The sequence below is a fragment of the Streptomyces ortus genome (assembly GCF_026341275.1).
Taxonomy (GTDB): domain Bacteria; phylum Actinomycetota; class Actinomycetes; order Streptomycetales; family Streptomycetaceae; genus Streptomyces; species Streptomyces ortus.
In genome coordinates this window covers 2,939,875-3,165,605 of record NZ_JAIFZO010000002.1, presented here as the reverse complement: position 1 = coordinate 3,165,605, position 225,731 = coordinate 2,939,875, and the positions used below count along the sequence as shown (strand labels likewise).

The 225,731-nt window shown below is 70.6% G+C and carries 204 protein-coding genes, 3 tRNA genes and 1 riboswitch (1 of these 208 running past the window's edge); of the genes, 85 read left to right on the top strand and 122 right to left on the bottom strand.

All coding sequences use genetic code 11. From position 1 onward, the window contains the following. The 4 genes from K3769_RS17260 to K3769_RS17245 form a co-directional block, all read left to right on the top strand. Positions 1–467, top strand: partial view of an AIM24 family protein gene (locus tag K3769_RS17260; protein WP_267031415.1) — the 3' portion only. 166 nt of this gene lie to the left of the window's left edge; 467 of the gene's 633 nt are visible here — the last part of the coding sequence; its start codon lies beyond the left edge, outside the window; the stop codon is at positions 465–467. 1 nt (position 468) lies between these two features. Continuing rightward, positions 469–1,119 carry an AIM24 family protein gene (locus tag K3769_RS17255; RefSeq protein WP_267027311.1) on the top strand — a complete coding sequence of 217 codons (651 nt, stop codon included), beginning with the start codon at positions 469–471 and terminating at the stop codon, positions 1,117–1,119. Further along, positions 1,116–1,913: an AIM24 family protein gene (locus K3769_RS17250; RefSeq protein WP_267027310.1), complete on the top strand. Its 798-nt coding sequence runs from the start codon at positions 1,116–1,118 to the stop codon at positions 1,911–1,913. The genes K3769_RS17255 and K3769_RS17250 overlap by 4 nt, the downstream gene beginning before the upstream one ends. 92 nt (positions 1,914–2,005) lie before the next feature. Beyond that, a complete protein-coding gene (locus K3769_RS17245) occupies positions 2,006–2,482 on the top strand; it encodes a MarR family winged helix-turn-helix transcriptional regulator (RefSeq protein ID WP_267027309.1) in 477 nt (158 codons plus the stop codon). Positions 2,483–2,581: 99 nt separating this feature from the next. Here K3769_RS17245 and K3769_RS17240 read toward each other — a convergent pair whose 3' ends face one another. Together K3769_RS17240 and K3769_RS17235 are read right to left on the bottom strand one after the other, a co-directional pair. Beyond that, positions 2,582–4,006 carry a sensor histidine kinase gene (locus K3769_RS17240; RefSeq protein ID WP_267027308.1) on the bottom strand — a complete coding sequence of 475 codons (1,425 nt, stop codon included), beginning with the start codon at positions 4,004–4,006 and terminating at the stop codon, positions 2,582–2,584. After that, positions 4,003–4,671 (bottom strand): response regulator transcription factor, encoded by a 669-nt coding sequence (locus K3769_RS17235; RefSeq protein ID WP_267027307.1) that lies wholly within the window; start codon positions 4,669–4,671, stop codon positions 4,003–4,005. The genes K3769_RS17240 and K3769_RS17235 overlap by 4 nt, the downstream gene beginning before the upstream one ends. A gap of 174 nt (positions 4,672–4,845) precedes the next feature. On the opposite strand from K3769_RS17235, the gene K3769_RS17230 reads away from it, so the two are divergent. After that, positions 4,846–5,574, top strand: coding sequence for a PepSY domain-containing protein (locus K3769_RS17230; RefSeq protein ID WP_267027306.1), 729 nt, complete (start codon positions 4,846–4,848; stop codon positions 5,572–5,574). 115 nt (positions 5,575–5,689) lie between these two features. On the opposite strand, the gene meaB is transcribed toward K3769_RS17230, so the two are convergent. Continuing rightward, entirely contained in the window at positions 5,690–6,646 is a 957-nt protein-coding gene (gene meaB, locus K3769_RS17225; protein WP_267027305.1) for a methylmalonyl Co-A mutase-associated GTPase MeaB, read from the bottom strand. A gap of 44 nt (positions 6,647–6,690) precedes the next feature. Further along, on the bottom strand, positions 6,691–7,893 hold the full coding sequence (locus K3769_RS17220; protein ID WP_267027304.1) for an acetyl-CoA C-acetyltransferase: 1,203 nt from the start codon (positions 7,891–7,893) through the stop codon (positions 6,691–6,693). A gap of 148 nt (positions 7,894–8,041) precedes the next feature. On the opposite strand from K3769_RS17220, the gene mce reads away from it, so the two are divergent. From mce to K3769_RS17185, 7 genes are all read left to right on the top strand, one after another. Beyond that, complete coding sequence (gene mce / locus K3769_RS17215) at positions 8,042–8,482, top strand: methylmalonyl-CoA epimerase (protein WP_267027303.1); 441 nt, start codon at positions 8,042–8,044, stop codon at positions 8,480–8,482. A gap of 231 nt (positions 8,483–8,713) precedes the next feature. Next, complete coding sequence (gene scy, locus K3769_RS17210) at positions 8,714–12,562, top strand: polarized growth protein Scy (RefSeq protein ID WP_267027302.1); 3,849 nt, start codon at positions 8,714–8,716, stop codon at positions 12,560–12,562. 183 nt (positions 12,563–12,745) lie between these two features. Further along, on the top strand, positions 12,746–13,681 hold the full coding sequence (locus K3769_RS17205) for a coiled-coil domain-containing protein (RefSeq protein ID WP_107021278.1): 936 nt from the start codon (positions 12,746–12,748) through the stop codon (positions 13,679–13,681). 232 nt (positions 13,682–13,913) lie between these two features. After that, positions 13,914–14,915: an ABC transporter ATP-binding protein gene (locus K3769_RS17200; RefSeq protein WP_267027301.1), complete on the top strand. Its 1,002-nt coding sequence runs from the start codon at positions 13,914–13,916 to the stop codon at positions 14,913–14,915. 4 nt (positions 14,916–14,919) lie between these two features. Continuing rightward, the gene (locus K3769_RS17195) at positions 14,920–15,690 is read left to right on the top strand and encodes an ABC transporter permease (protein WP_267027300.1); all 771 of its coding nucleotides are present in this window, start codon (positions 14,920–14,922) and stop codon (positions 15,688–15,690) included. 110 nt (positions 15,691–15,800) lie between these two features. Further along, positions 15,801–16,997, top strand: coding sequence for an ABC transporter ATP-binding protein (locus K3769_RS17190; RefSeq protein WP_267027299.1), 1,197 nt, complete (start codon positions 15,801–15,803; stop codon positions 16,995–16,997). Then, positions 16,994–17,842 (top strand): ABC transporter permease, encoded by an 849-nt coding sequence (locus tag K3769_RS17185; protein ID WP_267027298.1) that lies wholly within the window; start codon positions 16,994–16,996, stop codon positions 17,840–17,842. The genes K3769_RS17190 and K3769_RS17185 overlap by 4 nt, the downstream gene beginning before the upstream one ends. 15 nt (positions 17,843–17,857) lie before the next feature. On the opposite strand, the gene K3769_RS17180 is transcribed toward K3769_RS17185, so the two are convergent. Beyond that, the gene (locus tag K3769_RS17180) at positions 17,858–18,187 is read right to left on the bottom strand and encodes an Rv1322 family protein (protein WP_267027297.1); all 330 of its coding nucleotides are present in this window, start codon (positions 18,185–18,187) and stop codon (positions 17,858–17,860) included. Between the two features lie 218 nt (positions 18,188–18,405). Here K3769_RS17180 and K3769_RS17175 point away from each other — a divergent pair, with 218 nt between their 5' ends. Next, the gene (locus K3769_RS17175) at positions 18,406–19,440 is read left to right on the top strand and encodes an LLM class flavin-dependent oxidoreductase (protein ID WP_267027296.1); all 1,035 of its coding nucleotides are present in this window, start codon (positions 18,406–18,408) and stop codon (positions 19,438–19,440) included. 151 nt (positions 19,441–19,591) lie between these two features. Here the strand turns inward: K3769_RS17175 and K3769_RS17170 are convergent, their stop codons facing one another. Next, positions 19,592–19,984 (bottom strand): SCO5389 family protein, encoded by a 393-nt coding sequence (locus tag K3769_RS17170; protein WP_149511509.1) that lies wholly within the window; start codon positions 19,982–19,984, stop codon positions 19,592–19,594. A 298-nt stretch (positions 19,985–20,282) separates the two neighbouring features. On the opposite strand from K3769_RS17170, the gene nucS reads away from it, so the two are divergent. Continuing rightward, positions 20,283–20,954, top strand: a complete 672-nt coding sequence (gene nucS, locus K3769_RS17165) for an endonuclease NucS (RefSeq protein ID WP_267027295.1) — start codon at positions 20,283–20,285, stop codon at positions 20,952–20,954. Between the two features lie 105 nt (positions 20,955–21,059). On the opposite strand, the gene K3769_RS17160 is transcribed toward nucS, so the two are convergent. The 4 genes from K3769_RS17160 to K3769_RS17145 all read right to left on the bottom strand — a co-directional run bounded on the left by K3769_RS17160 (position 21,060) and on the right by K3769_RS17145 (position 26,140). After that, on the bottom strand, positions 21,060–23,678 hold the full coding sequence (locus K3769_RS17160) for an ATP-binding protein (RefSeq protein ID WP_267027294.1): 2,619 nt from the start codon (positions 23,676–23,678) through the stop codon (positions 21,060–21,062). A 295-nt stretch (positions 23,679–23,973) separates the two neighbouring features. After that, on the bottom strand, positions 23,974–24,297 hold the full coding sequence (locus tag K3769_RS17155) for an STAS domain-containing protein (RefSeq protein WP_267027293.1): 324 nt from the start codon (positions 24,295–24,297) through the stop codon (positions 23,974–23,976). 187 nt (positions 24,298–24,484) lie between these two features. Beyond that, entirely contained in the window at positions 24,485–25,333 is an 849-nt protein-coding gene (locus K3769_RS17150; RefSeq protein ID WP_267027292.1) for a 3-hydroxyacyl-CoA dehydrogenase family protein, read from the bottom strand. A 165-nt stretch (positions 25,334–25,498) separates the two neighbouring features. Further along, complete coding sequence (locus K3769_RS17145) at positions 25,499–26,140, bottom strand: TetR/AcrR family transcriptional regulator (RefSeq protein ID WP_267027291.1); 642 nt, start codon at positions 26,138–26,140, stop codon at positions 25,499–25,501. Between the two features lie 90 nt (positions 26,141–26,230). Between K3769_RS17145 and K3769_RS17140 the strand changes: the two genes are divergently transcribed. From K3769_RS17140 to K3769_RS17125, 4 genes are all read left to right on the top strand, one after another. Next, positions 26,231–27,037 (top strand): ABC transporter ATP-binding protein, encoded by an 807-nt coding sequence (locus K3769_RS17140; RefSeq protein ID WP_267027290.1) that lies wholly within the window; start codon positions 26,231–26,233, stop codon positions 27,035–27,037. Positions 27,038–27,042: 5 nt separating this feature from the next. Next, positions 27,043–27,792: an ABC transporter permease gene (locus K3769_RS17135; protein ID WP_267031414.1), complete on the top strand. Its 750-nt coding sequence runs from the start codon at positions 27,043–27,045 to the stop codon at positions 27,790–27,792. A gap of 13 nt (positions 27,793–27,805) precedes the next feature. Beyond that, entirely contained in the window at positions 27,806–28,381 is a 576-nt protein-coding gene (locus K3769_RS17130; protein WP_267027289.1) for a cob(I)yrinic acid a,c-diamide adenosyltransferase, read from the top strand. Positions 28,382–28,596: 215 nt separating this feature from the next. After that, entirely contained in the window at positions 28,597–30,432 is a 1,836-nt protein-coding gene (locus K3769_RS17125; protein WP_267027288.1) for a glycoside hydrolase family 18 chitinase, read from the top strand. Between the two features lie 47 nt (positions 30,433–30,479). Here K3769_RS17125 and K3769_RS17120 read toward each other — a convergent pair whose 3' ends face one another. The 25 genes from K3769_RS17120 to K3769_RS17000 all read right to left on the bottom strand — a co-directional run bounded on the left by K3769_RS17120 (position 30,480) and on the right by K3769_RS17000 (position 57,265). Then, the gene (locus tag K3769_RS17120) at positions 30,480–30,926 is read right to left on the bottom strand and encodes a DUF2550 domain-containing protein (protein ID WP_267027287.1); all 447 of its coding nucleotides are present in this window, start codon (positions 30,924–30,926) and stop codon (positions 30,480–30,482) included. 128 nt (positions 30,927–31,054) lie between these two features. Then, positions 31,055–31,429 (bottom strand): F0F1 ATP synthase subunit epsilon, encoded by a 375-nt coding sequence (locus K3769_RS17115; RefSeq protein ID WP_107021294.1) that lies wholly within the window; start codon positions 31,427–31,429, stop codon positions 31,055–31,057. A gap of 130 nt (positions 31,430–31,559) precedes the next feature. Then, on the bottom strand, positions 31,560–32,996 hold the full coding sequence (gene atpD / locus K3769_RS17110) for a F0F1 ATP synthase subunit beta (protein WP_267027286.1): 1,437 nt from the start codon (positions 32,994–32,996) through the stop codon (positions 31,560–31,562). Continuing rightward, complete coding sequence (locus K3769_RS17105) at positions 32,996–33,913, bottom strand: F0F1 ATP synthase subunit gamma (RefSeq protein ID WP_267027285.1); 918 nt, start codon at positions 33,911–33,913, stop codon at positions 32,996–32,998. The genes atpD and K3769_RS17105 overlap by 1 nt, the downstream gene beginning before the upstream one ends. Before the next feature lie 20 nt (positions 33,914–33,933). Next, positions 33,934–35,526 (bottom strand): F0F1 ATP synthase subunit alpha, encoded by a 1,593-nt coding sequence (gene atpA, locus K3769_RS17100; RefSeq protein WP_267027284.1) that lies wholly within the window; start codon positions 35,524–35,526, stop codon positions 33,934–33,936. Positions 35,527–35,716: 190 nt separating this feature from the next. Next, complete coding sequence (locus K3769_RS17095) at positions 35,717–36,532, bottom strand: F0F1 ATP synthase subunit delta (protein WP_267027283.1); 816 nt, start codon at positions 36,530–36,532, stop codon at positions 35,717–35,719. After that, entirely contained in the window at positions 36,529–37,083 is a 555-nt protein-coding gene (locus K3769_RS17090) for a F0F1 ATP synthase subunit B (protein ID WP_267027282.1), read from the bottom strand. Before K3769_RS17090 ends, K3769_RS17095 begins: the two co-directional genes overlap by 4 nt. A gap of 44 nt (positions 37,084–37,127) precedes the next feature. Further along, positions 37,128–37,364, bottom strand: a complete 237-nt coding sequence (locus K3769_RS17085; protein ID WP_067273352.1) for an ATP synthase subunit c family protein — start codon at positions 37,362–37,364, stop codon at positions 37,128–37,130. A 73-nt stretch (positions 37,365–37,437) separates the two neighbouring features. Continuing rightward, a complete protein-coding gene (gene atpB / locus K3769_RS17080) occupies positions 37,438–38,259 on the bottom strand; it encodes a F0F1 ATP synthase subunit A (protein ID WP_267027281.1) in 822 nt (273 codons plus the stop codon). A 225-nt stretch (positions 38,260–38,484) separates the two neighbouring features. Next, positions 38,485–38,922: a Cg1360 family ATP-synthase-associated protein gene (locus K3769_RS17075; RefSeq protein ID WP_267027280.1), complete on the bottom strand. Its 438-nt coding sequence runs from the start codon at positions 38,920–38,922 to the stop codon at positions 38,485–38,487. Positions 38,923–39,220: 298 nt separating this feature from the next. Beyond that, complete coding sequence (locus tag K3769_RS17070; RefSeq protein WP_267027279.1) at positions 39,221–40,618, bottom strand: MraY family glycosyltransferase; 1,398 nt, start codon at positions 40,616–40,618, stop codon at positions 39,221–39,223. Between the two features lie 130 nt (positions 40,619–40,748). Then, a complete protein-coding gene (gene glyA, locus K3769_RS17065; protein ID WP_267027278.1) occupies positions 40,749–41,999 on the bottom strand; it encodes a serine hydroxymethyltransferase in 1,251 nt (416 codons plus the stop codon). Positions 42,000–42,113: 114 nt separating this feature from the next. Next, the gene (locus K3769_RS17060) at positions 42,114–42,794 is read right to left on the bottom strand and encodes an arsenate reductase/protein-tyrosine-phosphatase family protein (protein WP_282566196.1); all 681 of its coding nucleotides are present in this window, start codon (positions 42,792–42,794) and stop codon (positions 42,114–42,116) included. Next, the gene (locus K3769_RS17055; RefSeq protein ID WP_189773476.1) at positions 42,791–43,438 is read right to left on the bottom strand and encodes an L-threonylcarbamoyladenylate synthase; all 648 of its coding nucleotides are present in this window, start codon (positions 43,436–43,438) and stop codon (positions 42,791–42,793) included. Before K3769_RS17055 ends, K3769_RS17060 begins: the two co-directional genes overlap by 4 nt. Before the next feature lie 91 nt (positions 43,439–43,529). Further along, the gene (prmC, locus tag K3769_RS17050) at positions 43,530–44,375 is read right to left on the bottom strand and encodes a peptide chain release factor N(5)-glutamine methyltransferase (protein WP_267027277.1); all 846 of its coding nucleotides are present in this window, start codon (positions 44,373–44,375) and stop codon (positions 43,530–43,532) included. 65 nt (positions 44,376–44,440) lie between these two features. Next, on the bottom strand, positions 44,441–45,517 hold the full coding sequence (gene prfA, locus K3769_RS17045) for a peptide chain release factor 1 (RefSeq protein WP_267027276.1): 1,077 nt from the start codon (positions 45,515–45,517) through the stop codon (positions 44,441–44,443). A 189-nt stretch (positions 45,518–45,706) separates the two neighbouring features. Further along, positions 45,707–45,934: a 50S ribosomal protein L31 gene (gene rpmE, locus K3769_RS17040; protein WP_189837654.1), complete on the bottom strand. Its 228-nt coding sequence runs from the start codon at positions 45,932–45,934 to the stop codon at positions 45,707–45,709. A 266-nt stretch (positions 45,935–46,200) separates the two neighbouring features. Beyond that, the gene (locus tag K3769_RS17035; RefSeq protein ID WP_267027275.1) at positions 46,201–47,289 is read right to left on the bottom strand and encodes an LCP family protein; all 1,089 of its coding nucleotides are present in this window, start codon (positions 47,287–47,289) and stop codon (positions 46,201–46,203) included. A 408-nt stretch (positions 47,290–47,697) separates the two neighbouring features. Next, entirely contained in the window at positions 47,698–49,854 is a 2,157-nt protein-coding gene (rho, locus tag K3769_RS17030; protein WP_267027274.1) for a transcription termination factor Rho, read from the bottom strand. Positions 49,855–50,239: 385 nt separating this feature from the next. After that, positions 50,240–51,157 carry a homoserine kinase gene (gene thrB, locus K3769_RS17025; protein ID WP_267027273.1) on the bottom strand — a complete coding sequence of 306 codons (918 nt, stop codon included), beginning with the start codon at positions 51,155–51,157 and terminating at the stop codon, positions 50,240–50,242. Positions 51,158–51,517: 360 nt separating this feature from the next. Further along, entirely contained in the window at positions 51,518–52,576 is a 1,059-nt protein-coding gene (thrC, locus tag K3769_RS17020; protein WP_267027272.1) for a threonine synthase, read from the bottom strand. Positions 52,577–52,582: 6 nt separating this feature from the next. After that, entirely contained in the window at positions 52,583–53,881 is a 1,299-nt protein-coding gene (locus K3769_RS17015) for a homoserine dehydrogenase (RefSeq protein WP_267031412.1), read from the bottom strand. A 162-nt stretch (positions 53,882–54,043) separates the two neighbouring features. Further along, positions 54,044–55,435: a diaminopimelate decarboxylase gene (gene lysA / locus K3769_RS17010; protein WP_267027271.1), complete on the bottom strand. Its 1,392-nt coding sequence runs from the start codon at positions 55,433–55,435 to the stop codon at positions 54,044–54,046. Positions 55,436–55,535: 100 nt separating this feature from the next. Further along, a complete protein-coding gene (nrtL, locus tag K3769_RS17005) occupies positions 55,536–56,591 on the bottom strand; it encodes an ArgS-related anticodon-binding protein NrtL (RefSeq protein ID WP_267027270.1) in 1,056 nt (351 codons plus the stop codon). A 122-nt stretch (positions 56,592–56,713) separates the two neighbouring features. Then, positions 56,714–57,265, bottom strand: a complete 552-nt coding sequence (locus K3769_RS17000) for a response regulator (RefSeq protein ID WP_267027269.1) — start codon at positions 57,263–57,265, stop codon at positions 56,714–56,716. 259 nt (positions 57,266–57,524) lie between these two features. Between K3769_RS17000 and K3769_RS16995 the strand changes: the two genes are divergently transcribed. Beyond that, positions 57,525–57,596: transfer RNA gene (locus tag K3769_RS16995), tRNA-Arg, on the top strand. A 311-nt stretch (positions 57,597–57,907) separates the two neighbouring features. Beyond that, positions 57,908–58,768, top strand: a complete 861-nt coding sequence (locus K3769_RS16990; protein ID WP_267027268.1) for a hypothetical protein — start codon at positions 57,908–57,910, stop codon at positions 58,766–58,768. A 363-nt stretch (positions 58,769–59,131) separates the two neighbouring features. Here the strand turns inward: K3769_RS16990 and K3769_RS16980 are convergent, their stop codons facing one another. Then, a complete protein-coding gene (locus tag K3769_RS16980) occupies positions 59,132–60,226 on the bottom strand; it encodes a barstar family protein (RefSeq protein ID WP_267027267.1) in 1,095 nt (364 codons plus the stop codon). A gap of 259 nt (positions 60,227–60,485) precedes the next feature. On the opposite strand from K3769_RS16980, the gene K3769_RS16975 reads away from it, so the two are divergent. Continuing rightward, the gene (locus K3769_RS16975) at positions 60,486–61,133 is read left to right on the top strand and encodes an ISL3 family transposase (protein WP_267027266.1); all 648 of its coding nucleotides are present in this window, start codon (positions 60,486–60,488) and stop codon (positions 61,131–61,133) included. 276 nt (positions 61,134–61,409) lie between these two features. On the opposite strand, the gene K3769_RS16970 is transcribed toward K3769_RS16975, so the two are convergent. The 3 genes from K3769_RS16970 to K3769_RS16960 form a co-directional block, all read right to left on the bottom strand. Continuing rightward, entirely contained in the window at positions 61,410–61,712 is a 303-nt protein-coding gene (locus K3769_RS16970; RefSeq protein ID WP_267027265.1) for a hypothetical protein, read from the bottom strand. Continuing rightward, positions 61,709–62,002 (bottom strand): DUF6247 family protein, encoded by a 294-nt coding sequence (locus K3769_RS16965; RefSeq protein WP_267027264.1) that lies wholly within the window; start codon positions 62,000–62,002, stop codon positions 61,709–61,711. The genes K3769_RS16970 and K3769_RS16965 overlap by 4 nt, the downstream gene beginning before the upstream one ends. A 78-nt stretch (positions 62,003–62,080) precedes the next feature. Next, positions 62,081–62,671 (bottom strand): ATP-binding protein, encoded by a 591-nt coding sequence (locus K3769_RS16960; RefSeq protein WP_267027263.1) that lies wholly within the window; start codon positions 62,669–62,671, stop codon positions 62,081–62,083. A 244-nt stretch (positions 62,672–62,915) separates the two neighbouring features. On the opposite strand from K3769_RS16960, the gene K3769_RS16955 reads away from it, so the two are divergent. The 3 genes from K3769_RS16955 (at position 62,916) to K3769_RS16945 (ending at position 64,852) form a co-directional block, all read left to right on the top strand. Further along, on the top strand, positions 62,916–63,788 hold the full coding sequence (locus K3769_RS16955; protein WP_267027262.1) for a helix-turn-helix domain-containing protein: 873 nt from the start codon (positions 62,916–62,918) through the stop codon (positions 63,786–63,788). Next, complete coding sequence (locus K3769_RS16950) at positions 63,785–63,988, top strand: DUF397 domain-containing protein (RefSeq protein WP_267027261.1); 204 nt, start codon at positions 63,785–63,787, stop codon at positions 63,986–63,988. The genes K3769_RS16955 and K3769_RS16950 overlap by 4 nt, the downstream gene beginning before the upstream one ends. A gap of 111 nt (positions 63,989–64,099) precedes the next feature. Then, positions 64,100–64,852: a DUF4142 domain-containing protein gene (locus K3769_RS16945; RefSeq protein ID WP_267027260.1), complete on the top strand. Its 753-nt coding sequence runs from the start codon at positions 64,100–64,102 to the stop codon at positions 64,850–64,852. An 11-nt stretch (positions 64,853–64,863) separates the two neighbouring features. Here K3769_RS16945 and K3769_RS16940 read toward each other — a convergent pair whose 3' ends face one another. The 6 genes from K3769_RS16940 to ku form a co-directional block, all read right to left on the bottom strand. Continuing rightward, on the bottom strand, positions 64,864–65,397 hold the full coding sequence (locus tag K3769_RS16940; protein ID WP_267031411.1) for a MarR family winged helix-turn-helix transcriptional regulator: 534 nt from the start codon (positions 65,395–65,397) through the stop codon (positions 64,864–64,866). Between the two features lie 231 nt (positions 65,398–65,628). Further along, positions 65,629–66,702: a LacI family DNA-binding transcriptional regulator gene (locus K3769_RS16935; protein ID WP_267027259.1), complete on the bottom strand. Its 1,074-nt coding sequence runs from the start codon at positions 66,700–66,702 to the stop codon at positions 65,629–65,631. 106 nt (positions 66,703–66,808) lie between these two features. Then, entirely contained in the window at positions 66,809–69,340 is a 2,532-nt protein-coding gene (locus tag K3769_RS16930) for a beta-galactosidase (protein ID WP_372515152.1), read from the bottom strand. Between the two features lie 20 nt (positions 69,341–69,360). After that, on the bottom strand, positions 69,361–71,127 hold the full coding sequence (locus K3769_RS16925; protein ID WP_267027257.1) for a glycoside hydrolase family 35 protein: 1,767 nt from the start codon (positions 71,125–71,127) through the stop codon (positions 69,361–69,363). A gap of 168 nt (positions 71,128–71,295) precedes the next feature. After that, positions 71,296–71,673: a hypothetical protein gene (locus K3769_RS16920; RefSeq protein ID WP_267027256.1), complete on the bottom strand. Its 378-nt coding sequence runs from the start codon at positions 71,671–71,673 to the stop codon at positions 71,296–71,298. Between the two features lie 477 nt (positions 71,674–72,150). Next, entirely contained in the window at positions 72,151–73,152 is a 1,002-nt protein-coding gene (gene ku, locus K3769_RS16915; RefSeq protein ID WP_372514961.1) for a non-homologous end joining protein Ku, read from the bottom strand. A gap of 77 nt (positions 73,153–73,229) precedes the next feature. Here ku and ligD point away from each other — a divergent pair, with 77 nt between their 5' ends. Next, the gene (gene ligD / locus K3769_RS16910) at positions 73,230–74,111 is read left to right on the top strand and encodes a non-homologous end-joining DNA ligase (RefSeq protein ID WP_267027254.1); all 882 of its coding nucleotides are present in this window, start codon (positions 73,230–73,232) and stop codon (positions 74,109–74,111) included. 78 nt (positions 74,112–74,189) lie between these two features. Here ligD and K3769_RS16905 read toward each other — a convergent pair whose 3' ends face one another. Next, positions 74,190–74,993 (bottom strand): nuclease-related domain-containing protein, encoded by an 804-nt coding sequence (locus K3769_RS16905; protein ID WP_267027253.1) that lies wholly within the window; start codon positions 74,991–74,993, stop codon positions 74,190–74,192. Between the two features lie 90 nt (positions 74,994–75,083). Here K3769_RS16905 and K3769_RS16900 point away from each other — a divergent pair, with 90 nt between their 5' ends. From K3769_RS16900 to K3769_RS16880, 5 genes are all read left to right on the top strand, one after another. Next, a complete protein-coding gene (locus tag K3769_RS16900; protein WP_267031410.1) occupies positions 75,084–75,590 on the top strand; it encodes a protein-tyrosine phosphatase family protein in 507 nt (168 codons plus the stop codon). 268 nt (positions 75,591–75,858) lie between these two features. Next, the gene (locus tag K3769_RS16895; protein WP_267027252.1) at positions 75,859–76,233 is read left to right on the top strand and encodes an SH3 domain-containing protein; all 375 of its coding nucleotides are present in this window, start codon (positions 75,859–75,861) and stop codon (positions 76,231–76,233) included. Positions 76,234–76,325: 92 nt separating this feature from the next. Next, entirely contained in the window at positions 76,326–77,720 is a 1,395-nt protein-coding gene (locus K3769_RS16890; RefSeq protein ID WP_267027251.1) for an FtsW/RodA/SpoVE family cell cycle protein, read from the top strand. 17 nt (positions 77,721–77,737) lie between these two features. Then, positions 77,738–79,195: a penicillin-binding transpeptidase domain-containing protein gene (locus K3769_RS16885; RefSeq protein WP_267027250.1), complete on the top strand. Its 1,458-nt coding sequence runs from the start codon at positions 77,738–77,740 to the stop codon at positions 79,193–79,195. Positions 79,196–79,239: 44 nt separating this feature from the next. Then, on the top strand, positions 79,240–79,740 hold the full coding sequence (locus K3769_RS16880; protein ID WP_267027249.1) for a DUF3291 domain-containing protein: 501 nt from the start codon (positions 79,240–79,242) through the stop codon (positions 79,738–79,740). A 3-nt stretch (positions 79,741–79,743) separates the two neighbouring features. Here K3769_RS16880 and K3769_RS16875 read toward each other — a convergent pair whose 3' ends face one another. Continuing rightward, positions 79,744–80,853: a ferritin-like domain-containing protein gene (locus tag K3769_RS16875; RefSeq protein WP_267027248.1), complete on the bottom strand. Its 1,110-nt coding sequence runs from the start codon at positions 80,851–80,853 to the stop codon at positions 79,744–79,746. A 149-nt stretch (positions 80,854–81,002) separates the two neighbouring features. Here K3769_RS16875 and K3769_RS16870 point away from each other — a divergent pair, with 149 nt between their 5' ends. From K3769_RS16870 to K3769_RS16855, 4 genes are all read left to right on the top strand, one after another. Next, a complete protein-coding gene (locus K3769_RS16870) occupies positions 81,003–81,965 on the top strand; it encodes an AurF N-oxygenase family protein (RefSeq protein WP_267027247.1) in 963 nt (320 codons plus the stop codon). Between the two features lie 69 nt (positions 81,966–82,034). Further along, the gene (locus tag K3769_RS16865; RefSeq protein WP_267027246.1) at positions 82,035–82,760 is read left to right on the top strand and encodes a TetR/AcrR family transcriptional regulator; all 726 of its coding nucleotides are present in this window, start codon (positions 82,035–82,037) and stop codon (positions 82,758–82,760) included. 10 nt (positions 82,761–82,770) lie between these two features. Continuing rightward, positions 82,771–83,082, top strand: a complete 312-nt coding sequence (locus K3769_RS16860; RefSeq protein ID WP_267027245.1) for a DUF8847 domain-containing protein — start codon at positions 82,771–82,773, stop codon at positions 83,080–83,082. 106 nt (positions 83,083–83,188) lie between these two features. Continuing rightward, positions 83,189–84,406 (top strand): C40 family peptidase, encoded by a 1,218-nt coding sequence (locus tag K3769_RS16855; protein WP_267027244.1) that lies wholly within the window; start codon positions 83,189–83,191, stop codon positions 84,404–84,406. Here the strand turns inward: K3769_RS16855 and K3769_RS16850 are convergent. The 5 genes from K3769_RS16850 to K3769_RS16830 all read right to left on the bottom strand — a co-directional run bounded on the left by K3769_RS16850 (position 84,379) and on the right by K3769_RS16830 (position 90,354). Continuing rightward, the gene (locus K3769_RS16850) at positions 84,379–85,632 is read right to left on the bottom strand and encodes a styrene monooxygenase/indole monooxygenase family protein (protein WP_267027243.1); all 1,254 of its coding nucleotides are present in this window, start codon (positions 85,630–85,632) and stop codon (positions 84,379–84,381) included. The two genes, K3769_RS16855 and K3769_RS16850, sit on opposite strands and share 28 nt — an antisense overlap. Positions 85,633–85,735: 103 nt before the next feature. Beyond that, a complete protein-coding gene (locus tag K3769_RS16845) occupies positions 85,736–86,398 on the bottom strand; it encodes a GTP-binding protein (protein ID WP_372514960.1) in 663 nt (220 codons plus the stop codon). Further along, entirely contained in the window at positions 86,379–86,789 is a 411-nt protein-coding gene (locus tag K3769_RS16840; RefSeq protein ID WP_267027242.1) for a DUF742 domain-containing protein, read from the bottom strand. Before K3769_RS16840 ends, K3769_RS16845 begins: the two co-directional genes overlap by 20 nt. Then, on the bottom strand, positions 86,786–87,286 hold the full coding sequence (locus K3769_RS16835) for a roadblock/LC7 domain-containing protein (RefSeq protein WP_267027241.1): 501 nt from the start codon (positions 87,284–87,286) through the stop codon (positions 86,786–86,788). Before K3769_RS16835 ends, K3769_RS16840 begins: the two co-directional genes overlap by 4 nt. Then, complete coding sequence (locus tag K3769_RS16830) at positions 87,283–90,354, bottom strand: sensor histidine kinase (protein WP_267027240.1); 3,072 nt, start codon at positions 90,352–90,354, stop codon at positions 87,283–87,285. Before K3769_RS16830 ends, K3769_RS16835 begins: the two co-directional genes overlap by 4 nt. A 357-nt stretch (positions 90,355–90,711) precedes the next feature. On the opposite strand from K3769_RS16830, the gene K3769_RS16825 reads away from it, so the two are divergent. Further along, entirely contained in the window at positions 90,712–91,497 is a 786-nt protein-coding gene (locus K3769_RS16825) for a hypothetical protein (RefSeq protein WP_267027239.1), read from the top strand. Positions 91,498–91,758: 261 nt separating this feature from the next. Here K3769_RS16825 and K3769_RS16820 read toward each other — a convergent pair whose 3' ends face one another. Beyond that, positions 91,759–92,283 (bottom strand): MarR family winged helix-turn-helix transcriptional regulator, encoded by a 525-nt coding sequence (locus tag K3769_RS16820; RefSeq protein ID WP_267031408.1) that lies wholly within the window; start codon positions 92,281–92,283, stop codon positions 91,759–91,761. Positions 92,284–92,511: 228 nt separating this feature from the next. On the opposite strand from K3769_RS16820, the gene K3769_RS16815 reads away from it, so the two are divergent. Then, a complete protein-coding gene (locus K3769_RS16815; RefSeq protein ID WP_267027238.1) occupies positions 92,512–93,390 on the top strand; it encodes a lysozyme in 879 nt (292 codons plus the stop codon). Positions 93,391–93,503: 113 nt separating this feature from the next. Here the strand turns inward: K3769_RS16815 and lon are convergent, their stop codons facing one another. Next, positions 93,504–95,918, bottom strand: a complete 2,415-nt coding sequence (lon, locus tag K3769_RS16810; protein WP_267027237.1) for an endopeptidase La — start codon at positions 95,916–95,918, stop codon at positions 93,504–93,506. 525 nt (positions 95,919–96,443) lie between these two features. On the opposite strand from lon, the gene K3769_RS16805 reads away from it, so the two are divergent. From K3769_RS16805 to K3769_RS16790, 4 genes are all read left to right on the top strand, one after another. Continuing rightward, positions 96,444–97,130, top strand: coding sequence for a spermidine synthase family protein (locus K3769_RS16805; RefSeq protein WP_267027236.1), 687 nt, complete (start codon positions 96,444–96,446; stop codon positions 97,128–97,130). 112 nt (positions 97,131–97,242) lie between these two features. Beyond that, positions 97,243–97,980, top strand: a complete 738-nt coding sequence (locus K3769_RS16800; protein ID WP_107021341.1) for a response regulator transcription factor — start codon at positions 97,243–97,245, stop codon at positions 97,978–97,980. Between the two features lie 332 nt (positions 97,981–98,312). Then, positions 98,313–99,500, top strand: a complete 1,188-nt coding sequence (locus tag K3769_RS16795; RefSeq protein ID WP_267027235.1) for a HAMP domain-containing sensor histidine kinase — start codon at positions 98,313–98,315, stop codon at positions 99,498–99,500. 285 nt (positions 99,501–99,785) lie between these two features. Next, positions 99,786–103,658, top strand: a complete 3,873-nt coding sequence (locus K3769_RS16790) for a multifunctional oxoglutarate decarboxylase/oxoglutarate dehydrogenase thiamine pyrophosphate-binding subunit/dihydrolipoyllysine-residue succinyltransferase subunit (protein ID WP_267027234.1) — start codon at positions 99,786–99,788, stop codon at positions 103,656–103,658. 205 nt (positions 103,659–103,863) lie between these two features. On the opposite strand, the gene K3769_RS16785 is transcribed toward K3769_RS16790, so the two are convergent. Genes K3769_RS16785 through K3769_RS16775 form a run of 3 tightly spaced genes read right to left on the bottom strand, consistent with a single transcriptional unit; the run spans position 103,864 to position 106,021 of the window. Then, a complete protein-coding gene (locus tag K3769_RS16785) occupies positions 103,864–104,760 on the bottom strand; it encodes a transporter substrate-binding domain-containing protein (protein ID WP_267027233.1) in 897 nt (298 codons plus the stop codon). Positions 104,761–104,780: 20 nt separating this feature from the next. Then, positions 104,781–105,569 (bottom strand): hypothetical protein, encoded by a 789-nt coding sequence (locus K3769_RS16780; RefSeq protein ID WP_267027232.1) that lies wholly within the window; start codon positions 105,567–105,569, stop codon positions 104,781–104,783. Continuing rightward, on the bottom strand, positions 105,566–106,021 hold the full coding sequence (locus K3769_RS16775) for a hypothetical protein (protein ID WP_267027231.1): 456 nt from the start codon (positions 106,019–106,021) through the stop codon (positions 105,566–105,568). The genes K3769_RS16780 and K3769_RS16775 overlap by 4 nt, the downstream gene beginning before the upstream one ends. 203 nt (positions 106,022–106,224) lie before the next feature. On the opposite strand from K3769_RS16775, the gene K3769_RS16770 reads away from it, so the two are divergent. From K3769_RS16770 to K3769_RS16760, 3 genes are all read left to right on the top strand, one after another. Continuing rightward, positions 106,225–106,410: a DUF6104 family protein gene (locus K3769_RS16770; RefSeq protein ID WP_267027230.1), complete on the top strand. Its 186-nt coding sequence runs from the start codon at positions 106,225–106,227 to the stop codon at positions 106,408–106,410. A 378-nt stretch (positions 106,411–106,788) separates the two neighbouring features. After that, positions 106,789–107,796, top strand: a complete 1,008-nt coding sequence (locus K3769_RS16765) for a DUF4097 family beta strand repeat-containing protein (RefSeq protein ID WP_267027229.1) — start codon at positions 106,789–106,791, stop codon at positions 107,794–107,796. Between the two features lies 1 nt (position 107,797). After that, on the top strand, positions 107,798–108,889 hold the full coding sequence (locus K3769_RS16760) for a PadR family transcriptional regulator (protein WP_267027228.1): 1,092 nt from the start codon (positions 107,798–107,800) through the stop codon (positions 108,887–108,889). Between the two features lie 94 nt (positions 108,890–108,983). On the opposite strand, the gene K3769_RS16755 is transcribed toward K3769_RS16760, so the two are convergent. From K3769_RS16755 to K3769_RS16740, 4 genes are all read right to left on the bottom strand, one after another. Next, positions 108,984–109,565 (bottom strand): Clp protease N-terminal domain-containing protein, encoded by a 582-nt coding sequence (locus K3769_RS16755; RefSeq protein WP_267027227.1) that lies wholly within the window; start codon positions 109,563–109,565, stop codon positions 108,984–108,986. Then, positions 109,565–109,774: a helix-turn-helix domain-containing protein gene (locus tag K3769_RS16750; RefSeq protein ID WP_267027226.1), complete on the bottom strand. Its 210-nt coding sequence runs from the start codon at positions 109,772–109,774 to the stop codon at positions 109,565–109,567. The genes K3769_RS16755 and K3769_RS16750 overlap by 1 nt, the downstream gene beginning before the upstream one ends. Before the next feature lie 111 nt (positions 109,775–109,885). Next, the gene (locus K3769_RS16745; RefSeq protein ID WP_267027225.1) at positions 109,886–110,851 is read right to left on the bottom strand and encodes a zinc-binding dehydrogenase; all 966 of its coding nucleotides are present in this window, start codon (positions 110,849–110,851) and stop codon (positions 109,886–109,888) included. 490 nt (positions 110,852–111,341) lie between these two features. Then, positions 111,342–112,565, bottom strand: coding sequence for an NAD(P)-dependent malic enzyme (locus tag K3769_RS16740; RefSeq protein ID WP_267027224.1), 1,224 nt, complete (start codon positions 112,563–112,565; stop codon positions 111,342–111,344). Between the two features lie 659 nt (positions 112,566–113,224). Between K3769_RS16740 and K3769_RS16735 the strand changes: the two genes are divergently transcribed. Genes K3769_RS16735 through K3769_RS16725 form a run of 3 tightly spaced genes read left to right on the top strand, consistent with a single transcriptional unit; the run spans position 113,225 to position 115,971 of the window. After that, complete coding sequence (locus K3769_RS16735; RefSeq protein WP_267027223.1) at positions 113,225–114,187, top strand: ABC transporter substrate-binding protein; 963 nt, start codon at positions 113,225–113,227, stop codon at positions 114,185–114,187. A 33-nt stretch (positions 114,188–114,220) separates the two neighbouring features. Beyond that, entirely contained in the window at positions 114,221–115,165 is a 945-nt protein-coding gene (locus tag K3769_RS16730; protein WP_267027222.1) for an amino acid ABC transporter permease, read from the top strand. Then, on the top strand, positions 115,162–115,971 hold the full coding sequence (locus K3769_RS16725; protein ID WP_372514958.1) for an amino acid ABC transporter ATP-binding protein: 810 nt from the start codon (positions 115,162–115,164) through the stop codon (positions 115,969–115,971). The genes K3769_RS16730 and K3769_RS16725 overlap by 4 nt, the downstream gene beginning before the upstream one ends. A gap of 120 nt (positions 115,972–116,091) precedes the next feature. On the opposite strand, the gene K3769_RS16720 is transcribed toward K3769_RS16725, so the two are convergent. Further along, on the bottom strand, positions 116,092–116,850 hold the full coding sequence (locus tag K3769_RS16720) for a class I SAM-dependent methyltransferase (RefSeq protein WP_267027221.1): 759 nt from the start codon (positions 116,848–116,850) through the stop codon (positions 116,092–116,094). A 98-nt stretch (positions 116,851–116,948) separates the two neighbouring features. On the opposite strand from K3769_RS16720, the gene K3769_RS16715 reads away from it, so the two are divergent. Continuing rightward, positions 116,949–117,578: a CGNR zinc finger domain-containing protein gene (locus tag K3769_RS16715; protein ID WP_267027220.1), complete on the top strand. Its 630-nt coding sequence runs from the start codon at positions 116,949–116,951 to the stop codon at positions 117,576–117,578. Here the strand turns inward: K3769_RS16715 and sodX are convergent. Next, positions 117,482–117,916 carry a nickel-type superoxide dismutase maturation protease gene (sodX, locus tag K3769_RS16710; protein ID WP_267027219.1) on the bottom strand — a complete coding sequence of 145 codons (435 nt, stop codon included), beginning with the start codon at positions 117,914–117,916 and terminating at the stop codon, positions 117,482–117,484. The genes K3769_RS16715 and sodX overlap by 97 nt on opposite strands. 143 nt (positions 117,917–118,059) lie before the next feature. Between sodX and sodN the strand changes: the two genes are divergently transcribed. Continuing rightward, the gene (sodN, locus tag K3769_RS16705) at positions 118,060–118,455 is read left to right on the top strand and encodes a superoxide dismutase, Ni (RefSeq protein ID WP_030790542.1); all 396 of its coding nucleotides are present in this window, start codon (positions 118,060–118,062) and stop codon (positions 118,453–118,455) included. A 178-nt stretch (positions 118,456–118,633) separates the two neighbouring features. Here the strand turns inward: sodN and K3769_RS16700 are convergent, their stop codons facing one another. The 4 genes from K3769_RS16700 to K3769_RS16685 all read right to left on the bottom strand — a co-directional run bounded on the left by K3769_RS16700 (position 118,634) and on the right by K3769_RS16685 (position 121,485). After that, positions 118,634–119,101, bottom strand: a complete 468-nt coding sequence (locus K3769_RS16700; RefSeq protein ID WP_267027218.1) for a hypothetical protein — start codon at positions 119,099–119,101, stop codon at positions 118,634–118,636. 171 nt (positions 119,102–119,272) lie between these two features. Further along, a complete protein-coding gene (locus tag K3769_RS16695; RefSeq protein ID WP_267027217.1) occupies positions 119,273–119,659 on the bottom strand; it encodes an STAS domain-containing protein in 387 nt (128 codons plus the stop codon). Between the two features lie 252 nt (positions 119,660–119,911). Next, positions 119,912–120,640: a GAF domain-containing protein gene (locus tag K3769_RS16690; protein WP_267027216.1), complete on the bottom strand. Its 729-nt coding sequence runs from the start codon at positions 120,638–120,640 to the stop codon at positions 119,912–119,914. Then, a complete protein-coding gene (locus K3769_RS16685; protein WP_267027215.1) occupies positions 120,637–121,485 on the bottom strand; it encodes a GAF and ANTAR domain-containing protein in 849 nt (282 codons plus the stop codon). Before K3769_RS16685 ends, K3769_RS16690 begins: the two co-directional genes overlap by 4 nt. A 746-nt stretch (positions 121,486–122,231) precedes the next feature. Between K3769_RS16685 and K3769_RS16680 the strand changes: the two genes are divergently transcribed. The 3 genes from K3769_RS16680 (at position 122,232) to K3769_RS16670 (ending at position 124,010) form a co-directional block, all read left to right on the top strand. Beyond that, positions 122,232–122,990 carry a GAF and ANTAR domain-containing protein gene (locus K3769_RS16680; RefSeq protein WP_267027214.1) on the top strand — a complete coding sequence of 253 codons (759 nt, stop codon included), beginning with the start codon at positions 122,232–122,234 and terminating at the stop codon, positions 122,988–122,990. A gap of 191 nt (positions 122,991–123,181) precedes the next feature. Further along, positions 123,182–123,595, top strand: a complete 414-nt coding sequence (locus K3769_RS16675; RefSeq protein WP_267027213.1) for a helix-turn-helix transcriptional regulator — start codon at positions 123,182–123,184, stop codon at positions 123,593–123,595. A gap of 4 nt (positions 123,596–123,599) precedes the next feature. Then, positions 123,600–124,010: a VOC family protein gene (locus tag K3769_RS16670; RefSeq protein WP_267027212.1), complete on the top strand. Its 411-nt coding sequence runs from the start codon at positions 123,600–123,602 to the stop codon at positions 124,008–124,010. 52 nt (positions 124,011–124,062) lie between these two features. Here the strand turns inward: K3769_RS16670 and K3769_RS16665 are convergent, their stop codons facing one another. The 4 genes from K3769_RS16665 to K3769_RS16650 all read right to left on the bottom strand — a co-directional run bounded on the left by K3769_RS16665 (position 124,063) and on the right by K3769_RS16650 (position 127,752). Further along, the gene (locus K3769_RS16665) at positions 124,063–124,281 is read right to left on the bottom strand and encodes a hypothetical protein (RefSeq protein WP_267027211.1); all 219 of its coding nucleotides are present in this window, start codon (positions 124,279–124,281) and stop codon (positions 124,063–124,065) included. A gap of 92 nt (positions 124,282–124,373) precedes the next feature. Then, on the bottom strand, positions 124,374–124,985 hold the full coding sequence (locus tag K3769_RS16660) for a GNAT family N-acetyltransferase (RefSeq protein ID WP_267027210.1): 612 nt from the start codon (positions 124,983–124,985) through the stop codon (positions 124,374–124,376). A 204-nt stretch (positions 124,986–125,189) separates the two neighbouring features. Next, positions 125,190–126,308 carry a family 2 encapsulin nanocompartment cargo protein polyprenyl transferase gene (locus K3769_RS16655; protein ID WP_267027209.1) on the bottom strand — a complete coding sequence of 373 codons (1,119 nt, stop codon included), beginning with the start codon at positions 126,306–126,308 and terminating at the stop codon, positions 125,190–125,192. 37 nt (positions 126,309–126,345) lie between these two features. Beyond that, the gene (locus tag K3769_RS16650) at positions 126,346–127,752 is read right to left on the bottom strand and encodes a family 2B encapsulin nanocompartment shell protein (RefSeq protein ID WP_267027208.1); all 1,407 of its coding nucleotides are present in this window, start codon (positions 127,750–127,752) and stop codon (positions 126,346–126,348) included. Between the two features lie 201 nt (positions 127,753–127,953). Between K3769_RS16650 and K3769_RS16645 the strand changes: the two genes are divergently transcribed. The 3 genes from K3769_RS16645 to K3769_RS16635 all read left to right on the top strand — a co-directional run bounded on the left by K3769_RS16645 (position 127,954) and on the right by K3769_RS16635 (position 129,866). Beyond that, entirely contained in the window at positions 127,954–128,187 is a 234-nt protein-coding gene (locus K3769_RS16645; protein WP_149511585.1) for a hypothetical protein, read from the top strand. Between the two features lie 133 nt (positions 128,188–128,320). Further along, positions 128,321–128,911 (top strand): N-acetylmuramoyl-L-alanine amidase, encoded by a 591-nt coding sequence (locus K3769_RS16640; RefSeq protein WP_267027207.1) that lies wholly within the window; start codon positions 128,321–128,323, stop codon positions 128,909–128,911. 31 nt (positions 128,912–128,942) lie between these two features. Further along, positions 128,943–129,866, top strand: coding sequence for a 1-aminocyclopropane-1-carboxylate deaminase/D-cysteine desulfhydrase (locus K3769_RS16635; protein WP_267027206.1), 924 nt, complete (start codon positions 128,943–128,945; stop codon positions 129,864–129,866). Here K3769_RS16635 and K3769_RS16630 read toward each other — a convergent pair. Further along, positions 129,863–131,458, bottom strand: a complete 1,596-nt coding sequence (locus K3769_RS16630) for a Na+/H+ antiporter (protein WP_267027205.1) — start codon at positions 131,456–131,458, stop codon at positions 129,863–129,865. The two genes, K3769_RS16635 and K3769_RS16630, sit on opposite strands and share 4 nt — an antisense overlap. 61 nt (positions 131,459–131,519) lie before the next feature. Between K3769_RS16630 and K3769_RS16625 the strand changes: the two genes are divergently transcribed. The 3 genes from K3769_RS16625 (at position 131,520) to K3769_RS16615 (ending at position 133,587) form a co-directional block, all read left to right on the top strand. Continuing rightward, on the top strand, positions 131,520–131,780 hold the full coding sequence (locus tag K3769_RS16625; RefSeq protein ID WP_267027204.1) for a UBP-type zinc finger domain-containing protein: 261 nt from the start codon (positions 131,520–131,522) through the stop codon (positions 131,778–131,780). 251 nt (positions 131,781–132,031) lie between these two features. After that, the gene (locus K3769_RS16620) at positions 132,032–132,445 is read left to right on the top strand and encodes an ATP-binding protein (protein ID WP_055512819.1); all 414 of its coding nucleotides are present in this window, start codon (positions 132,032–132,034) and stop codon (positions 132,443–132,445) included. Next, the gene (locus K3769_RS16615) at positions 132,442–133,587 is read left to right on the top strand and encodes an RNA polymerase sigma factor SigF (RefSeq protein WP_267027203.1); all 1,146 of its coding nucleotides are present in this window, start codon (positions 132,442–132,444) and stop codon (positions 133,585–133,587) included. The genes K3769_RS16620 and K3769_RS16615 overlap by 4 nt, the downstream gene beginning before the upstream one ends. 54 nt (positions 133,588–133,641) lie before the next feature. On the opposite strand, the gene K3769_RS16610 is transcribed toward K3769_RS16615, so the two are convergent. Then, complete coding sequence (locus K3769_RS16610) at positions 133,642–134,085, bottom strand: hypothetical protein (RefSeq protein ID WP_267027202.1); 444 nt, start codon at positions 134,083–134,085, stop codon at positions 133,642–133,644. Positions 134,086–134,186: 101 nt separating this feature from the next. Between K3769_RS16610 and K3769_RS16605 the strand changes: the two genes are divergently transcribed. Together K3769_RS16605 and K3769_RS16600 are read left to right on the top strand one after the other, a co-directional pair. Then, complete coding sequence (locus tag K3769_RS16605) at positions 134,187–135,155, top strand: diacylglycerol/lipid kinase family protein (RefSeq protein WP_267027201.1); 969 nt, start codon at positions 134,187–134,189, stop codon at positions 135,153–135,155. Positions 135,156–135,473: 318 nt separating this feature from the next. Beyond that, the gene (locus K3769_RS16600) at positions 135,474–135,731 is read left to right on the top strand and encodes a WhiB family transcriptional regulator (protein ID WP_016639615.1); all 258 of its coding nucleotides are present in this window, start codon (positions 135,474–135,476) and stop codon (positions 135,729–135,731) included. 257 nt (positions 135,732–135,988) lie between these two features. On the opposite strand, the gene K3769_RS16595 is transcribed toward K3769_RS16600, so the two are convergent. After that, positions 135,989–137,455 (bottom strand): sensor histidine kinase, encoded by a 1,467-nt coding sequence (locus K3769_RS16595; protein ID WP_267031406.1) that lies wholly within the window; start codon positions 137,453–137,455, stop codon positions 135,989–135,991. Between the two features lie 552 nt (positions 137,456–138,007). Between K3769_RS16595 and nagB the strand changes: the two genes are divergently transcribed. Beyond that, positions 138,008–138,793 carry a glucosamine-6-phosphate deaminase gene (gene nagB, locus K3769_RS16590; RefSeq protein WP_267027200.1) on the top strand — a complete coding sequence of 262 codons (786 nt, stop codon included), beginning with the start codon at positions 138,008–138,010 and terminating at the stop codon, positions 138,791–138,793. A gap of 180 nt (positions 138,794–138,973) precedes the next feature. Here the strand turns inward: nagB and K3769_RS16585 are convergent, their stop codons facing one another. The 4 genes from K3769_RS16585 to K3769_RS16570 all read right to left on the bottom strand — a co-directional run bounded on the left by K3769_RS16585 (position 138,974) and on the right by K3769_RS16570 (position 143,730). Continuing rightward, positions 138,974–140,467, bottom strand: coding sequence for a glycoside hydrolase family 3 protein (locus tag K3769_RS16585; protein WP_267027199.1), 1,494 nt, complete (start codon positions 140,465–140,467; stop codon positions 138,974–138,976). Positions 140,468–140,476: 9 nt separating this feature from the next. Beyond that, positions 140,477–141,307, bottom strand: a complete 831-nt coding sequence (locus K3769_RS16580; RefSeq protein WP_267027198.1) for a carbohydrate ABC transporter permease — start codon at positions 141,305–141,307, stop codon at positions 140,477–140,479. Further along, a complete protein-coding gene (locus K3769_RS16575) occupies positions 141,304–142,350 on the bottom strand; it encodes a carbohydrate ABC transporter permease (RefSeq protein ID WP_267031405.1) in 1,047 nt (348 codons plus the stop codon). The genes K3769_RS16580 and K3769_RS16575 overlap by 4 nt, the downstream gene beginning before the upstream one ends. Before the next feature lie 105 nt (positions 142,351–142,455). Then, on the bottom strand, positions 142,456–143,730 hold the full coding sequence (locus K3769_RS16570; RefSeq protein ID WP_267027197.1) for an extracellular solute-binding protein: 1,275 nt from the start codon (positions 143,728–143,730) through the stop codon (positions 142,456–142,458). Between the two features lie 430 nt (positions 143,731–144,160). On the opposite strand from K3769_RS16570, the gene K3769_RS16565 reads away from it, so the two are divergent. From K3769_RS16565 to K3769_RS16535, 7 genes are all read left to right on the top strand, one after another. After that, on the top strand, positions 144,161–144,925 hold the full coding sequence (locus tag K3769_RS16565) for a GntR family transcriptional regulator (protein ID WP_107021392.1): 765 nt from the start codon (positions 144,161–144,163) through the stop codon (positions 144,923–144,925). Positions 144,926–145,258: 333 nt separating this feature from the next. After that, complete coding sequence (locus K3769_RS16560) at positions 145,259–147,412, top strand: carbon starvation CstA family protein (RefSeq protein ID WP_267027196.1); 2,154 nt, start codon at positions 145,259–145,261, stop codon at positions 147,410–147,412. Beyond that, the gene (locus K3769_RS16555; RefSeq protein ID WP_267027195.1) at positions 147,384–147,593 is read left to right on the top strand and encodes a YbdD/YjiX family protein; all 210 of its coding nucleotides are present in this window, start codon (positions 147,384–147,386) and stop codon (positions 147,591–147,593) included. Before K3769_RS16560 ends, K3769_RS16555 begins: the two co-directional genes overlap by 29 nt. 136 nt (positions 147,594–147,729) lie before the next feature. Continuing rightward, complete coding sequence (locus K3769_RS16550; protein WP_267027194.1) at positions 147,730–148,023, top strand: DUF3311 domain-containing protein; 294 nt, start codon at positions 147,730–147,732, stop codon at positions 148,021–148,023. Continuing rightward, positions 148,020–149,648 (top strand): monocarboxylate uptake permease MctP, encoded by a 1,629-nt coding sequence (gene mctP / locus K3769_RS16545; RefSeq protein WP_267027193.1) that lies wholly within the window; start codon positions 148,020–148,022, stop codon positions 149,646–149,648. The genes K3769_RS16550 and mctP overlap by 4 nt, the downstream gene beginning before the upstream one ends. Positions 149,649–149,860: 212 nt before the next feature. Continuing rightward, positions 149,861–149,997, top strand: a riboswitch (cobalamin riboswitch). A gap of 143 nt (positions 149,998–150,140) precedes the next feature. Further along, positions 150,141–152,561, top strand: coding sequence for a ribonucleoside-diphosphate reductase subunit alpha (locus K3769_RS16540; RefSeq protein WP_267027192.1), 2,421 nt, complete (start codon positions 150,141–150,143; stop codon positions 152,559–152,561). Continuing rightward, positions 152,561–153,631, top strand: a complete 1,071-nt coding sequence (locus K3769_RS16535; RefSeq protein ID WP_372514956.1) for a ribonucleotide-diphosphate reductase subunit beta — start codon at positions 152,561–152,563, stop codon at positions 153,629–153,631. Before K3769_RS16540 ends, K3769_RS16535 begins: the two co-directional genes overlap by 1 nt. On the opposite strand, the gene K3769_RS16530 is transcribed toward K3769_RS16535, so the two are convergent. Then, a complete protein-coding gene (locus tag K3769_RS16530; RefSeq protein WP_267027191.1) occupies positions 153,544–153,792 on the bottom strand; it encodes a hypothetical protein in 249 nt (82 codons plus the stop codon). The genes K3769_RS16535 and K3769_RS16530 overlap by 88 nt on opposite strands. A 93-nt stretch (positions 153,793–153,885) precedes the next feature. On the opposite strand from K3769_RS16530, the gene K3769_RS16525 reads away from it, so the two are divergent. Next, a complete protein-coding gene (locus tag K3769_RS16525; protein ID WP_267027190.1) occupies positions 153,886–154,851 on the top strand; it encodes a helix-turn-helix domain-containing protein in 966 nt (321 codons plus the stop codon). A 15-nt stretch (positions 154,852–154,866) separates the two neighbouring features. On the opposite strand, the gene K3769_RS16520 is transcribed toward K3769_RS16525, so the two are convergent. The 10 genes from K3769_RS16520 to K3769_RS16475 form a co-directional block, all read right to left on the bottom strand. Beyond that, positions 154,867–156,237 carry a bifunctional albaflavenone monooxygenase/terpene synthase gene (locus K3769_RS16520; RefSeq protein WP_267027189.1) on the bottom strand — a complete coding sequence of 457 codons (1,371 nt, stop codon included), beginning with the start codon at positions 156,235–156,237 and terminating at the stop codon, positions 154,867–154,869. Further along, a complete protein-coding gene (gene cyc1 / locus K3769_RS16515) occupies positions 156,234–157,319 on the bottom strand; it encodes an epi-isozizaene synthase (RefSeq protein WP_267027188.1) in 1,086 nt (361 codons plus the stop codon). Before cyc1 ends, K3769_RS16520 begins: the two co-directional genes overlap by 4 nt. A 321-nt stretch (positions 157,320–157,640) precedes the next feature. Further along, positions 157,641–158,291, bottom strand: a complete 651-nt coding sequence (gene def, locus K3769_RS16510) for a peptide deformylase (protein ID WP_267027187.1) — start codon at positions 158,289–158,291, stop codon at positions 157,641–157,643. A gap of 168 nt (positions 158,292–158,459) precedes the next feature. Then, a complete protein-coding gene (locus K3769_RS16505) occupies positions 158,460–159,467 on the bottom strand; it encodes a tetratricopeptide repeat protein (protein ID WP_267027186.1) in 1,008 nt (335 codons plus the stop codon). A 117-nt stretch (positions 159,468–159,584) separates the two neighbouring features. After that, positions 159,585–160,955 (bottom strand): HD-GYP domain-containing protein, encoded by a 1,371-nt coding sequence (locus K3769_RS16500; protein ID WP_267027185.1) that lies wholly within the window; start codon positions 160,953–160,955, stop codon positions 159,585–159,587. Further along, positions 160,952–162,355, bottom strand: a complete 1,404-nt coding sequence (locus tag K3769_RS16495) for an HD-GYP domain-containing protein (protein ID WP_267027184.1) — start codon at positions 162,353–162,355, stop codon at positions 160,952–160,954. The genes K3769_RS16500 and K3769_RS16495 overlap by 4 nt, the downstream gene beginning before the upstream one ends. A gap of 236 nt (positions 162,356–162,591) precedes the next feature. Further along, positions 162,592–162,981: a roadblock/LC7 domain-containing protein gene (locus K3769_RS16490; RefSeq protein ID WP_267027183.1), complete on the bottom strand. Its 390-nt coding sequence runs from the start codon at positions 162,979–162,981 to the stop codon at positions 162,592–162,594. 49 nt (positions 162,982–163,030) lie between these two features. Then, positions 163,031–163,246, bottom strand: a complete 216-nt coding sequence (locus K3769_RS16485; RefSeq protein ID WP_267027182.1) for a hypothetical protein — start codon at positions 163,244–163,246, stop codon at positions 163,031–163,033. A gap of 308 nt (positions 163,247–163,554) precedes the next feature. Further along, a complete protein-coding gene (locus tag K3769_RS16480) occupies positions 163,555–164,634 on the bottom strand; it encodes a DUF4388 domain-containing protein (protein WP_267027181.1) in 1,080 nt (359 codons plus the stop codon). Beyond that, complete coding sequence (locus tag K3769_RS16475) at positions 164,631–164,996, bottom strand: hypothetical protein (protein ID WP_267027180.1); 366 nt, start codon at positions 164,994–164,996, stop codon at positions 164,631–164,633. Before K3769_RS16475 ends, K3769_RS16480 begins: the two co-directional genes overlap by 4 nt. Before the next feature lie 163 nt (positions 164,997–165,159). Here K3769_RS16475 and K3769_RS16470 point away from each other — a divergent pair, with 163 nt between their 5' ends. Beyond that, positions 165,160–165,525, top strand: coding sequence for a hypothetical protein (locus tag K3769_RS16470; RefSeq protein WP_267027179.1), 366 nt, complete (start codon positions 165,160–165,162; stop codon positions 165,523–165,525). Positions 165,526–165,660: 135 nt separating this feature from the next. Here K3769_RS16470 and rsrA read toward each other — a convergent pair whose 3' ends face one another. From rsrA to K3769_RS16450, 4 genes are all read right to left on the bottom strand, one after another. Beyond that, positions 165,661–165,978, bottom strand: coding sequence for a mycothiol system anti-sigma-R factor (gene rsrA, locus K3769_RS16465; RefSeq protein WP_267027178.1), 318 nt, complete (start codon positions 165,976–165,978; stop codon positions 165,661–165,663). Next, positions 165,975–166,655, bottom strand: a complete 681-nt coding sequence (gene sigR, locus K3769_RS16460) for an RNA polymerase sigma factor SigR (protein ID WP_267031403.1) — start codon at positions 166,653–166,655, stop codon at positions 165,975–165,977. The genes rsrA and sigR overlap by 4 nt, the downstream gene beginning before the upstream one ends. Positions 166,656–166,933: 278 nt before the next feature. Continuing rightward, positions 166,934–167,635: an alpha/beta hydrolase family protein gene (locus K3769_RS16455; protein WP_267027177.1), complete on the bottom strand. Its 702-nt coding sequence runs from the start codon at positions 167,633–167,635 to the stop codon at positions 166,934–166,936. Positions 167,636–167,735: 100 nt separating this feature from the next. Then, complete coding sequence (locus K3769_RS16450) at positions 167,736–168,551, bottom strand: SOS response-associated peptidase (protein ID WP_267027176.1); 816 nt, start codon at positions 168,549–168,551, stop codon at positions 167,736–167,738. 330 nt (positions 168,552–168,881) lie between these two features. On the opposite strand from K3769_RS16450, the gene K3769_RS16445 reads away from it, so the two are divergent. From K3769_RS16445 to K3769_RS16430, 4 genes are all read left to right on the top strand, one after another. Next, positions 168,882–169,604, top strand: coding sequence for a M50 family metallopeptidase (locus tag K3769_RS16445; RefSeq protein WP_267027175.1), 723 nt, complete (start codon positions 168,882–168,884; stop codon positions 169,602–169,604). A 150-nt stretch (positions 169,605–169,754) separates the two neighbouring features. Further along, positions 169,755–171,071 (top strand): 3-phosphoshikimate 1-carboxyvinyltransferase, encoded by a 1,317-nt coding sequence (aroA, locus tag K3769_RS16440; protein WP_267027174.1) that lies wholly within the window; start codon positions 169,755–169,757, stop codon positions 171,069–171,071. A gap of 16 nt (positions 171,072–171,087) precedes the next feature. Next, entirely contained in the window at positions 171,088–172,098 is a 1,011-nt protein-coding gene (gene rsgA, locus K3769_RS16435) for a ribosome small subunit-dependent GTPase A (RefSeq protein WP_267027173.1), read from the top strand. Between the two features lie 120 nt (positions 172,099–172,218). After that, positions 172,219–172,542, top strand: a complete 324-nt coding sequence (locus tag K3769_RS16430; RefSeq protein ID WP_267027172.1) for a DMT family transporter — start codon at positions 172,219–172,221, stop codon at positions 172,540–172,542. A 27-nt stretch (positions 172,543–172,569) separates the two neighbouring features. Here K3769_RS16430 and K3769_RS16425 read toward each other — a convergent pair whose 3' ends face one another. Continuing rightward, the gene (locus K3769_RS16425) at positions 172,570–173,184 is read right to left on the bottom strand and encodes a TetR/AcrR family transcriptional regulator (RefSeq protein WP_267027171.1); all 615 of its coding nucleotides are present in this window, start codon (positions 173,182–173,184) and stop codon (positions 172,570–172,572) included. 313 nt (positions 173,185–173,497) lie between these two features. Here K3769_RS16425 and hisN point away from each other — a divergent pair, with 313 nt between their 5' ends. Both hisN and K3769_RS16415 read left to right on the top strand, forming a co-directional pair. After that, positions 173,498–174,298 (top strand): histidinol-phosphatase, encoded by an 801-nt coding sequence (hisN, locus tag K3769_RS16420; protein WP_267027170.1) that lies wholly within the window; start codon positions 173,498–173,500, stop codon positions 174,296–174,298. Between the two features lie 265 nt (positions 174,299–174,563). Continuing rightward, the gene (locus K3769_RS16415) at positions 174,564–174,956 is read left to right on the top strand and encodes a CBS domain-containing protein (RefSeq protein ID WP_267027169.1); all 393 of its coding nucleotides are present in this window, start codon (positions 174,564–174,566) and stop codon (positions 174,954–174,956) included. Positions 174,957–175,063: 107 nt separating this feature from the next. Here the strand turns inward: K3769_RS16415 and K3769_RS16410 are convergent, their stop codons facing one another. After that, positions 175,064–176,533, bottom strand: a complete 1,470-nt coding sequence (locus tag K3769_RS16410) for a catalase (RefSeq protein WP_267027168.1) — start codon at positions 176,531–176,533, stop codon at positions 175,064–175,066. A 144-nt stretch (positions 176,534–176,677) separates the two neighbouring features. Here K3769_RS16410 and K3769_RS16405 point away from each other — a divergent pair, with 144 nt between their 5' ends. Further along, entirely contained in the window at positions 176,678–177,094 is a 417-nt protein-coding gene (locus tag K3769_RS16405) for a Fur family transcriptional regulator (RefSeq protein WP_267027167.1), read from the top strand. An 85-nt stretch (positions 177,095–177,179) separates the two neighbouring features. Here the strand turns inward: K3769_RS16405 and K3769_RS16400 are convergent. The 4 genes from K3769_RS16400 to K3769_RS16385 form a co-directional block, all read right to left on the bottom strand. Continuing rightward, positions 177,180–177,253, bottom strand: a tRNA-Met gene (locus K3769_RS16400). A gap of 297 nt (positions 177,254–177,550) precedes the next feature. Continuing rightward, positions 177,551–179,350, bottom strand: a complete 1,800-nt coding sequence (locus tag K3769_RS16395) for a tetratricopeptide repeat protein (RefSeq protein ID WP_267027166.1) — start codon at positions 179,348–179,350, stop codon at positions 177,551–177,553. Between the two features lie 240 nt (positions 179,351–179,590). Further along, positions 179,591–179,664 (bottom strand) — tRNA-Met (locus tag K3769_RS16390). A gap of 54 nt (positions 179,665–179,718) precedes the next feature. Next, positions 179,719–182,715 carry a UPF0182 family membrane protein gene (locus tag K3769_RS16385; RefSeq protein ID WP_267031402.1) on the bottom strand — a complete coding sequence of 999 codons (2,997 nt, stop codon included), beginning with the start codon at positions 182,713–182,715 and terminating at the stop codon, positions 179,719–179,721. A gap of 137 nt (positions 182,716–182,852) precedes the next feature. Here K3769_RS16385 and K3769_RS16380 point away from each other — a divergent pair, with 137 nt between their 5' ends. Beyond that, a complete protein-coding gene (locus K3769_RS16380) occupies positions 182,853–183,410 on the top strand; it encodes a PPA1309 family protein (protein WP_199854920.1) in 558 nt (185 codons plus the stop codon). Positions 183,411–183,452: 42 nt separating this feature from the next. Here K3769_RS16380 and K3769_RS16375 read toward each other — a convergent pair whose 3' ends face one another. The 4 genes from K3769_RS16375 to K3769_RS16360 all read right to left on the bottom strand — a co-directional run bounded on the left by K3769_RS16375 (position 183,453) and on the right by K3769_RS16360 (position 186,654). Continuing rightward, positions 183,453–184,541, bottom strand: a complete 1,089-nt coding sequence (locus tag K3769_RS16375; RefSeq protein ID WP_267027165.1) for a YlbL family protein — start codon at positions 184,539–184,541, stop codon at positions 183,453–183,455. A 69-nt stretch (positions 184,542–184,610) separates the two neighbouring features. Further along, the gene (locus tag K3769_RS16370) at positions 184,611–184,775 is read right to left on the bottom strand and encodes a hypothetical protein (protein ID WP_189773698.1); all 165 of its coding nucleotides are present in this window, start codon (positions 184,773–184,775) and stop codon (positions 184,611–184,613) included. 104 nt (positions 184,776–184,879) lie between these two features. Continuing rightward, a complete protein-coding gene (locus K3769_RS16365) occupies positions 184,880–185,341 on the bottom strand; it encodes a molybdenum cofactor biosynthesis protein MoaE (protein ID WP_267027164.1) in 462 nt (153 codons plus the stop codon). A gap of 149 nt (positions 185,342–185,490) precedes the next feature. After that, complete coding sequence (locus K3769_RS16360; protein WP_267027163.1) at positions 185,491–186,654, bottom strand: SDR family oxidoreductase; 1,164 nt, start codon at positions 186,652–186,654, stop codon at positions 185,491–185,493. A 190-nt stretch (positions 186,655–186,844) separates the two neighbouring features. Between K3769_RS16360 and K3769_RS16355 the strand changes: the two genes are divergently transcribed. Then, positions 186,845–188,308 (top strand): zinc-dependent metalloprotease, encoded by a 1,464-nt coding sequence (locus K3769_RS16355; protein WP_267027162.1) that lies wholly within the window; start codon positions 186,845–186,847, stop codon positions 188,306–188,308. Next, complete coding sequence (locus K3769_RS16350; RefSeq protein WP_267027161.1) at positions 188,305–188,826, top strand: NUDIX hydrolase; 522 nt, start codon at positions 188,305–188,307, stop codon at positions 188,824–188,826. Before K3769_RS16355 ends, K3769_RS16350 begins: the two co-directional genes overlap by 4 nt. 435 nt (positions 188,827–189,261) lie before the next feature. Here K3769_RS16350 and K3769_RS16345 read toward each other — a convergent pair whose 3' ends face one another. From K3769_RS16345 to K3769_RS16330, 4 genes are all read right to left on the bottom strand, one after another. Further along, positions 189,262–190,017, bottom strand: a complete 756-nt coding sequence (locus tag K3769_RS16345) for an AIM24 family protein (RefSeq protein WP_267027160.1) — start codon at positions 190,015–190,017, stop codon at positions 189,262–189,264. A gap of 17 nt (positions 190,018–190,034) precedes the next feature. After that, positions 190,035–190,715, bottom strand: a complete 681-nt coding sequence (locus K3769_RS16340) for an AIM24 family protein (protein WP_107020137.1) — start codon at positions 190,713–190,715, stop codon at positions 190,035–190,037. Positions 190,716–190,728: 13 nt separating this feature from the next. Next, the gene (locus K3769_RS16335; RefSeq protein ID WP_267027159.1) at positions 190,729–192,441 is read right to left on the bottom strand and encodes a TerD family protein; all 1,713 of its coding nucleotides are present in this window, start codon (positions 192,439–192,441) and stop codon (positions 190,729–190,731) included. A gap of 164 nt (positions 192,442–192,605) precedes the next feature. Next, positions 192,606–193,202: a M48 metallopeptidase family protein gene (locus tag K3769_RS16330; RefSeq protein WP_267027158.1), complete on the bottom strand. Its 597-nt coding sequence runs from the start codon at positions 193,200–193,202 to the stop codon at positions 192,606–192,608. Positions 193,203–193,424: 222 nt separating this feature from the next. Here K3769_RS16330 and K3769_RS16325 point away from each other — a divergent pair, with 222 nt between their 5' ends. Further along, positions 193,425–194,618, top strand: a complete 1,194-nt coding sequence (locus K3769_RS16325; protein ID WP_267027157.1) for a TOMM precursor leader peptide-binding protein — start codon at positions 193,425–193,427, stop codon at positions 194,616–194,618. Next, positions 194,611–196,008, top strand: a complete 1,398-nt coding sequence (locus K3769_RS16320) for an ABC1 kinase family protein (protein WP_267027156.1) — start codon at positions 194,611–194,613, stop codon at positions 196,006–196,008. Before K3769_RS16325 ends, K3769_RS16320 begins: the two co-directional genes overlap by 8 nt. A 192-nt stretch (positions 196,009–196,200) precedes the next feature. Here the strand turns inward: K3769_RS16320 and K3769_RS16315 are convergent, their stop codons facing one another. From K3769_RS16315 to K3769_RS16300, 4 genes are all read right to left on the bottom strand, one after another. Beyond that, the gene (locus K3769_RS16315; protein WP_189769140.1) at positions 196,201–196,524 is read right to left on the bottom strand and encodes a putative WhiB-interacting protein; all 324 of its coding nucleotides are present in this window, start codon (positions 196,522–196,524) and stop codon (positions 196,201–196,203) included. After that, positions 196,521–196,889 (bottom strand): WhiB family transcriptional regulator, encoded by a 369-nt coding sequence (locus K3769_RS16310; protein ID WP_107020143.1) that lies wholly within the window; start codon positions 196,887–196,889, stop codon positions 196,521–196,523. The genes K3769_RS16315 and K3769_RS16310 overlap by 4 nt, the downstream gene beginning before the upstream one ends. Positions 196,890–197,065: 176 nt before the next feature. Further along, positions 197,066–197,341 carry a hypothetical protein gene (locus tag K3769_RS16305; RefSeq protein ID WP_282566748.1) on the bottom strand — a complete coding sequence of 92 codons (276 nt, stop codon included), beginning with the start codon at positions 197,339–197,341 and terminating at the stop codon, positions 197,066–197,068. A gap of 192 nt (positions 197,342–197,533) precedes the next feature. Further along, positions 197,534–199,765 carry an ATP-dependent DNA helicase UvrD2 gene (locus K3769_RS16300; RefSeq protein WP_372514955.1) on the bottom strand — a complete coding sequence of 744 codons (2,232 nt, stop codon included), beginning with the start codon at positions 199,763–199,765 and terminating at the stop codon, positions 197,534–197,536. Positions 199,766–199,959: 194 nt separating this feature from the next. On the opposite strand from K3769_RS16300, the gene K3769_RS16295 reads away from it, so the two are divergent. Next, positions 199,960–200,202: a mycoredoxin gene (locus K3769_RS16295; protein ID WP_107020145.1), complete on the top strand. Its 243-nt coding sequence runs from the start codon at positions 199,960–199,962 to the stop codon at positions 200,200–200,202. A gap of 19 nt (positions 200,203–200,221) precedes the next feature. Here the strand turns inward: K3769_RS16295 and nudC are convergent, their stop codons facing one another. The 5 genes from nudC to K3769_RS16270 form a co-directional block, all read right to left on the bottom strand. Beyond that, positions 200,222–201,169 carry an NAD(+) diphosphatase gene (gene nudC / locus K3769_RS16290; protein ID WP_267027154.1) on the bottom strand — a complete coding sequence of 316 codons (948 nt, stop codon included), beginning with the start codon at positions 201,167–201,169 and terminating at the stop codon, positions 200,222–200,224. A 94-nt stretch (positions 201,170–201,263) separates the two neighbouring features. After that, on the bottom strand, positions 201,264–202,667 hold the full coding sequence (locus tag K3769_RS16285) for a dipeptidase (RefSeq protein ID WP_267027153.1): 1,404 nt from the start codon (positions 202,665–202,667) through the stop codon (positions 201,264–201,266). Between the two features lie 10 nt (positions 202,668–202,677). Next, positions 202,678–206,262, bottom strand: a complete 3,585-nt coding sequence (locus K3769_RS16280) for an ATP-dependent helicase (protein ID WP_267027152.1) — start codon at positions 206,260–206,262, stop codon at positions 202,678–202,680. A 188-nt stretch (positions 206,263–206,450) separates the two neighbouring features. Next, positions 206,451–209,957, bottom strand: a complete 3,507-nt coding sequence (locus tag K3769_RS16275) for a UvrD-helicase domain-containing protein (protein WP_267027151.1) — start codon at positions 209,955–209,957, stop codon at positions 206,451–206,453. Between the two features lie 266 nt (positions 209,958–210,223). Next, complete coding sequence (locus K3769_RS16270) at positions 210,224–210,628, bottom strand: MGMT family protein (protein WP_282566190.1); 405 nt, start codon at positions 210,626–210,628, stop codon at positions 210,224–210,226. 185 nt (positions 210,629–210,813) lie between these two features. Between K3769_RS16270 and K3769_RS16265 the strand changes: the two genes are divergently transcribed. The 3 genes from K3769_RS16265 to K3769_RS16255 all read left to right on the top strand — a co-directional run bounded on the left by K3769_RS16265 (position 210,814) and on the right by K3769_RS16255 (position 217,022). After that, positions 210,814–213,651, top strand: a complete 2,838-nt coding sequence (locus K3769_RS16265) for a lysylphosphatidylglycerol synthase transmembrane domain-containing protein (protein ID WP_267027149.1) — start codon at positions 210,814–210,816, stop codon at positions 213,649–213,651. 137 nt (positions 213,652–213,788) lie between these two features. Beyond that, positions 213,789–215,339, top strand: a complete 1,551-nt coding sequence (locus K3769_RS16260; RefSeq protein WP_267027148.1) for an alpha/beta hydrolase — start codon at positions 213,789–213,791, stop codon at positions 215,337–215,339. A gap of 126 nt (positions 215,340–215,465) precedes the next feature. Continuing rightward, on the top strand, positions 215,466–217,022 hold the full coding sequence (locus K3769_RS16255) for an alpha/beta hydrolase (protein ID WP_267027147.1): 1,557 nt from the start codon (positions 215,466–215,468) through the stop codon (positions 217,020–217,022). Positions 217,023–217,117: 95 nt separating this feature from the next. Here K3769_RS16255 and moeZ read toward each other — a convergent pair whose 3' ends face one another. The 6 genes from moeZ to K3769_RS16225 form a co-directional block, all read right to left on the bottom strand. Continuing rightward, positions 217,118–218,296, bottom strand: coding sequence for an adenylyltransferase/sulfurtransferase MoeZ (moeZ, locus tag K3769_RS16250; RefSeq protein WP_267027146.1), 1,179 nt, complete (start codon positions 218,294–218,296; stop codon positions 217,118–217,120). A gap of 63 nt (positions 218,297–218,359) precedes the next feature. Beyond that, the gene (locus K3769_RS16245) at positions 218,360–219,109 is read right to left on the bottom strand and encodes a spherulation-specific family 4 protein (protein ID WP_267027145.1); all 750 of its coding nucleotides are present in this window, start codon (positions 219,107–219,109) and stop codon (positions 218,360–218,362) included. Next, complete coding sequence (locus K3769_RS16240; protein WP_267027144.1) at positions 219,097–220,056, bottom strand: NAD-dependent epimerase/dehydratase family protein; 960 nt, start codon at positions 220,054–220,056, stop codon at positions 219,097–219,099. Before K3769_RS16240 ends, K3769_RS16245 begins: the two co-directional genes overlap by 13 nt. Positions 220,057–220,227: 171 nt before the next feature. Next, complete coding sequence (locus K3769_RS16235; protein ID WP_372514953.1) at positions 220,228–222,021, bottom strand: hypothetical protein; 1,794 nt, start codon at positions 222,019–222,021, stop codon at positions 220,228–220,230. Next, positions 222,018–223,910: a DUF3492 domain-containing protein gene (locus K3769_RS16230; RefSeq protein ID WP_267027143.1), complete on the bottom strand. Its 1,893-nt coding sequence runs from the start codon at positions 223,908–223,910 to the stop codon at positions 222,018–222,020. Before K3769_RS16230 ends, K3769_RS16235 begins: the two co-directional genes overlap by 4 nt. A 190-nt stretch (positions 223,911–224,100) precedes the next feature. After that, the gene (locus K3769_RS16225) at positions 224,101–225,711 is read right to left on the bottom strand and encodes a dipeptide ABC transporter ATP-binding protein (RefSeq protein WP_267031399.1); all 1,611 of its coding nucleotides are present in this window, start codon (positions 225,709–225,711) and stop codon (positions 224,101–224,103) included. Positions 225,712–225,731 lie beyond the last annotated feature (20 nt).

Here is a 225,731-nt window from a genome sequence, read left to right as displayed (position 1 = left end):
AGCAGATGACCCTCATGGAGGTGAAGGGCCAGGGCACGTGCTGGTTCGCCGACCGGGCGAGCGAGATCAACCTCGTGAGCCTCCAGGGCGACAAACTCTTCGTCGAGTCGAGCAACCTCCTCGCGACCGACGCGGGCCTGCGCACGGGCACGTCCTTCACGGGACTCAGAGGCGCCTCGCAGGGCAACGGGCTCTTCACGACGACGATCGAGGGCCACGGCCAGGCGGCGATCATGTCCGACGGCCCGGCGGTCGTGCTGCGGGTCAGCTCGCAGTACCCGCTCACCGTCGACCCTGGCGCGTACATCGCCCATCAGGGCAATCTGCGGCAGTCCTTCCAGTCCGGCGTGACGTTCCGCACGTTCATGGGCGAGGGCGGCGGCGAGGCCTTCCAGATCCGTTTCGAGGGCGACGGAGTCGTCTACGTGCAGCCCAGTGAGCGCAACTCGATCGCGGGAGACGTGTGACATGCCCTTCCGTGAGATCAACTCGAAGATGATCGAGGCCACCGTGGCCCCGGGCCAGACGCTGTTCAGCCAGCGCGGCGCGATGCTCGCCTACAAGGGCGAGGTCTCCTTCACCCCCAACCTGCAGAGCGGCCAGGGCGGCGTCATGTCGATGATCGGCCGCCGGGCGGCCGGCGAGGCGGCGCCCCTGATGACCGTGGAGGGCGCCGGCACGGTCCTGTTCGGACACGGCGGCCACCACATCCAGGTGATCACCCTCGCAGGGGACACCCTGTACGTGGAGGCGGACCGGCTGCTGGCCTTCGACGGCACCCTGACCCAGGGCACGATGTTCATGGGCTCGCAGGGCGGGGTCATGGGCATGGTGCGCGGTCAGGTGACGGGGCAGGGTCTGTTCACCACGACCCTCAAGGGTCACGGCTCCGTCGCCGTCATGGCGCACGGCGGGGTCATCGAGGTCCCCATCAGCCCGCAGCGCCCGGTCCACGTGGACCCGCAGGCGTACGTCGCCCATCACGGGGACGTCCGCAACAAGCTGTCCAGCGCGCTCGGTCTGCGCGATCTGGTCGGCCGCGGTTCGGGCGAGGCCTTCCAGCTGGAGCTGAGCGGCAGCGGCGCGGTGTACGTGCAGGCGTCGGAGGAGAAGCTGTGACCACCTACCCGGGCACGGGCCCCGTGATCCACGACCCGGCGACCCTGCCGGTCGACGACAACGTGAACGCGTACACCTTCTGCGTGGAGCTCAAGGGGAGCGAGTGGTTCCTGCAGAAGGGCAAGATGATCGCCTACTACGGCTCGATGGAGTTCAACGGCATCGGGCACGGCCGCCTCGACCGCCTCGTGCGAACGTCCTTCCATTCGCCGTTGCACGCGAGCGACTGGGTGGTGGCGTCCGGCTCGGGCAAGATGCTGCTCGCCGACCGGGCGTTCGATGTGAATTCCTTCGACCTGGAGGAGGGCAACCTGACCATTCGCTCGGGCAACCTCCTCGCTTTTCAGCCAAGTCTCGCGCTCAAGCAGTCGATCGTGCCGGGCTTCCTGACGCTCATCGGAACGGGCAAGTTCGTCGCCGCGTCGAACGGCCCCGTGGTGTTCATGGAACCCCCCATCCGGGTCGACCCGCAGGCCTTGGTCGGCTGGGCCGACTGCCCCTCGCCCTGCCATCACTACGACCACGGGTACATGACAGGCCTGATGGGCGGTCTACGTGCGATGACGGGCATCGGCGGAGCCTCCGGCGAGGAGCACCAGTTCGAGTTCGTGGGGGCCGGCACGGTGCTGCTGCAGTCCAGCGAGGCACTGATGGCGGAGCAGGCGGCGGGGGTGCTGCCGAACGAGCCGGGAGTGCCGGGGGGCGGCGGGGGGCCAGGTCACCAGGGTCAGCCGGGCGGCGCACCGCGTCTTCCCGGACAGCTCGGGGACCTCCAGCGTCGCTTCGGGCTGTGAGCGGTAGTCTGCGGAGTGTGACGTCGAACGTGTGCACGTCGTCACACCACCCTCACTAGTTCGCATTTCAACCTTTTAGGTAGACTTGATTCATGGAGACCGAGACGGCCACCCGCTGGCTGACCGATGCGGAGCAGTGCGCATGGCGCACCCACCTGGAGGTCAACAGGCTGTTGACGTATCAGCTCGAAAGAGACCTCCAGCCGTTCGGCCTGACGATGAACGACTACGAGATCCTGGTGAACCTCTCCGAGTCGGAGGGCGTACGGATGCGGATGAGCGACCTCGCGTCCGCCACCCTCCAGTCCAAGAGCCGCCTTTCGCACCAGATCACCCGCATGGAGAACGCGGACCTGGTCCGGCGGGAGAACTGCGAGTCCGACCGCCGCGGGCTGTTCGCGGTGCTCACGGACCACGGCCTGGAGACGATGCGGAAGGTCGCCCCCCACCACGTGGGGTCCGTGCGGCGACACTTCATCGACCTCCTCTCACCGGAGGCACTGCAGGAACTCCACAAATCCCTGACCCCCATCGCAGAACACCTACGGGGACAGCGGGGCCGCCCCTGAGGGGACGCCCTCCAGGGGCGCGGGGAACGGCGCAGTCTTTGAGGGGCGCGGGGAACGGCGCAATCCTTTGGGGGCGCGCGGAACGGCGCAGCGGGCCGCTCAGGCCACAGGCAGCCGGAGCTCGAACAGAGCTCCGCCTGCCGGCGCGTCCCGCACGGTGAGCGACCCACCATGGCGGACAGCCACATCCCGCGCGATGGCAAGCCCAAGACCCGCCCCGCCGTCATCCCGCGCCCGAGCCTCATCGAGCCGCACGAACCGCTCGAAGACCCGCTCCCGCTCATCGGCTGGCACCCCCGCCCCGTCGTCGGCGACTTCGAGAAGCGCCCACTCCCCCACCCGCCGCACGCTCACGGCGACCGACGACCGCGTGTGCCGCTGTGCGTTGTCCAGCAGATTGCCGAGCACCCGCGACAGCTGACCGCGGGATCCGTTCACTTCCACCGCCTCCACGTCCAGGGACACGTCGACCCGGTCCACGGCCCGCTTCCCGGTCTCCGTACGGACGAGTGCGGCCAGGTCGAGGCGGGCGTCCGCCGACCGCTCCCCCGCGTCCAGCCGGGCGAGCAGCAGCAGATCGGCGGCGAGCCGCTGCAGCCGTACGGTGTCCTCGACGGCGCCTTCGACATCGAGCAGCTCCGGGTGCGCGGCGCCCACTTCGAGCTGGGTGCGCAGCGAGGCGATGGGGCTGCGCAGCTCGTGCGAGGCGTCGGCGACGAACGCGCGCTGCCGCTCCACCGAGGCCTCCAGGGCGGCGAGCGTCTCGTTCGTCGTACGGGCGAGGCGGGCGACCTCGTCATGGGTACCGGGCTCGGGGACGCGCCGCGAGAGATCCTCGGAGGCCGTGATGGCGGCCATCTCCGCACGGATCCCCTCCACGGGGCGCAGCGCCCGCCTGGTGACGACGTACGTCACCCCGCTGACCGTCACCAGCAGCACGGGCAGGCCGATCAGCATGGCTGTCGACGCCGTGCCGACGGCGCCCTGTTCGGCGGAGAGCGGAGCGCCCGCGTAGACGGTGAGCGGGACGCCCCCCTTCGTGACCACGTCGACCGCGGCGAACCGGTAGTCGCCCGTCTCCCCTTCGACGGTCGCGGTGCCCTCGCCGTACCAGGTCTCGTCGGCGATGTCGCCGTCGTCGAGGGCGTCCTCCTCGTCCGCCACCCCCTCGTCGGTGTCGCCGGCGTCGTCGTTGGCGACGGAGTTCAGCCGCTCCGAGGCTTTGGCGACCACGCTCATGCCCTCGACGTCCTCGCCGCGGGCGACCGCCTTGCCCTTTCCGTCGAGGACCTCGACGGGGTTCTCGTCGCCGTCCGGCAGGTCGAGATCCTTGTACGCGAACCCGTTCGACAGCGCCGAGGCGGCGTTGCGGGCCACCGAGTCGGCCTCGGTGTCCGCCTGGCTGATGAGGCTGGCCCGCAGCGCGAGCAGCACGGCGGCGCCGGCCGCGACCAGGGCCACGGCGACGACGAGGGTCGCGGCGAGCGTGGCGCGGGCCCGTACCGACCTCATGCGCCGCCTCATGCCCGTACCTCCAGTCTGTACCCGGCCCCGCGTACGGTCCTGATGAGCTCCGGGCCGAGCTTGCGGCGCAGGGTGCTGATGTAGACCTCGACGATGTTCGGGTCTCCCTCGTACGCGAAGTCCCAGACGTGCTCCAGGATGTCGGCCTTCGACACGACCTCCCCGGCCCGCACGGCGAGCTGCTCCAGCACGGAGAACTCCTTGGTGGTCAAGGTGATCTCGCCGTCCGCGAGGAACACCCGCCGGGAGGCGGTGTCGACCTTCAGGTTCCCGACCTCGTACACGGGTGAGGCTCCGCCCGACGGGCCGCGCCGCCGCAGCAGCGCCTTCACCCGGGCGACCAGGACGACGTACGAGAAGGGCTTGGTCAGATAGTCGTCGGCGCCCGTGTCGAGGCCCTCCGCCTCGTCGTACTCGCCGTCCTTGGCGGTGAGCATCAGGATCGGCACGTCATGGCCCGCGGCGCGCAGGGCGCCGCACACGCGGTAGCCGTTCATCCCGGGCAGCATGATGTCGAGGATCACGAGGTCGTACGAGCCCTCGCCTGCCATGTGCAGCCCCTCCAGGCCGTCGTGGACGACGTCCACGGCGTACCCCTCGGCCGTCAGGCCCCTGGCGAGCGACAGGGCGAGCCGCTTCTCATCCTCCACGATCAACAGGCGCATGCGTAAAGAGTCGCAAACCCAACCTGAAGAAGCCTTCAGGCGGCTTCAGGCCCGCTTCAGCGTCGGTCGGCCACCTTGGGTCCTGTCGAACAGCAGACGAGGCACACAAGCCGCCTGCAACCGGCGACACCATCCGTTACTGGTTGCAGCCAGTCGCATTCTGGAGGAATCCCCATGAAGCGCAACATCGTCATCGCCACCGTCACGGCCGCTGTCCTGATCGGCGGCGGCACCGCGACCGCCATCGCGGTCGCGGGTGACGACGAGGCGCCGACGAAGAAGTCCGACGTGCGGGTGTCGAACGACGACACCGGCCGTGACGACGACGCCGATGCGAACGACACGGACGACAACGACGCGGACGACAAGGCGGAGGACAAGGCCGACGCGGCCGAGGACCGGGCCGCGAAGGACACCGGCGAGGACGCCGAGGACAAGGCCGAGAACGCCACCGACGCCAAGGCCGCGAAGGTCGATGCCGCCGACGCGATCAAGGCGGCGCTGAAGAACACGGCCGGCACGGCGGTCTCGGCCGACCTGGACGACGAGGGCACGAAGCACGTGTGGGACGTGGACATCCTCACGAACGGCGGCGCCTGGCACAGCGTCCAGGTCGACCCGGCCACCGGCAAGGTCCTCGGCTCCCACGTCGACCGGGACGACGACGGTGACGACGCCGCCGAGACCGCGCAGATCCGTGACGCGCTGAAGGGCAGCTCCGTGACCGCCGCCGAGGCCGCGGAGGCCGGTGCCGCCAAGGGCACGGTGACCTCCGTCGACCTCGACGAGGAGAGCGCGGACAAGGCCTGGGAGGTCGACACCACCGCGGCGAACGGCACCGGCAGCGACTGGAGGGTCGACGCCGGCTCCGGCAAGATCACCGCGGACCGCTCGAACGACTGACGTTCCCACGCTCCCTTTGTCCTCGAACGCCGGACGGGCTGGAAATCCAGCCCGTCCGGCGTTCGAGGACGAGCGCGCAAGCGCGACAGGGGGTCTGGGGCGCAGCCCCAGGGGATCAGCTCTCCGCCAGGGCTTCCACCAGGGAGTCCGCCGCCCGGTACGGGTCCAGGTCGCCCGAGACGATCCGCTCGGCGAGTGCGCCGAGGCGTCGGTCACCGTGCAGGTCCGCGATCCGCTCCCGCAGCGCCGTGACCGCGATCGTCTCGACCTCACGGGACGCGCGCGCGAGCCGCCGCGCGGCCAGCTCCCCCCGCTCCTCCATCCACGCCCGGTGCTTCTCCAGCGCCTCGACGACCTCGTCGATGCCCTCCCCGCGCGCGGCCACCGTCTTCACGATGGGGGGCCGCCAGTCCCCGGGCCCACGGGACTCGCCGAGCCCGAGCATGTGGTTCAGCTCGCGGGCCGTCGCGTCGGCCCCGTCCCGGTCGGCCTTGTTGACCACGTACACGTCGCCGATCTCCAGGATTCCGGCCTTGGCCGCCTGGATGCCGTCGCCCATGCCGGGGGCCAGCAGGACCACGCTCGTGTCCGCCTGGGAGGCGATCTCCACTTCGGACTGGCCGACGCCCACGGTTTCGACGAGGACGACGTCGCAGCCGGCCGCGTCCAGGACCCGGACGGCCTGCGGCGCGGCCCACGCGAGCCCGCCGAGGTGTCCGCGGGTGGCCATCGAGCGGATGTAGACGCCGGGGTCGGAGGCATGGTCCGACATCCGGACGCGGTCGCCGAGCAGCGCGCCGCCGGAGAACGGCGACGACGGGTCGACGGCGAGGACGCCGACCCGCTTGCCCTGCCGCCGGTAGGCGGACACCAGGGCCGAGGTGGAGGTCGACTTGCCGACGCCGGGTGATCCGGTGAGGCCGACGACGTACGCGTTGCCCGCGAGCGGGGCGAGCGCGGCCATGACCTCGCGCAGTTGCGGGGACGCCCCCTCCACCAGGGAGATCAGCCGGGCCACGGCCCGCGGCCGGCCTTCCCTGGCCGCGGCCACCAGCGAGGGGACGTCCTGCATCACAGCTCCGTTCAAAGGGTCGGGCGGCCGGTCTCGTACGTGCGTCAGCCCTTGGGTACCCGCACGATCAGCGCGTCGCCCTGGCCGCCGCCCCCGCACAGCGCCGCCGCGCCCACGCCGCCGCCGCGCCGCTTCAGTTCGAGGGCGAGGTGCAGGACGAGCCGGGCGCCGGACATGCCGATCGGGTGGCCCAGCGCGATGGCGCCGCCGTTGACGTTCACCTTTTCCGTGGACACGCCGAGGTCCTTCATCGACTGGACCGCGACGGCGGCGAAGGCCTCGTTGATCTCGATCAGGTCAAGATCCTCGACGCCGATGCCCTCCTTCTTCAGGGCGTGCTGGATGGCGTTCGACGGCTGCGACTGCAAAGAGTTGTCGGGTCCCGCGACGTTTCCGTGCGCGCCGATCTCGGCGATCCAGTCCAGGCCCAGCTCCTCGGCCCTGGCCTTGCTCATGACGACCACCGCGGCGGCGCCGTCGGAGATCTGCGAGGCAGAGCCCGCCGTGATCGTGCCGTCCTTGGTGAAGGCGGGGCGCAGCCGGCCGAGCGACTCGGAGGTCGTCTCGCCGCGGATGCCCTCGTCCTGGCTGAGGACGACGGGCTCGCCCTTGCGCTGCGGGATCTCCACGGGGGTGATCTCCGCCTCGAAGGTGCCGTTCTTCTGCGCGGCGGCGGCCCGCTGGTGGGAGAGGGCGGCGATCTCGTCCTGCTCGGGCCGCAGGATGCCCAGGCGGGTGTTGTGCTTCTCCGTGGACTCGCCCATGGCGATGTTCTCGAAGGCGTCGGTCAGCCCGTCGTGCGCCATCGCGTCGAGCATCTCGATCGCGCCGTACTTGTAGCCCTCGCGGGACTTCGGCAGCAGGTGGGGGGCGTTGGTCATCGACTCCTGGCCGCCCGCGACCACGATGTCGAACTCACCGGCGCGGATCAGCTGGTCGGCGAGCGCGATGGCGTCGAGGCCGGACAGGCACACCTTGTTGACGGTGAGCGCCGGAACGCTCATCGGGATGCCCGCCTTGACGGCGGCCTGGCGTGCCGGGATCTGCCCTGCCCCGGCCTGGAGCACCTGGCCCATGATCACGTACTGCACCTGGCCGCCGTCGATGCCCGCACGGTCGAGGGCGGCCTTGATCGCGAATCCACCGAGGTCGGCTCCCGAGAAGGACTTCAGGGAGCCGAGCAGCCGCCCCATCGGGGTGCGTGCACCCGCAACGATGACGGAGGTGGTGTTGTTCGTTCCAGACATGAGGAGCGATCCCCTTCCAGCTTGCACAGCCGAGGAGTGAACGAGGGTTTACTGAAGAAGGTACTGAGCGGTAGGCCAGCCGTCATCCGGCCCGGCGTGTGATCGCGCGCACGTTGCGTAACCGCCGTCGGAGCGCTGCACTGACAGCATGCTGACGCGAATCGACCACATCGGGATCGCCTGTTTCGACCTCGACGCGACCGTCGAGTTCTACCGGGCCACGTACGGCTTCGAGGTGCACCACACCGAGGTCAACGAGGAGCAGGGCGTGCGCGAGGCCATGCTCAAGATCAATGGGACGTCCGACGGCGGCGCCTCCTACCTGCAGCTCCTGGAACCCACCCGCGAGGACTCCGCGGTCGGAAAGTGGCTGGCCAAGAACGGTGAGGGCGTGCATCACATCGCCTTCGGCACCGCCGACGTCGACGGGGACGCGGCCTCCGTCCGGGACAAGGGCGTACGCGTGCTGTACGACGAGCCGCGCACGGGTTCGATGGGCTCCCGGATCACCTTTCTGCACCCGAAGGATTGCCATGGCGTCCTGACAGAACTGGTCACTTCGGCGCCAGTTGAGTCACCTGAGCACTGACCTCCGTATATCTGGGCCGGTAGGGTTGGGCACGGCCGTCGCCTCTTCGGGGCGGTCCGGGTCCTCATCGTCAGGATCCGAGGGCCGGGGTCCAGGTTTCGGGGGACGAGCGTCGGGGGAGCAGCGCGTGCTCCGCCGTTGATCTGACACCATTCCCCGGGGGCCCTGTCCGGCGGATGGACGGTGCTCGTTTGGAGAGACTTGCGACCAGGGGACGGATGGGACCGCGCAGTGCGGGGCTACGAACGCCAGGAGCGAGAGCCGGCGGCTGACGTCGACCACCTCTCTCGGTTCGAGGCCGAGATGGAACGGCTGAAGACCGAGCGGGAGAAGGCCGTCCAGCACGCCGAGGACCTCGGCTATCAGGTCGAGGTGCTGCGCGCCAAGCTGCACGAGGCGCGCCGCAGTCTGGCGACCCGGCCTGCCTACGACAGCGCCGACATCGGCTATCAGGCCGAGCAGATGCTCCGTAATGCGCAGGTTCAGGCCGATCAGCTGCGCCAGGACGCCGAGCGGGAGCTGAGCCAGGCCCGCGCGCAGACGCAGCGGATCCTGCAGGAGCACGCGGAGCAGGCCGCCCGTCTCCAGGCGGAGCTGCATCAGGAGGCGGTCACCCGCCGCCAGCAGCTCGACCAGGAGCTGGCCGAGCGCCGGCAGAGCGTCGAGTCGCACGTCAACGAGAACGTGGCGTGGGCCGAGCAGCTGCGGGCCCGCAGCGAGCAGCAGGCCCGCCGGCTGGCCGACGAGTCGCGCGGCGAGGCCGAGCAGGCCCTGGCCGCCGCCCGCGCGGAGGCCGAGCGGATCACGGGAGAGGCCCGCCAGCGGCTGCAGAGCGACGCCGAGCGGGCCCGCGCGGAGGCCGAGGCGCTGCTGCGCCGGGCCCGCACCGACGCCGAGCGGCTGCTGACCGCGGCGTCGACGCAGGCCCAGGAGGCCACCGAGCACGCCGAGCAACTGCGCAGCTCGACCGCGTCCGACTCGGACAACGCCCGCCGTCAGGCCGGCGAGCTGAGCCGCGCCGCCGAGCAGCGCATCAACGAGGCCGAGGCGGCGCTGCGCGAGGCCCGTGCCGAGGCGGAGAAGGTGCTCGCCGAGGCCAAGGAGGCCGCGGCCAAGGCGCTCTCCAGCGCCGAGTCGGCGAACGAACAGCGCACGCGTACGGCCAAGGAGCAGGTCGCCCGGCTGGTCGGCGAGGCCGTCAAGGAGGCCGAGACCACCAAGGCCGAGGCCGAGCAGGTCGTCGCGGACGCCCGCGCCAAGGCCGAGAAGATCGTCGCGGACGCCGAGAAGGACGCCCGCAGTCTCACCGCCGAGGAGACCGCGTCCCAGCTCGCCAAGGCGGCCCGTACCGCCGAGGAGGTCCTGACCAAGGCGTCCGAGGACGCCAAGGCGACCACCAGGGCCGCCTCCGAGGAGGCCGAGCGCATCCGCGCCGAGGCCGAGGCCGAGGCGGACCGGCTGCGCGCGGAGGCGCACGACATCGCCGAGCAGCTCAAGGGCACGGCGAAGGACGACACCAAGGAGTACCGCGCCAAGACGGTCGAGCTGCAGGAGGAGGCGCGCAGGCTGCGCGGCGACGCCGAGCAGCTGCGGGCGGACGCCAACGAAGAGGGCGAGCGGATCCGCTCCGAGGCCCGGCGCGAGGCCGTCCAGCAGATCGAGGAGGCGGCCAGGACCGCCGAGGAGCTGCTGTCCAAGGCGAAGGCCGACGCGGACGAGCTGCGCTCGAACGCCACGACGGAGAGCCAGCGGGTCCGCACCGAGGCCATCGAGCGCGCCACGACGCTGCGCCGGCAGGCCGAGGAGACCCTGGAGCGCACCCGCGCGGAGGCCGAACGGCACCGCACGGAGGCCGTCGAGCAGTCCGAGGAGATCAAGGCGGAGGCCGAGCGGGCCGCCGCCGAGCTGCACGAGGACACCGAGCGGGCCATAGCGGCCCGGCAGGCCGAGGCGGCCGAGGGGCTGGCCCGGCTGCACACGGAGGCCGAGGAGCGTCTCGCCTCCGCCGAGCAGGCGCTGACCGAAGCGCGCGCGGAGTCCGAGCGGATCCGCCGCGAGGCCGCCGAGGAGATCGACCGGCTGCGCGGCGAGGCCGCCGAGCGGATCCGTACGCTCCAGGCGCAGGCCGAGACGGAGGCCGAGCGGCTGCGCACCGAGGCCGCCTCGGACGCGTCCGCGTCCCGTGCCGAGGGCGAGGCCATCGCCGTCCGGCTGCGTTCGGACGCCGCGGTGGAGGCCGAGCGGCTCAAGACGGAGGCACAGGACACCGCCGACCGCGTACGCGCCGAGGCACAGGCCGCCGCCGAGCGGCTGGCCACGGAGGCCGCCGAGGCGCTGTCCGCGGCCCAGGAGGAGGCGGCCAGGCGCCGCCGCGAGGCCGAGGAGCTGCTGGGCGCCGCGCGCCAGGAGGCCGACCAGGAGCGCGAGCGGGCCCGCGAGCAGAGCGAGGAACTGCTGGCCTCGGCGCGCAACCGTGTGGAGGAGGCCCAGACCGAGGCCGTACGGCTGGTCGAGGAGGCGGACCGCCGGGCGACCGAGATGGTGTCGGCCGCCGAGCAGACCGCCCAGCAGGTGCGCGACGCCGTGGCCGGGCTGCACGAGCAGGCCCAGGAGGAGATCTCGGGTCTGCGCAGCGCCGCCGAGCACGTGGCGGAGCGGCTGCGCACGGAGGCGCAGGAGGAGGCCGACCGGGTCCGCGCCGACGCGTACGCCGAGCGGGAGCGGGCGACCGAGGACGGCAACCGGGTCCGGCGCGAGGCGCGGGACGAGGCGGAGGCCGCCAAGTCCCTCGCGGAGCGCACGGTCGCGGAGGCGATCGCGGAGTCCGAGCGGCTGCGTTCGGACGCCTCGGAGCATCTGCAGCGGGCGCGTACGGAGGCCTCCGACGCCATCGCGTCGGCCGAGCAGGACGCCTCGCGTTCCCGGGCCGAGGCCCGGGAGGACGCCAACCGCATCCGGTCGGACGCCGCGACGCAGGCGGACACCCTCATCACCGAGACGACGGCCGAGGTCGAGCGGCTCACCGCGGAGACGAACCAGGAGGCGGAGCGGGTCCGCGCCGAGTCCGTGGCGAAGGCCGAGAAGCTGATCTCGGACGCGACGGGAGACGCGGAGCGGCTGCGTGCCGAGGCGGCCGAGACGGTCGGCTCCGCGCAGCAGCACGCCGAGCGGATCAGGTCGGAGGCCCAGCGCTTCAAGGCCGAGGCCGCCCAGGAGGCCGACCGCCTGATGTCGAACGCCCGCGACGAGGCCGACGACACGCTGGACAAGGCGCGCAAGGAGGCCAACAAGCGGCGTTCCGAGGCGGCCGAGCAGGTCGACAAGCTGATCACGGAGACGACCGCCGAGGCCGACAAGCTGCTCTCGGAGTCGCAGCAGACCGCGCACAAGACCACCGCGGACGCGGAGGCGCAGGCCGACTCGATGGTGGGCGCCGCGCGCAACGAGGCGGAGCGGCTGCTGGCCGAGGCGACGATCGAGGGCAACACCCGGGTGGAGCGGGCCCGGGCGGACGCCGACGAGCTGCTGGTCGGCGCGCGCCGGGACGCGACGGCCATAAGGGAACGAGCCGAGGAGCTGCGCGACCGGATCACGAGCGAGATCGAGGAGCTGCACGACCGGGCCCGCCGGGAGTCCGCCGAGACGATGAAGGCGGCGGGCGACCGCTGCGACGCGCTGATCAGGGCCGCCGAGGACCAGCTGAAGGAGGCCGAGGCGAAGGCCAAGGACCTCGTGTCGGAGGCCGGTTCGGAGGCGAGCAAGGTCCGGATCGCCGCGGTGAAGAAGGCGGAGGGGCTCCTCAAGGAGGCCGAGCAGAAGAAGGCCGCGCTCATCGCGGAGGCCGAGGCGATCAGGTCCGAGGCGGTGCGCGAGGCGCGGGCCGCGGTCGAGGAGGGCAAGCGGGAGCTGGAGGTGCTGGTCCGCCGTCGGCAGGACATCAATGCCGAGATCTCCCGTGTCCAGGACGTCCTGGAGGCGTTGGAATCCTTTGAGGCGCCGTCGGGTGGCAAGGACGGTGGCGTCAAAGCGGGCGCGGCGGCCGGTGCGACCCGTTCGGGTGGCAAGCCGTCCGAGGGCTAGCCAGATGGGCAACTTCCGTGCATGCCGGGGGGCTTCGGTGAAGCTCCCTGGCAAGCGTTCCGGCCGTTAGCCACCAAAAAGGGTGTCATTCTCCATATCAATCGGGCTACTGCTCGATGACACACCGTTTTGGCCCCTAGGATTCCACCTATCACCTCACCGGTCTCATTCGACAGGAACCCCATGAGCGACACTTCCCCCTACGGCTTCGAGCTTGTGCGGCGTGGGTACGACCGCGCTCAGGTGGACGAACGCATTTCGAAGCTCGTCTCCGACCGTGACAGCGCTCTGGCCCGCATCACTGCTCTCGAAAAGCGCATCGAGGAACTCCATCTCGAAACGCAGAACGCCCAGGCGCAGGTGAGCGACGCCGAGCCGTCGTACGCCGGCCTCGGTGCCCGCGTCGAGAAGATCCTCCGCCTCGCCGAGGAGGAGGCCAAGGACCTGCGCGAGGAGGCCCGTCGCGCGGCGGAGCAGCACCGTGAGCTCGCCGAGTCGGCGGCTCAGCAGGTGCGCAACGACGCAGAATCGTTCGCTGCGGACCGCAAGTCCAAGGCGGAGGACGAAGGCGTCCGGATCGTCGAGAAGGCCAAGACGGACGCCTCGCAGCTCCGTCAGGAGGCGACGAAGGACGCCCAGTCGAAGCGCGAGGAGGCGGACGCCCTCTTCGAGGAGACCCGCGCGAAGGCCGCGCAGGCCGCCGCCGACTTCGAGACGAACCTCGCCAAGCGCCGTGAGCAGTCCGAGCGTGACCTGGCTTCGCGTCAGGCCAAGGCCGAGAAGCGCCTCGCGGAGATCGAGCACCGTGCGGAGCAGCTTCGGCTCGAGGCCGAGAAGCTGCGCACGGACGCCGAGCGGCGGGCCCGTCAGACCGTCGAGACGGCTCAGCGGCAGGCCGAGGACATCGTGGCCGACGCGAACGCGAAGGCCGACCGGATCCGGTCGGAGTCCGAGCGCGAGCTCGCGGCGCTGACGAACCGGCGTGACTCGATCAACGCGCAGCTCACGAATGTGCGCGAGATGCTGGCGACGCTCACGGGTGCGGCGGTCGCTGCGGCCGGGTCGCCCGCCGAGGACGAGCCGATCACTCGTGGGGTGCCGGCACAGCAGTCCCGCTAGGCGCTGACCCTTACGGGTCGGGTCTGTCGGGTTGAGGCTGGGGGGATCTGCGGGCCTGCCGTGGCTGGCCGCGCAGTTCCCCGCGCCCCTATCGGGGCTGTGGCTGGCCGCGCCCACGCGGCGGAGCCGCACATCGAAACAGCCTCGCGCCCCTGTCGGGGCCACCTGAACCGAATCGAAGCCCTCTGCCACTCCGGTGGCAGGGGGCTTTGTCGCGTTTTAGCTTGGGGGCATGATCGAGGTTGAGGGGCTGACCAAGCGGTACGGCGAGAAGATGGCCGTGAATCAGCTGACGTTCGCCGTGCGGCCCGGGATCGTCACCGGGTTCCTCGGGCCGAACGGCGCCGGCAAGTCCACGACCATGCGGATGATGCTCGGGCTCGACCGGCCGACCGCGGGTGACGTCCGGATCGACGGGGAGCACTACGACCGGCTCAAGGACCCGCTGACGTACATCGGCGCCCTGCTCGACGCCAAGGCCATGCACGGCGGTCGCAGCGCCTTCAACCACCTCCTGTGCCTCGCGCAGAGCAACGGCATCCCGCGCGGCCGGGTGCACGAGGTCCTGGACACCGTCGGCCTCACCGCGGTGGCGAAGAAGAAGGCCAAGGGCTTCTCGCTCGGCATGGGCCAGCGGCTCGGCATCGCGGGCGCGCTGCTCGGCGACCCCCGGATCCTGATGTTCGACGAGCCGGTCAACGGGCTCGACCCCGAGGGCATCCACTGGATCCGGAATCTGATGAAGTCCCTCGCCGCCCAGGGACGTACCGTCTTCGTCTCCTCGCATCTGATGAGCGAGATGGCGCTGACCGCCGACCATCTCGTCGTGATCGGCCAGGGCCGGCTGCTCGCCGACACCTCCATGGCCGACTTCATCCGGGAGAACTCCCGCTCGTACGTACGCATCCGGTCACCCCAGCGTGAGCTGCTGCTCGACGTGCTGCACCGGGACGGGATCGTCGTCGTGGAAACCGGCGTCGGGACACTGGAGGTGGACGGGTACCGGCCCGAGGACATCGGTGAGCTGGCCGCGCGGAACGGGATCACGCTGCACGAGCTGAGCCCTCAGCAGGCCTCCCTGGAGGAGGCGTTCATGCAGCTCACGGCGGAGTCGGTGGAGTACCACGCGCACACCGGCGCCCCGCTCGGCGCCCCGCCGCCGCCCCTCCCCGGCGAGCAGCCCGGACCGCCGGCGCCCGGGCCCCGGTGGGGCAACGACTGGAAGAAGGGCTGACTCCATGGCCGCGACCCAGGTCCTGAGGTCCGAGTGGACCAAGATCCGCTCGGTGGCGTCCACACTGTGGACGCTGAGCCTCGCCGCCGTGGTGACCGTCGCGCTCGGTGTGCTGATCTCGCTGCTGTCGAAGAACGAGTTCGACAAGATGGACGCGAAGGACCGGCTCTCCTTCGATCCCACCTACACCAGCTTCGCCGGGATGAGCCTCGGCCAGCTGGCGATGATCGTGTTCGGCGTGCTGGTGGTGTCCAACGAGTACAGCACCGGCATGATCCGCACCTCGCTCGCCGCCGTCCCGCGGCGCGGCACGTTCCTGTTCGGCAAGATCGCGGTGGCGACCGGGCTGGCCTTCCTCGTCGGCCTCGTGACCAGTTTCGTCGCGTTCTTCCTCGGCCAGGCGATGCTCGGCCCCCACAAGGCGTCGATCGGCGACCCGGGCGTCCTGCGGGCGGTCATCGGCGGCGGCCTCTACATGACCCTCATCGCCGTCTTCTCGATGGCCGTCGCCACGATGCTCCGCAGCCCGATGCTGTCCCTGGGCATCCTGATGCCGTTCTTCTTCCTGATCTCCGCCGTCCTCGGCAACGTCTCCGCCACCAAGAAGATCGGCAGATTCCTGCCCGACCAGGCCGGCAGCAAGATCATGCAGGTGGTCACCCCGCTCGACGACGACGTGCCGTACGGCCCCTGGGGAGGGCTGGGCATCATGGTGCTGTGGGTCGTCGCCGCCCTCGTCGGCGGGTACGTACTGCTGAAGAGACGGGACGCGTAGCGCGAGGTTTTTTACCCGCTCTTGAAGGGAACCGTCAGCGCCCCGATATCCTCCTAACCCTTACGGGGGCGTGTGCCCCGACGTCCTGAACCTTTCGATGGGTGCGGAGAATGATCGAGGCAGTCGGCCTGACGAAGCGCTACGGCGACAAGACGGCCGTGTACAACCTTTCCTTCCAGGTCAGGCCGGGCTCGGTCACCGGCTTCCTCGGCCCCAACGGGTCGGGCAAGTCCACGACCATGCGGATGATTCTCGGGCTGGACAACCCCAGCGCCGGGCAGGTGACGATCGGCGGCTACCCGTACCGCAGGCTGCCCAACGCCCCGCGCCAGGTCGGCGCACTGCTCGACGCCAAGGCCGTGCACGGCGGCCGGCACGCCCGCAACCACCTGCTGTGCCTGGCGCAGCTGTCGGGCATCCCGGCCCGCCGGGTGGACGAGGTGCTCGGGGTCGTCGGTCTGCAGGACGTGGCGAAGAAGCGCTCCAAGGGCTTCTCGCTCGGCATGGGCCAGCGGCTCGGCATCGCCGCCGCGCTGCTCGGCGACCCGCAGGTGCTGCTCTTCGACGAACCGGTCAACGGACTCGACCCCGAGGGCATCCTCTGGGTGCGCAACCTGATGAAGTCGCTGGCCGCGGAGGGCCGGACCGTCTTCGTCTCCTCGCATCTGATGAGCGAGATGGCCGTCACGGCCGACCACCTCATCGTGATCGGCCGCGGTCAGCTGCTCTCCGACATGAGCGTGCGCGACTTCATCTCGGCCAACTCGGCCGACTTCGCGCGGGTGCGCACCCCCGGGACCGACCCCGCCCAGCGCGAGAAGCTGACGGCCGCGCTCACCGAGGCGGGCGGTCAGGTGATGCCGGAGCAGGACGGCGGGCTGCGCGTCACCGGGCTGCCGCTCCCCCGCATCAGCGACCTCGCCCACGACGCGGACGTACGGCTGTGGGAGCTGTCCCCGCACCAGGCCTCGCTGGAGGAGGCGTACATGCGGATGACGCAGGGCGCCGTCGACTACCGCTCCACCACCGACCAGCGCGCGGGCCTGCAGCAGCAGCTGCCGCCGGGGGCGATGCCGCCGCCGCAGATGCCGGTGCCGGGACAGGGCCAGCCGGGCTGGTACGCGCCGCCGTCGCCCCAGCACGGCGGGCAGCCGTTCGCGATGCCCCAGGGACAGCCGCCCGCGGGCCCCTACGGCGCTCCGGGCGTCCCCGGCGCCGGGGAGCCCAACCCGTACGCCCAGCCCGCCCAGCCGGCCCCTGCGCAGCCCGCCGCCCCCGACCTGACCAAGCCCGAGGACGCCCGATGAGTACGCCCCAGCCGCCCCAGACGCACCAGCAGGCCGCCCCTGCCCCGAACTGGCAGCAGACGCCCGGGACTTCGTACACCTCGCCGATTCCGATCACGCGCACCCATCTCGGGCACGCGCTCACCTCGGAGTGGACGAAGATCAAGTCGGTGCGCTCCACGATGTGGACGCTCGGCGTCTTCCTGCTCCTGGTCGTGGGGATCGGCCTGCTCGTGGCCGGCCAGACGAAGGACAACGACTACGCCGACGTCCCGTACACGATCCCCGCGTTCTTCGGGCTGATCCTCGGACAGATCTGCCTGATCACCCTGGGCGTGCTGGTGGTCTCGTCCGAGTACGGCACGGGCATGATCCGTACGACGTTCACGGCCTCGCCCCAGCGCCACCGGGTGCTCACCGCCAAGCTGCTGATCTTCTTCGTCGTCGCGTTCGCCGTGTCGGCGCTCGCGATCGGGTTCGTCGGCCTGATCACCTCGGGCATGCACGGCGGGGACCCGGACAACGCGTGGGGCGGCACCGTCCTGAAGGGCGCGCTGTACGTGTCGCTGCTCGGCGTGCTCGCGCTGGCCGTGGGCTCGATGCTGCGGCACTCCGCGGGCGCGATCACCGCGATGCTCGGCCTGGTGCTGGTCCCGGCGATCCTGCCTGCGTTCCTGATGATGTCCGAGAGCCTGCGCACGGTCGGCGAGAAGATGCTGGACTACAACGCTCCGAACGCGCTCGCCAAGATCTTCGAGCTCGACTCCGACAACGGCACCGGCGGTTCGCAGCTCCTCCTGCTCGTCGGTGTGACGGCGGCGGCGATCGCGGGCGCCTACGTGCTCCTTGAGCGACGGGACGTCTGAGCGGCTGCCGGGTTTCTAGAACCTCGGCGCGTTCCGGGACCGCTGCACTCTCGTGGTGCGGCGGTCCTTCGCGTTCCAGCACGACTTGTGCCAGTGGCGGCGCTCGTCCACCCCGGAGTGCTCGGGCCAGGCGACCACGTGCGGGACGCCGGAGGGGATCTGCTGGTCGCAGCCCGGGCAGCGGTAGGTCTTGCCCTGCGCGCTCGCTCCCGCCACGTGCCGCACGCTCCAGGACTCGCCCCGCCAGCTCTCGGCCGACTGCCAGCCGCCGTACCGGTCGGACGGATCCGCGTCCGCGCTCCGGCCGGAGCCACCGACGTGGGGACGGTTGCGACGCGGGGACACAGGACACCTCACGGAGCTATACAGGGAGCAGGGGTCGCGTCCAGCCTACGCGGACCTCCCAGGGGTACGCGTACGTCACCGATCCCCCCAGACCTCCCGCACGGCCGGCGCATTCTGCAGACAATCGGCCTATCTCGCCGCCAAGCCGTGTCTTTGGCACGTGTCAGACGGTTATGCGGGATGGGGGAGCCTCGTCGGCACAAGGAGGCAGGAGCGCGATGCGCGTAGGAAGTTTTGTTCTGGCGGCCCAGTTTCCCGGTCAGGGGCAGGGCGAGGCGCTGCACCGCGCGGTGCGGTCGGCGGAGGTCGCCGAGGAGGCCGGGCTCGATACGGTGTGGCTGGCCGAGCACCACTTCGTGCCGTACGGCACGTGTCCGTCGGCCGTGACGCTGGCGGCGCTGCTGCTCGGCCGCACCCGGCGCATCCGCGTCGGCACGGCGGTCAGCGTGCTGCCCACCGTGCACCCGGTGGCACTCGGCGAACAGGCCGCGCTGCTGCACGTGACCTCGGGCGGACGCTTCTCGCTCGGGGTGGGGCGCGGCGGCCCGTGGGTCGACCTGGAGGTCTTCGGAACGGGCCTCGAAGCGTACGAACACGGGTTCCCGGAATCACTCGATCTGCTGATGAGCTGGTTGCGGCGGCCGTCCGTCGCGGGTGGTTCCGAGCGTTTCGGCTTCCGTGAAGTCCCGGTCGTGCCGCGGCCGTCGGAGGCCCTGTCGGGCGGGGAGAGCCCCGAGGTCGTCGTCGCGTGCACCTCGCCGTCGAGCGTCAGGACGGCCGCCGGGCGCGGGCTGCCGATGCTTCTCGGCATGCACGTGGGGGACGAGGAGAAGGCCGAGATGGTCGCGCTGTGGCGTACGTACGCGCTCGCCGCGGGCCACTCCCCCGACGACATCGCGGTCGCCGCCGCGTCCCATGTGTCGGCCGGGGTGGCGCAGATCGCGGACCGGCGGACGGAGGCCGTGGAGACGCTGCAGAAAGCCATGCCGGGCTGGCTGCGGCAGGGACTGGAAGCCCATGTCACGGTGGACGACCGCAAGCGCTCGATGCGCGATCCCGCGGCCTACACCGAACTCCTCTGCGGGCTGCACCCGGTGGGCACGCCCCGGCTGTGCGCGGACCGCCTCGCGGCGACCTCCGAGCGCACGGGCATCACCCGTTTCGCGCTCCTCGTGGAGGGTTCCGGCGATCTGGCCGCCACGGAGGAGAACGTACGGCGGCTTGGGGGCGAGGTCCTGTCACGGCTCCGGTGAGCGGCTCGGCCGCGCACCGCCCCGGGACCACGACACCCCGCCGCCACGGACCCGGGGCCCGGACCGAACAGGCCCGGGCCCCGGGAAACCCGCCGTTCCCGTACAGAACACCTCCCGCGTACGGAGCGGCGAGCCGGGCGGCGTCACCGCGTCAGCAGTCCCGGAACTCCGGCGACTGGTTCAGCAGTTGACTGCGCACCGACGTGAAACGGGCCAGGGTGTCGTCCACCGAGCCGTCCAGCGGGAACACCGCCACCCGGTGGCAGTTCTGGAAGGCCAGGCGCACCCCGAAGTGCCGTTGCAACGCACCTCGTATCGCGTCACTCGCGAGGGCACGCAGCAGCTGGCCCCGCGCCTGCTCGTCCGGCGGAGGCGTCTGGTTGTCGGCGAAGTTGCCGCCGTCCACCTTCAGCTGGGCCACCAGGGAGCTGATCATCTCCCATGCGTAGGGCAGGGAGGTCCGGACGCAGTCGACGAATTCCGCTTCGTCGACCTCGCCTCGCTCGGCCTTTTCGAGTAGGGCCGGTGAGACGTCCAGCGACATGGGTTCTCCTCTCGCACCCCCTCGGCAGAGGGGGTTGACGGACAGGGAAGGAGACCGCGAGCCGAACACGCTGAGTACATGCATCGCGACCTCCCGTTCATACGGTAGGCAACTGTTCGTGGCCGCACCAGGACATCGGGCACACGGTGAAGACCCGACGTGCACACAACCGGCCACTTTCGAACAGGGCTTATCCGGGGAAACAGGGGCGACAGGGAGGGCGGCGGGACGGGCTCCGGTCAGCGGGCCCCCTGGCCGGATCGCGCCGACCCGTGCCGGTCGAGTAGCGTTGCCGACCATGCGTCTCGTCATTGCCCGCTGCTCCGTCGACTACGCGGGCCGGCTCACCGCCCATCTCCCGTCGGCCCCCCGGCTCATCCTCGTGAAGGCGGACGGCAGCGTCTCGATCCATGCCGACGACCGGGCCTACAAGCCCCTCAACTGGATGTCACCGCCCTGCACCCTGAAGGAGGGTTCAGGGGACGACGAAGGTGTGTGGACCGTCGTCAACAAGGCGGGCGAGAAGCTCATCATCACCATGGAGGAGGTCCTCCACGACTCCTCGCACGAGCTGGGCGTCGACCCCGGCCTGATCAAGGACGGCGTGGAGGCGCACCTCCAGGAGCTGCTCGCCGACCGGATCGAGATCCTCGGTGAGGGCTACTCGCTGATCCGCCGCGAGTACATGACGGCCATCGGCCCGGTCGACATCCTGTGCCGCGACGCGGACGGCGGGACCGTCGCCGTGGAGATCAAACGGCGCGGCGAGATCGACGGCGTGGAGCAACTGACGCGCTATCTGGACCTGTTGAACCGCGACCCGCATCTCGCGCCGGTCCGCGGCATCTTCGCCGCGCAGGAGATCAAGCCGCAGGCCCGGGTGCTCGCCACGGACCGGGGCATCGGCTGCACGGTCCTCGACTACAACGCGATGCGGGGCATCGAGGACGACAAGCTGCGGCTGTTCTGAGGCGGGCCGGAATTCTACGTACGGCATGACGGTGGGCCGGGACCTGTGATCAGGTCCCGGCCCACCGTCATGCGTGGCACGCCACCCCGCGCCTCGCAGCCCGTGTCAGATCACCGTCGGCGATGCGGGCGCGCCGCTGCCCGCGGAGCCGCTGCTCGTGGCGGGGCTGGACGCGGGGCCGCCGGCCGAGTCGGAGGTCGACGGTTCGGTCGGCCCGCTGGGTTCCCCGGAGGGCTCGGTCGGCGTCGGAGTGGGCGTCGGGGTCGGGGTCGGGCTCGGCGGCTTCGTGGTGGTCGACGGCCTCGGCGAGGTCGGCGGCTTCGTCGTGGACGACGGCGGCTTCGTCGTGGACCTGGTCGGGCTCGGGTCCTTCGAACCGCTCGGGTCGTCCGACGGTTCGCCGGTGGACGTCGGCGTCGGGTCGTCCGCGGTCCCGAGGACGCCGTCCTTGCCCGGGTCGGTCGGCCGGGCGGTCGGCTCCACGTCGCTGCTGCCCTTCTTCGGGCGGTCCGCGCCGAGCCCTTCGCCCTCGTCGTCCGCGCTGGCCGACGGGGTGACGCCGACCTTCTCCGACGGGGTGTTGTCGTCGGGGTTCGAGGTCGCGCCGAGGGTCACCACCGTGCCGAGCACGGCGGCGAGCAGGGCGCCCGCCCCGGCGGCCACCAGATTACGCCGGGTGCCGTTGACCAGGCCCTTCAACCCGCCCGCCGGCGCCCCCTCGGCCGTCGCCGACGAACCGGGTCCGGTGCGGTGCGTGACCAGCGTGGCGGGCTCACCGGCTCCCTGCGGGGATGCGACCGGCGCGAACGCGGCCGGTACGCCGCCGGGCGGGGACGCCGACTCCTCATACCGCGCGTCGGGCACCTCCTCGCCGGACATCGAGCCGGCCCCCGCGGGCAGCGCCGGCGGTCCGCCCTGTCCGAACGAGGCCGGCAGGCTCGCGAAGCCCGAACGGTCCGCGACCAGGGCCAGGGCGCGCCGGCCCGCGACGGTGCCGCGCTTGTCGGCGAGGGCGCCGCGCAGGCCGACGGAGGCCTCCAGTTCGGCGCGGGCCCGGTCGAGCTGTCCGCCGCAGAGCGCGAGGATGCCCAACTCGTGGTGGAAATAGGCTTGATCCGAGACCTCGCCGGCGAGCCGGGCGGCCTCGCTGCCGGAGCGCAGCGCGCGCTCCCAGGCGCTCCAGTGCAGTCCCGCGGCGAAGGCGGGGGCGGCCGTCCGGGCCAGCTCCACCGCCGTGGCGTTCTCCTCGTCCTCGGCCGGCACCCCGGTCAGCGGCACCAGGGCGGCCAGGGCGGCGAGCACGGCGTCCGCCTCGGCGCAGACCCGCTCCGGGGTGACGGAGGGGTGTCCGGCCCACCAGGCGTAGTGCCGGGCGGCGGCGCGGGCGGTCTCCTCGGCGTCCGCGGCGTATCCGGCGCTCTCCAGTTGGGTCCGCACCCCGGCCGCGAGCCGGTAGTGGGAGCCGACGGGGGTGACGAGTGCGCAGCCGACGAGTTCCGCGAGCGCGGCGTCCGCGTGCGTGTGCCCCACGATGGCGGGCAGATGCGCCTGGTGCGGCACCTCGCCGCCCAGGGCGACGGCGAAGCGCAGGGTGGCGCGGGCCGACTCGCTGAGCCGGGAGGCGAGCAGCGCGGCGGGCGCGGCACCCTCGGCGAGCGAGGGCAGCGGTACCTCGGGGCGGTCCTCGGTGCCGGACGCGTCGGTGGGCACGTCGGTGGAGGCGTCCGCGGGTGCGTCCGGGTGCGCGTCCGCGGGCGCGTCGTCGTACTCGCCGGAGTAGCGGCCGAAGTCCTCGAAGGACTCCGGGTTGGTGCTCAGCTGGTCGCGCTGGCGCAGCAGGGCGCCGGCCTGGACGAAGCGCAGCGGGAGCCCCTCGGACTCGAACCAGAGGTCGCCCGCCCAGTTGGCCTCCTCCTCGGTCAGGACGCGGCCGACGGCGCGCTCCAGCAGTTCGAGTCCGCCGGCGCGGCCGAGACCGCTGAGGAAGACCTCTTCGAGGAGCGAGTCGGCGGCCGGCGCGGCGATCTCGGGCGTCGCGGAGACCAGGAAGGCGCACTCGGGTGCGGCGTCGAGCAGGTCTTCGAGCGCGGTGCCGCCGAACTCCACGTCGTCCAGGACGACGACCGCGCCGATCTCGTGGACGAGTGCGAGCAGTTCGTCCTGTTCCGGCCGGTACAGCGGAGCGTCGTAGACGGTGGCGAAGAGTTCGTGCAGCAGATCGTCGCCCGTGCGGCGGTGGCCGCTGAGGCGGATCACGCCGTCGGGCGCGAGGTCGGCGCAGTCCTCGGCCACGGCGTCCAGCAGCACGGTGCGGCCCGAGCCCGAGGGCCCGGTGAGCCGTACGGAGCGTCCGCGCGCGAGCAGCCGTACGAGCCGCTCACGCTCCTCGTGGCGCTCCAGGAGCGGCAGTCCGGGCCCCGGCGCCCCGGGCGGGACGGGCGGCCGTGCGGAGCGCGTGTGCTCGGTCCGCTCGGCGGCGCTGAACTTCGCGGGCCGCGGCGGTCGCTGGCCCGGCGGGCAGAGCTCGATCTCGCTGCCGTCGACGGGATTGACGGTGAGCAGATGGTCGCCCGTGACCAGCTGGACGGTGCGGGCCGGTGCGGGTGTGTGCTGGACGCCGGCCTGCCCCAGCGCGTGCGTCAAAGGCTCGCGCGGTGGACGCTGCCGTGGCGCCGGGTCGTCGTCGTGACCGTGGTCTTCGGGTCCCTGGTTGATCGGGTCCATAGGTCCAAGCCCCCCAAAAGCGTCGTGTGCGAGCCCCCTCCGGCCTGCCGCACACTGCGCTGTCGCTTCTGGTCCGGTGCCCACTGACGGGTTCATCAACACGCGGGCACGCGAACCCTAAACCTTCGCACAGTATCTACGAACACACGGGGTACCGCGCCGTCCGAGACGTCACAGCTTCGTGAGGATTGTTCGCGAGGTACGGGTTTCGTACGCTGCTTCCGATCCGATCTTCGCCGTTTGCGGCTGTGACGCGGAGCCGCGCACGGAGGAGGCCGAAGTGCTGCCCGGGGGATCAGACCCTGGGCAGTGATTCGACTCCGATACCGCCCTCGATAGCCAGGATGCGGTGGAGGCGGGTGGCCACCAGCAGGCGCTGCATCTGCGGCTTGACGCCGCGCAGCACAAGCCTCCGGCCGCACCGCCCCGCCCGCCGGTGGGCTCCCATGATGACGCCGAGTCCGGTGGCGTCCCAGGAGTCCAGCTCTGACAGGTCGAGCACCAGGTCGCCGACGCCGTCGTCGATGGCCGAGTGCAGGACCGTACGGGCGTCCGCCGCGCTGCGGACGTCGAGGCGGCCCCCGACGACCAGCTCGGCGTGGTCGCCCCTGATGTGCATATGCGCTCCCCGAGAGTGCGTTTTTGTACTCGGCGTCTTCGTCGTGTCCTGTGGTGCGAGGTGTTGCCAGGACTGACTGCCGTACCGGGGCAGAAGTTGCCGTCCGTGAGCGAACCGATACCCCAAATCACCCTGACGAGTGACGGTGTGACGGGCCGTGGATCCGCGCGGAGTTCGGTACGAGGTGTCAGTACGTGTAGAAGCCCTGCCCGCTCTTGCGTCCGATGTCACCGGCGTCAACCATCCGGCGCATCAGCTCGGGCGGGGCGAACTTCTCGTCCTGGGACTCGGTGTAGATGTTGCTCGCCGCGTGCAGCAGGATGTCGACACCCGTGAGGTCGGCGGTGGCGAGCGGTCCCATGGCGTGTCCGAAGCCCAGCTTGCAGGCCAGGTCGATGTCCTCTGCGGTCGCCACGCCCGACTCGTACAGCTTGGCCGCCTCGACGACGAGCGCCGAGATGAGCCGGGTGGTGACGAAGCCGGCCACGTCGCGGTTGACGACGATGCAGGTCTTGCCGACCGACTCGGCGAACTGCCGGGCGGTGGCGAGCGCTTCGTCGCTGGTCTTGTGACCTCGGACGAGTTCGCAGAGCTGCATCATCGGCACCGGCGAGAAGAAGTGGACGCCGACGACCCGCTCCGGGCGCCCGGTGGCCGCCGCGATCTTGGTGATCGGGATGGCGGAGGTGTTGGAGGCGAGTACGGTCTCGTCCTTCACCAGCGTGTCGAGCGTACGGAAGATCTCGTGCTTGACGTCCAGCTGCTCGAACACGGCCTCGACGACGATGTCGACGTCGGCGACCGCGTCCAGGTCGGTGGTCGTGGTGATGCGGCCCAGTGCCTCTTCGGCCGCGCCCGCGTCCAGCTTCCCCTTGCTCACGAACTTGTCGTACGAGGCCTTGATGCCGTCCGTGCCCCGGGTCAGCGCCGCGTCGGTGACATCCCGCAGGACGACGTCCCAGCCGGCCTGTGCGGCGACCTGGGCGATACCGGACCCCATGAGTCCGGCCCCGATGACGGCGAGCTTCCCTGCCACTGTCCGACTCCCTGCTGCTCCACGACCGGCGCTGACATCGCGAGACAGCTCCGAACGACGTGCCTGGGAGTTGCCTCTCCGGCGGACCCTAGCGCTCGTGAGGTGCCGTGTGACCGCTAAGTAATGCGCGTCACGTCTCATAGGACGGACATCACACCGGGCGGCTCATTCCGCCGCCCGTACGGCGTAGTTGAGGACCTTCTCGCTCAAAAGGTCCTCCATGCCGTCCAGCAGCGCCAGCACCTCGCGGGAGACCTCGGCCGGATCACGGCCGGCGACCATCTCCCGCCCGACGGTACCCATGACGGTCTGGTGGAGCCAGCCGATCTGGCCCGCCATCAGCTGGGGCATCGGATCGTCCGGGGCCGCGCCCGTCTCCTCGCGCAGGGTGTCCGCCAGGTGGTCGTGCACCTCCTGCTGCAGGCTCCACAGCCGGGAGCGCAGGGCCGGCGCGTCGTGGATGACGCGCATGAACCGGTCGTACCCCTCCATCAGGCCGACCCGCGGCGAGACCGCCTCGACCTCCTCGCGCAGCTCGCGCAGGACGGCGGCGGCGGCCGACTCACCGGGGTCCCGGCCGCGCACCCAGCGCGAGAGCCGGTCGACGACGCCCTTGCTGCGGTCGAAGAAGAGGTCTTCCTTGGCCGGGAAGTAGTTGTACACGGTGTTCACGGACACGTCGGCGGCGTCGGCGACGTCGACCATCGTCACGGTGACGAAGCCGTGCTCCAGGAACAGTCCCGTGGCGATGTCCGAGATGCGCTGCCTGGTCTCGCGCTTCTTCCGCTCCCTGAGCCCCTCTGCCATGGCCTCATCGTAGGCCGGATCCGGATTTATTGGGCTCACTGAAAACTTGGAGACATTGCAAAATTGGGGTGCCTCTGTTTTTCTTGGCGCATGCCCATCATCAGCACGGCCGGCCTGGCCCGGACCTTCCAGACCAAGAGCGGCCCCGTCGAGGCGGTCCGCGGCATCGATCTCACCGTCGCGCCGGGCGAGATCCTCGGCCTCCTCGGCCCGAACGGCGCGGGCAAGACGACCACCCTCCGGATGCTCACCACCCTGCTGGCCCCCACCGGCGGCGCCGCCACCGTCGCGGGCCACGACCTGGCCGGCGACCCGGCGGGCGTCCGCCGCGTCTGCGGGTACGTGGCGCAGTCCGGCGGGGTCGACCCGCAGGTCTCCGTCCGGGAGGAACTGGTCACGCAGGGCCGCCTCTACCGCCTGACGAAGCCACAGGCGGTAGAGCGCGCCGGCGAACTGGCCCTCGACCTCGGCCTGAGCGGCCTTCTCGACCGGAAGACGTCGGCGCTCTCCGGCGGTCAGCGCCGCCGCCTCGACCTCGCGCTCGGCCTCGTCCACCGCCCGGAGGTGCTGTTCCTCGACGAGCCGACCACCGGCCTGGACCCGGCGAGCCGCGCCGACCTCTGGGACCTCGTCCGCCGTCTCCGCGACGAGCACGGCACCACCGTCCTCCTCACCACCCACTACCTTGACGAGGCGGACGCGCTCGCCGACCGGCTGGTGATCGTCGACGGGGGTGTCGTGGTCGCGGAGGGCACACCGAGCGCGCTCAAGCTCCGGTACGGGGGGTCGATCGACGCGAGCCTCCAGGACACCTTCCTGGCGATCACCGGCCGCACCCCGGAGCCGGCGGCCCCCGCCCCCGCAACCGTCCAGCCGTCCGAACTCATGAGGTCGTGACCGACATGCTCTTCCAGGACACCGCGCTGATCTTCGGGCGCTATCTCCGCCAGACCCTGCGCTCCAGATTCGCGATGCTCTTCGGCGTACTGATGCCGCTGCTGTACCTGCTCTTCTTCGGCCCCCTGCTCACCGATCTGCCACTGGGCGGCAGCGGGAGCTCCTGGCAGGTCCTGGTACCGGGACTGCTGCTCCAACTCGGCCTGTTCGGGGCCTCGTTCGCCGGGTTCATGATCATCATCGAGAAGAACCTCGGGGTCGTGGAGCGGATGCGCGTCACCCCGGTCAGCCGGCTCGCGCTCCTGCTCGGCCGGGTGCTGCGCGACACGGCCGTCTTCGTGCTCCAGGCGGTCCTGCTGGTCCTGGCCGCCGTGGCGATGGGCCTGCGCGCACCCGTGGCGGGCATCCTGATCGGCTTCGCCTTCGTCGCACTCCTGACGCTCTCGCTCGCCTCGCTCTCCTACGCGCTGGCCATGCGCGTCAGCTCGCCCCACACGTTCGGCCCGACGGTCAACGCCCTGGCCATGCCCTCCATGCTCCTGTCCGGCCTGATGCTGCCGATGTCGCTGGCCCCGGGCTGGCTGGACGCCCTCTCGCACGTCATGCCGCTGCGCTATCTGGTGGACGCGATGCGGGACGCGTACGTCGGCTCGTACGCCACCGCCTCCATGGCGTACGGGGTCCTCGTGGCCGCCGGCTTCGCGGGACTCGCCGTGACAGTGGGCACACGCGTGTTCCGGACGGCCGGGGCGTAACTACGCTGGCCGCATGGTCAATCTGACGCGCATCTACACCAGGACCGGCGACCAGGGCACCACCGCCCTCGGCGACATGAGCCGCACCGCCAAGACGGATCCGCGGATCTCGGCGTACGCGGACGCCAACGAGGCGAACGCGGCGCTCGGCACGGCGATCGCGCTCGGCAACCTCGACGAGGAGATCGTGAAGGTCCTCTCCCGCGTCCAGAACGACCTGTTCGACGTGGGGGCGGACCTGTCGACGCCGGTCGTGGAGAACCCCGAGTTCCCGCCGCTGCGCGTCGAGCAGTTCTACATCGACAAGCTGGAGGCGGACTGCGACCGCTTCAACGACCGGCTGGAGAAGCTGCGCTCCTTCATCCTGCCCGGCGGCACGCCCGGCGCGGCCCTCCTGCACCAGGCGTGCACGGTGGTCCGCCGGGCGGAGCGCTCGACCTGGACGGCCATGGAGTCCCACGCGGGGTCCATGAACCCCCTCACGGCCACCTACCTCAACCGCCTCTCGGACCTGCTCTTCATCCTGGCCAGAACGGCGAACAAGAAGGTGGGCGACGTCCTCTGGGTCCCGGGCGGCGACCGGGCCTAGGCCAACGGCCGGAGGCGGTGGTGAAGACGCACGTCAGCCGCCTGCCGGGGAAGCCGGGCGTGCGCGGTCCGGCGCAGGCGGCCGTACCGGCGCGGGAGTTGGGCATGTAACAACTGGTGGCACCGCACCCCCACAGTGGTCTGGACCTATTGACCTATGGTCCAGACCTTTCTATTGTCCTGCGCACCTCATAAAACTCCCCCAAGGAGACGCGGATGCGCCTCAGACGCAGACTCGGACACAGAGCCATAGCGGGGTTCACCACCCTGCTGCTGCCGTTCGCCGCCCTGGTCGGGCTCGCCAGCCCCGCCTCCGCCGCCACGTCGGCGACCGCCACCTACGCCAAGACCCAGGACTGGGGCAGCGGCTTCGAGGGCAAGTGGACCGTCAAGAACACCGGCACCACGGCCATCAGCTCCTGGACCGTCGAGTGGGACTTCCCCTCGGGCACCTCGGTCACCTCCGCCTGGGACGCCGACGTCACCAGCTCCGGCACCCACTGGACCGCCAAGAACAAGTCCTGGAACGGCACCCTCGCCGCGGGCGCCTCCGTCTCCTTCGGCTTCAACGGCTCGGGCACCGGCTCCCCCAGCAACTGCAAGCTCAACGGCGGCAGTTGTGACGGCGGCCCCTCGGTCCCCGGCGACAACGCGCCCTCCGCCCCGGGCAAGCCGACCGCCTCCGACATCACCAACACCTCGGTGAAGCTCGCCTGGAGCGCGGCCACCGACGACAAGGGCATCAAGAACTACGACGTCCTGCGCGACGGCGCCAAGGTCGCCACGGTGACCGGGACCTCGTACACGAACACCGGTCTGACCGCCGGCACCGACTACTCGTACACCGTGCAGGCGCGTGACACCGCCGACCAGACCGGACCGGTCAGCGGCGCGACCGCCGTGCGCACCACCGGCGGCACCACCGAGCCGCCCACCGGCGACAAGGTCAAGCTCGGCTACTTCACCGAGTGGGGCGTCTACGGGCGCAACTACCACGTGAAGAACCTGGTCAGCTCCGGCTCCGCGTCGAAGATCACGCACATCAACTACGCGTTCGGCAACGTCAAGGGCGGCAAGTGCACCCTCGACGACTCCTACGCGGCCACCGACAAGGCGTACACCGCCGACCAGTCCGTCAGCGGCACCGCCGACACCTGGGACCAGCCCCTGCGCGGCAACTTCAACCAGCTGCGCCAGCTGAAGGCCAAGTACCCGCACATCAAGGTGCTGTGGTCGTTCGGCGGCTGGACCTACTCGGGCGGCTTCGGTGAGGCCGCCGCCAACCCGGCCGCCTTCGCCGCCTCCTGCAAGGCCCTCGTGGAGGACCCGCGCTGGGCAGACGTCTTCGACGGCATCGACATCGACTGGGAGTACCCGAACGCCTGCGGCCTGAGCTGCGACACGTCCGGCTTCAGCTCCTTCAAGACCCTCAGCCAGGCGCTGCGCACCGAGTTCGGCTCCAACTACCTGGTCACCGCCGCCATCACGGCGGACGGCTCCTCCGGCGGCAAGATCGACGCGGCCGACTACGGCGGCGCCAGCGCGAGCCTCGACTGGTACAACGTGATGACGTACGACTACTTCGGCGCCTTCAACGCGCAGGGCCCGACCGCCCCGCACTCGCCGCTGACCTCGTACAGCGGCATCCCGACGGCCGGCTTCAACTCGGCCGACGCGATCGCCAAGCTCAAGAGCAAGGGCGTACCCGCCAAGAAGCTGCTGCTCGGCATCGGCTTCTACGGGCGCGGCTGGACCGGCGTCACCCAGGCCGCTCCCGGCGGCACGGCGACCGGCGCGGCACCCGGCACGTACGAGGCGGGCATCGAGGACTACAAGATCCTCAAGAACTCCTGCCCCGCCACCGGCACGATCGCCGGTACGGCCTACGCCTACTGCGGCAACAACTGGTGGAGCTACGACACCCCGGCCACCATCGGCTCCAAGATGACCTGGGCCAAGAACCAGGGCCTGGGCGGCGCGTTCTTCTGGGAGTTCAGCGGCGACACGACCAACGGCGAACTGGTGACGGCCATCAACAACGGCCTGAACTAGCAACCCCGCGGCCCTGAACGACAACCGCCCGGGCAGTGAGTGAATGGTTACGCCACATTCACTCGCTGCCCGGGCGGCGCCGCTTCCAGCCACGCGAGGAACCCGGTCAACGCGTCCTCGCTCATGGCGAGCTCCAGACGCGTACCGCGATGGACACAGGTGAGGATGATCGCGTCGGAGAGCAGCGCCAGCTCCTCCTCGCCCTCCGGCGCCCGCCGGCCGGCCACCTCGATCGCCGAACGTTCGAGAACGCGGCGCGGCCTCAGCGCGTACGAGAAGACACGGAACCACTCGATGCGGTCGCCGCTGTAGCGGGCGATGCCGTAGCCCCAGCCCTTGCCGCTGGTGTCGGTCTTCTCCGGGACGTCCCAACGCAGGCTGCAGTCGAAGGTGCCGCCCGAGCGCTGGATCACTCTGCGACGCAGGCCGAAGACGAAGAGTCCGAGGGCCACCAGTAGCACTGCCGACCCGACCACAGTCAGAGCGAGGACCATCGACACCGACCTCCTCGTCTCCTAGGTAACGGAAAGGAAAAAAGCACCCGCATCGCCTCAGCCGCGACCCGGTCCGGAAAAGCTCCGGTCCTGGCCGCGGCTGAGTCACTTCCCTCTGCGCGCTGGTCTCAGTGCGCAGACACCGCCCGCAGTCGGACGTCCGCGCGGCGCTCTGCGGACGCGTCGGCGTCCGACTTCGCGCGCTCGAACGCCCGCTCCGCACGCTGGACGTCGATCTCGTCCGACAACTCGGCGATCTCGGCCAGCAGCGACAGCTTGTTGTCCGCGAAAGAGATGAAACCGCCGTGCACCGCGGCGACGACCGTTCCACCATCACTCGTACGGATGGTCACCGGGCCCGACTCCAGCACACCGAGCAGCGGCTGGTGACCGGGCATGACGCCGATGTCGCCGGACGTGGTACGCGCGACGACCAGGGTGGCCTCGCCGGACCAGACACTGCGGTCCGCGGCGACGAGCTCGACATGCAGCTCAGCAGCCAAGGTGGGCTCCTCGGGTCACCACCCGGCGTTCGCTGCCGGGTGTTGGGTCAAAGTCTAATGGGCGTAGTGAGAGGGGCGGGACCCGCCCCGCGAGGCACGGCCCCGCCCCTCTCACTCAGAACACTTCGGTTCAGGAGACGCCGAGTTCCTTGGCGTTGGCCTTCAGGTCCTCGATGCCACCGCACATGAAGAACGCCTGCTCCGGGAAGTGGTCGTACTCCCCGTCGATGATCGAGTTGAACGCCGCGATGGACTCCTCCAGCGGAACGTCCGACCCGTCCACACCGGTGAACTGCTTGGCGGCGTGGGTGTTCTGGGACAGGAAGCGCTCCACACGACGGGCACGGTGGACGACGAGCTTGTCCTCCTCGCCCAGTTCGTCGATACCGAGGATCGCGATGATGTCCTGGAGGTCCTTGTACTTCTGCAGGACCGTCTTGACGCGCATGGCGGCGTCGTAGTGCTCCTGCGCGATGTAGCGCGGGTCCAGGATGCGGGACGTGGAGTCCAGCGGGTCCACGGCCGGGTAGATGCCCTTCTCGGAGATCGGACGGGAGAGCACCGTCGTCGCGTCGAGGTGGGCGAACGTGGTGGCCGGGGCCGGGTCGGTCAGGTCGTCCGCGGGAACGTAGATCGCCTGCATCGACGTGATCGAGTGACCACGCGTCGAGGTGATGCGCTCCTGCAGCTGGCCCATCTCGTCGGCCAGGTTCGGCTGGTAACCGACCGCGGACGGCATACGGCCGAGCAGGGTGGAGACCTCGGAACCGGCCTGCGTGAAGCGGAAGATGTTGTCGATGAAGAACAGCACGTCCTGCTTCTGCACATCGCGGAAGTACTCCGCCATGGTCAGACCGGCCAGGGCCACGCGCAGACGGGTGCCCGGGGGCTCGTCCATCTGGCCGAAGACGAGAGCGGTCTTGTCGAGAACACCGCTCTCTTCCATCTCCGCGATGAGGTCGTTGCCCTCACGGGTGCGCTCACCGACGCCCGCGAAGACGGAGACGCCCTCGTGGAGGTTGGCGACACGCATGATCATTTCCTGGATCAGCACGGTCTTGCCGACACCGGCACCACCGAACAGACCGATCTTGCCGCCCTTGACGTACGGGGTCAGCAGGTCGACGACCTTCAGGCCCGTCTCGAACATCTCGGTCTTCGACTCGAGCTGGTCGAACGCGGGGGCCTTGCGGTGGATGGTCCACCGGTCGCCCTCGTAGGCCTCGTCGGAGTTCAGAACCTCGCCGAGGGTGTTGAACACCTTGCCCTTGGTGAAGTCACCGACCGGGACGGAGATGCCCGTGCCCGTGTCGGTCACCACGGCCTGGCGGACCAGACCGTCGGTGGGCTGCATGGAGATGGTGCGGACCAGACCGTCACCCAGGTGCTGGGCGACCTCAAGGGTCAGCGTCTTCTTCTCGCCGGCGTTGGCCGGGTCGGCCACCTCGACGTGAAGGGCGTTGTAGATCTCCGGCATGGCGTCGACGGGGAATTCCACGTCGACGACCGGGCCGATGACCCGGGCGACGCGGCCCGTGGCAACGGCCGTCTCAACTGTCGTCGTCATTACCTGTCACTCCCCGCGGTCGCGTCGGCCAGCGCTGCGGTGCCACCGACGATCTCGCTGATTTCCTGGGTGATTTCGGCCTGGCGGGCCGCGTTGGCAAGTCGGGAGAGTGAAGTGATCAGGTCTCCCGCGTTGTCGGTCGCCGACTTCATCGCGCGGCGGGTGGCGGCGTGCTTGGAGGCAGCCGACTGGAGCAGCGCGTTGTAGATACGGCTCTCGACGTACCGCGGCAGAAGGGCGTCCAGGACGTCCTCCGCCGACGGCTCGAAGTCGTAGAGCGGAAGGATCTCGTCCTTGCTGGACGACTCCTCCACGACCTCGTCGAGGCTGAGCGGCAGCAGGCGGCTGTCGACCGCCGTCTGCGTCATCATCGAGACGAACTCGGTGTAGACGATGTGGATCTCGTCCACGCCGCCCTCCGCCGTCTCCTTCTCGATGGCCTCGATCAGCGGAACGGCGACGTTCTTCGCGTCCGCGTACGAGGGCTCGTCGGTGAAGCCCGCCCACGATTCCGAGACCTTGCGCTCACGGAAGTTGTAGTGGGCGAGACCGCGGCGGCCGACGATGTACGTGTCGACCTCCTTGCCCTCGGCCACCAGACGGGCGGTCAGCTGCTCCGCCGCCTTGATGGCGTTGGAGTTGAAGGCGCCGGCCAGTCCGCGGTCGCTCGTGAGGAGCAGCACCGCGGAACGGGTCGCCGTCTCAGCCTCCGTGGTCAGCGGGTGCTGGGTGTTCGAACCGGTCCCGACGGCCGTGACCGCGCGGGTGAGCTCGGTCGCGTACGGCGTGGAGGCCCGTACCTTGCGCTGCGCCTTGACGACACGCGAGGCGGCGATCATCTCCATCGCCTTGGTGATCTTCTTGGTCGCGGTGACGGATTTGATGCGACGCTTGTAGACCCGGAGCTGGGCTCCCATGAGTCAGGTCCCTTCCGTCGTCACTTGCCCGCAGCGGCAGGGGTGTCCTCGCCGAGCAGCTTGCCGTCCGACGTCTCGAACTGCTTCTTGAAGTCCGCGATCGCGTCGGCGATGGCCTGCAGGGTGTCGTCCGACATCTTGCCGCCCTCCTTGATGGAGGTCATGAGGCCCTGCTCCTTGCGGTGCAGGTACTCGAGCAGCTCCTTCTCGAAGCGGCGGATGTCGTTGACCGGAACCTCGTCCATCTTGCCGGTGGTGCCTGCCCACACGGAGACGACCTGGTCCTCGGTGGCCATCGGCTGGTACTGAGCCTGCTTGAGCAGCTCGACCATCCGCTGACCGCGGTCCAGCTGCGACTTCGACGCGGCGTCCAGGTCGGAACCGAAGGCGGCGAACGCCTCCAGCTCACGGAACTGGGCGAGGTCCACGCGCAGTCGGCCGGAGACCTGCTTCATCGCCTTGTGCTGGGCGGAACCACCGACTCGGGAGACGGAGATACCGACGTTCAGCGCGGGGCGCTGACCGGCGTTGAAGAGGTCCGACTCCAGGAAGCACTGGCCGTCGGTGATGGAGATGACGTTGGTCGGGATGAACGCCGACACGTCGTTGGCCTTCGTCTCGACGATCGGCAGACCGGTCATCGAGCCCGCGCCCAGCTCGTCCGAGAGCTTCGCGCAACGCTCGAGGAGACGGGAGTGCAGGTAGAAGACGTCACCGGGGTAGGCCTCGCGCCCCGGCGGACGGCGGAGCAGCAGGGACACGGCGCGGTAGGCGTCGGCCTGCTTCGAGAGGTCGTCGAAGATGATGAGGACGTGCTTGCCCTCGTACATCCACTGCTGGCCGATGGCCGAGCCGGTGTACGGCGCCAGGTACTTGAAGCCGGCCGGGTCGGACGCCGGGGCGGCGACGATGGTCGTGTACTCCAGCGCGCCGGCCTCTTCGAGGGCGCCACGCACGGAGGCGATGGTCGAGCCCTTCTGGCCGATGGCGACGTAGACGCAGCGGACCTGCTTCTTCGGGTCGCCGGTGCGCCAGTTGTCACGCTGGTTGATGATCGTGTCGACGGCCAGCGCGGTCTTGCCGGTCTGACGGTCGCCGATGATCAGCTGACGCTGGCCACGGCCGATCGGGGTCATCGCGTCGACGGCCTTGTAGCCGGTCTCCATCGGCTCGTGGACCGACTTACGGGCCATGACGCCCGGTGCCTGCAGTTCGAGCGCGCGGCGTCCGGACGTCTCGATCTCGCCGAGACCGTCGATCGGGGCGCCGAGCGGGTCGACAACGCGGCCGAGGTAGCCCTCGCCGACGGCCACGGACAGGACCTCGCCGGTACGCGTGACCGGCTGTCCTTCCTCGATGCCGCTGAACTCACCGAGGACGACCGCACCGATCTCGCGCTCTTCCAGGTTCAGCGCGAGACCGAGGGTGCCGTTCTCGAACTTCAGCAGTTCGTTGGCCATGGCCGAGGGCAGGCCCTCGACCTTCGCGATGCCGTCGCCGGCAAGGGTGACCGTACCGACCTCCTCGCGCGAGGCCGCGTCCGGCTTGTACGACTGGACAAAGTTCTCCAGCGCATCCCGGATCTCCTCCGGCCGGATCGTGAGCTCCGCCATCTGGGTTCCCTGCTCTCCTTGTTGGGCCCGAAGTTTTCTTGGGGGGTCTGGGGCTTTTTCCCTCAGCGGCTGCGCCGCGGGCCCCCAGGAATCCTCTGCACGGCCCAACGAGGGCCGTAAGTACTGCGGTGTACGGACTGCGGTGTACTGAACTTCCGGGTTCTTCTGATGTACGCGTACTGAATTGCCGCTAGCTCGCCATGTGGCGGGCGACTGCTTCCAGCCGGTCCGCGACGGAGCCGTTGATGATCTCATCGCCGACCTGCACCCGGATCCCGCCGAGGACATCGGGGTCCACGTCGAGGTTGAGGTGCATCGGGTGGCCGTAGAGCTTCGTGAGGGCGGCGCCGAGGCGCTGCTTCTGCACGTCGCTCAGCGGAACCGCCGAGGTGACGACGGCGACCATGCGGTTTCGGCGGTCGGCCGCGAGCTTGGACAGGGATTCGAGTCCAGACTCCAGGCTACGTCCCCGGGGCGCGGTCACAAGGCGCGTGACCAGCCGCTCGGTGACGGCGTCGGCCCGGCCGCCGAGCAGGCTGCGCAGCAGCTCGCTCTTGGCCGCCGCCGTGGCGCCGCGGTCGGTCAGCGCCGCGCGCAGCCCGGTGTTCGAGGCGACGATCCGGCCGAACCGGAACAGCTCGTCCTCGACGTCGTCGAGCCTGCCCAGCCGCTGCGCCGCCGTGAGGTCGGCGGTGTCGGCCAGCTCCTCGACGGAGTCGACCAGGTCGCGCGAGCGCGACCAGCGGGAGCGCACCAGACCGGCCACCAGGTCGGCGGTGGTGCCGCTGACCTGACCGCTGAGGAGACGCTTGGCCAGTTCGGCCTTCGCCTCGCCGTCCTGCGCCGGGTCGGTGAGGACCCGTCGCAGGGACACCTCGCGGTCGAGGAGCGCGGTGACGGAGGCCAGCTCACCGGCGAGCTGCGCCGCGTCGACGGACGTGGAGTCCGTCAGCGCGTCGAGACGCTCGCGTGCGGCGGCCAGCGCCTCGCGGCTCGCTCCGTTCATCGCGTGGCCTCGGCCTTCGAAGCGGTCTCGTCGAGACCGTCGAGGAACCGGTCGATCGTGCGGCTCTGCCGGGCGTGGTCCTCAAGGGACTCACCGACGATCTTGCCGGCCAGTTCGGTGGCCAGTTGGCCCACGTCCTGGCGCAGCGCGGACGCGGCGGCCTTGCGGTCGGCGGCGAGCTGCGAGTGACCGGCGGCGATGATCTCCTCACGCTGCCGCTGGCCTTCCGCGCGCATCTCGGCGATGAGCGTGGCGCCCTGCTCCTGCGCCTCCTGGCGCAGACGCGCGGCCTCGTGCCGGGCCTCGGCGAGCTGGGCCTTGTACTGCTCCAGCACGCTCTGGGCTTCGGTCTGAGCGGCCTCGGCCTTCTCGATACCGCCCTCGATGGCCTCGCGGCGCTGCTCCAGAACCTTGTTGATGTTCGGGAGCAGCTTCTTGGCGAGGAAGCCGAAGACGATGACGAAGGCGATCAGGCCGATGACCAGCTCGGGAATCGGCGGGATGAGGGGATTTTCCATCTCCTCGGCCGCGACAGTGAGCAGCTGGCTCATATCAGTGCCTTTCGTCTAGTGGGCGGTCTGTCGTGAATCCGACGTCAGACGCCGTAGACGAACGGCATGACCAGGCCGATGAGGGCGAGCGCCTCACAGAAGGCGAAGCCGAGAATCTGGTTGGCACGGATCAGGCCGGCAGCCTCGGGCTGACGGGCAAGGGCCTGGGTGCCGTTACCGAAGATGATGCCGACGCCGACGCCGGGGCCGATCGCGGCAAGGCCGTAGCCGATGGAGCCGAGGGAGCCGGAGACAGCGGCGAGGGTCTCAGTGGCAGCCATGCTGATTCTTCCTTCTCTGTACGGACCGGCGGGGGTTGACCACCGGACGTTTAGGGGGTTTTAGCGGGGTGGCTCAGTGGTGCTCGGCGAGCGCGCCCTGGATGAAGGTGCAGGTCAGAAGCACGAAGACGTATGCCTGCAGGGCCTGGATGAACAGCTCGAACGCCGTCATGACGATCACCATGATGAACGAGACGCCCGCGTAGGCGATCCCGATGCCGTTGAGCAGGTACCAGCTGGCGATCGTGAACAGCAGCAGCAGGGTGTGGCCCGCGAACATGTTCGCGAACAGTCGCACCGCGTGCGTGAACGGCCGGACGATCAGGTTCGAGAGGAGCTCGATGCCCATGGCCAGCGGAAGAACCGGGCCCAGCGACTTGTCGTAGCCGGAGAAGTTCTTGAACGCGCCGACGAATCCGTGCCGCTTGAAGGTCAGGGAGACCCACAGGACGTACACGATCAGGGCGAGGACCGCGGGGTACGAGATGATCGACGTGACCGGGAACTGGGCGACCGGGACGATCGACCAGATGTTCATCATCCAGATGAAGAAGAACAGCGAGACGACCAGCGGTACGTACTTCTCGCCCTCCTTCTTGCCGATCGTCTCGTAGACGACGCCGCGCCGGACGAAGTCGTATCCGGCCTCGGCGACCATCTGCAGCTTGCCCGGGACGACCTTCGGCTTACGGAAGGCGGCCCAGAAGAAGCCGATGACGATGACGGAGCCGAGCAGCGCCAGGAGCATCGTTTTGTTGAAGTAGACGCTGCTGTCCGCATCGCCCACGAGGGGCTCGAACAGGAACGAGTGCAGGCCGGGAGCCGGGAATCCACAGCCGTCGAAGATGTGGCAGTCGGTCTCGAAGGCGAGCACCTGCGTCGGGTCAGCACTCACCGCGGGCTCCTTCAGCGTGGCGCATAGGTACGGCAACCTCGTTGTGTCGGCGCGGCACGCAGCCGCGGTTCGGCACTGGACTGGTGTAACGGATGTGAGGGCGGCTGGGGGGCATCAAGCCTCGCGATTGAGCAGGCGTCAGCTCAGATGCCCGCGCCCGCGATGCCGCAGTTGGCACCGGACGATAGCAGGGTCTTCCACGAGCATTTATCCCGGCCCTACCCTTCACGACGAGTGCCCTGTCTTCTCGGGCCTGTCGCCCTTCGAGGACTCGGGTTCGACGTAGAGGATCTTGGCTTTCATCTGGGCACGCGCCTGTGCGCCGATCCACGCGAGCGTGGTGGCGACGATCGAGATCGCGAAGGCCTTCGGGTTGAACAGCGTCGTGTTCTTGAACGCGGCGACAAAGATGAACAGCAGAAGAATCTGTGCCGTGTAGAGCATCAGACCCATCGCCTGGAACAGGTGCGGAAGCGTTTTGGCGGTGCGCTGCAGAACGTACAGCCCGACACCCATGAAAAGGATCACGACCAGCGTCGCCACGAGCGCCCCGACCGCCCCCTTGCCCCCTGCGACCGCACCGCTGACCGCGGCGGCGACAGCGCCGACGGCAGCTGTGGGCACAGCGGCCTGGAGGAGGATCCGGACGTCATTGGAGGGCATGGCGGCAACTCCGCTTTGCTCAAGGGGGGCAGGTGTCGTCATGGACGAGCGTAGTCCCGGACAGCGAGAGAACCTCACCGCCGGTGAACCGTCGCACTGCGGTCCTTCGGCTCTGTCCTGGGTTCTCGTGAACCGTATCACAAACTATTTGATGAGGTCTTTACCTGGTTGGTGTGCCCGGTGTCACACATGAGGGTGAACATGCACGTCTGCGCGTGCGGACGACCACCTTGTCTGGTAATGGGGCGGTTTGGCAGAGCCGCCCGTCGGACGGCTCTTGCACAACTCTTACCCGGCGTCAGCGCGACGTTCCGGCCCCTCGCTCGTCCAGCACACGCGAACGGGCGCCGACAGCGCTCGCCCCGTTGACGCCCGAGACACCGACGGTGACCGGAGTACGGCGTTCCCCGTCCTGTTCCGCGTCCTGTTCACCGCCGCGCTCCCCGCCGTGCGCGAGGTCCTTGCCGGTCTCGTCCGCCTCGTCGTCCGCGACCGCCGGACCGCCCTCCTCCGGTACGTCCACGGCCTTGCGGCGGCGGTAGCGCGGCGGCACGAAGTGCTCGGCCCAGCGCGGGGCGCGCGGTGTGAAGCGCGGCAGCAGAAGCAGGAGCAGGCCCACCGCGCTGAGCGCCATGATGCCGAGCACGATCCACATGGCGCCCGAGTTCACCGAGTAGGCGAGGGCTCCGAAGGCGATCAGCGCCGACCAGAAGTACATGATGAGCACGGCCCGGCTGTGCGAGTGCCCGATCTCCAGGAGCCGGTGGTGCAGGTGTCCGCGGTCGGCGGCGAACGGGGACTGGCCCCGCCAGGTGCGCCGCACGATGGCGAGCACCAGGTCCGCCGCCGGGACGGCGATGATCGTCAGCGGCAGCAGCAGCGGGATGTAGACGGGCACCGTCTGGTGCACGGCCTCCTTCTCGGACCCCGCGAACAGGTTCATCGCGTCCGGGTCGACCTGCCCGGTGATGGAGATGGCGCCGGCCGCCAGCACCAGCCCGATGAGCATCGAGCCCGAGTCGCCCATGAAGATCCGCGCGGGATGCATGTTGTGCGGCAGGAAGCCCAGGCACATGCCCATCAGCAGCGCGGCGAAGAGCGTGGCCGGGGCGGCGGACTCCAGCCCGTACCCGTACCAGATGCGGTAGCCGTACATGAAGAACGCGGCGGCGGCGATGCACACCATGCCCGCGGCGAGGCCGTCGAGGCCGTCGGCGAAGTTCACGGCGTTGATGGTGATCACGACCAGCGCCACCGTCAGCAGGGTGCCCTGCCACTGGGTCAGCGAGACCGAGCCGACGCCCGGGATGGGCAGCCACAGGATCGTCAGACCCTGCATCACCATGACACCCGCGGCGATCATCTGGGCGCCCAGCTTGATGAGCGCGTCGATCTCGAACTTGTCGTCCAGGACGCCGATCAGCCAGATCAGGGCGGCGCCGGACAGCAGCGCCCGCGGCTCGTTGGAGTTCTCGAAGACCACGCTGAGGTTCGTCAGATGGTCGGCCACCAGCAGGCCCGCGCACAGTCCGAAGAACATCGCGATGCCGCCGAGGCGCGGGGTGGGTTCTCGGTGCACGTCACGTGCCCGGATCTCCGGCATCGCTCCGGCCACGATCGCGAACTTCCGCACCGGCCCGGTCAGCAGGTACGTCACCGCGGCCGTGATGCAGAGCGTCAGGAGGTATTCACGCACGGGCATTCCCCACAGGTTTCGCCGGCCATCTCAGCCCCACACCATAGCTTCGTGCGCATACGGTTGAGGACTTCCGGGTAGAGCCGATGGTTGCACGAGTGGCTGTCACTCCACGCCCGCCCACCCCACGCTAGCCGGGATAGGGCGGAAATCTCCCGGTCAGGTCCCGCACTTCTTCACGTACGCGCCGGCCTGCGGACTCGTCCCGCAGGGCCACGCCGAACAGCACGGCGATCCGGGCCATCTCGGCCTCGCCCATGCCCTGGGTGGTGACGGCGGCCGTGCCCAGGCGCAGGCCCCGTACGTCGGGCCGGGGCAGCGCGCAGGTGTCGAGGACCACTCCGGCGGCGGCGAGCCGGCCGCGGGCGGTACGGCCGTCGACGCCGAGCGGCTCCGGGTCGACGGTCAGCAGATGGGTGTCGGTACCGCCGGTGACCACCTCGAACCCCTCGGCGGCCAAGCCCCGCGCCAGCACCCGCGCGTTCGCGACCACCTGATGGGCGTACGCCGTGAACGCCGGTGTTGCCGCCTCGCCGAACGCGACGGCCTTCGCGGCGACGGTGTGCATCTGCGCGCCGCCCTGCGTGAAGGGGAAGACGGCCCGGTCGACCCGGTCGGCCAGCTCGCTCCCGCACAGCAGCATGCCGCCGCGCGGCCCGCGCAGCACCTTGTGCGTGGTCGCGCACACGATGTCGGCGTACGGGACCGGGCTGGGCGCCGCTCCCCCGGCGACGAGTCCGATGGGGTGGGCGGCGTCGGCGATGAGGTACGCGCCGACCTCGTCCGCCACCTCGCGGAAGGCCGCGTGGTCGATGTGCCGGGGGTAGGAGATGGATCCGCACACGATGGCCTTCGGCCGGTGGGTGCGGGCCAGCGCCCTGACCTGCTCGTGGTCGATGAGGCCGCTCTCCGGGTCGACGCCGTAGCCGACGAAGTCGAACCAGCGGCCCGAGAAGTTCGCGGGCGACCCGTGGGTGAGGTGACCGCCGTGCGGCAGGCCCATCGCGAGGACGGTGTCACCGGGGCGCAGGAGGGCGGCGTACGCGGCCAGCACGGCCGAACTCCCGGAGTGGGACTGGACGTTGGCGTGTTCGGCGCCGAAGAGGGCCGTGGCGCGCTGTACGGCGGTCCGCTCGGCGACGTCGACCAGCTCGCAGCCGCCGTGGTGGCGGGCGCCGGGGTAGCCCTCGGCGTACTTGTTGGCGAGCGGTGAGCCCAGGGCGGCCAGCACGGCGGGCGAGGTGAAGTTCTCGGCGGCGATCAGCTGGAGCGTCGTGGTCTGCCGCGTCAGCTCCGCGAGGAGGATCTCGGCCAGCTCGGGATCCTGCCGGCCGAGCACGTCGACGGACGGCGGACCTGTGAGCGGGTGTGCGACCGGCATGGCGGACTCCGGACCTCGGCGGGGGATCGCTGATTCCAATGTAGAACCGACCCCCGGCCCGCGCCCGCCGTTACGCCCGAGCACCCCGCACGACCGTCCGAACAGCCCCTCCCACTAGGCCCGCGCAGGCGCCCCCGTCAGGGCCGTGACCACCGGGTCCAGGGCCTGGTTGATCTCGTCGCCGACCGAGCGGAAGAACGGGAGGGGGGCGCCGTACGGGTCGTAGACCTCGTCCGCTTCCGCCGTGGGGGCCAGGAGCCACCCGCGTAGCGCCGCCGCGGCGCGGACCAGGGCCCGGGCGCGTTCGACCATGCCGTCGTCCAGTGGGGGCAGGGTGGCCGGGTCTATGGCGCGGACCAGGCGGGTGAACTCCTTCAGCGTGAACGTGCGCAGGCCCGCCGAGTGGCCCATCGAGATGACCTGGGCGCGGTGGTCACGGGTCGCGGTGAGGACCAGGTCCGCCCGGATGACGTGCTCGTCCAGCAGCTCGCGGCCCACGAAGCCGGAGGCGTCCGCGCCGAAGTCCGCGAGGACCGCCTCCGCGTTGGCCTCCATGGGCGCGCCCTCGTGCCCCCAGGTACCGGCGCTCTCGACGATCAGGCCGCCCCACAGGGGGTCGCCGAGCCGGTCCGCCAGGGCATGGCGGGTCAGCCGCTCGGTGATCGGCGAGCGGCACACGTTGCCGGTGCTGACGTGGAGGATGCGAAACGAGGAGTCGCCCGAGGCCCCGTCGCCGTAAGCCCCCGCGTACCCCGTCCCCGTACCTATGCCACGCCCCGCGTCAGGGGCTGTCAATTCGCCACCTCGAGGTCGGGTACGACCTTTCGCAGCTCCTCGGCCGACAGCGCGCCGGCCCGCAGCAGCACCGGCACCTTGCCCGTCACGTCGACGATCGACGAGGGGACGATGCCGGGGGTGGGCCCGCCGTCCAGGTACACGGAGACCGAGTCGCCGAGCATCTCCTGGGCGGCGTCGCAGTCCTCGGGCGACGCGTGCCCGGTGAGGTTGGCGGACGACACGGCCATCGGCCCGGTCTCGGTCAGCAGCTCGATGGCGACCGGGTGCAGCGGCATGCGCACGGCGACGGTGCCACGGGTGTCCCCGAGGTCCCACTGCAGGGACGGCTGGTGCTTGGCGACCAGGGTGAGCGCACCCGGCCAGAACGCGTCGACGAGCTCCCAGGCCATCTCGGAGAAGTCCGTGACCAGGCCGTGCAGCGTGTTCGGGGAGCCGATGAGGACGGGCGTGGGCATGTTCCGGCCGCGGCCCTTGGCCTCCAGCAGATCGGCCACGGCCTCCGAGCTGAACGCGTCGGCGCCGACCCCGTACACGGTGTCGGTCGGCAGCACGACGAGCTCGCCCCGGCGCACGGCTGACGCGGCCTCGCGCAGACCCGTCGAGCGGTCGGTCGCGTCGTTGGTGTCGTATCGCCGTGCCATCAGCAAGCCTCCTCGCGCACGCGGACCCCGGTGGCCGCGCGTCTAACGGTTTCCACGTCGTCCACACGGGACATCGCCGGCATCGCCGTGGTCATGGCGTCGCCCTGCGGGCGGTCGCGAACCGCGGCCGGTTGTTGAGGTCGGGGTGGTCGGCGGCGTCGGCCCAGCCCCGCTCCTCGGTGAAGATCCACGGCACCTGACCGCCCTGGGTGTCGGCGTGCTCGACGACGACGACCCCGCCGGGCCGCAGCAGCCGGTGCGCGGTGCGCTCCAGACCGCGGATCAGGTCGAGGCCGTCCTCCCCCGAGAACAGGGAGAGTTCGGGATCGTAGTCCCGGGCCTCCGGAGCGACGTACTCCCATTCCGTGAGCGGGATGTACGGCGGGTTGGTGATGACGAGGTCGACCTGGCCGTCGAGGTCGGGGAAGGCGTCCAGGGCGTTGCCCTGGCGCAGGTCCACCCTGGACCCCTCGACGTTCTTGCGGGTCCACCGCAGGGCGTCCTCGGACAGCTCCACGGCGTGCACGCGCGAGCGCGGCACCTCCTGGGCGAGGGCGAGCGCGATGGCGCCCGAACCGGTGCACAGGTCGACGATCAGCGGTTCCACGACGTCCATCGCGCGGACGGCGTCTATGGCCCAGCCGACCACGGACTCGGTCTCGGGCCGGGGCACGAACACACCCGGCCCGACCTGGAGTTCCAGATAGCGGAAGTAGGCCAGCCCGGTGATGTGCTGGAGCGGTTCGCGGGCCTCGCGGCGCGCGATCACCTCCCAGTACCGGGCGTCGAAGTCCGTGTCCTTGACGGTGTGCAGCTCGCCCCGCTTCACACCGTGCACGAACGCGGCGAGCTCCTCGGCGTCGTTGCGCGGCGAGGGCACGCCGGCGTCGGCCAGCCGCTGGGTGGCCTGGGCCACTTCCGCGAGCAGCAGGTTCACGCGTCCTCCGGGCTGAGCTGTCGTCCGTCGTGCGGATGGGTGGTGCGGCTGTGCTGGTGCGTGCCTCAGGCCGCGGCGAGCTTGGCCGCCGAGTCGGCGTCCACGCAGGCCTGGATCATCGCGTCGAGGTCACCGTCGAGGACCTGGTCCAAGTTGTACGCCTTGAAGCCGACGCGGTGGTCCGAGATCCGGTTCTCCGGGAAGTTGTACGTCCGGATCTTCTCGGAGCGGTCCACGGTGCGCACCTGGCTGCGGCGGGCGTCCGCGGCGTTGCGCTCCGCCTCCTCCTGGGCCGCGGCGAGGAGCCTGGAGCGCAGGATACGCATCGCCTGCTCCTTGTTCTGCAGCTGGCTCTTCTCGTTCTGGCAGGAGGCGACGACCCCGGTGGGGATGTGCGTGATGCGCACCGCGGAGTCGGTGGTGTTGACGGACTGGCCGCCGGGTCCGGAGGAGCGGTAGACGTCGATGCGCAGGTCGTTCGCGTGGATCTCGACGTCGACCTCCTCTGCCTCGGGCGTGACGAGCACACCGGCGGCGGAGGTGTGGATACGGCCCTGCGACTCGGTCGAGGGCACCCGCTGCACGCGGTGCACCCCGCCCTCGTACTTCATCCGCGCCCAGACGCCCTGGCCGGGCTCGGTGGCGCCGTTGCCGCCCTTGGTCTTCACGGCGACCTGGACGTCCTTGTAGCCGCCCAGCTCGGACTCGGTGGAGTCGATGATCTCGGTCTTCCAGCCGACGCGCTCCGCGTACCGCAGGTACATGCGCAGCAGGTCGCCGGCGAACAGGGCCGACTCGTCGCCGCCCGCGCCCGCCTTGATCTCCAGGATGACGTCCTTGTCGTCGCTGGGGTCGCGCGGGACGAGCAGCAGCCGGAGCTTCTCGGTGAGCTCCTCGCGCTGCTTCTCCAGGTCCTTGACCTCGGCGGCGAAGTCGGGGTCGTCGGCGGCGAACTCCTTCGCCGTCTCGATGTCGTCCCCCACTCGCTTCCAGGAGCGGTACGTCGCGATGATCGGGGTCAGCTCGGCGTAGCGCTTGTTGAGCTTGCGCGCGTTGGCCTGATCGGCGTGGACCGACGGGTCAGCGAGCTTCTTCTCAAGATCGGCGTGCTCGCCGATGAGTTCCTCGACCGCCTCGAACATCTCCGGCTCCAATGGACTGCCCCCGGCACCGTCACAGGTTCGGGGACGTAGGTACGGCATGGGGGTTCGTATGGGGGTCCCTGCTCGATCGAACTGCCCGATCGGCGTTCGAGAGCCGGGGGGTGCACCGCAAAGCGCCGGTCCCGGCGCCTCCGGAGGGAGGCGCCGAAGACCGGCGCTGTGAGCTCGCTACTTGCTGTCGGCCGCGGCCTTGGCCTTGCCGAAGCGGGCCTCGAAGCGGGCCACACGGCCACCGGTGTCGAGGATCTTCTGCTTGCCCGTGTAGAACGGGTGGCACTCGGAGCAGACCTCGGCACGGACGGTGCCGCTGGAGATCGTGCTGCGGGTGGTGAACGACGCGCCACAGGTGCAGCTGACCTGCGTCTCGACGTACTCGGGGTGGATGTCGCGCTTCAAGGTGTCTCCTAGTTTCGGGAGGGCTCCGGGTCGCTGCCCGCGGATTGCGGGGGCGTGAACCGGGGCCGACTGTCCAGTCTGCCAGGACTGGTGCCATCTCCCCAAACCGGGTGAGGGCCGGGACTATTCCCCGCCCCCCGGGAGGACCCCGAGGATGGCCCCGAAGGGGCCTCCAGAGGGGCGCGGGGAACTGCGCGACCAGCCACGACTCACCCGCACCAGCCCATCGGGCGCCCGCCGGCCCACCCCACGAGGGGCGTACGTGGTCAAGAAGTGACGACGCCCTTGGCGTCCCCACTCGCCGTACCCTTCGTCGCCGACTTCGGAATCGCCCGGTCGTTCTTCAACGCGTCCCAGACCACCGCGGCCTTGTCCTTCTGGACGAGAACACGGTTTCCGTCCGCCGGGTCGTACCGCACCGGCAGCGTGACCATGTTCATCTTCGACGAGCCGATGCCCTTGAGCCCGTTGGCGAAGGACGCCAGATCCTTCACCGAGGCGAGGTCGGAGTCGGTGGTGACGGTCTTCGTCGCGGTGTCGGCGAGGTCGTACAGCTTCTTCGGGCTGGTCAGTACGCCGACGCTGTCGACCTGCTCGACCAGCGCCTTGATGAACGCCTGCTGGAGCTGGATCCGGCCGAGGTCGGACCCGTCGCCGACCCCGTGCCGCGTACGCACCAGGCCGAGCGACTGCTTGCCGGTCAGCCGGTGCGTGCCGGCCTTGAGGTCGAGGTGGCTCTCCTTGTCGGTGATGTCCTTGGTCGTGGTGACCTCGACACCGCCGAGTTCGTCGATCAGCTTCTGGAAGCCGCTGAAGTCGACCTCGACGTAGTGGTCCATGCGGATACCGGTCATCGACTCGACGGTCTTGACCGCGCAGGCGGCGCCGCCCGTCGAGTACGCCGAGTTGAACATCGCCAGGGACGCGGCGGCGTGCTCCACGCCCTCGCTGTCGGTGCACTCGGGCCGGGGGACGAGCGTGTCGCGCGGTATGGAGACCACGCTGGCCTTCTTGTGGCCCTCGTAGACGTGCACGACCATCGCGGTGTCCGAGCGGGCGCTGCCGTCGTCGGTGCCGCCGCCCAGTTCCTTGTTGCTGCCCGAGCGGGTGTCGGAGCCCAGCACGAGGATGTCCTGCGAGCCGTTGTCGACGTCCAGGGGCCGGTCGGCGCCGAGCGCCTGGTCGATGTCGACGCTCTTGATGTTGTCGTTGAGGTTGAAGTACACGTAGCCGAGGCCCGTGCCGCCCAGAACGAAGACCCCCGCCGCGGACCAGGCCGCGATGACGAGCGCGTTGCGGCGTCCGCTCCGCGGTTTACGGTGATGGCCGGATTCAGGTGTGCGCTCGGCAGGCATGTGCTCCTCGGTTCTCGCTGGTCGGCTCGGCTACCCCCTGCGGTCAGGGTCAGGCGTGGTCATGTGCCGTGACGTCTCTGTCAGGACCCGTCTTTTCAGACGGGGAAACCGGAAAAAGGGTTGCACAGCGAACTGTGACCGTTCTGTGCGAACCCGGACACAACGGGTGATCGGCGTCGGCGGCGGAAAGCCGCTCACCTGCGCTTACGAGGGTGGACGCGTCGCTTCCACGCCATTGTGCCGACGTCCGCACCTGTGGCGAAGATCTCCGGAAGTGCCCCACGGGGAACAACGACGACACCCGCGACAACGGCGACAACGGGGAAAACGCGAAAACGCGGAGGGCCGCCCCCGAGGTGACGGGGACGGCCCTCCGCGATACCGGCCGGCTGCTCCGGCCGCGAGACGTCAGTCGTTGCCGTTGCCCGGCATCGGCGTCGTCTTCTGGATCTGCAGCAGGAACTCGGCGTTCGACTTCGTCTGCTTCATCTTGTCGAGCAGCAGCTCGATCGCCTGCTGCTGGTCGAGCGCGTGCAGCACACGGCGCAGCTTCCAGGTGATGGCGAGCTCGTCGCTGCCGAGCAGGATCTCTTCCTTACGCGTACCGGACGCGTCGACGTCCACCGCGGGGAAGATGCGCTTGTCGGCGAGCTTGCGGTCGAGCTTGAGCTCCGCGTTGCCCGTGCCCTTGAACTCCTCGAAGATGACCTCGTCCATGCGCGAGCCGGTGTCGACCAGCGCGGTGGCCAGGATCGTCAGCGAGCCGCCGTCCTCGATGTTGCGCGCGGCACCGAAGAAGCGCTTCGGCGGGTACAGCGCGGTCGAGTCGACACCACCGGACAGGATGCGGCCGGAGGCCGGGGCGGCGAGGTTGTACGCACGGCCCAGACGCGTGATCGAGTCGAGCAGCACGACGACGTCGTGGCCCAGCTCCACCAGCCGCTTGGCACGCTCGATGGCGAGCTCGGCGACCGTGGTGTGGTCCTCAGCGGGACGGTCGAAGGTCGAGGAGATGACCTCGCCCTTCACCGACCGCTGCATGTCGGTGACCTCTTCCGGACGCTCGTCGACCAGGACGACCATCAGGTGGCACTCGGGGTTGTTGACGGTGATCGCGTTGGCGATCGCCTGCAGGATCATGGTCTTGCCGGTCTTCGGCGGGGCCACGATCAGACCGCGCTGGCCCTTGCCGATGGGCGCGACGAGGTCGATGATGCGGGTCGTCAGCACACCCGGGTCGGTCTCCAGACGGAGCCGGTCCTGCGGGTAGAGCGGCGTCAGCTTGTTGAACTCCGGCCGTCCGCGCCCCGATTCGGGCGCCATGCCGTTCTGCGAGTCCAGGCGGACGAGCGCGTTGAACTTCTCGCGGCGCTCGCCGTCCTTGGGCTGGCGGACGGCGCCGGTGACGTGGTCACCCTTGCGCAGACCGTTCTTGCGGACCTGGGCGAGGGAGACGTACACGTCGTTCGGGCCGGGAAGGTAGCCCGACGTACGGATGAACGCGTAGTTGTCGAGGATGTCCAGGATGCCCGCGACGGGGATCAGGACGTCGTCGTCGGCGACCTGCGGCTCGTTCGGGCCGAACTCGTCGCGGCCACGACGGCCACGGCGGTCGCGGTAACGACCGCGGCGGCCACGGCGGCCACCCTCGAAGTCGTCGTCGTCCTGCGGGCCGTTGTCACGCTGACGGTCCTGGCGGTCCTGACGGCCGCCGCCCTGCTGGCGGTCCTGCCGGTCCTGGCGCTGCTGGTTGCCGCCGCCCTGACCCTGGCCGCCCTGATTGCTCTGGCCGCCCTGCTGCTCGTCGCCCTTGCCGCCACGGCGGTCGCGGTCGCGGCCCCCGCGGTCACGGTCGCCGCGCTCACCACGGTCACCGCGGTCGCCGCGGTCACGACGCTCGCGGCGGCCCTGACGGCCCTCGGTCCCGTTGTCCGAGCCGTCGCCCCGGCCGTCGCCCTGGGACTGTCCGGGCTCCTCGGTCCTGACCTCGGTCTTCGCCTCGGCGGTGATCGTGTCGGGGCTGCCCGCCTCGGCGGTGGCGCGACGCCTGCGGCGCTCGGCCGGAGCGTCGTCCCCACCGCGCTCGCCGCCCTCGCCCGCCCGGGCGGGGCCGCCGGCCGGCTGGCCGGGGATCTCGATCTGCTGCTGAGCCACGGCCTTCTCGGCCTTGGCCTCCGCCTTCTTGTCGGCGGGAGAGACTGCCTCGTCCCCCGTACGGGCCTTCGAGGTGGCCCGGCGCTTGGGCTTCGTCTCGGTGGCGTCCCCGGCGGAGGTCGCGGCCTTGGCCGCGGCTCCCCCTCCCCCGGAACCCGCGGCGCCCTGGGAGGTACCCCCGCCCTGCGCCTCCTTGATGACCTCGATCAGCTGGCTCTTGCGCATCCGCGCGGTGCCCCTGATGCCGAGGCCGGATGCGACCTGCTGCAGCTCGGCCAGCACCATGCCCTCGAGGCCGGTACCGCGGCGCCGACGGGAGCCGGCACCGGTGGCAGGCGCGGAGGCGTCCGTGGCGGGCGCGGCAGCGGTCTCCTCGACACGTGCGCCCATCAGATCGGTGGTGTCGCTCACGAAGGGTCCTTCCCTGGAGCGGACGTCGGCCTGTCTGGCTCGGCGACCGGTTGTGCTGTCCGACAGTGGTCCGTCATGTGTGGACCGTGCCGGGGCGGTGGTCCGCCAAAAGGCGGAGGGAATTTCTGGGATGACGTTTCCCGGGGCCATGGACCTGAGGTGCTGTGTCCATCGGCTCGTTCACGCCGGTTCCGGAGCGTGCTCAGCACCGCTCAGCGCGTAGCACCCAATGCATGACGCAAAGCAGTTTGGGGGGCTCCCGGAAGAATGGTTGTCCCGGACGGGGACGTGAAGCACCTCGCCATGGTGGGGTCGGGTGCAGACTTGAGGTTAACACTACCGGATCCAACAAACATTCCCCCTCTCGAAATCCGGCAACCGAGTGTCACGGAGCAAGCGGCAGCACGCTCGCTCCGGTGGCGTCGAGGCCCAGCCGGTTGGCCGCCCAGCCCTCTCCCGCCAGTTGTGCGACCTTGTCGGCCGCGGCCTCGTCGGCGAGCGCGAGCACGGTGGGCCCGGCGCCGGAGATGACCGCGGGGATCCCGTCCGCCCGCAGCCGCTCCACCAGCGCCGCGCTCTCCGGCATGGCCGGGGCGCGGTACTCCTGGTGCAGTCGGTCCTCGGTGGCGGGCAGCAGCAGCTCGGGGCGCCTGGTGAGGGCCTCGACGAGCAGTGCGGCGCGGCCCGCGTTGGTGGCGGCGTCGACGTGCGGGACGGTACGGGGCAGGAGTCCGCGGGCGGTCTCCGTCAGCACCGCCTTGCCGGGTACGAAGACCACCGGAACGATGGACTCGGCGGGTTCCATCCTGATGGCGCGCGCCGCCCCGTTCTCCAGCCAGGACAAGGTGAATCCGCCGAGCAGACAGGCCGCGACGTTGTCGGGGTGGCCCTCGATCTCGGTGGCGAGCTCCAGGAGCGCGGTGTCGTCGAGCTTGCTGTCGCCGCCTATGGTCACGGCGCGTGCGGCGACGATGCCGGCGCAGATCGCGGCGGACGAGGAGCCGAGGCCGCGGCCGTGCGGGATGCGGTTGGCGCACACGATCTCGAGGCCGCGGGGCTGTCCGCCCAGCAGGTCGAAGGCGGTGCGCAGGGACCGTACGAGGAGGTGGCGCTCGTCGCGGGGCAGCGTCTCGCTTCCCTCACCCGCGATGTCGATGTGCAGGCCGGAATCGGCCACGCGGACGACCACGTCGTCGTACAGCCCCAGTGACAGGCCGAGGGCGTCGAAGCCCGGGCCGAGGTTGGCACTGGTGGCGGGGACGCGCACCCGGACGGCGGCGGCGCGGAACGCTGGACCGGCCATCGCTCGATGACTCTCCTTGAGCTTGAGCTGCGAGATTCTCGAAATCCTGCGAGACGTACGGAGAATGCGGAAGACCCGGAGGCCGCAGGGACGGCGCGGCACCGCGGCATATGCGGCGGGCGGGTTCGGTACAGCTTATCGAAGGAAGGTTCAGTGGCGACATAGGGCGCACAGGAGGCGCACGATGCGTGTCGTAAGCCCCACATGCACCCCCTTTTTTTGAACTCGGTTCGCCTCCGGGGCGCTGACCTATCGGAGGGTGACGGTGTCGACCTCGCTCGTGGGCCTCGCGCGATCCCTCCCGACACAGGCGCGCCCCGTCGGCTCACTCGCTGCGCCAGTGGGGGGCCAGGTACCTCGTTACGCGAGACCCAGGCGCTCGGCGGCCGTGGCCGCGTCGACCGGGACCGTGACGGGCTGCGGGGCGCCCGCGACGGCCCAGTCGGGATCCTTCAGGCCGTTTCCGGTCACCGTGCAGACGATGCGCTGCCCCGGGTCGACCTTGCCCTGCTCGGCGGCCTTGAGCAGACCGGCGACGGACGCCGCCGAGGCCGGCTCGACGAAGACACCCTCCTGCGCGGCCAACAGCCGGTAGGCGCGCAGGATCTCACGGTCCGTCACCTCGTCGATGAAGCCGCCCGACTCGTCCCGCGCGGCGAGCGCGAACTGCCACGAGGCCGGGTTGCCGATGCGGATCGCGGTGGCGATCGTCGAGGGGTCCTTGACGACCTCGCCGCGCACGATGGGCGCGGACCCGGAGGCCTGGAAGCCCCACATGCGCGGCGTCCGCGCGGCGATCTTGTCGGCGGCGTACTCGGTGTACCCCTTCCAGTACGCGGTGATGTTGCCCGCGTTGCCCACCGGAAGGACATGGATGTCGGGGGCGTCGCCGAGCATGTCCACGATCTCGAACGCCGCGGTCTTCTGCCCCTCGATACGCACCGGGTTCACCGAATTGACCAGCGCCACCGGGTAGTTGTCGGAGAGGCTGCGCGCCAGGGTGAGGCAGTCGTCGAAGTTGCCGTCGACCTGGAGGATCTTCGCGCCGTGCACGAGGGCCTGGCCCATCTTGCCGAGCGCGATCTTGCCCTGCGGCACGAGGACGGCGCAGACCATCCCGGCCCGTACGGCATAGGCCGCCGCCGAGGCAGACGTGTTGCCCGTGGAGGCACAGATGACTGCCTTCGCGCCTTCCTCCTTGGCCCGGGTGATGGCCATGGTCATCCCGCGGTCCTTGAAGGACCCGGTGGGGTTGGCACCCTCGACCTTGAGGTGGACCTCGCAGCCCGTGCGCTCGGAGAGCACCTGCGCGGGCACGAGCGGCGTACCGCCCTCACGCAGCGAGACGACCTGCGTGGTGTCGGACACCGGCAGCCGGTCCCGGTACTCCTCGATGATTCCGCGCCACTGGTGGGTCATTGCTCGTTACTCTCCTTCAACCCGCATGATGCTGGCGACACCACGCACGGTGTCGAGGTTGCGCAGCGCCTCCACGGTCCCGGTGAGGGACGCGTCCGACGCGCGATGGGTGACGACCACGAGGGAGGCATCGCCGCCTCCGTCCTGCCGTCCCTGCTGGCGAACCGTATCGATCGACACCCCGTGTTCGGCGAAGACGGTCGCCACCTGGGCGAGAACGCCCGGTTTGTCGGCCACATCGAGACTGATGTGGTAGCGGGTCACGACCTCGCCCATGGGCGACACCGGCAGCTGGGTGTACGCCGAGTCGCCGGGCCCGGTCGCGCCGCTGAGCTTGTTGCGGCAGACGGCGACGAGGTCCCCGAGGACGGCGGACGCGGTCGGCGCACCACCGGCGCCCGGCCCGTAGAACATGAGCTGCCCGGCGGCGTCGGACTCGACGAACACGGCGTTGTAGGCGCCACGCACGGAGGCCAGCGGGTGACTCAGCGGGATCATGGCGGGATGCACCCGCGCGGTGACCGATCCCCCGTCGGCGGCCCGCTCGCAGATGGCCAGCAGTTTGATGGTGCAGCCCATGGCCTTCGCGGAGGCAAAGTCGGCGGAGGTGACCTCGATCATGCCCTCGCGGTACACGTCGTCGAGGCGTACGCGCGTGTGGAAGGCGATCCCGGCGAGGATGGCGGCCTTGGCGGCGGCGTCGAAGCCCTCGACGTCGGCGGTGGGGTCGGCTTCCGCGTACCCGAGGGCGGTGGCCTCGTCGAGGGCTTCCTGGTAGCCGGCGCCGGTCGAGTCCATCTTGTCGAGGATGAAGTTGGTGGTGCCGTTGACGATGCCCAGCACGCGGTTGACCTTGTCGCCGGCGAGGGACTCGCGCAGCGGCCGGATCAGCGGGATGGCACCGGCGACGGCGGCCTCGTAATAGAGGTCCGCGTCGTGGTCGTCGGCCGCCGCGTGCAGCGCGGCGCCGTCCTGGGCGAGGAGCGCCTTGTTGGCGGAGACCACGGACGCGCCGTGCTCGAAGGCGGTGGTGATGAGGGAGCGGGCGGGCTCGATGCCACCGATGACCTCGACGACGACGTCGATGTCCCCGCGTTTCACCAGCGCGGTCGCGTCGGTGGTCACCAGGGCGGGGTCGATGCCCTCCCGCACCTTGCTGGGTCGCCGTACGGCCACACCGGCCAGTTCGACGGGGGCCCCGATACGCGCGGCGAGGTCGTCGGCGTGCGTCGTCATGATGCGCGCCACCTCTGAGCCGACGACCCCACAGCCCAGCAGCGCCACCTTCAGCGGACGCGTACGCATCATCCGACCTCGTTTCCTCGTACCGTCACGGTGGGACCAGTCTCACTCACCGGACGGGGGTTTCTACCCCTCGTCCGGATCGTGAGATGTCGATTTCATTTACGCGGGCCCGGATGACAGGAGATCTTGCGCCCCGGGCCGCGCGTAGTTCATTGGTTCACGTCAGCCGACATCGAGGCGAAGCAGATCCTCCTCGGTCTCGCGGCGGACGATGACGCGGGCCTCGCCGTCGCGGACCGCGACGACGGGCGGACGCAGGGCGTGGTTGTAGTTGCTCGCCATGGAGCGGCAGTACGCGCCGGTGGCCGGCACCGCGATGAGGTCGCCGGGCGCGAGGTCGGACGGCAGGAAGGCGTCCTTCACCACGATGTCCCCGCTCTCGCAGTGCTTGCCGACCACGCGGACGAGCATGGGCTCGGCCTCGCTCGTACGGGAGACGAGGGCGACGCTGTACTCGGCGTCGTACAACGCGGTACGGATGTTGTCGGACATGCCGCCGTCGACGGAGACGTACGTACGCAGTCCTTCGAGGGGCTTGACGGTGCCGACCTCGTAGAGGGTGAAGGCGGTGGGCCCGACGATGGCGCGCCCGGGCTCGACGGAGATACGGGGGGTCCGCAGCCGGGCGGCCTCACATTCCCTCGTCACGATCTCGCCGAGGGCCTTGGCGATCTCGTGGGGCTCGCGGGGGTCGTCGTCGCTGGTGTAGGCGATACCGAGGCCGCCACCGAGGTCGATCTCGGGCAGCTCGACGCCGTGCTCGTCACGGATCTGAGCGAGCAGCGACACGACACGACGGGCGGCCACCTCGAACCCGGCCATGTCGAAGATCTGCGACCCGATGTGGGAGTGGATGCCGATCAGTTCGAGCCCGTCGAGGGTGAGCGCGCGCCGGACGGCCTCGGCGGCCTGTCCGTCCGCCAGGGCGATCCCGAACTTCTGGTCCTCGTGCGCGGTGGCGATGAACTCGTGCGTGTGGGCCTCGACGCCGACGGTCACGCGGATCTGCACGCGCTGCCGCTTGCCGAGGCTCTGCGCGATGTGCGCGACCCGCACGATCTCCTGGAAGGAGTCGAGGACGATACGCCCGACGCCGACCTCGACGGCCTGGGTGATCTCCGCCACGGACTTGTTGTTGCCGTGGAAGGCGATGCGCTCGGCGGGCATCCCGGCGGAGAGGGCGGTGGCGAGCTCACCCCCGGAACACACATCAAGATTCAGCCCTTCCTCGTCCAGCCAGCGCACGACGGCACGCGAGAGGAACGCCTTCCCGGCGTAGAACACGTCGGCGTCGTGCCCGAAGGCGGTGCGCCAGGCGCGGGCCCGGGCCCGGAAGTCGGTCTCGTCGACGAAGTAGGCGGGCGTGCCGAACTCCTCGGCGAGCGTCGCCACATCGATCCCGCCGACACTGACCGAACCGCTCTCGGTACGCGTCACGGTCTGCGCCCAGACCTTCGGGTCGAGGACGTTGAGGTCGGCCGCCGGGGCGGTGTAGTGCCCCTCGGGCAGGACATCGGCGTGACGGGGCCCGGCGGGGTGTGCGGAACGGCTCATGTCTGTATGGGCTTTCTAGAAGATCTCAGTTCGAATCAAATCAGACCTGATCACACTAAATCTGATCCAGCCTTCTCTGATCTGGCCTTCTCTGATCCGGTCAGAGATATGTCGGTGCATTGATACCGAGCAGGGACAGGCCGCCGGCCAGCACCGTCCCGGCGGCTTCGGCGAGCGCGAGCCGGGAGCGGTGGGCGGCCGAGGGTTTCTCGTCCCCCAGCGGAAGCACGGTGTGCTGGAAGGCGAGCAGCGCGTCGGCGACGGTGACGAGATGCCGCGCGACCCGGTCGGGCGCGCGGTGGCGCGCCGCGGCGGCGAGGGCATGGGGGTAGGTGTCGAGGGCGTCGAGGAGGGGGCCGGAGCTGCCGGAGCTGCTTGCGCAGTCCGCGGGAACGGCGGCGAATCCGAGCGCGACGGCGTTACGGCTGAGGGCCTGGCTGCGGGCGTACGCGTACCGGACGCGGAAGAGGGGGTTGCCCTCCGTCTGGACGAGATGGTCCTCGGTGATCCGCAGCCCGTCGTGGGGCGCGGGATGGAGGAGTGCCCAGCGGCCGGCGTCACGGCCGAGAGGGGTGGGGTCCTGGCGGGCGGGCACGGGGCGGAGGTTGATGTCGGGGGGTGCGGGCACTTCAAGCGGACCGTGGGCGTCGACGGTGACGCCGAGGGGCCCGGCCCAGGCGGGGTCAAGCGGGGCCTCGCATGAGGTACGGACGAGGTCGCCCTGGGACCGCAGAATCCGGGCGAGGACCTGCCCGGTGACGGCGGCGCGCACTTCGCACGGGTAATGCAGTTGGACGACCTGCCCGGTCGGCCCGTCGGCGTACCCGTACCGCTCGCCGCGCCGCAGGATCTCCGTGACGAGGGCGGTCCCGCGGCCGACGAGGGTGACGTTGAGGAACCCGGGCCCGGTGATGTCGACCCGCGCGACGCCTGCCACTCCACTGAGATGGGGCCGCAGGATCTCGGCGACTTCGCGCGGCGGCCGTCCGGCGGGCCGGGCCAGTCGCAGGGCGACGTTGGTGGCGTAATCCCCGCGCCCGCCGGGCCCGGGCGGTACGACCTGCGCCTTTTCGGGCACGGCCACGACCAGCTCACCCTCGTCCACCGCACGGCGCACGGCGCGCAGAACGGTGCGGGAGAGCTCGACGGGGGTCACGGGACAAGCGTAGGGGAGGAGGGGGGTGGGTAGGCGAATGGGTTTGGACGAGGTCCCGGTATATGGACGCCCCGCGTCCCTCTCTCTTGCTCTCTGGCCTTTCCCCTGTCCGCTTGTCCGCTTCAGTTACCGGCACGACCGGCGCGCTCGGGCCCGCCGGGCCCGTAAAGACTCTCGGCACTGTCGAACGCCGAACCGGGCCCGCTGCCGGAGCCGCTGCCGCCGACACCGGTGTCGGCGGTCTCCCGCCGCTCCCGCAACTGGCGTACGAGCCGGACGAGGTCCGCGGGCTCGAAGGGCTTGGAGAGGAAGGCGTCGACACCGACGTCGAGCCCGCTCTCGACCTCGTACTGCGTACAGGCGCTGATGATGGCGAGGGGGAGGTTACGGGTGCGGGGGTCCGCCCGGAGCCGGGCGGCGGTACGCAACCCGTCGAGCCGGGGCATGACCACGTCGAGGGTGACGACATCGGGGCGCACCTGGTGGATGACGTCCAGGCACTCGACACCGTCAGCCGCGGTCACGACCTCGAAACCCTCCAGCTCGAGGTTGACCCTGATCAGCTGCCGGATGACCTTGTTGTCGTCCACAACAAGCACCCGACCCGACGCGCCTGGCACAACTCGAGAGTAGGTCGGCGCGCGGGTTCGCGTCCGGCTTTTCCCTACTTCCAACCCGCGCGGGGGACACCGGGCTCGCGCGCGGGACGAGACCGACCTCTTGTCCGGGACGAGACCGGGCTCCCGTCCCGGACAAGACCGGGCTCCTGTCCCGGACAGGACCGGGCTCCCGTCCGGGACCAGATCCGACCGAGACCCGCTCAAGATCCAACGCACCTCGGACACCCCCTCCCCGCCCCCCGAAATCCGTTCATGAACACCCGGAGAGAGCTGGTAGTGTTCAACCCGTCGCCGCAACCACAGCGCCCGACACGCCCCCGTAGCTCAGGGGATAGAGCAACGGCCTCCGGAGCCGTGTGCGCAGGTTCGAATCCTGCCGGGGGCACTCGCCAGTCAGTCAGCAAGAATCATGCTCTGACCAGTGCGAATGCCGACATGAGAGAGCGGGAGTCAGTCTCACTGACTCCCGCTCTTTCTTGCTGTCTCTCACTGTTCGCGCACCATCTGCGATACACGCGACATGCCTTGGAAGTACTCCCGCTTGCAGGTAGGCGGCGGCGTTAGCCAGGCACTACCGCACGCCTGGCCGAAGCCTGGAAGCCCGAACAAGATCGTCGGGACCATGAACGCCGATCGCACACGATGAGTGCATTTATGGTCGCGTCCTTCGCCGCCTCACCCGTACCCTCTTGCGCCATGACCACCACTGGACGCCAACGCTTCTCCGTTCGCACAGGGCTTGTTGAGGACGACCCCGACGAGGGCTCCTACGACGGCGTCCCACAACATCTGGTCACCCCTCTGCAGACATGGGTCCACAGTGCGCTCCGCGTCAATACCAGCTACGAAGAGGACACGCTGGCAGACGCCGTAGCGCTTCGGCTGCGCCTGACCGTTCCAAATCGTCAGAGAACTGCACAGTATCTCTGCTCGGTCAATAACGAGATCCTGCTGGATAGCATTGACGAAATTCTGGCAATCTGGTCAGCGATCAGACCAGACGCCTCACGGCCTATCGAGGACCTTGAATTCATCCTGGACCAAGGGGGCTCCGCCTACCGCGTCAATGAACAACAAAGTGGACTTGAGAACCGAGTATTGCCAGCAGTCCGTGACGCTATGAATGAAACCATTTCGCAGGCCGTCGCTAACCAATCCGTTGGATCCGCCGCTGAGCATCTGAACTCGGCATGGAAGGCCGCATATGGACGACACCCCGAGTCAGTGCGCGCCTACAGTGAAGCCATTAAGGCAGTTGAATCAGCCGCCCACTCAACGATCCAACCCAACCATGCCAAGGCCACGCTAGGCACCATGCTGGGAGAGATCGGGAACGCTCGGTCAAAGTTTTCCATAGCGATCACAACCCCTGCCGGTAAAGATCCAATTGCTCCAATTGAAGCCATGATGCGCACCCTTTGGTACGGGCAAACCTCTCGCCATGGAAACAAGGCTGCGACACTGCCGGAAACTCTCGATTCAGCACGGGCAGCAGTACATGTGGCCTCTACGCTAGTACAGTTGTTTAGCTCCGGAGCCGTGGTTCGGAATCCGTGAAATAAATGCCGTTAATTGGTCACACCGAACGGGCGGGGTGGGCCTTACAGGAAGGACCACCCGTCGACTTCACGCGTCGCCATCCCCTCTGAGAGCCTCTGCAACCTTCGCGTTGGCCACTTCCTCGTGTCCGTCAATACAGCCGTGATAGCGGCGGTGAATCACCTCCGGCGAGTTGTCTACTCGCCGTGCCACCTCCGCGATAGACACCCCAGCGTTCAGCCACCGCGTGATGCAGGCGTGCCGTAGGTCGTACGGGCGCCCGGCCAACGGCGAGTCAGCACGGTCCGGCGGGGGCTCTGGCGACGATCACGTGATGTTCTCTGGCCGACGCGTTGCGGCGCCCTTGTGGCGGAGTACAGCTCACGCCAGGGTGACGTGCATGTCGCCCTCGGCCAGGACGCTGAGAACCCCGGCGAACAGGTCGTAAGGCTCGCCGTCCGGTGTCAAGGTCTTGGACAGGTGATCGCGTGCGGTGACGGCGTCTCGCCAGAGCAGGGTTGCGGGAGCGGTGTAGCCGAAAGTGCCGCCCAGGCAGTCGTCGAGGGCCTCCAGGCAGCCGCCGAAGTAGCCGCCCGGACCGTTCACCGCCTCACCGAGCGCCAGGTAGAGGCCCGGTTCGTCGGTGATGTACCGACCGTCGAGTTCGTAGGCGTGACGAGCCGGCCGGTCACGGTGTGCGCGCTGGCAGGCCCGCTCTCGGACGAGATCGAGCCAGGCCCCGCGGCGCCGGGTGTCGAGGCAGGCCCAGGCGCCCAGGGTGTTCGGTGGCCCGGCGAGCCACCGCTCCCAGATGGGCCGGGCGTATTCGGGGACGGGCGTGAAGAGCTTTCCTTCGAGCTCCAGGTCGATCAGGTCCGTCCCGTTGGAGGACGGTTGCCAGGCGGTGACTCTGGTCCACAGCAGTCGTTCCGTGAGGGGTTCGCCCTGGTCGTCCCGTATCTCGAGGGCGGCCTCCTCCAGATCCAGCGCCCGCCGGGTGCCCTTCAGCAGTGCCGCCCTGAGCTGTTCACTCGGGGCGAGTCCCCTCAGGACGAGCGGGGGTGCCACCTGCTCGGGTGGCAGGACGCGGGCGAATTCCCGGCACGAGCCCAGCCACCGATGGCCGTCGTGCAGTCGGACGGGGCCCCTGTGACCCTCGGGCGGGCCTTCGTGGTCGTCCAGACCGGTGAGCAGCAGACTGTCTGTTCCGGGAAACTGCCCTGAGCTCTCCGCGTCCTCCAGCAGCCAAGGTTCGAGTCCCTTGTCATCCGGCACCAGCCACACCCGGCTGCCTACCCAGTCCCGGACCTCGCCGACCGGGACCCAGTCGAGCAGTTCGTACGTCCCACGCCGGGGTTCCCCGAACAGCCCCTCCGCCTCGACGCAGACTCCCCAGGCATGGCCACGCTCGGTCTCCGTCAGCGTGTACCGCGTGGGCCCGCGATGGTTCTCGTCCTCGTGCACGGAGGGAATCATGCCTGGACCAGGCTCTCGCGGCGAATCTCTTTCCCTGTGGCGGGTCACGATCTCTCAAGGCTGAACACCTGAGTTGGCCACAAGCGATCAAGTTCCCTCGGTTCTGTTGGGTCACGTGACGTTCTCTGCCCTTGCACGCGTCTCGACCCACAGGACTATGTGTGATCGGGGAGCATGATCGACGTGCTTATCGCAGAGCATTGAGGACCTGTTTCCGCACCTGAGCGCAGTCGCCGTCGATCGAGTGGAGTCCGATGGTGTGTCCGCGACGTTGTCCGTACGGTCTTCCGCGCCGGCCGCAGCGTGTTCCGGCTGCGGCGCCCGGTCCGAGCGGGTTCACGGCCGCTACCGCCGTTCGTTGGCGGACTCGCCGGTCGCCGGGCGCGGGGTGAAGGTCATGGTGACGGTGCGCCGTTTTGAATGCGTCAACGATGCGTGCTGCCAGACGACGTTCAGCGAACAGGTCCCAGGCCTCACCTCGCCGTTCGCCAGGCGGACGCCGACGCTGACGAAGGCGCTGGTGTCGATCGCGCTGGCGCTGGCCGGCCGGGCCGGATCCCGGCTCGCCACCCGGTTGGTTATGCCGTGCGGCCGTGACCTGCTCATCAAACTGATCCGCGCGCAGCCCACGCCCGAGGTCCCGAAGGTGACCGTGCTCGGCGTCGACGACTTCGCGATCCGGCGCCGTCACTCCTACAACACCATCCTGATCGACATGGAAACGCACCGGCCAATCGACGTGCTGCCGGACCGCGAAGCCCAGACGCTGGCCGATTGGCTGGCAGCGCATCCGGGCGTCGAGATCGTGTGCCGGGACCGGGGCGGCGCCTACGCTGAGGGCGTCCGGGCTGGCGCAGGACGCTACGTAAGTCGCAGATCGCTTCCACTTGTGGAAGAACCTGTGTGAGGCGGCGCAGAAGACGGTCGTGGCACACCACGGCTGCCTGCGTCAGGCAGCCCGTGCCGAGGCCGAAGTCCAGCCCGAGGAACACGCGCCCGCGCCGGAATTCCCGGGCCCGCCGAGCCGGACTACCCGCTGGCCAAGTCGCGTCGCCCGCCCCCGGCGTCCAAGACCACGCCCTGATCCTTGATGGCAGGTCAAGGTTGTCGTGGATGACCACGCCATCATTAGCTGGCTCTCCCTCGCCCCAAGTGAGACGCGACGCTCCCACCCGGACCCCTGTCAGGGCTGGAGGCCCTTCCTTTCGTCGTCCTGCGTGACCGTGATGATCGCCACCGCTGGGGGGTGTGGTTGGGGTGCGTATACGTACACCACTGTCAGGGCCGGCACGTCCTCGCGGGGTTCCAGTCGGGTTCGGTAGACGAATGTCTCGCCGTTGCCCTGTACCGGGCCCCGTCGGATGCCGAGCTTGGGGTTGTCCTCCAGTTCCTGGCGCAGTTCTTCGACTGCTTGCCGGGTTGCCGGGCCCAGCATCTGGAGGCGTTTGGTCGCCGAGACCGTGATCACGGCGATGGCTCGGCTCACTCCTGGTGGCCGCTCTTGATCTCGGCGATGAGGTCGAGCCCCTCTTGCAGCGCGTCGTCGAACTCGGGGTCGCTGTAGGCGCGGATGCTGCCGGCGTATGTCTTAATGACGTCGGCGACCTGGTGGAGGTCAGTGGCCGTGGCAGTGTCCAGGGCACGAGCCAGGTCGGCCTCGAAACTCTCGGCGTCGCCCGGAAAGCCCCGTCCGTCCCGCAGCGCCGCGCGTATGTCCGCCACAGTCCTGAGGTGCGGAAGTGATCCGTGCGGTGGCTCGGCGTGCTGCGCGCTCATGAGTCCTCCTCGGGCCAGGTATGCGCTTATGACCATAGTCGCGCTCATACGGCGGTCACGAACTTGATGGCCGCACACTCATACATCCGCTGCGTCCTCCTCGCGGTGCCGGACCGTGAGTGGTTCCGTTGCTTGGACTCGTAGGGGCGGGCCCTCGTCCAGGTTCAGGATCAGGATGGGGTCGTGCCCGTCTTGCCCGTCGTGCTGTTCGTTGCGGGTGCTGACGACCGTGCGCCACTCGCCCCATACCCTCACCAGGTGGTTCGGGCGGACCATGGCCGCCGCGATCTCCCGTTCGGCGGGCTCGGCGACGAGGTCCGGGGCCTTCAGCTCGGCCCATACCGTTTTTCCGGTACCGGCCTCGTGTTCCTCTACGCCCCAGCGGTGGGCCAGTGCCTCCACCAGGAGTAGCCCGCGCCCGCTGGTCTCGTCGTCACCGGGCGTGCGTACTTCGGGGCGGCCCGGGCTCTCGTCGCTGACCTGCAGTCTCAGCAAGCCCTCCGCCGTCGAGCGTGCGATCCGGACGCCGACCTGTCGGCCGCTCGGGGCGTGCGCTCGCAGCGCGTTGGTCACCAGCTCGGAGAGCAGTAGCTCCGCGGTGTGCAGTACGTCCTGGTCGACGGCCCACTCGCCGAGCACGGCGTGTGCCAGTGCTCGTGCTCTCGGCACGCTGCGACGGCAGTGGGACAGCCGGAAGGTGACTTCGTTCGAGCTCGGGCTCCCTGCCATGGCGCTCCCTGATGGTCGATAGCCGGAGATCGCATCCCCGCGCTGCGGCGGCAGTTGCGTGCACGCCGAAGCGGGCTTCCGCAGCATATGTACTGGCGCAACGTTGCGCCGGTCTCCATAGCTTCGCTTCACCTTTTCGAGTGCCTGAGCAGTCTCAACAGCCGACCTCTGGTAGGAGTCACACATGCCTACTGTCAAACCATCCACCGTGCTCGGACGCCAACTCGGCGATGAGTTGCGCAAGTTCCGTGAGGCCTCGGGTGTTTCCATGGCAGACGCCGCCGAGGTGCTCGACTGCACCAAGGGCAAGATCAGCCGGATGGAGAACGGGCACGTTCCCGTCCGCGCCCCGGATCTGAATGCGCTCATGCAGGCGTACCAAGTCCAGGACCTTGAGGATCGCGCGCGTCTCAGCGCCCTGGCGCAGCGCGCCAACCGACGTCGCCGCGAGGGATGGTGGCATCCGTACGAGGCAGTACTGGGGGACTCATACCGGGATCAGATCGAGCTGGAGGCCATCTGCGACAGCGTCCGAACATACGAGGCGCAGTTGGTCCCCGGCCTGCTTCAGACCGCTGAGTACGGGCGTGCGGTGACAGTCGCCTCGCGGGCTTGGCAGACGCCTGAGGAGATCGACCAGTTCGTCGAGGTCCGGCTCGCCCGGCAGCGACGGCTCACCGACGAGGAGCCCATGTCACTCTGGGCGGTGCTGGCAGAGGGAGTCCTGCGCCAGCATGTGGGCGGCCCCACCGTGATGCACGCACAGTTGGAGCACCTCGTCGCCATGGCGGAGCGCCCCAACATCACCGTCCAGGTCATGCCGTTCTCGCGTGGTGCGCATTCAGGTATGTTCGGCCCCTACCTGCTGCTGAGCTTCCCGCAGGTGACATCGCTCGACCTCGTGCTGACGGAGACGCCGACCGGCAACCTGTGGGTGGAGCGCGAATCGGCGGTCGCTTACTACCGCACTCTCTTCGACGACGCCCGCACTACAGCGCTGCCGCCGACGGAGTCACGCACACTGATCCGCCGCATCGCCAAGGAGTATCGAACATGAGCCAGGACCACCACATACCGCCCGTCCTCGCGAAGGCCGTATGGCGTGCCAGCAGCTACAGCGGGGGCCAAGGCAACTGCGTCGAGGTCGCCGTCAACCTCTCCCCCCTCATACCCGTCCGCGACAGCAAGCGCCCCGCCGGGCCCGCTCTCGTCTTCTCCCGCGGTGCGTGGAGCACCTTCGTCGGGCAGCTGCGCTGAAGCCACGTGGTTCCAAATCCGCGCGAGTGCAAAATTTACCCAGCGCAATGATTGCCTTGTGCTTCTCGTACGTACCTCCTGTGGACCGGGTCGTTCAGTTCAGGAGGCAGCATGCGTGTCACGCAGCGCACGGCAGGGACCGTATTCGTGATCGGGGGGCTGGTCGTGACGCTTGCCGCGCTCGCCTATCCGGCTCTTCTCGGGGTGGAGAAGACCACCACCAGCCAGGACCGCATCATCGCCAACACCCGGTACGGGCCCCTGACCGAGGCCGATCGGGATTTCGTCGTCAAGGTGCGGGCCGCGGGGCTCTGGGAGCACCCCCTCGGGCTCATGGCCATGGAGCGTGGGACCACCCCCGCCATGAAGGAGGCCGGCAAGCATCTCGTCGCCGGGCACGCCGGGCTCGACGAGATGTGCCGGAAGATCGCCCCCGAGCTGGGCGTCACCCTGCCCAACCAGGCCAGCCCGCAACAGCAGCAGTTCGTGGCCACCGTGGACGGGAGCACCGGGAAGCAGTTCGACACGACCGCCGTCAACATCATGCGCGTCACGCACGGGCAGATCTTCCCCGTCATCGCCAAGATCCGCGCCAACACCAAGAACACCATGGTCCGTCAGCTCGCCGACCTGGCCAACGACACCGTCCTCGACCACATCACGGTGCTGGAGAAGACCGACCTCGTCAACTACGACCAGGTCAACTTCCAGCAGACCAGCCCGCCCAAGCTCCCCAAGGCCGAGCTGACCCCGCCCGCACCCCAGCCCGGCTCGCCCGTCCTCGTCCTCAACAGGCCGGAAGGGTTGGATGTCAATACGACCTCGCCGACACCGACCCCCACCCCCACCCCCGCCGTGGGATGAGCGACAGCCGACTATCCGTCGTGGGGCGTCGGCGGGTTCACCCAGCCCAGGGGGTGCGGCATCCCGTCCTGCCCGTCGGTGACGTCCGGGACCGGCGGCTCCCCGCCGGCATCGCTGAACGCGGTCAGGGCCTCTACGATCGCCGTCCGCTGGCCGGGCGTGAGGCGTTCCACGATCGTGGCGATCTCGGCGCGCCGGCGGGCCGTCACGTCCTCGACCGTGCGCCTGCCCTCCTCCGTCAGCCGGAGCAGGGTCTCGCGGCGGTTACCGGGGTTCGTCTGCCGGTCGGCGAGACCGGCGGTGATGAACCGGTCGACCATACGCATGGCCGTGGACGGCGCGACCTGGAGCAGGTCGGCGAGCGTGACCAGCTTGGTGGCGCCGCGCGTGGACAGCACGACCAGCATCCGGACCTGCGGCAGCGTCACCCGTTCCTCGACCTGGGCGAGCGAACGGGCCGAGAACGCGACCAGCACGCGCGACGCGGTCAGCACCGTCCGGGTCACCGCGTCGACGTCGTCGACAGCCGCGGTGGCGACAGCCACGGCGCCGGCTCCCGCGGCGGCAGCGGTCTTGTCCACCACCGCCACTTCGGGTACGTCCTTCATGACGTCCAGGTCCTCCGCGACATCGACGTCATCTGCGGCTCCGACAGGGGTCTCGTGCTCCGGCATGGGTCCTTTCCATCCCGCCGAAGTGCCTGTCCACTCACCTGATCCACACAGATTTTCCCTGCCCGTGACCCGTGTAAGTACGCAATCGGTCGACGGAACCGCTCAACGGGTCGGCGCCGGGCCCGTACTCCTGCGCACGATCAGTTCGACCGGCACCACCCGGCCCAGTTCCGTCTCCGGCGGGCCGCCCAGCTGGGAGAGGAGCAGCCGCAGGGCACGCGTACCGATCTCCAGGAAGTCGGTGCGGACCGTGGTCAGCGGGGGAAGCAGGTGCGCGGCCTCGGGGATGTCGTCGTAACCGACCACGCTGACGTCGTCCGGGACACGGCGGCCCGACTCGTGCAGGGCGCGGAGCACACCGAGCGCCATCTGGTCGTTGGAGGCGAAGATCGCGGTGACGTCGGGGTCGTCGGACAGTCCGCGGCCCAGTTCGTAGCCCGAGTCGGCGCTCCAGTCGCCGACCAGGGGCTCGTGGACCGCAGCCCCCGCCGCCTTCAGCGTGGCCCGCCAGGCCTCCACCCTGCGGTCCGCCGACAGCCAGCCCGTGGGGCCCGCGACGTGCCGGACCGTCGCGTGGCCGAGGTCCAGCAGGTGCTCGGTCGCCCAGCGTGCGCCCGCCCAGTTGTCCGCCGTCACGAACGACGCGTCCTTGCCCAGGTCGTTCTCCAGGACCATCAGCGGGGTGTCCAGCCGCGCCTCCGCCAGCGCCTTGCCCACCCAGCGCTGCGGGGCGATGGCGATCACTCCGTCCGCGCCCTCGGCCGACAGGGTGTCCACGGCCCGTACGACCGTGGCTCGGTCCGCCGTGTCGAGCGCGATGGAGCTGACCAGGTAACCCGCGTCCTGGGCCGCGCTGTTGATCGCGGTCAGGATGGAGGCCGGGCCGTAACGGGCCGCGTCGAAGGAGATCACCCCCAGCATGCGGGTCCGGCCGCTGGCCAGGGAGCGGGCGCTGCGGCTCGGGCGGTAGCCGAGGGTCCGCATCGCGGTCAGGACCACCTCGCGGGTCTCCGGGCGGACGGCCGGGTTGTCGTTCAGCACCCGGGACACCGTCTGTTTGGAGACACCGGCCAGCCGGGCCACGTCGTCCATCACCGGCCGCGCGCCCGCGAAGTTGCGCCGGCTGCGGCCCTTGGGGGGACCGGGCGGCACACCGTCACCGGCACTTCGGGTCATGGCGCGTGGTGTCCTTCAGGCAGATTCACGGTTCGTCCCGGCGAACGTACTACCGCCCGGCCGACCCTCAGAATAGGCCGCCGGGCAGGAGGGGGGTGCGACAGGTTCACCCCTCCCCGAGCGCCCACGTACGGGTCGTCACCCACTCGACCCGTCCCACCGCCGCCACAGCCCCGTCGGCCGCGGACGCGTCCGCCACGTACACCCGCGCGTCCGGCGCCCTCGGCAGCACCCTCAGCCGCAGGCCCTCGCCCCGGAGGGCGAACGCCGGGAGCCGGTCCAGGGCGATGTCCCAGGCCCGACCCGAGTGGAACTGGTCCGCCACCAGCCGGTCGCCCACGTACGCGCGGGCCACGTCGCCGGTCCAGTGGACGCGCAGGAGGGTTCCGGTCAGTGGGAGGCCGTTCGGGACCGCGACGGCGTACTCGGCGGCGGTCGTGTCGTAGTGCTCGTCGACGGGGGCGCTCGCCCGGCCCTGCACGCCGGTCACGGGTTCGGGCGCCGGTCCGGCCGCCCGGGTCACCACCGCCTCCCCCCGTCCTCCTCCCCCTCCCCCTCCCGCTTCCCCGAAGCGCGGATCCCGGGTCCAGCCGTCCCCCGTCAGGTGGTACCGAGTGAACAACCCGTCGCGCGACGCCCGCACACTCCCGCCCGCCACCACCGGAGGCCGTCGCGGCGCCGGCAGTACGGCCAGCGACGTTTCACCGGCCGGGCTGTGCACCCGTACCTCACCCTGCCCGTCCCGCGCGTGCTCATCGAAGACGACACCGACACCGGCACCGGCACCGGCACCGGCACCGGAGTCGGAGGCGGAGTCGGAGGCGGAGTCGGAGGCGGAGTCGGAGGCGGAGTCGGAGTCGGCGAGCACCAGCCGTTCCGCCCCCCAGGCGACCCCCTTGTAGGCCGTACGGGCCGTCCTCGCGTCCAGGATCAGGAGGCCGACCCGTTCGCCGGCGGCGGTGTCCACCTCCACCAGGGCGTCGGTGCCGGGGCGCAGCCCCGTGATCAGGACGCGGTCGTCGGACCCGTCGAGCGGGGCGCACTGCCCGGAGGGCACCCGAACCGACCGCAACGTACGTGCGTCAAGCGCGAGTTCCACCGGGATGCCGTCCGTCGCGGCCAGTACCAGGACCGTACGGCCGTCCTCGTCGGCGACCGTGCACACCGGCTGCGCCGTCGCCCAGTCCAGGCGCAGGCCCGCCACGTCCAGGCGCAGCGGCCAGCAGAAGTACGCGCCCGTCGGGACCGTGACCGGTGTGCTGGGGAAGGTGAGCGCGGGCCCGGCCGGGAACTCGACCGTGAACGAGGTGTCCAGGTGGTCCGGCAACTCCTCGTGCGGCTGGTGGTTGTTGACGAAGAGGAAGCCGGAGTCCTCCGCGGCCCGGACCGCCCAGCGCAGGGTGTCCCGGTCGTCCTGCCCGGCCGGCCGCCGGACGGGAAGGAAGGACTCCATCGGCGCCAACAGCTCGCCGAAGTCCGCCAACAGCAGGTGCTGCAGGCGCAGTTCGTCGTACGAGGGCCGGTACTGGCCGTACTCGCCCAGCGGGGCCTGGAAGTCGTACGTGCGGACGGGGAGGTCGTTGGGGTAGCCCGTCGCGTGGGACTCCTGGAGGGTGGTCAGCCCGCCCGCGGGATTCGTACCGCCGTGGAACATGTAGTAGCCCTGCCACACGGAACCGCAGCCGATCTTCGTGAGGCCGAGCGCGCCGACGTCGGCCGCGTCCACCCGCGGGCGGCGGTGGTACGCGACCGCCATGCCGCCGCCCAACTCGCAGGTGGCCCAGGGGAATCGGGCCGCCGAGGCCGTCGGGTCGGCGCCGCGCACCGTCGTGGGGCGCAGGTCGGCGCCGATGCCCTCGTCGTCGCGCTGGTGGGTGAAGAAGTAGTGGGTGCGGCAGGTGTCGGGCCAGCCGCCGTCGGCCTCGGTCCAGAAGGTCTCGGGGTAGCCGCCGTACAGCGGAAGCAGTTCGTCGGGCGGGAGCCGGACGCCTCCCCACGCCGTCGAGGTCCACAGCGGGGCGCTCAGGCCGGCCGCCTGGGCCATGCGTTTGAGCGTGAGCAGGTGGCCGGGCCGGTCGTACAGCTCGTTCTCGATCTGGATCGCGACGATCGGGCCGCCGTGTACGCGGTCGAGCCCGGTGAGTTGCGCCGCGATGGCCTCGTACCAGGTGCGTACGGGTGCCAGGTACGCCGGATCGTCGGTGCGCGGGGAGAGGGCGCGGGCCAGGAGCCAGTCGGGTAAGCCGCCGTTGCGGACCTCCGCGTGGGACCAGGGGCCGATGCGCGGGACGAGGTCCAGGCCGTGACGGGCGCAGAGTTCGGCGAAGCGCCGCAGGTCACGGTCGCCGTCGAAGCGGATCCGGCCTTCGGCCTCCTCGTGGTGGATCCAGATGACGTAACTCGCGACGGCCGTCACCCCGCCCGCCTTCATCTTCAGCAGTTCCTCCTCCCACTCCCTTGCCGGGTAGCGGGTGTAGTGGAACTCGCCGGAGACCGGGAACCAGGGCCGGCCGCCGCGGGTGAGGTAACGGCTGGTGACCTCGATGGGGTCGGGGACGCCGGGGGCGTCGGAGAAGGGGAGGTGGCCGGTGAGGGGCGGCTCGGCCGACGCGGACACCTTCAGACGAAGCGGGGGCATCAGCGCTTCGGGCGGCGGCATCAGGGCTTCACCGGGCCGAGGTCGGGCGTGTCGGTGAGGTGGACGCGCGGCTCGGTCGTGGCCCGCAGTTCCAGCACGACGAGTTCGTTGGTGCCGGGGCGCAGGACGGGCGCGGGTACGTACAGCGTGCGCTGCGGGCCCCGGTTCCAGTAGCGGCCGAGGTGGAAGCCGTTGATCCAGGCCTGGCCCTTGGTCCAGCCGGGCAGGGCGAGGAAGGTGTCGGCGGGCGTCGCGACCTCGAAGGTGCCGCGGTGGAAGGCGGGGCCCGCGTCGGACGGCGAGTCGGCGGCCGGGGCGAAGGGAACCGCGCCCATGGTGTCCAGGGCCAAGGGGTGGCAGTCCCAGCCGTGCAGGGCGGTGCCGTCGAAGGTGACGGGGCCGAGCAGGCCCTTGGGGGCGCCGATGCGCGGGCCGTAGTTGACCCCGCCCATGTTCTCGACGAGCACGTCCAGGGTGGCACCGGCCCGCGGGACGCGCACGGGCAGGGCCTCTTCGTGGTCCGCGCGTGCGAGTACGCCGACGGGGGCGCCGTCCACGAAGACCTGGGCGCGGTCGCCGACCCCGCCCGTGAAGTGCAGGACACCGTCGCCCGGCACGGGAACCGTGGTGCGGTAGAGCGCGTACCCGGCCCGCAGGCCCAGCTCCTCCATCGTCACCGGGCCGGCGTCGACGCGTACCGGCTCGGCGAGGACGCTCGCGTGCGGGAGCAGCGGCGCGCGCTCGCCCAACTCGACCACTGTGGGCGGCAGTTTGGGGCTCGGCGCCGGGGCGGGCTCCTCGGGAACCGGGGCGTGGCGGGCGATGACCTCACGGAAGGCGTGGTACTTCGGACCCGGGTCGCCGGACTCGGTGAGGGCGGCGTCGTAGTCGTACGAGGTCACGATGGGCTCGTACGCGTGGTCGTGGTTGGCGCCGTTGGTGAAGCCGAAGTTGGTGCCGCCGTGGAACATGTAGATGTTGACCGAGGCGCCGGCTGAGAGCAGCCGGTCGAGGTCGGCGGCGGCGTCGGCCGCGTCGCGCACGTGGTGCGGTTCGCCCCAGTGGTCGAACCAGCCGATCCAGAACTCCGCGCACATCAGCGGCCCTTCGGGCTGATGTGCGCGCAACTGCTCCAGGGACTCGGTGATCCTGCTGCCGAAGGTGCCGGTCGCGAGGACTCCGGGGAGGCTGCCGGCCGCCAGGTGCGCCGGGTTGGCCTGGTCGCAGGTGAAGAGCAGTTCCTCGACGCCCCGGGCGCGGAAGGACGCGGCGAGGTGTTCGAGATACGCGCGGTCGTCGCCGTACGCCCCGTACTCGTTCTCCACCTGTACGGCGATCACCGGACCGCCGTTCGCGGCGAGTTGGGGCAGGAGCGGGGGCAGCAGCAGGTCGAAGTAGCGGTCGAGGGCGTCGGTGAAGCGGGGGTCGCTGGTGCGCAGCCGGATGTCGGTGTCCGTGGTGAGCCAGGAGGGCAGGCCGCCGCCGTCCCACTCGGCGCAGATGTACGGTCCGGGGCGCAGCAGGACGTGCAGGCCCTCTGCCTGGGCCAGCCGCAGGTAGCGGGGCAGGTCGAGGATGCCGTCGAGGACGAGGGTGCCGGGTTCGGGCTGGTGGAGGTTCCACGGGACGTACGTCTCCACCGTGTTCAGGCCCATCAGGCGGGCCTTGCGGAGCCGGTCGGCCCACTGGTCGGGGTGGATGCGGAAGTAGTGCATCGCACCGGAGATGATCCGGAACGGCTCTCCGTGGAGCCGGAACCCGTCGGAGGACGTACTCAGCACAGTCATCGGGATGCTGCTTCCCTTCGGCTCGGACAGGGGATCGCGGCGGGGTGTGATGGAGAACCATGATGTTACCGGTAACTCACGACGTCAAGATCTCCCGCGGCAGGAGGTGAGGGGGCGCGATCGATCGCCGGGCGCGGCTCGGCTCGGGTCAGGTCGGGTCGGGTCGGGTCAGGGCAGGGCGCGGCGCAGGGCGGTGTGGAGGTGGGCCGGGTCCGTCCAGTGGCGGGTTCTGGTCGGTGGGATTCGCCAGTGCAGGCCGGGGGCGTGCGTACGGTGCCGGGGCGGGACGGCCAGGTGGGAGCCGGGGCCGAGGATGCGGGCCGGGGGCAGGTTCCAGTCGGCGGCGTCGCCCGGGGGGACGAGCCAGTACAGGACTCCGCCGTAGCCGTCCTCTATCACCGCGCCCGTGTGTGGGCCCAGGTGTTCGAGGATGCGGGTGCCCGTGGGCAGCGGGACTCTGACCGCGTCCCACCACTGGCCGGCCGGGAGCATTCGCACCTCCTGGCCCAGAGGTCGCAGCCACTTCGGCGCGTCACTGTTCGGCATGGTTCGGGTGCCTCCACCTCTCGCCCGGGATCTTGAACCATAGAACGGGCGGGTGGGGTCTACTTGCCAGTGGGGGTGGGGGAGTTGGTGGGGTACCCCTCGGCCGTGGAGAGCGCGGGGGCGCCCCGCGGGGGCATGGGGATGGCGGCCGGCTCGCGCCCCGTGCGGGGACTGCGCCGTTCCCCGCGCCCCTCAAAGCGCGGAACCGCACGCGGCGGCATGAGGATGGCGGCCGACTCACCCCCGGCTCGGGGACTGCGCCGTTCCCCGCGCCCCTAAACACGCGGGGGCACCCCACCGGGCATGGGGATAGCGGCCGGCTCGCGCCCCGTGCGGGGACTGCGCCGTTCCCCGCGCCCCTCAAAGCGCGGAACCGCACGCGGCGGCATGAGGATGGCGGCCGACTCACCCCCGGCTCGGGGACTGCGCCGTTGCCCGCGCCCCTGAATGCGTGGGGTCGCACGCGGCGGGTGCGGGTCAGGCTGAGGCTCTTTTTCGGGGGGTTGTCTTTTTGGCGGGCGGGGTGTCCGTCGTCTTCTTTGCCGCTGTCTTCTTGGAGCCTGCCGCCGACTTCGTCGTCGTCTTCTTCGCTGGTGTCTTCTTTTTGCCGGAGGCCGGCTTCGTGGCACTCGTGGTCGTCTTGCGGGCCGTCTGTTTGCGCAGGGGTTTCACCTCGGCCCCGCCGGAGTCGGCGTCCTCGCCGCGCGCCACCCGCGCCTGCCGCACGCTGTTCTCCAGCGCGGACATCAGGTCGATCACCTTGCCGCCGGACTTCTCGGCGGAGGGAGCGGCGGGGGCCGCCTCCCCCGACGCCTTCGCCGCGATCAGTTCCTCCACCGCCTCGCGGTAGTCGTCGTGCAGCTCCGCGAGATCGACCTCCCCGAGCGTGTCCATCAGCGCGTCGGCCAGGTCCAGCTCCTTGTCCCGGACGGTGACGGCCGCGTCCGGGGCGACGCTCTCGGGCGAGCGGATCTCGTCCGGCCACAGCAGCCCGTGCATCGCGATGACGTCGTCGACGACCCGCAGCATGCCCAGCCGCTCACGCCCGCGCAGCGCGAACTTCGCGATGGCGACCTTCTGGCTGCGCTTCAGCGCCTCCCGCAGCAGCGTGTACGGCTTGGCCGCCGGCACCCCGTTCGCGGACAGGTAGTACGCCGTGTCCATCTGGAGCGGGTCGATCCGGTCGGCCGGCACGAAGGCCACGATCTCGATCGTCCGGGCGGTCGGAATCGGCAGGGAGGCCAGATCCTCGTCCGTGATGGGGATCATCGTGCCGTCGGCGTCCTCGTACGCCTTGCCGATCTCCGACGACGTCACCTCGCGTTCCTCCACCTCGCACACCTTGCGGTAGCGGATGCGACCGCCGTCCTCGGTGTGGATCTGGCGGAAGGAGATCGCGTGGTTCTCCGTGGCGTTCACCAGCTTGATCGGGATGCTGACCAGCCCGAAGGAGATGGCACCGTTCCATATGGATCTCACGTTCGACACCCTTCAGGTCGCTCTCACCCGTTCCCCCGCCTACCCGTTTTCGTACAAATACGTGGGATTGTCATCTTATGACGCCAATCACTGAGGTGGCCGGGCGGAAGGTGACCCTGAGCAACCTGGACAAGGTGCTCCACCCGGCGACCGGCTTCACCAAGGGGGAGCTGCTGCACTACTACGCGACCGTGGCGGAGGCGTTCCTCCCCCACCTCCACGACCGGCCGGTCTCCCTGCTGCGCTATCCGGACGGCCCCGACGGCCAGGTCTTCTTCACCAAGAACGTCCCGCCCGGTGCACCCGACTGGGTCGCCACCACGGAGGTCCCCCGTTCGGAGGGTCCGGCCCGGATGGTCCTGGTCCAGGACCTGCCCTCCCTGATGTGGGCGGCGAACCTCGTCACCGAGTTCCACACCCCGCAGTGGTCGGCGCGGACCCCGGACGTCGCCGACCGGCTGGTCCTCGACCTGGATCCCGGCGCACCCGCCACGGTCGTCGAGTGCTGCCGGGTCGCCGTGTGGCTGCGCGACCGGCTGGCGGCGGACGGCCTGACGGCGTACGCGAAGACGTCCGGCTCCAAGGGCCTGCATCTGCTGGCCGCCCTGGAGCCCACCCCGTCCGCCGAGGTCTCCGCCTACGCGAAGGCACTCGCGGTGGAGGCGCAGGCCGACCTGCCCGACCTGGTCATCCACCGTATGACCCGCAGCCTGCGGCCCTCCAAGGTCTTCGTCGACTTCAGCCAGAACGCGGCCCGCAAGACCACCGCCGCCCCGTACACGCTCAGGGCCCGCGAGACCCCCACGGTCTCCGCCCCGGTCACCTGGGACGAGGTCGAGGCCTGCGCCACCCCGGCCGGACTGAGCTTCACGGCCACGGACATCGCACCCCGGCTGGAGCGCCACGGCGACCTGCTGGAGCCGCTGCTGGACCCCGGACTGGCGGGTTCACTGCCATGACGCTCCATCGGGCGCTCCGCCGGGCCCTCCGCCGGGCCGCGCGGTTCCCCGCGCCCCTGAGAGCCGGGGCGCGGGATCTCAGACCCGTACCCACGTCCCCCGGTCGCGGGCCATGGCGTGCAGCGCCTCGACGTCCGCCGGCTTGAGGACGCCGCCCGCGCGGGCCAGCGGCGCCACGTCCGTGTCCAGCAGGACGCGCAGCTCGCGCAGAGGTGCCGTCACCGAGACCTCCCGGGGCGCGAAGAGAGCCAGTACGGGGCGCACCTCGGCGGTCAGGGCGTACGAGGCGCGGTCCGCGTCGGCGCGGATCGCGCGCAGCAGTGGCCCGGCCTCCCGGCGCCCCACCGTGACCATCGGGTCGGCGACGAGGACGCGCTGTTTGCGGGCGTGCACCGAGTGCACGGCGAACAGGCCTCCCGGGCCGATCACCAGGTGATGGACGCGGTCCCCGCCGGGCAGCGGCACCGAGTGCAGGGTGCGCCACCCGGCCCCGTCCAGCCGGTCCAGCGCCTCGCCCACCGCGAGTTCCGCCGCGAGGGCGTGCCGCCGGGGATCCGGCCGCATCCGCCGCTGCGGGCCCGGTTCGTGGTCGAGCACGGTCTGCAGGGCCTCGCCGGGCCGGTTCGGCGCGAGGTCGTCGTCCGGGTGCAGGGAGAGCCGGGCGAGTTCGGCGGGCGTCGGTACCGGTGGCGGTCCGACCGTCACCGTTCCGGTCAGGAACGGTCCGAGCACGTCGAGCACGTCCTCGCGCCGCTCCTCGCTGAGCAGATTGACCCGGGCGGCCTCCCTGTCGTACCAGGCGATGTTCCTGCCGTCCGTGCGGCAGACGTAGAGCCGTTCCTGACCGTGCCGCCAAGTCGGTATGACGCGCAGTGCGTTCATGCATCATCACCCCTCGACCATGGGAACAGGCGGGGTGCTCCAGGGGCAAGAAGGCGGCTACCTTTGGAGCAGTTGGAGGGGGAGGCGCCGTTGCGGGCTCGCAGGAGGCAACCCGATGTGCCGGTCCCGGACAGCCCGTGGAGCGAGATCGTGCCGGGGCTGTGGATGGGCGGGCACCAGTACCTGGGCCGGTCGGGGGAACCGGAGTTCGCCGTCGTGCACGACGAGTTCGATCTGGTGCTGACCTTGTTGCGGCTGCCCGGCCACGGTCCCGATCCGGGCGTGGAGCACCATGTGTGGGCGATTCCGGACGGGCCGCTGGACGGCACGCAGCTGGCCGGCGTGATGCGGCTCTCCCGGACGGCGGCCGAGGCGCTGGACGAGGGGCGGCGGGTGCTGGTGCGTTGCTTCCACGGGTACAACCGGTCGGGGCTGGTCGTCGCCGACGCGCTGGTCCTCGCGGGGCACGCGGCCGACGACGCGATACGGCTGATCCGGGCTCGGCGGTCGCCGTGGGCGCTGCACAACGAGCTCTTCGTGGAGTATCTGCGGGCGGGGCTCGCGACGGCGCGGCTGCTGGAGGAGCTTGCGGAGTAGGTCCTCGGCCGTTGCGCGGGCGCGCGATGGCGCCGCGTAGCGGCGGATTGCGCCGTTCCCCGCGCCCCTTGGGGGCTGCGCCCCCTAAAAGCCAAAAGATTGCGCCGTTCCCCGCGCCCCTAAAGCGAAAAGCCAAAAGATTGCGCCGTTCCCCGCGCCCCTGGATGGGTGCGGGTGCCCCGATGGCTCAGTGTGGCGGGCGGGGGTGGGAGGGGGATTTTAGTGTGGCGGTTAGTCAGCCTTGGTACCCATTTCGGAGGAGCCCGCCATGTCTCTGCGTACCGCTTTCATCCGTCTCGGCATAACCGTCGCCGGCGGCGCTCTCGTCGCCGGAGCCGCGGCGAGCCCCGCCCTCGCCGGTGACGACCGGGACGACCACCACGGCAGCCACGACAGCAGCCACTCCCGGTACTACAAGGGCCGCATCAGCGCGCCCGGCGGGCTGAACCTGCGGGACAAGCCGACCCGCGGCAGCGCCGTCATCGGCTTCGCGGAGTACGGCGAGGTCGTCTCCATCTTCTGCAAGACGCCCGGCGAGAGCATCCAGGGCAACCCCCTCTGGTACCTCCTCGCGGACGGCACCTGGGCCTGGGGAGCCGCCCGCTACATCGACAACATCGGCGCCTCGCCCCGCTGGTGCTGAGCGCGTCCCCAGTACCACCTGAGGTACGCCGGAACGGCCCCACTGTCGCGACATAACAGGACATCGGGCGAACCGCTTGCTAACTTCCGGACATGCTCTCGCCCGGAACGACAGCGCAGGCGGACCCGCCGGCTCCCGTTGTACGCCTCCCCCGGCGCCGTGGCATCGAGTTCACCCTCCTCGTCGTGGCCGTCCTGCTCTCGGTGTACGGCTACTGCGGCGTCGGGCTCGCCCGGACCGGAGCCGTCCCGCCCGGCGCCGCCGGATACGGCGCCGGGCTGGGCGTGCTCGCGCTCCTCGCGCATCTCGCGGTGCGCCTGCGCGCCCCCTGCGCCGATCCGCTGCTGCTGCCGATCGCCGTCCTGCTCAACGGCCTGGGCCTGGTCCTGATCTACCGGCTCGACCTGGAGACCCCGGCCGACCGGGCGGCGCCCACGCAACTCGTCTGGTCGACGCTGGGCGTCGGTCTGTTCATCGCGGTGGTGGTGCTGCTGCGCGACCACCGGGTACTGCAGCGCTACACGTACGTGTCCGTCGTCACCGCGCTGGCCCTCCTCGTCCTGCCGATCTTCTTCCCCTCGGTGAACGGCGCCCGGATCTGGATCAGGATCGCCGGGTTCTCCATCCAGCCCGGCGAGTTCGCGAAGGTCATGCTCGCGCTGTTCTTCGCCGGGTACCTCGCCGCCAACCGCAACGCCCTCGCGTACACCGGCCGTCGTGTCTGGCTGCTCCAGCTGCCCACCGGACGCGTACTCGGCCCGATCCTCGCGGTCTGGCTGCTGAGCGTCGGCGTCCTGGTCCTCGAACGCGACCTCGGCACCTCGCTGCTCTTCTTCGGCCTCTTCGTGATCCTGCTGTACGTCGCCACGGGCCGCACCGGCTGGATCGCGGTGGGGCTGCTGCTCGCGGCGTGCGGAGCCTTCGCGGTGGGCTGGCTCGAACCGCATGTGCACAGCAGGGTCGAGGACTGGCTGCACCCGTTCGCGTCGATCGAGGCGGGCCGGGGCCCCAACCAACTCGCCCAGTCCCTCTTCGCGTTCGCCGCCGGCGGGATCCTCGGCACCGGCCTGGGCGCCGGCCACTCGATCCTCATCGGCTTCGCCGTCAAGTCGGACTTCATCCTGGCCACGGCGGGCGAGGAACTGGGCCTGGCGGGCCTGTCCGCGATCTTCATCCTGTACGGGCTGCTGGTCGAGCGCGGCATCCGGGCGGGCCTCGTCCTGCGCGACCCCTTCGGCCGGCTGCTCGCGGTCGGGCTCGCCTCGATCGTCGCGCTGCAGGTCTTCGTGATCGCGGGCGGGGTGACGGGGCTGATCCCGCTGACCGGCATGGCGATGCCGTTCCTCGCGCAGGGCGGTTCGTCGGTCGTCACCAACTGGATCATCGTGGCTCTGCTGATGCGCCTGAGCGACTCGGCACGCGGCCGGTCCGAGGAGGAACAGCAGGCGTCCGGGGCCAAGCAGCGGGGCGCGGAGGTCGCACCGTGACGGGCAACGGCCGGCCCATGACCCGGTACATCCGGCACGCCGCCGCGTTCTGCGCGCTCCTCCTGCTCGCCCTCCTGGTCAACGCCACCCGGATCCAGCTCGTCCAGGCCCGCGCGTACGACGAGAACCCGGCCAACCGCCGCCACACGATCGCCCGCTACGGGCAGCCGCGCGGCGACATCCTCGTCGGCGGGCGGGCGGTCACCGGCTCCCGGGACTCCGGCGAGCAGTTCCGCTACGAACGGACCTACCGCGACGGCCCGCTGTACGCCCCGGTCACCGGCTTCGCCTCCCAGGTCTACGGCACGTCCCTGCTGGAGGGCGCGGCGGACGGCGTGCTGGCGGGGACCGACCCGGCGCTCTCACTGCTCCCGCTGTGGAACGACCTCGCACGGGCCCGTAACCCCGGTGGGCAGGTGGTCACGACCCTCGACGCGGCGGCGCAGCGGGCGGCGTACGCCGGGCTCGGTGCGCGGCGGGGTGCGGTGGCCGCGCTCGAACCGTCCACCGGCCGCATCCTGGCCCTGGTCTCCACGCCCTCCTACGACCCCGGGGAGCTCTCCGGGACGGACTCCGCCGTGGCCAGGGCGTGGGCGCGACTGAACGGCGCGGCGGACAAGCCGATGCTCAACCGGGCGATCCGGCAGACGTATCCGCCGGGTTCGACCTTCAAGGTGGTCACCGCGGCGGCGGCCCTGGACGCGGGCGTGGTGCGCGATCCGGACGCGCCCACGGAGTCCCCGGACCCGTACCGGCTGCCGGGCAGTTCGACGCGGCTGACGAACGAGGTCGAGGGCTGCGCTGACGCGTCGCTGCGGTACGCCTTCCAGTGGTCGTGCAACACGGTCTTCGCCGGGCTGGGGGTGGCGGTGGGCCGGGACGCGATGCGGACGACGGCGGCCGGCTTCGGCTTCAACGACCGGGGGCTCGGCATTCCCTTCCGGGTGTCCCCCAGCACCTTCGACGCCCGGGTGGACAGGGCGCAGCTCGCGCTCTCCTCCATCGGCCAGTACAACACCCGTGCCACGCCGCTGCAGATGGCGATGGTGGCCGCGGCCGTCGCCGACCAGGGTTCGGTGCGTACGCCGCATCTGGTGGAGCGGACGACCACGGCCGACGGCGACCTGGTGTCCGCCACCGGGCAGCACACTCTGCACCGGGCCATGAACCCCGCCACGGCCGTACGGCTGCGCGAGCTGATGACGGACGTGGTGGAGAAGGGCACCGGCACGAACGCGGCGATCCCCGGCGCCACGGTCGGCGGCAAGTCCGGCACGGCCCAGCACGGCATCCACAACTCCGGTACGCCGTACGCCTGGTTCATCTCGTGGGCGCAGGCCGACGACTCCATGACACCGGCGGTGGCCGTCGCGGTCGTCGTCGAGGACGCGGCGGCCGACCGGGGCGACATCAGCGGCGGCGGGGACGCGGCGCCGATCGCCCGGGCGGTGATGGAGGCGGTGCTCGATCGGTGAGACGGGGGTGGTGTCACGTCCGCGGCCCGACCTAACGTTCGGTCATGACTCAGTCCGCAGCCGCTTACGAACTCGCCCAGGTGAACATCTCCCGGCTCCAAGCCCCGCTGGACTCCCCGCAGTTGAAGGACTTCGTCGACGCCCTCGACCCGGTGAACGCGGTCGCCGACGCCGCCGACGGATTCGTCTGGCGGCTGCAGAGCGACGAGGGCAACGCGACGGACGTGTCCGTCTTCGGTGACGACTGGCTGATCATCAATCTGACCGTGTGGCGGGACCCCGACGCCCTCACCGCCTTCATGTACCAGGGGCGGCACCGGGAGCTTCTCGCCCGGCGGAACGAATGGTTCGAGCGGATCCGGGAGGCGATGACGGCCCTGTGGTGGGTGCCGGCCGGGCATCGTCCGACGGTGGCCGAGGCGGAGGAGCGCCTGCTGCATCTGCGGGCGCACGGGGCCACGGCGTACGCGTTCACCCTGCGGACGTCGTTCCCGCCCGGAGAGACCCGGCCGCTCCTTGAGCCCCAGGGAACTTCGGCCCCCTGAGCGCTAGGGGGCTTCCTCCCCCGCCCGGATCGCTTCGTCCACCTCCGTCACCCGCGCCTGTTCCTCCGCGGCGAAGCGGTCCGCGTCGAGCTTCTCCGCCAGTTCCTCGTCCTGGGACATCAGGAGGTCGAGGTTGGAGTTGCCCATGTCGAAGACGCCCATGTCGACGTAGGCCTGCTGGAGGCGCTTGCCCCACAGGCCGATGTCGCGGACGCAGGGCACGATGCGGGAGAACAGCAGTTGGCGGAAGAGGGCCAGGAACTCCGAGCGCTCGGTGTACTCCTCGGCCTCCGCTCGCGGCACACCGAAGTTCTCCAGGACCTCCGTGCCGCGCAGGCGGTCCCGCATCAGATAGCAGCCCTCGATGACGAACTCCTCGCGTTCGCGCAGTTCGGCGTCGGAGAGCTGCTTGTAGTAGTCGCGCAGCGCCATCCGGCCGAAGGCCACGTGCCGGGCCTCGTCCTGCATGACGTACGCGAGGATCTGCTTGGGCAGCGGCTTGTCGGTGGTGTCCCTGATCAGCCCGAACGCGGCGAGGGCGAGCCCCTCGATGAGGACCTGCATGCCGAGGTAGGGCATGTCCCAGCGGGAGTCGCGCAGGGTGTCGCCGAGCAGCGACCGGAGGTTGTCGTCGATCGGGTAGAGCATCCCGACCTTCTCGTGGAGGAAGCGGGCGTAGATCTCCGCGTGCCGTGCCTCGTCCATCGTCTGGGTCGCCGAGTAGAACTTGGCGTCCAGGTCGGGCACGGACTCGACGATGCGGGCCGCGCAGACCATGGCGCCCTGCTCGCCGTGCAGGAACTGGCTGAACTGCCAGGAGGCGACGTGCTTGCGCAGTTCACCCCTGTCGCGGTCGTTCATCTTCTCCCAGTACGGCGTGCCGTAGATGGAGATCGACTCGTCGGGGGTGCCGATGGGGTCGTGCGGGTCGACCTCCAGGTCCCAGTCGATCCGCTTCTGCCCGTCCCACTGCTTGTCCTTGCCCTTCTGGTAGAGGGCCAGCAGGCGGTCGCGCCCTTCGTCGTACTCCCAGCTGAACCGTGCCGCGCCGGTCGCGGGCACCTGCCAGAGGGAAGCTCCGGGGTCCTTGGCGTACAGGTCGTAGGTCGGCATGTCTCGCAGGCTCACACGGGGTGGATGGCGGGTCAACAAGTTGCGCAGGGGGGATTGACGGGCTTGCTGACAAGCAGTCTCATAAGACGTGACCGGCGGTAACCAACCTGACTCCGGGCACGACGACGTACGGCGAGGTGGGCACAGCCATGACGACCGCGACGACCGGGAACACGACCGGGACGGCGGAGGACACCGAGGTCGCGGGCCTGCGCGACGCGCTCGGCCTGCTCAAGGACCGGGAACAGGTGGCCGAGCGGCTGCTCGCGTCCTCCGCGAAGCACTCCTTCGACCCGGACGAGGAGCTGGACTGGGACGCGCCGTTCGAGGACGGCAAGTGGTTCTGGCCGCCGGAGTTGGTCTCGCTCTACGGCACCCCGATGTGGAAGCGGATGAGCGAGGAGCAGCGGATCCTGCTCTCCCGGCACGAGGCCGCGGCGCTGGCCTCACTCGGGATCTGGTTCGAGATCATCCTCATGCAGCTGCTGGTACGGCACATCTACGACAAGCCGGCGACGAGCGCGCACGTCCGCTACGCGCTGACCGAGATCGAGGACGAGTGCCGGCACTCGAAGATGTTCGCGCGGCTGATCAGCCGGGGCGGGACACCGCACTACCCGGTGAGCCGCGCGCACCAGAACCTCGGCCGTCTCTTCAAGACGATCTCCACGACGCCCGGTTCGTTCACGGCCACGCTGCTGGGCGAGGAGGTGCTCGACTGGATGCAGCGGCTGACGTTCCCGGACGAGCGGGTGCAGCCGCTGGTCCGCGGGGTGACGCGGATCCACGTGGTGGAGGAGGCCCGGCACGTCCGGTACGCCCGCGAGGAACTGCGCCGCCAGATGATGACCGCGCCGCGCTGGTCGCAGGAGTTCACCCGGGTCACCTCGGGTGAGTTCGCGCGCGTCTTCTCGGTCGCCTTCGTCAACCCGGAGGTCTACACGAACGTCGGCCTCGACCGGCGGGAGGCGCAGGCCCAGGTGAAGGCGAGCGCCCACCGCCGCGACATCATGCAGACGGGCTCCAAACGCCTCACGGACTTCCTCGACGACATCGGAGTCCTGCGAGGCGCGGGCCGCCGGCTGTGGAAGGCCTCGGGCCTGCTGGCCTGAACCGCCGGGGCTCCCCCGCCCGCCTGCCGCCCTCCTCCGCTCCGCCGGGAACGGGCTACGCTGCGGAACATGACCCCGCAGGCCCCCACCCGCGCATACCGGCGCCTCGGCGTCGAGGAACGACGCAGTCAGCTCCTCGACGCCGCGCTGTCCCTGTTCGCGGTACGGGCCCCGGAGGACATCTCCCTGGACGACGTGGCGGAGGCGGCGGGCGTCTCACGACCGCTGGTCTACCGCTACTTCCCCGGCGGCAAGCAGCAGTTGTACGAGGCCGCCCTGCGCTCCGCCGCACAGGAGCTGGAGCACTGCTTCGCCGAGCCGCCGGACGGCCCCCTCACCCGCCGCCTCGCCAACGCCCTGGACCGCTACCTCGCCTTCGTGGACCAGCACGACGCCGGTTTCAGCGCCCTGCTGCAGGGCGGCAGCGTGGTCGAGACCTCCAGGACGACGGCCATCGTGGACGGCGTACGACGGGCCGCCGCCGAGCACATCCTCAGCCACCTGGCCGTCGAGGAGCCGGGGCACCGGCTGCGGATGACCGTCCGGATGTGGATCACGGCCGTCGAGGCGGCCTCACTGATCTGGCTGGACGAGGAGAAGGAACCCGCGCTGGACGAACTGCGCGACTGGCTCGTCGAGCAGTTCGTGGCGTGCCTGGTCGCGACGGCCGCCCGCGACGAGCAGACCGCCGCGGTCGTCCGGGCCGCGCTGGCCCTGGAGTCCGCGGACGGCCCGATGGGCTCGCTGGCCCGCCGGGTGCTGCCCGTGGTGGGCGACGCGGCGCGCCTGCTGTGACACTGGCCCGGTGAAGAGCGAAGACACCCCCTTCGAGGGCGGCCCCCTGGACGGCCGTGTGCTGCCGGTCCTGCTCGGCCCGACCGGCCACCCGCCGAAGGTGTACCGCGTCCCGGTGCCGTCGAACGACGGCGGCCCGCCCACCCTGCTGGTCTACCGCCGCGTCCAGGCGTCCACGAGCAGCCGCCTCGGCCTGCACCAGGGATGGAAGTACGAGTACGACCCCACCGGCCGCGCCGGCAGACTCAAGTGGCCGTGGTCGAAACCGGACGCGACGCCGGACGCCACGCCGGACGGCGGGCCGGGGGACACCCACGGGTGACCTCGTTGGGCCGGTCCGCCCACGGTCGGCGCGCGCGGCGCGCACGGACGTCCGATGCTCACGGTGCGGAGGAGCGGAAACACCGCCCCGCACCGGAGGTGACGAGGTGTCAGGAAGGCTTCTGCGACTGGTCTGCACGGCGGCGATCACGGCCGGCGCGGTCCTCGTACCCGTGTGGGGGCCCACCCCCGTGCTCGTACGCGCATCGGCACAGGCGGCGCCCGATCCGCAGGACAGCCCCTCCCCCGTGACCGAGCGCCCCGTGGCCGAGTTGCTGACGGATCTTCAGCGGCTGTACCGGGAGGCGGAGAAGGCCACGGAGACGTACAACGCGACCGAGGAGCGGCTGGAGCGGCAGCGGGCCGAGGTCGCGAAGCTGAACGGCCGGCTCACCGCGGCCCGCCTCGCGCTCCGGGGCAGCCGAGGCGCGGCGGGACGGCTCGCCCGGCAGCAGTACCAGGGCAGGAGCGAGATCTCCTCGTACGTACAGCTGCTGCTCGCCCGCGACCCGCAGCACGCGCTCGACCAGGGCCACGTCATCCGGCAGGTCTCGCAGGAGCGGGCCGGGACGATGGAGCGGCTGGCGGGGGACGAGCGGCGGACCGGCGACCTGGCCCGCCGGGCCCGCACCGCCCTCGACAGCCGGCTCACCCTCGCCGAGAAGCAGCGGAAGGACCGCGACGTCGTACGCGAGCGGCTCAAGGACGTCGAGGAGCTGCTGGCCTCGCTCACGGAGGAGCAGCTCACGCGGGTGGCCGAGCTGGAGCGGTCCGGGGTGGCGAAGGCCCAGGAGGAGCTGGTGGCGTCGGGCGCGCTCAGCACCCCGCGCCGCCCCACCCCTGAAGGGGGCGAGGCACTGCGCTACGCCGTGGCCCAGATCGGCAAGCCGTACGAGTGGGGCGCCGAGGGCCCGGACTCGTACGACTGCTCGGGTCTGACCTCGCGGGCCTGGACCGACGCGGGCCGTCCCATCCCCCGCACCAGCCAGGAGCAGTGGGCGCGGCTCCCCCGCGTCCCGCTGTCCGACCTGCGCCCCGGCGACCTGGTGGTCTACTTCCCCGAGGCCACCCATGTGGCGATGTACCTGGGCGACGGCCTGGTCGTCCAGGCCCCGAGGCCGGGAGCGAGGATCAAGGTGTCCCCGCTCGCGGCCAACCCGGTTCTGGGCGCGGTCCGCCCGGACCCGTCCGGAAAGCCCCTGCGGCAGTACACACCGCCGAGGCTCCCGGACAACGCGAGGACCGGCTCGGACGAGGGCTACGCACCGCGTCCTGAGGGGGCTCGCCCGACGGCGCCTCAGCCACCCGCCACGGACGTGAGGTAGGCGCCCGTCTTCTCGGGCTCGTAGAAGAAGTTCTCGTAGTCCGACGGGTCGTCGAAGCCGTTCGCGAAGCGGTGCGCGACCGGGGGGAGCTGGCCCGCCGCGCCGATCAGGTTCAGGACGTGCTCCGGGGGCGGGCCGAGCATCGCGTTCGTCCACTTCGTGACGTGCTGGGCCGTGTCCCAGTAGCGCTCGAACGTGCCCCGCATCCACTCCTCGTCGAACTCCTTCTCCCCGTGGCCGAGGATCGAGCCGAGGTAGGAGGCGGCGCACTTGGAGGCCGAGTTGGCGCCCTGGCCGGTGATCGGGTCGTTCGCCACGACCACGTCCGCGACGCCGAGGACCAGGCCGCCGCCGGGCAGCCGGCCGACCGGGTTGCGGACGGTGGGCGCGTAGCGTCCGGCCAGCGTGCCGCCCGCGTCGGTGAGTTCGACCCTGGTGGCCCTGGCGTACTCCCACGGCGTGAACCGCTCCATGAGTTCCAGGGTCAGGGAGAGGTGTTCGGCCGGGTCCTTGACGCCCTGGAAGACGTCCAGCGGGCCGCCCGGTATGCCCTCGAGGAAGAGGATGTCCGCGCGGCCGGAGAGGGTGAACGTCGGCATGACGAAGAGCTCGCCGACACCGGGCACGAGGTTGCAGCGGACCGCGTCGAACTCCGGGTGCTCGGGGCGCGGGCCCAGACCGTGGACGTACGAGACGGCCAGCGCGCGCTGCGGCTGCGCGTACGGGGAGCGGGAGGCGTCGCGGCCGAACATCGACACCAGTTCGCCCTTGCCCGCCGCGACGAGGACCAGGTCGTACGTACGGGCGAAGTAGTCGAGGTCGGAGACCGCGGCGCCGTGGATGACGAGCTGGCCGCCGCGCTGTGCGAACGTCTCCATCCAGCCGGCCATCTTCACGCGCTGGTCGACCGACTGCGCGTACCCGTCGAGCCTGCCGACCCAGTCGATGGCGCGCTGCGAGGGGCCCGGGTCGAAGGAGCCGGGGGCCGCGACCGAGACGCCCAGTCCTTCGATCTTCGGGGCCTGGGACTCCCAGAAGTTCAGCTGGAGGTCGCGCTCGTGCTGCAGTGCCGTGTGGAACATGCACTGGGTGGACATGACGCGCCCGGTGCGGATCTCGTCCGCCGTCCGGTTGGACATCAGGGTGACCTCGTACCCGTTCGACTGGAGGCCGAGGGCGAGCTGGAGTCCGGCCTGGCCGGCTCCGACGATGAGTATCTTCCGCATGCGGGTCCTCACTCTGCGCGCACGGCATACGCGTAGACCGTGCTCCGGGGCTGACGTCCTGTTCGGACTGTTGGGACTGTTGGGACTGTTGGGACTGTTCGAGCTATTCGGGGCTGACGTCGAGCGCGTGTCCAACCAGCGCCAGCAGGCTCTCGACGACCGAGATCCTGCGGCGCGCATCCATGATCATGACCGGTATGTGCCCGGGGATCGTGAGCGCCTCCCGCACGTCGTCCGGGTCGAACCGCTCGCTGCCGTCGAAGTGGTTGACGGCGACGACGTACGGCAGCCCGCAGCTCTCGAAGTAGTCCAGCGCCGGCCAGCAGTCCTTGAGACGGCGGGTGTCGGCGAGGACCACGGCGCCTATCGCCCCGCGCACCAGGTCGTCCCACATGAACCAGAACCGCTGCTGCCCGGGCGTACCGAACAGGTACAGCACCAGGTCGTCGTCGAGCGTGATGCGGCCGAAGTCCATGGCCACGGTGGTGGTTGTCTTCTCCGGGGTCGAGCTGAGGTCGTCGACGTCCTCGCTCGCCCGGGTCATCAGCGCCTCCGTCTGGAGGGGCGTGATCTCGGAGACGGCGGTCACGAGGGTGGTCTTGCCCACCCCGAAACCGCCCGCCACCACGATCTTCGTGGCGATCGGCGCACGGGTCCGATCCTGCTGCCAGGCTTTCAACTCCTCTTCGGGCTCCACGATTTCGGGAAAACCGGACGATCGTGAGGCATCCGAGACGCGGGAGACGTCAGAGACGACGGAGTCCACTCAGCACCCTTTCCAGCAGTGCGCGGTCCGGCTGTCCCGGGCCGTGACCTGTTCCGTACACACGGATCTTGCCCTGGTCCGCCAGGTCGCTGAGGAGCACCCGGACCACACCGAGCGGCATCCTCAGAAGGGCCGCGACCTCGGCCACCGTACGCATCCGGCGGCAGAGTTCGACGATGGCCCTCATCTCCGGCATCACCCGGGTGGAGAGTGAACCATTCTCCAGTTCACGCCGCTCGTCCGGGGCCTCCAGTGCCGCCACGAACGTCTCGACGAGCAGCACGTGCCCGAAGCGCGTACGGCCGCCGGTGAGCGAATAGGGGCGTACGCGGGCCGGAGTGCGGGTCCCCCCGCGGACCGGCAGTCTGGGCGTGCCGCTCGCGTCGCTCACTTGACCGTCTCCCGGGTCGTGCCCGCGAGCGACTGGCGCAGTTCGCTGCGGAGTTCGGGAGTCAGGACGTGTCCGGCGCGGCCCACGAAGAGCGCCATGTGGTACGCGACGACGCTCATGTCGCAGTCGGGGGCGCCGTGCACGCCGAGCAGCGAACCGTCGCTGATCGACATGACGAAGAGCCCGCCCTCCTCCATCGCGACCATCGTCTGCTTGACGGCGCCGCCGTCCATCAGCTTGGCGGCGCCGATGGCGAGGCTGCCGATGCCGGAGACGATGGTGGCCAGGTCCGCGGCCGACCCGCGGGGGCCCGAGGGTCTTCCTTCGTCCTGCCGCGCCTGCGCGTTTCTCCCGGGGTCGGAGGAGAGGAGCAACAGGCCGTCGGAGGAGACGACCGCGACCGACAGGAGGCCCGGCACCTCCTCGACGAGGTTCGTCAGCAGCCAGTGCAGATTGCGGGCTTCATGGCTCAGTCCGAAGGTACTGGACGCGGTCAACTGCTTGCCTCCTCGACTGTGTCCCCCTTGTTTTCTACGGCATGTGCGGTGGACGTCTGCAGCCCCGACGTCTGTTCGGCGTCGTCCGCCTCGAACTCCGCCTCGATCTCCGCCTCGACGTCGCGGCGGCCCTCGCTGGCACCCCGGTGGAACCCGCCGAGGCGGCGGCGCAGTGCCTCGGCGTCGACGGGCGTCTGACGCGGTCCGGCGGCCGGCGCGGGCGCGGCGATCCGGGGGGTCCGCTTGGGCAGCCCCTTGTCGGTGATCCGCTCCACCGGCTCCTCGGTCCCCTCCGAGTTCTGTACGTCGTCGGGGGCCCGCTCATGGGCGTCGGGGCCGATGGCGTACGGGTCGGGGGCGCGGCGGGTCTCCGTGCGGTGCCCGGCACCGCCCTGAGCCGGCAGCCGGACGGCCGGGGCGTCCGACGGGGACGCGTCGCCGGCCGCGGCGGGCTCGGCGGACCCGTCCGGCACGGGAGGCACCGGGGCCGCGAGGACCATGGTGGTCTCGGGACCGGCGACCTGACCCGCCTCCGGGTCGGAGGGGGCCGCGGTTCCGGCAGGGCCGGCAGGGCCGGCAGGGTCGGCCGCGTCCGAGGGCCCGGCGGCAGCCGCAGGCTCGGCAGCGGCTGTGGCCTCGGCGGCGGCAGCCGACTCGGGCGCGGCAGCCTGGTCCGGCGCGGCAGACGACTCGGGTGCGCCTGACGGGGCGGGCGGTGCGACAGCTATGTCCGTGTCGCTCGTGTCGCCCGTGGCGTCCGTGTCTTTCGTGGCGTCCCTGTCGCGCAGGGTGTTTTCCGCCGCCGCGATCAGCGGGTCGCGGTCCTGGCGGCCGTACAGCACGTTGGAGTTGACCTCCGCGTCCGCTCCCGGCAGGGACATCGCGGCGGCGCCCCCCGGCGTACGGGCGGTCGTCGCCTGGGGCACGGCCACGGCGGGCGCGGCGGCGAGCAGCCCCTTGGGCAGGACCACGACGGCCGTGATGCCGCCCTGCTTCTGCTCCCGCAACTGCACCCGTACACCGTGCCGGTGCGCGAGCCGGGCGACCACGTACAGGCCGAGCCCGAGCCCCTCGCCGCTCTCCTCGTCGTACGCGTCCTCCGGGTCGAAGGCCGTGAGGCGGGTGTTGAGGCTCTCCAGCCGCTCACCGGTCATACCGATGCCCTCGTCCTGGACGGAGAGCATGACCTCGCCGCTCTCCAGCAGCCAGCCGGAGACCTCGACGGGGATGTCGGGCGGCGAGAACGAGGAGGCGTTCTCCAGGAGTTCGGCCACCAGGTGGCTGACGTCGTCCGCCGCGAACCCGGCGAGGTGCGCGTGCGGCGGCAGCGCGGAGATCCGGACGCGCTCGTACCGTTCGACCTCGCTGACGGCCGCCCGGACCACGTCGACCAGCGGGACGGGCCCCGGGTGCTGGTGGCCGTGCTCCGCGCCCGCGAGGACCAGCAGGTTCTCGCTGTGGCGGCGCATGACGGTGGCGAAGTGGTCGAGCCGGAAGAGCGTGGCGAGGCGCTCGGGGTCCTGCTCGCGCTCTTCGAGGCCCTCGATGACGCCGAGCTGCCGTTCGACCAGACCGAGCGTGCGCAGGGCCAGGCTGACGTAGGTGCCGTGGATGTTCTGCCGGACCTGCTCCAGACGGGTGGTGGCCTCGGCGAGCTCGGTACGGAACGCGTCCCGCTCGTCGGCCATCTTCTGGCGCTGGCCGATGAGGTGCTTGCGGTCGCCCTCCAGCGTGCCCAGGCGCTCCTGGAGCGCGACGGCGTGCGTGTGGAGCGTGTTGACGGAGCGCACGACCTGGGCGAACTCGTCGTTGCGCCCGGTGAACTTGACCGGGTCACCGGTGCCGGGCTCGGCGGCCAGCCGGGCCGAGCCACGGCGCAGCACGGACAGCGGGCGGGTGAGCGAGCGGGCCATCCCGGTGGAGACACCGACGGCGAGCAGCATCAGGGCGCCGAGGATCGCGACCCGGATCTCCAGCCCGGTGACGTCGTCGTCGCGCAGCTGGGCCAGTTCCTCGGCGCGCTGGGTGTTGAGGGACGCCTCGACGCCGCGCATCAGCTCGACGCGGGAGGAGAGCGCCGCGTCCAGCTTCTTGGTGCTGGTGGCCAGTTCGTCGTCGGAGAGGGTGGGCTGGTCCGCCAGGCTCGCCAGGTACTTCTCCGCGGACGCGACATCCGGTCCGTTGACCGTGGAGTCGTACGAGGCCCGGTCCGCCTTGGGCGCCGTGCCGGTGAAATCGGCCAGGGCGGCCTGCTCACGGACGTGGGCCTGCTGCGCGGCGGCGGTGAGTGCGTCGCGCTGCTTGGTCGCGGCGGCCGACGACGTGGTGGTCGTGGTGGGCAGGCCCGTGATGGGGTCGGTGGTGGTCTGCTTGCTGGTGGGCACGCTCAGCGCGGCGAGGAGCAGCCCACGGGTCGACGCGGCCTGCTGGACGGCGGTGTCGAGGTCGGCGAGGGCGTGCGCGCCGGAGCCCGCGCGAGGCGGAATGTCCTCGGCCAGGTCCTCGGCGAGGGAGTGGAGTTCGGTGAGCGCGGTCGAGTACGCCTGGTGCGCTTCGAGGGCGCTGCTCTCCCCGGTCAGCGCCGACCTGCGGACGGCGGCGATCGCGTCGAGCGTCTTGAGGAAGGACGCGGGTGCGTCCGCCTCGACGGCGGCGACGCGCAGTTCGTCGACCTGGCGGTCCACGCGGGTGCTGCGGCGCTCCGAGGGGGCTTCGCCCTTGGGCCGGCCGGCCGCGAGGTAGGAGGTGACCTCGTCGCGTTCGTCGGCCAGCGAGTGGGCGAGGGCCAGGGCGTCCTTGGTCCGCTCCGCCGACGTCACCAGGTTCTGTGAGTCGTTCAGCTGTCCGGAGGCGGCGATCACGGACGGAGCGCCCGCTCCGGCGATCGCGGCGGCCACGACGGCGACCGCGACGATCAGCCGACTGCGTACATGAGCGGGCCGGCCTCGTCCCGCGGGGTCCGGAGTGTCCTGCGGTGCCGGTGTGTTCGGGGTGGGCCCTGAGGCTCCACCCGAGGCCGGCTGCCTGCCTTTGCGCCGAGGCCGCATTTTCTGCACCGGTGCTCGCATTCTTGACTCGTGTCCCCATGGGCCCGGGTGACGATCCGTCAACTCGCGTGTCGTCCCGGTTCGGCTCCCGACCTTCCCAGTGCCGGTGGGCAGTGGTCGCGCATCGCCTGACCCGCCACACGAAGGAGTGAACATCGCCGGGGAGCGGCCCGGCAAGTTCCCCTGGCGCGTGCGACACCCCTGCGCGGAAGGCCGGTTGGACGTCCACGGCAACCGAATGGCAGGATGCGCCGCCACGCTTCGGCGGAGTCGGTGAATCCGTCGCAAAACAGGCGCCTGACCTGCTTGTCCGGACCATTTGACCAACGGTTGCCAGCCTTTGGTGAAGCTCGTGAAGGGGTCGTGCAGACTGGCCGGATGCGCTCGGAACTGATCTCGGTCCCCGGTGACCCCGCCCGCCCCGACGAGGACTACGCGTCGGTCGGGCTTCCCGCCTCCGGACAAGGCGGTTCGATCGTCGTCCTGGACGGTGTGACGCCTCCCGCGACCGATCAGGGGTGTCTGCATTCCGTCCCCTGGTTCACGGCCCGGCTCGGTGGCGCGTTGCACGAACTGTCCGTTACGCGGCGGGATCTGACGCTCCCTGAGGTCTTGGGGCATGCCATCACCCGTACCGCCGACGCCCATCGGACCACCTGTGACCTTTCTCACCCGCGTACCCCGCAGGCAACGGTGGTGCTGGCGCGCTGGTCAGAGGCGTTCGTCGAGTACCTGGTGCTGTCCGACTCGGCGCTCCTCATCGAGTCTCCGGCCGGGGCCGTCATCCCCGTCCTGGACGACCGCCTCTCGCGGGTCCCGCTCGCCACACTGCGGTCGGTGGCGGCGACGGACGCGATGATGCGCAACAAGGAGGGTGGTTTCTTCACGGCCGCGGCAGACCCCACGGTGGCGTCGCGCGCCGTCACGGGCACACTCCCCCGCTCCGAGGTCCGCGCCCTCACGGCGCTCACGGACGGGGCGACGCGGTGGGTGGAGAAGTTCGGCGAGGGCGACTGGACGGACCTGTTCGCCCTGGTCCGCAAGGAGGGCGGCCGGTCCCTGATCGACCGGGTCCGCGCCCTGGAACTCGCGGACACGGCCCCCACCTACCTGGGCCGCTCCAAACCCCACGACGACGCAACGGTGGCCCACGTAGAACTCTGAACGACGCGAGGCGTGAGCCGCCTTGCGCCCCTCAGGGGCGCGGGGAACGGCGCAATCTCTTGTCTTCAGGGGGCGCAGCCCCCAAGGGGCGCGAGGAACGGCGCAGTCCTGCGCCCATAGGGGCGCGGGGAACGGCGCAATCTTTTGTCTTCAGGGGGCGCAGCCCCCAAGGGGCGCGGGGAACGGCGCAATCTTTCGCTCTTCAGGGGCGCGGGGAACGGCGCAACCCGCCCCACCGGCCCGCGGCCTCCGGCCGGGCCGCTACCCCCGCTCGACCCCCCGGTTCAGCCGATGCAACAACCGAGCCAGCTCGGCCACTTCCCCCCGCTCCCAGTTGGCCAACTCCCGCACATACCGGGCCCGCCGAGCATCCCGCACGGTCCCGAACCGCTCCCGCCCCACGTCGGTGAGATGCACGAGCCACGCCCGCCCGTCCGCGGGATCCGGCTCCCGGGCGACGAGCCCCAGCTCCTCCAGCGCCCGCAACTGCCGCGACATCGTGGCCTTGCCGACCCCGATGTACGCGGCGAGCTCGGTCGCCCGCTGCCGCCCGCGCTCCTCCAGCCGTACGAGCAGCCCGTACGCGGAGGACTCCAGGTCGGGATGGACCTCACGCACCATCTCCCCGGAGGACGCCCGCGCCCGCCGCAGCAGAACGGTCAGCTCCCGCTCCAGAGCCAGAAACTCCTGATCCACGGACCCGCCGCCCCCCGCCCCCTGGTCCACGCCACTCCCCGGAACGCCGGATCCCGCCCGACGCCCCTCGCCCGTACCGCCCTCGTGCACGTCAGCACCCATGACCCGGTTTCCCGATCCTGAAAGTTTCCGCCAAAGACCACCATTGCCGCAGCTCGGCCAGTATTTCGCAGGAATAGACCAACGGCAGCCGCCGAGCCCTCTTTCGGCCGGTCGCCCGCGTGCGTAGCTTCTTCACCGCACACCCGCATGGCATGCCCACGCCATTTTTCATGGAGCACCACCACCGGCCACCACCGAGTCCTCGGAGGCGCGAACATGTCCGTGCACCTGTCCGGAACGGCCCACCCCCCGCGCGCAGTCGACCCCCTCAGAACGCGCCTCGGTGCGACGGGCATCCTGCTCCTGTCCCTCTCCCTGTCTCTCTTCCTGTCTCTCTTCCTGGCCGTCTCCCCGCTCGTCGCCCGCCCCGCCCACGCCGCCGACGTCCCGGCCCGCGGCTCCGCGTACCTGGGCATGGGCGTCATCCCGCACGACGGTCAGGACGGCCTGCCGACCCTGAGTGACGCCACCCGGACGGAGGGCGTGGACGTCAGCAGCCACCAGGGCAACGTCGCCTGGTCGACCCTGTGGAGCAGCGGGGTCAAGTGGGCCTATGCGAAGGGCACCGAGGGGACGTACTACACGAACCCCTACTTCGCCCAGCAGTACAACGGCTCCTACAACGTCGGCATGATCCGGGGCGCGTACCACTTCGCGACCCCCGACACCACGGGCGGCGCCGCGCAGGCCAACTACTTCGTGAACAACGGCGGCGGCTGGTCGAAGGACGGCAGGACGCTGCCGGGCACCCTCGACATCGAATGGAACCCGTACGGGGCGGCCTGTTACGGCAAGACGCAGAGCGCGATGGTCACCTGGATCCGTGACTTCCTGAACCAGTACAAGGCCCGCACCGGCCGTGACGCCGTCATCTACACGGCCACCAGCTGGTGGACCCAGTGCACCGGGGACTACGCCGGTTTCGCCTCCGCCAACCCGCTCTGGGTCGCCCGTTACGCCACGGCGGTGGGCACGCTTCCGGCGGGCTGGGACTACTACACGATGTGGCAGTACACGTCCTCCGGCCCCACGGTCGGCGACCACGACAAGTTCAACGGCGCCCTCGACCGCGTGGTGGCACTCGCCAACGGCTGACCGTCCGCCCCGTACGCGCACAGCCCGTATGCGTCCGGAAAGCCCGCACGCATGCGGAAGGCCCGGGCCCCTCGCGAAGAGGGGCCCGGGCCTTCCATGACCGATGGCGTCCGTCACGCCGCCACCGGAACCTCCGTCGCCGCGCCGTTCGTCGCCGGCGCCAGCGCCAGTTCCAGGACCTGGCGGACGTCCGTCACCGCGTGGACGTCGAGCTTGTCCAGAACCTCGGCCGGGACGTCGTCCAGGTCGGCCTCGTTGCGCTTGGGGATGATCACCGTGGTGACCCCCGCCCGGTGCGCGGCGAGCAGCTTCTGCTTGACGCCGCCGATCGGCAGCACCCGGCCGGTGAGCGAGACCTCACCGGTCATGGCCACGTCCGTACGGACCAGCCGGCCCGACAGCAGCGAGGCCAGCGCCGTCGTCATCGTGACGCCCGCGCTCGGGCCGTCCTTCGGTACCGCGCCCGCCGGGAAGTGGATGTGCACGCCCCGGTCCTTGAGGTCGGCGACGGGCAGCTCCAGTTCGGCGCCGTGCGAGCGCAGGAAGGAGAGCGCGATCTGTGCCGACTCCTTCATCACGTCACCCAGCTGACCGGTGAGGGTCAGACCCGCCGCGCCCGTCTCCGGGTCGGCGAGCGACGCCTCGACGAAGAGGACGTCACCACCGGCGCCGGTGACCGCGAGACCGGTCGCCACCCCGGGCACCGCCGTACGGCGCTCGGCCGGGTCCTGTGCGGACTCGGGCACGTGGTGCGGCCTGCCGATCAAGGCGCGCAGGTCGTCCTCGCCCACCGTGAACGGCAGCTCGCGCTCACCGAGTTCGTGCTGCGCCGCGATCTTGCGGAGCAGCCGTGCGACGGACCGTTCCAGGTTCCGTACGCCCGCTTCCCGCGTGTACTCACCGGCCAGCTTGCGCAGCGCGCTCTCGTCGAGGGTGACCTCGGCGCTCTCCAGACCGGCCCGCTCCAGCTGACGCGGGAGCAGGTGGTCGCGGGCGATGACGACCTTCTCGTCCTCGGTGTACCCGTCGAGCCGCACCAGTTCCATACGGTCGAGCAGCGCCTCCGGGATGGCCTCCAGCACGTTGGCCGTGGCCAGGAAGACGACATCGCTCAGGTCCAGCTCGACCTCCAGGTAGTGGTCCCGGAAGGTGTGGTTCTGGGCCGGGTCGAGGACTTCGAGGAGGGCCGCCGCCGGGTCGCCCCGGAAGTCGGAGCCCACCTTGTCGATCTCGTCGAGCAGGACCACCGGGTTCATGGACCCGGCCTCCTTGATCGCCCGTACGATCCGGCCGGGCAGCGCGCCGACGTACGTACGCCGGTGACCGCGGATCTCCGCCTCGTCCCGTACGCCGCCGAGGGCGACCCGGACGAACTTGCGGCCCATAGCGTGCGCGACCGACTCACCCAGGCTCGTCTTGCCGACGCCGGGAGGTCCGACGAGCGCGAGCACGGCACCGCCGCGCCGGCCGCCCACGACACCCAGACCCCGGTCGTTGCGCCGCTTGCGGACCGCCAGGTACTCGGTGATCCGCTCCTTCACGTCGTCCAGGCCCGCGTGCTCGGCGTCCAGGACCGTCTTGGCGCCCTGGATGTCGTACTCGTCCTCCGTGCGCTCGCTCCACGGGAGTTCGAGCACGGTGTCGAGCCAGGTGCGGATCCAGGAACCCTCCGGCGACTGGTCGCTGGAGCGCTCCAGCTTCTCGACCTCCTTGAGCGCGGCCTCACGGACCTTCTCCGGGAGGTCGGCGGCCTCGACGCGGGCCCGGTAGTCGTCGGACTCCTCGCCCTCGGCCTCGCCGTTCAGCTCGCGCAGCTCCTTGCGCACGGCCTCCAGCTGCCGCCGCAGCAGGAACTCCCGCTGCTGCTTGTCCACACCTTCCTGTACGTCCTTGGCGATGGACTCGGCGACATCCTGCTCGGCGAGGTGCTCGCGCAGCTGCTCGGTGGCGAGCTTCAGCCGGGCCACCGGGTCGGTGGTCTCAAGGAGCTCGACCTTCTGGGCGGTCGTCAGGAACGGCGAGTAGCCGGAGTTGTCGGCGAGCGTGGACACGTCGTCGATCTGCTGGACGCGGTCCACGACCTGCCAGGCGGCCCGCTTCTTCAGCCAGTCGGTGGCCAGCGCCTTGTACTCCTTGACCAGCTCGGTCACGGCGCCGGGCAACGGGTCGGGCACGGTCTCCTCGACCTGCGTGCCCTCCACCCACAGGGCCGCGCCGGGACCGGTCGTACCGGCGCCGACCCGCACCCGTCCGCGACCGCGGATCAGGGCGCCGGGGTCGCCGTCGGCGAGGCGTCCCACCTGCTCGACCGTGCCGAGCACCCCCGTGTTCGCGTACGTGCCGTCGATCCGCGGAACAAGGAGCACCCTCGGCTTGCTGCCACTGGAGCGGGCGTCGGCCTGGGCGGCCTCCACCGCGGCGCGTACATCGGCGTCGTTCAGGTCCAGGGGCACCACCATGCCGGGCAGCACGACCTCGTCGTCGAGCGGCAGCACGGGCAGAGTGAGCGGTTCGGACGTCAAAGTCATGATCTCCCCTTCGGCATTCAAGTTGAGCTATGCCGACTCAATGCACGTGAGCCGCTGATTGTTCCCCTGGGCCTGTTCGCTGTGAGCGATCACGTGCCCGGCGCGCCCGCCGCACCCACGGCCAGGTGGCGATCCCGGCGGCCAGGGCCAGCGGGTGACCCCAGTCCGTCAGGGGGTCGGCGAAGGCCACCAGGCCCTCGCCGACCGACCAGCCGGACACCGCCAGGAGGAGCCGGCGGGGCCAGGGCGTCAGGGCCGATGGGTTCGCCAGGGCCCGTGGGCTCATCAGGCCCGACCGACCCGCCGGGCCCGGTCGGCTTCCCAGGCCCGGCCCCCTCGCCAAGCCGGGCCGACTCGCCAAGCCGGACCGACTCGCCGGGACTGGCCGGCTTACCGAGCCCGGTCGGTTCGCCACCCTGCGCCGACCCGCCAAGCCCCACAGTCGGCCACCGCCGGCCCCCGAGCCCTCCCGCCGCGTGGCGAAAATCGGCTGCCGGACCGGGGCCCGCTTGCCAGGATGAACCCATGACCGCGTACGACGCCCCGCACGGCAGCCCCGAAGTCATCGACCGCCGCGAGGGACCGTACGGCGAGGTCGTGCTGCGCCGGCACGGCGAGCTGCTGCAGATCATCGCCAACGGCTGCTTCCTCATGGACACCTCCGACGGCCGCTCGGAGAGGCTGCTGGTCGACGCCGCGCTCGGCGCGCTGGACGGGCGCCCCGAACCGGAGATCCTGATCGGCGGCCTCGGCGTCGGCTTCTCCCTCGCCCACGCGGCGGCCGACCCCCGCTGGGGCCGTATCGCGGTCGCCGAACGGGAGCGGGCCATCATCGACTGGCACCGCTCCGGGCCCCTCTCGGAACTGTCGGCCCCCGCACTCGCGGATCCGCGCACCGAGATCATCGAGGTCGATCTCGTCGCACACGTCAATGAGACATCCGACACGTACGACGTACTCTGCCTCGACATCGACAACGGACCCGAGTGGACCGTCACGGAGGGCAACGAGAGCCTGTACTCACAGGCCGGACTCGCCGCGTGCGCACGGGTGTTGAGGGACGGCGGGGTACTCGCTGTTTGGTCGGCCAAACCTTCGCCTGATTTCGCAAGAACCTTGCGGAATGCCGGGTTCCAACAGGTGCGTACCGAAGAGATCCCCGTTGCCCGGGGCGTTCCGGACGTGGTGCATCTCGCGGTAAGGCCTGGATAGCCGAGCGGCGGTCACTGGCCGTACCCTGCTGCTCTGACGCCGATCATTCAAGCGTCAAGCGCAGTCATGGAATCACCCCACTGGTTCCGGAAAGCACACTCAGGGGCGGGCGATGGAGCAGACACACACCTCGCACAACGGCACGGCGGCCACGCCGGGCGCTCAGCGCCGGGTGCTGGTGGTCGAGGACGATCCGACGATCGTCGACGCCATCGCCGCCCGGCTTCGCGCCGAGGGATTCCTCGTGCAAACGGCGGGTGACGGGCCGGCCGCCGTGGACACGGCCGAGGCATGGCAGCCAGACCTGCTGATCCTCGACATCATGCTGCCCGGTTTCGACGGCCTGGAGGTCTGCCGCCGCGTCCAGGCGGCCCGTCCGGTGCCGGTGATGATGCTCACCGCCCGCGACGACGAGACGGACATGCTGGTCGGCCTCGGCGTGGGCGCCGACGACTACATGACGAAGCCGTTCTCGATGCGGGAGCTGGCCGCGCGCGTGCACGTTCTGTTGCGCCGCGTGGAGCGGGCCGCGCTGGCCGCGTCCACCCCGCGCTCCGGCATCCTGCGCCTCGGCGAGCTGGAGATCGACCACGCCCAGCGCCGGGTGCGGGTGCGCGCCGACGACGTACACCTCACGCCCACCGAGTTCGACCTGCTGGTCTGCCTGGCGAACACACCCCGCGCGGTCCTCTCGCGCGAGCAGCTGCTGGCCGAGGTCTGGGACTGGGCGGACGCCTCCGGCACCCGGACCGTGGACAGCCACATCAAGGCGCTGCGCCGGAAGATCGGCGCGGAGCGGATCCGTACGGTGCACGGCGTGGGCTACGCGCTGGAGACCCCGACACCCTAGGGTCGGGCACCCTGACCGAGGGGGCGTATGTGATGAGGGGTCTCGGCGTACTGCGCAAGCGCGTCAAGGCGGGTGCGGGGCGGGTCTCGGGCCGGGGTTCCGGCAAGGGCTCCGGCCCGGCCGCCGGAGCGGGTCCGGGCGCGGGTGCGCCTTCCGGCCCGAGCGACGGGGAAGGCGGAGACGACGGGAGAGGCTTCTCAGCGACGCCCCCGGCTCCGGGCACGAAGCCGGGCGCGGCCCCGGTTCCGACTCCGGATTCGGCATCGGCATCGGCATCGGCATCGGCTCAGGGTTCGGCTTCGACGCCGGCTTGGGCTTCCGGGGCCGGCAGCATGCCCGGTACGACCTCGGGCACCACGCCGCCCCCGCCGCCCCCGCCCGGCACGAGCGCGGGCGCGGGTCCGGGCCCCGGCCCGGTTCTGGGCGCGGGTCCCGCTGCCGGATCCTGGGGTGACGTGCGTCCCTTCTCGATCAAGACGAAGCTCGGCACGCTGGTCGTCGTCTCGGTCTTCATCACCACCGGCCTGCTGATGATCGCGGTGCGCACCGAGACGGAACTGCGCTTCATCACGGTCTTCTCCATGATCGCCACCCTGCTGATCACCCAGTTCGTGGCGCACTCCATCACCGCTCCGCTGGACGAGATGAACACCGTCGCGCGGGGCATCTCGCACGGCGATTACACCCGCCGGGTCAGGGGCGCCGACCGCCGCGACGAACTGGGCGACCTGGCCCAGACGATCAACCGCATGGCCGACGACCTGGAGGCCCAGGAGCGCCAGCGCAAGGAGCTCGTGGCGAACGTCTCGCACGAGCTGCGCACCCCCATCGCGGGCCTGCGGGCGGTCCTGGAGAACGTCGTGGACGGTGTCTCGGCCGCCGACCCCGAGACGATGCGCACCGCCCTGAAGCAGACGGAGCGGCTCGGCCGGCTGGTGGAGACGCTGCTCGACCTCTCCCGCCTGGACAACGGCGTCGTACCGCTGCGCAAGCGCCGTTTCGAGGTGTGGCCGTACCTGTCGGGTGTGCTCAAGGAGGCCAACATGGTGGCGTCCGCGCGCGCGGGCATCGCCTCCGGCTCCGGCAGTCACACGCGTACGGACGTCCATCTGCACCTCGACGTGTCGCCGCCGGAGCTGAGCGCGCACGCGGACCCGGAGCGGATCCACCAGGTCGTCGCCAACCTCATCGACAACGCGGTCAAGCACAGCCCGCCGCACGGCCGCGTCACGGTGAAGGCCCGACGCGGCGACGGCCCCGAGTCGCTGGACCTCGAAGTCCTGGACGAGGGCCCCGGCATCCCGCGCTCGGAGTGGCACCGGGTCTTCGAGCGGTTCAACCGCGGCGGGGTCGTCGCTCCGCACGGCCCGGGCAGCGACGGCGGCACGGGGCTGGGGCTCGCGATCGCCCGCTGGGCGGTCGATCTGCACGGCGGCCGGATCGGCGTGGCCGAATCCCAGCGGGGTTGCCGGATCCAGGTCACTCTTCCGGGAGTGCCCTCGCCGGACAGGTTGACGTAGGGTTCGAAGCGAGAGCCCAAGATCCACGTGATGGGGCAGCAGGACACGTGTCATCGTGCGTTCCTGCCACGGCGGTTCGGCCTTCCGAGGTCGCAGCCCCGAGCAGGCGTGCCCATTTCACATCGGAACCTCGCTTGTTTCCCGCCATTTCGAACGCCGAAACACGCTTTCCGATGTGACTTACGCGACGATGACCAGGCCCGGACTGACCTAGCCGGTCCGGGGGGCGTAGCCTTTATTCCCGCTGTCCATCACCTTGTGAAGCGGAAGAGGGCGGTTGCCGCCGTGTCGCCACAGTCCCCCAGTAACTCATCGAGCGTCTCGACCGAGGACCAAGCCGGGAAGAACCCCGCTGCGGCCTTCGGCCCGAACGAGTGGCTCGTCGACGAGATCTATCAGCAGTACCTCCAGGACCCGAATTCGGTAGACCGAGCCTGGTGGGACTTCTTCGCCGACTACAAGCCCGGCGGCGTGGCCGCCTCGGCTCCGGCGGGTACCGCGGCCGCGGGGGCCGCGGGAACCACTGCCCCGCAGGCTCCGGCGAAGGCGGCTCCGGCCGCCCCCGCCACGTCCCAGGCCGCACCGGCTCAGGCGCAAGCGCAGGCTCCGGCTCAGGCCGCACCGGCCAAGGTTCCGGCTCCGGCCGCCCAGGCCCAGGCCGCACCGGCTGCCGCGAAGCCCGCCACCGCCGCCGCGCCGGCCAAGGCGGCTGCTCCGGCCGCCGCCCCGGCGAAGCCCGCGGCGGCCAAGCCGGCCGCCGCCAAGGCCGCGCCCGCGTCCGAGGCCCCCCAGGGTCCCGAGTACGTGACACTGCGCGGCCCGAGCGCCGCGGTCGCGAAGAACATGAACGCCTCCGTCGAGGTCCCCACGGCCACGTCCGTGCGCGCGGTCCCGGTGAAGCTGCTCTTCGACAACCGCATCGTCATCAACAACCACCTGAAGCGTGCCCGGGGCGGGAAGATCTCCTTCACCCACCTCATCGGTTACGCGATGGTGCAGGCCATCAAGGCCATGCCGTCGATGAACTACTCCTTCACGGAGAAGGACGGCAAGCCGACCCTGGTCAAGCCGGAGCACGTCAACTTCGGCCTCGCCATCGACCTGGTGAAGCCCAACGGCGACCGCCAGCTGGTCGTCGCGGGCATCAAGAAGGCCGAGACGCTGAACTTCTTCGAGTTCTGGCAGGCCTACGAGGACATCGTCCGCCGGGCCCGTGACGGCAAGCTGACGATGGACGACTTCTCCGGCGTCACGGTCTCGCTGACCAACCCCGGCGGCCTCGGCACCGTCCACTCGGTCCCGCGTCTGATGCCCGGACAGTCGGTCATCATGGGCGTCGGCTCGATGGACTACCCGGCGGAGTTCCAGGGCACCTCCCAGGACACCCTGAACAAGCTCGGCATCGCCAAGGTGATGACCCTCACGTCGACCTACGACCACCGGGTCATCCAGGGCGCCGCGTCCGGCGAGTTCCTGCGGGTCGTCGCGAACTACCTGCTCGGCGAGAACGGCTTCTACGACGAGATCTTCGAGGCCCTGCGCATCCCCTACGAGCCGGTCCGCTGGCTCAAGGACATCGACGCCTCGCACGACAGCGACGTCACGAAGGCCGCCCGTGTCTTCGAGCTGATCCACTCCTACCGGGTCCGCGGCCACGTCATGGCCGACACCGACCCGCTGGAGTACCGCCAGCGCAAGCACCCCGACCTGGACATCACCGAGCACGGGCTCACCCTGTGGGACCTGGAGCGCGAGTTCGCGGTCGGCGGTTTCGCGGGCAAGTCCCTGATGAAGCTGCGCGACATCCTCGGGGTGCTGCGCGACTCGTACTGCCGCACCACGGGCGTCGAGTTCATGCACATCCAGGACCCGAAGCAGCGCCGGTGGATCCAGGACCGCATCGAGCGCCCGCACTCCAAGCCGGAGCGCGAGGAGCAGCTGCGCATCCTGCGCCGACTGAACGCGGCGGAAGCGTTCGAGACCTTCCTTCAGACGAAGTACGTCGGGCAGAAGCGCTTCTCCCTGGAGGGCGGCGAGTCCGTCATCCCGCTGCTCGACGCGGTGCTCGACTCCGCCGCCGAGTCGCGTCTGGACGAGGTCGTCATCGGCATGGCCCACCGCGGCCGGCTGAACGTCCTCGCCAACATCGTCGGCAAGTCGTACGCGCAGATCTTCCGGGAGTTCGAGGGCAACCTCGACCCGAAGTCGATGCACGGCTCCGGCGACGTCAAGTACCACCTGGGCGCCGAAGGTGTCTTCACGGGCCTGGACGGCGAGCAGATCCGGGTCTCGCTGGCCGCCAACCCCTCGCACCTGGAGGCGGTCGACCCGATCCTGGAGGGCATCGCCCGCGCCAAGCAGGACATCATCAACAAGGGCGGCACGGACTTCACCGTCCTGCCCGTCGCCCTGCACGGTGACGCGGCCTTCGCGGGCCAGGGCGTGGTGGCCGAGACCCTGAACATGTCGCAGCTGCGGGGCTACCGCACCGGCGGCACGGTCCACGTGGTCATCAACAACCAGGTCGGCTTCACGGCGGCGCCCGAGTCGTCGCGCTCCTCCATGTACGCCACCGACGTGGCCCGCATGATCGAGGCGCCGATCTTCCATGTGAACGGCGACGACCCCGAGGCCGTCGTCCGTGTCGCGCGGCTGGCCTTCGAGTTCCGTCAGGCGTTCAACAAGGACGTCGTGATCGACCTCATCTGCTACCGCCGCCGCGGTCACAACGAGTCGGACAACCCGGCGTTCACCCAGCCGCTGATGTACGACCTGATCGACAAGAAGCGCTCGGTGCGCAAGCTCTACACCGAGTCGCTGATCGGCCGGGGCGACATCACGCTGGAAGAGGCCGAGCAGGCGCTACAGGACTACCAGGGCCAGCTGGAGAAGGTCTTCACGGAGGTCCGTGAGGCCGCTTCGGCGCCGGGCGAGGCACACGCCCCGGACGTGAAGCCCGAGTTCCCGGTGGCGGTCACCACGGCGATCTCCCAGGAGGTCGTCAAGCGGATCGCCGAGTCCCAGGTCAACATCCCCGAGCGCGTCACCGTCCACCCGCGTCTGCTGCCGCAGCTGCAGCGCCGCGCGGCGATGGTCGAGGACGGCACGATCGACTGGGGCATGGGCGAGACGCTCGCGATCGGCTCCCTGCTCCTGGAGGGCACTCCGGTGCGCCTCTCGGGCCAGGACTCCCGCCGCGGCACGTTCGGCCAGCGCCACGCGGTCCTGATCGACCGGGAGACGGCCGAGGACTTCACCCCCCTCCAGTACCTCTCGGAGGACCAGGCCCGCTACAACTGCTACGACTCGCTTCTCTCCGAGTACGCGGCGATGGGCTTCGAGTACGGCTACTCGCTGGCGCGTCCCGAGTCCCTCGTGATGTGGGAGGCGCAGTTCGGCGACTTCGTCAACGGCGCCCAGACGGTCGTGGACGAGTTCATCTCGTCGGCGGAGCAGAAGTGGGGCCAGACGTCCGGCGTCACGCTGCTCCTCCCGCACGGTTACGAGGGCCAGGGCCCGGACCACTCGTCCGCGCGCCCGGAGCGCTTCCTCCAGATGTGCGCGCAGAACAACATGACGGTCGCCATGCCGACGCTCCCGTCGAACTACTTCCACCTCCTGCGGTGGCAGGTGCACAACCCGCACCACAAGCCGCTGGTGGTCTTCACCCCGAAGTCGATGCTCCGCCTCAAGGCGGCGGCGTCGAAGGCGGAGGAGTTCACGACGGGCGGCTTCCGTCCCGTCATCGGCGACGACGCGGTGGACCCGGCCGCGGTCAAGAAGGTCGTCTTCACGGCGGGCAAGGTGTACTACGACCTCGACGCCGAGCGGAAGAAGCGCGGCATCACGGACACGGCCGTCATCCGCATCGAGCGCCTGTACCCCCTCCCGGGTGCCGAGCTCCAGGCGGAGATCGCCAAGTACCCGAACGCCGAGAAGTACCTGTGGGCCCAGGAGGAGCCGGCGAACCAGGGCGCGTGGCCCTTCATCGCCCTCAACCTGATCGACCACCTGGACCTGGCGGTCGGCGCGGACATCCCCCACGGGGAGCGCCTGCGCCGCATCTCCCGCCCGGCGGGCTCGTCCCCGGCGGTCGGCTCGGCCAAGCGCCACCAGGCGGAGCAGGAGCAGCTGGTGCGCGAGGTGTTCGACGCCTGAGCACCACCCCGCACGAACGGAGGGCCCGGTCCGGCAGTACTGCGGCCCGGGCCCTCCGGCATGCCGGCCGTCCGGCCCGTTCGGGGGGTCATCCTTCAGCCCGTCCGGCGTCGTCCGTCAGCCCGTCCGGCGTTTGAGGACGAGGCCGTTCAGGCCGAAGGGGGGCCTGGGGGCGCAGCCCCCAGGGGCGCGCCCACCACACACCTCAAGCACTCGGTTCGTCCCGACAGGAGCGCGCGTCAATGGACTCGTCACTCGGCTTGTAGTCACTGATCCACCCCGGCTCCTGCGCCGGAATATCCGGCAACGACGTGGTGACGTCGTTGATCCAGTCACTGCTCTCGACGTACCGCTTCACGAATTCACGCAGCTTGAGGCAGTCCGCCCGGTGCCCCTTGGGCAGCCCGATCCCGTAGTGCTGCGGGGCCCCGATGGTGACGCCGGGCACGACCCGCAGCCCCTCCTTCGCGTAGTGGCGCGCGAACCCGTAGAGGATCATCTGGTCGGTGGACACCGCCTGCACCTCGCCGCGCTTGAGCGCCTCGATGCAGTCGGAGGCGTCGACGAGCTCCTTGATCTCGATGCCCTCGCGCCGGAACTCCTGAAGGGTCGCCACGGAGGTGGTCCCCTCCCAGGAGCAGACGGCCTCGCCCTTGAAGTCGTTCAGCTCGTGGACCGTCGACTTGGGCCCGACCAGAAAACCCTGCCGGGTGGTGGCGTACGGCCCCACGAAGTCGATCTCCTTCATGCGCTCCGGCGTGATGGAGAAGGCCGCGATCACCAGGTCGACCTCGCCCTTCCGCAACGCCGGGATACGCCCTTCCGAGGACACGTTGGACGGCGACGCGGACTTGATGCCCAGCCCCTCCTTGATCTGCTCCAACACCAGCTGGTCGAGGCCCGACCGGCGGTAGTTCTCCTCGTAGGAGATACCGGGCAGGTCGTTGTGCATGCCGACGCTGATCCGCTCCTTGCCCAGGAACGTGTCGTCCTGTTCGTCCGAGCCCGAACTGACCGCGAGCGTCAGACCGACCGCGACGATGACGCAGAACGCGGCCACCGCCACGTACACACGGGCCTTCGAGCCCACGTTCGTACTCACCTTGCGTTCCCCCGTACCCCTCAGCCGTGCAGCACGGCGTCGTCGACGAACACGTTCATCCGGCAGCCGGCGTCGGTGCGGACCGTGACGGTGACGCGTATGCCGTCACGGACTCCGCCCAGCCGTATGTCCACGGGCCGGCCCGACCGGGCGTCGTCGACCGTGCTCGGGCCGCCGCCGAGCCGCAGGGCGAGCCGGGTCTCCGGAGTGCAGGACTGCATGTCCGGGTCGGCGTCCTCGACCCGCGGGACGAGACGCAGATGCGTACGCACCGGCCCCCCGTCCACCCCCACGACGAGTGTCTCCCCGTCGCGCAGCGGCCGGGACGGCGTGACCGTCGTCAGACCGGCGACATCGACCTCCCCGTGGCCGCGCACCTGCTCCACCCAGACCGTCCCGCCGACGGCGAGGGCGACGGACAGCGCGGAGGCGAGGGCCTGGGCCCCGGCGCGCCCCCGTATCCCGACCACCCGGACGAGGGCGATCAGCACGGCGGAGCCGATCATCAGATAGGACCAGAGGACCTGATCACCAGGCCCCTCGGGAGTCCTGAGCAGGGCCGCGCCGCCGAGGCCGAGGACGACGAAGAACGGCGGCCAGTTCCACACCCGCCAGCTGCGGGCGCCGTCGAGCGTGCTCTGCAGCGCGTCGCCGACGACCAGACTGACGACGAAGTTGCCGAGCACCTGGCCGACAGCCGTGACCCAGGTGCCCTCGCCCCGCACGCTGGGGCCGCCCTGCCCTTCCGGGGCCCCTTCGCGGACGCTCTCACGGACGCCCTCACGGACGCCTTCGGCGGGTTTGGTCATCCGCCGCTCGAAGGATCGACGCGACCGGCTCGTTCGTCGCGCTCGGTTTCACGAGGCGGACTGGAGAGATGGAAGTCCCCCTGAACCTGCCCGACGGCGACGGCGTGCGTCCCGGTGGCGGTCACATGGAAGTCCCCGCCCGGCCGGAGAGCGGCGGATTTCGCCACCCATCCCTCAAGAGCGGACGCGCTCAGGTCACCGCCCGAGAGCCAGTGCCCGACGGCCGCTTCCAGAACCTCGCGCTCGGCCCCGGACAACCGCGCGAGAACCTCCCCCGCTCCGGCGTCACCGCCCTCCCGCCCGAGGACCGCGTCAAGGAACGTCCGGCTGCCCTGTACGACGCTGTCGGCGAGCCGGTCCCGGGCGCTCACGAGCACGGCCGTCCCCATCGACGCCGCTGCGGCGCTCAGGTAGGGAGCCAGCTGACCGGCGGCCGTCATCAGTTCGGACATCTCACCGCTCCGTCTCGCGCCGCTCGGCAGCACCAGAACCGCACGACCCAGCATGGATGAACAGGCTTTCGGGAAAAGGGAGTTACCCGTTCTGCGCCAGATGCACACCTTAGTCACGGGATCGTCCCGCGGAGGGGCATCGACCGGTTTCGTAGGCTGTGCGCAGGAGAACGACCGGTTACGCACGCAGGAGAGCAACCACCATGTACTTCACCGACCGCGGTATCGAGGAACTTGAGAAGCGACGCGGCCAGGAGGAGGTCACTTTCGAGTGGCTCGCCGAACAACTCCGCACCTTCGTCGACCTCAACCCGGACTTCGAGATCCCGGTAGAACGCCTGGCAACATGGCTGGCCCGCCTGGACGACGAGGACGAGGACGACGAGTAACGCCTCCTGATTTCAGCCCGTCCGGCCTGCTTTCAGACCGTCCGGCCTGCTTTCAGCCCGTCCGGCGTTTGAGGACGAGCGCGCAGCGCGATAAAGGGGCGAGGGGGCGCAGCCCCCATGCAGTGACGGGAACGGGTAGGGGCGGCGGGGGCGAACTCTGATTACCCCCGCCGGGCAGCAGCAGCCAACCCCCGACGTCTCACGTCCAGCCCAGCACGAGGTCAATTTATCCATATTTGACACCATCAGGACCCCGGTTCACCAGAACGAGTACCTTGACTTCCCGAATCCGCGATATATCGTGTCTAAAAGAGACGCGATATGGCGCGTCACTTCGCGTCACCCCCACGCCCACCCCCGTCCGAGGAGGTCAGCCCCATGCCCGAGTGGCCCGTCGCAGAGCCAAGGAAGCTCACATTCGACGACCCGGTGACGGCCCTCCACGTGCGCATCGCCAGCGGCACGGTCAACATCGTAGGCACCGACGAGGGCCCCACCCACCTCGAAGTCTCCTCGATAGAGGGCCCACCCCTGATGGTCACGCAGGAGAACGGCACCCTGACAGTCGCGTACGAGGACCTCCCCTGGAAGGGTTTCCTCAAGTGGCTCGACCGCAAGGGCTGGCGCCGCAGCGCGGTGGTCTCCCTGGCCGTCCCCGCCGGCACCCGCGTCGAGGTGGGCGTGGTCAGCGCCACCGCCGTGGTCTCCGGCATCGACGGCCGGGCGGTGGTGAAGGGCATCTCCGGCGACACCACACTCGTGGGCCTGTCGGGCCCGGTCCGAGCGGACACGGTCTCGGGGAACGTGGAGGTACAGGCCCTCACAGGCGACCTCCGGCTCAACTCCGTCTCCGGTGACCTGACCGTCATCGAGGGCTCCAGCCCCTCCGTGCGGGTGGACTCGATCAGCGGCTCCGTGATCGTCGACCTGGACCCGGCCGGCCGGTCCAGCGACATCCGGCTGACCAGCATCTCGGGAGAGATCGCCGTCCGCCTGCCGCACCCGGCGGACGCGGAGGTGGAGGTGGACTCGGCGAGCGGCACGGTCTCCAGCGCCTTCGAGGACCTGCGGATCAACGGCCAGTGGGGCGCCAAGAAGATCACCGGCAGGCTCGGCGCCGGGAACGGCCGCCTGAAGGCGACCACCGTCTCCGGTTCGATCGCACTCCTGCGCAGGCCCCCGGCGGAGGACGAACCGTGGGACGACGAAGCGGATGTGGATTTCGAGAAGAAGGCCGCCGTCGGGGAGGATGGCCCACGGGACACGGCTCCTGCCCCACCGGGAAGCGGACCCACCCCCGAGACGCCCGCGCCGGCCCCCCTCTCCACCGCCACTGACGCCACCGACGGATCACCCGACGGCCCGACCCACCAGAAGGGGCTCTGACATGGCTCCCGTCTTTGCCCATGGCCGCCTGCGGCTCTACCTCCTCAAACTGCTCGACGAGGCACCACGCCACGGCTACGAAGTGATCCGCCTCCTGGAGGAGCGCTTCCAGGGGCTGTACGCGCCGTCGGCCGGCACCGTCTACCCCCGGCTGGCCAAGCTGGAGGCCGAGGGCCTGGTCACCCACACCACCGAGGGCGGCAGGAAGGTGTACGCGATCACGGACGCCGGCCGAGCCGAGCTGGCCGACCGCAGCGGCGAACTGGCCGACCTGGAGCTGGAGATCCGCGAATCGGTCGCCGAGCTGGCCGCGGAGATCCGGGCCGACGTGCGGGGCGCCGCGGGAGATCTGCGCCGCGAGATGCGGGCCGCGGCGAGCGAGGCCCGCCGGGGTTCCACGGGAGCCGGTGCACGCGATGGCGCGGGCGGCGACTTCACGGACCTCGGGGACAAGGAGGCGTGGCGGGCCGCGAAGGAGGAGATGCGGCGCGTGAAGCAGGAGTGGAAGGAGCAGGCGCGGCGCGCCAAGGACGAGAGCCGACGGGCCCGCGAGGAGGCCCAGCGGACCCGGCACCAGGCCAAGGAGGCTCAGGAGCGGGTCCGGGCGCAGGCACAGGAAGAGTTCCAGCGCATCGCCAAGCGCGTCCAGGACCAGGTGCAGGACCACTTCACCCGGGGTGACTGGCCGACGGGGGTCCGGGAGGGCCTCACCGAGCTCGCCAAGGAGTTCGGCGATTTCGGCAAGGACTTCGGGAAGGAGTTCGGCAAGGACTTCGGCTTCGGCCGGGCGGGGACGGGAGCCGGGGCGGGGGCCGAGACGAGGAAGCCCGACCGTCCCGACCACCCCGACCGTCCCGACTACACGGACACCCCCGAGGACTTCCCCGCCGGTTACGAGCCTTCCTGGGCCCATGAGGACTCCACGGGCGATCCCACCCGGGACCTGGACCGCCTGCTGGACCGTTTCCGCGACGACATCCGCGACGCGGCCCGCGATCACGGGGTCACGGAGGAGCAACTGCGCGACGCCCGCCGACAGCTGTCGTCGGCGGCGGCTCACATAGGCGCGATGCTGCGGACACCCAAGGGCTGAACACGGCCGAGGGCTGAACACGGCCGAGGGCTGAGCACGGCCGAGGCGGCCCAGGAACGGACCGCCTCGCCTCCCCGCCACCCTCTGCGCCCTCTCAGCCCGCCTTCGCCTCTCCCCCGCCGTACAGCACGCGCCGCAGCGCCACATAGGTCACGCCGTGGTCGGCCAGGACCTCCGACGGGACGCCGGGGCGGGCGGTGAGGGCAAGGAGGAGATGTTCGTCGCCGATGTGCCGATCCTTCCGGGCGAGGGCCATGCGCAGTGACTCGGTGAGGACGTCCTTGGCACCGCGGGCGAAAGGACGCCGCTGGCCGACGAAACCGGCCCACCACCCTTTGCCGTTCCCCTGGGCGGCAGGCTCCAAGGCGCCCTCGCCATGGGCCTCCTCGACGCGGGAGACGATCGCCGAGACGTCGATGCCCAGCCCCGAGAGAGCTTCGGCGTCGGCGCGGGAGAGGCCGCCGCGTCGGCGGGCCTCGGCCAGAGCCCGCCGGACGGACTCCCTGCGCCCTCCGAGTCCCAGTGACGTCAGGGCGAACGACGCGCGGCTGGCCTCGCGGTCGAGGAGCGCCAGCAGTAGGTGCTGTTCGTCGACCGTCTCGGCGTCCAGGCGCTCGGCGTGGCCGACCGCGCCGAGGACCACCGCGCGGGCGTCCTTGGTGAACCGTTCGAACATCACTGCCTCCCGTACTTCTTGTGCACGGCCTGCCTGCTGACACCCAGTTCCGCGGCGATCTCCTGCCACGACCAGCCCTGTTGGCGCGCGCTGCGCACCTGTACCGCTTCGAGCTGCTCCAGGAGCCGCCGCAACGCGGAGACGGCCCGCAGCCCGATCCGCGGATCGCGGTCGCCCGCGCGCTCGGCGAGATCCGTTGCTTCGGTCATGACGTCAACTTAGATTGACACACCAGAAAATGTCAACGCCGGTTGACGACCTATGGAGAGGTGGCAGAGGGATGGCGGAGCCGTGAGGTGTCGGACGTCAGGTCAGGGGTGTCAGGAGGCGGTGAGCACGACCTTGCCGAAGAGTCCGCCGGACTCCATCCGCTCGAAGCCCTCACGGGCCCGGTCCAGCAGGAGGACCTCGTCGATGACGGGGCGTACGCCGGTGGCGGCGCAGAAGGACAGCAGATCCTCCAGCTCGTCCTTCGTGCCCATCGTGGAACCGACGACCTTGAGTTCGAGGAAGAAGATGCGGGTCAGTTCGGCGTGCGGGGGCCGGTCACCGCTGGTGGCACCCGAGATGACCAGGGTGCCGCCCGGCTTCAGGGACTTGACCGAGTGGGACCAGGTGGCGGCGCCGACGGTCTCGATGACGGCGTCCACGCGGTGCGGCAGGCGGGCGCCGGACTCCAGGGCTTCGACGGCACCGAGTTCCAGGGCGCGCTTGCGCTTCGCCTCGTCCCGGCTGGTGGCGAAGACGCGGAGCCCCGCCGCCTTCCCGAGTGCGATCGCGGCCGTGGCGACACCACCGCCGGCTCCCTGGACGAGAACCGAGTCACCGGGGCGTACACCCGCGTTGGTGAAGAGCATGCGGTACGCGGTCAGCCAGGCGGTGGGCAGGCAGGCCGCCTCTTCGAAGGAGAGCTCGGCGGGCTTGGGCAGGACGTTCCAGGTGGGGACCGAGACCTGCTCCGCGAAGGTGCCCTGGTAGCGCTCGGTGAGGATGGAGCGTGGCTCCTTCGGGCCGACCCCGTGGCCCGTCTGGCCGATGACGGAGTGCAGGACGACTTCGTTGCCGTCCTCGTCGATCCCCGCGGCGTCGCAGCCGAGGATCATCGGCAGCTTGTCCTCGGCGAGGCCGACCCCGCGCAGCGACCAGAGGTCGTGATGGTTCAGGGAGGCGGCCTTGACGTTCACGGTCGTCCAGCCGGGGCGTGGCGCGGGGGCGGGGCGGTCACCCAGTTCAAGGCCGTTCAGGGGCTGGTCGCGGTCGATACGGGCGGCGTAGGCGGCGAACATGTGCCGAACCCTAGGCGGCGCCGCCCCCTCACCGAAACACCCTCCCCCTGTGACACAGGTCCCTCCGGCCCCCTCCCCCCGAAAAAGATCGCGCAGTTCCCCGCGCCCCTTGAAAACAGCGCCCCCCGCGCCCTCCAACTACTGCGCCGTTCCCCGCGCCCCTAAAAGACAAAGACAGCGCCGTTCCCCGGCCCCGAACGTCGGTCGCCACGCCATCCCGTCCACCCCCACCCCAGGGGCGCGGGGAGGCGCGGGTGCCCCGACCCACCGCACCCCACACTCCCCTCACCCCCACCCCGCAAGGGCGCAGGAAACAGCGCACCCTCCACTCGGCCGCCACCCACCCACCCACCCGGCCGAACCCCGGCAAAAACCTTCCGGCAAACGGTTCGCCCCGCCCACCAGGACAGGGCCCGAAGCCGCCAACCGCACACCCGCGGCCAGGGTCAGCGAGCGCTGGCCCCTGGCCTCCGGCCAGAAAAACGCGGCGCTAGCGCCGCGCCACCCCCTCCGCCCGCGCCGCCGCCGCAACCGCCGCCGTGACCGCCGGAGCGACCCGCTCGTCGAACGGCGACGGGATCACATAGTCCGCGGCAAGGTCGTCCCCGACGACCGCAGCCAACGCCTCGGCCGCGGCGATCTTCATCCCCTCGGTGATCCGAGAGGCCCGCACCTGCAGCGCCCCCGCGAAGATCCCGGGGAACGCCAGCACGTTGTTGATCTGGTTCGGATAGTCCGACCGCCCGGTGGCGACAACAGCCGCGTACTTGTGCGCGACATCGGGGTGCACCTCGGGAGTCGGATTCGCCATGGCGAACACGAACGCACCCTCCGCCATGGAGGCCACGGCCGGCTCCGGCACCGTACCGCCGGAGACGCCGATGAAGACGTCGGCCCCCGCGAGCGCGGCCTCCAGCGAGCCGGAGAGACCCGCCTTGTTGGTCATGACCGCGAGGTCCCGCTTGACCGGGGTCAGATCGTCCCGGTCGGTCGACACGATCCCCTTGCGGTCCGCGACGGCGACATCCCCGAGCCCCGCCTCGAGCAGGAACTTGGCGATGGCGACCCCGGCCGCGCCGGCGCCCGAGATCACGGCCCGCAGCTGGCCGAGCGAGCGCCCGGTCAGCCGCGCCGCGTTCCGCAGGGCCGCCAGCGTGACGACGGCAGTACCGTGCTGGTCGTCGTGGAAGACGGGAATGTCGAGCCGCTCCTGCAACTGGCGCTCGATCTCGAAGCACCGGGGTGCCGAGATGTCCTCCAGATTCACGCCGCCGAAGGACGGCGCGAGCCGCACGACGGTCTCGACGATCTCGTCGACGCCCGTGCAGGCCAGCGCGATCGGCACGGCGTCGACCCCGCCGAACTGCTTGAACAGGATCGCCTTGCCCTCCATGACGGGGAGCGAGGCCTCGGGCCCGATGTCACCGAGACCGAGCACGGCGGTCCCGTCCGTCACGACGGCGACCACGGACGACTTCCACGTGTAGTCGTGGACGAGTTCCGGCTGCTCCGCGATGGCCGTGCAGACCTTCGCGACGCCGGGCGTGTACGCGAGGGACAGGTCGTCCTTGTCACGGACGGGCACGGTGGCCTGCACGGCCATCTTCCCGCCACGGTGCAGCGCGAACGCCGGGTCGAAGGAATCGAGGGGCTCGGCCCCGCCGTCCTGATCCGTACTGCTGTCGCTGCGAGGATTGACGATCTCCGCTGCCACTTTGTTTTACCCCTTAAGTCTTCATGGTTGAGGGTTGCCACCCCTGGTGAGGGGCGGGCGGGCACCGCACATGTCCCTGATGACTGTTAAGTACGGAACATGCGCGACGGGCGCGCCGCACACGCGCCCTGAGCCCCGGATGAGGGGTGTAAGGATCCTTCTTACCGGACGGACCGCACCGCGGACGAGTCCGTGGAGCGAAGGTCACACGTGGGCGGCCGAAGCTCGCACACCGGAGGGCCGAGGTCCGCACAACGGGCACCCAGAGGCCGTATACCGGAGCACGAAGGCCACATACCGGTGACATGACTCATGGCCGAATGCATCGAACAAGCCCACTTCACGAACAATCCACCGATAGACGCAATGGTGTCGCACATGCGCAGATGTGAACGCTCGTATCGGTGGATCCGCAGAAGATCCTCCGGCCCTCGCGGAGGTTTTCCGCACAAGATCCGGTCGAGCCGGACCGTCTCGGTCCGGTTAGGGGGTCACCCGTTATCCGATTTTGACATGGCGGGCACCCTGAAGGGACGAGTCCGAATGGCAAGATGCCCTAATCACACGAGGTCGCGACACCCGAAGGTGTGTGTTCTCGTCGACCCATCGGCTCCTGCCGACCCATCGGCAACTCCACCCACCCGCCGGAGGAACCCACCATGACCGCACGCTCCACCCGTCGTACGACCGCCGCGCAGTCCCGGATAGCCGCGGTCGGTGCGATCGCGGTCGCAGGCGCCCTGCTGCTCACCGGCTGCGGTGACCAGACCAAGGACAAGGACAGCGGCGGCTCCGGCACCGCTGACTCCAGCGCGGCCCCGCTGGCCGACAAGCTGCCCAAGGCCGTCCGTGACAAGGGCGTCATCAAGGTCGGCTCGGACATCGCGTACGCGCCGGTCGAGTTCAAGGACGACTCGGGCAAGACGGTGGGCATCGACCCCGATCTCGCCGACGCCATGGGCAAGCAGCTCGGCGTGAAGTTCGAGTTCGAGAACGGCACCTTCGACACGCTGCTCACCGGCCTGCGCTCCAAGCGGTACGACATCGCGATGTCGGCGATGACGGACACCAAGGACCGCCAGGAGGGTGTCGACGCCGAGACCGGCAAGAAGGTCGGCGAGGGCGTCGACTTCATCGACTACTTCACCGCGGGCGTCTCGATCTACACCAAGCAGGGCGCGGACCAGTCCATCAAGACCTGGGACGACCTGTGCGGCAAGAAGGTCGTGGTGCAGCGCAACACGGTCTCGAACGACCTCGCCAAGGCCCAGGCGAAGAAGTGTCCGGCCGGCAAGAAGCTCTCCATCGAGGCCTTCGACAACGACCAGCAGGCCCAGACCCGGCTGCGCGCCGGTGGCGCCGACGCCGGTTCCTCGGACTTCCCCGTGGCGGCGTACGCGGCGAAGACCTCGGGTGGCGGCAAGGACTTCGAGGTCGTCGGCGAGCAGGTCGAGGCCGCCCCGTACGGCATCGCGGTCGCCAAGTCGAACACCGAGCTGCGGGACGCCCTGCAGGCCGCGCTCGACGCGGTCATCAAGAACGGTGAGTACGGCAAGATCATCGCGAAGTGGGGCGTCGAGGCGGGCGCCGTGAAGGAAGCCACCCTCAACGGCGGCAAGTGACCGCGTGGCCGGCGGCGCTGAAAGGCAACATCCGTGACTGTTGACATCGACAAGACGGCCGGTCCCGAGAGCACTCCCCCGGGCGGTCCGGAGGCCATCAAGGCCATCCCGGTCCGCCACTACGGGCGCTACGTCTCGGCCGTCATCGCGATCGCGATCTTCGTCTCGATCATCTACGCGTTCGCCCAGGGCAAGATCAACTGGGGTGCCGTACCGGACTACTTCTTCGACGACCGCATCCTCAAGGGTGTCGGGCAGACGATGCTGCTCACCGTGCTGTCGATGGTGATCGGCATCGCGGGCGGCATCCTCCTCGCGGTGATGCGCCTGTCGAAGAACCCGGTGACCTCGTCGATCGCGTGGTTCTACATCTGGTTCTTCCGGGGCACCCCGGTCCTGGTGCAGCTCGTGGTCTGGTTCAACCTGGGCCTGGTCTTCCAGTACATCAACCTCGGTCCGATCTACAAGGACTACTGGTCGAGCTTCATGACGCCGCTGCTGACGGCGCTCCTCGGGCTCGGTCTGAACGAGGCCGCGTACATGGCGGAGATCTGCCGCGCGGGTCTGCTCTCGGTCGACGAGGGCCAGACGGAGGCCTCGCACGCCCTGGGCATGAGCCACGGCAAGACCCTGCGGCGGATCGTGATCCCGCAGGCGATGCGCGTGATCGTGCCCCCCACGGGCAACGAGGTCATCAACATGCTCAAGACGACCTCACTGGTGTCGGTGGTCCAGTTCGCCGAACTGTTCCGGTACGCACAGGACATCGGCCAGTCGTCGGGCGCACCCGTGGAGATGTACTTCCTGGCCGCCGCCTGGTACCTGGTTCTGACCTCGGTGCTCAGCGTCGGGCAGTACTACATCGAGCGGTACTACGCCCGCGGTTCGAGCCGCGCGCTGCCTGCCACGCCGTTCCAGAGGATCAAGGCGAACGTGCTGTCCCTGTCCAACCGCTCGGGCGGAGGAGTGAGCGCATGACCGCCGACGCGAACGTGACCAAGAGCGCGACCGGAACGGCCTCCGGTACGGCGATGGTGAAGGCCGAGGGCGTCCACAAGTCCTTCGGCCCGGTCGAGGTCCTCAAGGGCATCGACCTCGAAGTGAGGCCCGGCGAGGTCTTCTGCCTGATCGGTCCGTCAGGGTCGGGCAAGTCGACGTTCCTGCGGTGCATCAACCATCTGGAGAAGGTGAACGCCGGGCGGCTGTACGTCGACGGGGAGCTGGTCGGCTACCGCCAGAAGGGCGACAAGCTGTACGAGCTCAAGGACAGTGAGGTCGCGCTGAAGCGGCGGGACATCGGCATGGTGTTCCAGCGCTTCAACCTGTTCCCGCACATGACGGCCCTGGAGAACGTCATGGAGGCGCCGGTCCAGGTCAAGGGCGCGAGCAAGGCGCAGGCGCGCGAGCGTGCGGGCCAGCTCCTGGAGCGGGTCGGGCTGGCCGACAAGGCGGGCAACTACCCCTCGCAGCTCTCCGGCGGCCAGCAGCAGCGGGTCGCGATCGCGCGGGCCCTCGCGATGGAACCGAAGCTGATGCTGTTCGACGAGCCGACGTCCGCGCTCGACCCGGAACTCGTGGGTGACGTCCTCGACGTCATGCGCGACCTCGCGGAGTCGGGCATGACGATGGTGGTCGTCACCCACGAGATGGGCTTCGCCCGGGAGGTCGGCGATTCGCTGGTCTTCATGGACGAGGGAGTCGTGGTCGAGTCGGGCCACCCCAGAGAGGTCCTCACGAACCCCCGCCACGAACGCACACAGTCGTTCCTGTCAAAGGTCCTGTAGCGACCCCTCCAGCCCGTCCGGCGTTTGAGGACGAGCGCGAAGCGCGATAGGGGGGCGAGGGGGCGCAGCCCCCATGAGTGGTCGGGAACGGGAAGGGGCGGCGGGGGCGAGGAATATCGGCTACCGGACGGCGAGGACCAGCGCGTCGGACGGCGACCGCCACACCTCCCGCGCCTCCCCGAACCCCGCCGCCCGCAGCGCCCCCACATGCCACGAGGCAGACGGAGTATCCCCCTCCGCATGCTCCCCGTAGATCGCGAACCGCCGCGCGGTCGGCTCGGCCAGCACAGGATCCGCAGCGGCCAGCCGCCACCACGCCGCCCAGTCGAGCGCCCCCGCCGCCGTGGCCGCCTCCAACCGCGCATGCCGCTGCGCCCGGTCCGCCGCGTTGATCAGCGGAGTCGTCTCATCGACCATGTGGTCCGCGTTCATGAACACGCCCCCCTCCCGGACGACCCCGGCGACCTGCCCGTACAGCACCGCCAGCGGCTCAGCGTGCAGCCAGTGCAGCGCGGTCGCGGTGAGGACCGCGTCGTAGGACTCGTACGGCAGCAGTGAGACCCACTCGGGGTCCTTGAGGTCCGCCGTGACGAACGTGACCCGCTCGTCGCCCGCGAACGTGCCCTCGGCGATGGCCAGGAGCGCCGGATCGAGATCGACACCGGTACTGACCGCCTTCGGGAACCTTTCGAGGAGCCGGGCCGTGATACTTCCCGTACCGCACGCGAGGTCCAGGACCCGCGGCTCGGGGCCCACCAGTGCCTCGACCATGTCGAGCATGACCCGGAACCGCTCCTCGCGGTCCGGGAGGTAGCACTCCTGCTGCCGGTCCCAGCTCTCCTGCCAGGCCTGCCAGTCGGACCCGAGGGTGGTCGTCATGAAAGCCCCTTTCCCCTCCAGGATGTAATACCCTGGAGACGCCATCAGCCATTACGTGCCCGCACCACGACCATAGAGCGCCCTCGTAAGGACTACAAGTGGAACTGGCCTATTACTCGGATTACGCCGTCCGTCTCGTCAACAGCGAGGAGCCGGCCCGGGGCAAGGACACGCTCACCTCGGTCGGGGCCGTTCGTGACCTCTTCGAGGGCAACTCCTCGGCGGCCCGCCGCGCCAACGACTCGGACGTGACCCGCTTCCGCGGCGTACGGGCCAGACTGCGGGCGGTCTTCGAGGCGGCCGACGGCGGCGACGAGACGCTCGCCGTGGACCTGCTGAACTCGCTGCTGCTGGAGTTCCCGGTGAGCCCGCAGATCTCGGGCCACGACTTCCGGGACGACAACGGCCGCCCGCTGTGGCACATGCACCTGGCGGACCACCCGTCGAACGCGACCGCCGGTTACGCCGCGATCGCCGCGATGGGCCTGGCCTTCCACCTCACCGAGTACGGCGTGGACCGCCTGGGCCTGTGCGAGGCACCGCCGTGCCGCAACGCCTACCTCGACACCTCGACGAACCGCTCCCGGCGCTACTGCTCGGACCGCTGCGCGACCCGGGCGAACGTCGCCGCCTACCGCGCCCGCAAGCGCCTGGAGGCGGACCGGCCGGAGAGCACCGGCCGGGCGGCCGACCACACCCAGCGGGCCGCCGCCAACGGCGAGCGCTGACCCCGCTGCGGCGGCCGGTACCGGAACCGCACCTTCCCGAGGACCAGCTCCTCGGGCACGGTTCCGTAGTCCCTGCTGTCCCCGCCGGCGAACGAGTTGTCGCCCAGCACCCACCAGCCGCCCTCGCGCCGCTCGGCCGCGCGCTTCACGACCAGCAGGTCCTGCTGGAAGGGATGGCGCAGGACGACGACGTCACCGGGCCTGATCCTGGCCCCGTACTGCACGACGAGCTGATCCCCGTGCAGCAGCGTGGGCGCCATGGACGGCCCCGTCACCTCGGCGGCCCCGAACGGCAGGACGCCCCTCACGCGCTCGGTCTCCTGTGACAGCTCCGGCATCCCGGCACCTCCCCGTCCTATCCTCCACGAGTCCCAGTCTGACCCCGGACTTTTGTCCTAAGCCCATGGGGGCACTCGCGAAAAGCCGTCCCTCACGGAGTAATGTCCCACCTGAGAAGACGATCACGAGGAAGGACAGCTCAATGCTTTCCCGCCTGTTTGCCCCCAAGGTCAAGGTCAGCGCACACTGCGACCTGCCCTGCGGTGTGTACGACCCCGCCCAGGCCCGCATCGAGGCGGAGTCGGTGAAGGCCGTCCAGGAAAAGATGGCCGCCAACGACGACGCGCACTTCCAGGCCCGCGCCACCGTCATCAAGGAGCAGCGCGCCGAGCTCGCCAAGCATCACGTCTCGGTGCTGTGGAGCGACTACTTCAAGCCCCCGCACTTCGAGAAGTACCCGGAGCTGCACCAGCTGGTCAACGACGCCCTCAAGGCCCTCTCGGCCGCGAAGGCCTCGACCGACCCGGCGACGGGCCAGAAGGCTCTCGACTACATCGCCCAGATCGACAAGATCTTCTGGGAGACGAAGAAGGCCTGACCTCGCGTCACGCTCTCTGACCTGCGGTCGCTCCGGCCGCAGCGCCTTCCTGACCGCACCCGGTCCGCAGGCCGCCCCACACGGCGTCCACCGCGGTCCGGGTGCGGTCGTTTCTTCTGCCTCCCGTACTTGCTGCCCCGGCCGCACGGGACCGGTCCCGCCCGCCGGTTCGCGGATCTCATCGGTTCTGCGGCATGTGGCCCGGACTCCGCAGAGGGACCCGCCGGCCCATGAGCATGGGGTGGGTCATGGCCAGGAACCACGTGTCGGACCTGACGTCGAGCCCCCGGGCCTCGGCTATCCGCCGGCACTCGCGCACGTCGTCGAAGCCGACGATCCAGCGGGGCCGCGCGACGGCGGTGACACTGTGCACCTCGTGCCGTGAGTCGCTCAGGTCGTCGGTCTGCAGCGCGACGAGTCTGCGCGGGGAGATCACCTCGGACAGCGCCCGGGCGACGGGACTGTACTCGGGCAGCAGCGCCACCGGTTCGCCGTCGAAGTGCACCAGCCCGACCAGCTCGATACGGGGCAGACCCCGGCGGGTGACGGCCAGCCGGGCGGCCGGGGTGCGGGCCAGGACCTCCCGGCACTCCTGCTCGCTCAGCCGGGCCCGGTGGTCCGGCTCGCTCCGCTCACGCTCGTCCACGCCTCGGCCCTCCGCCGGCGCCCGCGCACGCCGACATGGGCGCACTCGGATCGCGTCCGATGTGGGGGTGCCTGCCGGGGTCCCGGGCCGACGCTCCGGACCGGCTGAACCGGCGCGGGAGCGCGTACTCACTCTCGTACGGCGATCGGGCCCCGGCAAGGCGCTGTCCGGTCAGGCGGGAACACCGCGCCCGGAGGCCTTGTCGCACGGCGACCCCGGTTCGTCGAGGAAGATGAAGGTGCGCTCGAGCCGGGAGAGCCGCAGGACGCGACGGACCTTGGCGGGGGTGCGGGCGAGCCGCAGTTCGAGGCCGCTCGGGCACGTCCGGTTCCTGAGGCGGACCAGCAGGCGCAGACCGCCGGCGTCCAGGAAGGTCACCGCGCCGAGATCCACGACGACGCCGGTGAGGGCCGGATCCCGGTGCAGGTCGAGGAGTTCGGTCATTCGCGGGAACAGTTCCTGGTCGGCCCAGGCGTCCAGTTCGCCCCGTGGCAGGAGTATCAGCGTGTCGCCTGTGATCCGGTGGCGCAGGCCGAAGGTGACGTGATGGGTGCCCATGGCCCACCTCAGTGATCTTTCCAGGAGTGTTCTCTCCGGGAAGCACGGAAACGCGAGGGCGCGGCTGGGGGGACGCGCGGCGGACGCCACCGAGGTCTTGGGCGGCACCGAAGTGCTACTCACCATCGTGCCCGGTCACGCGCGGTCGTACGCCGTATACAGGGTGGTTCTTGTTGGTGGTTGCACGCATCGACCGCCCCCTGCGCACGCCGTCGCGCGAAGGGCGTGCGCGGCGGCTCGCGCCGACCGGTGTCACTCCAGGGCGGCGAGTACAAGGGCCGGTTCGAGAGTGCGGCGGACCAGTGCCTGGGCGGTCGAGGTCAGCCGGTTGCCGTTGAGGCCGCTGTAGGCGAGCAGGGCCTCCATCGCACGCGCGGGTTCGAGCTGCCCGTGCTCGGCGAGCATCCCCTGCGCCATCTCGACGGTGGCCTTGGCCGCGACGGCCGCCTGGACGTGGGTAAGGATGTCCATGGGCCTGGCGGGGTCCGGGCTCCAGTGGACCAGCGCCACGGCGGCCACGTCGGCGAGCGCCTGGGCGAGGCGCAGGCCGCCCGGCGGCAGCCCGGCCGGCGCGCTGAGCAGGAGACTCACGGAACCGATGGTCTGGCGGTTCACCCTCAGCGGCACCGCGTGCGCGGCGCCGTAACCGGCTTGCCTGGCCTGGGCCGAGAAGCGCGGCCAGCGGTCGCCGGATTCGTCGAGCCGGACGGCGTCCACCGGCAGCCGGGTCCGGTAGGAGTCCCGGCCGGGGCCTTCCCGGGTCTGCGTCTGCACCAGCTCGGCCCCGTCCGCATGGGCGGAGACCGACATCGTACGGAGGTCGCCGCGGGCCGTGGCCATCATGACGCTGACCGTGTCGGCACCCACGATCGCGACGCAGTGTCCGGCCAGGCGGTCCAGCAGGACGACCGGGTCGAACCCGTCGGCCAGCGTGTCGGACAGCCCCACGAACGCCTCAGCGAGCTGCTCTTCACGGGTCATGACCGGTCACCGTCTCCTTCGTCTCCGAGCCGACCGCGGCCCCTTGGTTGATCGTCGTCGCCTTCTGGCCGGAAACGCAGAGTGCGGGCCAGGACCTCCTGTGCCACCTCGGTGATCGTGAGCCCTCCCGCGAAGGCGTGGGCCCGCAACCGGTCCAGGGCCTGCTCGGGATCCGCCCCGAGCTGGACCATGACCATGCCGACGGCCTGATGGACCTCGATGTGGTCGGCCTCCGCGGCGTCCACCCAGGACGCTACTCCAGCTTCGTCGCTGGACGAGAGGCCGTCCGAGGCAGCTTCGAGGTTCAGTACGGCGAACGTGACCGCGTCCCTCACCAGGAGCGCGATCCGCAGGTCACGCGAGGACAGGGCGCCGGCGGTGTCCCGGTAGAGATCGAGGGTGCCGATCGCCAGCGCGCCGGCTCCGAGCGGCAGCGAGAAGACCGCCCGGACGCCCAACTCGACGGCCTGCTGGGCGAAGACCGGCCAGCGACGCGCGTCCGGCCCTCCGGTGAGGTCGGGTGCGAGCACCGGGGCGGCCCGGTCGAGGGCGCTCTGGCAGGGACCGTCGCCCAGCGTGTACTGCGCCTCGGCGAGGAGTGCCGCCGTGTCGTCACTGGCGCACCACAGCGCCCGGGCGGTTCTGCTGCCGGTGATCGAGATCGAGGCGCCGGTGACGGGCAACAGGTCCACGCAGGCTCCGCACAGCAGCTCGGGCACCCTGTGCACCTCGCTGGAGGAGGCCAGGGCCGTGAAGGCCTCGGTGACCCGGCGACGGTCCTCGGCCTCGGACGGCTGCCTGCGCCCGGGCCATTCGCCCTCGCCGCCGCGGCTCTCGAACCGCATCGGCTTCACCTCCGCCCGGTCGCGCGACCAGCATGATCCACCAGTATCGCCCCTGCCTGCTCCCCCGGCGGGCCACCACCCGCCCATCGCGCGCTGTCACCTCACGACGCTCTCGCCCCCAGTCTCGCCCTCCCGCCCGGTATCGGCTCGTACCGGCGCGGACCCCCGCGGTTGCGGCGCACATCTGCTGGAGCCCGTACCGCCTTCGACCATGATGGCCCTTCGACCGTGGCCGCGCGCGACTCGGGCGGCCGTTGGTTCGCGGCTTTCCGGTCACGCCTCGGGGTGCCGTCCATGCGTGGCCGATCACCCTCTGTTCCGCACTGTCGGCCCGCATCAGGGTGACCGCTGCCGAGGACCCCGGCGCAGCACTGCGTACGCCTCGTACGACCGCCGTCGCGAACACGTCTGCGCCAGGGACTCCCCGCACCGATCCCCCTACGCCGAACGGGGAGTGATCCGGTCCCACGAGCAACCTGGTCGGCTACGTCACCGCGCGGCTCGCCGCGCGCTCGTCGGAGACGGAGAAACCGGGAACAGCCCCGTGTGACACGCCCTTTGTCCGGGACCGCAGAACCGCGTCCCGGAAATTGCCACCGTCCTAAACACACCGTAGTCACGCGGTGGCACCATGTGCTTGGCTGTCACCTGGAACGAACAACAACGCGGTTCAGCGGTGGGACGGGGGTACTCGGGGGCCGTCCGTTCCGGTTCGGCATTCCTTCCAAGCCGTCAGGAACCATGTGATGAGCACCGACCCGCTCGACGCCTCCCGCTCGCAGGAACTGGCCGCGAATCTCCTCACCCTGGTCGACGCTCCGGCCCGGGGCGAGAGCGAGGACCATCTCCTGCGACGGCTTACGCATGTCATGGTCCGCGTACCGGGAGTGGAGGCGGCTGCCTTCAGTCTGATCGGCCCGGAGGGCGGTCCCTGGCGGATGGCCGCGTCGGACGATCGCAGTCGTCGGCTGGAGTGCCTACAGGCCGAGTCGCGGGTGGGGCCCCTCCTGGACATCTCATGCGGCGGAGGCCCCCTCGCCAACATTCCGATGTCCCACCCGCACAGCCGGACCCGCTGGCCCCGCTTCACGAGCCGTGCCCTGGCCGAGGGCTTCACCGCCGTCACGGCCCTGCCCCTGGCTCATCGGGACCGTCCGCTGGGCGCGCTCGACCTCTACCACCAGTACGGCCGGCTGGAGCCGTCAGGCATCCGGTGGGCCCGGCTCCTCACCGACGCCGCGGCCGTCGGCCTGGCCCATCGCGATCTGCTGCGCGACGCGCTCGTGCGGAGCGACCAGTTGCAGAACGCGCTGAACAGCCGGGTCGTCATCGAACAGGCCAAGGGCATCCTCGCGGAACGCCTCGACTGCGACCTCCAGGAGGCGTTCGAGCAGTTGCGCGGCCATGCCCGCGCGAACCGGATGAAGCTCACCGATCTGGCCGCCCTGACCGTCGGCAACCCGTCCGACAGCTCGCCCTTCCCGCGTCAGCACCGGGCCCGCTGACCGGCCGCCGCCCGATCCGTCGCCCGGTCGCCCATACGCTGCTGCGCGAGCACGCCCGCTCCCACCGGCGCCGGATCTCGGCCGTGGCCCAGGAGGTCCTGGACGGCATCGGGGAGCTCGCGCTCTTCGGGCCCGCGGACTGAGCCGGCCGGTCCGGGGGCGCTGTCAGTGGGCCGTGGGATGCTGACGGCATGACCACGCAGGACCTGATCCGACTGCGCAAGGCACGCGACCGGATGGACCGTGAGTACGCCGAGCCGCTGGACGTGCCCATGCTCGCGCGCACCGCGCTGATGTCCCCGGGCCACTTCCAGCGCAGCTTCCGCGCCGCCTTCGGCGAGACTCCGTACGGCTATCTCATGACGCGGCGCATGGAGCGGGCGAAGGCACTGCTGCGGCGCGGTGACCTGAGCGTCACGGAGGTCTGCTTCGCGGTGGGCTGTACGTCGCTCGGTTCGTTCAGCTCCCGCTTCACGGAGCTGGTCGGCGAGACACCGAGCGCGTACCGGGCGCGCTCGCACGAGCCCGGGGCGTCGATCCCGGCGTGCGTGGCGAAGATGTACACGCGACCGGTGCGCCGAGCGGCGGCGAAGCCTCTAGCGTGAGGCCATGGACCTCAAAATCGCACAGTGCTTCATCTCGGTCGACGACCACGACCGGGCGCTCGCCTTCTACCGCGACGTGCTGGGCCTGGAGGTCCGTAACGACGTCGGTTTCGAGGGTATGCGCTGGGTGACGGTCGGTCCGCCGCTCCAGCCGGACGTGGAGATCGTCCTGGAACCGCCTCTCGCCGATCCGAACGCACCGGCGGCGGACCGGCGGGCCGTGGCCGAGCTGCTGGCCAAGGGGCTCCTGCGGGGCGTCATCTTCACCACGGAGAACTGCGACGCGACGTACGAGCGGCTGCTCGCCGCGGAGGCCGACATCATCCAGGAACCGATGGACCAGCCGTACGGGGTCCGTGACTGCGCGGTCCGCGACCCCGCGGGCAACCTGCTGCGCTTCACCCAGCGCAAGTGACGGGAGCCGCCACCGGCTGTCGGCGGCTGGTGGCGGCTGTGGGGTGTCGGGGTCAGGTTTCCCGTTCCGTGCCGGGGCGGGACTCCTCGGGCGGTGACCCCGGGCCGGTCATGAGCGCGGGCTCCTCCCCCGCCTCGTAGCTCGCGCACCGGGGGTTGTGGCAGGGGCCGGGGCCCCACACGGGCACGAAGACGCCCAGGGTCTTGTGCCGACGCACGACCGTGTCGACGGACTGCTCGCAGACCGGACAGAGGGACTCATCGCTGGCCATGCCCCCAGAATATTGCGGGACGGGTCGGGCCGACAGCCGGGCGGCAACCCCGGAATCAGCGCTTCCCGCTGTACGTCCGCTCGACCGCCCCCTCACCGGTCACGCGGCGGCGAGTGCGACGGTTCGCGCCACATGGGCCACATGAACGGCCCTGCGGGCAACGCCACCGGCCGGCCCGTGAACGCGAACCCGAGCCGCTCGTAGAGACCCCGGCTCCGCTCACCGCTCGCCTCCAGATACGCGGCCCGCCCCTCCCCGTCGCACCGTTCGAGCACCCGCTCGACGAGAGCGGTCCCGAGCCCCTCCCCCTGCCGCTCCGGTCTGACGGCGATCATCCACAGATATTCGTGAGCCGCGCCCGCCGGGTGCGCCTCGGCGGTCAGCCGGGCGACCAGCTCGACCCGTTCGTTGCCGGGATCGACGGCCGCGCGCAGTCGGGCCGGTCCCTCCTCGTCCTCCTCCTGCGGCCCCGCAGGTATCGACAGCCACAGCGCGCAGGCCGAGCCGTCCTCCGTGACGTCCGCGTATCCCGCGTCGAGCACGATGTCGAGGAAGGCCCCCATCAGCAGGGGATGCGTACGCCGCCGGTGGTCCGCGCCGGGAAAGATCCAGCTGCTCACCGGGTCGTCCTGGAAGGCCTCGTCCAGGAGCCGCGTCACCTCCTCACGGTCGGTCTCGCCCGCTCTTCGTATCGCCACGCCCATGCCCCACCCCTTTGCCTCAACGGCCGCTGTTCGCTTGGCCGTTGCAGCCTAAGGGCTGTCCCGCGGGCGATCACCCGGGCGGGGGTGGCGGGTCCCGCGCACCGTGGGGATGCGCGGGGCCCACCGATACCGGAGCCTCTGCGCCCCGCCGCGCCGTCAGGTGCCGCACGGGACGGAGAACTCCGGTGTCTCAGACGGCCTCCCTCATGAGGTCCGCCGGGTCACGAACTCCGCCAGCGACAGCAGGCCTTCCGCCGCCTCCGGGTCCGGGACCGCACGGAAGAGATGGCCCAGGGCCCGTGCCATCCGGTCGGCGGCCTGCGTCTGGGCCCAGTCGCGACCGCCCGCCCGCTCGACGGCCACAACCGTGCGCTCCAGATCGCCGTCGCGATAGGGAAGCCGGTACAACTCGGCGAGTTCGGCCGCGGCCGGTGTGCCGGAGGCGAGCGCCGCGACCACCGGGAGGGACTTCTTGCGGGCCATGAGGTCCGCGCCGGCCGGCTTGCCGGTGCGTCCCGGGTCCCCCCAGATACCGATCACGTCGTCGATGAGCTGGAAGGCCAGCCCCGCCTCGCGCCCGAACGCGTCCAGCGCCGCGACATCCTCGTCGTCCGCGCCCGCGTACAGCGCCCCCAGCGCGCACGCGCACCCCAGGAGCGCACCGGTCTTGGCCTCCGCCATGGCCAGCACCTCGTCCAGCGTGATGTCGTCGGGAGCACGACGCTCCATCGCGGTGTCGGCCTGCTGTCCCGCACAGAGCTCGACGACACACCCGGCGAGCCGCGCGGACGCCGCCGCGGACGCCGGATGGGGATCCTCGGCGAGCAGGCGGTGCGCCAGTGCCTGCAAGGAGTCCCCCGCGAGGACCGCGTCGGCGTCACCGAACACGGTCCACGCGGTGGGCCGGTGTCTGCGGGTGGTGTCCCGGTCCATCACGTCGTCGTGCAGCAACGTGAAGTTGTGCACCAGCTCCGCCGCGGCGGCCGCCCGTACGGCCGCCGTCCGTTGGCCGCCGAGTGCCCCGGCCGCGGCCAGTACGAGCGCGGGGCGGATGGCCTTGCCCGCGTTCCCCGCCGCCGGGGTACCGTCCGCGTGCTCCCACCCGAAGTGATGGAGCGCGACCCGGCGCAGCGGGCCGGGCAGCGACTCGACGGCCCGGCGCAGTTCCGGTTCGACCGAGACCCGGGCCCTGTCGAGGATGACGACCGCCTCCTGTCCGTCGGGCGAGCCGTGCGGCCCGGCAGGTGCCGGCCCCTGCTCCGGGACCAGCACCTCCCCCACCGTCCGTGCCCCGGCCCGCGTCTGCGTCCGCGTCTCCGTCATGGACTCACCCGGCAAGCCGCCCCGCAGGACACGGACGTCACCGCCAGCGGCCGATCTCGACGTTCTCCAGGACACCGAGCGCGTCGGGCACCAGGACCGCGGCGGAGTAGTACGTGGTCACCAGGTACGACATGATCGCCTGCTCGCTGATGCCCATGAACCGCACGGACAGGCTCGGCTCGATCTCGTCCGGGATGCCCGACTGCTGGAGTCCGACGACCCCCTGCTCCGCCTCGCCCGTACGCATGGCGATGATCGACGTCGTCCTGGCCTCGGTCACCGGGATCTTGTTGCACGGGTAGATCGGCACTCCGCGCCAGGTGGGAATGCGGTTGCCCGCCACGTCCAGTGTCTCCGGGACGAGGCCCCGCTTGTTGAGCTCACGGCCGAACGCGGCGATCGCCCGGGGGTGGGCGAGCAGCATCTTGGTGCCGCGCCGCCTGGTGAGCAGTTCGTCGAGGTCGTCCGGGCTCGGTACGCCGTCGTGCGGCTGGAGCCGCTGGTCGTACTCGCAGTTGTTGAGCAGCCCGAACTCGCGGTTGTTGATGAGCTCGTGCTCCTGGCGCTCCTTCAGCGCCTCCACCGTGAGCCGCAACTGCTGCTCGGTCTGGTTCATGGGCTGGTTGTAGAGGTCGGCCACGCGGGTGTGGATGCGCAGCACGGTCTGGGCGACGCTCAGTTCGTACTCCCGTGGCGCCGCGTCGTAGTCGACGTACGTCCCGGGGATGGCGGGCTCTCCGGTGTGGCCGGCCGCGAGGTCGATCTCCTTCTCGCCGTACTTGTTGGCGCGCTGGTGCGGGATCGCGCGCAGTTGCGCGAGGTGTTCACGCAGGGACTCGGAGCGCTCCGCGATCGCGTCGAAGTGCGTGCGGGGCAGGACGAGGACCGTGCACGCGGTGGTCGCGCGGGCCGTGTACTCCCAGATGGCGTCCGGGTCGAGGATCGCCTGCTCGCCGAAGTAGGCGCCGTCCGCGAGCGTCCCGAGCTCCGCGTCGTCGCCGTACGGGCCCGTGCCGATCTTCTCGACCCTGCCGTGTGCCAGCAGGAACACCTCGTCGGCGGGGCTGCCGAAGGAGGCGAGCACGCCGCCCGGCTCGAACTCCCGCTGTTCGCAGCGCGCGGCGAGCTCGGTGAGCACCTCCTGGTCCCCGTAGGTGCGCAGCGCCGGCAGTTCGCCGAGTTCGGCGGGGATGACCTGGACGCGGTCACCGGTCTTCACGAAGGTGACGCGGCCGTCTCCCACGGAGTAGCTGAGCCTGCGGTTCACCCGGTACGTGCCGCCCTGCACGTTCACCCATGGCAGCATGCGCAGCAGCCATCGTGAGCTGATCTCCTGCATCTGTGGTGCGGACTTGGTGGTCGTGGCCAGGTTCCGCGCCGCGGAGGTGCCGAGACTCTTCTGCGGCTGATCCTGGTCCGCGCGGATCTCTTCGCCTACCGACATGAAAATGTCCTCCCGATCGTGCAATGGGCTGCGACGCCCACACTTCCATCACGGAACGTGCTGGTGCTATTACACGAAAGAGGGGGAATGGATCTTCGCGAAGCGGGGCATACTGCGGGCGCCCGGCCAGGGCGGCCGGGGAACTCCAAGATCCGACGGCCCGTTGAACAGGCAGAACGCACGACGACGGAGGAGACGGCCATGGCAGGCTTCCTGGACCGAGCGAAGGAACAAGCACAGCGCGGCCTCACCCAGGGCAAGCAGAAGATCGACGAGGTCCAGGCACAGCGGACCGGCGGCGATCTGCTGAAGACCCTCGGCGCTGCCTATCTCGCGGAACGGCGCGGCAGCGGCTCCCCGCAGGCCACGCAGCAGGCGCTCCAGGCGGTGGAGAGCCACATCGCGACGCACGGGGACGGCTTCCTGCGCGCCTAGCGAACGGCGTCCGACTTCCCGCACGTGGCCCCCGGCCCGGGGAACGGATGGTCGGCGCACGGGAGTTGCGGGTACAAGCAGCGGTACGAGGCGGTCACGGCGGGTGGCCGTCGCGCCCTGTGAGGAGGCGGCCATGGCCTCACCCATGTCCGCGGGCAGATTTCTGAGCCGGCTCAAGGCGGAGGAGATCACCGTCGTCGAGGTCGGCGACTGGGAGCATCACAACCGCAACCACAAGGGGCCGTGGGGCCCGGTCCACGGCGTGATGATCCACCACACGGTGACCTCGGGCAGCAAGCGTACGGTCGAGATCTGCCGCGACGGTTACAGCGGGTTGCCGGGCCCGTTGTGCCACGGCGTGGTCACCAAGGACGGCCGCGTCCACCTCGTCGGTTACGGCCGGTCCAATCACGCGGGCCTCGGTGACGACGACGTCCTGCGCGCGGTCATCGCCGAGACGGCCCTGCCGTCGGACAACGAGGCGAACACCGACGGCAACCGCCACTTCTACGGCTTCGAGTGCGAGAACCTCGGCGACGGCGAGGATCCCTGGCCCGAGGCACAGCTCGACGCCGTCGCGCGGGCCGCGGCGGCGGTCTGCCGCCACCACGGCTGGACGGAGCGCTCGGTGATCGGTCATCTGGAGTGGCAGCCGGGCAAGATCGACCCCCGCGGCTTCACGATGGCCGCCATGCGGGCCCGCGTGCGCGCCCTCCTGCGGTGACGGCCGGGCCTCCCGCGCCGACAATGGGGAGGTGACCGGCCCCGACATCCCCGAAGCAGCCACCCCCGACCCGGACCTCGGCGTCCTGCGACCGCGGCTGCCGTCGCCGCTGCGGGAGGTCGTGGACGAGCGCTTCGCGCGCCACGGGGTGCGGCTGCTGCTCAAGCGGGACGACCTGATCCACCCGGAGCTGATCGGCAACAAGTGGCGCAAGCTGGCCCCGAACCTGCGCGCGGCGGCCGGCCGTACGGTCCTGACCTTCGGCGGCGCGTACTCGAACCATCTGCGGGCCACCGCGGCGGCCGGGCGCCTCCTTGGCCTGCCCACCGTCGGCGTGGTCCGCGGCCAGGAGCTCGCCGACCGCCCTCTGAACCCGTCCCTCGCCCGGTGCGCCGCCGACGGCATGCGGCTCCATTTCATCGACAGATCGACATACCGCCGCAAGAGCGAGCCGGAGACCCTGGCCGCGCTCCTGCGCTCGACCGCCTGCGAGGACGCGTACGTGATCCCGGAGGGCGGCAGCAACGCCCTCGCCGTGCGCGGCTGCACGGCGCTCGGCGAGGAGCTGGGCGAGCACGCCGACGTCGTCGCGCTGGCCTGCGGCACGGGCGGCACCCTGGCGGGGCTGGCGGGCGGCCTCCCGCCCGGCGGGCGCGCGCTGGGCATACCGGTCCTCAGGGGCGGCTTCCTGAGCGCCGGCATACGCGCCCTCCAGGAGGAGGCGTTCGGCGGCCCGCGCGGCGACTGGTCCCTCGACGACCGGTTCCACTTCGGCGGCTACGCCCGTACGCCTCCCGAACTCGACGCGTTCGCCGACGACTTCGAGCAGCGCCACGACCTGCCCGTCGAACGTCTCTATGTCGCCAAGTCGCTGTACGGACTCGTCACACTCGCGGCGGAGGGCGCGTTCACGCGCGGGACGACGGTCGCGGCCGTGATCACGGGCCGCCCTTAGGTCCCCTCGCGGAACGCGGCGGCCTCCTCCAGGTCCAGGCGCCGCAGGAGGGTCCGCAGCATCTCGTCGTCGATGAAGCGGCCGTCCCGCAGCTTCACGAACACCGCGCGCTCGGCGCCGATCATCTCCCGGGACAGCCGCCGGTACGTGTCGTCCACGGTCTCGCCGGTGACGGTGTTGACCTGCCCGAGCCGTTCCCAGACGGCGTTGCGGCGGCGCTCGAGGACCGTGCGCAGCCGGTCCGCCAGCGGTGGCGGAAGGGTGTTGCGCTCGTCGGAGAGGAGTTCGTCCAGGCGCCGCTCGGCGGCCCGGGACGCCTGCGCCTGGGCGTTCGCCTCGGCGAGGGTCTCGGCCTGCTGGTCCCGCGCGGGGAGGTTCAGCACGCGGATCAGCGGCGGCAGGGACAGTCCCTGCACGACGAGCGTTCCGATCACCGTCGTGAAGGTCAGGAAGAGGATCATGTTGCGGCCGGGGAAGTCCTCGCCGCCGTCCGCGGTGAGCGGGATCGAGAAGGCGATGGCGAGCGAGACCACGCCTCTCATGCCGGCCCAGCTGATGACGAAGGACCCCTTCCAGGTGGGGTTCTCCTCCCGTTTCCTGATCCGCGCGGACAGCAGGCGCGGCAGGTAGGTCGCGGGGTACACCCAGGCGAAGCGAGTCGCGACGACGATCACGAAGAGGGCCACCGCGTACCAGGCCGCGCGCGCTCCCTCGTACTCGCCGAGGCCCCTGAGAATCACCGGGAGCTGCAGGCCGATGAGGGCGAAGACCGCCGACTCCAGGATGAACGCGACCATCTTCCAGACCGCCTCCTCCTGGAGCCGGGTCGCGAAGTCGACCTCCCAGTTGCGGTGGCCCAGGTAGAGCGCGACGACGACCACGGCGAGCACTCCGGAGGCGTGCACCTGTTCGGCGACCGCGTAGGCGAAGAAGGGGGTCAGCAGGGAGAGGGAGTTCTGCAGCAGGGCCTCCGTCAAGTGCGTGCGCATCCAGTGGATCGGCACCATCAGGACGAGTCCGACGCCGACGCCGCCCAGCGCCGCGAGCAGGAACTCGCCGATGCCGCCCGCCCAGGTCGCGCCCTCGCCGACGGCGGCGGCGACGGCCACCTTGTAGGCGGTGATCGCGGTCGCGTCGTTCACCAGCGACTCGCCCTGCAGGATCGTGGTGACCCGCGACGGCAGCCCCACCCGGCGCGCCACCGCGGTGGCCGCGACCGCGTCCGGCGGCGCCACGACCGCGCCGAGCACCAGCGCCGCGGTGAGCGACAGGTCCGGCACGATCATGTACGCGGCCCAGCCGACGGCGAACGTCGCGAACAGCACGTACCCGACCGACAGCAGCGCGACCGGGCGGACCTGCGCCCGCAGGTCGAGGTACGAGCTGTCCGTGGCGGCCGTGTAGAGCAGCGGGGGCAGCAGCAGCGGCAGGACCACGTGGGGGTCGAGGGTGTATTCGGGCACCCCGGGCACGTACGAGACGAGCAGCCCCGCCGCCACGAGGAGCAGCGGTGCGGGCACCGGAGTGCGGCGTGCGGCGCCCGCCACCGCGGCGCTGCCCGCGATCAGCAGGAGCAGGGGCATCACATGCATCGGTATCGGCCCGCTTTCATTTCCGCGCGGATTCGCGCACACCCGACGTAATCTGGCAATCATGAAACAGTGCACGCACGCCGACGCGCTGCCGCATCCGGAACCCGCGCCGCTGAGCGACACCTGCCTCGAATGTCTGGCGGTGGGCTCGCATCCGGTGCAGCTGCGGCTGTGCCTGGACTGCGGTCATGTGGGCTGCTGCGACTCGTCGCCGCTGCGGCACGCGACGGAGCATCACAAGGAGACCGGTCATCCGATCATGCGGACCTTCGAGCCCGGTGAGAGCTGGCGCTGGTGCTTCGTCGACCACGTGCTGGTGTGACGTGGGTTCCGGACGGTTCGATGCTCTGACGTCTGGGTACGTCAATCCGGCGCGCGCTCTTCCCAATTGGGCCCGCAGACCCCTAGCCACTGTGCGTATACATAGGTTTACTATGAGTGACAGCAAGGGGTTGGGGTCCCGGGGACAGGAAACCTGAGAGCGCGATAGCGTCACCGCTGAAACACATGGCGCGTTACCCCGGGGGGCGACCCTCGGCCCCCGAAAGAGCTTGTACCACCTTGGAGGTGAGGGTGTCCCAGATCGCAGGCGAGCCCGCGACCCAGGACTTCGTGGAAGTCCGGCTGCCGGCTGCGGGTGCCTACCTGTCGGTGCTGCGTACGGCCACGGCCGGCCTCGCGGCGCGCTTGGACTTCACCCTCGACGAGATCGAGGATTTGCGTATCGCGGTGGACGAGGCGTGCGCGATCCTCTTGCAACAGGCGGTGCCGGGCTCCGTGCTCAGCTGTGTCTTCCGCCTGATCGACGACTCGCTTGAGGTGACTGTCTCGGCCCCGACCACCGACGGCCACGCCCCCGCGCGGGACACCTTTGCCTGGACCGTGCTGTCGGCCCTCGCAGGCAAGGTCTCCTCCTCGGTGGCCGATGACAAAACCGTTTCGATCAGCCTCTACAAACAGCGCGGCGCGGGACCCGGGCCGGCGTGAGGAACGGGGACGGGCCGGTGCGGGACGAAGAGCGCGGCACACGGGAGCTTTCCGTCGCGGGCGAAGGCGGCCCGGGCGGGCCCCGGCGTCTGGCGGAGGGCGTCGACGGCATCCCCGAGCAGCAGGCCCGGCCGCACCCGGAGGACGGCAGTTCCCCGGCGGCCGGGGCGGCTCGGGGAGAGCCGGCCGACCAGGACGGGCGCGAGGCGCTCTCCGGCAGTGACGGGCGACAGGATCCAGACGTTGCCGCGCAGTGGGGGTCCCCCCGGACGGAGTCTGGGGGGACGTCCTTGGAAGGGCGGCGGCGGGTGACGGGCGGGATCATGAGCGAGCAGCACGAACACGAGCGAAACGCCGACAACGGCGCGTCGGGATCACAGCACGACCCCCACAACAGGAGCGGGGCGCGGGCCAAGTTCATCGAGCTGCGCGAACTGGACGGCGCCAGCGCGGAGTACGCGGAGCTGCGCAATCAGCTGGTCCGCATGCACCTGCCGCTTGTGGAGCACCTCGCGCGCCGTTTCCGCAACCGCGGCGAGCCGCTGGACGACCTCACCCAGGTCGCGACCATCGGCCTGATCAAGTCGGTCGACCGGTTCGATCCGGAGCGCGGCGTCGAGTTCTCGACGTACGCGACTCCCACGGTCGTCGGTGAGATCAAGCGGCACTTCCGGGACAAGGGCTGGGCGGTACGGGTGCCGCGCCGGCTGCAGGAGCTGCGCCTCGCGCTGACCACGGCGACCGCGGAGCTCTCGCAGCAGCACGGCCGCTCCCCCACCGTGCACGAGCTGGCCGAGAAGCTGGGCATCTCGGAGGAGGAGGTCCTGGAGGGCCTGGAGTCGGCCAACGCGTACTCCACGCTGTCCCTGGACGTCCCTGACACGGACGACGAGTCCCCGGCCGTCGCGGACACGCTCGGCTCCGAGGACGAGGCCCTGGAGGGCGTCGAGTACCGGGAGTCCCTCAAGCCGCTCCTGGAGGACCTGCCCCCGCGCGAGAAGCGCATTCTGCTGCTGCGTTTCTTCGCGAACATGACCCAGTCGCAGATCGCCCAGGAGGTCGGCATCTCGCAGATGCACGTCTCCCGGCTGCTGGCCCGGACGCTGGCCCAGCTCCGCGAGAAGCTGCTGGTGGAGGAGTAGGCGCCCGTTCGTACGGCTCGCGCCCCGCGAGGGGCGCGGCGGACCGCAGGAGAGCTACTCCCGGGCCGCGCCCGGCCCGGTGATTCCCAGGGCCCGCGTCGTCTCCGGGTTCAGGATCAGTACGAGCGTCGCGACCGCCACCACCGCCAGGGCGATCCCCCCGGGGATGGCGAGACTGTCGGCCTGGAGCAGGTTGTACGCGACGGGCAGCGCCATGATCTGCGTGATGATCGTGGGCCCCCGGCTCCAGCTGCGCCGCAGCAGCAGCCCCCGTGCGGCCAGCAGCGGCAGCAGGGCGAGCGCGATCAGCGTCACGCCCCCGGTGACCGCCTGGCTGCGGTCGTCCGGATGGCCGGTGAGGCCCATCACCAGCAGGTAGACGCCCCCGGCGACGAGGGCGATCCCCTCCAGCGCGACGAGCGCCGCCGCCGTGGTCAGCCGCCCGGGGCGGGGTTCGGCGCCGACGTCTTCCGGGGTGGGATTCCGCTGAGAGCTCACCCCTGAAGGGTAGCCCTCGCCCCCGGTCCGCCCACGGCCCCGGGCCTCCCATCCTCACCTCGGTATGGGCCGAGTACCACGCGGTAGGTACGCTGCTTCGCATGCGTGCACTTCTTGTGGTCAATCCGGCAGCTACCACCACCAGCGCACGCACGCGTGACGTCCTGATCCACGCGCTGGCGAGCGAGATGAAACTGGAAGCGGTCACCACCGAGTACCGCGGCCACGCCCGGGACCTCGGCCGGCAGGCCGCGGAGAGCAAGGACATAGAACTGGTCGTGGCCCTCGGCGGCGACGGCACGGTCAACGAGGTCGTGAACGGTCTGCTGCACAACGGCCCCGACCCCGACCGGCTGCCCGGCCTCGCCGTCGTCCCCGGCGGCTCCACGAACGTCTTCGCCCGCGCCCTGGGCCTGCCCAACGACGCCGTCGAGGCGACGGGCGCCCTGCTGGACGCCCTGCGCGAGGGCCGGGAGCGCACGGTGGGTCTCGGCCTCGCCGCGGGCACACCGGGCAGCGAGGACGAGGGCGTCCCCTCCCGCTGGTTCACCTTCAACGCGGGACTCGGCTTCGACGCCGGCGTGGTCGGGAGGGTCGAACAGCACCGGGAGCGCGGCAAACGCTCCACCCACTCGCTCTATCTGCGCCAGGCGATGCGCCAGTTCTTCGGGGAGACCCACCGCCGCCGCGGCACCATCACGCTGGAGCGGCCGAGTTGCGACCCGGTGACCGATTTGGTGCTGTCGATAGTCTGCAACACCTCTCCGTGGACGTATCTGGGCAATCGCCCGGTGTACGCGTCACCTAAGGCCTCGTTCGATACCGGCCTCGACGTACTCGGTCTCAGCCGCATGTCGACGACCGCGGTTGCCCGGTATGGCACCCAGTTGCTCACTTCGTCCCTCGAGCGCGGACCCCATGGCAAGCACGCGGTGTCCCTGCACGACCTGACGGACTTCACCTTGCATTCGAAGGTCCCGCTACCCCTGCAGATGGACGGCGACCACCTCGGACTGCGTACGAGCGTCGCGTTCACAGGCGTTCGCCGTGCACTGCGTGTGATTGTGTGAGCGGAACGGGCTAAAGTCCTTCCACTCGAACGTTTAGGCCAGGATCCACCCCATGGAAGTACGGCTGTGATGTAGTCGACACCGAGGAATCAAAAAAAACTTTCCGGTAGGGGTTGTATCCGCCGCTGAGGTTTGCGAGTCTCTACGTGGCGCTCGGGACGGGCCGCAACATCGCCCCCACAGAGCGCCGGAACCCCTCCTCACTTCAAAGGACCACACCAGTCCGTCTGGTAGTCGGCCCTTCACTTGTTGAGGGATTCGTGAAAGCGTTCACATTCACAAGCAACGTGCATGTAATACCAAGGAGAGGTAGCAGCCATGGACTGGCGTCACAACGCCGTTTGCCGCGAGGAAGACCCGGAGCTCTTCTTCCCCATCGGCAACACCGGTCCTGCGCTGCTGCAGATCGAGGAAGCCAAGGCCGTCTGCCGTCGCTGCCCCGTCATGGAGCAGTGCCTGCAGTGGGCGCTCGAGTCCGGCCAGGACTCCGGCGTCTGGGGTGGTCTCAGCGAGGACGAGCGCCGCGCAATGAAGCGCCGCGCCGCCCGCAACCGGGCTCGTCAGGCTTCCGCCTGACACCCCACCCCGTAACAGCCTGAGCTTGGCGGCGCGTACAGCGCGTACGCATCTCCCGCCCCCGAGCCGCAGCGCGCAGAACCCCCCGATGCGCAACCGAATGACACTTTGAGCCCCGGATCACTCAGTGGTCCGGGGCTCATTACTGTCCCCGCAGGGGTGAAGATTACGCAGCGTGTTCGTGAAGTAGTGGTGCGGAAGGTGCCGGTGGTACGAGAGGTGCGAGGGTTTACGGGTGGGGCCGGTGGGGGCTCGGGTTACTTGGAAGTCCGTACCGGGATGTCCAGGACGACCTGGGTGCCGCGCTCGGGGGCCGGGACCATGTCGAAGGAGCCGCCCAGCTCGCCCTCGACCAGCGTCCGTACGATCTGCAGGCCGAGATTGCCGGAGCGGTGCGGGTCGAAGCCCTCGGGCAGACCCACGCCGTCGTCCTGGACCGTGACCAGCAGTCGGTTCTCCTTCGACGTGCCGCCGCGGACCGCCGACACTTCGACCGTGCCCCGCTCACCCTCGCGGAAGCCGTGCTCCAGGGCGTTCTGCAGGATTTCGGTGAGGACCATGGAGAGCGGGGTGGCGACCTCGGCGTCGAGTATGCCGAAGCGGCCCGTGCGCCGGCCGACGACCTTGCCCGGCGAGATCTCGGCAACCATGGCGAGCACCCGGTCGGCGATCTCGTCGAACTCCACGCGCTCGTCCAGATTCTGGGACAGCGTCTCATGCACGATCGCGATCGAACCGACCCTGCGCACCGCCTCCTCAAGGGCTTCGCGGCCCCGGTCGGACTCGATGCGGCGGGCCTGGAGACGCAGCAGGGCCGCGACCGTCTGGAGGTTGTTCTTCACCCGGTGGTGGATCTCCCGGATGGTCGCGTCCTTGGTGATCAACTCTCGCTCGCGGCGGCGCAGTTCGGTCACGTCGCGCAGGAGGACGAGGGAACCGACGCGCGTGCCCTTGGGCTTCAGCGGGATCGCGCGCAACTGGATCACGCCGTCGTCGCTCTCGATCTCGAACTCGCGGGGTGCCCAGCCGCTGGCGACCTTCTCCAGCGCCTCGTCCACCGGGCCCCGGGACGGGGCGAGTTCGGCGGTGGTCTGGCCGAGGTGATGGCCGACCAGGTCGGCGGCGAGGCCGAGCCGGTGGTACGCCGAGAGCGCGTTCGGTGACGCGTACTGGACGACGCCGTCCGCGTCCACCCGGATCAGGCCGTCGCCCACGCGGGGCGAGGCGTCCATGTCGACCTGCTGGTTCGGGAACGGGAAGGAGCCCGCCGCGATCATCTGGGCCAGGTCGGAGGCGCTCTGCAGATAGGTGAGTTCGAGGCGGGAGGGGGTGCGGACCGTGAGCAGGTTGGTGTTGCGGGCGATGACCCCGAGGACCCGGCCCTCCCTCCGTACGGGGATGGACTCCACCCGTACGGGGACCTCCTCGCGCCACTCCGGGTCGCCCTCGCGCACGATCCGGCCCTCGTCCAGGGCCGCGTCCAGCATGGGGCGCCGGCCGCGCGGGACGAGGTGGCCGACCATGTCGTCCTGGTACGAGGTGGGGCCGGTGTTGGGCCTCATCTGGGCGACCGAGACATAGCGGGTGCCGTCGCGGGTGGGGACCCACAGGACGAGGTCGGCGAAGGAGAGGTCGGAGAGCAGCTGCCACTCCGAGACCAGCAGATGCAGCCACTCGAGGTCGGAGGCACCGAGCGCGGTGTGCTGGCGTACGAGGTCGTTCATGGAGGGCACAGGTGCGAGCGTACCCGTCAGGTACGACAAGCCCCGAGATCAGCCACCTGCAAGGGCCCCGGAAGCACCCGCGGGCCGCGGCGCCTGAGAGGGACCCTCAACCCTCCCGGCACCGCAGCCCGGAGCAACATCGGCCGCGGGCTGTGCGGTCCCGATCGGCCGAGGATGAGGAACCGGTGCAGTCAGGGCAGAGAGCGCCGGGTCCTCGATCCGCCTTCCTGTGCGGGGAAGGCGGAGGCTTGGTCTTTCAGCTGCGCATGTGGCTTTGCCTGCAATTCTGGACTAGACCACTTCGGCTGTCCATGCGTTGCCGGATGTTTGTTGTCGTCCGCTTGTCCGACAACTCGCGTCCCTACTTTCACCACGCAGCCTAACCCCGGGTGGTTCACGGGCGGGAGCGGACGCGTGGGGCGAGTTGCGGTTGCGCGGGTGTTGACGCGGGGAGGCGGCGGCCCGGGAGGACGCGACTGGAGCGGAGTGCTCTGCTAGATTGGTCTATACCACATACGCAGGAGAGTTCCCCTTCAGAACGGCAGGCCCAGCGTGGAAGTTGTCATCGTTTCGGACGCCAAGGCGGGTGGCGAGCTCATTGCCGGGGCCATGGCGGAGCTGCTCCGCCGCAAGCCCGACGCCCTGCTCGGGGTGGCCACGGGTTCGACGCCGCTGCCCGTCTACCAGGCGCTGGCGGCGGCGGTGGGCGCCGGCGGGGTGGACGTCTCGCGGGCGCGGGTCGCGCAGCTCGACGAGTACGTGGGGCTGCCTCCCGAGCATCCCGAGTCGTACCGGTCGGTGCTGCGGCGCGAGGTGCTGGAGCCGCTGGGGCTCGATCTGGGCGCGTTCATGGGGCCGGACGGGACCGCGGAGGACGTACGGGCGGCGTGCGAGGCGTACGACAGGGCGCTCGCCGAGGCGGGCGGGGTGGACCTGCAACTGCTCGGGATCGGGACCGACGGGCACATCGGGTTCAACGAGCCGTGTTCCTCGCTGGTCTCCCGTACGCGGATCAAGACGCTGACCGAGCAGACGCGGGTGGACAACGCGCGGTTCTTCGACGGTGACATCGAGCAGGTGCCGCATCACGTGATCACCCAAGGGATCGGGACGATCCTGGAGGCGCGGCATCTGGTGCTGCTGGCGACAGGTGAGGGGAAGGCGGACGCGGTGGCGGCGACCGTGGAGGGGCCGGTGGCGGCGGTGTGTCCGGCGTCGGCGCTGCAGTTGCATCCGCATGCGACCGTGGTGGTGGACGAGGCTGCTGCGTCCAAGCTGAAGCTGGCGGACTACTTTCGGCACGCGTACTCCAACAAGCCTGCTTGGCAGGGCATTTAGCGGGGCTGTTGGCGCCGGCGGGTGGCGGGCGCGTGAAGGGTCCGGGTTCCCCCGTGGTGAACCCGGGCCCTTCGTGCGGGGGTGCCGTGCTGGCGGTGAGTTGTGGGGTGCGGGTGAGTCGCGGCTGGAGTGCGCAGTTCCCCGCGCCCCTAGAAAGCCGGGGCCGGGTGGTCTCGGGGATCAGGTTGTTGTGGTGAGGGTTTGGGCTGCTGCTTGGCCGCAGGCCTTGGCTGCGCCGTGGGTGGCGATGTGGAGGGTGCCCTGGGGTGGGGCCTGGGGGACGCCCATTTCGACCACGATCGTGTCCGGGCGGGAGGCGATCAGGGTGTCGAGGGCCTCGGCCATCCAGGCGTGGCGGTGGACGTCGCGGACCACGGCGACCACCCGGCGCTCTCCGGCGGCCGTGAGGACCTCGGCCCCCGCCCCCTCTCCCGTGAAGCTGCCGGTCTCCGTGCCCGGCAGCAGGCGCCGCAGTTCGGCGGCGACGCCCCACGGGGTCTCGTCCCCGACGGCGATGTTCGCGACCGGGGTGAGGGCGGCGACGTACGGGGCCTCGGTGAGGGGTGTGTAGTCGCTGCCGCGGGTGACCGTCAGCGCCCGGCGGGCCGCCACCAGCCCGATGTCGGGGGCCGGGGTGGTCAGGGGCGCGGGTGTGCTCCTGGCCGACGTCGTCCAGGACGCCAGCGCGCGGACCCGGGCCGCCGCGTCCGCCAGGCGTTCCTCGGGCAGTTCGCCCGTGCGGACCGCCGTGACCAGCGCGTCCCGCAGCCGCAGGACCGTCGCCTCGTCGGCGAGCCCCCCGCCCACGCAGATCGCGTCGGCGCCCGCGGCGATCGCGAGGACGCTGCCCCGCTCGATGCCGTAGGTCGCGGAGATGGCCTGCATCTCCATGCCGTCGGTGACGATCAGCCCGTCGAAGCCGAGCTCCTCGCGCAGCAGCCCGGTCAGGACGCGGCGGGAGAGGGTCGCGGGACGGTCCGGGTCGAGGGCCGGTACCAGGATGTGCGCGCTCATCACGGCCCGGGTGCCGGCGGCGATCGCCGCCCGGAAGGGCGCCAGCTCGCGGGCGTGCAGCACCGACAGGTCCGCGTCGATGCGCGGCAGCGCGTGGTGGGAGTCGACCGCCGTGTCCCCGTGGCCCGGAAAGTGCTTGGTGCAGGCGGCGACCCCGGCGGACTGCAGCCCGCCGACGTACGCGGCGGTGTGCCGGGCCACCAGCGCGGTGTCGGCGCCGAAGGACCGTACGCCGATGACGGGGTTGCCGGGGTTGGAGTTGATGTCCGCGGACGGGGCCCAGTTCAGGTTGACCCCGCACTCGGCCAGCCGGCGGCCCAGTTCACGGGCGACGGCCTCGGTCAGCACCACGTCGTCGACCGCGCCGAGCGCGTGGTTGCCGGGGAACGACGATCCCGTACGCACCTCTAGGCGCGTGACGTCACCCCCTTCCTCGTCGATGGCGACCAGGACGTCGTCGCGTTCCGCGCGCAGCTGGGCGGTGAGGGCGGCGAGCTGGTCGGGCGAGGCGATGTTGCGGCCGAAGAGGCCGACGGAGGTGAGGCCCTCGCCGAGCCGCCGCAGCAGCCAGGAGGGTGCGGAGGTCCCGGTGAAGCCGGGCTGCAGGACGGCGAGCGCGTCACGGGTCAGCGTGCCGGTGCCGGAGGCAATGGTGGTCATCGGGTGGCGTTATCCCTTCACGGCGCCGGAGGTGAGTCCGCTGACGGCCTTGCGCTGGAGATAGACGAACAGGACCAGGATCGGGATCGCGAAGAGCGATGCCGCGGCCATGGTGGCCCCCCAGTCGTCGCCGAACGTCGTCTCGAAGCTGGACAGCCACAGCGGGAGCGTCTGCTTCTCGGCGTCCTTGTTGAGGATCAGGACCAGCGGGAACTCGTTCCACGCGGTGATGAAGCCGAAGAGCGAGGTCGCCATGAGGCCCGGGGCGAGCAGCGGGAAGATGACCTTCACGAAGGCCTGCCTGCGGGTGCAGCCGTCCACCATGGCCGACTCCTCCAGCTCCTTCGGTACGGCGGCGACGTAACCGCGCAGCGTCAGGATCGTGAAGGGCAGCACCATGACCATGTAGAACGCGGTCAGCGGTACGAGGCTGTTGAGGAGGTCCGCGTCGCGCACGATCATGTAGATCGCGATGACCATGACCTCCCACGGGGCCATCTGCGCGATCATGAAGGTCAGCAGGAAGCCGCGGCGGCCCTTGAACCGCATACGGGCCAGCGCGAAGGACGCGAGCAGCCCGATGACGAGGGAGAAGACCACCGCGAGGACGGTCACCGTCAGGGAGTTGCCGACGAGCGTCCAGAAGTGGTCGGCGTCGAGCGCCTTCTTGAAGTGGTCGAACGTGATGTCGGTCGGTACGAAGACCGGGGTGTCCGCGATGATGTCGCCGGTCGGCTTCAGCGAGGTCGCGAACATCCAGTAGACGGGGAACGTGAAGACCACGAAGAGGACGAGGGCCGTCGCGTTGGGCCACAGCCGGGCCATCAGGGAGCGCTTCACAGCTCCTCCTCCTCTTGCTTGAGAACGGTACGCAGGTAGTACGCCGTCAGGGCGAGCAGGATGAGGATCGTCAGGAACGAGATCGCCGCTCCCATCCCGTAGTGCTGGTTGCCGGGTCCCTCGACGAACGCGTAGATCGGCAGGGTCTCGGTGAGCCGGTCCGGGCCGCCCTTGTTCATGGCGAAGATCTGCGGGAACGCCTTGAAGATCCAGATGACCTCCAGGAAGGTCGTCGCCCACAGGAACGGCCGGATGAAGGGGAAGGTCACGGAGCTGAAGCTCTTCCAGGTGCCGGCCCCGTCGATGGAGGCGGCCTCGTACAGCTCTTTGGGGATGGTGGTCGTGGCGGCGTACAGGTTGATCGCCACGAACGGGATCGACTGCCAGACGATCAGCAGGGTGATCACGGAGAAGGTGGAGAGCTGGGTGCCGAACCAGTTGTAGTCGGCCATCGACGACCAGCCCGCCTTGGCGAGCAGCCAGTTCACGACGCCGAAGCGCTGGGCGAACAGCCACTGGTAGACCGTGGTCGCGGCGATCACCGGCATCGCCCAGGCCAGCACGACGCCGAGCAGCAGGACGAGCCGCATGCGCTTGCCGAGCCGGGCGAGGAGCAGGCCGACGAGCGTGCCGAACACCATGGTGAGGACGACGTTCACGGCGGTGAAGACGACCGTGCGCTGGACGACCTTCCAGAAGTCCGCGCTGCTCAGGACGTCCGTGTAGTTGTCGAACCCTCGCCACTCGGTGAGGTGGAGGATCAGCTGGCGCGGGTTGAGATTCTGGAACGACAGCATGCCGTTCTTGATCAGCGGCCAGCCGAGCAGGATCACCGTGGCGAGCAGGGCGGGCAGCAGAAGCACGTACGGGGCGGACGCGCCCCCGCGTCTGCCGGCCGGGTCCTTGCCCTGACCCTTGCCCTTGCCCTTGCCCTTGCGTATGCCTGTGCCGTCGGGCGGGGATACGTCGGTCTTACGGACACCGGGCGCCGCGGCCGTACCTGTGCCTGTCCCTGTGTCCGTGCGGTCGGTCTGCACTGACATGCTCGCCATCTCTTCCACCGTCGAAAGTCGCAGTCGGATACGCCACCGTGCCGGGGACGGACAGGAGTGGCGGGTGAGCCACGGCCGTCCCCGGCACGGAAGTGATCAGCTGCTCTGCGCGAGCCGCTTGTTGATCTCCGCCTCGACCTGCTTGGCGGCGGCGGCGGGCGACTTCCCCTTCAGGACCGCGGTCATGTAGGCCTTGATCGGGTTGGGGTCGTTCTCCACGGCGGCCCACTCGGGGATCAGCGGCGTGGTGCCACCGCCGGCCGCGGCCGGGGCGGCGGCCTCGGCGGCGCCGTTGCCCGCGAGGTGGATCTGCAGCGCCTCCTTGTTCGGGATGACGCCGTTCTCCTTGGCGAGCGCGCCCTCGAACTTGTCGGACAGGGCGAGCTTCAGGAATTCCTTGGCGAGCTCCTGCTTCTTGCTGCCGGCGGCGACCGCGAAGTTGGAACCGCCGAGGAAGACGCCCTCGGGCGAGTCGGCCGTCTCACCGGGGATGGTGAAGTAGCCGATGTCCTTCTCGATCTTCTTGTTGGCCGCGATGGCCGTGCCGGCCTCCCAGCCCATGCCGATGAAGGCACCGACGTTGCCCTTGGCGAAGACCTCGGCCTGCTGCGGGGTCGCCTCGTCCTTGTCCTTGGGGGCCTTGGAGTAGGACTGGTACTGCTTGTAGATCTCCATGGCCTTGCCGACCTGCGGGTCCGCGAGGTTGGAGACGTACTTGTCGCCTTCCTTCTTCACCAGGTCGGCGCCCTGGCCGATCGTCAGGCCGTCGAAGAAGTACCAGTTCTGGCCGGGCAGGTAGATCGGCTCGGCGTCGGTCTTCTTGTCGATGGTCTTCAGTGCGTCGAAGAACTCGGCGCGGGTCTTGGGGGTGTCCGTGATGCCGGCGTCCGCCCAGACCTTCTTGTTGTAGATGACGACGCGGTTGGCGAAGTACCAGGGGGCGGCGTACTGCTTGCCCTCGAAGACCGAGGACTCGTTGAGCGCCTTGGTCCAGTCGCCGCCGATCTCCTCCTTGAGGTCGCTCAGGTCGGCGAGACCGCCGGTGGCCGCGTAGGCGGGGGTCTGGGTGTTGCCGACCTCAAGGACGTCCGGCGGGTTGTCCTCGGAGAGAGAGGTGGTGATCTTCTGCTGGATGCCGTTCCACTGCTGCGTCTCGAACTTCAGCTTGGCCTTCGTCTTCTTCTCGAAGGCGGCCGTGAGGTCCTTGGTCCAGCCCTCCGGTGTCGAGCCGTCCATGGCCCAGACGGTCAGGGTCTGGCCCTTGTAGCCGTCGGCCCCCGCCTTGCCGCCGTCGTCACCGTCGCCGCCACACGCAGCGACCGACATCAACATGCCCGCGACACCGACGGCCGCGATGAGCTTGCGATTCACGTCATCCTCCTCAGGGATGCCAGCAACCCCCCTGCCCACCGCGTGACTTACGACGAGTACTGCCCGTGGGGCTGGGACCTGGTCCTCAATGGTTTAGACCAGTACGGGGAGCTTGGACTAGACCTAGAGAGGTGTCAAGGGTGAAAAAGCCGCTCCCGACCGTCCGTTACGCGACCTACATATGAAGGGACCTTTCACTACACGGGTGACAGATCGGGCGGGCCCGCGAAGGGGTCCGCGAGCGGGCAGCGGCGGCGCTCAGGACCTGGGCCGCGCACGCTATGGACTAGACCAAAAGGGACCCCGACGGTATATAGAGGAGATCACGCAGCGTGCGGGAGGACACTCGCACGGTTGGGCGTGCCACGATGTGAGCCGTGGTCGGCGCGTACGCCGTCCGCATCGGCATCCGGAGCCGGGAAGGCAGAGTATGAGCACCGACGTCAGCAGTGCGGAGAACGAGGGTGGCGCCCCCATCCGTACCGCGCGCGTGCCCAAGTACTACCGCCTGAAGAAGCACTTGCTCGACATCACGGACACGCTGCCGCCGGGTACGCCGGTGCCTCCCGAGCGCACGCTCGCCGCCGAGTTCGACACCTCGCGCACGACCGTGCGCCAGGCGCTGCAGGAGCTGGTCGTCGAGGGGCGGCTGGAACGGATCCAGGGCAAGGGCACCTTCGTCGCGAAGCCGAAGGTGTCGCAGGCGCTGCAACTCACCTCCTACACGGAGGACATGCGGGCGCAGGGGCTCGAACCGACCTCGCAGTTGCTGGACATCGGGTACATCACCGCCGATGACACGCTCGCCGAGCTGCTCGACATCAGCGCCGGGGGGCGGGTGCTGCGGATCGAGCGGCTGCGGCTCGCGAGCGGGGAACCGATGGCGATCGAGACGACGCATCTGTCCGCGAAGCGGTTTCCCGCGTTGCGGCGGTCGCTGGTGAAGTACACGTCCCTGTACACGGCGTTGGCCGAGGTGTACGACGTGCGGCTGGCCGAGGCGGAGGAGACGATCGAGACGTCCCTCGCCACTCCCCGGGAGGCGGGGTTGCTCGGGACCGATGTGGGGTTGCCGATGCTGATGCTGTCGCGGCACTCGATCGATCAGGATCAGCAGCCGGTGGAGTGGGTGCGGTCCGTGTACCGGGGGGATCGGTACAAGTTCGTCGCGCGGTTGAAGAGGCCCACGGACTGAGGTGGCCCTTGGGCCGCCCGCTCTTGAAGACTGCGCCGTTCCTCGCGCCCCTTTGGGGGCTGCGCCCCCTTAAAGATTGCGCCGTTCCCCGCGCCCCTAAAAGCCAAAAGACTGCGCCGTTCCCCGCGCCCCTGAAGACGAAAGTCTGCGCCGTTCCCCGCGCCCCTAAAGGCAAAAGATTGCGCCGTTCCCCGCGCCCCTCGGGAGGGGGCTGCCAAGTTCCCCTGTAACGACGGGAGTTGGGCTTGTGGGGGTGGGGGGTGTGCGTGGTGTAGCGCTGCGGGGGATCCTGTTCTACCGTCCTCCCGTCACCCATGGACGGGAGGACGACCCGTGCGCACCGACAGCCCCCGCAAGGCACGTCCCCGCAGCATCGTCATCTGGACCCTGGTCGCGCTGATCGCCGCGGTCGGCTGGTCCGTACTCGCTCTCTCGCGGGGCGAGGAGGTCTCGGCCGCCTGGATGGTGGCCGCCGCCCTCGGCTCGTACGCCATCGCCTATCGCTTCTACGCGAAGTTCATCGCGTACAAGGTTCTGAAGGTCGACAAGAACCGGGCCACCCCGGCCGAACGCCTCAACAACGGCATCGACTTCCACCCCACCGACCGGCGGGTGCTGCTCGGCCACCACTTCGCGGCGATCGCGGGCGCGGGGCCGCTGGTGGGGCCCGTACTGGCCGCGCAGATGGGGTATCTGCCCGGCACCATCTGGATCATCGTCGGCGTGATCTTCGCGGGCGCGGTCCAGGACATGGTCGTGCTGTTCTTCTCCACCCGGCGCGACGGCAGGTCGCTCGGGCAGATGGCGCGCGAGGAGATCGGCCCGTTCGGCGGCGCCGCGGCCCTGATCGCCGCCTTCGCCATCATGATCATCCTGCTCGGGGTGCTCGCGCTGGTCGTCGTCAACGCGCTCGCCCAGTCCCCGTGGGGCACCTTCTCCATCGCGATGACGGTCCCGATCGCCCTGCTGATGGGCTTCTACCTGCGCGTCCTGCGGCCCGGCCGGGTCGCCGAGGTCTCGCTGATCGGTGTGGCGCTGCTGCTGTTCGCGCTGGTCGCGGGCCGCTGGGTCGCCGAGTCGTCGTGGGCCGACACGTTCACGCTCGCGCCCTCGACCCTGGTCGTCTGGCTGGTGGCGTACGGGTTCATCGCCTCGATCCTGCCCGTGTGGATGCTCCTCGCGCCCCGCGACTACCTCTCCACGTTCATGAAGATCGGCACCATCGCGCTGCTCGCGCTCGGGGTCGTCGTCTCGCTGCCGACCCTGAAGATGGACGCGGTCACGGACTTCGCCTCGCGGGGGAACGGGCCGGTCTTCGCGGGCTCGCTCTTCCCGTTCGTCTTCATCACCATCGCCTGCGGGGCGCTCTCCGGCTTCCACTCCCTGATCTCCTCCGGCACGACGCCGAAGATGATCCAGAAGGAGACGCAGGTACGGATGATCGGGTACGGCTCCATGCTCATGGAGTCGGCCGTGGCGATCATGGCGCTGGTCGCGGCCTCCATCATCGACCCGGGCCTGTACTTCGCGATGAACGCGCCGGCGGGTGTCATCGGGGACACGGTGCAGAACGCCTCCCAGGTGGTGGGCAGTTGGGGGTACGCGATCTCCCCCGGTGAGCTGGCCGCCGCGGCGAAGAACGTCGAGGAGGCGTCCCTGCTGTCCCGGACCGGCGGCGCGCCCACGCTCGCGGTCGGCGTCTCGGAGATCTTCTCCGACGTCACCGGAGACGGCCTGCGCGCGTTCTGGTACCACTTCGCCATCATGTTCGAGGCGCTGTTCATCCTGACGGCGCTCGACGCGGGCACCCGGGTGGGCCGCTTCATGCTCCAGGACACGCTGGGCAATCTCTACAAACCCTTCAAGGACGTGAGCTGGAAGCCGGGGCTCCTCATCACCAGCGGCATCGTCTGCGGGCTCTGGGGCTACTTCCTGTGGGTCGGCGTCCATGAGCCGCTCGGCGGGATCAACCAGCTGTTCCCGATCTTCGGCATCTCCAACCAGCTGCTCGCCGCGGTCGCCCTGGCCGTCTGCACGACCCTGCTGGTGAAGTCCGGGCGCCTCAAATGGGCCTGGATCACCGGGATCCCGCTCGTCTGGGACGCCACGGTCACGCTGACCGCGAGCTGGCAGAAGGTCTTCTCCAGCGACCCGCGCGTCGGCTTCTTCAAGCAGCGCTCGATCTACCAGGACGGCATCGACCGGGGCGAGCTCGTCGCACCCGCGAAGACCATGGACGACATGCACACGATCGTCACGAACTCCACGGTCGACGGTGTCCTCACGGCGGTTCTGGCACTGCTCATCGTCGTGGTGATCGCGGACGCGACGCGGGTGTGCATCCGGCACATACGCCGTCCCGCGCTCTCCACGCTCAGCGAGGCAGCGTACGTCGAGTCGCAGATCATCGCTCCGGCCGGACTGATCCCGACCAGGGAGGAGAAGGAGGAGGTACGTGATGCGGTCGGCGCTGAACCACGCGGTTAGGGCGGCCAGGGGCGTGCGCTGGTACGTGCGGGAGCTCACCGACGAGTCCGCGTACGACCGCTACGTGGCGCGTCTGCGCGAGGAGCGGGCCGACGCGGACGTGCCCTCGCGGCGGGAGTTCGAGCGGATGCGCACGGACCGTCAGGAGGCGGATCCGCGGCAGGGCTTCCGCTGCTGCTGACGCCGCTCCCGTGAACGGCTCCGCCGTCGCTCGACACGGCACATCCGTTATGCGGACGGGGGTTCCATAAAGCGGAACCGTCCCTTAGATTTCCTGCGCGTTGCACAGGTGATCAGTGAGGGGACGGAGCCGCCGTATGTCGGAAACACCGGATGTGCCAAGAGCGCCCGAAGGGGAACCACCGGTGGTGACACCGGTCCGCGTGGTGATCGCCGTCTGCCTGATCGCGCCGTTCGTGGCGATGCTCTGGGTGGGGTCGTACGCGAAGGTGGACCCCACCTTCATCGGGATCCCGTTCTTCTACTGGTACCAGATGCTGTGGGTGCTCGTCTCGACCGCGCTCACCATGACCGCGTACACGCTGTGGAACCGTGAGCAGCGCGCCCGCAAGGCCGCTCGCCAGGCGCGGAACGGGGGCGCGTCCGCATGAAGGACGGCGTGAACGGCGTGGCACTCGCCGTCTTCATCTTCTTCTTCGTGGCCGTCACGGTCATGGGCTTCCTGGCCGCGCGCTGGCGGCGGTCCGACAACGAGCACACGCTCGACGAATGGGGCCTGGGCGGCCGGTCGTTCGGCACCTGGGTGACCTGGTTCCTGCTCGGCGGCGACCTCTACACGGCTTACACGTTCGTGGCGGTCCCGGCGGCGATCTACGCGGCGGGCGCGGCCGGCTTCTTCGCCGTCCCGTACACGATCCTGGTGTACCCGCTGATCTTCACCTTCCTGCCCCGGCTGTGGTCGGTGTCGCACAAGCACGGGTACGTGACGACGTCCGACTTCGTGCGCGGGCGCTTCGGCTCGAAGGGTCTGTCGCTGGCGGTCGCCGTCACCGGCATCCTGGCGACGATGCCGTACATCGCGCTGCAGCTCGTGGGCATCCAGGCCGTCCTCGACGTGATGGGCGTCGGCGGCGGGGAGGACACCAACTGGTTCGTCAAGGACCTGCCGCTGCTCATCGCCTTCGGTGTGCTGGCCGCGTACACGTACTCGTCCGGGCTGCGCGCGCCCGCCCTGATCGCGTTCGTCAAGGACACGCTGATCTACATCGTCATCGCGGTGGCGATCATCTACATCCCGATCAAGCTGGGCGGCTTCGACGAGATCTTCGCCAAGGCGGGCGAGGCGTACAGCCAGACGAACCCGGCGACCGGCGCGCCCCGCGGTTCCCTGGTGCCGGGCGAGGCGGGCCAGTGGACGTACGCGACCCTGGCGCTGGGCTCCGCGCTGGCGCTCTTCATGTACCCGCACTCGATCACGGCGACGCTGTCCTCGCGCAGCCGTGAGGTGATCCGGCGCAACACCACGATCCTGCCGCTGTACTCGCTGATGCTGGGCCTGCTCGCGCTGCTCGGCTTCATGGCGATCGCGGCCGGGATCAAGGTGGACAACGGGCAGCTGGCGATCCCGCAGCTCTTCGAGACGATGTTCCCGGACTGGTTCGCGGGCGTGGCGTTCGCGGCGATCGGGATCGGCGCGCTCGTGCCGGCGGCCATCATGTCCATCGCGGCGGCGAACCTGTTCACCCGCAACATCTACAAGGACTTCATCAAGCCCGACGCGACGCCCGCCCAGGAGACGAAGGTCTCCAAGCTGGTCTCGCTGCTCGTGAAGGTGGGCGCGCTGGTCTTCGTCCTGACCATGGACAAGACGGTCGCCATCAACTTCCAGCTGCTCGGCGGGATCTGGATCCTGCAGACATTCCCGGCGCTGGTCGGCGGCCTGTTCACGCGCTGGTTCCACCGGTGGGCGCTGCTCGCGGGCTGGGCGGTCGGCATGCTGTACGGGACGGTCGCCGCGTACGGGGTGGCCTCGCCGACGCAGAAGCACTTCGGCGGCTCCTCGAAGGAGATTCCCGGTATCGGGGAGATCGGGTACATCGGGCTGACGGCGATCGTGCTCAACGTGATCGTGACGGTGGTCATGACGTTCGTCCTGCGCGCGCTCAAGGCTCCCGAGGGCATCGACGAGACCTCCGCCGAGGACTACACGGCGGACGCGGGCGACAAGGGCGTCCAGGTGGAACTCCCCCCGGCGACGGCGGGGGCCGGCCACTAGGAGCACACCCGGGGGCCAGCCCCCGAACCCCCGGGCCGCAAACGCCGGACGGGCTGAAGTGTCGCCGGACGGGCGGACATCTTCAGCCCGTCCGGCGTTTGAGGACGAGCGCGCAAGCGCGACAGGGGGTCCGGGGGCGCAGCCCCCCCGGGGACAGAGCCAGCCACACGACACAACATGTGGGGGTGCTTCCGCAGCCCGGCACAAGATGTATGCTCATGATCGCTGTCGCCGCAGGGGAATCCGGTGTGAATCCGGAACTGTCCCGCAACGGTGTACTTGTACGCGACATGCCCGCATGCCGCGTACAGGAGTCAGTCCGAGGACCTGCCGACAGCGCGCCCAGACCGTCCGGTCCGGGTGCATGACGTCCGGGCCTCGTGGAGTGGGCCGGTGGACGCGGCGTACCGCTGCCCGCACGGAGCGCGTACCCCCGTGTGCCCCGAACCCCTCTCCCCCGAGGCCCCCGTGCCGAGCGAGGGAGAGCCCCACGTGACCATCGCGCCAGCCGATCCGGTCTCCGCGACAGCGACCCGGGAGCAGCAGGACAGGGCCGAGGCCGACGGACCGGGAACCGCGTTGCTGCGGATCCTGACCGACTTCACCGCCGACCTCCCCGGCGCCGACCCCGGCCGGGTCGCCGCCGCCGCGCTGCGCGGCCGGTCCGCCGCCGCGGACACGGCGGAGCTGCGCGAGCTCGCCACGGAGGCGGCGGCCGGTCTCATCTCCGAGGACCCGGTCTACTCGAAGCTGGCCGCCCGGCTGCTGACCGTCACCATCGCCGCGGAGGCCGCCTCGCAGGGCGTGCGCTCCTTCTCGGAGTCGGTCGCCGTCGGCCACCACGAGGGCCTGATCGCCGACCGCACCGCCGAGTTCGTCCGCGTCCACGCGGCCCGGCTCGACGCGCTGATCGACCTGGCGGGTGACGACCGCTTCGGCTACTTCGGGCTGCGCACGCTCCACAGCCGGTATCTGCTGCGGCACCCGATCACGCGGTCCGTCGTCGAGACGCCCCAGCACTTCATGCTGCGGGTGGCGAGCGGTCTCGCCGAGGACGACACGGCCAGGTCCGTCGACGAGGTCGCCTCCCTGTACCGGCTGATGAGCCGCCTCGACTATCTACCGTCCTCCCCCACGCTCTTCAACTCCGGTACGCGCCACCCGCAGATGTCGTCCTGCTACCTCCTCGACTCCCCGCTGGACGAACTGGACTCCCTGTACGACCGCTACCACCAGGTGGCCCGCCTCTCGAAGCACGCGGGCGGCATCGGCCTCTCGTTCTCCCGGATCCGGTCGCGCGGTTCGCTGATCCGCGGCACGAACGGGCACTCGAACGGCATCGTCCCGTTCCTGAAGACCCTCGACGCCTCGGTCGCCGCGGTGAACCAGGGCGGCCGGCGCAAGGGCGCGGCGGCGGTCTACCTGGAGACCTGGCACTCCGACATCGAGGAGTTCCTGGAGCTGCGCGACAACACCGGTGAGGACGCCCGGCGTACGCACAATCTGAACCTCGCCCACTGGATCCCCGACGAGTTCATGCGCCGGGTGAACGAGAACCGCGACTGGTCGCTGTTCTCGCCCTCGGACGTGCCCGAGCTGGTCGACCTGTGGGGCGACGCGTTCGACGCCGCGTACCGCGGGGCGGAGGCCGCCGGGCTCGCCAGGAAGACCATCCCCGCCCGTGATCTGTACGGCCGCATGATGCGTACCCTCGCGCAGACCGGCAACGGCTGGATGACCTTCAAGGACGCCGCCAACCGCACGGCCAACCAGACGGCGCTGCCCGGCCACACGGTCCACTCCTCGAACCTGTGCACCGAGATCCTGGAGGTCACGGACGACGGGGAGACCGCGGTCTGCAACCTCGGTTCCGTCAACCTCGGCGCCTTCGTGGACACGGACGCCGGCGACATCGACTGGCAGCGGCTCGACGCGACCGTCCGGACCGCCGTGACCTTCCTCGACCGGGTCGTCGACATCAACTTCTACCCGACCGAGCAGGCGGGCCGCTCCAACGCCAAGTGGCGTCCGGTGGGCCTCGGCGCGATGGGGCTGCAGGACGTCTTCTTCAAGCTGCGGCTGCCGTTCGACTCCCCGCAGGCGCGCGCCCTCTCCACCCGGATCGCCGAGCGGATCATGCTCGCCTCGTACGAGGCGTCCGCCGACCTCGCCGAGCGCAACGGCCCGCTGCCCGCCTGGGAGAAGACCCGTACGGCCCAGGGTGTGCTGCACCCGGACCACTACGACGTCGAGCTCACCTGGCCGGAGCGCTGGGCCGCCCTGCGGGAGCGGATCGCCGCCGTCGGCCTGCGCAACTCGCTGCTGCTGGCGATCGCCCCGACCGCCACCATCGCGTCCATCGCGGGCGTGTACGAGTGCATCGAGCCGCAGGTCTCCAACCTGTTCAAGCGCGAGACGCTGTCCGGCGAGTTCCTCCAGGTCAACTCCTACCTGGTGGCCGAGCTGAAGAAGCTCGGTGTGTGGGACGCGCAGACCCGGGAGGCGCTGCGCGAGTCCAACGGCTCGGTGCAGGGCTTCACCTGGGTCCCCGAGGACGTGCGCGAGCTGTACCGCACGGCGTGGGAGATCCCGCAGCGCGGCCTGATCGACATGGCCGCCGCCCGGACCCCGTTCCTGGACCAGGCCCAGTCGCTGAACCTGTTCCTGGAGACGCCGACCATCGGCAAGCTCTCCTCGATGTACGCGTACGCCTGGAAGTCGGGGCTGAAGACGACGTACTACCTGCGCTCGCGTCCGGCGACCCGCATCGCCCGCGCCGCCCAGGGCCAGGCACAGCAGCAGGCCCGGCCCGAACCCGCGCCCGAGAAGACCATCCCCGTCCAGCAGGCCGCCGACCCCGACGCGGTCGCCTGCTCCCTTGAGAACCCCGAGTCCTGCGAGGCCTGCCAGTAATGACCACCGCACCCGCCGCACCCACCGCACCGGAGCAGACCGAGAAGACCGAGAAGGCAGAGAAGACCGAGAAGAACCTTCTCGACCCGGGCTTCGAGCTGACCCTGCGCCCCATGCGCTACCCGGACTTCTACGAGCGCTACCGGGACGCGATCAAGAACACCTGGACCGTCGAGGAGGTCGACCTCCACTCGGACGTCTCCGACCTGGCGAAGCTGTCACCCGGTGAGCAGCACATGATCGGCCGACTGGTCGCGTTCTTCGCGACGGGCGACTCGATCGTGGCGAACAACCTGGTGCTGACGCTGTACAAGCACATCAACTCCCCCGAGGCGCGGCTGTATCTGAGCCGTCAGCTCTTCGAGGAGGCCGTGCACGTCCAGTTCTATCTGACGCTGCTCGACACCTATCTGCCCGATCCGGCGGACCGGGCGGCGGCCTTCGACGCCGTCGAGAACATCCCGTCCATCCGGGAGAAGGCCGAGTTCTGCTTCAAGTGGATGGACTCCGTGGAGAAGCTGGACCGGCTGGAGACGAAGGCCGACCGCCGCCGCTTCCTGCTGAACCTCATCTGCTTCGCCGCGTGCATCGAGGGCCTGTTCTTCTACGGGGCCTTCGCGTACGTCTACTGGTTCCGCAGCCGGGGTCTGCTGCACGGCCTGGCGACCGGTACCAACTGGGTCTTCCGCGACGAGACGATGCACATGAGCTTCGCCTTCGAGGTCGTGGACACGGTCCGCAAGGAGGAGCCGGAGCTCTTCGACGAGGAGCTCCGGCAGCAGGTGACCGACATGATGCGCGAGGCCGTCGAGGCCGAGCTGCAGTTCGGGCGGGACCTGTGCGGTGAGGGCCTGCCCGGGATGAACACCGAGTCGATGCGGCAGTACCTGGAGTGCGTCGCCGACCAGCGGCTGCAGCGCCTGGGCCTCGCCCCGGTGTACGGCTCCGAGAACCCCTTCTCCTTCATGGAGCTGCAGGGGGTTCAGGAGCTGACCAACTTCTTCGAGCGCCGGCCCTCGGCGTACCAGGTGGCGGTGGAGGGGACGGTCGACCTCGACGAGGACTTCTGAGGCGCGCCCCGGTCCTGCCGGGGCGCCTGCTCGGCCTCCCTGAGCTGACGGTCGACGCGCCGGTCGCGCACGATGCCGAACACCGAAGGGAGGACGAGCAGGACGAGGATTCCGAGGACGAAGAGCATTCCGATCAGGCCTTCCAGCTGTGTCGTGTTCATGGACACCACTGTCGCGCCGGATGCTCCTTACCGTGAGTGGCAGGACTGACGCACACCCTCGATTTCCTGCCAGATCGGGTGCACACTGTCAGCATGCTGACCAACGTGGCCGCCGTCCTGCTCGACGGCGCGCATCCCTTCGAACTCGGCGTCGTGTGCGAGGTGTTCGGCCTCGACCGCAGCGACGAGGGACTGCCGGCGTACGACTTCGCGGTCGCCTCCGCCGAGGGGCCGAGCCTCGCCACCCACGTCCCGGGCCTCACGCTCTCCACTCCGTACGGGCTCGACCGGCTGGAGGAGGCCGACCTGATCGTCGTGCCCGCCGGGAGCCACTACATCGGGCGCACCTACCCTCCCGCGCTGCTCGACGCCCTGGTCCGGGCCGCCGAGCGCGGCACCAAGGTGCTGAGCGTCTGCTCCGGGGTCTTCGTGCTCGGCGCGGCCGGACTGCTCGACGGCCGCCGCTGCGCGGTCCACTGGCGGCACGCCGACACGCTGGCCGCGCGCCACCCGCGCGCGAAGGTCGAACCGGACGTGCTGTACGTGGACGAGGACCCGGTGATCACTTCGGCGGGCACCGCCTCCGGCATCGACGCCTGTCTGCACATCGTCCGCAAGGAGCAGGGCCCGGAGGTCGCCAACAGCATCGCGCGGCGCATGGTGGTGCCGCCGCACCGCGACGGCGGCCAGGCCCAGTACATCGAACGGCCGCTGCCGCGCTCGCAGTGCGACACGGTCGGGGAGACGCTCGCCTGGATGGAGCGCCACCTCGATCAGGAGGTGACCGTCGAACAGCTCGCCGCCCGCGCGCACATGTCGCCGCGCACCTTCGCCCGGCGCTTCCAGCAGGAGACGGGGACCACCCCCTACCGCTGGCTGCTGCGTCAACGGGTGCTGCTGGCGCAGGAGTTGCTGGAGGCCACCGACCAGACGATGGACTTCATCGCGGACCGCACGGGGTTCGGGACCGCGGCGGCGCTGCGCCATCAGTTCGTCCGCTCGCTGGGGACGACTCCGAACGCGTACCGGCGCACGTTCAGGGGCCCGCAGGCCGCCTGAACGTGCGCCGTCCAGTCAGCGGGGCACGGCCCTCAGCAGCAGGCGGTGCGGTCGCAGGGTGATGCCGACGCGGGTGGTGTCGTTCGACTCGGACACCTGTTCCAGCCGCCAGCGCGAGGCCACGGCCGCCGTGACGAGCCCGAGCTGGGCCATCGAGAAGTGGTCGCTCGGGCACTTCCTGTTGCCGACGCTGAACGGGCTCATGGCGTACTTCGGCACGTCCTTGGCGCGTTCCGGAAGCCAGCGGTCGGGGTCGAACTCCAACGGCTCGCCGTACGAACGCGCGTCGCGCTGGATCGCGTACGGGCTGTAGACGATGTCGGCCCCGGCCGGAATGCGATACCCGCCGAGTGCGGTTTCGGTCACGGCCCGGCGCGTCAATATCCATACGGCGGGACGCAACCGCATGGCCTCGACGACGACATTGTTCGTGTGGGAGAGCTGCCGCACGTCCGCGAATGCGACAGGACGGCCATCAGTGACCGAATCGACCTCTTCGCGCACTCGGTCGGCGTGTTCCGGGTGTTCCGCGAGGACCTGCAGAAGCCACATGATCGTGGAAGCCACGGTTTCGCTTCCGGGGGTGAGTATCGCGACGACCTGGTCGTGTATCTCCTGTTCCCCGATGGGCTCGCCATTCTCGTCCTTCGCTTCCAGCAATGCTGTCAGCAAATCGTCCGGCTTTTGACCGGATGCACGGCGCTCGGCCACGATCTCGTCGACCAGGAGATGTAAATCGGCCAATGCGCGGTCGAATTTACGATTGGCCGGAAGCGGAAGCCGGTAGAGCGGTCCGGCGGGCACGACCATACGGCGGTACATGCCGCGGAAGACGGTGGCGAGGGCGATGCTCAGCCGCTCGGCCCGCTCGTCCATGAAGTCGCCGCGCAGCAGGCACCGGGCGGCGATGCGGACGGCGACGCGGAACGACTCCGCGGTGCAGTCGATCGTCTCGCCGGGGCGCCAGCGGTCCGCGAGGGCGTGCGCCTCCTCCTCCATGATCGGCCCGTAGCCGGGGATGGCGTCGAGCCGGAAGGCGGGCTGGATCGTCCGGCGCTGACGCCGGTGCCGCGACCCGTTGGCGGTCGCCACTCCCTCCTTGCCGAGCAGGCCTTCCAGGGACTCCCACAGCGGCCCGTCGATCTTGAAGTCGGGGCTCAGGGCCAGCTCCCCGGTGAGGGCCGGCGTGGTGACGGCGTACACCGTCTTGGGGCCCAGCTTCAGCCGGACGACATCGCCCTGGTCGCGCAGCCGGGAGAGGAAACCCAGCGGGTCGCGCACCAGTTTCAGGCCGTGTCCGAGGCCGGGGACGCCGCTCCGGGCGAGGGGCGGGGTGCGTAGTTCTGCCGCTTGGTGTGCAGCGGACCGTACCGACTCGACGGTCATTTCTCACCTACCGCTTCGTTGTTGACGTACGGGGGTGTGGTGCGGTCGTCCCAGCTGTCGACCATGTACCGTCCCGACTCGTGGTGGAACCAGTACACGGAGCTGAACCAATTCCGCATGTTGAACAGGCACGCCCGTACGGCAGCCGCCAGTTCGGCGCCACGGACGGACCCGTTGTCTATCCTTTCCGCGTACCTCAATACCTCCTTTTCGGCGACGAGGAATTCGGTGATGCATTCCTCGACCCGTCGCCTGACTTCCTTGACCGCTTCTTCGAGCCGCATCCCCTCGTGTTGAATGAGGCTGATGCCGAGATTGTGTACCTCGTCGCCCGCGATTTCCTTGGGGAGGGAGCACAGATCGTTGTACCAGGCGGCGAAATCCTGGCACAGCAGAGCAGCCCGCCGATACGCGGGGTTCTCCCGCACGGCGACCGGCAGTTCGTACTCCGCGCTCGGTTCGAGGAGGTCGACCCAGATCCAGTGCGCGAATGTGTTCCGCCGTAGTTCGAGGTATTCCTCGACGGTCGGGACAATGCCCGACGTACGGTTGTGGAATTCCTGGTCGTACGCCTCGACGACCGCGTGGAAGTGGTCCGCGAACCGCGCGTTCCACCCCTCGCCCAGGAACGAGTACAGCCGCACCATGCTGTCCGCGAACCCCGCAACCAGCGGGTCCTCGTGGTGCAGATGCTTTCGGGGGGAGTCCAGAGCCGTGTGCAGTCGGGCCCTGAGCTGTTCCCAGGCCCTCGGCCGCCCGTGGATGACATCGCGGTCGTGGCGGTCGTCCCAGACGAAGAACCACGCGCTGTAGTCCGCTATCGCCTGGAGGACCTCGTCGGGCGCGCCAATGTAGTAGCCCGCCATGAGGTCCGTGTAGCAAAGCCCGTCGGCATATGCCTCCACCTTCGCCGCCGACATGAGGCGCATTTCCAGGAGCCAGGCCCTGGTGTTCTCCTGCAGCCTGGGCCAATACGGATGGAGTTGACGGGGAAACTCGGCCTCGATCACCGGTAGAGAGAGCGCCGGTGGAACGAGGGCCGAGGTGTACGTCGTTGAGGTGCTCTGTGAGAAAGCAGGCACGAACAAACCCCTCTCAGCCGCCTGTTGACGACACGCCCCTCCCGCTGTGCCGGGCGTGCGCCGTTGCGTATCCCCGCACTTCCCATTCAGCACTACAACTGACCGTTCTGGGAACGGATTTGCTTCCCTCACTACCCCACGATGCCGAGAATCTCCCTATGTGTGACTGAATATGGATCATTACCGGCGCACAAGGGATCGAACGTGCTACGCGCAGACGAACGGCGCCTGACCGGAAGGGAATCCGATCAGGCGCCGTGGACGCGGGCCGTGGACGCGGGACGCTCACGTCCCGGTCGTCGCTGTGTGCCGCAGACGTTCTCAGTCGTTCGCGACGACGGGGTAGCGCGGTTCGTTCTCGGCCATCTGCCGCAGCGCGTCCTTGCGCTCGCGCTTGGAGAGCCGGTCGATGTAGAGGTACCCGTACAGGTGGTCCGTCTCATGCTGGAGGCAGCGCGCGAAGTACCCCGTGCCCCGCACCTTGACCGGGTTGCCCTTCTCGTCCTGCCCGGTGACCTCGGCGTAGTCGGGGCGGGCCAGCGGCGCGTACGCGGTCGGCACCGACAGGCAGCCCTCGTTGCTCTCGTCCAGCTGGCGCCGCTCGGCGGGCAGCTCGACGAGCACGGGGTTGCAGATCACTCCCGTGTGCCGCTTGCCCTCGTCGTCCGGGCAGTCGTAGACGAAGACCTTGAGGTCGACACCGATCTGGTTGGCGGCCAGGCCCACGCCCTCGGCGGTGTGCTGGCTGGCGAACATGTCGTCGACCAGCCGGGCGAGGTCGTCCCCGAAGTCCGTGACGTCCCTGCACTCCTTGTGCAGCACCGGGTTCCCGACGACCGTGATGGGCCGGGAGGTCCCGCGCTCGCGGTAGGCCGCCTCACGCTCCGCCGGGTTCTCGGTGTCGATGACGAAGCCCTCGTCGTCCACGGGGAGCACTCCGGAGTGCTGCTGCTCAGTGTCCTGCTGCGCCATGACCGACGTAAGCCTTCCTCGGAAAACGGGGTTGCGATGCTGATACAGGGTACGGGGGCGCCCCGCTCCCCAGCGGCGCGGGACTGTGCCTGCCCGCGACTCCGCCGCGGGGCGCCACCGGCCACAGCCGGGCCCGCACCCGACGATCAAGCCCGGAAGCCCCAGCTTCTAACAGACCTCTTCGAGGTCCCGCCAGTCCCGCGAATCGGGGCTGTCGGCGACCCACCCGTCCAGCAGCCCCCGCACGAGCGACGCCGGCGCCGCGAGCCCGCACTCCCGCTCGGGCACCCACAACTGCCCGTCGGTCCGGTGCCCGAGCGGCCCGGGGTGCCCCGGCTCGCTGTGATCGTGCGGATCGAGATGCTCCCCGTCGCCCTCGTCGGACGGCATCCGCGACTCGGAGCACATCCGGCACAGCAGCCGCACGGACGACGACCAGTCCTCCGCCGCGAACCCCGCGTCGGCCGCGAGCCGCTCCAGCGCGTCCCGGTCGTCCTCGGTCTCCGCCTCGAGGAGCACGACCCAGGTGGGCACCGGAGAGGGCGCCCACAGCTCGATCTCGTCGAAGACGGGATACGCGTGCCCCGCGGCGGTCGTCCGCTCCCCGTGGGGAACCCCGTCGTGCAGGACCACCTCGCCCCAGCGCCGCCCGGAGGACGGCAGCGGGATGGAGAGGACCTCGATACGGGCGGGGTCGAGCCGCCGCCCCCACACGACCTCGGCCTCGCCCTCGGGCGACAGCCGCACGGCCGCGCTGCCGAGATCCATGCCCACCGGCTCGCCGGACGCGATGGCGCCCGCGCCCGGTTTCGGCCGGGAGGCGCCGCCGGGCACCCGCAGGCCGTACGCCTGCCAGGCCCGCCGGGCCAGCGGCCAGTCCTGCAGGGCGGTCGCCGCGATGCCGACGTTCCACCAGTCGGGGGCCCCGGTCTCCCGGTCGAGCAGCGCCACGGCCCTCAGTCCGGCCGCGCGCGCCTGTTCCCAGTCGTGCCGGAACTTGTGCAGCAGCGCGAGGTTGAACCAGGACTCGGAAAGCCAGGGTTCCAGGTCCGCCGCACGTGTCAGCAGCGCCCCCGCGTCCTCGTACCGGCCGTCGCCGATGAGGGTGAACGCACGGTCGGTGGCCTGCCGCCATGAGGCGGAGGGCCGGTGCCGTCCCTTGCCGAAGATCCTCACGATTCCCGCCTGCCAGTTCGTTGAAGAGCGTGCAGCCTCGGGCTGGACTGTGCCCCCTGATGTCCTCTTCCTCGCATCCAACCACGGACGCGAGGAGGGGCGCTCATTACCCATGGGTTACCCAACCAGAGGCAAGGTAAGGCCGTCTCTCGCCAGCACCCTGGCCAGCGCCTCGACGACCTCGGGCCGGTAGTCGCGCGCGGTGCCCAGCCGCAGCTCCTCCAACGCCCTCAGCGGCCCGCCGGGGCCCGCTTCCCGGGCGATCTCGTCGTACGCGTTCACGGCCCGGACGATCGACGCACCGACCGGTTGTTCGAGGTACGGGTCCGCCTGCCGCTCCACCACCACGGCGACCTCGGCGGCCACCCCCGTCTGGCGCACCACGGCTCCGCCGAGCAGGGCGATGCGCCGCTGTTCGGCGGGGGCCAGGGCGGCCGTGGCACCGGCGGGCACGGGGTCGACGAGCGAGAGCTGGCCGATGTCGTGCATCAGGGCCGCGTACTCCAGGACCGTCAGCTCGGGTCCGGAGAGCCCCAGCTCACGGCCGACGGCCCGGCCGAGCGCCGCCACGCGCCGGGCGTGCCCGGCCGGGGTGTAGCCGGCTATCTCGGTGGCCCGGGCGAGGGAGGCGATGGTCTGGCGGTAGGTGGTGCGCACGGCCGCGTACCGCCGGAAGGACAGCTGGGTGAGCAGCAGCGGCAGGGAGAGGACGGGCAGCGCCCACAGGCCGGCGACGGCCACCGCGAGCGCCGTCACGGCCCCGGTCGCGCAGACCGCCGACCCGATGCCGAGGGTGCCGCGCAGCTCGTCCCGCAGCAGCGGTCCGAAGGGCCACCGGGTCCGTGCGTGCGCCATGGCCGCGGCCAGCACGGCGTCCCACAGCGTGGTGAGCAGGAGCAGCGCAACGACGAGCGCCGCGTACGCGGGTCCGGTCCCGGTCCACTCCGCCAGCCGGCCCCGGCTGTAGAGGGGCTGGAAGCACACCGCGGCGAACCCGACGGTCAGGACGCGCCGGGTGAGATGGTCCGCGGTGGGCCCGCGGCCCTTCGCCACGTGCGGTACGCAGCCCAGCAGGGAGGCGGCCGTGACCACGGCGACGATCTGCGGGACGCCGTCGTGGGTGGGGTGTCCGGCACTCTCGCCGAGCAGCGCGTAGGCGAGGGCCCCGGCGGCGGCCAGCGGCGCCGACTCGCGTTCCTCGGCGCCGCTCCACCGGGCCAGCTCCCCCGCGGCGATGAGCACCGCGAAGGCGAGAGCGGCCCCCCGCTCGTCGATGCCGTCCCAGAGGGTGACGGCGAGGGCGGCCAGGGCGACCAGGGCGGCGCCGGTACGCAGGAGAGTGAGGGCGAGCGGGACGCGAGGGGACCGCACGGCTGCGACGGCCGACGAGACGGTGCCGCCGTCCCGGAAGCCGTCACTGTCGCCGTCGCCGGCGCTGTCGGTGGGCGGGGGCGGCGGCGGCGGCGGTCCGTTGTCCGTCATGCTCATGGGCCGGACCCGCCGACGGTTCCGCGCTGGGGCGCCCGTTCCGTGGGCACGCGGGGAGCCGGTGCGTGGGGCTCGGCGTGCGGCGGTGTCTCGTCCGCCGTCACGGCGGGATGCCACCCCTGCCGTACGAGTGCCCGTACGAAGGCCGCCACCATCCGCGGATCGAACTGGGCCCCGGCGCATCGCTCCAGTTCCTCCAGGGCCGCCGGTACCGGCCGCGCCCGGCGGTAGGAGCGGGTGGACGTCATCGCGTCGAACGCGTCCGCCACCGCCACCACCCGGGCGAACTCCGGAATCTGGGCGCCCTTCAGCCCGTACGGGTAGCCGCTCCCGTCGAGCCGTTCGTGGTGGTGCAGGATCGCCGACCTGGCCTCGCCGAGGAACCCGATCCCGCGGACCATCTCGTGCCCGTACTCGGGGTGCAGTTCGATCACCCTGCGTTCCTCGGGCGTCAGCGGCCCGTCCTTGCGCAACAGGCGGGTGGGGACCCCGAGTTTGCCGACGTCGTGCAGGATGCCGGCGAATCTGAGCACCTCGGCCCGTTCGTCGTCCATGCCTAGTTCGCGGGCGATCATCATCGATGCCTGTCCCACCCGTTCGCTGTGCCCGCGGGTGTAGCCGTCCTTGATGTCGACGGCCTGCACGAGCGCGCGGATGGTGGCCCGGTGTGCGGCCCGCTCCCGGTGGTACTGGGCGAACACCCACCACGACACGTACATCGGCAACAGCACGAGCAGGGCGGCGGCCGGCCCGTACGGGCTGCGCCAGAGCACCGCCATCATCAGCCCGGCGAGCCCGTGCACGGCGACGGGCGCGAGTGAGCGCAGGAAGAGGCCGCGCCAGGCGGTCCGTACCGGCACCCGTTCGGCGAGCGCCAGGATCCCGCCGTCCAGCACGGTCAGCGTCAGGCAGAAGGCCACCACGGCCGCGCCGGCGGCCACCAGGGCGTAGGGGAAGTGGGAGGTGACGACGGCGTCCCGGCCGCCCAGCGACCAGTGGACCTTCGAGGCCGCCCAGGTGCCGAGCGAGAGCTGCGCGGCCCGCCACACCCGGCGCAGCCACCGCGGCCGTTGCCCGACCCGGGCCAGCAGCGCCCCCGGCACCGGTACGAGCGCGGCGGCGGGCGGGGGCAGCAGGAAGGCAGCGGCGAGCATGACCGGCGTGTGCCAGCGCAGGGACGCCCCGGTCTCGCCCGCCTCCCGGGACGCGCCCGCGCCGTCGGGGCCGCCGTCGCCCGCGAAGCGGCTCGCGGCGAGCAGTTCGCAGGCCGCGCAGAGCACCGCGAACAGCGCCACCGCCGGCCAGGGGGCGCGGGTGTCCGGCACCGGCACGGCGCAGAAGGCCGCGGCGAGGGCGGCGCAGACGACGTAGACACGCGCCCACGGCGGGACCGACCGCATGGCGCAGCCCCCTCCCGCTCCCGCACGGGCCCGGTGCCCGCCTCGTACAGCCTTCGGGACATGGACGATAGGGCGGTCGGGTGGGGCTCGGGGGAGGCATGGGCCGATTACCGGGACGGCGGGGACAGATTCGCCCGTTCGAGTGAGCCGCGCGTTCGTACGAGGGCTCGCACCCGGCTACGACCGGACGCCCGTACGAGTCCGGTGGCGCCCGGGGCGCGCTGCGGGGCGGGGGTTCAGCGCGCCACGTCGGCCGCGAGCGCCTGGGTCAGCTGCTCGACCGTGGCGGGCGACTCCCGCTGGAGCGCGGCGAGGTCGAGGCCGTCGTCCCCCACCACGGTCAGCAGGGCCCGGTCGCCCACGGCCATCACGATGACGTGTCCCGAGCCGCACCGCGCCACGACCTCGCGCAGTGCGCCGACGCTCGTCTGGTCGGCCATGCGGCGGGCCACGCCGAGGGTCGCGGCGGCGAGCGCGGCGACGGACTCGGCGTGGGAGGAGTCCGTGTCGGCGACCACGAGGAGTCCGTCCGCCGTGGACAGGACGCTCTCGGAGACTCCCATCACCCGGTCGCGCAGGGAGGTCAGGATCTCGGTGAGGGGATTGGGCTGCGACGTGTCGCTCATGGCGCTCCTTGCTGCGTGCATGGGTGGTCGTGGGGCGGTCGGAGCGGTGTCAGTCGGCTTCCGGAAGCGCGCCCAGGCCCCTGCGGACCCGGCGCAGCATGTCGAGCGAGGGCTGGTCGGCGGCGAGTTGCTCGGGCGACAAGGGAGGCAGCCCGAACGGCGCCGCCGGGGCGGCCCCCCGCACGGGCAGAGTGGGCAGCGCCCCCACCCCGCTCCCACGAGCACCCCGCCCCCCGCGGTCCGCGAGCGCATCGGGGTCCGGCACGGGGTCCGAGACGGAGCTCGGGCCGCGGTCCGATACCGGTCCAGCGCCCGACCCCGGCACGGGGCCGGGTCTGCGGTCCGGCCCCGGGCCGGCACCCGATCCCCGCACGGGGACGCCTGCGGACCCGCCACCCGTTTCCGGCAGACCGCCCGGCGCCGGACCGGAGTCCGGCCCCGAGTCCCGGGGCAGGTCGTCATTTCGGGGCGGCGTGGTGGCCGGGCCCCGCGCACGGCGGGGTGCGGGGCGGTGGGGTTCGGCGCCGGTTCGGCGGCGGAGGCGCTTCGCCGCCCGGCGTCTGCTTGAACTCACTAGCCCCCGTGCCCCCCGGTCGTCCCCGCTGTCAAAGCATCGCTTCCCCCGGCGGGCGCCTCCCCAGGCGGGCTCTCCCGCGCCTGCCCGTCCCGTACGAGGTCCTTACCCTCACGGACCGGGGCCCCGTGCGCCTGGGCCTCGTGTGGCCGGGTCTCGTACGGCTGGACCTCGTGCGGCTGGACCTCGTGCGGCTGGGTCTCGTGTGCCCGGCCGTCGCGCGACCGGTCCTCCCCCGCCCGGGGCTCACCCGGCCACGCGCCGGCGCCCCGCGTGCGCCTCGGCAGCGGCGCCGGATTCGCGGCCGGCTCGGCCCGCGGAGGGCCCGGCACCGGCGCGTCCGAAGCGCCGCGTCCCGGCAGCACCCGCGGTGCGGTGCTGGGCCGGCCCTCGGCCGGGCCGCCCGTCTCCCAGCGGATGAGGTCCTGCGCCTCCAGCCGGGTCAGGTCCAGCATGATCGCGAACAGCCCGCGCCCGAGGGTGAAGGCCATGTCCCGGGCCGTACGACGGCCGTTGACCGTGCTGAGCACGGCCCGGTGGCGGTCCGGGAGACCCCGGCGCAGACCGGCGTCGGGAACCGCCGCGGGCCGTATCCGCGCGAGTTCGCCCGGCGCCCCCCACGGACCGGAGAGCCGCACGATGCGCCGAGTGGTCTCCTCGGTCAGCCGCCGCGGCTCCACTCCGGCCCCGGCGTGCAGAGCGGGTTCCGGACCGTCCAGCGTCCAGCCGCCGGGCGGCCCGATCGCCATGGCGAAGGCCGCGTCGAACACCGCCGCGGTGCACACGACCTCCAGTTCGGCGGCGCCGATCAGACCGGCGGACACCAGGTACCCGCCCAGCCGGTCCGTGTCGGGCTCCGCCGCACACGCGGCCAGCCAGGTCTCGTCGTCGACACGGCCCGGCGTGAGCAGCACCGAGGTGGCTGACGGCGCGCCCGGAGTCTCGACCGCGACGATCAGTCCGTCCCGCAGATGAATCGTTCCGCCCGGGGATCCGGAGACCCGGACGGTGCCGCCGTAGCCCTCTTCGTGCAACCCCTGCAGCAGCGCGGGCAGATTGCGCGCCTCGGTCGTCGTCATGCGAGCACCTCGGCGGCCCGGTCGGCCAGACTCCGCGTGGCGAGCGCCAGGTTGGCCCGTTCCCGGTCCATCCCCGCGGTCAGCAGCAGCGGGTCGCCGACCGGCCGCCCGACGGCGAGCAGCACCTGGTGGCGCCGCCTGCTGGTCATGATCACGCTCTCCAACTCCCCCTCGGCGCCCGCCCGCCCCAGCCGTTCGGCGATGAGGGCGGCGAGTTCGGCGCACTCGGCGCCGTCCCCCGCCTCGTCGGCGTCCCCGGCCACTCCGTAGGTGAGGCCGGTGACCGCGTCGACCAGGGCGACGCCGGTGACCCCGGGGGAATCGAGCAGCCTGACCAGGGAGGCATCAACGGCCGTCGTCATTACCCCGTTCCCCCTTCACGTCTTGACGTCGCACACTACTTTGAGCTTCAACTTACGCAACAGGCGCCATATTTTGTATTTTGTGGCGCACTACCCGCTTGTGTTCGATCGTAGTTGTACAGCCAACGACCGGACAGCGTCACCGAGGAATTGGGGCAGCAGTATGAACATCGAGACCGCGCTCAAGGAAGCCATGTCCGTGGAAGGTGCCATCGGCGTCTCCCTCGTCGACTACGAGAGCGGCATGGCCCTGGGCACGCTCGGCGGCGGACCGACGCTCGACCTGGAACTGGCGTCGGCGGGCAACACCGAGGTGATGCGCGCGAAGCTGCGGACGCTCTCCTCCCTGGCGATGGACGACACCATCGAGGACATCCTGATCACGCTGGGCAAGCAGTACCACCTGATACGCCCGCTCACCGCCAGCGGCGGCACGCTCTTCCTGTACCTCGCCCTCGACCGCGGTCGCAGCAACCTCGCACTGGCCCGGCACAGCCTGAAGCGGATCGAGAGCACGCTGGACGTCTGACACCGCCCGCAGAACCAAGAAGCCGGACCGGCTGAACCGGTCCGGCATCGGGTCCCTCGGGGGCGTACTTCGGGGCGTGCTCAGGGGTGTACCTCGGGGCTCCTCCCAGCCCTCGACGGCCCGCCCCCCGGTGGCTCAGCCCTCGGCGGCGGCGCCGCGCGCGTCCGCGGTCGTGACCTCGTGCTCGGGCACGGCCTGCCCCGAGCGGATCAGCTCGATGCGGCCCATGACCTTCGCCCGCAGATCGGTCGGCACGTCGTCCTGACCGCAGCACCGCTTGACGAGCTTCTTCACGGCCTGCTCGAGTCCGTACTTCTCAAGGCACGGGGAGCACTCCTCGAAGTGCACCTCGAACTTGGTGCAGTCGGCATCGGGCATCTCGTGGTCGAGGAACTCGTAGAGATGATCGAGTACTTCACTGCAGTCCGTCTCGTGCGGCTCTCCGCAGCTCATGAGCCCGAGCCTTTCGTTCCGTCCGACTCTCCGGCGCCCGCCGGGACCAGGCCGCGGTCCTTGGCGTAGTCCTCCAGCATGCCGCGCAACTGACGGCGGCCCCTGTGCAGGCGGGACATCACCGTACCGATGGGTGTCCCCATGATGTCCGCGATCTCCTTGTACGCAAAGCCCTCGACGTCCGCGAGATAGACGGCGATACGGAATTCCTCGGGGATCGCCTGCAGCGCCGACTTGACGTCCGAGTCGGGCAGGTGGTCGAGCGCCTGCGACTCGGCGGAACGCAGACCGGTCGACATGTGCGACTCGGCACGCGCCAGCTGCCAGTCCTCGATCTCCTCGGCGGCGGACCGCTGGGGCTCGCGCTGCTTCTTGCGGTACGAGTTGATGAAGGTGTTGGTGAGGATCCTGTACAGCCACGCCTTGAGGTTGGTGCCCTCACGGAACTGGTGGAAGGACGCGTACGCCTTGGCGTACGTCTCCTGCACCAGGTCCTCGGCGTCGGCCGGGTTCCGCGTCATACGCAGCGCGGCCGAGTACATCTGGTCGAGGAACTCCAGCGCGTCCCGCTCGAAGCGCACATTGCGCTCAGCGGTCGACTCGCTGCTGCCCGCGTTCTCGGGCTGCTCCGCCTGGCCGTTTTCGGTCCCTGCGTCGGTCCCTGTGACCGGACCCACCTCCTCCAGAGTCTGGGCGGGGCCGAAACCGGTCCCACCTGAATCGGAGAATAGACGACCGGCGGTCGCGGCGGCTTGCCGATCCGGTCCGCCCGCCACCCGAACAGGGGCGGTCCTCGCCGCGTGCAGCACCGACCACTCCAGGTCTGTGCGGCTGCCACGGCTCGGGCAGATGGTCGAACCCATGCGGCGGACTCCCTCTCGTACGACGTCTTCCAGCACACCTCGCGTGCTGTCTGATCCGCACAACAGTGGTCCAGCGCGCAACATTCCCGGGGTCACGCGAGTGACGAAACCCACTTCAGGACGCCGTCCGTGATGACCGTCAACGCCTGCTCCTGACCGACGGGGGCCCGTTTGGGTACGGCGAACCCGTGATCGCCGTACGGCACCTCGACGAGCTCGTACGAGCCCGGCGGGGTCTGTTGCGGGAACTCCCCGGGACGCCCGAACGGGTCGTTGCCGCCCTGCACGACGAGGGTGGGCACCCCGGCGCCGAGCAGTTCGCCGGCGCGGGACTTCTCCGGCCTGCCCGGTGGGTGCAGGGGGAAGCTGAGCGCGAGGACGGCGTGGGCACCCAGTTCGGTGGCCGTGCGGCAGGCGACCCGGGCTCCGGCGCTGCGACCGCCCGCGACGACGGGGAGCCCCGGCGCGGCGAGCGCCGGCCACAGGCCGCGCCACCCCGCGTCCAGCGTCTTCGGGGCGGGCGCGAGCTTCTTGCCCGCCACCCTCCAGGGCTGTTCGACCAGGGCCACGGTCACTCCGTGGGCGGGCAGTACGGCGGCGAGTGCGCGGAGGTCGCGCGCCTCGATCCCGCCTCCGGCACCGTGACTGACGGCCAGCACCAGCCGTGCCGCCTTCGCGGTTTCGTCAGTCTTCTCGGCCTTCACGGCCGTCTTCTCGTGCTTCTCGGCCGGCTTCCCGGCCCGGTGCCAGGTGATCCGGGCCGTTCCCGCGTCCGTCTCGACGAGCTCCGTCACATACGTCTCAGGCGTCTCAGGCGTCTCAGGCGTCTCAGGCGTCTCAGGCGTCTCAGGCGTCTCAGGCGTCGGCGTCTCATGCGTCACGTTGTCCGTCACGTCAGAAGAGTGTGCCCTCCTCGGGCCCCTCCAGCTCCTTCAGCAGCTCCGGACCGTTGTTGCGGACGTTGCTCACCGCCGTGGAGACGGGATACGCCCGCATGAGCCCCTCCGGCGGCGGCGCGAGCAGGGAGCGCAGGTCCTCGACGTCCTTGCGGGAGGGGTCGAGCCAGGCGTCCCAGCGGTCCGGGGTGAGCATGAGCGGCATGCGCGGGTGGATCTCGGCGAGGGTGCGCGGGCCGTCCTGCGGGGCGACCGCGAGCGGGGAGGTCTCCGCCTCCGTGGTGATGACGGAGCACGTCGCCCACCAGGCGCGGGGGTGGTCGTCGGGAAGGGTCTTGTCCCGCCAGAACTCGTACAGCCCGGCCATCGCGAAGACCGAGCCGTCGGCGGGGAGCACGAAGTACGGCTGCTTGCGGGGCCGCTTCTTCTTGCCCTCCACCTCCAGGTCGCGCTCGCCGGAGCCGGTCACCCACTCGTAATACCCGTCGGCGGGTATGACGCAGCGCCGGGAGGTGAAGGCGCGCCGGAACGAGGGCTTCTCGTGGACGGTCTCGGCACGGGCGTTGATCATCCGGGCGCCGCCCTCGGGCGTCTTCGACCAGGAGGGGATCAGACCCCATTTGAGGCGGCGCAGCTGGCGGACCGGCGCGGGGTCGTCGGCGCCCTTGAGGGGGCGGTCCAGGACGGCGTAGACCTCCTTGGTCGGGGCCACGTTGAAATCGGGGTCCAGGGCCTCCTCCGGCTCCCACTTCTCGATCTCGAAGACTCCCGCGAGGTCTTCGGGCCCCCGACTGGCCGCGTACCGTCCGCACATCTGGAACCACCCCTCCGACCCTGACGCAGTCGTGAACCTACCTCGCCGCGGTCACCGTCTCGGCTGCTTCCCGGATCCCGCCCTGTTCAGGAGCGGTTCACAGCTGCCTCCGGGCCCGCGCACAGCAGCCAAGGGTAGAGCAGGTGTTCCGGAAGAGTTCGGGAGCGGTCAGGGGCTTCACCGCTGCGACCAGGGCCTTCACCGTCAGGAACGATCCCCGCCCGATCCGCGTCTCACCTACCGTCCGCTCCGTCCGCTCATACATGTCAGACTGCCTGGCCCACCCGCGAACCCCCCGCCGACAGCGCCCCAAGGGAGCCCGAGCCACCAATGGACAGCACCGCAGCCACCTCGCTGGCGACCGTCTGGGACGAGGTCTTCGGGAGCCAGCCCGACCCGGACACCTGGGTCGTCGTCGCCACGATGGTGGCCGCGCTGGCCGCGATCGTGCCGCACCCGGTGTGGCGGCTCTCGCGCAACGCCATCACCATCGCCCACGAGGGCGGCCACGGTCTGGTCGCGCTGCTCACGGGCCGCAGCCTCAGCGGCATCCGGCTGCACTCCGACACCAGCGGTCTCACCGTCAGCCGAGGCAAGCCGACCGGCCTCGGCATGATCCTCACGGCGGCCTCGGGCTACACGGCTCCCCCGCTGCTCGGCCTGGGCGGCGCGGCGCTGCTGGCGGCCGGCCACATCACCGCGCTGCTCTGGCTGGCCACCCTGCTGCTCGTGGCCATGCTGATGATGATCCGCAACGCGTACGGCGCCCTGACCGTCCTCGTCACCGGCGGCACGTTCGTGGCGGTGTCGTGGCTGACCGGTCCCCAGGTCCAGGCGGCGTTCGCCTACGCCGTCGTCTGGTTCCTGCTGCTGGGCGGTGTCCGCCCGGCCTTCGAGCTCCAGGCCAAGCGCTCACGCGGCGGAGCGGGCGACTCGGACGCGGACCAGCTGTCCCGCCTGACCCACATACCGGCGGGCCTGTGGCTGTTCCTGTTCCACGCGGTGTCCCTGTGCTCACTGCTGGCCGGCGCCAACTGGCTGCTGAACAGCTGAGGGCTCCCCCAAGGGGCTTCAGGGGCGCGGGGCCGTACCGACGGGCGGCTCCAGCGCGCGGGCGCGACCGGCCACAACGCCCCCGCAGCCACCGCACAACCGCCTTTCCCTGCCAAACCCAGCGGCGCGAACCCCCACTAAAGTGAGGGCATGCCCGTTAACCCCGCACTCACCGCCCTCTGGCCCGCCCCGCACGCGAGCGGAGCCGTCGACGCGACGGTCCACGTGCCCGGGTCCAAGTCGGTCACCAACCGCGCGCTCGTCCTCGCGGCACTCGCCGCCGAGCCCGGCTGGCTCCGCCGCCCGCTGCGTTCCCGCGACACTCTCCTGATGGCCGGTGCCCTGCGGGCGATGGGCGTCGGGATCGAGGAGGGCGTGGGCCCGGACGGTTCGGGCGAGGCATGGCGGGTCATCCCCTCGGGCCTGCAGGGCCCGACCACGGTCGACGTGGGCAACGCCGGCACCGTGATGCGCTTCCTCCCGCCGGTCGCCACGCTCGCCGACGGCCCCGTACGGTTCGACGGCGACCCCCGTTCGTACGAGCGGCCGCTGCACGGCGTGATCGACGGCCTGCGCGCCCTCGGGGCCCGTATCGACGACGACGGCCGCGGCGCGCTGCCGCTGACCGTGCAGGGCGGCGGGGCGCTGGAGGGCGGCCCCGTGGAGATCGACGCGTCCTCGTCCTCGCAGTTCGTGTCGGCGCTGCTGCTGTCGGGACCGCGCTTCAACCAGGGCGTGGAGGTACGGCACACGGGCTCGACGCTGCCGTCCATGCCGCACATCCGGATGACCGTCGACATGCTGCGCTCGATCGGCGCCCAGGTGGACACCCCGGAGTCGGGCGGCGAGCCGAACGTCTGGCGGGTCACGCCGGGCGCGCTGCTGGGCCGCGACCTGACGGTCGAGCCGGACCTGTCGAACGCCCAGCCGTTCCTGGCCGCCGCGCTGGTCACCGGCGGTACGGTCGTCATCCCCGACTGGCCCGCCCGCACCACCCAGCCGGGTGACAGGCTGCGCGAGATCTTCACCGAGATGGGCGGTTCCTGCGAACTGACGGAGCGGGGCCTTGAGTTCACCGGTTCCGGCTCGATCCACGGGCTCGACGTGGATCTGGGCGAGGTCGGCGAGCTGACCCCGGGCATCGCGGCGGTCGCGGCGCTGGCCGACTCCCCCTCGACCCTCAGCGGCGTGGCCCATCTGCGGCTGCACGAGACGGACCGGCTGGCCGCGCTCACCAAGGAGATCAACGAACTCGGCGGTGACGTCACCGAGACCGCCGACGGCCTGCACATCCGCCCGCGCCCGCTGCACGGCGGCATCTTCCACACGTACGACGACCACCGCATGGCGACCGCGGGCGCGATCATCGGCCTCGCTGTGGAGGGCGTACAGATCGAGAACGTGGCGACGACGGCGAAGACCCTGCCCGACTTTCCCGCTCTGTGGGCCGGAATGCTCGGGAACTGACGGGCGGACCGGGATCATGCGCCGTTACGGCAAGCACACCGACGAGGACGACATCCGGGAGCGCCCGAACCGCAAGGGCAACCGGCCGCGGACCAACATCCGTCCCAAGCACGAGGACGCGGCGGCGGGCATGGTCCTCACCGTCGACCGCGGCCGGCTGACATGCCTGGTCGAGGACCGCGTCGTCTTCGCCATGAAGGCACGCGAACTGGGCCGCAAGGCGGCGGTCGTCGGCGACCGGGTGGCCATCGTCGGCGATCTGACCGGCAAGAAGGACACCCTCGCCCGGATCGTCCGCATCGAGCCGCGGACCTCGGTCCTGCGCCGCACGGCCGACGACGACGATCCGTACGAGCGGGTGGTCGTCGCCAACGCCGACCAACTGGCCATCGTCACGGCCCTCGCCGACCCGGAGCCCCGCCCCCGTCTGATCGACCGCTGCCTGGTCGCGGCGTACGCGGGAGGCCTCGACCCGCTCCTCGTCCTCACCAAGTCGGACCTGGCGTCCCCCGACGAACTCCTGGAGCTGTACGGGGCACTGGGCGTCCCGTACGTCGTCACGAGCCGGGAGGAGCTGGAGAGCGGCGAAGCCGTGGACCGCGTACGCAAGCAGCTGGACGGCAAGATCACCGCGTTCGTCGGACACTCGGGTGTGGGCAAGACGACGCTGGTCAACGCGCTCGTGTCGACGGAGCGGCGGCGCTCCACGGGTGTCGTCAACGCGGTCACGGGCCGCGGCAGGCACACCACGACCTCGGCGCGCGCGGTGCCGCTGCCGGGCGACGAGGGCTGGCTGGTCGACACGCCGGGCGTGCGGTCCTTCGGGCTGCACCATGTGGACCCCTCGCAGGTCATCAAGGCGTTCCCCGATCTGGAGCCCGGCACGGAAGGCTGCCCGCGCGCGTGCAGCCACGACGAGCCGGACTGCGCGCTGGACGCGTGGGTCGCCGAGGGACACGCGGACCCGGCCCGCCTCTACTCGCTGCGCCGGCTGCTCTCGACGCGGGAGCGGCGCGAGGGCGACTGATCGCCGCACGACCTCTGTGTTGTTTGCATCCCTGTCGCGACGGTAAAGGCATACTCGCACCAAGTCGTATGCAGTTCACCAAGCGACAACAAGCGGTCACGGAGCGTGGGAGGGCATCACATGGCGTGGCTGCTGGTCGTCGTGGCGGGGTTCCTTGAGACGGGTTTCGCCGTCTGCCTCAAGCTCTCCCACGGCTTCACGAGGCTCTGGCCGACGATCGCCTTCTGCGTCTTCGCACTGGGCAGCTTCGGCCTGCTGACCCTGTCCCTGAAGAAGCTCGACGTCGGTCCGGCGTACGCGGTGTGGACGGGCATCGGCGCGGCGGGCACCGCGATCTACGGCATGATCTTCCTCGACGACCTGGTGTCCACGCTGAAGATCGTCTCGATCTCGTTCGTGATCATCGGAGTCATCGGCCTGCAGCTGTCGGGCTCGTCGCACTGAGCCGGTCCTTTCCAGGCCGCGCGCACCTCAGACCACGGACCGCACCATGGCGAGGGCGCTGCGGACCAGTCCCGCCGTGCCTCCCTCGCCCGCCGGGGCCAGCACGCACGACACCCCCAGCCGCACCGCGAGTTCACAGGCCCTGGCCAGCTCCGCCGCCTCCGCCCTCGACCCGCCGTGGGCGCCGAGCGAGGCGACGGCCCGGTCCCGTACCAGCGCCACGAAGTCGCCGGGCGAGGGCAGCGGTCCGTCGGCCCGGCGCTGGGCGGGCACGGCCGAGGACGACGGCACGGCGGACAGGGTGGGAGAGGGCAGCCGTTCTCCCCAGCATCCCGTGAGCATCGCGCGCACCAGCACGTTCCCCCGGGCCGCGGACGCCGTCCACTCCGCGGCGGCGGCCAGCCGTTCGCGGGGCTCGGGCCGGCTCACCAGAGCCCGCTCCACCCCGGCGAGGTACGCGTCCGCCTCGCGCCGTACGAGCGCGCGGGCGAGGCCTTCCTTGCTGCCGAACTCGTTGTAGAGGGTCTGCCGGGAGACCCCGGCGACGGCGGCCACGTCGACCATCCGTACGGCGGACCACGGACGGCGTCCGAGTGCCGAATAGGCGGCGTCCAGTAGGGATTCCCGCGCTGCAGGCATCATCGCCTCCCTGGGGCGATCGGCTCTGCGCATCAGAGTTGACGCGCGCGGATGCACTGTCAAGACTTCGCACGACCTACGGGGCGCACACCCCACACGACCGCGGGCCCGCACGCCCTCAGGGGGCGCGGGGAACGGCGCAGTCTTTTGCTTTTGGGGGCGCGGGGAACGGCGCAATCTTTTCGCCTTGAGGGGCGCGGGGAACGGCGCAGGCCTCCGGCCGCGCAGGCACCAACGCACGCACCCACAACCACCCCCCACCCTCTCCACAACCCCAGCCCTATAGCCGCACCCCGCGGAGCGGTACCGTTCCCCCATGCCCGACTACCGCGATGACCTGCGCCTCGCCCACGTCCTGGCGGACGCCGCCGACGCCGCGACGATGGACCGGTTCAAGGCGCTCGACCTCAAGGTCGAGACCAAGCCGGACATGACCCCGGTGAGCGAGGCCGACAAGGCCGCCGAGGAACTGATCCGCGGCCACCTCGGACGGGCACGGCCACGGGACGCGATCCTCGGCGAGGAGTACGGGGTGGAAGGCACGGGCCCCCGCCGCTGGGTGATCGACCCGATCGACGGCACCAAGAACTACGTACGCGGAGTCCCCGTCTGGGCCACGCTGATCGCGCTGATGGAGGCGGGCGAGGGCGGCTACCAGCCGGTCGTCGGCGTGGTCTCCGCCCCCGCGCTGGCCCGCCGCTGGTGGGCGTCGAAGGGCCACGGAGCCTTCACGGGCCGCAGCCTGTCGTCCGCGTCCCGCCTGCAGGTCTCCCAGGTCTCGCGGATGAAGGACGCCTCGTTCGCGTACTCCTCCCTGAGCGGCTGGGAGGAGCGCAGCCTGCTGGACGGCTTCCTGGACCTGTCCCGCGAGGTGTGGCGCACGCGCGCGTACGGCGACTTCTGGCCGTACATGATGGTCGCCGAGGGCTCGGTGGACATCTGCGCGGAACCGGAACTCTCCCTCTGGGACATGGCGGCCACCGCGATCGTGGTGACCGAGGCGGGCGGCTCCTTCACCGGCCTCGACGGCCGCCCGGGCCCGCACAGCGGCAACGCGGCGGCCTCGAACGGCATCCTCCACGACGAGCTGCTCGGCTACCTGAACCAGCGCTACTAGTCGGCGTACCCGATCGAACGCGACCGCCCGCGTCCGATCAGACAGCCGACGCCGCGGGCCGGTCGGCGCAGGTTGACCGGCACAGGCTGACCGGCGCTCGTGAGGCGCGTGGAGCCGTCGGGGGCGCGGGTGACCCGACACGCGCCCCGAATCGGCCGTGTGCGCCCTCTTGTTGACCCTCCCTTTGACTGCGACTCTGAGAGTCCCCCCACTTGTGAACTTGTGAATTCGTTAACGAACGGATTCGTAGGAGGTGGCTCCGTCCATGCTCGTCCGCGACGCCATGAGCACCGTGGTCCTCACCATCGGCCCCGCCCACACACTCCGGAAGTCCTCCGCACTGATGGCCGCACGCCGCGTCGGCGCGGCCGTGGTCCTCGACCCCGACGGCATCGGGATCGGCATCCTCACCGAGCGCGACATCCTCAACTCCATCGGCCTGGGCCAGAACCCGGACACCGAGCGGGCGCACGCGCACACCACCACCGACGTGGTGTTCGCGGCCCCGACCTGGACCCTGGAGGAGGCCGCCCGGGCGATGTCCCACGGCGGTTTCCGACACCTCATCGTCCTCGACCACGGCGAACCGGTCGGCATCGTCTCGGTCCGCGACATCATCCGCTGCTGGGCACCACTCCGTCAGCCCGCCCCGGCCTGAGAGCCCCGCCGGGTCCTGAGTGAGCGGCGGCACACAGGTGAGCGGGCCGGCTCCCCGGTACGAGGGAGTCCGGCCCGCTCTCTACGGCAAGCGATCCAGTGCTGGTGTCAGCCGCGCAGGGCCTGGACCGCGGCGTCCAGCCGCTTGCCGAAGTCCTCGTCGGCCTGACGGAAGTTGCCGATCGCCCGCGCGGCGATGTCGTCGCGCGAGACCTCGGCGATGAACCCCGCCAGGTTGGCGATCAGCCGCTCCTTCTCGCCCTCGGACATCAGCCGGTAGAGATTGCCCGCCTGTACGAAGTCGTTGTCCTCGGCGTGGACGGGCGCCTCGCCGTTGCCGGTGACACCGGTGACGGGGAGGGGCTGCCACAGCGGCCGGTCCGTCTGGACGGGCCCGCCGAAGCTGTTCGGCTCGTAGTTCTTCGCACCCTTGTGGCGGCCGTCGTACAGGAAGCCGTCCCGCGAGTTGGTCCGCGCCTCGGTGGCGTGCGGGCGGTTCACCGGCAGATGGTCGGCGTTGACGCCGACGCGGTAGCGGTGGGCGTCGCCGTACGCGAAGAGGCGGCCCTGCAGCATCTTGTCGGGCGAGGGTCCGATGCCCGGCACGAAGTGCGCGGGGCTGAAGACGCTCTGCTCGACCTCGGCGAAGATGTTCTCCGGGTTGCGGTTGAGCTCCAGCTTCCCGATCTCGATCGGCGGGTAGTCCTCGTGCGGCCACACCTTGGTGAGGTCGAACGGGTTGAAGCGGTAGGTCGCCGCGTCGGCCGCGGGCATGATCTGCACCTGCACGGTCCAGGAGGGGTAGTCGCCGCGCTCGATCGACTCCCGCAGATCACGCTGGTGCGAGTCGGGGTCGAGGCCCGAGACCTTCACGGCTTCCTCGGTCGTCAGGTTCTTGATGCCCTGGTCGGTCTTGAAGTGGTACTTGACCCAGAAGACCTCGCCGGCCTCGTTGTTCCACTGGTAGGTGTGCGAGCCGTACCCGTTCATGTGACGGTACGAGGCCGGAATACCGCGGTCACCGAAGAGCCAGGTCACCTGATGGGTGCTCTCCGGGCTGAGCCCCCAGAAGTCCCACACGTTGTCGGCTTCCTGCGAGCCCGTGTACGGGTCGCGCTTCTGCGTGTGGATGAAGTCGGGGAACTTGATGGCGTCCTTGACGAAGAAGACCGGGGTGTTGTTGCCGACGAGGTCGTAGTTGCCCTCCTCGGTGTAGAACTTCAGGGCCCAGCCGCGCGGGTCACGGACGGCGTCGGCCGAGCCGAGGTTGCCGGCCACCGTGGAGAAGCGCAGGAAGGTCTCGGTCCGCCTGCCGACCTCGGAGAGGAACGCGGCGCGCGTGTACCCGGTGACATCGGCGGTGACGGTGAACGTGCCGTAGGCGCCGGCGCCACGGGCGTGCACGACCCGCTCCGGAATGCGCTCGCGGTTGAAGTGCGCGAGCTTCTCCAGCAGGAGCTGGTCCTGGACGAGGACCGGGCCGCCGATGCCCGCGGTCTCGCTGTTCTGGTTGTCGGCCACCGGCGCGCCGGCCTCCGTCGTAAGCGGTCCCTGCGTCACGTGCGCCTCCTGCGTCATTCCTTGCCGGCCCTGTCCATCGGCCCCACCCTCAATCAGCGCCAGAGCCAAGCTCGATCCTACAATAGACTTTGTCTAAGTCAATTCCTGCTCCAAAGTCACACCTGTTCGGGTTCTGGTCCAGCAGGCTGTTAAGCTGTACCTATGAGCGACCTGCTGGAACGACTGCGCGGACGCGGCTGGCGCATGACCGCACAGCGCCGTGTCGTGGCCGAGGTCCTGAACGGGGATCACGTCCACCTGACGGCCGACGAGGTACACGCGCGCGCCGTGGTGCGGCTCCCGGAGATCTCCCGGGCGACCGTCTACAACACCCTGGGTGAGCTGGTCTCGCTCGGCGAGGTGCTGGAGGTCGCCACGGACAAGCGCGCCAAGCGGTACGACCCGAACGCCCACCGGCCGCACCACCACCTGGTCTGCGCCCAGTGCGGCGCGATCAAGGACGTGCACCCGGACGGCAACCCGCTGGCGGACCTCCCGGACTCCGAGCGCTTCGGTTTCACCGTCTCGAACGTAGAGGTGACGTACCGCGGCCTCTGCCCGAACTGCGCGACAGCCTGACGCCTCGCGCTCCCCGCTTCCGCGGGCAACGCACAACACCGAAGGCCCGGAACCATTTCACTGGTTCCGGGCCTTCGGTCTTCAGTAGCGGGGACAGGATTTGAACCTGCGACCTCTGGGTTATGAGCCCAGCGAGCTACCGAGCTGCTCCACCCCGCGGCGATGTCTGAACACTACGTCACCCCGGCCGACCAGCGCAAATCACTATTTCTTTCAGCCCGTCCGCCCCCCTCCAGCCCGTCCGCCCCCCTCCAGCCCGTCCGCGCCCCTCCAGCCCGTCCGGCGCTTGAGGACGAGCGCGAAGCGCGATTACGGGGGCGAGGGGCGCAGCCCCATGCAGTGAGGATGGGGGTCTCCCGGTCGAGCGAAGCCGAGAGTGGGGGAGGGTAGGGGCGGCGGGGGCGAGAAACCCAACCCGACCCAGCCCACTCCCCTCCCTCACCCCCCCCGGAGGGGTCACGCCGACAACTCCTCCCGCAACGCATCCCGCAACCGCGCAGCCCGCTCAGAGACCTCCCCCGGCCCCAGCGACACCGCCCGATCAGCCCACCGCTGCCCCTCCGCGAGTTCCCCCCGACGCGCGTAGACCAGGGCAAGCCGCAACGCCGCCCGCCCATGCCCCGCGTCGGCGGCCCGGGCCCACCACAGCGCCGCCTCGGGCTCACTGCCCTCCCGCGCCAGCAGCAGCCCCAGATTGAACGCCCCGTTCCGCGACCCCGCCTCGGCCGCCTCCCGGTACCACCGGGCGGCCTCCACGACGTCCCCGCGCGCGGACGCCAGCATCCCCACACGCACCTGGGCCCGCCGATGCCCTTGGGACGCGGCCCGCTCGTACCACTCCTCGCACTCGCTCTTCTCGGTGGCCGGCTCCCCCAGCTCGTGTTCGGACGCGGGCGGGCGCCGTGCGTCGAGCACGGTCGCGAGCCGGTAGGCGCCTTCCGCGCTGCCGCCTCCCGCGGCACACCGGAGGTGCCGCTCGGCGGCGGACTCGTCGCCGTCCCGCAGCCGGGCGATGCCGACCTGGAGCGCGGCCTCGGCGTGCCCGGCGGCGGCGGCCCGCTCGTAGCACCGCAGCGCCGCCGCGTCCTCACCGCGCCCGGCGTGCAGGATGCCGAGGTTGAACGCGGCGTCGACACTGCCGGCTTCGGCGGCCTTGGAGAACCACGGCTCGGCCCCGGCGGCGTCACCGACCTGCAGCAGCAGAATGGCCAGCGCGTTCGCCGCCTCGCGGTGCCCGGCGTAGGCCGCCCGCCGGTACCACTGTTCGGCCTGGGCGGTCCGCGACTGCTCGGCGCAGAGCAGCCCGAGGTTGTACGCGCCGTTCACGTCGCCCGCGTCCATCGCGGCCCGGTACCACCGCTCGGCGGTCTGCGTCTCGCCGCGCTCGGCGTGCAGCGCGCCCAGCGCGTTGGCGGCGTTCCCGTCGCCGTCCTGGGCGGCGCGCAGCCACCACACGGCCGCGCTCTCGGTGTCGCCCGCGTCGCGCAGCAGGAACCCGAGCGCGCACGCGGCCCGCGCCTCGCCGTCCTTGGCGGAGGTCAGATACCAGCGTCCGGCCTCCTTGAGCTCGCCGCGCCTCTCCAGGATCGCCCCGAGGTGCAGCGCGGCCCGGCGGTGGCCGCGCGCCGCCGCCTGCCTGTACCACTGCTCGGCCGCTTCGCCGGCGCTTCCGGACCCGGCGGCGCCGGGGTCGCCCGTCTGCGCGGTGCTGCGGTCGAGTGCCCGCGCGAGCCGGTAGGCGGCCTCGCGGTGCCCTCGCTCGGCGGCGGCACGCATCCAGTCCTCGGCGCGGGGATCGCCGCGGTGCTCCAGGAGATCGGCGAGCGCGTACGCGCCCAGCGAGTGGCCCTGCTCGGCGGACTGGCGCAGCCAGTACTCGGCGGCGGGCTCGTCGCCGCGCTCACGGTGGTGGCGGCCCAGCGCGTGCGCGGCTGCCGCGGAACCGGCGACGGCGGCGATGCGCCACCATCCGGCGGCCTCCTCCGCGTAGCCGCGCTGGTGCAGGAGGACGCCGAGGTTGTTGGCGGCGGCGCGGTCGCCGGCCGCGGTGGCGGCGCGCAGCTGCGGCTCGGCTCCGTCGAGATCACCGCGGCGGAGCAGCATGGCTCCGAGGACGCTCATGGCCTCGGCGTCGCCCTCTTCCGCGGCGAGCCGTTGCCGAGCCTCCTCCACCGCGTCACCGGTCTCGTCCCGGTCGGAAGGCTGCACAAACCGCCCTGTATCCAACAGAGTTGCCTTGTCCCCCATAACGTCCATCGTCGCACCACCTGCAACCTGGGTACACCTGGTATACCGCAGCCAGTGAGGTCACTTCAGCGTTTTGTCGACATGCCCACAGAGAGACAAGTGAAACACAGTTCCCCCAACTCCCTCCGTCCGGCGCAGCCTTCACCGCGGCAGCACTGGTGAACGAGGGGCGCCCCCGCACACCGAGCTGACGGCCCGCACACGCAGAAGGACCCGGATCCTGTGAGGATCCGGGTCCTTCGACATCAGTAGCGGGGACAGGATTTGAACCTGCGACCTCTGGGTTATGAGCCCAGCGAGCTACCGAGCTGCTCCACCCCGCGCCGTTGTGTTTAAACCGTACCACGGCGCGAGGGGGGCTCCTGACTCAGCTCTGCTCAGCCACTGTCCGGGCTCTTGCTGCTGCTCGGACTGCTGCTGGGCTTGCCGCTCTCCTCGGTCTTGTCGGTGTTCTTGTCGTTCTTGTCGTTCTTGTCGCCCGAGTCGCCTGCCTTGTCGCTGCCGCCGCCCGCCTTCTTGTCGGCGGCGGCCTGGGCGTCCTCAGCCTTCTTGAGCGCGTCCTCCAGGTCCTTCTGCGCCGTCCCGTACGCCTCCCAGTCGCCCTTCTTGAGGGCTTCCTGGCCCTGGTCGAAGGCCTTCTGGGCGTCGTCGAGCGCTTCCTGGACCGTCGGGTCACTGGAGGTCGGCGGCGGCTTCGTCTCGTCCTCGTCCGGCGGTTCGGCGGTCGAACCCTCCGCTCCGAAGACCTTGTCGAGCGCCTGCCCCAGCGTGTCCTCGAAGGCCGTCGCGCCTCCGTAGGTCACCAGCACCTTCCGCAGCAGCGGGTACTTCAGTCCGCCACCGCGTACGTAGACGGGCTCCACGTAGAGCAGTCCGCCGTCGAGCGGCACCGTCAGCAGGTTGCCGTACTCGACTTCCGAGTCACCACCTCTGAGGAGCCTGATGGACTCGGCGATGGACGGCTCGGAGTTGAACTGACTCTGCACCCGTTTCGGTCCGTCGACCGTTCTGCCGGTGGGCAGTTTGAGGATGTTGATCTTGCCGTAGTCGCTCGTGCCTGCTTCGGCGTTGACCGACATGAAGGCGCTCAGGTTGTCGCGGCCGTTCGGAGTGAGCGTCGTCGTCAGGGAGAACGCCTGCGACTCCTCCCCCGGCATCTTCATGCTGAGGTAGTACGGCGGTACCGCGTTGCCCGACTTGTTGGTCGGGTCGTCCGGCACCTGCCACACCTCACTGCCGCTGAGGAACGTCTCGGCGTCCTTCACGTGGTAGCGGGTCAGCAGCTCGCGCTGGACCTTGAACAGGTCCTGCGGGTACCGCAGATGGTCCATGAGGGCCTGCGGGATGTCGCCCTTCGGCTTCACCGTCCCGGGGAAGGCCTTCTTCCAGGTCTTCAGGACCGGGTCCTTGGTGTCCCACTCGTAGAGCGTGACCTTGCCCGTGTACGCGTCGACGGTCGCCTTCACCGAGTTGCGGATGTAGTTGACCTGGTTCTGCTGGGCCACCACCGCCCGCTGGTTGTTGGCGGCGGTCAGCGAGTCGGCCGTCGTGTCGCCGAGCGTGGTGCGCGAGGCGTACGGGTAGCCGTTCGTCGTCGTGTACGCGTCGACGATCCACTCGATCTTGTCGCCGACGACCGCGGGATAGGCGTCGCCGTCGATGGTCAGCCAGGGCGCCACCGCCTCGACGCGCTCCTTGGGCGTGCGGTTGTAGAGAATCCGCGAACCCTCCCCGATCGCGCCGGAGTAGAGGATCTGCGGCTCGCTGAACGCCACCGCGTACGCCGCCCGGTTGACCGGACTGGAGAGGTTGACGCCGCTCTTGCCCTTGTAGCTGGTCGTCTTCTCGCCGGTGTCGTCGGAGTAGTCGATCTCCTTCTGCGGACCGCCGACGATCGAGTACTGGCTGGTCTTCTCGCCGTAGTAGATCCGCTGCTGGTACTCACCGAGGTCGCCCTTGGACGGCAGGTCGTACTCGGTGAACTCCGGGCGTCCCTCGGCGTCGGCGTTGGTGCCCTTGGCCGCGACCACTCCGAAGCCGTGCGTGTAACGGAAGTGGTTGTTGATCCAGTTGCTCTTCGGGATGCCCTGCAGGTTCAGCTCGCGCAGACCGATGACGGTGTCCTGGTCCTTGCCGTCCTTGCTGTAGCGGTCCACGTCGAGGTTCGACGGGAACGCGTAGTAGTTGCGGACCTGCTGGAGCTGCTGGAACGTGGGCGAGACGACGTTCGGGTCCAGGAGCCTGATGCTCGCGGCGCCGTCGGCGTCGTCGCGCAGCTTGGTCTTGTCCTTGGTCGTGCTCGTGCCCGCGTACTCGGTGACCTCGGTGCCCGTGATGCCGTACGCGTCGCGGGTCGCCTTGAGGTTCTTCTCGACGTACGGCGCTTCCTTGGCCTGCTCGTTCGGCTGGACCTGGAACTTCTGCACGATCGCCGGGTACAGACCGCCGATGAGGATCGCGGAGAGCACCATCAGGCCGAAGCCGATGACGGGCAGCTGCCAGGTGCGCCGCCACAGGGTGGCGAAGAACAGCAGGGCGCAGATGACCGCGATGCAGAAGAGGATCGTCTTGGCCGGCAGGTAGGCGTTGGCGTCGACGTACCTGAGGCCCGTCCAGTTGCCGGTCGCCTTGAAGTCGCTGGACTTCACCGCGAGGCCGTACCGGTCGAGCCAGTACGCCACCGCCTTCAGGGTGACGAAGATGCCCAGCAGCACCGACAGGTGCCCGGTGGCCGCGGCCGTGGCGCGCGCTCCGGGGCTGGTGACGCGCAGTCCGCCGTACAGGTAGTGCGTCAGCGCCGCGGCGATCAGGGAGAGGATCGCGGCGGCGAAGCCGAAGCCCAGCATGAAGCGGTACCAGGGCAGGTCGAAGGCGTAGAAGGACACATCGAGGTGGAACTGGGGGTCCTTCTGGTGGAAGGGCACTCCGTTCACCCACATGAGCCACGTACGCCACTGGCCGGCCGCGGAGGCGCCCGCGATCAGCCCGACCAGCGAGGTGATCCCGAGAAGAATCCACTTCTTGTACGGGGCCACGCTCATCCGGTACCGGTCGAGGCTCTGCTGCTCCATCGACATGGCGCTGAGCGGCGGCCTCAGACGGTGGGCCAGCCAGATGTTCACGCCGACGGCCACCGCCATCAGCAGCCCGAAGACGAAGAACAGACCGATCTTGGTCCACAGCGTGGTCGTGAAGACCGACGAGTACTTGACCGACCTGTACCAGAGCCAGTCCGTCCAGAACCCCGCGAACATGACGAAGGCCATGGCCAGCACGGCCAGTACGCCCAGTGTCATGAGCAGGGTCCGGACGCGTCGGGACGGTCGGCCCACTCTCATCCGCGGCCCTGTCGGGCCTCCGCCGCGGTCCGGCATCTGGAAAGCCAAGGTGCGCACCTCGAAGTTCGCTGTTGGAATCTGGGGGCCCTGCGAACGCCGGGTCCCATCTATGCAACTTACTAATGCTTTACTCGGTTCCCGGTTCGGGGGCCGAACGAGGCAGGATTGTGACCATGTCCAACACCGCCTCCTCAGGCACCCCCATGGCGGCCGGGCCGCTCACCCGCGCCGCACTCGAAATCGACGAGTACGTCGCCGGACTCGGCTGGGACCAGCCCGCCCGGCTCTTCGCCCTGGTCGACACCGGCCGGCTGCGTTCCCAGGAACCCGGCCTCGCCGAGCGGCTGGGTCTGACCGAAGACGTGCCCGACGGCACGCTCACCCCTATCGAGCAGGAGGAAATTCCCGCGGGCAGTCCGCTGGACGAGTTCCTGGGCACCATCGCCTGGCCGGACTCCGTGGTCGGCTGCGCGCTGTCCGTGGAGCGGCTGATGCTGCCGCCGTCCGCCGAGGCGTCCGTACCGGACGGTCTCGACGAGAAGCGGCTGGCGAAGTGGGTCGCCGAGCACCCGGAGCGCCAGGAGGTCCGGATGACCGTCGCGGTGCTGCGCGGCGGGAAGCGCGATTCGGCGCTGCGGCTGCGCGAGAAGGACTCGGCGAACGACGTGCTCACCGGCTCGGACCTGGTGCCGGGACTGGCCGACGCCCTCACGGCGACGTTCGCGGAGTAGTCCGGGCGCACACGGCCTGCCGGTGCGCCAGGATCCGGTGTCCTAGGCGCATTTCGGCAGGTCGTCCGTGTCGCCGCCACGGATGTCCTTGAGGGCGCTCACCGCGTCGTCGATGGTGTCGACCTTGACGAGCGTGAGCCCGTCGGGGACGTCACGGGCGGCGGCCTCGCAGTTGTCCTTGGGCGTCAGGAAGTACTGGGCGCCCTTGGCCCGGGCGCCGACGGTCTTCATCTCGATACCGCCGATCGGGCCCACCTTGCCCTCGTCGGTGATCGTGCCGGTGCCGGCGACGAACTTGCCGCCGGTCAGGCTCCCCGGGGTCAGCTTGTCGACGATGCCGAGGGCGAACATCAGACCGGCGCTCGGCCCGCCGACGTCGGCGAGCTTGATGTCTATGGTGAACGGGAAGGTGTGGTCGGTCCCCGCCTCGATGCCGACGATCGCGCGGTCCTCGCCGCTGTCGTGGGACTTGGCGGTGGTGAGCGTGATGTCCTCGGTCCTGGTCGCCGTCTTCTTCTCCTTCAGCGCGGCGGCCTGTTCCTTGGCTGGCACGACCGTGAAGACGACCTTCTCGCCGGCCTTGTGCTTGGTGACCAGCTTCGCGACGTCGTCGAACGCCTTCACGCGCGTACCGTCGACGGCCTTGATCACGTCACCGGCGTGCAGCCTGCCCTCGGCGGGGGTGTCCTTGACGACGGTGGAGACGATCACCCAGGACTGCACCGGGATGCCGACCTCCTTGAGCGCCGCGACCTTGGCGCTCTCCTGGGACTGGCTGAACTCCTCGGCGTTCTCCTGCGTCGACTGCTCCTCCGTCTTGCCGTTGGGGAAGAGCGTGTCGTGCGGGACCACCTTGTTGTCGTGTGCCAGCCAGCCGTACACGGCTTCGACGAGGTTCATGTTGTAGTCGGCGCTGGTGACCCGGACGGTGGTCATGTTCAGGTGACCGCTCGTCGGGTAGGTCTTGCGGCCGGTGATCCGGAGCACTGGCTCGCCGTCGTGCTCGCCCAGCGTGTTCACCGTCGGACCCGGTGACATCTCCGAATACGGCACATTGATGAAGACTCCCGCGCACAGGAGCGCGATCAGCATCAGGGTGGAGGCGAGCATCGTCGCGGTGCGGCGTGGCATGGAACGACAGTACGGGACCCCACTGTCAACGGACCGTCGGGGCCGCCCGTCCGGGGGTCCGACGGGCGGTCAGGCGTCGGAGTGGGACTTCTCCATGGCCTCGCGGAAGCGGGTGTAGCCGGCCAGCTCGTGGCCGTCACCGATGGTCTTGCGGTTCCGCCCCGCCCAACTGCCCCAGGCTCCGGCGCCGATCGCGGCGAAAAGCGGAATCAGCAACCAGGCGAGCGCTGCCATGCCGACCTCCCAACCCCATGAACCACCGCAACTGACTGATCAGCAGATTAACCATCCGCTTGTCCAACGCTCACGGCAGGGGTCGGGTTACGCAACCGGAGCGGTCAGCAGGCCCCGACCCATTCCTCCGTGCCGTCGGAGAACTTCTGGTGCTTCCAGATCGGGACCTCGTGCTTCAGGTCGTCGATCAGCTTCCGGCAGGCCTCGAAGGCCTCCCCGCGGTGCGGACAGGAGACGGCGACGACCACGGCGAGATCGCCCACCCGCAGGTCACCGACCCGGTGCACGGCGGCAAGCGCCCGTACCGGGTACTCCGCGACGACCTTCTCCGCGACCCGCCGCATCTCGGCCTCGGCGGTGGGGTGGCAGGAGTATCCGAGGGCGTCGACGTCCGCTCCCCCGTCGTGGTTGCGCACGGTCCCCACGAAGAGCGCGGTCCCACCGGAGGCGTCGTCACCGACGGCCCGGAAGACCTCGTCCAGGGAGAGGTCGCTCTCCCTGATCGCCAGAAGCTTGATGGGGTCCTGTGCCGCCTGCTCACCGGGATGGTCGCTCATGGGTGCCATGCCCCCATCGTGCCCCACCCCGACGGCCCGGTGAAACGGCTCCTCCCCGCGCACGCGCGCGTGCGCCTTTGGAGCCCCCTTCTGGACGCGCCCGGATCCCGGTCCGCGGCGCCTCCCCGTTCCGGCGCCACCGCGGATCCGGCACCGGCTCAGATCCGCCGCCGGGCCTTCCGCGCCCGCCGTACCAGCGCGGCCGTGCCCAGCAGGGCGACCGTCGCCCCCGCGGCTCCCGCCGCCGTGGCGTCCTTGCGGCCGAGCCGCCGTCCGGCGAGGGTGTGCCGCCCGGCGACCTCGCCCAGTAGTTCGGCGAGAACCTCCTCGTTGGTCCACCGGGGCCGCCACCCGGCATCGTGCAGCCTGCTCCCGCTGACCACCCAGGGGTACATCGTGTACGCGAGGTCCCCGGCCGGCGACGGGGTGAGTCCGATCCGGTGGAGCCGGGCAGCCGCGCCCAGGGCGACGGCGGACGGCAGCTCCATGCGCCGGATCCCGCTGAGCTCCTCGACCTCCTCCTGCTCCAGCCATCCGTCGCACCCGACGGCCAGCTCTCCCTCGACCTTCTCCAGGGCGGCGTACTCCAGAGCGGCGCACAGGTCCTCGACATGGCAGAACTGCCAGGCGGGCCGGGAATCGGCGACGACCAGGAGGCGAGGCGACTCGAAGTACCTGGTCAGCGCGGTGTCGGTGCCCCCGACGAGCACGGCGGGGCGTACGACGGTGACGTTGAGCCCGGGGTGCGCGCGGGGCGCCCGGCGGGCGAGCCGCTCGACCTCCAGCAGGTCCCCGACCCCCGTGGCCTCGGCGGTGGCCCGCAGTTCGGCGTCTTCGGAGAGGGGCAGTTCGTTGTCGGGCAGCGCTCCGTAGACCATCGCCGACGTGCACAGCACGACGCGGTGCACCCCGGCAGCGGCGGCGGCCGTGAGCACGGTCTGGGTACCCCGCACGTTGTACGCCGTACGCGCCGCCGGGTCCGTCTCCAGGTCGAGGTCGAGGGCCAGGTGCACCACGACGTCCGCCCCGCGCAGCTTCTCGGCGATGGCCGGGTCCCGGACGTCGAGGATGTGCCACTGCGCGTCCGCGCACTCGCCGCGCCGCTCGTCGATGGCGATGACCTGCTTGATCTCGTCGCAGGCGACGAGCCGCTCGGTGAGCATCGCGCCGATCCCGGCCGCGGCGCCGGTGATCGCGACGACGGGGCCGCGCCCGGCGGAGGTGCCGTCGGCGCGCTGTACGGCCGGTGCGGGCCGGTGTTCGGGTGACGGGCGGGTTGAGAGGTTTCGCGCTGCGCGAACCTGTGGATCTGGGGAACTCACCAGGCGTCTCCAGCGGTTGTCTTCAGTAAGAACGCGAGTGACGCGTACGTACCAGGTGGCATCCATCCTGCCGCAGCCGCCGAGTCGGCGACGCACCGAGGCCCGAACCGGTTGTGGTGTCTACGCTGGGTGGTGATGCAGGGCAGCCGCCGTCGGAGCGAACCGGCGGCCTTAACAGCCGAGGAATCCCGTGAGTGACACCCCATTCGGATTCGGCCTTCCGCCGGAGGAGCCGGAAAACGGCGACGAGGGCAAGAAGAAGGACCAGCAGAGCGGTGGTGGTCAGGGACCTGCCAACCCGTTCGGTTTCGGGCCCGGCGGGCCCGGCGGCCCCGGAGGTGACAACCCGCTCGCAGCCATGTTCGGTGCGCTGAACCCCAACGACCTGGGCGCCGCGTTCCAGCAGCTGGGCCAGATGCTCTCGTACGAGGGCGGCCCGGTGAACTGGGACATGGCCAAGCAGATCGCCCGCCAGACGGTCTCCCAGGGCACCTCCGACGGCACGAAGGACGCGAGCGTCGGCCCCGCCGAGCGCGCCGCGGTCCTGGACGCGGTGCGGCTGGCCGACCTGTGGCTGGACGACGCGACGTCACTGCCGTCCGGCGCCGCCTCCGCGGTGGCCTGGAGCCGCGCGGAGTGGGTCGAGGCGACGCTGCCGGTGTGGAAGGAGCTCGTCGACCCGGTCGCCGAGCGCGTCGGCGCGGCCATGGGCGACGTCCTGCCCGAGGAGATGCAGGCCATGGCGGGCCCGCTGCTCGGCATGATGCGCTCCATGGGCGGCGCCATGTTCGGCACGCAGATCGGACAGGCCGTCGGCGTGCTCGCGGGCGAGGTCGTCGGCTCGTCCGACGTCGGCCTGCCGCTCGGCCCGGCCGGCAAGGCCGCGCTGCTGCCGCTGAACATCGAGGCCTTCGGCAAAGACCTCGGGATCGCCCAGGACGAGGTGCGCCTCTACATCGCCCTGCGCGAGGCCGCCCACCAGCGGCTCTTCGCCCACGTGCCGTGGCTGCGCTCGCATCTGTTCGGCGCGGTCGAGGGGTACGCGCGCGGGATCAAGGTCGACACGGCGAAGCTGGAGGACGTGGTCGGCCAGTTCGACCCGCAGAACCCCGAAGAGCTGCAGCAGGCCCTTCAGCAGGGCATGTTCCAGCCGGAGGACACACCGGCGCAGAAGGCCGCGCTGGCCCGTCTGGAGACGGCTCTGGCGCTCGTCGAGGGCTGGGTCGACGCGGTGGTCCACTCGGCCGCCAAGCCCCGTCTGTCGTCCGCCGACGCGCTGCGCGAGACGCTGCGCCGCCGTCGCGCCACGGGAGGCCCGGCCGAGCAGACCTTCGCCACCCTGATCGGCCTGGAGCTGCGCCCGCGCCGGCTGCGGGACGCCTCGCGCCTGTGGGCCTCGCTCACGGACGCGCGCGGGGTCGACGGCCGGGACAACCTGTGGGAGCACCCGGACATGCTGCCGACCGCCTCCGACCTGGACGACCCGGACGGCTTCGTGCACCGCGAGCAGCTGGACTTCTCCGAACTCGACAAGATGCTCGGCGAGGCGGCGAGCGGTTCACCCGAAAAGCCCAACCTCACGAAGGACGAGAGCGGGCCCGAGGACAGGGACGCCGACGACACGAACGACGGCAAGGGCGACAACGACAAGTGACCCTGTACGACGACGCCGTCCTGGTCCTTGAGGACATCGAGGGCCAGGAGGAGCTTCGGCAGGCCTACCTCGACCACCTTCAGGCCCATCCGGACGGCATGTGGAAGGCCTGCACGGCGGGACATGTCACGGCGAGCGCCCTGGTGATCGACCCCGAGCAGGGCAGGGTGCTGCTGACGCTGCACAGGAAGCTGCGGATGTGGCTGCAGATGGGCGGCCACTGCGAGCCCGGGGACGCCACCCTGGAGGCGGCGGCCCTGCGTGAGGCCACGGAGGAGTCGGGCATCGCGGGTCTGACACTGCTCCCGGGCGGACCCGTACGGCTCGACCGGCACCCCATCCCGGCGCCGTGCAACTGGCACTTCGACGTCCAGTACGCGGTCGTCGCCGAGCCGGGCGCCGTCCAGGAGATCAGCGACGAGTCCCTCGACCTGCGCTGGTTCGCCTACGACGAGGTGGCGGGGGTGGCGGACGACTCGGTCGTACGCCTTCTCGAAGCGACCCGGACGAGGCTCTGACGAGGCGGCTGAGGTACGCGTAAGGGGCGACCGCAATGGCGCTCGCCCCTTACTCACCCGTCCCCGGGCGCTGGAGCACCTAGGGCGTTTCTGATGGATCTCCGTGGGTGAAGGAGCGGCGTCCGGTGCGTGCTCTCGTCGTGCCGGGCACAGGCCCGCGTACTGGACGTACTTGGGTCTGTGCCCGGTGCGGCGAGTGGGGGTCCCCCCGGCCGGAGGCTGGGGGAGCGTGCCGGGCGTCGCGACGCCGCGGAGATCCATCAGAAGCGCCCTAAGGGCTGTCCCGTAACTCCCGGTGGATCAGCGTGCGGCGTCAGATGCGGTGCATCGCAAGGCGCCGGGTCGCCCTCATACCGGGTGTATTCGGGCGATCCGGCAACGCCGCGAGGTGCCGTAGCTGTCGTCGTGCGCCCGCCGGGAGTTACGGGACAGCCCTTAGCTCCAGACGTTCCCCTGGTTCTGTCCCCGGGCCCCCTGCTGCCCCACCCCGTACTGAGCGCCGAGCCCGGACCCGATCACCGCGTTCTGCGGCGGCAGCATCTCACTGGGCTGGACGAGCACGTAGCCCTGGCCCATGAAGCTGAGCTCCCAGCCCTCCCCCGTGTTGCCACGGCGGCGGAACACTCCGGAGGAATGCGTCTGGGCCTGCATCTGTACGCGCAGACTCGTGGACCAGGCGACGATCGCGTCCGCGTCGCAGTTGACGTACTTGTCGGGCGTGACCTGCATCATCAGCGGCATGCCCGACGTCATCAGGGCGACCTTGCCACGCCCGGTGATGTTGAGCTGGTACTTGCCGGAGCCGGAGATGCCGTACTGGCTGTCGACCGCGATCACCTCGTGGTGCAGCGCGGAGTCCATCGCCAGGACATAGCTGCTGTCCACGGTGAGACCGTCCTGGTCCACGTCCACCACATGGATGTGCTGGGCGAGGTTGGCCAGGAAGACGGTGCCCTGCCCGTGGCAGCGCATCAGGTCGAGGCCCTCCCCGGTGTACGCGCGCGACCGCTGCTGGCCGGAGTTCTGGTACTCGGCGTCGAACTCCACGAGGCCCTGGTAGGCGACCATGGTGCCCTTGCGGGCGAGCACGTCGTCGTGGCCCTCCAGAAGGACGCGCAGCATCTGCTTGTTCTGCAGGCTGTAGCGGTCCTGGGACTGCTGGTCGTTGTAGGCGAAAAGCGAGCTCTGCATGGTGTGTGTCCTCCCCCTCAGCCCCGTACCCGGAGGCGGTCGGTGCTGTCCTCGCTGGGCTGGACGACGACGATGCCCTGTCCGGAGAAGGCCATCTGGAAAGCCTCCCCGCTGCCCCGCCCTATCAGGGACTGCGCCTTGAAGCTGCGCTTGCCCTTCACCTTGAGGTTCGGGGACCAGGCCACCAGCGCGTCCGGGTCGACGTACGTCTCGTCCTCGCCGCCGCCGCAGTCCACCACGATGGGCTTGCCACGGGAGGTCAGCGCGACCCAGCCCTGGCCGGAGATCTTGGTGTTCCACAGGCCCTGGCCGGCGAACTTCGCCAGCCCCTTGACCCGCTCGACGCCCCACGTCAGATGGGCGTCGAAGGCGAGCAGATTGGTGGCGTTGACGGAGATCGCGTCGCCGTTGAGGTTGATGACGACGACGTTCGCCCCGTAGTCGGAGAGGTAGAGCAGGCCGTCTCCGGAGCACTTCATCAGGGGTGCGCCCTCGCCGGTCATCCAGTCCTTGGCGATCTGGCGCACGGCCGGCGGATTGGGCTCGTACTGGACGAAACCCTCGTAGGCGACCATTGACCCCACGCGCGCGAGGAGGTCGTTTCCGGTCTGCATGGCGACCTTGAGCATGTGATTGCCGTGGTTCTCCATGCGCGCGGCAACGGGTGCCGGGGCGAAGCCCGCGAGTTGCTGGATCATGAAACGGGCTCCCTCAGACCTCGTACGGCTGGACGACGATGAAATTGCCGGGCGCGCCGCGGAACTGGAGGTTCACGCTCTCGCCCGTGTCGCCCGGGTAGGCGTTGCGACGCATGCGCACCTGGCTGGAGACGATCACCTGAGAGGCGGCGGACCAGGCGACGACGGCGTTGCAGTCGGCGAACGTCGTCGGTGTCACGGGCAGGACGACGGGCACGCCACGCGTCTTGACGACGATCGTGCCGGTCCCCTGGAACTGCATCGTGAACAGGGCGCCTCCGGGGATGCCGTGCCCTTCGACGCGGCGGACCTCGTACTGCAGCGTCTCATCGAAGGCCAGGACGTTCTCCGCGGAGACGCAGACGGCGTCCGCCTGCAGTTCGATGGGGTGCAGCATGGCGCCGTTCTCCGCGAGGAAGACCTGGCCACGGCCCGAACAGCGCATGAGCTGCATCTCCTGGCCGGTCGCGTTGCCCACGAGCCGGCCGGAGAACCCGGCGCCCTTGTAGCTGAAGTCGACCTTGCCCTGGTAGAGCACCATGCTGCCCTGGCGGGCCAGTACGGCCTGGTCGCCGCCCATGCCGAGGTCGACCCGGACCATCTTCTTGTTCTGTTGGGTCCAGCGCTGCCCGGTGGGCGTCTCCTTGTAGGCCTGCAGCGCCGCGGTGACACCGGCGCCACCGGGGGGAGCGCCCTGCGGCACTCCGTATCCGGCGGGCGCGCCCGGTGCGCCGGGCTGACCCGGCGGCTGGCCGAAGGACGGCTGCTGTCCGTAGCCCGGGGGCGGGGTCGGCTGGCCGCCGTAGCCGGGAGGCGGGGCGGGTGCCTGGGGTGCCTGGGGCTGTCCGTAACCGGGCGGCAGGGGTGCGGTCTGGCCGGGGGCCTGGCCGTACGGGGGCTGCTGGCCCGGCTGCCCGTACGGCGCCGGAGCGGGTGCCGGCGGCGGTACGGGGGCGCCACCGGGCGGCGTCATGGGCGCGATGATGGTCGGCGCGGCGTGCACCGGAGGCGCGGGCGCCGGTGGCGGCGTCTGGCCCGGAGGCGGCGCGAAACCCTGAGCGGGCTGCGGCGCCGGAGGGGGCGGCGCGGGTGCGGCGTGGCCCGCGGGGGCCCCGAACGCGGGCGGCGCGGAGGCCTGGGCCGGCGGCGCGAACGAGGGGGCACCGGCCTGGGGCGCGGGCGCGGCGGCCGGCTCCTCCTCGGCGACCTCGCCGCCGAAGTTCTGCAGCAGCGCGTCGAGTCCGCCGTCGAAGCCCTGTCCGACCGCGGCGAACCGCCAGACGTCCTTCAGATAGAAGTCACCCAGCATCACGGCACGCTCGGTGGAGAACTCGGCGCCGGTGAACGAGTACCGGGCCACCTCCTCGCCGCCCGCGACGATGCGGATGTAGCCGGGGGCGACCTGGGACATCTGCCCCACGCCGTCGACGGTCGCCGTGAACGACAGTTTCTGGATCTGCGGAGGGATCTTGTCGAGGGTGACGCGGAAGGACTCCGTGTCGCCCGCCTGCGCGCCGAGGAGCTGAACGGACTCCTCGGGGGACTTCGGCTGGTTGAAGAAGATGAAGTACCGGTCGTCCGAAAGCCGTTCGTCGGCGTCCAGACCGAAGCAGCTGATGTCGAAGGTCAGCCCCGGGCCGGTGATCTGCACACCTACGTACAGATCGGTGCCCGCGGTGAGGTCACTGATCCTGGCCTTGTGGCCGCGTTGGAATTCCCTGGCCATGCGTAACGACCGTCCCCCATCCCGAATACAAGTGCGTCGCGTCAGGCTAACGGCAAAATCCAGCCGTGGCGGAAGCCGGTACAGACCCGGTACACAAACCCTCTTCCGGTGGTCCGGGCAGGGGCTTCGAGCACGCGGTCCGACGTCGGGCCGTCAGCCGTGCCTCACTCGCCGCGCGCCGCGGGCAGGTGGGGCAGCCGGTCGGCGGCGACCACTCCTTCGAGGTAGCCGCGGGCCCGCTCGGTGCGCGGATAGGCCTCAAGGAGCCGCCAGAAATCGGCTCCGTGGCCCGGTACGAGCAGATGCGCGAGCTCATGGACGAGGACGTAGTCGACGACGTACTCGGGCATGCCCTGCAGTCGGTGCGAGAGGCGGATACTGCCCTCGGCAGGGGTGCACGAGCCCCAGCGCGTGTTCTGATTGGTGACCCAGCGCACCGAAGCGGGCCGGGCGCGGCCGTCGAAGTAGAGCGCGGAGAGCCGCGCGGCACGCTCGGACAGCTCCGTGTCACCCAGCACCCGCTTGTTCTCCTGGGCGGCCAGCTTGTCGAGCATGACGGTGACCCAGCGCTGCTCCTCCGCCTCGGACATCCGGGCGGGAATGAGCACGACGGTGCGATCGCCCTCACGGTACGCGGAGACCGTTCTGCGCCGTCGCGCGCTCCTGCGGACTTCGATCGCGCTCGCCCCTGAGCCGCTCGGCGGCTGGCTCGTCGTGCTGCGCTGTGGGTTTCCGGCACGGTGCAGGGGGTCGGCGGGCACGCCCCGACGTTACCCGTTGCGCATGGTGGAAGTCCCGTCTCCGGTACGCATCGATGCCGAACCGCACCCCACGCGCTTGATTTGTGTGACGAACATCCACCGCCTGTGGATAACTTTCGGCACGCGCCGGGCAATGCGGGCATCCTGGCATTCGACCGACGGAGCGGGACGAACTCCGCCGGCACACCGGGACGACAACGGGGACGTACGGGGGGCCGCTGCATGCATCCGATGGTGAAACCCGCGCTGCGGCGCGGCTGGCGGGATCTGAACACCGTGCAGTTCGGGATGGCTCCCGCGCACGCGATGGTGCTCGGCCCGATGGACACGGCGACGGGCAGTCTCCTGACCTTGTTCGACGGAACCCGCGGGCTGCCTCTGCTGCGCGACGAGGGGCGCCGGATGGGCCTGCCCGACGGTCACGTCGACGGCCTGGTGGAGCGGCTGTCCGGGGCCGGACTGCTGGACGACGCGACGGGCGGCGGCCCGGCCGCCGACGCCCTGCGCGGAAAGCCGGCCGTCCTGGACCGGCTCCGGCCCGACGTCGCCTCGCTCTCCGTCGTCGCCCCCGAACCCGGCGAGGCCATGCGCCGGCTGGCGGCCCGCCACTCACTGCGTGTTCAGGTGCGGGGCGCCGGCCGGGTCGGGGCCGTCCTCGCTTCGGCGCTGGCGGGTGCGGGCGTGGGCCGCGTCGATGTTCAGGACGGCGGCTGTGTCGAACCCTGGGACGTGGCGCCGGGCGGACTGCCGCCCGAGTCCGTCGGCGAGCGCAGGGACGAGGCCGCACGGCGGGCGGTGCGCGGAGCGGCGCCCGGCCGACCGCCCCGCCGAGGAGGCGCCGGGTCCGCGACCGGGCAGGACGACCCGGGTCTCGCCCTGGTGATCATCGCGCCTCGGGACGGCCTTGCCGTCCACGCGCCCGACCCGGCGGCCTACGAGCCACTGATCGCCTCCGGTACGCCTCATCTCTTCGCCGGGGTCGTGGAGGGGACGGGCGTCGTCGGGCCGCTGGTCCTGCCCGGAGAAACGGCGTGCGCGGGCTGTCTGGACCTCGGCCGCACCGACCGGGACCCGGCCTGGGCCCGCCTTCTCGCACAGTGGCGCTCCGGGCGGCCCCGCCAGGTTCCGGCGTGCGATCTGACCCTGGCGGCCACGGTCGCGGGGCTGGCCGCGGGGCACGCGCTGGCCTTCCTGGACGGAGGACTACCGTCGAGTGCGGGAGCCCGCTGGGAGGTCTCGGTACCCGGTTTCGACTGGCATGCCCGCCCGGTGTGGCAGCATCCCGCATGCCCCTGCGGGGCCGGGGAGAAAGGTAAGGGGGAGCAGACCTCGGAAGACGAAGGGCCGCACGAGACAATGGCCGAACAACAGCCGCACGCGGCACGGCTGTCCGGTACTTGGAGGGCGCATGTCTGATCTTCCCCGGAAGGCGGTCACCCGGACCGCCAAGCTGGCCGCGCTTCCGCTCGGCTTCGCCGGGCGTGCCACCTGGGGTCTCGGCAAACGAATCGGCGGCAAGTCCGCGGAGCTCGTGGGCCGTGAGCTGCAGCAGCGCACGGCCGAGCAGCTGTTCAAGGTGCTGGGGGAGCTCAAGGGCGGCGCCATGAAGTTCGGGCAGGCCATGTCCGTCTTCGAGTCGGCCCTCCCCGAGGAGGTCGCGGGCCCCTATCGCGCGGCGCTCACGAAGCTCCAGGAAGCGGCCCCGCCGATGCCGACGAGCACGGTCCACACCGTGCTGGCCGAGCGGCTCGGCGAGGACTGGCAGGAGCTGTTCCTGGAGTTCCAGGACAAGCCGGCTGCGGCTGCCTCGATCGGACAGGTGCACCGGGCGGTCTGGCACGACGGCCGGCAGGTCGCGGTCAAGGTCCAGTACCCCGGGGCGGGCGAAGCCCTGCTGTCCGATCTGAACCAGCTGAGCCGTTTCGCCCGGCTGCTGGGACCCCTGATCCCGGGCATGGACATCAAGCCGCTCATCGCTGAGCTGCGCGACCGGGTGTCCGAGGAGCTCGACTACGGCTTGGAGGCGCAGGCGCAGCGGGCCCACGCGGAGGAGTTCGCGGACGACCCGGACGTGCTGGTGCCCGCGGTGGTCCACCAGCGCGAGCAGGTGCTGGTGACGGAGTGGATCGACGGGACGCCGCTGTCCGAGGTGATAACCGACGGCACACCGGAAGAGCGGGACCGGGCCGGTCAGCTCCTTGCCCGCTTCCTCTTCTCGGGCCCCTCCCGCACCGGCCTGCTGCACGCCGACCCGCACCCCGGGAACTTCCGTCTCGTGCCGACCGACGATTCCGAGAGCTCCGCCGACCGGAGCGACTGGCGGTTGGGGGTCCTGGACTTCGGCACGGTGGACCGCCTCCCGGACGGACTGCCGGCGACGATCGGCGCGTCTTTGCGCATGACCCTCGACGGCGAGGCGGATGCCGTCTACGAACTGCTCAGCGAGGAAGGTTTCATCCGGGAGTCCATAGAACTGGATCCGGACGCCGTCCTCGACTACCTGCTCCCCATCATCGAGCCGGCCCAGGTCGACGAGTTCACCTTCAGCCGGGGCTGGATGCGCAGCCAGGCGGCCCGGGTCGCCGACCCGCGCTCCCCCGCCCACCAGCTGGGCAAGCAGCTCAATCTGCCCCCGGCGTATCTGTTGATCCACCGGGTGACCCTGAGCACGATCGGCGTGCTGTGCCAGCTGGGAGCGACGGTCCGGCTGCGGCAGGAGCTGGAGGAATGGCTTCCCGGCTTCCTCCCGGACGCGCTGGAGCTGGAGTCGGAGCTGGACGAGGAGGGTTCGGCAGCCGGAGCGTGAGATCTTCCCGGGCGTTCGCGCTCCCGGGGCGGCGACGCGACGAGACGTGACGGGGCAGGGCCCGACGGGACTCGCCGGAAGGCCACGAGGGGCCGCGGGAGGCCGCGGGAGGCAGAACGCACCGCGGGGGCCGGCCCTTTCGGGCCGGCCCCCGCGATCAGCGGTTGTTCGTGCTACCTCGGTCGGCGGGCCTTACTGCATGACCGCCATGGCCAAGGCGCGGCGGGCACGCAGCGACGCGCGCTCGGCCCGGCGCTGCATACGGCGGGCGACCACCAGGCGCATGGCCCGGCGTTCCCTCTCCGCCTCCTGGATCCGCTCGTGCATATGCGCACGGGCGAGGGCTTCTGGAATGAGTTGCATCTCTCGGGTCCTGTTCTGACGCGAGTCGTTCGCGCCGGTGGCAGTGAAGTCTGGGATCGCGGAGCCGGTGGGCTCGCCGGTGGACGGCTTCATCGGGGCCTGTTTCTTGGGGTCGTGCGTCAGGGGGCGATCGATCGTTCCTGTGATGTTCATGCCGCAACCGGGTTCTTGCGCGGGCGGCCACGCGGCCGCTTCCGGGCGACAACGACACCCTGGACGAAGAGCTCGCCGCCCCAGACGCCCCAGGGCTCACGCCGCTCCTTGGCGCCGGCGAGGCAGGCCTCGATCAGCGGGCAGGTGCGGCAGAGGGACTTGGCGTACTCGACATCGGCCGGCGACTCGGCGAAGAAGACCTCCGGGTCGTACGAACGGCAGGGGACGGGTACGCCGAGGTTCTCGATGGCGTCGTCGAGCGCGGTCAGCGCAGTGAGCGGGGTCAAGGTGGAGTCCTCCGTGGAGCCGGGCGGGGTGATCGTTTCGGAAGGCGGTACGGACGGGGCGTGCGCTTCGAGTTGCACGGTTGGTCTTCCTCGTCTGGTCGTGCCGGCCTGGTTGGCCGGTTGGCGGCTGGTACCGGGGTTTTCTCTTGTCCCGAGGCCCCTTCGCTCCGCCGTCCCCGGTCGGGGACAAACAGAAGGGCCGCGGATCCCGGGTGGGGTTCCGCGGCCCTGAAGGCGCCGGCCTGATCGTCAGATCAGGCTGGATCACTCCAGGGGTCAGGCCCACGGAAGGCCCACATCGTGTGATGCGTGTGCTTGTCGGCTCCGGCACCGGCCGCCTCAAAGGCATGGGCCTTCGCCTGTGCCTCTACTGCTTCCAGTGCCTTCATCGGTCGCTCATTGCGCTCGCGGACAGAAAGGGCCGCGAGAGACACGGGGGACGCCGGCCGAATGGCAGCGATGCCGGACAGACCGGTGCCCAGGTTCGAGAAGCCGAGCAGGCACGTGGAGACGACCGAGCGATCGGTCATTTTGGCGGTGCTGGTGGTGATGCTGATCACTGGAATCGCCTCCTCTCGGCGTCTCTGGGACCGGGCGAGCCGGTCCGTCGGTTGTTAAGTACAGCACGAAACCTGGGCCTTCGAGAAGGCCGCCGTTTCCGTGCTCTAGAACTTATGGGGATTGCCGGGGCATGCGCAAACTATTTTCTCGACGAGTTTGAATCATTCCTCGTCTTCCCCTCTATCGGGCTCTTGACCTGCGCAGATGGCGAGTACGTCGGTTCCGTAGCGGTTGAGCTTGCGGGCGCGGACGCCCGGGATGCGGGCCAGCTCAACCGGAGTGGACGGCACCGCTTCCGCGATGGCCATCAGCGTCTTGTCCGTGAAGACGCAGTAGTCCGGCTGCCCGCTGCCCCGGGCCTGGACCGCCCGCCAGTCGCGCAGCCGTTCGTAGAGCGCCTCGTCCATGTCGGAGGGGCAGTCCTCGCAGCGCATCAGCTTCATCTCGCCGGCGTCGTTGAGCGTACGACCGCAGACCCGGCAGCGGGCGGGGGTGCGGCTGGTCCGCCGGGGCGCGTCGGGGGCGCTGCCCGGGGCTCCCCGCTCGATGCCTCCGAGCCCGCCGGGGCCGCTCGCGCCCCTGCGGCCGGCGGTGGTGACCGATCCGGGGCGCAGGCCGTCGAGAAAGCGGCTGGGCCGCCGGCTGGGGCGGCCCCCGGGTGAGCGGGACTGCGACCAGGAGACGCAGAGGTGCTGTCTGGCGCGGGTGACACCGACGTAGAGGAGGCGGCGCTCCTCCTCGACCTGGTCGTCGGTCTTGGCGTAGGAGATCGGCATCATGCCCTCGGCGACACCGACCAGGAAGACGGCGTCCCACTCCAGGCCCTTGGCGGAGTGGAGGGAGGCGAGGGTGACGCCCTGGACGGTCGGCGCGTGCTGGGCGCCGGCGCGCTCTTCGAGTTCGGCCACAAGATCGCCGAGGGTGGCGTCGGCTCTGGCGGCGGCGAAGTCCTGGGCGAGGTTCGCGAGGGCGGCGAGGGATTCCCAGCGCTCCCTGACCGCGCCGGAGCCCGCCGGTGGCTGGTGGGTCCAGCCGTCGCCGGACAGCACCGCCCGCACCTGCGAGGGCAGGTCGGGGGCGTCGTCGAGGAGTGCGTCGTTGCCGCCGAAGCGGGCCGCGCCGCGCAGGGCATGGATGGCCCGCTTGACCTCGGGTCGCTCGAAGAAGCGCTCGGCTCCGCGCAACTGGTAGGGCACGGCTACATCGGCGAGGGCCTGTTCGTAGATCTCCGACTGCGAGTTCGTACGGAAGAGGACGGCGATCTCGCTGGCGGGGGTGCCGGAGGCCATGAGGTCGCGGATGCGGCGGGCGGCGCCTTCGGCCTCGGCGGGCTCGTCGGCGTACTCCGCGTAAACCGGCTCGGGGCCCGCGGCGCGCTGGGAGATCAGCTCCAGCCGGTGGTCGGCGGCGCGGCCCCGGGCCTGGGCGAGCAGGCCGTTGGCGAGGTGGACCACCTGGGGGGTGGAGCGGTAGTCGCGGACGAGTTTGACGACCGTGGCGCCGGGGTGGCGGGTGCGGAAGCCGAGGAGGTGGTCGGGGGTCGCGCCGGTGAACGAGTAGATGGTCTGGCTGGCGTCGCCGACGACGCAGAGGCTGTCGCGCTCGCCGAGCCACAGCTCCAGGAGGCGCTGCTGGAGGGGGCTGACGTCCTGGTACTCGTCGACCACGAAGTGCTGGTACTGGGCGCGGACTGCTTCCGCGATGTGGTGCTGGTCCTGCAGGATGCCGACGGTCAACAGCAGGACGTCCTCGAAGTCGATGACGCCGCGGTCGCGCTTGATGTCCTCGTACGCCGCGTAGAGCTGTGCGATCTCGGCACGGTCGCGGGGGGCCTCGCGCCCGGCCTTCACTGCCGCCGCGGCGTAGTCGGCGGGGATCGTCTGGGTGACCTTGGACCACTCGATCTCGCCCGTCACGTCTCGCAGTTCACCGCGGTCGAGACGGATGCGGGAGGCGGCCGCGGCGTCGGCCACGAGCTGGATCTTGCGGTCGACGATGCGGGGCAGACTGCCACCGACTGCTTTCGGCCAGAAGTACTGGAGCTGACGCAGGGCGGCGGAGTGGAAGGTGCGGGCCTGGACCCCGGAGGCGCCGAGCTGGCGGAGACGGCCGCGCATCTCGCCCGCGGCACGTGCGGTGAAGGTGACGGCGAGCACGCTGGAGGGCTGGAGGATCCCTGCCCGCACTCCGTAGGCGATGCGGTGGGTGATGGCACGGGTCTTGCCCGTGCCGGCTCCCGCGAGCACGCAGACCGGGCCGTGCAGGGCGGTGGCCACCTCGCGCTGCTCGGGGTCGAGTCCTTCGAGCACCGCGTCGGCCCCACTCGGCGGTGCCGGGTACTGAGAGCCGTGGGTGCCCTGCGGGAAAAGGGTGGAGTGCGATGCTGCTGTCACCCCGCCATGCTGCCAGGTCGGCCGGGACGGATGCGCCGGTTGTCCACAGGGAGCCGCTCGCAGTCGTACTAATACGGCAGGCGCCGCCCGTCCCGCGACGCCCCGCCCCTCCGCGCACGGGAATGGCAGCCCGGCCTCGTACGTTCCCCTGACTGCGAACACGTATCTCCCTGCAGCGAAGGAGCACGAGAGACATGCCGGGCACTGTGACGATGTACAGCACCACGTGGTGCGGCTACTGCCGTCGGCTGAAGAGCCAGATGGACCGCGAGGGCATCACGTACGACGAGATCAACATCGAGCACGACCCGGCGTCCGCGGCGTTCGTGGAGAAGGCGAACGGCGGAAACCAGACAGTTCCCACCGTCCTCTTCCCGGACGGTTCGACGCTGACCAACCCCTCGCTGGCCCAGGTGAAGCAGAAGATCGGCGCCTGAGGGCTGTCCCGCGGCAGACTCAGGCAGCCGCGCCGCGCGTCGGCAGGGGCTTGCCGTACCAGAGCTCGATCAGACGGGCCGCAATCGAGATGCCGTACGGAGGCAGGACCTCCCCGGACTCGAAGGCGGCCCGCAGGTCTTCGCGGGAGAACCAGCGCGCTTCCTCGATCTCCTCGCCGTCGACATTGATCACCGCGGAGGTCGCGCGGGCCATGAAGCCCAGCATCAGGCTGGAGGGGAACGGCCAGGGCTGGCTGGCGACGTACTCGACCTCGCCGACGGTGATGCCGGCCTCCTCGAACACCTCGCGGCGGACCGACTGCTCGATGGACTCGCCGGGCTCGACGAAGCCCGCGAGGGTGGAGAAGCGGCCTTCGGGCCAGTGCACCTGCCGACCGAGCAGGATGCGGTCCTCGTTGTCCGTCACCGCCATGATCACGGCCGGGTCGGTGCGGGGGTAGTGCTCGGCACCGCAGGCGGGGCAGCGGCGGATGTGACCGGCCGCGGCGATCACCGTACGTTCGCCGCAGCGGGAGCAGAAGCGGTGCAGGCGCTGCCAGTTCTCCAGGGCGACCGCGTGCACCATGAGGCCGGCGTCGCGGGGCGACAGGAGCAGGCCGGCCTCGCGCAGGCCTGCCGCGCGCGCGGACTGGTCCATGCGGCCGGGCAGGGTGTCCTTCTGGAGGGCGAAGTAGCTCACGCCGTCGTCGTCGGTGCCGAGGAAGTAGCGGTGTGCCTCGGTCAGGGGCGCTTCGAAGGACGGGGTCATGACGAGTTCGGTGGTGCCGTCGGGCGTCTCGTCGATGAGGACCTGACCGCCGGAGACCACGAAGGCGCGGGTGGTGGGGTGGCTCCACGCCGCGGCGAGCCAGGCCTCGTCGAGCCGGTGGTGGGCGGCCCGGTCGATGCCGTTCGGGGCGGTGAGCGAGATGGGACGGTCTGCGGTGCGGTCGGTCCAGGTGGTCACGGGTGCTTCCAACTCCCCCGGTGAAACGGTTGGTTCGGCGGGCTGTCCGTCCGGATGTACGGATGTACGGCAGGACGTGTGCGGCGGGGCTTCTTCAGTGTGCATCTCGCCAGTTCCGGGCCAGATCGCCCCACAGGTGGGCGGAGGTCTCGACACCTTTGAGGAGGAGGTCGATCTCCACCTTCTCGTTCGGCGCGTGCCAGCCGTCGGACGGGACCGAGATGCCGAGGAACAGCACCGGGGCGGCGAGGACGTCCTGTAGGTCCGCGGCGGGCCCTGATCCGCCTTCGCGGGTGAAGCGGATCTCCTTCTCGAAGGCGCGGCCCATGGCGCGTACGACGGACTGCAGGGCGGGATGGTCGAGCGGTGTCAGGCACGGACGCGTGGCGGCGCCGAAGGTGATCTCGTGGCGGACACCCGCGGGCAGTTGCTCCGCGACCCAGGTGCGCACCGCCTTCTCGATGTGGTCGGGGTCCTGTCCGGCGACGAGCCGGAAGGAGAGTTTGACCATCGCGGAGGACGGCACGATCGTCTTGTTGCCGGGGCCCTGGTAGCCGCCGCCGATGCCGTTGACCTCGGCGGTCGGGCGGGCCCAGACACGCTCCAGGGTGGTGTGGCCGCTCTCTCCGTGGGTGGCCGTGGACCGGGCGGTGCGCAGCCAGCGCTCCTCGTCGAAGGGCAGCTCGGCGAAGAGTTCACGCTCACGCTCGGTGAGTTCGGTGACGCCTTCGTAGAACCCGGGGACCGCCACACGCGCGTGCTCGTCGTGCAGCGCGGCGACGAGGCGGGCGACGGCGGTGGCCGGATTGGGCACGGCGCCGCCGAAGGAACCGGAGTGGATGTCCTGGTCGGGTCCGTACAGCTGGATCTCGCACTCGGCGAGGCCGCGCATGCCGGTGCACACCGTGGGGGTGTCCTCGGACCACATGCCGGTGTCGGAGACGATCACCGCGTCGGCGGTCAACCGGTCCTTGCGGGCTTCGACCAGATCACGGAAGTGCGGGGAGCCGGACTCCTCCTCGCCCTCGATCAGCAGCTTCAGGTGGACCGCGGGAGTGGTGCGGCCGGTGGCGGCGAGGTGGGCCCGGACACCGAGTGTGTGGAAGAACACCTGTCCCTTGTCGTCGGCGGCCCCACGCGCGTGGAGTCGGTTGCCGCGGACGACGGGCTCGAAGGGGTCGGTGTCCCAGCCGTCCTCGCGGGCGGCGGGCTGTACGTCGTGGTGGCCGTAGACGAGGACCACGGGCGCCCGCGGATCGTCCGAGGGCCATTCGGCGAAGACCGCGGGTGCGCCGGGGGTCGACCAGACCTCGCAGGTCGGGAAGCCCGTCTCCCGCAGTTTCGCGGCGAGCCAGTCGGCGCTGCGCCGTACGTCCGCGGCGTGCTCGGGCTGGGCCGAGACGGACGGGATGCGCAGCCATTCGGCGAGGTCGTCGAGGAAGGCTGCGCGATGCTGCTCGATGTACGCGCGGACGGCGCTGTCCGGAGTCTTGCTCATGGTCACGAGCCTATCCGTCCACGCGCGCGTGCCGGTCCGGCGGTTCGTCGGGAACCCCTTCGGGTGGTTCTTCCAGCAGGAGGCGTTCCAGCGCGGCCCGGTCCGGCAGGTTCCCGGGCCGGACGACCTCGCCGCTGCGCACGTACAGGAAGGCCGCCCGCACGGATTCCAGGGGGACGCCGTGCTGCTCGGCCCAGGCGAGCCGGTAGAGGGCGAGCTGGAGCGGATCGCCGGTGCGGGTGCGGCTGGTCTTCCAGTCGACGATCTCGTACGTCGTCGTCGCCCGCCCGTCTCCGTGCTCGTCGGCCTCTTCCTGGTGGACCTCCTCCTTGTAGACCGCGTCGATCCGGCCCCGTACGACGCGGCCGGCGATGGCGAGCTGGAAGGGCGCCTCGACCCGGTAGGGCGTGCGGTGTGCGTAAGGAGTGCGTTCGAAGGCGTTCTTGAGGGCTTCCAGGTCTCGTTCGTCGGCGATCTCGGCCTCGCTGCCGGGCAGGTCCTCCGGCTCCAGCATCGGCAGCCGCAGCTCTTCGAAGCGGGCCTCGACCCAGGCGTGGAAGCGGGTGCCCCGGCGGGCGGCGGGCTGGGGCGGCCGTGGCATGGGGCGCGCCAGTTCCTGGGCGAACCCTTCCGGGTCCGCGGCCATACGCAGCAGTTGGGACGCGGTCAGGGAGGTCGGCAGGGGGACGTCCGTGACGCTCTCCCGGGCGCGCAGGAGTTCCCCGGTGAGGGCGTCCAGGTCGCTGTCCCAGGAGGCGATGGTGCGGGCCTCCTCGGGGGTGAGGCGGGTGGTCTCCGGGGGGTGCGGACGGGCGTCCGGGGCGGGGCTGGGGTGCGGGACCGCCGGGCGGCCGGTGGTCGCCGGGCGGTTCGGTGTCCACGAGTCCCAGTCGTCCGGGGCCGCGGCCGGCACATCGGCCTCTTCGTAAGGAGGCTCGTCGGTGAGGTACTCGTCTCCGTACGGAGGCTCCTCCTCTCCGTACGGAGGCTCGTCCTCCTCCGGCGGCGGCCAGTCCGGGTCGTCGTACGGGCCCGGGTCGTCGTACGAGCCCGGGTCGCCGGGGGCCGAGGGGTGGGTCGTCTCGTGGGAGTGGCCGGATTCCAGGTGGGCCAGCACCGTCCGAGCGGCCTCGCGGCGGCGGGCGGTCGCCAGGTCGTCGAGCGGCAGCGGCCAGGCGTGGTCACCGCCGGCCGCCAGCAGCGCGGGGTTCTCCTCGTCCTCCTCGGGCTCGTCCTCCCACACCTCGATCTCGCCGTGCCCGGCCGCGCAGTGCTCGTACAGGGCGTGCAGGAAGTCGGAGGGGCCGCGGGGCTTCTTCTGGGAAGGGCCCCACCAGTGGCCGGAGCCGAGCAACAGGGAGCGGGGGCGGGTGAAGGTGACGTAGCCGAGGCGCAGTTCCTCGGTGTGCTGGTGCTCCTTCATGGCCTCGTGGAAGGCCTTCATGCTGCGGGAGTCCCAGGCGTCGATGTCGGGCAGGGTGTCGGCGTCGCCGCGCAGTGAGTGCGGCAGGACCTTGCCCTGGGCGGTCCATTTCTCGCGGCCCTGGCCGCTGGGGAACGTGCCGGTGACGAGCCCCGGGACCACGACGACGTCCCATTCCAGGCCCTTGGACTTGTGCGCGGTGAGCACCTTGACGGTGTTCTCGCCGCCCGGCAGGGCGTTGTCGAGGCCCTTCTCGTACTGGGCCGCCGTGCGCAGGAAGCCGAGGAAGGCGAGCAGGCTGGCCTCGCCCTCGTTGGCGGCGAAGGAGGCGGCGACGTCCAGGAAGTTGGACAGGGTCTCACGGCGACGGGCGGCCAGGGCGTGCGGGGACGCGGAGAGCTCCACCTCCAGACCGGTGGTGGCCAGGACCCGGTGCAGGACGTCCATGAGCGGGTCGGCGAGCGAGCGGCGCAGATCGCGCAGTTCGGTGGCGAGGCGCGCGAACCGTACGCGGGCGTCGGCCGAGAACGGCAGCCCGTCGTCGTCCCCGTCACCGCGGAGGGGCGTCTCCAGGAAGGTGTCGAGCGCGTCCGCGAGGGAGATCACCTCCGCCGGATCGACGCCCTCGACGGCTGCGGCGAGCCGCAGGTCGGGGTCGTCGTCGGCACCCACGCGCGCGTGGGACACGAGGAGCCGGGCCCGGCGGCCCAGGAGGGCGAGGTCGCGGGGGCCGATGCGCCAGCGCGGCCCGGTGAGCAGCCGGACCAGTGAGGCGTTGGCCCCGGGGTCCTGGAGGACCTCGCAGACGGCGACCAGGTCGGCGATCTCGGGCAGGTGCAGCAGCCCGGAGAGCCCGACGACCTCCACCGGGATGTCGCGGGCGACGAGCGCGCCCTGGATCTGGGCGAAGTCGGTCGCGGTACGGCACAGGACGGCGATCTCACCGGGGGCCTTGCCGGTGCGGACGAGATGGGCGACGGAGTCGGCGAGCCAGTCCATCTCCTCGGCGTGCGTACGCAGCAGGGCGCAGCGCACCATGCCGTCCCGCTCGGCGCCGGGGGCGGGGCGGAGGGCCTCCACGCCCGCGTGCATGGCGCGCAGGGGCTCAGCGAGTCCGTTGGCGAGGTCGAGGAGGCGGCCTCCGCTGCGGCGGTTCTCGCTGAGCGACTGGCGGGTCGCCGGCCGGCCGTCGGCGTGCGCGAAGTGCTCGGGGAAGTCGTCGAGGTTGGCCACGGAGGCGCCGCGCCAGCCGTAGATGGCCTGGCAGGGGTCCCCGACGGCGGTCACCGGGTGGCCCGTGCCGCCGCCGAACAGGCCGGCCAGGAGGATGCGCTGGGCCACGGACGTGTCCTGGTACTCGTCGAGGAGGACCACCCGGAACTCGTCCCGCAGGATGCCGCCGACCTCGGAGCGGGTACGGGCGAGGGTCGCCGAGAGGGCGATCTGGTCGCCGAAGTCGAGGAGGTCGCGCTCGCGCTTGGCCTTCCTGTAGCGGCTCACCAGCTCGGTCAGTTCCCGCCGGGCGGCGGCCGTCTCCGGGACCTTGCGCAGGTCGGCGTTGGTGAGCTTGGCGCCCTCCAGATCCTGCAGCAGCCGGGCGTCGTACGCGCGCAGCTCCTCGGGCCGTACGAGGTGTTCCGCCAGCTCGGAGTCGAGGGTGAGGAGGTCCCCGACCAGGTCGGGGAAGGAGCGGGTGAGTGCGGGGTAGGGGCCCGGTGCCTCGCGCAAAACCCGTGCGGCGAGCTGGTAGCGCGTGGCGTCGGCGAGGAGGCGCGCGGTGGGTTCGAGTCCGATGCGCAGCCCGTGATCGGTCAGCAGCCGGCCGGCGAAGGCGTGGTAGGTGGAGATCACCGGCTCGCCCGGCGGGTTGTCCGGGTCGATCACGTCCGGGTCGGTGACACCGGCCTTGATCAGGGCCTTCCGTACGCGCTCGGCGAGCTCGCCCGCCGCCTTGTTGGTGAAGGTCAGGCCCAGGACCTGCTCGGGGGCCACCTGTCCGGTGCCGACCAGCCACACCACGCGCGCGGCCATCACCGTGGTCTTGCCGGAACCGGCTCCGGCGACGATCACCTGCGGGGCGGGCGGGGCCGTGATGCAGGCCGTCTGCTCCGGGGTGAACGGGATGCCGAGGAGCTCCTTGAGCTGCTCGGGATCGGAGATACGGGCTGGCACGTCAGAGAGGCTAGTCGCGCCCACTGACAGTCGGTGCCGATTCGGCGGCGGGGCCCAAGGACGTGCAGGTCAGCACACGTGGTGCGGTATGTCACTTCGCGTCGCTCCGTCCACGGCAGCCCCTCTGCGACCCGCGTTGCCGCGCCTGTGCGGGACACCCGAGGACGGCCGCCCGGCGCCGTGCCCCGTCACTCGACGACGTGGCGGCCCTCCGGGCGGGCGCTGCACGACGCCCGGAACGCGCAGTGCGTGCAGTGCTGGCCGGTCGTCGGCGTGAACCGTTCGTCGAGGACCTTGCCCGCGGCGGTGGCGAGGAGGTCGCCGACCCACTCCCCCTCCAGCGGCTGCTGGGCCTGCACCTTGGGCAGGGTCTCGCCGCCGTCCTTCTTGGGGGCGCCCTGGCGGAGCTGGACGAGTTCGGCGCCGCCGGGCTCGGGGCGTTCGCCGTCGAAGGCGTCGTCCACGGCGCCCTCGCCGACCGCGAGCTGGTAGACGGCGAGCTGCGGGTGGTGGGCCACGTCCGCGGCGCTCGGTGCCTGCTTGCCCGTCTTGAAGTCGACCACGTAGGCGCGGCCCTCGGCGTCCCGCTCGACGCGGTCCATGGAACCGCGGATGCGCACTTCGTAGGAGCCCGCTTCGAGGGTGACGTCGAAGTCGTGCTCGCTGGCCACCGGAGTGCGTTCGGCGCGGTCCATGACATGCCACTTCAGGAAGCGTTCGAGTGCCACGCGCGCGTGCTCCTTCTCCTGGGCCGACTTCCAGGGCGCGTCGAAGGCGAGGGCGTCCCACACGGAGTCGAGGCGCTCCATGAGGACGGCGAGGTCGGCGGGCGTGCGGCCGGAGGCGACCTCGTCCGCCAGGACGTGCACCACGTTGCCGAAACCCTGGGCGGCGGTCGCGGGGGCGTCCGCCTTCACCTCGCGGCCCAGGAACCACTGCAGGGCGCAGGTGTTGGCCAGCTGGTCGAGGGCGCTGCCGGAGAGCACGACGGGGTGGTCTCGGTCGCGCAGCGGCACCTTGCTCTCGGTGGGTTCGTACATGCCCCACCAGCGGTAGGGGTGTGCGGACGGCACCAAGGGGCGGCCGTCCTCGTCGCCGAGCGCGGCGAGTCTGCCCAGGCGGCGGGCGGCCTCCTCCCGCAGGGTGGCCGAGACACGGGGGTCGACCGTGGTGGCCCGCAGTTCCGCGACGAGCGCGGCGACGGACAGCGGGCGGCGGGGGCGGCCCGTTATGTCCTTGGCCTCCGTGCCGAGTTCGGTGAGGAAACGGGAGGGCTGGTCGCCGTCGTCCGCGGGGGCCTTCACGGCGGTGACGACGAGCCGTTCACGCGCGCGCGTGGCGGCCACGTAGAACAGGCGGCGCTCTTCGGAGAGGAGCGCTCCGGGGGTGAGCGGCTCCGCGAGACCGTCCCGTCCGATGCGGTCGGCCTCCAGGAGGGAGCCGCGACGGCGCAGGTCGGGCCAGAGTCCCTCCTGGACTCCCGCGACGACGACGAGGCGCCACTCCAGGCCCTTGGAGCGGTGTGCGGTCATCAGCCGTACGGCGTCGGGGCGCACGGCCCTTCGGGTGAGCGTGTCGGCGGCGATGTCCTGGGCGTCGACCTCCTCCAGGAAGTTGAGGGCGCCGCGTCCTCCGGTGCGTTCCTCGGCGCGGGCCGCGGTCGCGAACAGGGCGCACACCGCGTCGAGGTCGCGGTCCGCGTTGCGGCCGGCCGCGCCGCCGCGCCGGGCGGCCCGCTCCAGGCGCTGCGGCCAGGGTGTGCCGTCCCACAGCTCCCAGAGCGCCTCCTCGGCCGTACCGCCCCCCGCGAGGCGCTCCCGTGCCTTGCACAGGAGGGCGCCCAGGCGCTGGGCCCCGCGCGCGTACGAGGGGTCGTGGGCGACCAGCCGCTCCGGCTCCGCCAGGGCCCGCGCCAGCAACTCGTCGGAGGGCGGCGGCACGTGGTTGCCCCCGGCGCGCTCCTCCTCGCGCAGGGCGCGGCCCAGACGGCGCAGGTCCGCGGCGTCCATACCGGCCAGGGGGGAGGCGAGCAGGGTGAGCGCGGTCTCGACGTCGAGCCACGGCTTCTCCGGCACGGCCTGCCCTTCCGGAAGGGCTTGTTCCCCCTGGACTGCCTGTTCCTCAGGAAGAGGTTGCTCCTGTTGGGCCGCCTGCCCCTCCGGGAGGGCTTGCTCCCCCTCGACGGCCTGTTCCTCAGGAAGGGTCTGCTCCTCCTGGACGGGCTCTTCCTGTGCGGTGGGTTCCTCCGATGTCGCCTCGTCCGTGCTGGGCTCCCCGGAACCGGAGGAAGGGGTCTCTCCCAGTTCCGCCACAGCCACCGCCTTGAGGGCGGTCAGCAAGGGCGTCACCGCCGGTTCGTGCCGCAGCGGCAGGTCGTCGCCGTCGATGTCGAGGGGGACGCCGGCCGCGGTGAGCGTGCGGCGGATCGTCGGGATGGTGCGGGAGCCGGCACGGACCAGGACGGCCATGTCCTTCCACGCGACGCCGTCCTCCAGGTGGGCGCGGCGCAGGATGTCCGCGATGTTGTCCAGCTCCGTACCGGACGTCGGGTACGTGTAGACCTCCACCTGGCCGCCGTCGCGTACGGAGGCCAGCTCCCGGTGGGCGCGTACCTTCTCCGCCGGGAGGCGCGTCAGGGGCATGCGCTGCGTCAGCAGCCGGGTCGCCGCCAGCAGGACCGCGCCCGACCTGCGTGACGTCCTCAGGACCTCGACCGGCGCCGGTGTGCCGTCCGCGCGAGGGAAGAGGTCCGGGAACTCCAGGATGCCGTTCACGTCGGCGCCCCGGAACGCGTAGATCGACTGGTCGGGGTCACCGAAGGCCACCAGGGTCCGGCCGCCGCCCGCGAGCGCGTCCAGGAGCCGCAGCTGCGCCGGATCGGTGTCCTGGTACTCGTCGACGAAGACGGCGTCGTACCGGTCGGCCAGCCGTTCGGCCACCCCCGGCCGCCGGGCGAGCAGCACCGCGCGGTGCACCAGTTCCGCGTAGTCGAGCACCCCCTGCATGTCGAGCACGTCGAGGTACTCGGCGAGGAAGGCGGAGGCGGCCAGCCAGTCGGGGCGGCCGATGCGCCTGGCGAAGGTCTGCAGGGCGTCGGGGCCGAGCCCCAGCTCACGGCTGCGGGCGAGCACCGCGCGGACCTCGTCGGCGAAGCCGCGCGTCGTCAGGCACGCGCGCAGTTCGTCCGGCCAGCGCACATGGGCGAGGCCCAGCCGCTCCAGGCCGGGCTGGCCCGCGAGCAGTTCCCGAACCGCCACGTCCTGTTCGGGACCGGAGAGCAGCCGCATCGGTTCCACGAACAGGTCGGTGTCCTGATGGGCCCGGACCAGGGCGTAGCAGAAGGAGTGGAAGGTCGTCGCCTGCGGTGCGCGGGCCGCTCCCATGCGCAGTGCCATGCGGTCGCGCAGTTCCACGGCGGCCTTGCGGCTGAACGTCAGTACCAGGACGCGCTCGGGGTCCGTGCCGCGGGCGATCCGGGCCGCCACGGACTCGACGAGTGTGGTCGTCTTACCGGTGCCCGGACCTGCGAGAACGAGCAGCGGGCCGCCCTCGTGGTCAACCGCCGCACGCTGGGCTGCGTCCAGAACAGGGGGAGCCACCCGCACCGGCGGGGTACGCACCAGCCGGTAAGCGCCACGGGTCCCCTGTCGACCCTGGGGGTACGACAGGCGCCTGGTGGAGGAAGAGGAGCTCACGTGGTTCGCCGGTCCTGGTGGGTGTGCTGGGGATTGCCACCGTCGGCGCGGGACGCCGTCGGTGAGGGATCGTGTTCGGGTCACGGGCGGGAGACGGGCGGCGCGTGGCGGGCGGTGGCCGCGGGATGAACGGGACGCGTGCCGTCGACGCTACGCCGGTGGATGCCGTGGAAGCGGCGCTTCCTCGTGTTCCCTCCCGGCACCGGCGTCTCCCGCTTCACGAACGTACGGCATGTCCCGGGCGTGCCCGCATTCCCTCGTACGGGTCACCCGGCACCCTCCGGGCGCTTCGATGCCGGAAGCTGTCGGGTGTGACCCTCCGCGCGATCACCACCGTCCCATCTGGCCTGTTTCATGTCGATGCGCGGAAGGTGGCCTTCGGAGGCCCTGCTCGCTCCCTTGAGGGGCGTGCCTTCGGCCCGGTAGTGCTCCAGCGCCCGCAGCTCGTGGCCGGGGAGCAGGGCCCCGTCCGCGCGGACGACCCGCCACCACGGCACGGCTCCTCCGTAGAGGGCCATCACCCGTCCGACCTGTCGTGGGCCGCCCTCCTCCAGCCATTCCGCGACATCTCCGTACGTCATGACGCGCCCGGGCGGAATCTGCTCGGCCACGTCGAGGACCCGCTCCGCGTACTCCGGCAAGGCGTCCGCCGGGAGGCTCTGCTCGCTCATCCGGTCCATCCTGCACCACCCCTACGACAACGTGACGCGGCGGCGACCGTGCGTATCCCTCGCCCGAAAACAGCGCTTCGGGCAGACTGTGCGCCCCCGCATTGCACCCTGATGCCCCCCTGTGTCGGCGGGGCATGCCACCATCGTGCGGGCGGTTACCGGTGATACGAGACCAAGAAGAGACGATGAAACAGCAGGGTGTGCACCCCGAAGAGGCGGAGGGCACCTCTGAGGTTTCGTCGCGCCCCGATACCGGCGACGATACGGACGACAGCCTTCCGGAAACGGCAGGGGCGTCCGTGACAGACGCCGCGCCCGAGACGGGCGTGACGCCCGGGAGTCCGGACACGTCCCGGAAGAAGGACATGCGCAAGGAGAGCGGAGCCGAGGAGACCGACGGCGCGGCCTGCGCCGACGCCCCGGCCGAAGCGGTCGAGGGCGACGAACCGCTGCTCCCCGCGCGCGTGCACCGCCCCTCCGACCTGATGCGTCTACTGGTGGGCGTTCTCGCGATCGTCGTACTGCTGTCGATCGCGGCGTTCGCGCACGGCACGACGTCGGGGCTGGCGCAGGACATCAACAAGGGCACCGACGAGGCGCCCGACCTGTTGATCAAGATCGCCGGGCTCGCGTCGAGCATCGCCATCCTCCTGGTGCCGGTCGCCTTCGCCATCGAGCGGCTGATCAAGCGGGACGGGCTGCGGATCGCCGACGGTGTGCTGGCCGCGGTCCTCGCCCACGGTGTGACGCTCGCCACTGACCTGTGGGTCGCCAGGGGCGCCCCGGACTCGATCCAGAAAGCGCTCACGCAGCCCTCCCCCGGAGACATCCACGCCCTGACGGACCCGGTACACGGTTATCTGGCGCCGGTCATCGCCTACATGACGGCCGTCGGAATGTCGCGACGCCCACGCTGGCGTGCGGTGTTGTGGGTCGTGCTGATGCTCGACGCCTTCTCCATGCTGGTCACCGGCTACACGACCCCCTTCTCGATCATCCTCACGGTGCTGATCGGCTGGAGCGTGGCCTACGGGACGCTGTACGCGGTCGGCTCGCCGAACGTACGGCCCACGGGCCGGACCCTGATGGCCGGCCTGCGGCACGTCGGCTTCCACCCGGTGACCGCGGCGCGGGAGGAGACGCCGGAGGCCGCGGACGCGGACCGTGGCCGCCGGTACTTCGTGACCCTCCAGGACGGTGCCCCACTGGACGTCACGGTGGTGGACCGGGAACAACAGGCACAGGGCTTCTTCTACCGCGTGTGGCGCCGTCTGACCCTGCGCGGCATCACCACGCGCCGCAGCCTCCAGTCGCTGCGCCAGGCCCTGGAACAGGAGGCGCTCCTCGCGTACGCGGCCATCGCGGCCGGGGCCAACGCGCCGAAGCTGATCGCGACCTCCGAACTCGGCCCGGACGCCGTGATGCTGGTCTACGAACACATCGGCGGGCGCACCCTCGACACGCTGGCGGACGAGGAGATCACCGACGACCTGCTGCGCGAGACCTGGCACCAGGTGCAGGCGCTGCAGTCGCGGCGCATCGCCCACCGCAGGCTGGCCGGTGACGCCATTCTGGTGGATCGTTCCGGCACGGTGATCCTCACGGACCTGCGCAACGGCGAGATCGCGGCCGGTGAACTGATGCTGCGCATGGATGTCGCGCAGTTGGTGACCACGCTCGGTCTGCGCGTCGGCGCGGAGCGCGCGGTGGCCTCGGCCGTCGGCGTGCTCGGTCCGGACGCGGTCGCCGACTGCCTGCCCATGCTGCAGCCCATCGCACTCACCCGCTCCCACCGCGCCACCTTGCGCAAACTGGCCCGGGAGCGGTCGGAGCGTGAGCGCGAGGCGGTCCTGGAGGCCTCCCGGCAGGCCAAACTGGCCCGCGCCGAGGAGCACGAGGCCACGCCCGAGGAGACCAGGCCCGTCCTGGAGAAGCCCGACAAGAAGACCGTACGGGCCGAGCAGCGGGCCGAGAAGCGGGCGATCGACGAGGCGCTGGACGAGGCCCGCGAGGAGGACCTGCTCACTCAGATCCGGCACCAGGTGCTGCTGATCAGGCCGCAGGCACCGGTCGAGCCGGCCCGTCTCGAGCGCATCCGTCCGCGCACGCTGATCAGTTTCATCGCGGGCGCGTTCGGCGCGTACTTCCTGCTGACGCAGCTCACGCACATCGAGTTCGGCACGCTCTTCGAGAGCGCCCAGTGGGGCTGGGTGGCCGCGGCGGCGCTCTTCTCACTGCTGAGCTACTTCGCCGCCGCCATGAGCCTGCTGGGCTTCGTGCCCGAGCGGGTGCCGTTCATGAGGGCCGTGGCGGCGCAGGTCGCCGGGTCCTTCGTGAAGATCGTGGCGCCCGCGGCGGTCGGCGGTGTCGCGCTCAACACACGGTTCCTCCAGCGCGCGGGGGTACGGCCGGGGCTCGCGGTGGCGAGCGTCGGCGCGTCGCAGCTGTTCGGGCTCGGCTGTCACATCCTGATGCTGCTGTCGTTCGGCTATCTGACCGGCACCGAGAAGACGCCCTCCTTGTCGCCGTCCAGGACGGTCATCGCGGGGCTGCTGACCGTCGCGGTCCTCGTCCTCGTCGTGACCTCGGTGCCGTTCCTGCGTAAATTCGTGGTCACGCGCGTGCGCTCACTTTTCGCGGGTGTCATCCCGCGCATGCTGGACGTCCTCCAGCGGCCGCAGAAATTGATCACCGGCATCGGCGGCATGCTGTTGCTGACGGCCTGTTTCGTGATGTGCCTCGACGCGTCGATCCGGGCGTTCGGCAGCGAGGACATGCCCGCGATCAGCATCGCCAGCGTGGCCGTCGTCTTCCTCGCCGGAAACGCGCTGGGCTCCGCGGCGCCCACCCCGGGCGGAGTGGGCGCGGTCGAGGCCACCCTGACGGTCGGTCTGATCGCCGTCGGGCTCCCCAAGGAGGTCGCGGCCCCCGCCGTGCTCCTGTACCGCCTTCTCACGCTGTGGCTGCCGGTGCTGCCGGGATGGCTGTTCTTCAACCACCTGACGCGCAAGGGCGCGCTCTAGGCCGGCTTCCCGGCCTGCTCGGAGGTCCGCCCGGTCCGCCGGACGGCCGGTGAGGGTCCCGGGGGGCGTATGCGCCCTTCTCACCCGCTCGGCCCGCGCCCCGAGCGTCCCGCCCCGAGCGACCTCAGGATGGGCCTATGCCGAAACCCTCCCCGCCGCGTGCCGCCGCTCTGACCGCCACCGCCCTCCTGCTGCTGACGGCCCTCACCGGCTGCGGCGACGACGGCGGCTCCGCGAACGAGGACCTGTCGGCACAGAAGCTCAGCTGGAAGGACTGCCCGGAGCCGTCCGACTCCCAGGGCGGCGGGGACGCTCCGTCACCCCTGCCGGACGGCGACGACTGGAAGTGCGCCACCCTGAAGGCGCCCCTGGACTGGGAGAAGCCCAAGGGGGACACCATCGGTCTCGCGCTGATCCGCGCGCAGGCGAGCGGCGGCAAGGACCGGCGCATCGGTTCGCTGCTCTTCAACTTCGGCGGCCCGGGCGGCTCGGGCGTCACCACGCTCCCCGCCTTCGGCAAGGACTACGACGAACTGCGCACTCGCTACGACCTGGTCAGTTTCGACCCGCGCGGGGTCGGCCGCAGCGCCGGTGTGAAGTGCGAGGACAGCGAACAGCTCGATGAGTACTTCCAGCAGGACGCCACCCCGGACGACGACGCCGAGCAGCGGGCTCTGCTGGCCGGCACGAAGGATTTCAACAAGGCCTGCGAGAGGAACTCGGGAAAGCTCCTCCCCCATGTCCGCACCACCGACGCGGCCCATGACATGGACCTGATGCGCCAGGTCCTCGGCGACGACGAACTGCACTACTTCGGCATCTCGTACGGCACCGAACTGGGCGGCGTGTACGCGCATCTCTTCCCGAAGAAGGTCGGACGGGCCGTCTTCGACGCGGTCGTGGATCCGACGCAGAACTCCGAACAGGGGTCCCTCGGGCAGGCCAAGGGTTTCCAGCTGGCGCTGGACAACTTCGCCGAGGACTGCGCGTCCAAGGCCGATGAGTGCCCGCTCGGCGACAGCGCGCAGGACGTGAAGGACCGGATCGCCGAACTCCTCAAGGACCTCGACGGCAAACCGATCCCGGGCGTCTTCCCGCGCCGCCTCACCCAGACCGCCGCCACGAGCGGCATCGCGCAGTCCCTGTACTCCAAGGAATTCTGGGAGTACCTCACCGAAGGACTCCAGCAGGCGTACGACGGGGACGGCAAGGTTCTGATGCTGCTGGCCGACTCGATGAACGGGCGCAACCAGGACGGCGAGTACAGCAACATCAGCGCCGCCAACGTCTCCATCAACTGCGCGGACGACAAGCCGCGGTACACCGCCGCCGACGTGACGGCGAAGCTCCCGGAGTTCCGCAAGGCCTCCCCCGTCTTCGGCGACTACCTGGCGTGGGGCATGGTCGGCTGCACCGACTGGGCGGTGGCGGGCGACGCCGACCACCCCGATGTGAGCGCGCCCGGAGCGGCTCCGATCCTCGTGGTCGGGAACACCGGCGACCCGGCGACCCCGTACGAGGGCGCCGGGAAGATGGCGGACGCCCTGGGCAAGGGGGTCGGTGTCGAGCTGACGTACAAAGGCCAGGGGCACGGGGCGTACGACAGCGGGAACTCGTGCGTGCGCGCCGCGGTGAACGGCTATCTGCTGAACGGCAAGGTCCCGCCGGCCGACACGGTCTGCCCCTGAGTCGAGATACAAAGCAGCAGGTCAAAGGGTTATCCACAGGGCTCCGCGGTGCTCGCGGGGATCTGCCTACTATGGCCTGACTGTCATCCGCGACATCGGCGGACGACGATGCGAGGGGGAAAGTTCATGGCGCGTATCGCACGGTGGACGGCTCTGGCCGCCGCCACGTTGCTGGTGGCCGGCTGCAGCTCGTCCGGGGACGACGGAGGGAACGAGAAGAACGACGACGCGGGCAGGCCGACGGGACCGGCGTCGTCGTCCGTCACCATGCCGGGGCTGCCCGCCTCACTCACCTCGCAGAAGCTCGACTGGGGCAGGTGCAAAGCCACCGAGACCGGCCCCGCACCGGGCCGGGACTGGCGGTGTACGACGCTCAAGGTGCCGCTGGACTGGGCGAAACCGGCGGGCGAGACCATCGGACTGGCCCTGATCCGCAACGAGTCGAGCGGTTCCTCGGACGACCGCATCGGTTCTCTGCTGTTCAACTTCGGCGGACCCGGCGGCTCGGGCGTCGACTATCTGCCGCCGTACGGGCCGACGTTCGCGAAGCTCCACGAACGGTACGACCTGGTCAGTTGGGACCCGCGCGGGGTGGCCGCCAGTGAGGGCGTGCGCTGTCGCGGCGACAAGGAGGTCCAGGCGGCCGAGGCGGTCGACACCTCACCGGACACCTCCGCCGAGGAGACCGCGTTCTTCAAGGACGCCACGGACTTCGGCAAGGGCTGCCAGAAGTCCGCGGGCAAGCTTTTGGGACATGTCTCGACGACCGACACGGCCCGGGACATGGACCTGATGCGCCATGTCCTCGGCGACCGGAAGATGCACTACTTCGGAATTTCGTACGGCACCGAACTGGGCGGCGTGTACGCCCACTTGTTCCCCAAGAACGTGGGGCGGCTGGTCCTGGACGCGGTCGTCGACCCGAGCGCCGGCACGGTGGGTCACGCGGAGAACCAGGCCAGGGGTTTCCAGCGCGCTCTGGAGGACTATCTCGAATCCACGGGCCAGGACCCCGAGAAGGGCACCCAGGAGATCGCGGCCCTGCTCAAGCGGATCGACTCCGAACCGCTGCCGACCAAGAGCGGCCGTGATCTGACCCAGCAGCTCGCCCTCACCGGCATCGTCTACCCGCTCTACAGCAAGTCGTCCTGGCCGGCCCTCACCACCGCGCTCGAAGCGGCCGAAGGCGGCGACGGTACGGAACTGCTCGCGCAGGCCGACAGCTACAACGACCGTGATGCCTCGGGCAGTTACGGCACGACCACGCATTCCCAACGGGTCATATCGTGCTTGGACGACAAGGAGCGGCCGACGCCCGAGGAGGCGAAGAAGCGGCTGCCCGAATTCCGGAAGATCTCGACCGTGTTCGGGGAGTCGATGGGCTGGGACACGGCCGGCTGGTGCCACGACTGGCCGGTGGCCGGGCAGTACGAGACACCGGAGGTGAGCGCGCCCGGCGCGGACCCCGTCCTGGTGGTGGGCAACACCGGCGACCCGGCGACGCCGTACGAGGGTGCTCGCAGGATGGCGGACGAGTTGGGCAAGGGCGTCGGTGTGCAGCTCACCTGGAAGGGCGAGGGGCACGGGGCGTACGGGAACGGCAGCGACTGCGTCGACCGCACGGTGGACGACTACCTGCTGGACGGATCGGTACCGGACGACGGCAAGGTCTGCGGTTCGTAGCGGCACCGGCCGCCCTCGCCCGGACGACGGGAAGGGGCCCGGCACACGCGGTGCCGAGCCCCTCTCCGTACAGGCCGTGTCCCTACGGGGCCGGGCTAGTAGATCGGCTTCTCCGGCTCGATCTGGTTGACCCAGCCGATCACGCCGCCGCCCACGTGCACGGCGTCGGAGAATCCGGCCGACTTGAGGACCGCGAGGACCTCCGCGCTGCGGACACCCGTCTTGCAGTGCAGGACGATCTTCTTGTCCTGCGGCAGGGTCTCCAGGGCGGTGCCCATGAGGAACTCGTTCTTCGGGATCAGCTTGGCGCCGGGGATCGAGACGATCTCGTACTCGTTGATCTCGCGGACGTCGATGATCTCGATGTTCTCACCGTCGTCGATCCACTCCTTGAGCTGCTTGGGAGTGATCGTCGAGCCGGCGGCCGCCTCCTGGGCCTCTTCGGAGACGACGCCGCAGAAGGCCTCGTAGTCGATGAGCTCGGTGACGGTCGGGTTCTCGCCGCAGACCGCGCAGTTCGGGTCCTTGCGGACCTTGACCTGGCGGTACTGCATCTCCAGGGCGTCGTAGATCATCAGGCGGCCGAGAAGCGGCTCGCCGATACCCGCGAGGAGCTTGATGGCCTCGTTGACCTGGATGGAGCCGATGGACGCGCACAGCACGCCCAGGACGCCGCCCTCGGCGCAGGAGGGGACCATGCCGGGGGGCGGGGGCTCCGGGTAGAGGCAGCGGTAGCACGGGCCGTGCTCGGACCAGAAGACCGAGGCCTGGCCGTCGAAGCGGTAGATCGAACCCCAGACGTACGGCTTGTTGAGCAGCACGCACGCGTCGTTGACCAGGTAGCGGGTCGCGAAGTTGTCCGTGCCGTCGACGATCAGGTCGTACTGGCTGAAGATGTCCATCACGTTCTCGGCTTCGAGCCGCTCTTCGTGCAGGACCACGTTCACGTAGGGGTTGATGCCGAGCACGCTGTCGCGGGCCGACGCCGCCTTGGAGCGGCCGATGTCCGCCTGGCTGTGGATGATCTGGCGCTGCAGGTTCGACTCGTCGACCTCGTCGAACTCCACGATGCCGAGCGTGCCCACGCCCGCGGCGGCCAGGTACATCAGCGCCGGCGAGCCCAGGCCGCCGGCGCCCACACAGAGCACCTTGGCGTTCTTCAGCCGCTTCTGCCCGTCCATGCCCACGTCGGGGATGATCAGGTGGCGGGAGTACCTGCGGACCTCGTCTACGGTGAGCTCAGCAGCTGGCTCGACCAGGGGTGGCAGCGACACGGGGACTCCGTTGGTCGGTCAATCACTACAGTTGTTCTCCCCGTAACACTGCCACGCCCCTCTTCATTCCGAGACACCCGTTCCGATCCGCGAGACGAGTTCGTCCCAGTAGCCGGGAAGGCTCTCCCAAGGGTCCGCCGAACCCCCGCGGTCCGTGCGGTCGGTGAAGTAGATCGTCGAGGCACCCTGCCAGCGGGCGATGCGCAGCGCCTCGTCGAGATGCCCTCGGGGCATGCCGTGGACGAAGTGGCAGAAGCGCTCGGGCGGGTATTCGGCGGTCCACTCCGCCACCTGCGACCAGCGGTAGTCGCTCCAGGGGCCGGAGAAGGTCACCAGTTGGTCGGCGGTCTCGGCGTAGCCGGGATACGGATGGGTGCCATGGCCGAGGACGAGGTGGCCGCCGCCGAGAAGCGCCCGCAGGGTGTCGGCCGTGCGCCGGATCTCCGGGAGCGCTGTCCGCTCCGTGGGACAGCGGTCCATGAGGAAGCCGTCGACCTGGTACCAGTCGAGATAGCGGTGGGCTTCGGAGACGAGTTCACCGAAGGCGCGGGCGCCGTAGGTCACGTCGAGGTGGCCGAGCACGCGGACACCCGCGTTGCGCAGGCGCCCGGCGGCCTCCAGGCAGTGGGGGTCGGGGCGGGCGCCGGGGCCGTCGGAGACGTTCAGGACGACCCAGTGCAAGGGGGTCCCGGGGCGGGTGAGGCCGCCCCATTCGACCGGGGCGACCAGGGGGTGCGCATAACCGGGGACGCCGAAGCCGATCCTCAGATCCGTGCTCGCGCTGCCCGACGGTGTGCGGGTCAGATACGACATGCGGCCTCCATCCAGATGTCGGCGAGGGACTCCTCGAGGTTGATCCGGGGCCGCCAGCCGAGCCGGTCGCGTGCGGTGCGCACGTCGGCCTGCTGCCAGCTGCCGCAGCCGTCCGGGTAGGGGTACGCGGCCGGGGCCGTGTGCTCTGTTTCGGACCGGGGGTGGCCGATGGACGGCCTGGCGGGGCCGGGGACTCCGTCGAGTTCGTGGAGGGCTCCCCCGTAACCGGCGACGCGCGCGAGGACCGAGGCGGCGTCACGCAGGCGTACGGCACGACCGGATCCGATGTTGATGACGCCCTGCGCGGCGGAGAGGGAGGCGGCATGGACGGCACGGGCGACGTCGCGTACGTCGATGAAGTCGCGTTGGACACCGAGGCCGGCGAGTTTGAGGTCGCCGTCGCCGGCCTGCATGGCGCGGCGCATGGCTTCGGCGAGGCGTCCGAGCGGGGAGCCCGCCGGGGTGCCGGGTCCGCACGGCGAGAACACCCGCAGGACAACGGCGTCCAGGCCGGAGCCGAGGACCAGTTCGGTGGCGGCGAGTTTGCTCACGCCGTAGGGGCCGCCGGGGCGGGGCACGGCGTCCTCGGCCGTGGAGGAGCCGGGCTGGCTGGGCCCGTACTCCGCGCCGCAGCCGATCTGTACGAGGCGCGCCCCGCACCCGCTGCGGCGCAGTGCCTCGCAGACGGTGGCGACGGCGACGGTGTTGTGCCGGGTGAGCTCGCGGGCGCCGCCTCGGGTGGCACCGGCGCAGTTGACGACGACCCCGGGGTGCACCGCGTCCAGGAAGCGGGTGAGCGCCCCCGGGCTGCCGCTCGCGAGGTCGAAGCGTACGTCCGCGTCGTCGCCCCGGCCGAGCGCGGTGAGCTGCACGGCCGGGTCGGCGAGGAGACGGTCGGCGACGAAGCGGCCGAGGTATCCGTTGGCTCCGATCAGCAGCACCCTCATCGGGCGGCTCCCGGGGCGGACTCTCCGAAGCGGCGGGTGATCATCTGGCGTTCTCCTTCAGGGTGTTGCCGTGGGTCGTACGGAAGGCCCGCGGTGTCGGCCCCGCGGGAAGGGGTGTGCTCGGCACGGAGATCCATCACGAAATCCCGGGGGCCGAGAGTCGGTGGTGGCTCATGGCGCGTCGCCGTGGGCCGCGTGGGCGGAGGCCCGGGTGAGGGTCCTGGTCGCGTGGAGCAGCAGGACGAGTGCCGCGGCCCCGCACACGAGAGCCGGGATCGCGCCCGCTCCCCAGGCGCCGGCCGCGGTCTCCACGGGTACGGCCAGCGCCTCGCAGCCGGGGAGGCGGCTCGCGAAGACGCTCAGGAGAGCGACGGCCTCGCCCACGCCCGCGGCGGCGAGCATGACGGCGGGGGCGTGCCGGAATCCGTGCACGGTGAGAAGCCGGGCGAGCAGGAGGAGTGCGCCGAGGGCGCCGGTTCCGGCGTAGGCGGCGGGTTCGTCCAGTACCGCTCCGCACAGGGCGAGCAGGCCGCCGAAGACGCAGAGGAACAGCGCGAACACGCCGAACAGCAGGGGTTTCACGGAGGATGCGAAGTCCTCCAGGGCGCGGCTGGCGGCGAGACGGCGGCGGGCGCGTACGGCGAAGAGGTGGGCGCACCAGGCCGCCGGGGCGCAGGCCGTGCTCAGGGCCAGGACGGACGAGAGGGCGATCGGCCAGGAGCTGTCGGGGCTGCCGGTGGGTGGCCCGTCGGGGCCGCCCTCGATGGCGGCGGCGAGCAGGCCGTCGCCGAGGAGGGCGTAGGTGACGAGCCAGTAGGTCCACGCGCGGGTGGACGGTGTCGGGGACCACGGCCGCGTGGCGTGCAGGGGGCCGCGGCTGCGGGCCGCGCGTACGGCGAGGGCCACGGCGACTACGCCGACGACGGTCACCGCGAGGCGCGGCCGGCCTTCGGTGTACCGCAACCCGGTCACGACCGCCGCGCACAGAGCGCCCGGCAGCAGGGTGAGTACGGCCCAGTCGGCGCGGGCCTTGGGGGTGTCGGGTGGCTCGGGCCGCGGTGCGGTGTCCTCGGCGCGGGGTACTCGCGCGTACATCTCCTCCGCGAGGGAGAAGACGTCCCGGTGCCGGAAGTGGGTGGCGGTCCGGTCGGTCACCCCGTGCGCCTCCAGGGCCGCGGCGATCTCCAGAGGGTCCACCGCGCGCTCGCACAGTTGCCGATGGCGGTGCATCAGGGCCTTCACCGGGTCGGCGGCGCCGCGAGGGGCGGAGGGCGTGCGGTCGGCGACGACCGGCTCGCCGAGCTGGCCGTCGGCCTGGTCGTCGGCCTGGTCGGGAGCGACGACCGCGTCCACCAGGCCGAAAGCCTCCTGGTCGGAAACGTGCCGTTCGGACACCCGCTGTTCGGAAACCTGTCGTTCGGAAACCCGCTGTTCCGGAACCTGCTGTGCGGGAAGTTGCTGCTCGGAAACCTGCCGGTCCACAGTCGGAGGGGAGGCCTCCGCCGGGACCGTCACGGCGTCCCACGCCAGCCGGACATACGTCGCCGTCGAGGGATTCTGCTGCGTCCTCCGGGGCGATCCCTGGGGCGCCCCCTGCTCAAACTCCGGCTCAGGTCCCGGCCGGGTGTCCTGCCACGATCCGCGCCGGGCCTCCTGCGGCGCCTGCGCGACGGGCATCCCGTCCGGCCGGGCGGCCGAGTCTTTCGCCCAACTGGGGCGGAGGCCCGCCCGTCCCGTTTCGTCCGGGCGTGCGTCCGCGATTCTCGACTCGCCCAGCTGGACGTCGACCACCCGGGTCTCGCCGGGCTGGATGTCCACCACCTTGATCTCGCCCACCTCGGCGTTCAGGCCGCGCGAGTCCCCGAGGCCTCCCGGCTGCCGGGCCTCGGTGCCCGCAGTGTCCGCCGTGCCCTCGGTGGCGTTGCCGGCGGCCCGGTCCGCTGCTCCGATCCGTCGCGCGCTCACCACGCCCCCTCCCCCGCGGGCATGGGGTCGCCCGGAGCGAGCCCCAGCGGGACACCCCGTACCGGCGGTCCTGCCGCCCGGCCCGGGCCCGGTCTCCCGGCTCCCGGCCGCCTCGCCGGTTCCGGCCAGCTGCCCGGCACCTGCGACTCGACGGGTATGGCGAACGGAAGGGGCTCGCCCGCAGCGTCGACCACGACCCGCTGAACCGGACAACGCGAGACGATATCGAGGTAAATGCCGTGAAATGCCATGATGTTCTGCTCGACGGTGAACAGTTCGAGCGCCCGGGCGCGGGCCGCCGCGCCCAGCCGCGACCGGCGCTCCGGGTCGCGCAGCAGGGCGACGCAGGCCTCCGCGAGCGCCCGCGGGTTGCGCGGCGGGACCACGAGCCCTGTACCGCCGATGACCTCGACGACCGCGCCGACGTCCGTGGACACCGTGGCGCGGCCGGAGAACATCGCCTCGACAAGGCTGATGGGGAAACCTTCGACGACGCTGGACAGGACGACGAGGGCGCCCGCCGCATAGGCCTCGGGGAGGGTCGGTACGTCAGGACCGCCGATCTCCTCGAAGGAGACCGGGTCGTCGCCCACGGCGTGCACGCCGTGGGCCCCGTCGGGGAAGAGCTGCGCGGCGAGCGCCTTGCAGTTCGCCAGATACGTCGCGCCCTCCGGTCCGTCGGCGGGGGCTCCGACGATCCGCAGTCGCGCCTTCGGTTCCTCCTTGCGGATCTCCGCGAAGGCGTGCAGCAGCGAGACCAGGTCCTTGGCGGGCTCGATGCGCCCGACCCACACCAGGCTGTACGGGTCGGCGTGTTCGGCACTCTCGCCCACCTCCGAGAAGCGGGACGACTCCATGCCGGGATAGACGGTGCGGATCCTGGTCCGGTCGGCGCCGCAGCGCTCCTGCCAGCGGCGGGCGTGCGTGTTGCCAGGTGTGATGACCGCGGCCTGCCGGTAGGCCTCCGCGGCGAGCCGGCCGTGGAACGCCGCGAGCAGCGCCCGCGCCGGGGCCGACACCACGTGGCCCCGAAGATCCTCGCGCGGGCCCAGATAGTGCGCCCGCAGTTGCACTCCGTACTCCGTGACCAGCAGGGGTACACCCGAGAAGTGGTGGGCGAGCAGTCCCGGCAGGGCCGCGGCGCCGCCGGACGTGGCGTGGCACAGGTCGACCGAGCCGAGCCCGTCGTCGCCGTACCAGTCGAGGGAGAGGGGGCGCAGGGCGCGTTCCACCTGGGCGGCGACGGTGAGCAGATCCGGCACACGGGCGGTGCGCGCGGCGCGCAGTGCGCCGGGCGCGCGGCAGGCGCGTTCGAGGGCGCGCACCGCGGGCTCCGAGCGCAGGGCGCCGACCATGCCGCCCTCGTCCCGGGCCAGTTCGGCGAGCCCGTACAGCGCGCTGCCGAAACGGTCCGCCGTACCGGCCGAGGCACCCTCGACCCACCCCTGGACCGACCCCTGTACCGCCCCCTCGGCACGCCCCCCGGCGCAAGCCTCGGCTCCGACGGAACCCCCGGCCCCCGCGTCGGACACCGCATCGGACACCGCGGCGGGCCCCGGGTCGGGCGCCGCGACGGAAGTGGCACCGCCGAGTGCGTCGGCCGCGCACATGGCCGCCGCCAGCTCTCCGTAGCACTCGGCGAACCGGCGTCGGGCCCGTCGCCCGTAGGCGACGCCGTCCTCGTTCGCCGTCCAGAGCGGGGCGGTGCGCACCCGGCTCACCTGGGAGGGGAGCTGGATCCAGCCCTCGTCCTCCTGCTGCTCGCTACGGCTCAGCGCGTAGATGTCGAACTCGTGCTGTCCGAGCCCGCGCACGAGCCGGTCGCACCAGAGCCTGGCCTCACCGCTCACATACGGATAGCCACCCTCCGTAAGCAGTCCTATGCGCACGACCGCACTCCCGATCTCCCGTGTGGGGAGCCGCCGTTGACCCGGCGGCTCGCAGCGGGACGAACGTATGCGGACATGGCCGTGGTGCGATGGACGGTTGTCCATCGCACCACCAAAAGGGGTGAACGGTCGTAACTTTCCCGTGCGGGTCGCGTTCCGTCGCGCTAAGAGATCAACTGAACACGTTTCGTCATACGATGGCCAGTTGTTGGCGGGCGGCTCTACGGGTCGCCCGACGGGCGGCGGCCACCGCCGGATCGAGTGCGGGGACGGCGGCGAGCAGCTGCCGCGTGTACGGGTCGCGGGGTGACTCGTACACCTCGTCGACGGGTCCGTACTCGACGATCCGGCCGTCGCGCATCACGGCCACCCGGTCGCTGACCTGGCGTACGACGGCGAGGTCGTGCGCCACGAAGACCAGGGCGAGGCCGAGTTCGCGACGCAGTTCGCCGAGCAGGGCGACCACCTGGGCCTGGGTGGTGACGTCGAGCGCAGAGACCGGTTCGTCGCACACGATGACCCGCGGGTCGGCCGCCAGTGCCCGCGCGATGCCGACGCGTTGGCGCTGGCCGCCGCTGAACTCGTGCGGGTAGCGGTCGTAGTGCGCCCCTTCGAGCCCCACCCGTTCCATCAGCTCCCTTACGCGCTCCCGTATGCCCCCCTCGTCCCGCTCGCCGCGCGCCCGCAGAGGGTCGGCGATCGACTCGCCCACGCTGCGGCGGGGGTTGAGGGAGGAGACGGGGTCCTGGAAGACCATCTGCACGTCGGGACGGACCCCGCCGCCGGGGCTGATGCGCCCCGCCGTCGGTTCCAGCAGGCCGACCAGCATGCGGCCCAGCGTGGTCTTGCCGCTGCCGCTCTCGCCCACGATGCCGAGGGTCTCGCCCCGGCGGAGGGTGAGCGACACGTCGTCGACGGCCACGAACGCGCGCTTCCCGCGCCCGAACTCGCGCCGCAGCCTGACCGCTTCCAGCACGACCTCGCCCGCCACCGCGGCGGACGCCTCGCTCAGCACGTCGGCCCTCGGCGCGTCCACTCTCGGGACCGCAGTCAGCAGTTCGCGGGTGTAGGGCTGCGTCGGGGTGCCGAGGACCGTGGCGACGGGGCCGTGTTCGACCGCTCGCCCGTGCCGCATGACCAGGATCTCGTCGACGCTCCCGGCGGCGACGCCCACGTCGTGCGTGACGAGCAGGAGACCCATCCCCGTCTCCTCCCGCAGCGTGTGGAGCAGATCGAGGATCTGGGCCTGGACGGTCACGTCCAGCGCGGTCGTCGGCTCGTCGGCGATGAGCAGCTCGGGCTCGCAGGCCAGCGCCATCGCGATCAGGGCACGCTGACGCATCCCGCCGCTGAACTCGTGCGGTCGCGAACGGGACCGCCGGACCGCGTCCGGAATCCCGACACGGTCCAGCACCTCCACGGCACGCGCGCGTGCCGCCCGCCGCGACGCACGCGTGTGCACGCGGTACACCTCGGCGATCTGGTCCCCGATCGCGTAGTACGGGTCGAGGGACGACAGCGGGTCCTGGAAGACCATCGCGGCCCGTGCGCCGCGCAGCCGCCGCAGTTCGTCGTCCGACGCGCGCTGTACGTCGGTCCCGGCGACCTGGACCGAGCCGCCGACGTACGCGCCCGTGCCCCGGTGGAGCCCCAGCAGGGCCGAGGCGACCGTGGACTTGCCCGAGCCGGACTCGCCGACCAGCGCGAGCGCGGCACCCCGTGCCAGTCGGAAGGAGAGCCCGTCCACGGCCCGCAGTTCACCGAATCCAACGGTCAGACCGGCCACTTCGACCAGACTCATGCCGGTACCGCCCGCGTTTC

What these genes read in the sequence shown, in the direction of transcription:
- K3769_RS17255 (WP_267027311.1), top strand. Translation starts at nt 469, where the DNA reads ATGCCCTTCCGTGAGATCAACTCGAAGATGATCGAGGCCACCGTGGCC.
- K3769_RS17245 (WP_267027309.1), top strand. Translation starts at nt 2,006, where the DNA reads ATGGAGACCGAGACGGCCACCCGCTGGCTGACCGATGCGGAGCAGTGC.
- K3769_RS17240 (WP_267027308.1), bottom strand. Translation starts at nt 4,006, where the DNA reads ATGAGGCGGCGCATGAGGTCGGTACGGGCCCGCGCCACGCTCGCCGCG.
- K3769_RS17235 (WP_267027307.1), bottom strand. Translation starts at nt 4,671, where the DNA reads ATGCGCCTGTTGATCGTGGAGGATGAGAAGCGGCTCGCCCTGTCGCTC.
- K3769_RS17230 (WP_267027306.1), top strand. Translation starts at nt 4,846, where the DNA reads ATGAAGCGCAACATCGTCATCGCCACCGTCACGGCCGCTGTCCTGATC.
- meaB (WP_267027305.1), bottom strand. Translation starts at nt 6,646, where the DNA reads ATGCAGGACGTCCCCTCGCTGGTGGCCGCGGCCAGGGAAGGCCGGCCG.
- K3769_RS17220 (WP_267027304.1), bottom strand. Translation starts at nt 7,893, where the DNA reads ATGTCTGGAACGAACAACACCACCTCCGTCATCGTTGCGGGTGCACGC.
- mce (WP_267027303.1), top strand. Translation starts at nt 8,042, where the DNA reads ATGCTGACGCGAATCGACCACATCGGGATCGCCTGTTTCGACCTCGAC.
- K3769_RS17205 (WP_107021278.1), top strand. Translation starts at nt 12,746, where the DNA reads ATGAGCGACACTTCCCCCTACGGCTTCGAGCTTGTGCGGCGTGGGTAC.
- K3769_RS17200 (WP_267027301.1), top strand. Translation starts at nt 13,914, where the DNA reads ATGATCGAGGTTGAGGGGCTGACCAAGCGGTACGGCGAGAAGATGGCC.
- K3769_RS17195 (WP_267027300.1), top strand. Translation starts at nt 14,920, where the DNA reads ATGGCCGCGACCCAGGTCCTGAGGTCCGAGTGGACCAAGATCCGCTCG.
- K3769_RS17190 (WP_267027299.1), top strand. Translation starts at nt 15,801, where the DNA reads ATGATCGAGGCAGTCGGCCTGACGAAGCGCTACGGCGACAAGACGGCC.
- K3769_RS17185 (WP_267027298.1), top strand. Translation starts at nt 16,994, where the DNA reads ATGAGTACGCCCCAGCCGCCCCAGACGCACCAGCAGGCCGCCCCTGCC.
- K3769_RS17175 (WP_267027296.1), top strand. Translation starts at nt 18,406, where the DNA reads ATGCGCGTAGGAAGTTTTGTTCTGGCGGCCCAGTTTCCCGGTCAGGGG.
- K3769_RS17170 (WP_149511509.1), bottom strand. Translation starts at nt 19,984, where the DNA reads ATGTCGCTGGACGTCTCACCGGCCCTACTCGAAAAGGCCGAGCGAGGC.
- nucS (WP_267027295.1), top strand. Translation starts at nt 20,283, where the DNA reads ATGCGTCTCGTCATTGCCCGCTGCTCCGTCGACTACGCGGGCCGGCTC.
- K3769_RS17160 (WP_267027294.1), bottom strand. Translation starts at nt 23,678, where the DNA reads ATGGACCCGATCAACCAGGGACCCGAAGACCACGGTCACGACGACGAC.
- K3769_RS17155 (WP_267027293.1), bottom strand. Translation starts at nt 24,297, where the DNA reads ATGCACATCAGGGGCGACCACGCCGAGCTGGTCGTCGGGGGCCGCCTC.
- K3769_RS17145 (WP_267027291.1), bottom strand. Translation starts at nt 26,140, where the DNA reads ATGGCAGAGGGGCTCAGGGAGCGGAAGAAGCGCGAGACCAGGCAGCGC.
- K3769_RS17140 (WP_267027290.1), top strand. Translation starts at nt 26,231, where the DNA reads ATGCCCATCATCAGCACGGCCGGCCTGGCCCGGACCTTCCAGACCAAG.
- K3769_RS17135 (WP_267031414.1), top strand. Translation starts at nt 27,043, where the DNA reads ATGCTCTTCCAGGACACCGCGCTGATCTTCGGGCGCTATCTCCGCCAG.
- K3769_RS17130 (WP_267027289.1), top strand. Translation starts at nt 27,806, where the DNA reads ATGGTCAATCTGACGCGCATCTACACCAGGACCGGCGACCAGGGCACC.
- K3769_RS17125 (WP_267027288.1), top strand. Translation starts at nt 28,597, where the DNA reads ATGCGCCTCAGACGCAGACTCGGACACAGAGCCATAGCGGGGTTCACC.
- K3769_RS17120 (WP_267027287.1), bottom strand. Translation starts at nt 30,926, where the DNA reads ATGGTCCTCGCTCTGACTGTGGTCGGGTCGGCAGTGCTACTGGTGGCC.
- atpD (WP_267027286.1), bottom strand. Translation starts at nt 32,996, where the DNA reads ATGACGACGACAGTTGAGACGGCCGTTGCCACGGGCCGCGTCGCCCGG.
- K3769_RS17105 (WP_267027285.1), bottom strand. Translation starts at nt 33,913, where the DNA reads ATGGGAGCCCAGCTCCGGGTCTACAAGCGTCGCATCAAATCCGTCACC.
- atpA (WP_267027284.1), bottom strand. Translation starts at nt 35,526, where the DNA reads ATGGCGGAGCTCACGATCCGGCCGGAGGAGATCCGGGATGCGCTGGAG.
- K3769_RS17095 (WP_267027283.1), bottom strand. Translation starts at nt 36,532, where the DNA reads ATGAACGGAGCGAGCCGCGAGGCGCTGGCCGCCGCACGCGAGCGTCTC.
- K3769_RS17090 (WP_267027282.1), bottom strand. Translation starts at nt 37,083, where the DNA reads ATGAGCCAGCTGCTCACTGTCGCGGCCGAGGAGATGGAAAATCCCCTC.
- K3769_RS17085 (WP_067273352.1), bottom strand. Translation starts at nt 37,364, where the DNA reads ATGGCTGCCACTGAGACCCTCGCCGCTGTCTCCGGCTCCCTCGGCTCC.
- K3769_RS17075 (WP_267027280.1), bottom strand. Translation starts at nt 38,922, where the DNA reads ATGCCCTCCAATGACGTCCGGATCCTCCTCCAGGCCGCTGTGCCCACA.
- glyA (WP_267027278.1), bottom strand. Translation starts at nt 41,999, where the DNA reads ATGCCGGTCGCACACCCGCTCACAGGTCCGCCGTCCGTCGACGTGCTC.
- K3769_RS17055 (WP_189773476.1), bottom strand. Translation starts at nt 43,438, where the DNA reads ATGGCACGGCGATACGACACCAACGACGCGACCGACCGCTCGACGGGT.
- prfA (WP_267027276.1), bottom strand. Translation starts at nt 45,517, where the DNA reads ATGTTCGAGGCGGTCGAGGAACTCATCGGCGAGCACGCCGATCTTGAG.
- K3769_RS17035 (WP_267027275.1), bottom strand. Translation starts at nt 47,289, where the DNA reads ATGCCTGCCGAGCGCACACCTGAATCCGGCCATCACCGTAAACCGCGG.
- thrB (WP_267027273.1), bottom strand. Translation starts at nt 51,157, where the DNA reads ATGGCCGGTCCAGCGTTCCGCGCCGCCGCCGTCCGGGTGCGCGTCCCC.
- thrC (WP_267027272.1), bottom strand. Translation starts at nt 52,576, where the DNA reads ATGACCCACCAGTGGCGCGGAATCATCGAGGAGTACCGGGACCGGCTG.
- K3769_RS17015 (WP_267031412.1), bottom strand. Translation starts at nt 53,881, where the DNA reads ATGCGTACGCGTCCGCTGAAGGTGGCGCTGCTGGGCTGTGGGGTCGTC.
- lysA (WP_267027271.1), bottom strand. Translation starts at nt 55,435, where the DNA reads ATGAGCCGTTCCGCACACCCCGCCGGGCCCCGTCACGCCGATGTCCTG.
- K3769_RS16990 (WP_267027268.1), top strand. Translation starts at nt 57,908, where the DNA reads ATGACCACCACTGGACGCCAACGCTTCTCCGTTCGCACAGGGCTTGTT.
- K3769_RS16980 (WP_267027267.1), bottom strand. Translation starts at nt 60,226, where the DNA reads ATGATTCCCTCCGTGCACGAGGACGAGAACCATCGCGGGCCCACGCGG.
- K3769_RS16965 (WP_267027264.1), bottom strand. Translation starts at nt 62,002, where the DNA reads ATGAGCGCGCAGCACGCCGAGCCACCGCACGGATCACTTCCGCACCTC.
- K3769_RS16955 (WP_267027262.1), top strand. Translation starts at nt 62,916, where the DNA reads ATGCCTACTGTCAAACCATCCACCGTGCTCGGACGCCAACTCGGCGAT.
- K3769_RS16950 (WP_267027261.1), top strand. Translation starts at nt 63,785, where the DNA reads ATGAGCCAGGACCACCACATACCGCCCGTCCTCGCGAAGGCCGTATGG.
- K3769_RS16945 (WP_267027260.1), top strand. Translation starts at nt 64,100, where the DNA reads ATGCGTGTCACGCAGCGCACGGCAGGGACCGTATTCGTGATCGGGGGG.
- K3769_RS16935 (WP_267027259.1), bottom strand. Translation starts at nt 66,702, where the DNA reads ATGACCCGAAGTGCCGGTGACGGTGTGCCGCCCGGTCCCCCCAAGGGC.
- K3769_RS16930 (WP_372515152.1), bottom strand. Translation starts at nt 69,340, where the DNA reads ATGCCCCCGCTTCGTCTGAAGGTGTCCGCGTCGGCCGAGCCGCCCCTC.
- K3769_RS16925 (WP_267027257.1), bottom strand. Translation starts at nt 71,127, where the DNA reads ATGACTGTGCTGAGTACGTCCTCCGACGGGTTCCGGCTCCACGGAGAG.
- K3769_RS16920 (WP_267027256.1), bottom strand. Translation starts at nt 71,673, where the DNA reads ATGCCGAACAGTGACGCGCCGAAGTGGCTGCGACCTCTGGGCCAGGAG.
- ligD (WP_267027254.1), top strand. Translation starts at nt 73,230, where the DNA reads ATGACGCCAATCACTGAGGTGGCCGGGCGGAAGGTGACCCTGAGCAAC.
- K3769_RS16905 (WP_267027253.1), bottom strand. Translation starts at nt 74,993, where the DNA reads ATGAACGCACTGCGCGTCATACCGACTTGGCGGCACGGTCAGGAACGG.
- K3769_RS16895 (WP_267027252.1), top strand. Translation starts at nt 75,859, where the DNA reads ATGTCTCTGCGTACCGCTTTCATCCGTCTCGGCATAACCGTCGCCGGC.
- K3769_RS16890 (WP_267027251.1), top strand. Translation starts at nt 76,326, where the DNA reads ATGCTCTCGCCCGGAACGACAGCGCAGGCGGACCCGCCGGCTCCCGTT.
- K3769_RS16885 (WP_267027250.1), top strand. Translation starts at nt 77,738, where the DNA reads ATGACCCGGTACATCCGGCACGCCGCCGCGTTCTGCGCGCTCCTCCTG.
- K3769_RS16880 (WP_267027249.1), top strand. Translation starts at nt 79,240, where the DNA reads ATGACTCAGTCCGCAGCCGCTTACGAACTCGCCCAGGTGAACATCTCC.
- K3769_RS16875 (WP_267027248.1), bottom strand. Translation starts at nt 80,853, where the DNA reads ATGCCGACCTACGACCTGTACGCCAAGGACCCCGGAGCTTCCCTCTGG.
- K3769_RS16870 (WP_267027247.1), top strand. Translation starts at nt 81,003, where the DNA reads ATGACGACCGCGACGACCGGGAACACGACCGGGACGGCGGAGGACACC.
- K3769_RS16865 (WP_267027246.1), top strand. Translation starts at nt 82,035, where the DNA reads ATGACCCCGCAGGCCCCCACCCGCGCATACCGGCGCCTCGGCGTCGAG.
- K3769_RS16850 (WP_267027243.1), bottom strand. Translation starts at nt 85,632, where the DNA reads ATGCGGAAGATACTCATCGTCGGAGCCGGCCAGGCCGGACTCCAGCTC.
- K3769_RS16830 (WP_267027240.1), bottom strand. Translation starts at nt 90,354, where the DNA reads ATGCGAGCACCGGTGCAGAAAATGCGGCCTCGGCGCAAAGGCAGGCAG.
- K3769_RS16825 (WP_267027239.1), top strand. Translation starts at nt 90,712, where the DNA reads ATGCGCTCGGAACTGATCTCGGTCCCCGGTGACCCCGCCCGCCCCGAC.
- K3769_RS16815 (WP_267027238.1), top strand. Translation starts at nt 92,512, where the DNA reads ATGTCCGTGCACCTGTCCGGAACGGCCCACCCCCCGCGCGCAGTCGAC.
- lon (WP_267027237.1), bottom strand. Translation starts at nt 95,918, where the DNA reads ATGACTTTGACGTCCGAACCGCTCACTCTGCCCGTGCTGCCGCTCGAC.
- K3769_RS16805 (WP_267027236.1), top strand. Translation starts at nt 96,444, where the DNA reads ATGACCGCGTACGACGCCCCGCACGGCAGCCCCGAAGTCATCGACCGC.
- K3769_RS16800 (WP_107021341.1), top strand. Translation starts at nt 97,243, where the DNA reads ATGGAGCAGACACACACCTCGCACAACGGCACGGCGGCCACGCCGGGC.
- K3769_RS16795 (WP_267027235.1), top strand. Translation starts at nt 98,313, where the DNA reads ATGCCCGGTACGACCTCGGGCACCACGCCGCCCCCGCCGCCCCCGCCC.
- K3769_RS16780 (WP_267027232.1), bottom strand. Translation starts at nt 105,569, where the DNA reads ATGACCAAACCCGCCGAAGGCGTCCGTGAGGGCGTCCGTGAGAGCGTC.
- K3769_RS16775 (WP_267027231.1), bottom strand. Translation starts at nt 106,021, where the DNA reads ATGTCCGAACTGATGACGGCCGCCGGTCAGCTGGCTCCCTACCTGAGC.
- K3769_RS16770 (WP_267027230.1), top strand. Translation starts at nt 106,225, where the DNA reads ATGTACTTCACCGACCGCGGTATCGAGGAACTTGAGAAGCGACGCGGC.
- K3769_RS16765 (WP_267027229.1), top strand. Translation starts at nt 106,789, where the DNA reads ATGCCCGAGTGGCCCGTCGCAGAGCCAAGGAAGCTCACATTCGACGAC.
- K3769_RS16760 (WP_267027228.1), top strand. Translation starts at nt 107,798, where the DNA reads ATGGCTCCCGTCTTTGCCCATGGCCGCCTGCGGCTCTACCTCCTCAAA.
- K3769_RS16755 (WP_267027227.1), bottom strand. Translation starts at nt 109,565, where the DNA reads ATGTTCGAACGGTTCACCAAGGACGCCCGCGCGGTGGTCCTCGGCGCG.
- K3769_RS16750 (WP_267027226.1), bottom strand. Translation starts at nt 109,774, where the DNA reads ATGACCGAAGCAACGGATCTCGCCGAGCGCGCGGGCGACCGCGATCCG.
- K3769_RS16745 (WP_267027225.1), bottom strand. Translation starts at nt 110,851, where the DNA reads ATGTTCGCCGCCTACGCCGCCCGTATCGACCGCGACCAGCCCCTGAAC.
- K3769_RS16735 (WP_267027223.1), top strand. Translation starts at nt 113,225, where the DNA reads ATGACCGCACGCTCCACCCGTCGTACGACCGCCGCGCAGTCCCGGATA.
- K3769_RS16725 (WP_372514958.1), top strand. Translation starts at nt 115,162, where the DNA reads ATGACCGCCGACGCGAACGTGACCAAGAGCGCGACCGGAACGGCCTCC.
- K3769_RS16720 (WP_267027221.1), bottom strand. Translation starts at nt 116,850, where the DNA reads ATGACGACCACCCTCGGGTCCGACTGGCAGGCCTGGCAGGAGAGCTGG.
- sodX (WP_267027219.1), bottom strand. Translation starts at nt 117,916, where the DNA reads ATGCCGGAGCTGTCACAGGAGACCGAGCGCGTGAGGGGCGTCCTGCCG.
- sodN (WP_030790542.1), top strand. Translation starts at nt 118,060, where the DNA reads ATGCTTTCCCGCCTGTTTGCCCCCAAGGTCAAGGTCAGCGCACACTGC.
- K3769_RS16695 (WP_267027217.1), bottom strand. Translation starts at nt 119,659, where the DNA reads ATGGGCACCCATCACGTCACCTTCGGCCTGCGCCACCGGATCACAGGC.
- K3769_RS16690 (WP_267027216.1), bottom strand. Translation starts at nt 120,640, where the DNA reads ATGACCCGTGAAGAGCAGCTCGCTGAGGCGTTCGTGGGGCTGTCCGAC.
- K3769_RS16685 (WP_267027215.1), bottom strand. Translation starts at nt 121,485, where the DNA reads ATGCGGTTCGAGAGCCGCGGCGGCGAGGGCGAATGGCCCGGGCGCAGG.
- K3769_RS16680 (WP_267027214.1), top strand. Translation starts at nt 122,232, where the DNA reads ATGAGCACCGACCCGCTCGACGCCTCCCGCTCGCAGGAACTGGCCGCG.
- K3769_RS16675 (WP_267027213.1), top strand. Translation starts at nt 123,182, where the DNA reads ATGACCACGCAGGACCTGATCCGACTGCGCAAGGCACGCGACCGGATG.
- K3769_RS16670 (WP_267027212.1), top strand. Translation starts at nt 123,600, where the DNA reads ATGGACCTCAAAATCGCACAGTGCTTCATCTCGGTCGACGACCACGAC.
- K3769_RS16665 (WP_267027211.1), bottom strand. Translation starts at nt 124,281, where the DNA reads ATGGCCAGCGATGAGTCCCTCTGTCCGGTCTGCGAGCAGTCCGTCGAC.
- K3769_RS16660 (WP_267027210.1), bottom strand. Translation starts at nt 124,985, where the DNA reads ATGGGCGTGGCGATACGAAGAGCGGGCGAGACCGACCGTGAGGAGGTG.
- K3769_RS16655 (WP_267027209.1), bottom strand. Translation starts at nt 126,308, where the DNA reads ATGACGGAGACGCGGACGCAGACGCGGGCCGGGGCACGGACGGTGGGG.
- K3769_RS16650 (WP_267027208.1), bottom strand. Translation starts at nt 127,752, where the DNA reads ATGTCGGTAGGCGAAGAGATCCGCGCGGACCAGGATCAGCCGCAGAAG.
- K3769_RS16645 (WP_149511585.1), top strand. Translation starts at nt 127,954, where the DNA reads ATGGCAGGCTTCCTGGACCGAGCGAAGGAACAAGCACAGCGCGGCCTC.
- K3769_RS16640 (WP_267027207.1), top strand. Translation starts at nt 128,321, where the DNA reads ATGGCCTCACCCATGTCCGCGGGCAGATTTCTGAGCCGGCTCAAGGCG.
- K3769_RS16630 (WP_267027205.1), bottom strand. Translation starts at nt 131,458, where the DNA reads ATGCATGTGATGCCCCTGCTCCTGCTGATCGCGGGCAGCGCCGCGGTG.
- K3769_RS16625 (WP_267027204.1), top strand. Translation starts at nt 131,520, where the DNA reads ATGAAACAGTGCACGCACGCCGACGCGCTGCCGCATCCGGAACCCGCG.
- K3769_RS16605 (WP_267027201.1), top strand. Translation starts at nt 134,187, where the DNA reads ATGCGTGCACTTCTTGTGGTCAATCCGGCAGCTACCACCACCAGCGCA.
- K3769_RS16600 (WP_016639615.1), top strand. Translation starts at nt 135,474, where the DNA reads ATGGACTGGCGTCACAACGCCGTTTGCCGCGAGGAAGACCCGGAGCTC.
- K3769_RS16595 (WP_267031406.1), bottom strand. Translation starts at nt 137,455, where the DNA reads ATGAACGACCTCGTACGCCAGCACACCGCGCTCGGTGCCTCCGACCTC.
- K3769_RS16585 (WP_267027199.1), bottom strand. Translation starts at nt 140,467, where the DNA reads ATGACCACCATTGCCTCCGGCACCGGCACGCTGACCCGTGACGCGCTC.
- K3769_RS16575 (WP_267031405.1), bottom strand. Translation starts at nt 142,350, where the DNA reads ATGTCAGTGCAGACCGACCGCACGGACACAGGGACAGGCACAGGTACG.
- K3769_RS16565 (WP_107021392.1), top strand. Translation starts at nt 144,161, where the DNA reads ATGAGCACCGACGTCAGCAGTGCGGAGAACGAGGGTGGCGCCCCCATC.
- K3769_RS16555 (WP_267027195.1), top strand. Translation starts at nt 147,384, where the DNA reads ATGCGGTCGGCGCTGAACCACGCGGTTAGGGCGGCCAGGGGCGTGCGC.
- K3769_RS16550 (WP_267027194.1), top strand. Translation starts at nt 147,730, where the DNA reads ATGTCGGAAACACCGGATGTGCCAAGAGCGCCCGAAGGGGAACCACCG.
- mctP (WP_267027193.1), top strand. Translation starts at nt 148,020, where the DNA reads ATGAAGGACGGCGTGAACGGCGTGGCACTCGCCGTCTTCATCTTCTTC.
- K3769_RS16535 (WP_372514956.1), top strand. Translation starts at nt 152,561, where the DNA reads ATGACCACCGCACCCGCCGCACCCACCGCACCGGAGCAGACCGAGAAG.
- K3769_RS16530 (WP_267027191.1), bottom strand. Translation starts at nt 153,792, where the DNA reads ATGAACACGACACAGCTGGAAGGCCTGATCGGAATGCTCTTCGTCCTC.
- K3769_RS16525 (WP_267027190.1), top strand. Translation starts at nt 153,886, where the DNA reads ATGCTGACCAACGTGGCCGCCGTCCTGCTCGACGGCGCGCATCCCTTC.
- K3769_RS16520 (WP_267027189.1), bottom strand. Translation starts at nt 156,237, where the DNA reads ATGACCGTCGAGTCGGTACGGTCCGCTGCACACCAAGCGGCAGAACTA.
- def (WP_267027187.1), bottom strand. Translation starts at nt 158,291, where the DNA reads ATGGCGCAGCAGGACACTGAGCAGCAGCACTCCGGAGTGCTCCCCGTG.
- K3769_RS16500 (WP_267027185.1), bottom strand. Translation starts at nt 160,955, where the DNA reads ATGAGCATGACGGACAACGGACCGCCGCCGCCGCCGCCCCCGCCCACC.
- K3769_RS16495 (WP_267027184.1), bottom strand. Translation starts at nt 162,355, where the DNA reads ATGCGGTCGGTCCCGCCGTGGGCGCGTGTCTACGTCGTCTGCGCCGCC.
- K3769_RS16490 (WP_267027183.1), bottom strand. Translation starts at nt 162,981, where the DNA reads ATGAGCGACACGTCGCAGCCCAATCCCCTCACCGAGATCCTGACCTCC.
- K3769_RS16480 (WP_267027181.1), bottom strand. Translation starts at nt 164,634, where the DNA reads ATGACGACGACCGAGGCGCGCAATCTGCCCGCGCTGCTGCAGGGGTTG.
- K3769_RS16475 (WP_267027180.1), bottom strand. Translation starts at nt 164,996, where the DNA reads ATGACGACGGCCGTTGATGCCTCCCTGGTCAGGCTGCTCGATTCCCCC.
- K3769_RS16470 (WP_267027179.1), top strand. Translation starts at nt 165,160, where the DNA reads ATGAACATCGAGACCGCGCTCAAGGAAGCCATGTCCGTGGAAGGTGCC.
- rsrA (WP_267027178.1), bottom strand. Translation starts at nt 165,978, where the DNA reads ATGAGCTGCGGAGAGCCGCACGAGACGGACTGCAGTGAAGTACTCGAT.
- K3769_RS16450 (WP_267027176.1), bottom strand. Translation starts at nt 168,551, where the DNA reads ATGTGCGGACGGTACGCGGCCAGTCGGGGGCCCGAAGACCTCGCGGGA.
- K3769_RS16445 (WP_267027175.1), top strand. Translation starts at nt 168,882, where the DNA reads ATGGACAGCACCGCAGCCACCTCGCTGGCGACCGTCTGGGACGAGGTC.
- aroA (WP_267027174.1), top strand. Translation starts at nt 169,755, where the DNA reads ATGCCCGTTAACCCCGCACTCACCGCCCTCTGGCCCGCCCCGCACGCG.
- rsgA (WP_267027173.1), top strand. Translation starts at nt 171,088, where the DNA reads ATGCGCCGTTACGGCAAGCACACCGACGAGGACGACATCCGGGAGCGC.
- K3769_RS16430 (WP_267027172.1), top strand. Translation starts at nt 172,219, where the DNA reads ATGGCGTGGCTGCTGGTCGTCGTGGCGGGGTTCCTTGAGACGGGTTTC.
- K3769_RS16425 (WP_267027171.1), bottom strand. Translation starts at nt 173,184, where the DNA reads ATGATGCCTGCAGCGCGGGAATCCCTACTGGACGCCGCCTATTCGGCA.
- hisN (WP_267027170.1), top strand. Translation starts at nt 173,498, where the DNA reads ATGCCCGACTACCGCGATGACCTGCGCCTCGCCCACGTCCTGGCGGAC.
- K3769_RS16415 (WP_267027169.1), top strand. Translation starts at nt 174,564, where the DNA reads ATGCTCGTCCGCGACGCCATGAGCACCGTGGTCCTCACCATCGGCCCC.
- K3769_RS16410 (WP_267027168.1), bottom strand. Translation starts at nt 176,533, where the DNA reads ATGACGCAGGAGGCGCACGTGACGCAGGGACCGCTTACGACGGAGGCC.
- K3769_RS16405 (WP_267027167.1), top strand. Translation starts at nt 176,678, where the DNA reads ATGAGCGACCTGCTGGAACGACTGCGCGGACGCGGCTGGCGCATGACC.
- K3769_RS16395 (WP_267027166.1), bottom strand. Translation starts at nt 179,350, where the DNA reads ATGGACGTTATGGGGGACAAGGCAACTCTGTTGGATACAGGGCGGTTT.
- K3769_RS16385 (WP_267031402.1), bottom strand. Translation starts at nt 182,715, where the DNA reads ATGCCGGACCGCGGCGGAGGCCCGACAGGGCCGCGGATGAGAGTGGGC.
- K3769_RS16380 (WP_199854920.1), top strand. Translation starts at nt 182,853, where the DNA reads ATGTCCAACACCGCCTCCTCAGGCACCCCCATGGCGGCCGGGCCGCTC.
- K3769_RS16375 (WP_267027165.1), bottom strand. Translation starts at nt 184,541, where the DNA reads ATGCCACGCCGCACCGCGACGATGCTCGCCTCCACCCTGATGCTGATC.
- K3769_RS16370 (WP_189773698.1), bottom strand. Translation starts at nt 184,775, where the DNA reads ATGGCAGCGCTCGCCTGGTTGCTGATTCCGCTTTTCGCCGCGATCGGC.
- K3769_RS16365 (WP_267027164.1), bottom strand. Translation starts at nt 185,341, where the DNA reads ATGGCACCCATGAGCGACCATCCCGGTGAGCAGGCGGCACAGGACCCC.
- K3769_RS16345 (WP_267027160.1), bottom strand. Translation starts at nt 190,017, where the DNA reads ATGCAGAGCTCGCTTTTCGCCTACAACGACCAGCAGTCCCAGGACCGC.
- K3769_RS16340 (WP_107020137.1), bottom strand. Translation starts at nt 190,715, where the DNA reads ATGATCCAGCAACTCGCGGGCTTCGCCCCGGCACCCGTTGCCGCGCGC.
- K3769_RS16335 (WP_267027159.1), bottom strand. Translation starts at nt 192,441, where the DNA reads ATGGCCAGGGAATTCCAACGCGGCCACAAGGCCAGGATCAGTGACCTC.
- K3769_RS16325 (WP_267027157.1), top strand. Translation starts at nt 193,425, where the DNA reads ATGCATCCGATGGTGAAACCCGCGCTGCGGCGCGGCTGGCGGGATCTG.
- K3769_RS16320 (WP_267027156.1), top strand. Translation starts at nt 194,611, where the DNA reads ATGTCTGATCTTCCCCGGAAGGCGGTCACCCGGACCGCCAAGCTGGCC.
- K3769_RS16315 (WP_189769140.1), bottom strand. Translation starts at nt 196,524, where the DNA reads ATGAACATCACAGGAACGATCGATCGCCCCCTGACGCACGACCCCAAG.
- K3769_RS16305 (WP_282566748.1), bottom strand. Translation starts at nt 197,341, where the DNA reads ATGACCGATCGCTCGGTCGTCTCCACGTGCCTGCTCGGCTTCTCGAAC.
- K3769_RS16295 (WP_107020145.1), top strand. Translation starts at nt 199,960, where the DNA reads ATGCCGGGCACTGTGACGATGTACAGCACCACGTGGTGCGGCTACTGC.
- K3769_RS16285 (WP_267027153.1), bottom strand. Translation starts at nt 202,667, where the DNA reads ATGAGCAAGACTCCGGACAGCGCCGTCCGCGCGTACATCGAGCAGCAT.
- K3769_RS16270 (WP_282566190.1), bottom strand. Translation starts at nt 210,628, where the DNA reads ATGAGCGAGCAGAGCCTCCCGGCGGACGCCTTGCCGGAGTACGCGGAG.
- K3769_RS16265 (WP_267027149.1), top strand. Translation starts at nt 210,814, where the DNA reads ATGAAACAGCAGGGTGTGCACCCCGAAGAGGCGGAGGGCACCTCTGAG.
- K3769_RS16260 (WP_267027148.1), top strand. Translation starts at nt 213,789, where the DNA reads ATGCCGAAACCCTCCCCGCCGCGTGCCGCCGCTCTGACCGCCACCGCC.
- K3769_RS16255 (WP_267027147.1), top strand. Translation starts at nt 215,466, where the DNA reads ATGGCGCGTATCGCACGGTGGACGGCTCTGGCCGCCGCCACGTTGCTG.
- K3769_RS16245 (WP_267027145.1), bottom strand. Translation starts at nt 219,109, where the DNA reads ATGTCGTATCTGACCCGCACACCGTCGGGCAGCGCGAGCACGGATCTG.
- K3769_RS16240 (WP_267027144.1), bottom strand. Translation starts at nt 220,056, where the DNA reads ATGAGGGTGCTGCTGATCGGAGCCAACGGATACCTCGGCCGCTTCGTC.
- K3769_RS16225 (WP_267031399.1), bottom strand. Translation starts at nt 225,711, where the DNA reads ATGAGTCTGGTCGAAGTGGCCGGTCTGACCGTTGGATTCGGTGAACTG.